222 protein-coding genes and 4 pseudogenes (2 of these 226 running past the window's edge) are annotated in these 225,488 nt (G+C 74.8%); 149 read left to right on the top strand and 77 right to left on the bottom strand.

The features are described from left to right. Window positions 1-71, bottom strand: partial view of a pyridoxamine 5'-phosphate oxidase family protein gene (locus ACQPYX_RS22070; protein WP_433799416.1) — the 5' end (the start) only. Its footprint begins 571 nt before the window's first position; the window shows 71 of its 642 coding nt (coding positions 1-71); it begins with the start codon at window positions 69-71; its stop codon lies beyond the left edge, outside the window. 69 nt (window positions 72-140) lie between these two features. On the opposite strand from ACQPYX_RS22070, the gene ACQPYX_RS22065 reads away from it, so the two are divergent. After that, window positions 141-1,541: a PLP-dependent aminotransferase family protein gene (locus ACQPYX_RS22065; protein ID WP_433799415.1), complete on the top strand. Its 1,401-nt coding sequence runs from the start codon at window positions 141-143 to the stop codon at window positions 1,539-1,541. An 11-nt stretch (window positions 1,542-1,552) separates the two neighbouring features. After that, window positions 1,553-2,650, top strand: coding sequence for a D-alanine--D-alanine ligase family protein (locus tag ACQPYX_RS22060; RefSeq protein WP_433799414.1), 1,098 nt, complete (start codon window positions 1,553-1,555; stop codon window positions 2,648-2,650). Here the strand turns inward: ACQPYX_RS22060 and ACQPYX_RS22055 are convergent, their stop codons facing one another. Further along, entirely contained in the window at window positions 2,651-3,211 is a 561-nt protein-coding gene (locus tag ACQPYX_RS22055) for a DUF3515 domain-containing protein (RefSeq protein ID WP_433799413.1), read from the bottom strand. It abuts the gene before it with no gap. Window positions 3,212-3,276: 65 nt separating this feature from the next. Next, complete coding sequence (locus ACQPYX_RS22050; protein WP_433799412.1) at window positions 3,277-3,513, bottom strand: Lrp/AsnC ligand binding domain-containing protein; 237 nt, start codon at window positions 3,511-3,513, stop codon at window positions 3,277-3,279. Window positions 3,514-3,672: 159 nt separating this feature from the next. Between ACQPYX_RS22050 and ACQPYX_RS22045 the strand changes: the two genes are divergently transcribed. Next, on the top strand, window positions 3,673-4,611 hold the full coding sequence (locus ACQPYX_RS22045) for a thiamine-phosphate kinase (RefSeq protein WP_433799411.1): 939 nt from the start codon (window positions 3,673-3,675) through the stop codon (window positions 4,609-4,611). A gap of 61 nt (window positions 4,612-4,672) precedes the next feature. On the opposite strand, the gene ACQPYX_RS22040 is transcribed toward ACQPYX_RS22045, so the two are convergent. The 4 genes from ACQPYX_RS22040 to ACQPYX_RS22025 are packed head-to-tail and all read right to left on the bottom strand — an operon-like array spanning window position 4,673 to window position 9,469. Next, window positions 4,673-6,097, bottom strand: coding sequence for a (Fe-S)-binding protein (locus tag ACQPYX_RS22040; protein ID WP_433799410.1), 1,425 nt, complete (start codon window positions 6,095-6,097; stop codon window positions 4,673-4,675). Further along, window positions 6,094-7,245, bottom strand: a complete 1,152-nt coding sequence (locus ACQPYX_RS22035) for an FAD-binding oxidoreductase (RefSeq protein WP_433799409.1) — start codon at window positions 7,243-7,245, stop codon at window positions 6,094-6,096. The genes ACQPYX_RS22040 and ACQPYX_RS22035 overlap by 4 nt, the downstream gene beginning before the upstream one ends. Beyond that, window positions 7,242-8,720: an FAD-binding oxidoreductase gene (locus ACQPYX_RS22030; RefSeq protein ID WP_433799408.1), complete on the bottom strand. Its 1,479-nt coding sequence runs from the start codon at window positions 8,718-8,720 to the stop codon at window positions 7,242-7,244. Before ACQPYX_RS22030 ends, ACQPYX_RS22035 begins: the two co-directional genes overlap by 4 nt. Window positions 8,721-8,725: 5 nt before the next feature. After that, the gene (locus ACQPYX_RS22025; RefSeq protein ID WP_433799407.1) at window positions 8,726-9,469 is read right to left on the bottom strand and encodes an HAD family hydrolase; all 744 of its coding nucleotides are present in this window, start codon (window positions 9,467-9,469) and stop codon (window positions 8,726-8,728) included. Here ACQPYX_RS22025 and ACQPYX_RS22020 point away from each other — a divergent pair. Together ACQPYX_RS22020 and ACQPYX_RS22015 are read left to right on the top strand one after the other, a co-directional pair. Next, window positions 9,438-10,064 carry a GNAT family N-acetyltransferase gene (locus tag ACQPYX_RS22020; RefSeq protein ID WP_433799406.1) on the top strand — a complete coding sequence of 209 codons (627 nt, stop codon included), beginning with the start codon at window positions 9,438-9,440 and terminating at the stop codon, window positions 10,062-10,064. The two genes, ACQPYX_RS22025 and ACQPYX_RS22020, sit on opposite strands and share 32 nt — an antisense overlap. A gap of 39 nt (window positions 10,065-10,103) precedes the next feature. Next, window positions 10,104-10,787, top strand: a complete 684-nt coding sequence (locus ACQPYX_RS22015) for a uracil-DNA glycosylase (protein WP_433803785.1) — start codon at window positions 10,104-10,106, stop codon at window positions 10,785-10,787. A 22-nt stretch (window positions 10,788-10,809) separates the two neighbouring features. Here ACQPYX_RS22015 and ACQPYX_RS22010 read toward each other — a convergent pair whose 3' ends face one another. Next, on the bottom strand, window positions 10,810-11,232 hold the full coding sequence (locus tag ACQPYX_RS22010; protein ID WP_433799405.1) for a hypothetical protein: 423 nt from the start codon (window positions 11,230-11,232) through the stop codon (window positions 10,810-10,812). A gap of 124 nt (window positions 11,233-11,356) precedes the next feature. Between ACQPYX_RS22010 and ACQPYX_RS22005 the strand changes: the two genes are divergently transcribed. Further along, complete coding sequence (locus ACQPYX_RS22005; protein ID WP_433799404.1) at window positions 11,357-11,551, top strand: DUF397 domain-containing protein; 195 nt, start codon at window positions 11,357-11,359, stop codon at window positions 11,549-11,551. An 84-nt stretch (window positions 11,552-11,635) separates the two neighbouring features. On the opposite strand, the gene rpmB is transcribed toward ACQPYX_RS22005, so the two are convergent. Beyond that, window positions 11,636-11,827, bottom strand: coding sequence for a 50S ribosomal protein L28 (rpmB, locus tag ACQPYX_RS22000; RefSeq protein WP_433803784.1), 192 nt, complete (start codon window positions 11,825-11,827; stop codon window positions 11,636-11,638). 128 nt (window positions 11,828-11,955) lie between these two features. Between rpmB and ACQPYX_RS21995 the strand changes: the two genes are divergently transcribed. The 3 genes from ACQPYX_RS21995 (at window position 11,956) to ACQPYX_RS21985 (ending at window position 16,584) form a co-directional block, all read left to right on the top strand. Then, entirely contained in the window at window positions 11,956-14,184 is a 2,229-nt protein-coding gene (locus ACQPYX_RS21995) for an ATP-dependent DNA helicase RecG (protein ID WP_433803783.1), read from the top strand. 421 nt (window positions 14,185-14,605) lie between these two features. Beyond that, window positions 14,606-15,385, top strand: a complete 780-nt coding sequence (locus tag ACQPYX_RS21990; protein WP_433799403.1) for a C40 family peptidase — start codon at window positions 14,606-14,608, stop codon at window positions 15,383-15,385. Window positions 15,386-15,681: 296 nt separating this feature from the next. Then, window positions 15,682-16,584, top strand: a complete 903-nt coding sequence (locus tag ACQPYX_RS21985; protein WP_433799402.1) for an alpha/beta fold hydrolase — start codon at window positions 15,682-15,684, stop codon at window positions 16,582-16,584. Between the two features lie 169 nt (window positions 16,585-16,753). Here ACQPYX_RS21985 and ACQPYX_RS21980 read toward each other — a convergent pair whose 3' ends face one another. Beyond that, on the bottom strand, window positions 16,754-17,476 hold the full coding sequence (locus tag ACQPYX_RS21980) for a hypothetical protein (RefSeq protein WP_433799401.1): 723 nt from the start codon (window positions 17,474-17,476) through the stop codon (window positions 16,754-16,756). A 113-nt stretch (window positions 17,477-17,589) separates the two neighbouring features. On the opposite strand from ACQPYX_RS21980, the gene ACQPYX_RS21975 reads away from it, so the two are divergent. The 5 genes from ACQPYX_RS21975 (at window position 17,590) to ACQPYX_RS21955 (ending at window position 23,280) form a co-directional block, all read left to right on the top strand. Then, the gene (locus tag ACQPYX_RS21975; RefSeq protein ID WP_433799400.1) at window positions 17,590-20,967 is read left to right on the top strand and encodes a pyruvate carboxylase; all 3,378 of its coding nucleotides are present in this window, start codon (window positions 17,590-17,592) and stop codon (window positions 20,965-20,967) included. Next, a complete protein-coding gene (locus tag ACQPYX_RS21970) occupies window positions 20,960-21,421 on the top strand; it encodes a hypothetical protein (RefSeq protein ID WP_433799399.1) in 462 nt (153 codons plus the stop codon). The genes ACQPYX_RS21975 and ACQPYX_RS21970 overlap by 8 nt, the downstream gene beginning before the upstream one ends. Before the next feature lie 13 nt (window positions 21,422-21,434). Further along, window positions 21,435-21,983: a 16S rRNA (guanine(966)-N(2))-methyltransferase RsmD gene (gene rsmD / locus ACQPYX_RS21965; protein WP_433799398.1), complete on the top strand. Its 549-nt coding sequence runs from the start codon at window positions 21,435-21,437 to the stop codon at window positions 21,981-21,983. Further along, window positions 21,980-22,285, top strand: coding sequence for a hypothetical protein (locus ACQPYX_RS21960; protein WP_433799397.1), 306 nt, complete (start codon window positions 21,980-21,982; stop codon window positions 22,283-22,285). Before rsmD ends, ACQPYX_RS21960 begins: the two co-directional genes overlap by 4 nt. Before the next feature lie 146 nt (window positions 22,286-22,431). Next, on the top strand, window positions 22,432-23,280 hold the full coding sequence (locus ACQPYX_RS21955; RefSeq protein WP_433799396.1) for a hypothetical protein: 849 nt from the start codon (window positions 22,432-22,434) through the stop codon (window positions 23,278-23,280). Here ACQPYX_RS21955 and ACQPYX_RS21950 read toward each other — a convergent pair. Next, the gene (locus ACQPYX_RS21950; RefSeq protein ID WP_433799395.1) at window positions 23,261-23,917 is read right to left on the bottom strand and encodes a GNAT family N-acetyltransferase; all 657 of its coding nucleotides are present in this window, start codon (window positions 23,915-23,917) and stop codon (window positions 23,261-23,263) included. The genes ACQPYX_RS21955 and ACQPYX_RS21950 overlap by 20 nt on opposite strands. A 63-nt stretch (window positions 23,918-23,980) precedes the next feature. Here ACQPYX_RS21950 and coaD point away from each other — a divergent pair, with 63 nt between their 5' ends. The 6 genes from coaD (at window position 23,981) to mutM (ending at window position 27,777) form a co-directional block, all read left to right on the top strand. Beyond that, window positions 23,981-24,457 carry a pantetheine-phosphate adenylyltransferase gene (gene coaD, locus ACQPYX_RS21945; protein WP_433799394.1) on the top strand — a complete coding sequence of 159 codons (477 nt, stop codon included), beginning with the start codon at window positions 23,981-23,983 and terminating at the stop codon, window positions 24,455-24,457. Between the two features lie 89 nt (window positions 24,458-24,546). Beyond that, on the top strand, window positions 24,547-25,239 hold the full coding sequence (locus ACQPYX_RS21940; RefSeq protein WP_433799393.1) for a DivIVA domain-containing protein: 693 nt from the start codon (window positions 24,547-24,549) through the stop codon (window positions 25,237-25,239). A 165-nt stretch (window positions 25,240-25,404) separates the two neighbouring features. Beyond that, window positions 25,405-25,980, top strand: a complete 576-nt coding sequence (locus tag ACQPYX_RS21935; RefSeq protein ID WP_433799392.1) for a YceD family protein — start codon at window positions 25,405-25,407, stop codon at window positions 25,978-25,980. 14 nt (window positions 25,981-25,994) lie between these two features. Further along, entirely contained in the window at window positions 25,995-26,177 is a 183-nt protein-coding gene (rpmF, locus tag ACQPYX_RS21930) for a 50S ribosomal protein L32 (protein ID WP_179794247.1), read from the top strand. Between the two features lie 5 nt (window positions 26,178-26,182). Then, window positions 26,183-26,905: a ribonuclease III gene (gene rnc / locus ACQPYX_RS21925; protein WP_433799391.1), complete on the top strand. Its 723-nt coding sequence runs from the start codon at window positions 26,183-26,185 to the stop codon at window positions 26,903-26,905. Window positions 26,906-26,916: 11 nt separating this feature from the next. After that, window positions 26,917-27,777 carry a bifunctional DNA-formamidopyrimidine glycosylase/DNA-(apurinic or apyrimidinic site) lyase gene (gene mutM / locus ACQPYX_RS21920; RefSeq protein WP_433799390.1) on the top strand — a complete coding sequence of 287 codons (861 nt, stop codon included), beginning with the start codon at window positions 26,917-26,919 and terminating at the stop codon, window positions 27,775-27,777. A 45-nt stretch (window positions 27,778-27,822) separates the two neighbouring features. On the opposite strand, the gene ACQPYX_RS21915 is transcribed toward mutM, so the two are convergent. The 6 genes from ACQPYX_RS21915 to ACQPYX_RS21890 all read right to left on the bottom strand — a co-directional run bounded on the left by ACQPYX_RS21915 (window position 27,823) and on the right by ACQPYX_RS21890 (window position 33,399). After that, window positions 27,823-28,698, bottom strand: coding sequence for a mechanosensitive ion channel family protein (locus ACQPYX_RS21915; RefSeq protein WP_433799389.1), 876 nt, complete (start codon window positions 28,696-28,698; stop codon window positions 27,823-27,825). A gap of 111 nt (window positions 28,699-28,809) precedes the next feature. Then, window positions 28,810-29,256: an SRPBCC family protein gene (locus ACQPYX_RS21910; protein WP_433799388.1), complete on the bottom strand. Its 447-nt coding sequence runs from the start codon at window positions 29,254-29,256 to the stop codon at window positions 28,810-28,812. 42 nt (window positions 29,257-29,298) lie between these two features. Next, window positions 29,299-30,549 carry an acyl-CoA dehydrogenase family protein gene (locus ACQPYX_RS21905; protein ID WP_433799387.1) on the bottom strand — a complete coding sequence of 417 codons (1,251 nt, stop codon included), beginning with the start codon at window positions 30,547-30,549 and terminating at the stop codon, window positions 29,299-29,301. Continuing rightward, window positions 30,546-31,484, bottom strand: a complete 939-nt coding sequence (locus tag ACQPYX_RS21900; RefSeq protein WP_433799386.1) for a 3-hydroxyacyl-CoA dehydrogenase NAD-binding domain-containing protein — start codon at window positions 31,482-31,484, stop codon at window positions 30,546-30,548. Before ACQPYX_RS21900 ends, ACQPYX_RS21905 begins: the two co-directional genes overlap by 4 nt. Continuing rightward, on the bottom strand, window positions 31,481-32,218 hold the full coding sequence (locus tag ACQPYX_RS21895) for an acetoacetate decarboxylase (RefSeq protein ID WP_433799385.1): 738 nt from the start codon (window positions 32,216-32,218) through the stop codon (window positions 31,481-31,483). The genes ACQPYX_RS21900 and ACQPYX_RS21895 overlap by 4 nt, the downstream gene beginning before the upstream one ends. After that, on the bottom strand, window positions 32,215-33,399 hold the full coding sequence (locus ACQPYX_RS21890) for a CaiB/BaiF CoA transferase family protein (RefSeq protein WP_433799384.1): 1,185 nt from the start codon (window positions 33,397-33,399) through the stop codon (window positions 32,215-32,217). The genes ACQPYX_RS21895 and ACQPYX_RS21890 overlap by 4 nt, the downstream gene beginning before the upstream one ends. Before the next feature lie 57 nt (window positions 33,400-33,456). On the opposite strand from ACQPYX_RS21890, the gene ACQPYX_RS21885 reads away from it, so the two are divergent. The 11 genes from ACQPYX_RS21885 to ffh all read left to right on the top strand — a co-directional run bounded on the left by ACQPYX_RS21885 (window position 33,457) and on the right by ffh (window position 49,155). Then, window positions 33,457-34,167, top strand: coding sequence for an IclR family transcriptional regulator domain-containing protein (locus tag ACQPYX_RS21885; protein ID WP_433799383.1), 711 nt, complete (start codon window positions 33,457-33,459; stop codon window positions 34,165-34,167). A 32-nt stretch (window positions 34,168-34,199) separates the two neighbouring features. Then, the gene (gene smc / locus ACQPYX_RS21880) at window positions 34,200-37,916 is read left to right on the top strand and encodes a chromosome segregation protein SMC (RefSeq protein ID WP_433799382.1); all 3,717 of its coding nucleotides are present in this window, start codon (window positions 34,200-34,202) and stop codon (window positions 37,914-37,916) included. A 158-nt stretch (window positions 37,917-38,074) separates the two neighbouring features. Next, complete coding sequence (locus ACQPYX_RS21875) at window positions 38,075-38,581, top strand: hypothetical protein (RefSeq protein ID WP_433799381.1); 507 nt, start codon at window positions 38,075-38,077, stop codon at window positions 38,579-38,581. Between the two features lie 56 nt (window positions 38,582-38,637). Beyond that, entirely contained in the window at window positions 38,638-40,572 is a 1,935-nt protein-coding gene (gene ftsY / locus ACQPYX_RS21870; protein ID WP_433799380.1) for a signal recognition particle-docking protein FtsY, read from the top strand. A 423-nt stretch (window positions 40,573-40,995) separates the two neighbouring features. Further along, on the top strand, window positions 40,996-42,333 hold the full coding sequence (locus tag ACQPYX_RS21865; RefSeq protein ID WP_433799379.1) for an ammonium transporter: 1,338 nt from the start codon (window positions 40,996-40,998) through the stop codon (window positions 42,331-42,333). Window positions 42,334-42,336: 3 nt separating this feature from the next. Next, window positions 42,337-42,675 (top strand): P-II family nitrogen regulator, encoded by a 339-nt coding sequence (locus ACQPYX_RS21860; RefSeq protein WP_179794233.1) that lies wholly within the window; start codon window positions 42,337-42,339, stop codon window positions 42,673-42,675. A gap of 128 nt (window positions 42,676-42,803) precedes the next feature. Beyond that, entirely contained in the window at window positions 42,804-45,311 is a 2,508-nt protein-coding gene (locus ACQPYX_RS21855) for a [protein-PII] uridylyltransferase (RefSeq protein ID WP_433799378.1), read from the top strand. 35 nt (window positions 45,312-45,346) lie between these two features. Beyond that, complete coding sequence (locus ACQPYX_RS21850) at window positions 45,347-45,685, top strand: type II toxin-antitoxin system prevent-host-death family antitoxin (protein ID WP_433799377.1); 339 nt, start codon at window positions 45,347-45,349, stop codon at window positions 45,683-45,685. Beyond that, entirely contained in the window at window positions 45,675-46,250 is a 576-nt protein-coding gene (locus ACQPYX_RS21845; protein ID WP_433799376.1) for a Fic/DOC family protein, read from the top strand. Before ACQPYX_RS21850 ends, ACQPYX_RS21845 begins: the two co-directional genes overlap by 11 nt. Before the next feature lie 64 nt (window positions 46,251-46,314). After that, the gene (locus ACQPYX_RS21840; RefSeq protein WP_433803782.1) at window positions 46,315-47,475 is read left to right on the top strand and encodes a macrolide family glycosyltransferase; all 1,161 of its coding nucleotides are present in this window, start codon (window positions 46,315-46,317) and stop codon (window positions 47,473-47,475) included. 78 nt (window positions 47,476-47,553) lie between these two features. Further along, window positions 47,554-49,155 (top strand): signal recognition particle protein, encoded by a 1,602-nt coding sequence (gene ffh, locus ACQPYX_RS21835; protein ID WP_433799375.1) that lies wholly within the window; start codon window positions 47,554-47,556, stop codon window positions 49,153-49,155. Between the two features lie 79 nt (window positions 49,156-49,234). On the opposite strand, the gene ACQPYX_RS21830 is transcribed toward ffh, so the two are convergent. Then, a complete protein-coding gene (locus ACQPYX_RS21830; protein WP_433799374.1) occupies window positions 49,235-49,732 on the bottom strand; it encodes a Uma2 family endonuclease in 498 nt (165 codons plus the stop codon). A gap of 98 nt (window positions 49,733-49,830) precedes the next feature. Between ACQPYX_RS21830 and ACQPYX_RS21825 the strand changes: the two genes are divergently transcribed. The 5 genes and pseudogenes from ACQPYX_RS21825 to rimM all read left to right on the top strand — a co-directional run bounded on the left by ACQPYX_RS21825 (window position 49,831) and on the right by rimM (window position 52,908). Further along, the gene (locus ACQPYX_RS21825; RefSeq protein WP_433799373.1) at window positions 49,831-50,904 is read left to right on the top strand and encodes an amidohydrolase family protein; all 1,074 of its coding nucleotides are present in this window, start codon (window positions 49,831-49,833) and stop codon (window positions 50,902-50,904) included. Continuing rightward, window positions 50,904-51,629, top strand: a complete 726-nt coding sequence (locus ACQPYX_RS21820) for a 5-oxoprolinase subunit PxpA (protein WP_433799372.1) — start codon at window positions 50,904-50,906, stop codon at window positions 51,627-51,629. The genes ACQPYX_RS21825 and ACQPYX_RS21820 overlap by 1 nt, the downstream gene beginning before the upstream one ends. A 147-nt stretch (window positions 51,630-51,776) precedes the next feature. Next, window positions 51,777-52,118: pseudogene (gene rpsP / locus ACQPYX_RS21815) on the top strand (30S ribosomal protein S16); the annotation flags it as partial. A 25-nt stretch (window positions 52,119-52,143) separates the two neighbouring features. Continuing rightward, on the top strand, window positions 52,144-52,383 hold the full coding sequence (locus tag ACQPYX_RS21810; protein ID WP_018334829.1) for an RNA-binding protein: 240 nt from the start codon (window positions 52,144-52,146) through the stop codon (window positions 52,381-52,383). Beyond that, window positions 52,384-52,908 (top strand): ribosome maturation factor RimM, encoded by a 525-nt coding sequence (rimM, locus tag ACQPYX_RS21805; protein WP_433799371.1) that lies wholly within the window; start codon window positions 52,384-52,386, stop codon window positions 52,906-52,908. An 80-nt stretch (window positions 52,909-52,988) separates the two neighbouring features. Here the strand turns inward: rimM and ACQPYX_RS21800 are convergent, their stop codons facing one another. Beyond that, complete coding sequence (locus ACQPYX_RS21800) at window positions 52,989-53,702, bottom strand: MgtC/SapB family protein (protein WP_433799370.1); 714 nt, start codon at window positions 53,700-53,702, stop codon at window positions 52,989-52,991. Between the two features lie 43 nt (window positions 53,703-53,745). Here ACQPYX_RS21800 and trmD point away from each other — a divergent pair, with 43 nt between their 5' ends. The 10 genes from trmD (at window position 53,746) to ACQPYX_RS21750 (ending at window position 63,530) form a co-directional block, all read left to right on the top strand. Beyond that, complete coding sequence (gene trmD / locus ACQPYX_RS21795; protein WP_433799369.1) at window positions 53,746-54,528, top strand: tRNA (guanosine(37)-N1)-methyltransferase TrmD; 783 nt, start codon at window positions 53,746-53,748, stop codon at window positions 54,526-54,528. 191 nt (window positions 54,529-54,719) lie between these two features. Next, complete coding sequence (rplS, locus tag ACQPYX_RS21790) at window positions 54,720-55,079, top strand: 50S ribosomal protein L19 (RefSeq protein WP_018334825.1); 360 nt, start codon at window positions 54,720-54,722, stop codon at window positions 55,077-55,079. A gap of 29 nt (window positions 55,080-55,108) precedes the next feature. Continuing rightward, complete coding sequence (gene lepB, locus ACQPYX_RS21785) at window positions 55,109-56,878, top strand: signal peptidase I (RefSeq protein WP_433799368.1); 1,770 nt, start codon at window positions 55,109-55,111, stop codon at window positions 56,876-56,878. 107 nt (window positions 56,879-56,985) lie between these two features. Further along, on the top strand, window positions 56,986-57,750 hold the full coding sequence (locus ACQPYX_RS21780) for a ribonuclease HII (RefSeq protein ID WP_433799367.1): 765 nt from the start codon (window positions 56,986-56,988) through the stop codon (window positions 57,748-57,750). Next, a complete protein-coding gene (locus ACQPYX_RS21775) occupies window positions 57,747-58,067 on the top strand; it encodes a DUF2469 domain-containing protein (protein ID WP_230756111.1) in 321 nt (106 codons plus the stop codon). The genes ACQPYX_RS21780 and ACQPYX_RS21775 overlap by 4 nt, the downstream gene beginning before the upstream one ends. 154 nt (window positions 58,068-58,221) lie before the next feature. Then, entirely contained in the window at window positions 58,222-58,581 is a 360-nt protein-coding gene (locus ACQPYX_RS21770; protein WP_433799366.1) for a YraN family protein, read from the top strand. After that, window positions 58,581-60,098 (top strand): YifB family Mg chelatase-like AAA ATPase, encoded by a 1,518-nt coding sequence (locus tag ACQPYX_RS21765; RefSeq protein WP_433799365.1) that lies wholly within the window; start codon window positions 58,581-58,583, stop codon window positions 60,096-60,098. The genes ACQPYX_RS21770 and ACQPYX_RS21765 overlap by 1 nt, the downstream gene beginning before the upstream one ends. Beyond that, window positions 60,095-61,261, top strand: coding sequence for a DNA-processing protein DprA (dprA, locus tag ACQPYX_RS21760; RefSeq protein ID WP_433799364.1), 1,167 nt, complete (start codon window positions 60,095-60,097; stop codon window positions 61,259-61,261). Before ACQPYX_RS21765 ends, dprA begins: the two co-directional genes overlap by 4 nt. A gap of 129 nt (window positions 61,262-61,390) precedes the next feature. Continuing rightward, window positions 61,391-62,572, top strand: a complete 1,182-nt coding sequence (locus ACQPYX_RS21755) for a tyrosine-type recombinase/integrase (RefSeq protein WP_433799363.1) — start codon at window positions 61,391-61,393, stop codon at window positions 62,570-62,572. Then, a complete protein-coding gene (locus ACQPYX_RS21750; protein ID WP_433799362.1) occupies window positions 62,547-63,530 on the top strand; it encodes a FliA/WhiG family RNA polymerase sigma factor in 984 nt (327 codons plus the stop codon). Before ACQPYX_RS21755 ends, ACQPYX_RS21750 begins: the two co-directional genes overlap by 26 nt. Window positions 63,531-63,690: 160 nt before the next feature. Here the strand turns inward: ACQPYX_RS21750 and ACQPYX_RS21745 are convergent, their stop codons facing one another. Further along, on the bottom strand, window positions 63,691-64,236 hold the full coding sequence (locus ACQPYX_RS21745) for a murein hydrolase activator EnvC family protein (protein ID WP_433799361.1): 546 nt from the start codon (window positions 64,234-64,236) through the stop codon (window positions 63,691-63,693). Window positions 64,237-64,578: 342 nt separating this feature from the next. Between ACQPYX_RS21745 and rpsB the strand changes: the two are divergent. The 11 genes and pseudogenes from rpsB to ACQPYX_RS21690 form a co-directional block, all read left to right on the top strand. After that, window positions 64,579-65,274: pseudogene (gene rpsB / locus ACQPYX_RS21740) on the top strand (30S ribosomal protein S2); the annotation flags it as partial. 400 nt (window positions 65,275-65,674) lie between these two features. Beyond that, on the top strand, window positions 65,675-66,490 hold the full coding sequence (tsf, locus tag ACQPYX_RS21735; protein ID WP_433799360.1) for a translation elongation factor Ts: 816 nt from the start codon (window positions 65,675-65,677) through the stop codon (window positions 66,488-66,490). Between the two features lie 79 nt (window positions 66,491-66,569). After that, window positions 66,570-67,331: a UMP kinase gene (gene pyrH / locus ACQPYX_RS21730; protein ID WP_433799359.1), complete on the top strand. Its 762-nt coding sequence runs from the start codon at window positions 66,570-66,572 to the stop codon at window positions 67,329-67,331. Between the two features lie 12 nt (window positions 67,332-67,343). Beyond that, the gene (gene frr, locus ACQPYX_RS21725) at window positions 67,344-67,901 is read left to right on the top strand and encodes a ribosome recycling factor (RefSeq protein WP_433799358.1); all 558 of its coding nucleotides are present in this window, start codon (window positions 67,344-67,346) and stop codon (window positions 67,899-67,901) included. Between the two features lie 28 nt (window positions 67,902-67,929). Next, window positions 67,930-68,802, top strand: coding sequence for a phosphatidate cytidylyltransferase (locus ACQPYX_RS21720; protein WP_433799357.1), 873 nt, complete (start codon window positions 67,930-67,932; stop codon window positions 68,800-68,802). After that, on the top strand, window positions 68,802-69,515 hold the full coding sequence (locus ACQPYX_RS21715; protein WP_433799356.1) for a class I SAM-dependent methyltransferase: 714 nt from the start codon (window positions 68,802-68,804) through the stop codon (window positions 69,513-69,515). Before ACQPYX_RS21720 ends, ACQPYX_RS21715 begins: the two co-directional genes overlap by 1 nt. A 61-nt stretch (window positions 69,516-69,576) precedes the next feature. Then, window positions 69,577-70,272, top strand: coding sequence for a hypothetical protein (locus tag ACQPYX_RS21710; protein ID WP_433799355.1), 696 nt, complete (start codon window positions 69,577-69,579; stop codon window positions 70,270-70,272). After that, complete coding sequence (gene rlmN, locus ACQPYX_RS21705) at window positions 70,269-71,399, top strand: 23S rRNA (adenine(2503)-C(2))-methyltransferase RlmN (RefSeq protein ID WP_433799354.1); 1,131 nt, start codon at window positions 70,269-70,271, stop codon at window positions 71,397-71,399. Before ACQPYX_RS21710 ends, rlmN begins: the two co-directional genes overlap by 4 nt. Before the next feature lie 7 nt (window positions 71,400-71,406). Then, on the top strand, window positions 71,407-72,672 hold the full coding sequence (locus ACQPYX_RS21700; protein WP_433799353.1) for a GNAT family N-acetyltransferase: 1,266 nt from the start codon (window positions 71,407-71,409) through the stop codon (window positions 72,670-72,672). Between the two features lie 208 nt (window positions 72,673-72,880). Then, window positions 72,881-74,242: a hypothetical protein gene (locus tag ACQPYX_RS21695; protein ID WP_433799352.1), complete on the top strand. Its 1,362-nt coding sequence runs from the start codon at window positions 72,881-72,883 to the stop codon at window positions 74,240-74,242. 218 nt (window positions 74,243-74,460) lie between these two features. Next, window positions 74,461-74,943: a hypothetical protein gene (locus ACQPYX_RS21690; protein WP_433799351.1), complete on the top strand. Its 483-nt coding sequence runs from the start codon at window positions 74,461-74,463 to the stop codon at window positions 74,941-74,943. Between the two features lie 69 nt (window positions 74,944-75,012). Here ACQPYX_RS21690 and ligD read toward each other — a convergent pair whose 3' ends face one another. Further along, entirely contained in the window at window positions 75,013-75,957 is a 945-nt protein-coding gene (gene ligD, locus ACQPYX_RS21685; protein WP_433799350.1) for a non-homologous end-joining DNA ligase, read from the bottom strand. 27 nt (window positions 75,958-75,984) lie between these two features. On the opposite strand from ligD, the gene ACQPYX_RS21680 reads away from it, so the two are divergent. After that, entirely contained in the window at window positions 75,985-77,385 is a 1,401-nt protein-coding gene (locus ACQPYX_RS21680) for an FAD-dependent oxidoreductase (RefSeq protein WP_433799349.1), read from the top strand. A 50-nt stretch (window positions 77,386-77,435) separates the two neighbouring features. Here the strand turns inward: ACQPYX_RS21680 and ACQPYX_RS21675 are convergent, their stop codons facing one another. Beyond that, window positions 77,436-77,738 (bottom strand): DUF2631 domain-containing protein, encoded by a 303-nt coding sequence (locus ACQPYX_RS21675; RefSeq protein ID WP_433799348.1) that lies wholly within the window; start codon window positions 77,736-77,738, stop codon window positions 77,436-77,438. Between the two features lie 119 nt (window positions 77,739-77,857). Between ACQPYX_RS21675 and dxr the strand changes: the two genes are divergently transcribed. The 8 genes from dxr (at window position 77,858) to ACQPYX_RS21635 (ending at window position 87,400) form a co-directional block, all read left to right on the top strand. After that, on the top strand, window positions 77,858-79,030 hold the full coding sequence (gene dxr / locus ACQPYX_RS21670) for a 1-deoxy-D-xylulose-5-phosphate reductoisomerase (RefSeq protein ID WP_433799347.1): 1,173 nt from the start codon (window positions 77,858-77,860) through the stop codon (window positions 79,028-79,030). Between the two features lie 51 nt (window positions 79,031-79,081). Then, window positions 79,082-80,398, top strand: coding sequence for a M50 family metallopeptidase (locus ACQPYX_RS21665; RefSeq protein ID WP_433803781.1), 1,317 nt, complete (start codon window positions 79,082-79,084; stop codon window positions 80,396-80,398). A 67-nt stretch (window positions 80,399-80,465) separates the two neighbouring features. Further along, window positions 80,466-81,632 (top strand): flavodoxin-dependent (E)-4-hydroxy-3-methylbut-2-enyl-diphosphate synthase, encoded by a 1,167-nt coding sequence (gene ispG, locus ACQPYX_RS21660; protein WP_433799346.1) that lies wholly within the window; start codon window positions 80,466-80,468, stop codon window positions 81,630-81,632. Window positions 81,633-81,700: 68 nt separating this feature from the next. Next, a complete protein-coding gene (locus ACQPYX_RS21655; protein ID WP_433799345.1) occupies window positions 81,701-83,716 on the top strand; it encodes a prolyl oligopeptidase family serine peptidase in 2,016 nt (671 codons plus the stop codon). A gap of 303 nt (window positions 83,717-84,019) precedes the next feature. After that, a complete protein-coding gene (locus ACQPYX_RS21650; RefSeq protein ID WP_433799344.1) occupies window positions 84,020-84,853 on the top strand; it encodes a GNAT family N-acetyltransferase in 834 nt (277 codons plus the stop codon). 297 nt (window positions 84,854-85,150) lie between these two features. Then, complete coding sequence (locus ACQPYX_RS21645; RefSeq protein ID WP_433799343.1) at window positions 85,151-85,540, top strand: DUF3054 domain-containing protein; 390 nt, start codon at window positions 85,151-85,153, stop codon at window positions 85,538-85,540. A 10-nt stretch (window positions 85,541-85,550) separates the two neighbouring features. Then, window positions 85,551-86,408 carry a type I methionyl aminopeptidase gene (map, locus tag ACQPYX_RS21640; RefSeq protein ID WP_433799342.1) on the top strand — a complete coding sequence of 286 codons (858 nt, stop codon included), beginning with the start codon at window positions 85,551-85,553 and terminating at the stop codon, window positions 86,406-86,408. After that, the gene (locus ACQPYX_RS21635) at window positions 86,405-87,400 is read left to right on the top strand and encodes a dihydrofolate reductase family protein (RefSeq protein WP_433799341.1); all 996 of its coding nucleotides are present in this window, start codon (window positions 86,405-86,407) and stop codon (window positions 87,398-87,400) included. Before map ends, ACQPYX_RS21635 begins: the two co-directional genes overlap by 4 nt. Window positions 87,401-87,425: 25 nt before the next feature. On the opposite strand, the gene ACQPYX_RS21630 is transcribed toward ACQPYX_RS21635, so the two are convergent. After that, a complete protein-coding gene (locus ACQPYX_RS21630; protein WP_433799340.1) occupies window positions 87,426-87,962 on the bottom strand; it encodes an N-acetyltransferase family protein in 537 nt (178 codons plus the stop codon). 118 nt (window positions 87,963-88,080) lie between these two features. Between ACQPYX_RS21630 and ACQPYX_RS21625 the strand changes: the two genes are divergently transcribed. Genes ACQPYX_RS21625 through ACQPYX_RS21605 form a run of 5 tightly spaced genes read left to right on the top strand, consistent with a single transcriptional unit; the run spans window position 88,081 to window position 94,094 of the window. After that, the gene (locus ACQPYX_RS21625) at window positions 88,081-88,818 is read left to right on the top strand and encodes an ATP-binding cassette domain-containing protein (protein WP_433799339.1); all 738 of its coding nucleotides are present in this window, start codon (window positions 88,081-88,083) and stop codon (window positions 88,816-88,818) included. Next, window positions 88,815-89,600, top strand: a complete 786-nt coding sequence (locus ACQPYX_RS21620; RefSeq protein ID WP_433799338.1) for an ABC transporter ATP-binding protein — start codon at window positions 88,815-88,817, stop codon at window positions 89,598-89,600. Before ACQPYX_RS21625 ends, ACQPYX_RS21620 begins: the two co-directional genes overlap by 4 nt. Further along, complete coding sequence (locus tag ACQPYX_RS21615; RefSeq protein WP_433799337.1) at window positions 89,597-90,886, top strand: MFS transporter; 1,290 nt, start codon at window positions 89,597-89,599, stop codon at window positions 90,884-90,886. The genes ACQPYX_RS21620 and ACQPYX_RS21615 overlap by 4 nt, the downstream gene beginning before the upstream one ends. Beyond that, complete coding sequence (locus ACQPYX_RS21610) at window positions 90,883-92,367, top strand: ABC transporter substrate-binding protein (protein ID WP_433799336.1); 1,485 nt, start codon at window positions 90,883-90,885, stop codon at window positions 92,365-92,367. The genes ACQPYX_RS21615 and ACQPYX_RS21610 overlap by 4 nt, the downstream gene beginning before the upstream one ends. Then, window positions 92,364-94,094: an ABC transporter permease subunit gene (locus tag ACQPYX_RS21605; protein ID WP_433799335.1), complete on the top strand. Its 1,731-nt coding sequence runs from the start codon at window positions 92,364-92,366 to the stop codon at window positions 94,092-94,094. The genes ACQPYX_RS21610 and ACQPYX_RS21605 overlap by 4 nt, the downstream gene beginning before the upstream one ends. On the opposite strand, the gene helD is transcribed toward ACQPYX_RS21605, so the two are convergent. Beyond that, window positions 94,004-96,190: an RNA polymerase recycling motor HelD gene (gene helD, locus ACQPYX_RS21600; protein ID WP_433799334.1), complete on the bottom strand. Its 2,187-nt coding sequence runs from the start codon at window positions 96,188-96,190 to the stop codon at window positions 94,004-94,006. The genes ACQPYX_RS21605 and helD overlap by 91 nt on opposite strands. Window positions 96,191-96,475: 285 nt before the next feature. On the opposite strand from helD, the gene ACQPYX_RS21595 reads away from it, so the two are divergent. Next, window positions 96,476-96,958: a pyridoxamine 5'-phosphate oxidase family protein gene (locus tag ACQPYX_RS21595; protein ID WP_433799333.1), complete on the top strand. Its 483-nt coding sequence runs from the start codon at window positions 96,476-96,478 to the stop codon at window positions 96,956-96,958. 58 nt (window positions 96,959-97,016) lie between these two features. After that, on the top strand, window positions 97,017-98,018 hold the full coding sequence (locus ACQPYX_RS21590) for an NAD-dependent epimerase/dehydratase family protein (RefSeq protein WP_433799332.1): 1,002 nt from the start codon (window positions 97,017-97,019) through the stop codon (window positions 98,016-98,018). Here the strand turns inward: ACQPYX_RS21590 and ACQPYX_RS21585 are convergent. Beyond that, window positions 98,015-98,809 carry an SAM-dependent methyltransferase gene (locus ACQPYX_RS21585; protein ID WP_433799331.1) on the bottom strand — a complete coding sequence of 265 codons (795 nt, stop codon included), beginning with the start codon at window positions 98,807-98,809 and terminating at the stop codon, window positions 98,015-98,017. The genes ACQPYX_RS21590 and ACQPYX_RS21585 overlap by 4 nt on opposite strands. A gap of 146 nt (window positions 98,810-98,955) precedes the next feature. On the opposite strand from ACQPYX_RS21585, the gene ACQPYX_RS21580 reads away from it, so the two are divergent. From ACQPYX_RS21580 to ACQPYX_RS21570, 3 genes are all read left to right on the top strand, one after another. After that, window positions 98,956-100,008 carry a LacI family DNA-binding transcriptional regulator gene (locus tag ACQPYX_RS21580; protein ID WP_433803780.1) on the top strand — a complete coding sequence of 351 codons (1,053 nt, stop codon included), beginning with the start codon at window positions 98,956-98,958 and terminating at the stop codon, window positions 100,006-100,008. After that, window positions 100,005-102,767 (top strand): AAA family ATPase, encoded by a 2,763-nt coding sequence (locus tag ACQPYX_RS21575; RefSeq protein WP_433799330.1) that lies wholly within the window; start codon window positions 100,005-100,007, stop codon window positions 102,765-102,767. Before ACQPYX_RS21580 ends, ACQPYX_RS21575 begins: the two co-directional genes overlap by 4 nt. 76 nt (window positions 102,768-102,843) lie before the next feature. Then, window positions 102,844-103,830, top strand: coding sequence for an alpha/beta hydrolase (locus ACQPYX_RS21570; protein ID WP_433799329.1), 987 nt, complete (start codon window positions 102,844-102,846; stop codon window positions 103,828-103,830). 40 nt (window positions 103,831-103,870) lie between these two features. Here ACQPYX_RS21570 and ACQPYX_RS21565 read toward each other — a convergent pair whose 3' ends face one another. Both ACQPYX_RS21565 and ACQPYX_RS21560 read right to left on the bottom strand, forming a co-directional pair. Continuing rightward, window positions 103,871-104,593, bottom strand: a complete 723-nt coding sequence (locus tag ACQPYX_RS21565; protein ID WP_433799328.1) for an alpha/beta fold hydrolase — start codon at window positions 104,591-104,593, stop codon at window positions 103,871-103,873. Window positions 104,594-104,595: 2 nt separating this feature from the next. Continuing rightward, a complete protein-coding gene (locus tag ACQPYX_RS21560) occupies window positions 104,596-105,564 on the bottom strand; it encodes an alpha/beta hydrolase (RefSeq protein ID WP_433799327.1) in 969 nt (322 codons plus the stop codon). A 198-nt stretch (window positions 105,565-105,762) separates the two neighbouring features. Here ACQPYX_RS21560 and ACQPYX_RS21555 point away from each other — a divergent pair, with 198 nt between their 5' ends. Genes ACQPYX_RS21555 through ACQPYX_RS21545 form a run of 3 tightly spaced genes read left to right on the top strand, consistent with a single transcriptional unit; the run spans window position 105,763 to window position 107,541 of the window. Then, window positions 105,763-106,122 carry a hypothetical protein gene (locus tag ACQPYX_RS21555; RefSeq protein ID WP_433799326.1) on the top strand — a complete coding sequence of 120 codons (360 nt, stop codon included), beginning with the start codon at window positions 105,763-105,765 and terminating at the stop codon, window positions 106,120-106,122. Further along, window positions 106,119-107,126 (top strand): DUF5996 family protein, encoded by a 1,008-nt coding sequence (locus ACQPYX_RS21550; RefSeq protein ID WP_433799325.1) that lies wholly within the window; start codon window positions 106,119-106,121, stop codon window positions 107,124-107,126. Before ACQPYX_RS21555 ends, ACQPYX_RS21550 begins: the two co-directional genes overlap by 4 nt. Before the next feature lie 55 nt (window positions 107,127-107,181). After that, window positions 107,182-107,541: a UBP-type zinc finger domain-containing protein gene (locus tag ACQPYX_RS21545; RefSeq protein WP_433799324.1), complete on the top strand. Its 360-nt coding sequence runs from the start codon at window positions 107,182-107,184 to the stop codon at window positions 107,539-107,541. Between the two features lie 7 nt (window positions 107,542-107,548). Here the strand turns inward: ACQPYX_RS21545 and ACQPYX_RS21540 are convergent, their stop codons facing one another. Then, window positions 107,549-108,004 carry a PGPGW domain-containing protein gene (locus tag ACQPYX_RS21540; RefSeq protein WP_433799323.1) on the bottom strand — a complete coding sequence of 152 codons (456 nt, stop codon included), beginning with the start codon at window positions 108,002-108,004 and terminating at the stop codon, window positions 107,549-107,551. A 108-nt stretch (window positions 108,005-108,112) separates the two neighbouring features. Here ACQPYX_RS21540 and ACQPYX_RS21535 point away from each other — a divergent pair, with 108 nt between their 5' ends. From ACQPYX_RS21535 to ACQPYX_RS21525, 3 genes are all read left to right on the top strand, one after another. Beyond that, window positions 108,113-109,483: an NAD(P)/FAD-dependent oxidoreductase gene (locus tag ACQPYX_RS21535; RefSeq protein ID WP_433799322.1), complete on the top strand. Its 1,371-nt coding sequence runs from the start codon at window positions 108,113-108,115 to the stop codon at window positions 109,481-109,483. Between the two features lie 33 nt (window positions 109,484-109,516). After that, a complete protein-coding gene (locus ACQPYX_RS21530) occupies window positions 109,517-110,668 on the top strand; it encodes an MBL fold metallo-hydrolase (protein ID WP_433799321.1) in 1,152 nt (383 codons plus the stop codon). A gap of 143 nt (window positions 110,669-110,811) precedes the next feature. Then, window positions 110,812-111,255, top strand: coding sequence for a hypothetical protein (locus tag ACQPYX_RS21525; RefSeq protein WP_433799320.1), 444 nt, complete (start codon window positions 110,812-110,814; stop codon window positions 111,253-111,255). Here the strand turns inward: ACQPYX_RS21525 and ACQPYX_RS21520 are convergent. Together ACQPYX_RS21520 and ACQPYX_RS21515 are read right to left on the bottom strand one after the other, a co-directional pair. Next, window positions 111,210-112,418, bottom strand: coding sequence for an alpha-amylase family glycosyl hydrolase (locus ACQPYX_RS21520; protein ID WP_433799319.1), 1,209 nt, complete (start codon window positions 112,416-112,418; stop codon window positions 111,210-111,212). The genes ACQPYX_RS21525 and ACQPYX_RS21520 overlap by 46 nt on opposite strands. A gap of 27 nt (window positions 112,419-112,445) precedes the next feature. Continuing rightward, complete coding sequence (locus ACQPYX_RS21515; protein ID WP_230756205.1) at window positions 112,446-112,856, bottom strand: DUF1330 domain-containing protein; 411 nt, start codon at window positions 112,854-112,856, stop codon at window positions 112,446-112,448. A gap of 247 nt (window positions 112,857-113,103) precedes the next feature. On the opposite strand from ACQPYX_RS21515, the gene ACQPYX_RS21510 reads away from it, so the two are divergent. Next, window positions 113,104-113,481, top strand: coding sequence for an ATP-binding protein (locus tag ACQPYX_RS21510; RefSeq protein ID WP_230756207.1), 378 nt, complete (start codon window positions 113,104-113,106; stop codon window positions 113,479-113,481). A gap of 70 nt (window positions 113,482-113,551) precedes the next feature. Here the strand turns inward: ACQPYX_RS21510 and ACQPYX_RS21505 are convergent, their stop codons facing one another. Both ACQPYX_RS21505 and ACQPYX_RS21500 read right to left on the bottom strand, forming a co-directional pair. After that, window positions 113,552-114,340, bottom strand: coding sequence for a molybdenum storage protein subunit alpha (locus ACQPYX_RS21505; protein ID WP_433799318.1), 789 nt, complete (start codon window positions 114,338-114,340; stop codon window positions 113,552-113,554). 11 nt (window positions 114,341-114,351) lie between these two features. Beyond that, window positions 114,352-115,164 carry a uridine kinase gene (locus ACQPYX_RS21500; protein WP_433799317.1) on the bottom strand — a complete coding sequence of 271 codons (813 nt, stop codon included), beginning with the start codon at window positions 115,162-115,164 and terminating at the stop codon, window positions 114,352-114,354. A gap of 306 nt (window positions 115,165-115,470) precedes the next feature. Between ACQPYX_RS21500 and ACQPYX_RS21495 the strand changes: the two genes are divergently transcribed. Next, entirely contained in the window at window positions 115,471-117,060 is a 1,590-nt protein-coding gene (locus ACQPYX_RS21495) for a Na+/H+ antiporter (RefSeq protein WP_433799316.1), read from the top strand. Window positions 117,061-117,067: 7 nt separating this feature from the next. Here ACQPYX_RS21495 and ACQPYX_RS21490 read toward each other — a convergent pair whose 3' ends face one another. The 6 genes from ACQPYX_RS21490 to ACQPYX_RS21465 form a co-directional block, all read right to left on the bottom strand. After that, complete coding sequence (locus ACQPYX_RS21490) at window positions 117,068-118,504, bottom strand: GntP family permease (RefSeq protein ID WP_433799315.1); 1,437 nt, start codon at window positions 118,502-118,504, stop codon at window positions 117,068-117,070. A 100-nt stretch (window positions 118,505-118,604) separates the two neighbouring features. Then, window positions 118,605-119,489: an alpha/beta fold hydrolase gene (locus ACQPYX_RS21485; protein ID WP_433799314.1), complete on the bottom strand. Its 885-nt coding sequence runs from the start codon at window positions 119,487-119,489 to the stop codon at window positions 118,605-118,607. A 28-nt stretch (window positions 119,490-119,517) separates the two neighbouring features. Then, window positions 119,518-121,065 carry an FAD-dependent monooxygenase gene (locus ACQPYX_RS21480; RefSeq protein ID WP_433799313.1) on the bottom strand — a complete coding sequence of 516 codons (1,548 nt, stop codon included), beginning with the start codon at window positions 121,063-121,065 and terminating at the stop codon, window positions 119,518-119,520. Continuing rightward, window positions 121,066-121,671 (bottom strand): VOC family protein, encoded by a 606-nt coding sequence (locus tag ACQPYX_RS21475; protein ID WP_433799312.1) that lies wholly within the window; start codon window positions 121,669-121,671, stop codon window positions 121,066-121,068. Beyond that, a complete protein-coding gene (locus ACQPYX_RS21470; protein WP_433799311.1) occupies window positions 121,668-122,651 on the bottom strand; it encodes an alpha/beta fold hydrolase in 984 nt (327 codons plus the stop codon). Before ACQPYX_RS21470 ends, ACQPYX_RS21475 begins: the two co-directional genes overlap by 4 nt. Then, entirely contained in the window at window positions 122,648-123,529 is an 882-nt protein-coding gene (locus tag ACQPYX_RS21465) for a fumarylacetoacetate hydrolase family protein (protein ID WP_433799310.1), read from the bottom strand. Before ACQPYX_RS21465 ends, ACQPYX_RS21470 begins: the two co-directional genes overlap by 4 nt. 164 nt (window positions 123,530-123,693) lie before the next feature. Between ACQPYX_RS21465 and ACQPYX_RS21460 the strand changes: the two genes are divergently transcribed. Further along, window positions 123,694-124,392 (top strand): GntR family transcriptional regulator, encoded by a 699-nt coding sequence (locus tag ACQPYX_RS21460; RefSeq protein WP_433799309.1) that lies wholly within the window; start codon window positions 123,694-123,696, stop codon window positions 124,390-124,392. Between the two features lie 82 nt (window positions 124,393-124,474). Then, on the top strand, window positions 124,475-126,046 hold the full coding sequence (locus tag ACQPYX_RS21455; RefSeq protein WP_433799308.1) for a long-chain-fatty-acid--CoA ligase: 1,572 nt from the start codon (window positions 124,475-124,477) through the stop codon (window positions 126,044-126,046). A 20-nt stretch (window positions 126,047-126,066) separates the two neighbouring features. Here the strand turns inward: ACQPYX_RS21455 and ACQPYX_RS21450 are convergent, their stop codons facing one another. From ACQPYX_RS21450 to glnT, 7 genes are all read right to left on the bottom strand, one after another. Continuing rightward, complete coding sequence (locus tag ACQPYX_RS21450; protein WP_433799307.1) at window positions 126,067-126,222, bottom strand: hypothetical protein; 156 nt, start codon at window positions 126,220-126,222, stop codon at window positions 126,067-126,069. Between the two features lie 274 nt (window positions 126,223-126,496). After that, complete coding sequence (locus ACQPYX_RS21445) at window positions 126,497-127,129, bottom strand: helix-turn-helix domain-containing protein (RefSeq protein WP_433799306.1); 633 nt, start codon at window positions 127,127-127,129, stop codon at window positions 126,497-126,499. Beyond that, window positions 127,126-128,310, bottom strand: coding sequence for an NAD(P)/FAD-dependent oxidoreductase (locus ACQPYX_RS21440; RefSeq protein ID WP_433799305.1), 1,185 nt, complete (start codon window positions 128,308-128,310; stop codon window positions 127,126-127,128). Before ACQPYX_RS21440 ends, ACQPYX_RS21445 begins: the two co-directional genes overlap by 4 nt. Continuing rightward, window positions 128,303-129,613, bottom strand: coding sequence for an FMN-binding glutamate synthase family protein (locus tag ACQPYX_RS21435; protein ID WP_433799304.1), 1,311 nt, complete (start codon window positions 129,611-129,613; stop codon window positions 128,303-128,305). Before ACQPYX_RS21435 ends, ACQPYX_RS21440 begins: the two co-directional genes overlap by 8 nt. After that, window positions 129,613-130,290: a glutamate synthase gene (locus tag ACQPYX_RS21430; protein WP_433799303.1), complete on the bottom strand. Its 678-nt coding sequence runs from the start codon at window positions 130,288-130,290 to the stop codon at window positions 129,613-129,615. Before ACQPYX_RS21430 ends, ACQPYX_RS21435 begins: the two co-directional genes overlap by 1 nt. Next, window positions 130,278-131,150 (bottom strand): glutamine amidotransferase, encoded by an 873-nt coding sequence (locus ACQPYX_RS21425; RefSeq protein WP_433799302.1) that lies wholly within the window; start codon window positions 131,148-131,150, stop codon window positions 130,278-130,280. Before ACQPYX_RS21425 ends, ACQPYX_RS21430 begins: the two co-directional genes overlap by 13 nt. A 10-nt stretch (window positions 131,151-131,160) precedes the next feature. Further along, the gene (gene glnT, locus ACQPYX_RS21420) at window positions 131,161-132,501 is read right to left on the bottom strand and encodes a type III glutamate--ammonia ligase (protein WP_433799301.1); all 1,341 of its coding nucleotides are present in this window, start codon (window positions 132,499-132,501) and stop codon (window positions 131,161-131,163) included. 173 nt (window positions 132,502-132,674) lie between these two features. On the opposite strand from glnT, the gene ACQPYX_RS21415 reads away from it, so the two are divergent. Next, window positions 132,675-134,828, top strand: coding sequence for a malate synthase G (locus tag ACQPYX_RS21415; protein ID WP_433803779.1), 2,154 nt, complete (start codon window positions 132,675-132,677; stop codon window positions 134,826-134,828). A gap of 39 nt (window positions 134,829-134,867) precedes the next feature. Here ACQPYX_RS21415 and hepT read toward each other — a convergent pair whose 3' ends face one another. From hepT to ACQPYX_RS21400, 3 genes are read right to left on the bottom strand one after another with little or no spacing between them, the layout of a single operon-like run. Then, on the bottom strand, window positions 134,868-135,299 hold the full coding sequence (hepT, locus tag ACQPYX_RS21410) for a type VII toxin-antitoxin system HepT family RNase toxin (protein WP_433799300.1): 432 nt from the start codon (window positions 135,297-135,299) through the stop codon (window positions 134,868-134,870). After that, complete coding sequence (locus tag ACQPYX_RS21405; protein WP_433799299.1) at window positions 135,296-135,712, bottom strand: hypothetical protein; 417 nt, start codon at window positions 135,710-135,712, stop codon at window positions 135,296-135,298. Before ACQPYX_RS21405 ends, hepT begins: the two co-directional genes overlap by 4 nt. A gap of 28 nt (window positions 135,713-135,740) precedes the next feature. Beyond that, the gene (locus ACQPYX_RS21400) at window positions 135,741-137,753 is read right to left on the bottom strand and encodes a fatty acid desaturase (protein ID WP_433799298.1); all 2,013 of its coding nucleotides are present in this window, start codon (window positions 137,751-137,753) and stop codon (window positions 135,741-135,743) included. Between the two features lie 76 nt (window positions 137,754-137,829). Here ACQPYX_RS21400 and ACQPYX_RS21395 point away from each other — a divergent pair, with 76 nt between their 5' ends. The 6 genes and pseudogenes from ACQPYX_RS21395 (at window position 137,830) to ACQPYX_RS21370 (ending at window position 141,096) form a co-directional block, all read left to right on the top strand. After that, a complete protein-coding gene (locus tag ACQPYX_RS21395; protein ID WP_433799297.1) occupies window positions 137,830-138,411 on the top strand; it encodes a TetR family transcriptional regulator in 582 nt (193 codons plus the stop codon). Between the two features lie 29 nt (window positions 138,412-138,440). Then, on the top strand, window positions 138,441-138,857 hold the full coding sequence (locus ACQPYX_RS21390; RefSeq protein ID WP_433799296.1) for an acyl-CoA thioesterase: 417 nt from the start codon (window positions 138,441-138,443) through the stop codon (window positions 138,855-138,857). Between the two features lie 51 nt (window positions 138,858-138,908). Next, window positions 138,909-139,214, top strand: a complete 306-nt coding sequence (locus ACQPYX_RS21385) for an ArsR/SmtB family transcription factor (protein ID WP_433799295.1) — start codon at window positions 138,909-138,911, stop codon at window positions 139,212-139,214. Further along, complete coding sequence (locus ACQPYX_RS21380; RefSeq protein ID WP_433799294.1) at window positions 139,211-139,660, top strand: SRPBCC family protein; 450 nt, start codon at window positions 139,211-139,213, stop codon at window positions 139,658-139,660. Before ACQPYX_RS21385 ends, ACQPYX_RS21380 begins: the two co-directional genes overlap by 4 nt. 133 nt (window positions 139,661-139,793) lie before the next feature. After that, window positions 139,794-140,501 (top strand): annotated as a pseudogene (locus tag ACQPYX_RS21375) (DUF222 domain-containing protein); the annotation flags it as partial. A gap of 43 nt (window positions 140,502-140,544) precedes the next feature. After that, complete coding sequence (locus ACQPYX_RS21370) at window positions 140,545-141,096, top strand: hypothetical protein (RefSeq protein ID WP_433799293.1); 552 nt, start codon at window positions 140,545-140,547, stop codon at window positions 141,094-141,096. 20 nt (window positions 141,097-141,116) lie between these two features. On the opposite strand, the gene ACQPYX_RS21365 is transcribed toward ACQPYX_RS21370, so the two are convergent. The 3 genes from ACQPYX_RS21365 to ACQPYX_RS21355 all read right to left on the bottom strand — a co-directional run bounded on the left by ACQPYX_RS21365 (window position 141,117) and on the right by ACQPYX_RS21355 (window position 144,545). Continuing rightward, window positions 141,117-142,151 carry an alpha/beta fold hydrolase gene (locus tag ACQPYX_RS21365; RefSeq protein WP_433799292.1) on the bottom strand — a complete coding sequence of 345 codons (1,035 nt, stop codon included), beginning with the start codon at window positions 142,149-142,151 and terminating at the stop codon, window positions 141,117-141,119. A gap of 9 nt (window positions 142,152-142,160) precedes the next feature. Continuing rightward, window positions 142,161-143,411, bottom strand: a complete 1,251-nt coding sequence (gene fmdA, locus ACQPYX_RS21360; RefSeq protein WP_433799291.1) for a formamidase — start codon at window positions 143,409-143,411, stop codon at window positions 142,161-142,163. A 66-nt stretch (window positions 143,412-143,477) separates the two neighbouring features. Next, window positions 143,478-144,545 carry a substrate-binding domain-containing protein gene (locus ACQPYX_RS21355; RefSeq protein WP_433799290.1) on the bottom strand — a complete coding sequence of 356 codons (1,068 nt, stop codon included), beginning with the start codon at window positions 144,543-144,545 and terminating at the stop codon, window positions 143,478-143,480. Between the two features lie 78 nt (window positions 144,546-144,623). Here ACQPYX_RS21355 and ACQPYX_RS21350 point away from each other — a divergent pair, with 78 nt between their 5' ends. Continuing rightward, the gene (locus ACQPYX_RS21350; protein WP_433799289.1) at window positions 144,624-145,013 is read left to right on the top strand and encodes a MarR family transcriptional regulator; all 390 of its coding nucleotides are present in this window, start codon (window positions 144,624-144,626) and stop codon (window positions 145,011-145,013) included. Window positions 145,014-145,133: 120 nt separating this feature from the next. After that, a complete protein-coding gene (locus tag ACQPYX_RS21345) occupies window positions 145,134-145,361 on the top strand; it encodes a hypothetical protein (protein ID WP_433799288.1) in 228 nt (75 codons plus the stop codon). A 6-nt stretch (window positions 145,362-145,367) separates the two neighbouring features. Here the strand turns inward: ACQPYX_RS21345 and ACQPYX_RS21340 are convergent, their stop codons facing one another. The 3 genes from ACQPYX_RS21340 to ACQPYX_RS21330 are packed head-to-tail and all read right to left on the bottom strand — an operon-like array spanning window position 145,368 to window position 147,974. Continuing rightward, the gene (locus ACQPYX_RS21340; RefSeq protein WP_433799287.1) at window positions 145,368-146,084 is read right to left on the bottom strand and encodes an MBL fold metallo-hydrolase; all 717 of its coding nucleotides are present in this window, start codon (window positions 146,082-146,084) and stop codon (window positions 145,368-145,370) included. Further along, window positions 146,074-146,835 carry an SDR family NAD(P)-dependent oxidoreductase gene (locus ACQPYX_RS21335; RefSeq protein ID WP_433799286.1) on the bottom strand — a complete coding sequence of 254 codons (762 nt, stop codon included), beginning with the start codon at window positions 146,833-146,835 and terminating at the stop codon, window positions 146,074-146,076. Before ACQPYX_RS21335 ends, ACQPYX_RS21340 begins: the two co-directional genes overlap by 11 nt. Before the next feature lie 14 nt (window positions 146,836-146,849). Then, window positions 146,850-147,974: an LLM class flavin-dependent oxidoreductase gene (locus ACQPYX_RS21330; RefSeq protein ID WP_433799285.1), complete on the bottom strand. Its 1,125-nt coding sequence runs from the start codon at window positions 147,972-147,974 to the stop codon at window positions 146,850-146,852. 166 nt (window positions 147,975-148,140) lie between these two features. On the opposite strand from ACQPYX_RS21330, the gene ACQPYX_RS21325 reads away from it, so the two are divergent. The 3 genes from ACQPYX_RS21325 to ACQPYX_RS21315 are packed head-to-tail and all read left to right on the top strand — an operon-like array spanning window position 148,141 to window position 150,799. Next, a complete protein-coding gene (locus ACQPYX_RS21325; protein ID WP_433799284.1) occupies window positions 148,141-149,019 on the top strand; it encodes an isocitrate lyase/PEP mutase family protein in 879 nt (292 codons plus the stop codon). Next, window positions 149,016-150,275 carry an aconitase/3-isopropylmalate dehydratase large subunit family protein gene (locus ACQPYX_RS21320; protein WP_433799283.1) on the top strand — a complete coding sequence of 420 codons (1,260 nt, stop codon included), beginning with the start codon at window positions 149,016-149,018 and terminating at the stop codon, window positions 150,273-150,275. Before ACQPYX_RS21325 ends, ACQPYX_RS21320 begins: the two co-directional genes overlap by 4 nt. Then, a complete protein-coding gene (locus ACQPYX_RS21315) occupies window positions 150,272-150,799 on the top strand; it encodes a 3-isopropylmalate dehydratase (protein ID WP_433799282.1) in 528 nt (175 codons plus the stop codon). The genes ACQPYX_RS21320 and ACQPYX_RS21315 overlap by 4 nt, the downstream gene beginning before the upstream one ends. A gap of 19 nt (window positions 150,800-150,818) precedes the next feature. Here ACQPYX_RS21315 and ACQPYX_RS21310 read toward each other — a convergent pair whose 3' ends face one another. Continuing rightward, a complete protein-coding gene (locus tag ACQPYX_RS21310) occupies window positions 150,819-151,598 on the bottom strand; it encodes an IclR family transcriptional regulator (protein ID WP_433799281.1) in 780 nt (259 codons plus the stop codon). 57 nt (window positions 151,599-151,655) lie between these two features. On the opposite strand from ACQPYX_RS21310, the gene ACQPYX_RS21305 reads away from it, so the two are divergent. After that, window positions 151,656-153,176: a cobyric acid synthase gene (locus ACQPYX_RS21305; protein WP_433799280.1), complete on the top strand. Its 1,521-nt coding sequence runs from the start codon at window positions 151,656-151,658 to the stop codon at window positions 153,174-153,176. Between the two features lie 4 nt (window positions 153,177-153,180). Here the strand turns inward: ACQPYX_RS21305 and ACQPYX_RS21300 are convergent, their stop codons facing one another. The 5 genes from ACQPYX_RS21300 to ACQPYX_RS21280 form a co-directional block, all read right to left on the bottom strand. Then, window positions 153,181-153,657: an SRPBCC family protein gene (locus ACQPYX_RS21300; protein WP_433799279.1), complete on the bottom strand. Its 477-nt coding sequence runs from the start codon at window positions 153,655-153,657 to the stop codon at window positions 153,181-153,183. Between the two features lie 91 nt (window positions 153,658-153,748). Continuing rightward, window positions 153,749-154,618: a class I SAM-dependent methyltransferase gene (locus ACQPYX_RS21295; protein WP_433799278.1), complete on the bottom strand. Its 870-nt coding sequence runs from the start codon at window positions 154,616-154,618 to the stop codon at window positions 153,749-153,751. Window positions 154,619-154,698: 80 nt separating this feature from the next. Continuing rightward, window positions 154,699-155,262: a helix-turn-helix domain-containing protein gene (locus ACQPYX_RS21290; RefSeq protein ID WP_433799277.1), complete on the bottom strand. Its 564-nt coding sequence runs from the start codon at window positions 155,260-155,262 to the stop codon at window positions 154,699-154,701. Window positions 155,263-155,383: 121 nt separating this feature from the next. Continuing rightward, a complete protein-coding gene (locus ACQPYX_RS21285; protein WP_433799276.1) occupies window positions 155,384-156,610 on the bottom strand; it encodes a saccharopine dehydrogenase family protein in 1,227 nt (408 codons plus the stop codon). A 9-nt stretch (window positions 156,611-156,619) separates the two neighbouring features. Further along, window positions 156,620-157,084 carry a nitroreductase/quinone reductase family protein gene (locus ACQPYX_RS21280; protein ID WP_433799275.1) on the bottom strand — a complete coding sequence of 155 codons (465 nt, stop codon included), beginning with the start codon at window positions 157,082-157,084 and terminating at the stop codon, window positions 156,620-156,622. A 104-nt stretch (window positions 157,085-157,188) separates the two neighbouring features. On the opposite strand from ACQPYX_RS21280, the gene ACQPYX_RS21275 reads away from it, so the two are divergent. Further along, entirely contained in the window at window positions 157,189-157,830 is a 642-nt protein-coding gene (locus tag ACQPYX_RS21275) for a TetR/AcrR family transcriptional regulator (RefSeq protein ID WP_433799274.1), read from the top strand. 49 nt (window positions 157,831-157,879) lie between these two features. On the opposite strand, the gene ACQPYX_RS21270 is transcribed toward ACQPYX_RS21275, so the two are convergent. Then, window positions 157,880-158,341 (bottom strand): MSMEG_3727 family PQQ-associated protein, encoded by a 462-nt coding sequence (locus ACQPYX_RS21270; RefSeq protein ID WP_433799273.1) that lies wholly within the window; start codon window positions 158,339-158,341, stop codon window positions 157,880-157,882. A 171-nt stretch (window positions 158,342-158,512) separates the two neighbouring features. Between ACQPYX_RS21270 and ACQPYX_RS21265 the strand changes: the two genes are divergently transcribed. Next, on the top strand, window positions 158,513-159,004 hold the full coding sequence (locus tag ACQPYX_RS21265) for a CinA family protein (protein WP_433799272.1): 492 nt from the start codon (window positions 158,513-158,515) through the stop codon (window positions 159,002-159,004). Here ACQPYX_RS21265 and ACQPYX_RS21260 read toward each other — a convergent pair. Next, window positions 159,001-159,594, bottom strand: a complete 594-nt coding sequence (locus ACQPYX_RS21260) for a TetR/AcrR family transcriptional regulator (RefSeq protein WP_433799271.1) — start codon at window positions 159,592-159,594, stop codon at window positions 159,001-159,003. The genes ACQPYX_RS21265 and ACQPYX_RS21260 overlap by 4 nt on opposite strands. A 56-nt stretch (window positions 159,595-159,650) precedes the next feature. On the opposite strand from ACQPYX_RS21260, the pseudogene ACQPYX_RS21255 reads away from it, so the two are divergent. After that, window positions 159,651-160,337 (top strand): annotated as a pseudogene (locus ACQPYX_RS21255) (alpha/beta fold hydrolase); the annotation flags it as partial. A gap of 55 nt (window positions 160,338-160,392) precedes the next feature. On the opposite strand, the gene ACQPYX_RS21250 reads toward ACQPYX_RS21255, so the two are convergent. Beyond that, window positions 160,393-161,775, bottom strand: a complete 1,383-nt coding sequence (locus tag ACQPYX_RS21250; protein ID WP_433799270.1) for a mycothione reductase — start codon at window positions 161,773-161,775, stop codon at window positions 160,393-160,395. Between the two features lie 331 nt (window positions 161,776-162,106). Between ACQPYX_RS21250 and ACQPYX_RS21245 the strand changes: the two genes are divergently transcribed. From ACQPYX_RS21245 to ACQPYX_RS21235, 3 genes are all read left to right on the top strand, one after another. Further along, on the top strand, window positions 162,107-163,018 hold the full coding sequence (locus tag ACQPYX_RS21245; RefSeq protein ID WP_433799269.1) for a S1 family peptidase: 912 nt from the start codon (window positions 162,107-162,109) through the stop codon (window positions 163,016-163,018). 149 nt (window positions 163,019-163,167) lie between these two features. Further along, window positions 163,168-164,061, top strand: coding sequence for a shikimate dehydrogenase (locus ACQPYX_RS21240; RefSeq protein WP_433799268.1), 894 nt, complete (start codon window positions 163,168-163,170; stop codon window positions 164,059-164,061). A 1-nt stretch (window position 164,062) separates the two neighbouring features. Beyond that, the gene (locus ACQPYX_RS21235) at window positions 164,063-165,871 is read left to right on the top strand and encodes a TIM barrel protein (protein ID WP_433799267.1); all 1,809 of its coding nucleotides are present in this window, start codon (window positions 164,063-164,065) and stop codon (window positions 165,869-165,871) included. Between the two features lie 155 nt (window positions 165,872-166,026). Here the strand turns inward: ACQPYX_RS21235 and ACQPYX_RS21230 are convergent, their stop codons facing one another. Together ACQPYX_RS21230 and ACQPYX_RS21225 are read right to left on the bottom strand one after the other, a co-directional pair. Continuing rightward, the gene (locus ACQPYX_RS21230) at window positions 166,027-167,367 is read right to left on the bottom strand and encodes an MFS transporter (protein WP_433799266.1); all 1,341 of its coding nucleotides are present in this window, start codon (window positions 167,365-167,367) and stop codon (window positions 166,027-166,029) included. A gap of 112 nt (window positions 167,368-167,479) precedes the next feature. Beyond that, window positions 167,480-168,130, bottom strand: a complete 651-nt coding sequence (locus ACQPYX_RS21225; RefSeq protein ID WP_433799265.1) for a TetR/AcrR family transcriptional regulator — start codon at window positions 168,128-168,130, stop codon at window positions 167,480-167,482. 48 nt (window positions 168,131-168,178) lie between these two features. Here ACQPYX_RS21225 and ACQPYX_RS21220 point away from each other — a divergent pair, with 48 nt between their 5' ends. From ACQPYX_RS21220 to ACQPYX_RS21195, 6 genes are read left to right on the top strand one after another with little or no spacing between them, the layout of a single operon-like run. Next, a complete protein-coding gene (locus tag ACQPYX_RS21220) occupies window positions 168,179-168,958 on the top strand; it encodes a hypothetical protein (protein WP_433799264.1) in 780 nt (259 codons plus the stop codon). Between the two features lie 56 nt (window positions 168,959-169,014). Continuing rightward, the gene (locus ACQPYX_RS21215) at window positions 169,015-169,812 is read left to right on the top strand and encodes a siderophore-interacting protein (RefSeq protein ID WP_433799263.1); all 798 of its coding nucleotides are present in this window, start codon (window positions 169,015-169,017) and stop codon (window positions 169,810-169,812) included. A 29-nt stretch (window positions 169,813-169,841) separates the two neighbouring features. Then, the gene (locus ACQPYX_RS21210) at window positions 169,842-172,010 is read left to right on the top strand and encodes a VWA domain-containing protein (protein WP_433799262.1); all 2,169 of its coding nucleotides are present in this window, start codon (window positions 169,842-169,844) and stop codon (window positions 172,008-172,010) included. 14 nt (window positions 172,011-172,024) lie between these two features. Then, window positions 172,025-172,639 carry a cob(I)yrinic acid a,c-diamide adenosyltransferase gene (gene cobO / locus ACQPYX_RS21205; RefSeq protein ID WP_433799261.1) on the top strand — a complete coding sequence of 205 codons (615 nt, stop codon included), beginning with the start codon at window positions 172,025-172,027 and terminating at the stop codon, window positions 172,637-172,639. 7 nt (window positions 172,640-172,646) lie between these two features. After that, entirely contained in the window at window positions 172,647-174,074 is a 1,428-nt protein-coding gene (locus ACQPYX_RS21200; RefSeq protein ID WP_433799260.1) for a cobyrinate a,c-diamide synthase, read from the top strand. Beyond that, window positions 174,071-174,412 carry a cobalamin biosynthesis protein gene (locus ACQPYX_RS21195; RefSeq protein WP_433799259.1) on the top strand — a complete coding sequence of 114 codons (342 nt, stop codon included), beginning with the start codon at window positions 174,071-174,073 and terminating at the stop codon, window positions 174,410-174,412. The genes ACQPYX_RS21200 and ACQPYX_RS21195 overlap by 4 nt, the downstream gene beginning before the upstream one ends. A 201-nt stretch (window positions 174,413-174,613) precedes the next feature. Here the strand turns inward: ACQPYX_RS21195 and ACQPYX_RS21190 are convergent, their stop codons facing one another. Then, window positions 174,614-174,880, bottom strand: a complete 267-nt coding sequence (locus ACQPYX_RS21190; RefSeq protein WP_433799258.1) for a hypothetical protein — start codon at window positions 174,878-174,880, stop codon at window positions 174,614-174,616. 367 nt (window positions 174,881-175,247) lie between these two features. Between ACQPYX_RS21190 and ACQPYX_RS21185 the strand changes: the two genes are divergently transcribed. From ACQPYX_RS21185 to ACQPYX_RS21175, 3 genes are all read left to right on the top strand, one after another. After that, entirely contained in the window at window positions 175,248-175,688 is a 441-nt protein-coding gene (locus tag ACQPYX_RS21185; protein WP_433799257.1) for a lipopolysaccharide assembly protein LapA domain-containing protein, read from the top strand. 22 nt (window positions 175,689-175,710) lie between these two features. Further along, a complete protein-coding gene (locus ACQPYX_RS21180; RefSeq protein WP_433799256.1) occupies window positions 175,711-176,790 on the top strand; it encodes a cysteine--tRNA ligase in 1,080 nt (359 codons plus the stop codon). Window positions 176,791-176,917: 127 nt separating this feature from the next. Continuing rightward, window positions 176,918-179,683 carry a hypothetical protein gene (locus ACQPYX_RS21175; RefSeq protein ID WP_433799255.1) on the top strand — a complete coding sequence of 922 codons (2,766 nt, stop codon included), beginning with the start codon at window positions 176,918-176,920 and terminating at the stop codon, window positions 179,681-179,683. Window position 179,684: 1 nt separating this feature from the next. On the opposite strand, the gene ACQPYX_RS21170 is transcribed toward ACQPYX_RS21175, so the two are convergent. After that, the gene (locus ACQPYX_RS21170) at window positions 179,685-180,830 is read right to left on the bottom strand and encodes a PQQ-binding-like beta-propeller repeat protein (protein ID WP_433799254.1); all 1,146 of its coding nucleotides are present in this window, start codon (window positions 180,828-180,830) and stop codon (window positions 179,685-179,687) included. Between the two features lie 58 nt (window positions 180,831-180,888). Between ACQPYX_RS21170 and ACQPYX_RS21165 the strand changes: the two genes are divergently transcribed. Continuing rightward, the gene (locus ACQPYX_RS21165; protein ID WP_433799253.1) at window positions 180,889-182,640 is read left to right on the top strand and encodes a proline--tRNA ligase; all 1,752 of its coding nucleotides are present in this window, start codon (window positions 180,889-180,891) and stop codon (window positions 182,638-182,640) included. A 40-nt stretch (window positions 182,641-182,680) separates the two neighbouring features. After that, the gene (locus ACQPYX_RS21160) at window positions 182,681-183,280 is read left to right on the top strand and encodes a hypothetical protein (protein WP_433799252.1); all 600 of its coding nucleotides are present in this window, start codon (window positions 182,681-182,683) and stop codon (window positions 183,278-183,280) included. 289 nt (window positions 183,281-183,569) lie between these two features. On the opposite strand, the gene ACQPYX_RS21155 is transcribed toward ACQPYX_RS21160, so the two are convergent. After that, window positions 183,570-184,769 carry an MFS transporter gene (locus ACQPYX_RS21155; RefSeq protein WP_433799251.1) on the bottom strand — a complete coding sequence of 400 codons (1,200 nt, stop codon included), beginning with the start codon at window positions 184,767-184,769 and terminating at the stop codon, window positions 183,570-183,572. Beyond that, complete coding sequence (locus tag ACQPYX_RS21150; RefSeq protein WP_433799250.1) at window positions 184,766-185,359, bottom strand: HAD-IA family hydrolase; 594 nt, start codon at window positions 185,357-185,359, stop codon at window positions 184,766-184,768. The genes ACQPYX_RS21155 and ACQPYX_RS21150 overlap by 4 nt, the downstream gene beginning before the upstream one ends. Before the next feature lie 56 nt (window positions 185,360-185,415). On the opposite strand from ACQPYX_RS21150, the gene ACQPYX_RS21145 reads away from it, so the two are divergent. The 4 genes from ACQPYX_RS21145 (at window position 185,416) to ACQPYX_RS21130 (ending at window position 190,200) form a co-directional block, all read left to right on the top strand. Next, complete coding sequence (locus tag ACQPYX_RS21145; RefSeq protein ID WP_433799249.1) at window positions 185,416-186,705, top strand: ROK family transcriptional regulator; 1,290 nt, start codon at window positions 185,416-185,418, stop codon at window positions 186,703-186,705. Beyond that, the gene (locus tag ACQPYX_RS21140) at window positions 186,689-187,129 is read left to right on the top strand and encodes an SRPBCC domain-containing protein (protein ID WP_433799248.1); all 441 of its coding nucleotides are present in this window, start codon (window positions 186,689-186,691) and stop codon (window positions 187,127-187,129) included. The genes ACQPYX_RS21145 and ACQPYX_RS21140 overlap by 17 nt, the downstream gene beginning before the upstream one ends. A 75-nt stretch (window positions 187,130-187,204) precedes the next feature. Beyond that, window positions 187,205-189,019, top strand: coding sequence for a helix-turn-helix domain-containing protein (locus ACQPYX_RS21135; RefSeq protein ID WP_433799247.1), 1,815 nt, complete (start codon window positions 187,205-187,207; stop codon window positions 189,017-189,019). Window positions 189,020-189,156: 137 nt separating this feature from the next. Further along, entirely contained in the window at window positions 189,157-190,200 is a 1,044-nt protein-coding gene (locus ACQPYX_RS21130; protein WP_433799246.1) for an alcohol dehydrogenase catalytic domain-containing protein, read from the top strand. Window positions 190,201-190,280: 80 nt separating this feature from the next. Here ACQPYX_RS21130 and ACQPYX_RS21125 read toward each other — a convergent pair whose 3' ends face one another. Together ACQPYX_RS21125 and ACQPYX_RS21120 are read right to left on the bottom strand one after the other, a co-directional pair. Continuing rightward, window positions 190,281-191,525, bottom strand: coding sequence for a geranylgeranyl reductase family protein (locus ACQPYX_RS21125; RefSeq protein WP_433799245.1), 1,245 nt, complete (start codon window positions 191,523-191,525; stop codon window positions 190,281-190,283). Between the two features lie 24 nt (window positions 191,526-191,549). Further along, window positions 191,550-191,960, bottom strand: coding sequence for a secondary thiamine-phosphate synthase enzyme YjbQ (locus ACQPYX_RS21120; RefSeq protein WP_433799244.1), 411 nt, complete (start codon window positions 191,958-191,960; stop codon window positions 191,550-191,552). 127 nt (window positions 191,961-192,087) lie between these two features. On the opposite strand from ACQPYX_RS21120, the gene ACQPYX_RS21115 reads away from it, so the two are divergent. Together ACQPYX_RS21115 and ACQPYX_RS21110 are read left to right on the top strand one after the other, a co-directional pair. Beyond that, complete coding sequence (locus tag ACQPYX_RS21115; RefSeq protein WP_433799243.1) at window positions 192,088-192,873, top strand: SDR family oxidoreductase; 786 nt, start codon at window positions 192,088-192,090, stop codon at window positions 192,871-192,873. Window positions 192,874-192,962: 89 nt separating this feature from the next. Then, window positions 192,963-194,264 (top strand): hypothetical protein, encoded by a 1,302-nt coding sequence (locus tag ACQPYX_RS21110; RefSeq protein ID WP_433799242.1) that lies wholly within the window; start codon window positions 192,963-192,965, stop codon window positions 194,262-194,264. 3 nt (window positions 194,265-194,267) lie between these two features. Here ACQPYX_RS21110 and ACQPYX_RS21105 read toward each other — a convergent pair whose 3' ends face one another. The 3 genes from ACQPYX_RS21105 to ACQPYX_RS21095 all read right to left on the bottom strand — a co-directional run bounded on the left by ACQPYX_RS21105 (window position 194,268) and on the right by ACQPYX_RS21095 (window position 195,549). Then, window positions 194,268-194,546 (bottom strand): DUF1905 domain-containing protein, encoded by a 279-nt coding sequence (locus ACQPYX_RS21105; protein ID WP_433803778.1) that lies wholly within the window; start codon window positions 194,544-194,546, stop codon window positions 194,268-194,270. 86 nt (window positions 194,547-194,632) lie between these two features. Continuing rightward, complete coding sequence (locus ACQPYX_RS21100) at window positions 194,633-195,094, bottom strand: ferritin-like domain-containing protein (RefSeq protein ID WP_433799241.1); 462 nt, start codon at window positions 195,092-195,094, stop codon at window positions 194,633-194,635. Further along, window positions 195,091-195,549, bottom strand: coding sequence for a hypothetical protein (locus tag ACQPYX_RS21095; protein ID WP_433799240.1), 459 nt, complete (start codon window positions 195,547-195,549; stop codon window positions 195,091-195,093). Before ACQPYX_RS21095 ends, ACQPYX_RS21100 begins: the two co-directional genes overlap by 4 nt. A 113-nt stretch (window positions 195,550-195,662) precedes the next feature. Here ACQPYX_RS21095 and rimP point away from each other — a divergent pair, with 113 nt between their 5' ends. The 16 genes from rimP to dapB all read left to right on the top strand — a co-directional run bounded on the left by rimP (window position 195,663) and on the right by dapB (window position 212,187). Then, entirely contained in the window at window positions 195,663-196,226 is a 564-nt protein-coding gene (gene rimP, locus ACQPYX_RS21090) for a ribosome maturation factor RimP (RefSeq protein WP_433799239.1), read from the top strand. Further along, complete coding sequence (gene nusA, locus ACQPYX_RS21085) at window positions 196,223-197,221, top strand: transcription termination factor NusA (protein ID WP_433799238.1); 999 nt, start codon at window positions 196,223-196,225, stop codon at window positions 197,219-197,221. The genes rimP and nusA overlap by 4 nt, the downstream gene beginning before the upstream one ends. Window positions 197,222-197,271: 50 nt before the next feature. Further along, complete coding sequence (locus ACQPYX_RS21080; protein ID WP_433799237.1) at window positions 197,272-197,661, top strand: YlxR family protein; 390 nt, start codon at window positions 197,272-197,274, stop codon at window positions 197,659-197,661. Window positions 197,662-197,722: 61 nt separating this feature from the next. After that, window positions 197,723-200,821 carry a translation initiation factor IF-2 gene (infB, locus tag ACQPYX_RS21075; RefSeq protein ID WP_433799236.1) on the top strand — a complete coding sequence of 1,033 codons (3,099 nt, stop codon included), beginning with the start codon at window positions 197,723-197,725 and terminating at the stop codon, window positions 200,819-200,821. A 4-nt stretch (window positions 200,822-200,825) separates the two neighbouring features. Beyond that, window positions 200,826-201,122 carry a DUF503 domain-containing protein gene (locus ACQPYX_RS21070; protein WP_337694480.1) on the top strand — a complete coding sequence of 99 codons (297 nt, stop codon included), beginning with the start codon at window positions 200,826-200,828 and terminating at the stop codon, window positions 201,120-201,122. A 21-nt stretch (window positions 201,123-201,143) separates the two neighbouring features. Continuing rightward, window positions 201,144-201,608 carry a 30S ribosome-binding factor RbfA gene (rbfA, locus tag ACQPYX_RS21065; RefSeq protein ID WP_433799235.1) on the top strand — a complete coding sequence of 155 codons (465 nt, stop codon included), beginning with the start codon at window positions 201,144-201,146 and terminating at the stop codon, window positions 201,606-201,608. Between the two features lie 87 nt (window positions 201,609-201,695). Continuing rightward, the gene (locus ACQPYX_RS21060) at window positions 201,696-203,012 is read left to right on the top strand and encodes an MATE family efflux transporter (RefSeq protein ID WP_433799234.1); all 1,317 of its coding nucleotides are present in this window, start codon (window positions 201,696-201,698) and stop codon (window positions 203,010-203,012) included. Between the two features lie 100 nt (window positions 203,013-203,112). Beyond that, window positions 203,113-203,874: a 3-oxoacyl-ACP reductase FabG gene (gene fabG / locus ACQPYX_RS21055; RefSeq protein ID WP_433799233.1), complete on the top strand. Its 762-nt coding sequence runs from the start codon at window positions 203,113-203,115 to the stop codon at window positions 203,872-203,874. Window positions 203,875-203,928: 54 nt separating this feature from the next. Beyond that, a complete protein-coding gene (locus ACQPYX_RS21050) occupies window positions 203,929-204,615 on the top strand; it encodes a hypothetical protein (protein ID WP_433799232.1) in 687 nt (228 codons plus the stop codon). 39 nt (window positions 204,616-204,654) lie between these two features. Continuing rightward, on the top strand, window positions 204,655-205,590 hold the full coding sequence (gene truB, locus ACQPYX_RS21045; protein WP_433799231.1) for a tRNA pseudouridine(55) synthase TruB: 936 nt from the start codon (window positions 204,655-204,657) through the stop codon (window positions 205,588-205,590). Window positions 205,591-205,704: 114 nt separating this feature from the next. After that, a complete protein-coding gene (locus ACQPYX_RS21040) occupies window positions 205,705-206,646 on the top strand; it encodes a bifunctional riboflavin kinase/FAD synthetase (RefSeq protein WP_433799230.1) in 942 nt (313 codons plus the stop codon). An 11-nt stretch (window positions 206,647-206,657) separates the two neighbouring features. After that, a complete protein-coding gene (locus tag ACQPYX_RS21035; protein ID WP_433799229.1) occupies window positions 206,658-207,179 on the top strand; it encodes a 2'-5' RNA ligase family protein in 522 nt (173 codons plus the stop codon). A 150-nt stretch (window positions 207,180-207,329) separates the two neighbouring features. After that, entirely contained in the window at window positions 207,330-207,599 is a 270-nt protein-coding gene (gene rpsO / locus ACQPYX_RS21030) for a 30S ribosomal protein S15 (protein WP_433799228.1), read from the top strand. Window positions 207,600-207,812: 213 nt separating this feature from the next. After that, window positions 207,813-210,092 (top strand): polyribonucleotide nucleotidyltransferase, encoded by a 2,280-nt coding sequence (locus ACQPYX_RS21025; RefSeq protein ID WP_433799227.1) that lies wholly within the window; start codon window positions 207,813-207,815, stop codon window positions 210,090-210,092. Window positions 210,093-210,148: 56 nt separating this feature from the next. Further along, window positions 210,149-211,441 carry a M16 family metallopeptidase gene (locus ACQPYX_RS21020; RefSeq protein WP_433799226.1) on the top strand — a complete coding sequence of 431 codons (1,293 nt, stop codon included), beginning with the start codon at window positions 210,149-210,151 and terminating at the stop codon, window positions 211,439-211,441. Beyond that, a complete protein-coding gene (dapB, locus tag ACQPYX_RS21015; RefSeq protein ID WP_433799225.1) occupies window positions 211,438-212,187 on the top strand; it encodes a 4-hydroxy-tetrahydrodipicolinate reductase in 750 nt (249 codons plus the stop codon). The genes ACQPYX_RS21020 and dapB overlap by 4 nt, the downstream gene beginning before the upstream one ends. A gap of 72 nt (window positions 212,188-212,259) precedes the next feature. Here dapB and ACQPYX_RS21010 read toward each other — a convergent pair whose 3' ends face one another. Beyond that, window positions 212,260-212,844 carry an N-acetyltransferase family protein gene (locus tag ACQPYX_RS21010; RefSeq protein ID WP_433799224.1) on the bottom strand — a complete coding sequence of 195 codons (585 nt, stop codon included), beginning with the start codon at window positions 212,842-212,844 and terminating at the stop codon, window positions 212,260-212,262. Window positions 212,845-212,955: 111 nt separating this feature from the next. Here ACQPYX_RS21010 and ACQPYX_RS21005 point away from each other — a divergent pair, with 111 nt between their 5' ends. Next, on the top strand, window positions 212,956-213,447 hold the full coding sequence (locus ACQPYX_RS21005) for a beta-class carbonic anhydrase (RefSeq protein ID WP_433799223.1): 492 nt from the start codon (window positions 212,956-212,958) through the stop codon (window positions 213,445-213,447). Window positions 213,448-213,449: 2 nt separating this feature from the next. Here ACQPYX_RS21005 and ACQPYX_RS21000 read toward each other — a convergent pair whose 3' ends face one another. Further along, window positions 213,450-213,716, bottom strand: coding sequence for a hypothetical protein (locus tag ACQPYX_RS21000; RefSeq protein ID WP_433799222.1), 267 nt, complete (start codon window positions 213,714-213,716; stop codon window positions 213,450-213,452). A gap of 108 nt (window positions 213,717-213,824) precedes the next feature. Here ACQPYX_RS21000 and ACQPYX_RS20995 point away from each other — a divergent pair, with 108 nt between their 5' ends. After that, window positions 213,825-215,081 (top strand): winged helix-turn-helix domain-containing protein, encoded by a 1,257-nt coding sequence (locus ACQPYX_RS20995; RefSeq protein ID WP_433803777.1) that lies wholly within the window; start codon window positions 213,825-213,827, stop codon window positions 215,079-215,081. On the opposite strand, the gene ACQPYX_RS20990 is transcribed toward ACQPYX_RS20995, so the two are convergent. After that, window positions 215,068-216,048, bottom strand: coding sequence for an NAD-dependent epimerase/dehydratase family protein (locus tag ACQPYX_RS20990; protein ID WP_433799221.1), 981 nt, complete (start codon window positions 216,046-216,048; stop codon window positions 215,068-215,070). The genes ACQPYX_RS20995 and ACQPYX_RS20990 overlap by 14 nt on opposite strands. A 159-nt stretch (window positions 216,049-216,207) precedes the next feature. Here ACQPYX_RS20990 and ACQPYX_RS20985 point away from each other — a divergent pair, with 159 nt between their 5' ends. The 9 genes in view from ACQPYX_RS20985 to ACQPYX_RS20945 are tightly spaced (at most 5 nt apart) and all read left to right on the top strand, a layout consistent with a single transcriptional unit that may run on beyond the window. Next, on the top strand, window positions 216,208-217,386 hold the full coding sequence (locus tag ACQPYX_RS20985; protein WP_433799220.1) for an inositol-3-phosphate synthase: 1,179 nt from the start codon (window positions 216,208-216,210) through the stop codon (window positions 217,384-217,386). Next, window positions 217,386-218,285, top strand: a complete 900-nt coding sequence (locus tag ACQPYX_RS20980; RefSeq protein ID WP_433799219.1) for a hypothetical protein — start codon at window positions 217,386-217,388, stop codon at window positions 218,283-218,285. Before ACQPYX_RS20985 ends, ACQPYX_RS20980 begins: the two co-directional genes overlap by 1 nt. Then, a complete protein-coding gene (locus tag ACQPYX_RS20975) occupies window positions 218,282-219,418 on the top strand; it encodes a class I SAM-dependent methyltransferase (RefSeq protein WP_433799218.1) in 1,137 nt (378 codons plus the stop codon). Before ACQPYX_RS20980 ends, ACQPYX_RS20975 begins: the two co-directional genes overlap by 4 nt. Continuing rightward, on the top strand, window positions 219,412-220,422 hold the full coding sequence (locus ACQPYX_RS20970) for a Gfo/Idh/MocA family protein (RefSeq protein ID WP_433799217.1): 1,011 nt from the start codon (window positions 219,412-219,414) through the stop codon (window positions 220,420-220,422). Before ACQPYX_RS20975 ends, ACQPYX_RS20970 begins: the two co-directional genes overlap by 7 nt. Further along, window positions 220,413-221,243 (top strand): MBL fold metallo-hydrolase, encoded by an 831-nt coding sequence (locus tag ACQPYX_RS20965; RefSeq protein WP_433799216.1) that lies wholly within the window; start codon window positions 220,413-220,415, stop codon window positions 221,241-221,243. The genes ACQPYX_RS20970 and ACQPYX_RS20965 overlap by 10 nt, the downstream gene beginning before the upstream one ends. Next, window positions 221,240-222,793, top strand: coding sequence for a YcaO-like family protein (locus ACQPYX_RS20960; RefSeq protein ID WP_433799215.1), 1,554 nt, complete (start codon window positions 221,240-221,242; stop codon window positions 222,791-222,793). Before ACQPYX_RS20965 ends, ACQPYX_RS20960 begins: the two co-directional genes overlap by 4 nt. Continuing rightward, entirely contained in the window at window positions 222,790-223,626 is an 837-nt protein-coding gene (locus tag ACQPYX_RS20955) for a sugar phosphate isomerase/epimerase family protein (protein WP_433799214.1), read from the top strand. Before ACQPYX_RS20960 ends, ACQPYX_RS20955 begins: the two co-directional genes overlap by 4 nt. Next, entirely contained in the window at window positions 223,623-224,867 is a 1,245-nt protein-coding gene (locus ACQPYX_RS20950) for a glycosyltransferase family 4 protein (RefSeq protein ID WP_433799213.1), read from the top strand. The genes ACQPYX_RS20955 and ACQPYX_RS20950 overlap by 4 nt, the downstream gene beginning before the upstream one ends. Window positions 224,868-224,872: 5 nt before the next feature. Beyond that, window positions 224,873-225,488 carry the 5' portion of a PIG-L deacetylase family protein gene (locus tag ACQPYX_RS20945; RefSeq protein WP_433799212.1) on the top strand. It continues 149 nt past the right edge of the window, so the window shows 616 of its 765 coding nt (coding positions 1-616); it begins with the start codon at window positions 224,873-224,875; its stop codon lies beyond the right edge, outside the window.

Genomic DNA, 225,488 nt, shown 5'->3' with positions numbered 1-225,488 from the left:
AGCGAGGTGGGGTCGTCCTGCTGCCGGTCGCGTTTGCGGCGCAGCTGCGTGCGAGGCGTGGGGGAGAGCATGCGGACGATCGTCGCCCCGCCGGTGGCATCCTGCGAGGGCCACTTCCACGACGGTCCGGGAGGCCACTCGTGCTCGTCGCGCTCGACCGGTCCGCGCCGACCCCGCTGGCGGTGCAGGTCGCGGACGGCCTGCGGGCGGCGGCGCTCGACGGCCGACTCCGGGTCGGCGAGCGCGTCCCGGCGACGCGGGTGCTCGCCCGCGAGCTCGGGGTGAGCCGGACCGTCACCGCCGCCGCCTACGACCAGCTCGTCGCCGAGGGGTGGCTGGGCGCCCGCCACGGGTCGGGGACGTTCGTGCTGGCGGCCCCTCCCTCCTCTCCTGGCAGCAAAGCGTCGTTGCTGTCGCCCGGTGACAGCAACGACGCTCTCCTGCCATGTGGAGGTGGTGCGGCCACCGACCTGCGCCCCGGCTCGCCGTGCCTCGAGGTGCTCGACCCGGCGTCCTGGCGGCGGGCGTGGCGCCGCGCCGGCGACCTGGACCCCGCGGCGCGCCCGGAGTACGCCGGCGTGCCCGTCTTCCGCGCGGCGGTGGCCGAGCACCTGCTGCGCCACCGCGGGCTCGTCGGGGCCGACGTCCTCGCCACCGCCGGCACGACGGCGGGTCTCACCGAGCTCGTCGCGCTGCTCACCCGGCGGCTCGGGCGGCCGGTCCGGGCCGGACTGGAGAACCCCGGCTACCGCCGCGCCGCGGGCGTGCTGCGCGCCGCCGGGGCGGAGGTGACCGCCCTCGCGGTCGACGCGGAGGGCCTCGTCGGGAACCTCCCGGCAGGCCTCGACCTGGTCTACGTGACCCCGGCGCACCAGTACCCGCTTGGCGGGCGGCTGCCCGTCGCGCGGCGGACGGCGCTCGTCGAGCGGGCCCGGGCGGAGGGGTTCGTGCTGGTCGAGGACGACTACGACGGGGAGCTGCGCTACGACGTCGCACCGCTGCCGGTCCTCGCGGCGCTCGGCCCCGACGTCGTCGTGCACCTCGGGACGGCGGGCAAGATCGCGACGCCGGACCTCGGTGTCGGCTGGCTCGTCGCGCCGCCTGCGCTCACGGCCGACCTGCTCGACCGCCGCCGCGCGACCGGGACGAGGCCGGCCCCCGCGGGCCAGCAGGTGTTCGCGGCGTGGGTGCACGACGGCGGGTTGGGTCGGCACCTCACGCGCCTGCGGCGCGAGCTCGCGGTGCGGCGCGGGCTCGTCGTCGACGTGGTCCGGGCGGCGGGGCGCGAGGTCCTGGGCGACCGGGCGGGAGCGCACCTGGTGGTCCCGCTGGCGTCGGCCGCCGTCGAGCGCGAGGTCGTCGGGGCCCTCGCCGGCACGGGGGTGCGGGTCGACGGGCTGGCCGCGCACCACCTCGACGACGGGCCGACGGACTGGTCCGGGGTGCTCGTCGGGTGGGCCGCCCCGCGGCGGGCGGAGCTCGTGGTGGCCCTGGAGCGGGTCCGGGGCGTGCTGGCCGGGGCGGCGGTGGGGCGCGCGTAGGGTGCGGCGCCATGGGGACGGAACGCCCGACGTTGCTGGTCCTGTTCGGCGGGCGGTCGGGGGAGCACGCCGTCTCCTGCGTCTCCGCGGGCGGCATCCTCGACAACCTCGACCGGGACCGGTTCGACGTCGTGCCCGTCGGGATCACCCCGGAGGGCGTCTGGCTCGCCGTCGGCGACGACACCTCCCCGTGGCGCCTGCACGGGCGCGAGCTGCCCGGCGTGACCCTGGCGTCGGGCGAGCCGGTCGCGCTGCTGCCCGACCCCACCCGCCGCGAGCTGATCAGCCTCGCCGACGGCCGGCGCGGCGAGACCGTGGCGACGGTCGACGTCGTCTTCCCGGTCCTGCACGGGCCCGCGGGCGAGGACGGCGAGATCCAGGGGCTCCTCGAGACCGCCGGGATCCCCTACGTCGGGGCCGGTGTCTGCGCGAGCGCGGCGTCGATGGACAAGGTCGTCACCAAGCGCATCCTGCGCGACGCGGGCCTGGCCACGGGCGACGCCGTCGCGCTCGACCGGACCGCGACCGACCTGGGACCCGCCGAGCGCGAGCGCCTCGGCCTGCCCGTGTTCGTCAAGCCGTCCCGCGCCGGGTCCTCGGTGGGGATCTCGCGGGTCACGGCCTGGGCGGACGTGCCCGCCGCGGTCGCGTTCGCCCGGCGGAGCGACCCGAAGGTGCTGATCGAGGCGGGGATCGCCGGCCGCGAGATCGAGTGCGGCGTGCTCCAGTTCCCCGACGGCCGGGTCGAGGCGAGCGTGCCGGCCGAAATCCGGCTGACCGGCGAGGCCGACTGGTACGACTTCGACACCAAGTACCTCGACGACGCCTGCGAGCTCGACGTCCCCGCCAAGCTCGACGACGCCCTGGCCGAGGCGGTCCGCGAGCAGGCGGTGCGGGTCTTCCGGACGATGGACTGCGCCGGCCTCGCGCGCGTCGACTTCTTCGTCACCGACGACGGCCGGGTGCTGGTCAACGAGCTGAACACCATGCCCGGCTTCACCGCGACGTCGCTCTACCCGCGGATGTGGGCCACCACCGGCGTCGACTACCCGACGCTGCTCACCACGCTCGTGGACTCCGCCCTCGCCGGCGGCACCGGGGTGCGCTGATCAGCGGGTCGGCGTCGCCGGCACGGTCGTGGGGTCCGGCGGCTCGGTGTCCCGGCTGACCAGCGTGATCTTGACGCCGCGCGAGACGTCCTGGATGGCGCCGCTGCCGATCCCGTCGGGGAGCGTGAGCCCGACGAAGATCGCGCGGTCCACCGTGACCCAGGTGGTGGCCCCGGTACCCGGGATCCGCAGCCAGTCCACGCCGTCGACGTCGAGCAGCGGGCTCGTCGGGCCGAGCTCCGGCGGGGTGGGCAGCCCGCAGCGCAGCACCACCGGCTGGTCCTCGGGGCGGCCCGAGGCCTGCTTCTCCCCGCCCCACGCCACGGTGCCCGCCGGGACCGGGTCGGCCAGGACCCGGCGCGGCAGCAGCCCGTCGCCGGTGTTGATCTCCTGCGGGAGCCCGGAGAGCAGGCGCGAGCAGTCGGCCGAGGCCGCCGCGGGGACCGGCACGGCGGCGAGCGCCAGCGGTCCGGTGTCCGGATCGGGGTCGGTCTGCCGACCGAGGACCTGCGAGGCGATCAGGACCCCGACGACCAGCAGCACCGGCAGCGCCAGGGCCACCCCCAGCACGATGCGGGGGAGTCGGCGGTCGAGCTCCGGTGCCCGGGTACGCGCCACCGCCGGGGTCAGGCGGGGGAGCCGACGACCGAGCAGGTCAGCGTGCGGGTGATGCCCGGCACCTTCTGCACGGCCGTGATGGTGTCCGACAGGGCCGCGTCGTCGTTGGAGTCCACGTGCACGATCACGTCGTAGGGGCCGGTCACGTCCTCCGCCCGGGAGACGCCGTCGATCCCGGCCACGTCCGACGCGACCGCGGCGGCGCGGCCCACCTCGGTCTGGATCAGGATGTAGGCCTGGACCACGAACGGGCCTCCTCGGGGAGCGGGCGCACCCGCTCGGGGCTCGGGCGGGGTGCACACGGATGTCACGACGCGACGGAACGTACCGCAGGGAGCAGACGGGTGAGCCGGTCGGGAGATGCGCCACAACGGAGCCCCGCGCGGGCACCGTCCGGCGGGCACGTGTCCGACCTGGGGGAGTTCGGGGTGATCGACCGGATCACCGCCGGGCGGCCCCAGCCGGACGGGACGCTGCTCGGCCCGGGTGACGACGCCGCGGTCGTGGCGGCCCCGGACGGTCGGGTGGTGGCCACCGTGGACACCCTGGTGCAGGGGGTGCACTTCCGTCTGGACTGGTCGGCGCCCGAGCAGGTGGGCCGCAAGGCGGTCGCCGCGAACCTCGCCGACGTCGCCGCGATGGGCGCCGTCCCGACCGGGCTCCTGCTGTCGCTGGCCTGCCCCGCCTCGACGCCGACCGACGTCGTCGAGGGCCTGGCCGCGGGCATCTGGGACGCGGCCGCCGAGGCCGGGGTCGGCGTGGTGGGCGGGGACACGGTCTCGGCCGACCAGATCGTGGTGACGATCACGGCCCTGGGTGACCTCGAGGGGCGCGACCCGGTCCGCCGCTCGGGCGCGAAGGTGGGTCACGTCGTCGCCGTGTGCGGGGTGCTGGGCTGGTCGGCGGCCGGCATGGAGGTGCTGCGGCGCGGGTTCCGGTCGCCGCTGGCGATGGTCGCCGCGCACCGGACGCCGCGCCCGCCGATCGCCGCCGGTCCGGTGGCCGCGCGGGCGGGCGCGAGCGCGATGATCGACACCTCGGACGGGCTGCTCGCCGACCTCACGCACGTCGCGGAGGCCTCCCGGGTGCGGATCGACATCCGTTCGGAGCTCGTGCCGGTCGCGGACAAGCTGCGCGACGTGGCGTCCGCGCTCGGTGGGGACGCCCTGCGGTGGGCCCTCACCGGCGGCGAGGACCACTCGCTGGTCGCCTGCTTCCCCGACGAGTCGATGGTCCCGGAGGGGTGGACGGTGTTCGCCGACTGCCGCCTCGGGGTCGGCGTCACCGTCGACGCCGACCGCTGGGGCGGTGCCGGCGACCCGGGGTGGCGGCACTGGAGGTGAACACCTGTGAGTACTAATCCGTGCCCCAGCACGGATTAGTGCACACAGGGCCGAAGGCCACCTACATCCCCGGCGGGCGCACCCCCCGGATCGAGGCGTCGATCAGCTGGATCGGGTGCAGCATCGGCAGGTCCCCCTCGAGGTACTTGCGGATCTGCAGCAGGCACCCGGGGTTGGCGGTGACCAACAGGTCCGCGCCGGTGCCCCGGATGTTGTCCGCCTTGCGCCGGCCCAGGTCCCCGGCCGCCTCCGGCTGGAGCATGTTGTAGATCCCGGCCGACCCGCAGCAGATCTCCGCCTCGGGCAGCTCGACGAGCTCCACGCCCGGGACGGACCGGAGCACGTCGCGGGGCTGCTGGCGGATCTTCTGGGCGTGCCCGAGGTGACAGGCGTCGTGGTAGACGACGGTCGCGTCGACCCGGTGCCGCGGGGCCCGGGACTCGGCGAGGGCGTCCGCGAGCACCTCGGAGACGTCGCGGACCTTGCCGGAGAACTCCTCCGCACGCTGCTTCCAGGCCGGGTCGTCGGCGAGCAGCTCGCCGTACTCCTTCATCGAGGACCCGCACCCGGCGACGTTCACCGCGATGACGTCGACGTCGGCCTGCTCGAACACGGCGATGAGGTCCTTCGCGCGCCGGATCGACTCCTCCTCGCGCCCCGCGTGCAGCCCGAGCGCGCCGCAGCACGCCTGCTCGCGCGGCGCGACGACGTCGTAGCCCTCGGCCGCGAGCACCCGCGTGGTGGCCAGGTTGACCTGGTGGAAGAACACGTCCTGCACGCAGCCGGTGAGCATCCCGATGCGACCGCGACGCGCGGGGTGCTCGGAGGTGGTGCGGGCGGGTGTGACGGCGGGCGTGCGGGCGAAGGCGTCGCGCACGCTCACCGGCGGGAGCAGCGACTCCATCGCGACGAGCCGCTCGAAGCGCCTCGGCAGCTTCGCGAGCAGGGCGTCCATCCGCTTCGGGCGCAGCTTCTGGTACAGCGCGCCGCCGAGCGAGGCTGCCCGGAGCCGCCGCCGGTAGGGGAACAGCGTGAAGATCGCCTCGCGGAACAGCCGGTCGGCGCGGCTGCGCGGGACGTGCCGCTCGATCTGCGGGCGGGTGGCCTCGAGCAGCCGGTCGTACTGCACGCCCGAGGGGCACGCCGTCACGCAGGCCATGCAGCCGAGGCACCGGTCGATGTGGGTGGTGAAGGCGCCCTCGAGCGGGATCTCGCCCTTCTTCGCCATCTCCATCAGGTAGATGCGCCCGCGCGGCGAGTCCATCTCCTCGCCCCACAGCGCGTAGGTGGGGCAGGTGGGCAGGCAGAACCCGCAGTGCACGCAGTCGTCGAGCAGCTCCTGCGCGGGCGGGTGGTGGTCGTCGAAGCTGCCGTGCGACGCGGCGGCGAGGGCGTCGGTGCGTTCCGGTCCGGGGGCGTTCTCCCCGCGCTGCGAGGTGAAGTCGGGACCGGGGCCGGCGGGGCCGGTGGTGGGCGTGCTGGTCACGCGGACGCTCCTGTCGGGACGGGCAGCCAGGGGGCGAGTCGGCCGCGGCCGAGGCGCTGGTCGGGGTCGAAGGCGGCGGCGACGGACCGGAGCACCACGGCGCTCGTCGGGGCGGGCCCCCACGCGGGCACCGCGGCGCCGGCCGGACGGGCGCGCAGCGTCGAGGTGCCGCCGAGCGCGGCGACGCGGGCGTGCACGGTCTCCACGACGCTCGGGTCGGCCGGGACCGACAGGGTGGCCACGCCGGTGGCGGGCGCGGCGGTCACGTGGGTGCCGCCGAGGTCGACGAGCCCGGCGAGCAGGTCACCGAGCCGGGTCGGGGCCACGCCGACCCGCACGACCGCGGCGTCGTCGGGCCGCCGGTCGACCGCGGCGCGGTGGGCGTCCCACGCGGCGTCGGCGTCGGCGGGGGAGAGGACCTCGGCGCCCCCGCCGAGCAGGTCGACGAGCCGCGCGGCGCGGCCCTCGACCCCCGCCTCGGTGCCCTCGAGCAGGGCGAGCAGGCGCCCGTCGACGACCTCCAGTGCGCCGGCCTCGACCGGGGTGTCGGTGACCGCCCGGCCCGCGGCGGGCAGCGCGGCGAGGTCGGCGACCGGGAGGGCCACGGTGCGGGTGGCGGCGGGCACCGGGTGCAGGCGCAGCACGATCTCGGCGACCACCCCGAAGGTCCCGTACGCCCCGTGGAGCAGCTTGGCGAGGTCGTAGCCGGCGACGTTCTTGATGACGTGCCCGCCGGACCGGGCCACGGTGCCGTCGGCCAGCACGACGGTGACCCCGATGACGAGGTCGCGCAGCGAGCCGAACCCGAGGGCCAGCGGGCCCGCGTCCGCCGTCGCGAAGAGGCCCCCGACGGTGGCGCCGCGCGACACGCGCGCGGCGTCGAAGGCGACCCGCTGACCGGACTCCGCGAGCGTCGCCTGCAGCTCCGACAGCGGCGTGCCCGCGCCGACGGACACGGTCATGTCCCCCGGGTTGTGGGCGATCACGCCGGACAGCCCGCCGACCGAGACGGCGGTGGCGTCGGCGGTGACGGCGCCACCCCAGTCCGCGGCGGTGCCCGCGCCGGTGGCCACCACGGGCCCGGGGGCGTCGCGGACCGCGTCGCGCAGCTCGACCAGGGAGCCCGGGGAGAGCGATGTGGTGCTCACAGTCGGCTGATCACTCCGGCCTCTTCCAGGGGGTGGGGGCGGAACGGGCCCGGACGCTCGCCGCAGAGCCTCGGCGTCGGGAAGATCTTGCCGGGGTTGCAGAGGCCGGCCGCGTCGAAGCCCGTGCGCACGCGCTGCATCACCGCGAGGTCGTCGTCGGTGAACATGCGGCCCATCGAGCAGGCCTTGTCGGCGCCGATGCCGTGCTCGCCGGAGAGCGACCCGCCGAGCTCGACGCAGAGCTCGGCGATCCGGCTGGAGAGGTCCTCGGCCTTGTCGTGCTCCCCGGCGGCCTCCGAGTAGAGCACCAGCGGGTGCAGGTTGCCGTCGCCCGCGTGGAACACGTTGGCCACCCGCAGGCCGACCTCGGAGCCCATCGTCGCGATCTGGGCGAGCACCTCGGCCAGGCGGGTCCGCGGGACGACGCCGTCCTGGACGATGTAGTCGGGGCTGATCCGCCCGACGGCGGCGAAGGCGGCCTTGCGCCCTTTCCACACCCGGGCGCGCTCGTCGGCGCTGTCGGCCACGTGGATGCGGGTCGACCCGCGCTCCTCGCAGATCCGCGTGATCTCGGCGAACTGCTCGTCGCACTCCTCGGCGGGGCCGTCGAGCTCGATGATCAGAGCGGAGGGCGACTCGACGGTGTAGCCCGCGCCGACGGCGGCCTCCGCGGCCTCCATCGCGAGCGAGTCCATCATCTCGACGGCGGCGGGCACGATGGCCGCGTCGACGATCGCCCCGACGGTCTCGCCCGCGGCCTCGACCGACGGGAAGTCGGCGAGCACGGTGCGGACCGCCTCGGGCTTGCGTAGCAGCCGGACGGTGACCTTCGTGCAGATGCCGAGGGTGCCCTCGGAGCCGAGGAAGACCCCGCGCAGGTCGGGACCGGCCTGCTCCGCGGTGGGGCCGCCGAGGGTGACGACGCTGCCGTCGGCGAGGACCACCTCCATCTCGAGCACGTGGTTCGTCGTGAACCCGTACTTGAGGCAGTGCGCGCCGCCGGAGTTCTCGGCGACGTTGCCGCCGATGGTGCAGACCTGCTGGCTCGACGGGTCGGGCGCGTAGTAGAGCCCGTGCGGCCCGGCGGCGCGGGAGATGTCCAGGTTGAAGACCCCGGGCTCGAGGACCGCGCGCCGGTTCTCGACGTCGATCTCCAGGATGCGCCGCAGCTTCTGCAGCGAGATGACGACGCCGTCGGCGACCGGGAGCGCACCCCCGGACAACCCCGTCCCCGCGCCGCGGGCCACGAAGGGCACCCGGTGCCGGGCGCAGATCCGCACGCAGGCGGCGACCTCCTCGGTGTCGCGCGGCAGCACGACGACGGCGGGGACCTGGCGGAAGCCGGTCAACCCGTCGCACTCGTAGCTGCGCAGGCCCACCTCGTCGGTGATCACGCAGGTCTCGGGCAGGACGGCGGCGAAGTCGCGGGCGAGCGCCGTGGCGGTGCCGCTCGCTGCGGTGGTGGTGGTGCTCATGGGCGTCACACATCCCCTCGGGTTGCTCCCGGATCCTCACCCGCCGCGCGCACCACCGCCACCAGAGCGGTCGGGTCGGAGAGGTCCGGGCTGACGTGGTCGGCGCCGGCGGCGAGGAGGTCGTCGAGCGACGCCGCCCCGGTGGCCACCCCGACGGCGACCGCCCCCGCCGCGTGCGCGGCCTCGACGTCGCGCGGCGTGTCCCCCACGACGACGAGCCCCACCTCCCGGCCGTGCCGGCGCTCGAGCGCGGCCCGGGCCTCGTGGACCAGCGCCGACCGCGGCCCGCGGACGTGCCCGTAGACGCCGTCGTCGAGGTCGAACGCGCCCGGGTGCAGCCCGGCCACCGTGAGCTTGAGCTCGGCCCCGGCCCGCACGTTGCCGGTGAGCACGATCTGGTCCACGCCGGGTTCCGCCGCGAGCAGCCGGACCGCCTCCCGCACCCCGGGCAGGACCGTGAGGCTCTCCGCGAGCGCGGCGTCGCGGCCGCGCCACTGCGCCCCGATGGCCGCGATCATCGCGTCGGTGTAGTCGGCACCGCGGGCGAGCAGCTCCGCGGCCTCGTCCGCGGGCAGCCCGTCGCGGAACGCCTCGGCGACCAGGTGGTCGGTCATCCCGCCCATCGGTACGGGCGGGGGCTCGCGCCCGGCGACGGCGAGGAACGCGTCGCGCAGCACGTCCCCGCCCACCCGCCCGCCGCGCAGCAGCGTGCCGTCGATGTCCCAGCAGACCCCGACCGGTCGTCCCACGTCGGGCATGCTGCCCGGATCCGGGATCATCGGCCGGGTGGGGAACGCGGAACTCTCGTTCACGGTGGCCGCGTACGACGACCCGGCCAGCGTCCGGTTCATCGACGCCGTCCAGGCCTTCTACCGCGAGCGCTACGGCGGGATCGACCGCACCCCCGTCGACCCGGCCGAGTTCGCGCCGCCGCGCGGGCTGTTCCTGCTCGGGGTCCTGCCCGACGCCGGGCCGGTCTGCTGCGGCGGGTGGCGGCGGCTGACCGCCGAGGCGATCCCGGTCGCCGATCGCGAGGTGCTCCGCCCGCTCGACGCCGAGATCAAGCGGATGTGGGTCGACCCCTCCCACCGGCGCCGCGGCGTCGCGCTCGCCCTGCTCGACGAACTCGAGCGCACCGCCGCCGCGGCGGGCTGTCGTCGGACGGTGCTCGAGACCGGTACCCGCCAGCCCGAGGCCGAGGCGCTCTACCGGCGCCGCGGGTACCGCCCGATGCCCAACTTCGGGGTGCACCGCGCCGAGGCCGACAGCACCTGCTTCACCCAGGACCTGGACGCGGGACGGGCCCCCGACCCCCTCGGGGACCGGCCCGTCGCGCGCGGCTAGCGTGCGGGACGTGCCGCTCCCCGCCCCGCGCAGGACCGCCTGATGGCCCGCCCGCTGTCCGAGACCGTCGAGGCCGGCTGGGCGGACGCCCTCGAGCCCGTGGCCGACACCATCGCCACCATGGGCGACTTCCTGCGCGCCGAGGTGGCGGCCGGGCGCACCTACCTGCCCGCCGGGAAGAACGTCCTGCGGGCCTTCCAGCAGCCGTTCGAGCAGGTGCGGGTGCTCGTCGTCGGGCAGGACCCGTACCCGACGCCGGGGCACGCGGTCGGCCTCTCCTTCTCGGTCGCCCCGGACGTCCGGCCGCTGCCGAAGAGCCTGCAGAACATCTACAAGGAGTACACCGAGGACCTCGGCCACCCGCCGCCCTCGAGCGGGGACCTGACGCCGTGGGCCGACCAGGGCGTGCTGCTGCTCAACCGGGTCCTCACCGTCGCGCCGGGCGCGCCCGGGTCGCACCGCAACAAGGGCTGGGAGAAGGTCACCGAGCAGGCGATCACCGCGCTCGTCGAGCGCATCGACGCCCCGCTCGTCGCGATCCTCTGGGGCCGGGACGCCCGGTCGCTGGTGCCACTGCTCGGGGAGGACGTCCCGACGGTGGAGTCGGCGCACCCGAGCCCGATGTCGGCCGCCGGGGGCTTCTTCGGCTCCCGCCCGTTCAGCCGCGTGAACGAGTTCCTGGAGGAACTGGGCGACGAACCGGTGGACTGGCGCCTGCCCTGACCGGTCCCGACCGGCCGGCGACCTAGCGACGGACGCCGAAGCGGCGCCGGCTGCGGCGCTGCGGCGCGAACATGCTCCAGCCCCGGCTCGGGATGGTGTCGGGACGGTGCCGACCGGCCCCGACCCGTCGTCGGGAACGGATCAGCGCGAGCAGCCGGGAGAGGGGCCGACGGCCGTCGAGGACAGGGGCCCGGTTGGCGCGCACGGGCAGGCCGACGACCTCGGGGGAGGGCAGCGGAGCCTGCTGCAGCGTGGCGACGGCGCCGGTCGCGGGCATCCCCGCGACGGCCGTGGGGACCGGGGCCGACGGCGGGTCGACCACGGCGGTCCCGACCGGGAGTCGCTGCGACACCACGCGCAGGGGGACCGGGGCGGACCGCCGGTGCACCGTGCGCTGGGCGCGTGGGAGACGCGGTTCGTCGCCGGGCTGCTCCGGTCGGCTCACCGTGCCCTCCGCTCGTCGCTGCGCCGCGGCCGCGACGACCGCTCGATCCTCACGTACGTACGGTGCAGGCGCAAGGACGGAACGGATGTGCGTGAGGCGGATCGCGCGACCCCGGGGGGCCCTCATGACCTGTCCGACCGCCACCTGGACCCCGAGCGGGTCGGGCCTGGAGACGGCCCGCCACCCCGACGGCGGCCTGCTCGTCCGCGCCAGCGGCGACGCCGGGGGACCGGTGCTGCACTACACGCGCGCGGAGGTCGAGGCCTTCGTGCTCGGCGTGCGCGACGGGGAGTTCGACGACCTCACCGAGCAGGGCTGAGCGGGCCGGGCGCGGCCCGACCCCGGACAGCAGTCGGGCCCGGCACGCCGAGGCGTACCGGGCCCGACCGCGGGCGCGTGGGCGTCAGGCGCGGCTGACCTTGCCCGCCTTGAGGCAGGAGGTACAGACGTTCAGGCGCTGCCGGTTGCCACCCGCGGTCCGGGCGTGCACGGTCTGCACGTTCGGGTTCCACCGGCGGTTGGTCCGGCGGTGGGAGTGCGAGACCGACTTCCCGAAACCGGGGCCCTTCGCGCACACGTCGCACACCGCAGCCACTTCGAACACCTCTCGACCTCAACGACACCGGAGCACGCGGGAGTCTCCACCGCGTGGCAGGTCACCAGGGTAGCCGAGCCCGCCGGACGCTGTCGGACCCGGGTGGCACGCTGGCGCCCGTGGTGCACATGGACTCGCCCCTCGCCGAGGCGATCGGGGGACGCTCGGCCTCGGTGCTGCGCAAGCACCTCGACATGCACACCGTCGGCGATCTGCTGCGCCACCTGCCGCGCCGCTACGAGTCCATGAACGACCTCGACAAGGTCGATCCCCGCGATCTGAAGGTGGGCGACCACGTCAACGTCATCGCCGAGGTGCGTAGCGCCCGGGGCGAGCGCAAGTTCCGCCGGGGCGGCGGCAAGCAGCTGCACATCACGACGATGACGGTGGCCGCGGGGGCCCTCGAGCTCTCGGTCACGTTCTTCAACCAGCCGTGGCGGGTGCGCACGATGCCGGTCGGCAGCCGCGCCTTCTTCGCCGGGAAACTCGAGACGTTCCGCGACCGCTGGCAGCTGGGCTCGCCCCGGGCGATGCGGATCAGCACGGGCGACGACGCGACCGATCCCGACGACGAGTCGATCAAGCTGCCCCCGGTCACGCCCATCTACCCCGCCACCAAGGACGTGCAGACCTGGGAGCTGCTGGCCGCGGTGCGGCAGACCCTCGAGGTGTTCGACGACCCGATCGACCCCGTGCCGGCGGAGGTCCGCGAGCGGCACGGGCTGATCGACCTCGGGCGGGCCCTGCGGGACATCCACCTCCCGGCGACGCTCGAGGCCGCGAAGCCCGCGATGCGCCGGCTCACCTGGGACGAGGCCCTCGGGCTGCAGCTGGCACTGCAGGGCGAGCGGCTGACCGCGGCCACCCGGCCCGCGCCCGCCTGCCCCCGCACCGACGACGGCCTGGCTGCGGCGTTCGACGCCCGGCTGCCCTTCGAGCTCACCGGTGGCCAGCGTCGCGTCGGCGCCGAGCTCGCGAAGGCGTTGGCGGGCACCACGCCGCTCAACCGGCTGCTCCAGGGCGACGTCGGGTCGGGCAAGACCGTCGTCGCGCTGCGGGCGATGCTGCAGGTCGTCGACGCGGGCCGGCAGGCGGTGCTGCTCGCCCCCACCGAGGTGCTCGCCGCCCAGCACGCGCGGTCGCTGCGGGCGATGCTCGGGCCGCTCGGCCGCGGCTCCGGGCCCGCCGGCCTGTTCGGCGCGGACGCCGACGAGCCGGTCGAGCTCGACCCCGACGAGCGGGCCACGCAGGTCGTGCTCCTCACCGGGTCGCTCGGGGCGAAGGAGCGCAAGCAGGCGCTGCTCGACGTCCAGTCGGGAGTGGCCGGCATCGTCATCGGCACGCACGCGGTGATCCAGGAGAAGGTCGGGTTCGCCGACCTCGGGCTGCTCGTCGTCGACGAGCAGCACCGCTTCGGGGTCCGGCAGCGCGACGAGCTCCGCTCGCGGCCGGGGGAGACCGCGCCGCACCTGCTCGTCATGACGGCCACGCCGATCCCGCGGACCGTGGCGCTCACCGTGTACGGCGATCTCGAGAACTCGGTGCTCGACGAGCTGCCCGCCGGGCGCAAGCCGATCGACACGCACGCGGTGCCCGGCGGGCGGCCGAAGTGGCTCGCGCGGGTGTGGGAGCGGGTCCGCGAGGAGGTGGACGCCGGGCACCAGGCCTACGTCGTCTGCCCCCGCATCGGCGACGACGGGCCGGCGAGCGAGGAGGAGGAGGGCGGCGGTGCGGACGGCTCGGAGCGGCGCCCGCCGCTCGCGGCGCTCGAGGTCGCGGAGCTGCTCGCCACCGGACCGTTGGCGCGGCTGCGCCTCGAGGTGCTCCACGGACGGCTCCCCGCCGAGGAGAAGGACGACGTGATGCGTCGCTTCTCGGCGGGCGACGTCGACGTGCTCGTCTCGACCACGGTGATCGAGGTGGGCGTGGACGTCCCGAACGCGACGGTGATCGTCGTCCTCGACGCCGAGCGGTTCGGGGTCTCCCAGCTGCACCAGCTCCGCGGCCGGGTCGGTCGCGGCGACACGGCGTCGTCGTGCTTCCTGGTCTCCGAGCTCGAGGGACCCTCGATGGAGCGCCTGCAGCGGATCGCCGAGATCCACGACGGCTTCGCCATGGCCGACCTCGACCTGGAGTTGCGCAGCGAGGGCGACGTGCTGGGCACCGAGCAGGCCGGCCGCCGGAAGACGCTGCGGTTCCTCTCGGTGCGTCGGCACCTCGAGGAGATCACCGAGGCGCGGGAGGTCGCCCGCACCCTGCTCGCCGAGGACCCCACGCTGGCCCACCACCCGCGCCTGGCCGGGCTCGTCCGCGGCGTGGTGGGCGACGAGGGCGCGACGTTCCTCGACAAGCTCTGATCCGCCGTTCGCCGCAGCCGACGCCGCGTGACCGTGCAGTACCGGGAAGTAGCCGATCGGCGCGCGCGGGCGACCTCCGGGCGCGACACGCAGCGCCCCTGTGGCCGCCGGGGGTCACGGTTCGGTTACGGTCTGGCGGTCGGTTCGCAACAGCGCACCGATGCGCTCGGCCGCTTCGCCCGGTTCCCGTCCGGCGGCCTCCCCGGAGCGCACGACGTCCAGGACGGGACGGAGATCGTCGGTCCGCTGCACTCCCCAGCAGCGACCGGCACGGATCGGGTCGCCCCGCGCCCCGGCCGGTCGCCGTCGGGCGTGGAGACGACGGATGACCGCAGTGCTGCCGCCCGTGCGCGACCCGAACGGACGTCACCGCGCTCCGGACGCGGCCACCACGGGGTCCCTCGGTCCCATCCCGGCCACCATGAGCGGTCGTGCCGCCCACGGTGCACCCGCCGGCGACCCCCGGACCCGCGACCAGCACCGCACCCGCCGTCCCGCCCCGCAGGAGCGTCCCCTCGACCGGGCCGCCCGCACCGCCGGTCTGTCGCTGGCCGCGCTCGGCGCGCTCGCGGGGGCCGGCGGCGCCGCCGCACACGGCCTCATCCCGACGGCCGACGAGCCCGCGGCCACCGGCGAGTTCGCCCTGCCGACGAACCTCGCCGCCAGCAGCATGACGCTGCCGGCCGCGGCCCAGCAGGCCCCCGCGGCGATCACCGCCGTGATGCCGGTCGTCGCCCCTGCCGTCGCGCAGGCGGCCCCGCAGTACAAGACCGTTGCGGCCAGCGCCCGCCAGGCGATGGCCGCGGCGCCGGCGCCCGCCGCCGCGCCGAAGCTCTCCGCCGGCCAGCAGATGGCGGCCGACGCCATCGAGGCGGCCGAGTCCCGGCTCGGCAAGCCCTACGTCTGGGGCGCCACGGGCCCGAACGCCTTCGACTGCTCCGGCCTCATGCAGTACGCGTTCGAGAAGGCCGGCAAGGACCTGCCCCGCACGTCGGCCGCGCAGTCCAAGGTCGGCGAGAAGGTCTCGATGGACGACCTGCAGCCGGGCGACCTGATCTTCCTCTACAGCCCGGTCAGCCACGTCGTGATGTACGTCGGCGACGGCAAGGTGATCGAGGCGCCGACCAGCGGCCAGGACGTGAAGTACACGCCGCTGTCGAAGATCGAGAAGAACGCGGTGGGCGCACGCCGGGTGGTCTGACCCCGGAGACGAGAGTGGCCCGGGGCCCCCACCCCGATGGGAACCCCGGGCCTTGTTCGGTGAACGGACGCTCCCCAGCTCCGGGCACCGAAGGTCTCGCGGAACGGCTGTTGCCGTCGATAACAGGGTGTCCGGTCGGTCGGGGTCTCAGTCGGGTCTGATCGTGTGATGTTGTCCAGTTCACACCGTCACCCACCGCAGTGCTCCGGCGACGGACGGGTCGTGTGTGCGCCCGACGGCGGATCCGCCCGACGGGCCGCGTCATCGACCGGTCCGTGAACGGTCACCCTCCTCCGGTGGACCTCCTCCGACGCGCTCTCGTGGTCGCGGTCCTGCTCGTGCTGGTGGCGCCGGTGCCGGCGTCCGGGAGCACCCGGTGCGGCGCCGACGTGCCGGGGCTCGCGCCGGTGGTCGTCGAGACCGGGGCGGTCCGGCTGCACGCCGTGGTCGGGGGCCCACCGGAGGCGCCGCCCGTCGTCCTCCTGCACGGATTCCCGGAGACCTGGCGGACCTGGCGGACGGCGGCGCTCGACCTCGCCGCCGACCACCGGGTGCTGGTCCCCGACCTGCGCGGTGCGGGCTGCTCCGGGTTCGGCCCCGTCCCGGACCCCGACGCCCGGGCGCTCGCCGGGGACCTCGCCGGGCTCGTGACGGCCCTCGGGGTGGGACCGGCCGTCGTGGTGGGCCACGACATGGGCGCCATGCCCGCGTACGCCTGGGCGCGGTCACGCCCCGACCAGGTGCGGCACCTCGTGCTCTCCGGCGGCGGCGTGCCCGGACGCGGTCTGGAGGAGCTCGCCCCGCCGCACGTCGCCGCGTTCGCCGCCGCCCCGCCCGGGCGGCTCGCGGCCGAGGTGGCGGGCCACGAGCGGGAGGTGCTCGCGGGGTTCGTCGGGGACCCGGCGGTGGTGGCGTCGGGGTCGCTCGACGACGCGGTGCGCGCCTATTCCGCACCGGGGCGCTACGACGCGGCGATGGGCCGGTACCGCGCGCTGCCCCGCGACGCCGCCCGCAACCGCCTCGACCCGGGGCCGCTCGCCGTCCCCGCCACCGCGCTCGAGGGCGGCGCCCCCGGGATCAGTGCGGCGACGCTGCCGGGCGCGGACGTCGTCGTGGTCCCGGGAGCCGGGCACTACCTGCAGGAGGACCGGCCGCACGAGACCGCGGCGGCGATCCGGGCGATCGCGGGCCGTGCGTGAGTGGCGCCGTCCGCATGTGCGACGTCAGGATGCGTCATATCTGACGTCGACGATGGCGCGCTGCACGCATCGAGTGGGAGTACCGGGACATCGACGATCGCGGGCCGTGCGTGAGTGGCGCCGTCCGCACGCCTGACGTCAGCGATGTGCCATCGCGGGCCGCCCCACCTCAGGCGCGCAGCCGACCCCGGAGGTCCCGCATGCCCCGGGCGGCCGCCTGCTTCACGGCCTCGGCGACCGCGGCGTACTCGTCCGCGGGCGCGGCCGCGCCGGGCGCCCGCGTCTCGAGGGGGCGCGGCGGGACGGGCGGCGCCGGGGCACGCCGGGCGGCGAGGTCGTCGGCGACCCGGCGGGCCTCGTCCCACGCCGCGACGGCCCGGTCGACGGCGGTGACGAACTCCTGGCGGTGCGGTTCGCCCGGCTCGGTCGGCGTCAGCAGCATGTGCGCGTCGCCGAGCGCCTCGACGAACGCCTCGGTGGCGGGCACCGACACGTCCACGAGCGCGGGCCGGGCGGCGACCGCGCGCGGGTCGGACTCGAAGGCGGCGTAGTCGCGCTGCAGGGCGGCGAACCGGTCCCGGGCGAGCGCCCACCGGGCCGCGCGGTGCTCGGAGAGCCGGCCCGACCGGCCGTCGGGATGACCGAGGACGACGGTGCGCACGCGGCGGACGCCGCGCTGCGCGGCCAGCACCGTGGCGACGATCGCGGCGAGCGCCGCGGCCACCAGGTCGGCCACCGCCGCGAGCAGGGCCGTGCCGAACCCCTCGAGCGTGCCGTCGGCGACCCAGACGCCGAGGAACACGAGCGGGGAGAGCACGGTCAGCAGCACCGCGATGCCGTAGAGCCAGGGCACGGCGGAACGGCGCATCGGCGTGGTCGACCTACCCGGCATGTCCCGGCCCTCCTCGTGTCCCCTTCTTTGGTACCGGAAGAGCCGTCGACGGACCACGATCGCGGTAGCGTGCGCCGCCCACGATCTCCCCGATTCCCCCGGAGGACGACCAGATGTTCCGCAAGGTTCTCGTGGCCAACCGGGGTGAGATCGCCATCCGCGGGTTCCGCGCGGCCTACGAGCTCGGTGCCGCCACCGTCGCCGTCTTCCCGGTCGAGGACCGCCAGTCGGAGCACCGGCTCAAGGCCGACGAGGCGTACCTGATCGGCGAGGAGGGCCACCCGGTCCGGGCGTACCTGTCGATCGAGGAGATGATCCGCGCGGCGCAGAAGGCGGGCGCGGACGCGATCTACCCCGGGTACGGCTTCCTGTCGGAGAACCCGAAGCTCGCGACGGCGTGCGCCGAGGCGGGCATCACCTTCATCGGCCCGCCCGCGCGGGTGCTCGCGATGGCGGGCAACAAGCACCGGGCCGTCGCGGCGGCGCGGGAGGCCGGGGTGCCGGTCCTCGACTCCTCGGACCCCTCCGACGACATCGACACGCTGCTCGCCGCGGCCGGGGAGATGACCTTCCCGCTGTTCGTGAAGGCGGTCGCGGGTGGCGGCGGTCGCGGCATGCGGCTGGTGCGCGAGGAGTCGGCCCTCCGGGACGCGCTGCAGGCCGCGATGAACGAGGCGTCGTCGGCGTTCGGCGACGCGACGGTGATCCTCGAGCAGGCGGTGATCGACCCGCGGCACATCGAGGTGCAGATCCTCGCCGACGCCGAGGGCCACGTCATGCACCTGTTCGAGCGCGACTGCTCGGTGCAGCGGCGCCACCAGAAGGTCGTCGAGATCGCGCCGGCGCCGCACCTGTCGCCCGAGCTGCGGGAGCGCATCTGCGCGGATGCGGTCAAGTTCGCGACCGCGATCGGCTACGTGAACGCGGGCACCGTCGAGTTCCTGCTCGACCGCGACGGCAACCACCACTTCATCGAGATGAACCCGCGCATCCAGGTGGAGCACACGGTCACCGAGGAGGTCGCCGACGTCGACCTCGTCGGCGCGCAGATGCGGATCGCGTCGGGGGAGACCCTGGCCGACCTGGGGCTCTCGCAGGAGACCGTGTCGCTGCACGGGTTCGCGCTGCAGTGCCGGATCACCACCGAGGACCCGGCCAACGAGTTCCGGCCCGACGTCGGGATGATCTCGGCCTACCGCTCGGCGTCGGGATCGGGCGTCCGGCTCGACGGCGGGACCGCCTTCGCGGGCGCGCGGATCAGCCCGCACTTCGACTCGCTGCTGGTCAAGGTCACCTGCCGTGGACGGGACTTCACGACGGCGGTCCGCCGCGCGCGCCGCGCCCTGGCCGAGTTCCGGGTCCGCGGGGTCTCGACGAACATCCCGTTCCTCATGGCCCTGCTCGACGAGCCGGACTTCCGCGAGGGCCGGGTGACGACCAGCTTCATCGCCGAGCACCCGGAGCTGCTGGCCGCCCGGGCGCCCGCCGACCGCGGGACCCGTCTGATGACCTACCTCGCCGACGTCACGGTCAACAAGCCGCACGGGCCGGTGCCCGACCTGGTCGACCCGCGGGACAAGCTGCCGGCGGTGGACCTGACGCAGGAGCCGCCCGCGGGGTCGCGGCAGCGCCTGGGTGAACTCGGTCCCGAGGGGTTCGCGGCGTGGCTGCGGGCGCAGACGAGTGTGCCGGTCACCGACACGACGTTCCGCGACGCCCACCAGTCGCTGCTGGCCACCCGCGTGCGCACGCGGGATCTCGTGGAGATCGCACCGCACGTCGCCCGGACCGCGCCGGAACTGCTGTCGCTGGAGTGCTGGGGCGGCGCCACCTACGACGTGGCGTTGCGCTTCCTCGCCGAGGACCCGTGGGAGCGGCTGGCGCGGCTGCGCGAGGCGGTGCCGAACCTGTGCCTGCAGATGCTGCTGCGGGGGCGGAACACCGTCGGCTACACGCCCTACCCGACCGAGGTGACCGACGCGTTCGTCGCCGAGGCGGCCCGCGTCGGGATCGACGTCTTCCGCATCTTCGACGCGCTCAACGACGTGTCCCAGATGCGGCCCGCGATCGACGCGGTGCGGAGCTCCGGCGGGGCGCTCGCCGAGGTGGCGCTCTGCTACACGAGCGACCTGATGGACCCGGCCGAGGACCTCTACACCCTCGACTACTACCTGCGCCTGGCCGAGCAGATCGTCGACGCCGGCGCCCACGTCCTGGCCATCAAGGACATGGCGGGGCTGCTGCGGCCGCCGGCGGCCCGTCGTCTGGTGGGCGCACTGCGCGAGCGCTTCGACCTGCCGGTCCACCTGCACACCCACGACACCGCGGGCGGTCAGCTCGCGACCCTGCTCGCCGCGATCGACGCGGGCGTGGACGCCGTGGACGCGGCTGTGGCGTCGATGGCCGGGACCACCTCGCAGCCCTCGCTCTCGGCGCTGGTCGCGGCGACCGACCACAGCGAGCGGGAGACCGGGCTCTCGCTGGACGCGGTCAACGCGCTCGAGCCGTACTGGGAGCTCGTCCGGAAGGTCTACGCGCCGTTCGAGTCGGGCCTCGCGTCGCCGACCGGCCGCGTCTACACCCACGAGATCCCCGGCGGGCAGCTGTCGAACCTGCGCACCCAGGCGGTCGCGCTCGGCCTCGGCGACCGGTTCGAGCAGGTCGAGGACGCCTATGCGGCCGCCGACCGGATGCTCGGGCACCTGGTGAAGGTCACGCCGTCGTCGAAGGTGGTCGGCGACCTCGCGCTGCACTTCGTCGGCGCCGGGGTGGACCCGAAGGACTTCGAGGCCGACCCGTCGCGCTTCGACATCCCCGACTCGGTCATCGGGTTCCTGCGCGGCGAGCTCGGCGACCCGCCCGGCGGCTGGCCCGAGCCCCTGCGCACCCGCGCGCTGGAGGGCCGGACCGAGCGGCCCGGCGTCGCGGAGCTGACCGACGACCAGCGCAAGGGCCTCGAGGCCGACCGCGCCGGCACGCTCAACGAGCTGCTCTTCCCCGGCCCGACGAAGGACTTCCGCGAGCACCGGACGTCCTACGGCGACACCTCGGTGCTGCGCAGCCAGGAGTTCTTCTACGGCCTGCGCAGCGAGCGCGAGTACGCCGTCGACCTCGAGCCGGGCGTGCAGCTGCTCATCGAGCTGGAGGCGATCTCCGAGCCCGACGAGCGCGCGATGCGCACCGTGCTGATGTCGCTCAACGGGCAGCTGCGGCCGCTGCAGGTCCGCGACCGGGCCGTGGACACCGACGTCAAGGTCGCCGAGAAGGCCGACCGCTCCGACCCGAACCACGTGGCCGCGCCGTTCGCCGGCGTCGTGACGCTGCAGGTCGCCGAGGGCGACACCGTGTCCGCCGGCGACACCGTGGCCACCATCGAGGCGATGAAGATGGAGGCCGCCATCACCGCGCCGTCGTCGGGAACGGTCACGCGCCTCGCGCTCGGACGGGTGCAGCAGGTGGAGGGCGGGGACCTGGTCGTGGTGCTTGGCTAGGTGGGCGCTGTTCCTGACGGCGGGCGTGGTCGCGCTGGTGCTCACGGTGGTGGCAGCGGTGCTCGTCGGCCGGTGGGTGGCGCGCGACGTCGAGCTCGACCGCGGGGTCACGGCGTCGCCGACCGCCGCCGAGGTCTCGTCCGCAGCCGGGTTCTGCGCGCTGCCGGTGCCTCCGGCTCCGGTCGGCCCGCTGCGGCGGGAGCAGGGCATCGACGGGCTCGTCGCGTTCCGGGTCGCGCTCGACGACGGCCCGGCGCGCGCCTGGCTCGCGGCCGGCGGCATGCCGGCCCCCGTGCCGTCGCCGGCCACGGCCGACGTCGAGTTCGGCCCCGACCTGCCGCCGGGGACGCCCGTGGTGGCGCAGCACCGGGCGGGGCGGGCCGGGGGCGGGATCGTGTACCGCTCGGCGGTGCTGGCGCCGGGGACGGTCGAGGTGCGGTGCTTCGAGACGTGAGGGTGGTGCAGCGGTGAGTCGCATCGTGGCGGGAACGGCGGGCGGGCAGCGGATCCAGGTGCCGCCGACCGGGGTCCGCCCGACGTCGGACCGGGTGCGGGAGGCCCTGTTCTCGCTGCTCACGGCCCGTGGCCTGCTGGAGGACGCGGTGGTGCTCGACCTGTACGCCGGGTCGGGCGCGCTGGGGTTGGAGGCCCTCTCGCGCGGTGCGCTGACCGCGACGCTCGTGGAGCGCGACCCGCGGGCGTGCGGGTTCATCCAGACCAACGTGCGGACGACGGGGCTGACCGGGGCGATGGTCCGCCGGGCGTCGGTGCCGACGTTCCTGAAGCGGCCGACGGACACCGTCGACCTCGTGTTCGTCGACCCCCCGTACGCGGGGACCGAGGACGAGGTCGACGCGGTGCTCGGGCTGCTGGTGCCGTGGCTGTCGGCGGACGCCCTGGTGGTGCTGGAGCGGGACTCCCGCACGCGGACGCCGGCCTGGCCGGAGGGGCTCGAGGCCGAGGACCCGCGGGTGTACGGGGAGACGACGCTGCACCTGGGTACGCCCGTGGGGTGAGCGACCTCGAGGAGCGCTACCTGGAGCTGGTGCGCTCCGAGCTGCCGGCGGCCGCCCGTCGTGACGGCTGGGTGATCCGCAACGACCACTGCTTCGGCCGGGTCCTGCTCGACGACGCGGTGGGCGGGTGCTGGTACGACGTGCTGGGCCGGGGTCGTGGGGCGGCGTTCCGGCGGCTGGACCCCGAGCAGCTCGCGCACGCCGTCGAGCAGGGGGAGCGGATGCTGCGCGAGGGCGGCGAGACGGTGCGGGCGCTGGACGTGCAGTCGTTGGCCTGGCGCGGGAAGGCACCGAAGCGCTGACCCTCCCCACCGTGGCAGCAAAGCGTCGTTGCTGGCGCTGGACGCCAGTAACGACGCTTTGCTGCCATGCGGGTGGGGCCGACGATGTGGCGTTGCTGTCACTGGGTGCCAGCAGTGACGCATTGCTTGCACCGGAAGGTGCACCGATGATCACGGGCGTGGACCTCGCGGACGTGACACAGGGCTGGGCCCCCGAACCGGTCACGACGACGGGCGGCACCTCCGCCTGGACCGTCGCGGCGGTGAGCGGGATGTTCGACCTCGACCCGGTGGCGGGCGACGGCGACCCGCTCCCGCCGATGTGGCACTGGTTCGGGTTCCTCGAGCACCCGCGCACCGACGAGCTCGGCGACGACGGCCACCCGCGGCACGGCCACTTCCTGCCCCCGATCCCGGACCGGCGCCGCATGATCGCGGGCGGCCGGTTGCAGGTCGGGAAGGCGATGCGGGTGGGGCGGACCTACACCCGCCGGTCGTCCCTGGTGAGCTCGCAGGTCAAGCACGGGCGGTCCGGCGACATGCTGCTGGTGACCGTGCGCACCGAGTTCCTCGACGGCGACGACGTGCTGGTCACCGAGGAGGCCGACGTCGTCTACCGCTCCCAGGCGCCCGGCCAGGCCCGGGGCATCACGGTCGACGAGCCGGACGCCGACCCGCCGACCCCGTCGGACGCGGCCGTCGCGCTCACCCCCGACGAGCGGCTGCTCTTCCGGTTCTCCGCGCTGACCTACAACACCCACCGCATCCACTACGACCAGCCCTACGTCACCGGCGTCGAGGGCTACCCCGGCCTCGTCGTGCACGGGCCGCTGCTCGCGCTGATGTGCCTGGAGATCCCGCGGCGGCAGGGCCGGTCGGTAGGGACCTTCGACTACCGGCTCTCGCGGCCGGCGTTCGCGGGGTCGCGGATCGTCGCCGACCGCACCGACGACCACGGCGGCGTCGCGGCGGGCGTCCCCGGCGCCCCGCCGTCGATCACGGCGACCCTGGGCTGATCGCCGCGAGGAACGGCTCCACGCCCTCGACGACGACGCCGTCGAGCCGGCGGCGTCGCCACAGCCCCGGTGTGACGGCGAGGTGGACCTCCGGCGTGCCGTCGGCGTGGCGGCGCCGGTCGGTCTCGCGGTAGCCGCAGCGCTGCGACACCCGCAGCGAGGCGCGGTTGTCGTCGGCCGCGGAGGTCACCGCGCGGGTCATCCCGAGGGCGCCGAACGCGAGCTCCAGGAGCATCAGGCGCACCCGCCGTCCGAGGCCGCGACCGTGCTCGGCGTGCGCGAGGAACGACGTCGTCCCGACCTCGCCCGGACGGTCCCCGGCGTCGAGCGTCGCGTGCCCGACGACCCGCCCGCCGTCGAGGACGGCGAAGGGCACCCGCCAGGCCCCACCCGCCGTCGGGAAGCGCCGCAGGGACCACGAGTGCTCGAGGAAGACACGGGCGGCGGCGTCGTCGCCCATCGGCCTCGTCAGGAAGTGCTCCTCGCCAGGGGCGAGGACGCCGGCCGGCTCGGCGACGAACGCGGCGATCTCGAGCAGTTCGACATCGGTGGGCGGGGTGAGGACGAGTCCCGCGTGCGCGACGCGGATCGCGAACCAGGGATAGAGCGCGGCCAGGTCGTCCCGGACGTAGTCCACGACCGGATCCTGCTATAACTCCCCGATCATGAGGCAGGAGACGGAGCGCAGCGGAGCTCGACCATGAAAGCCGTCTGCCCCGGATCGTTCGACCCCGTGACCCTCGGGCACGTCGACGTGGTGCGCCGCGCGGCGGCGATGTTCGACGAGGTGGTCGTCGCGGTGGCGGTCAACCCGAACAAGCAGGGCCTGTTCACCGTCGACGAGCGGCGGGACCTGCTGGGGGAGACCTTCGCCGACCTGCCGAACGTCTCGACGGCGGCGTTCTCCGGCCTGCTCGTCGACTGGTGCCGCGAGCAGGGCGTCGGCGTCATCGCCAAGGGTCTGCGCTCGGACACCGACTACGCCTACGAGCTACCGATGGCGCACATGAACCGGCACCTCACCGGCGTCGACACGGTGTTCCTGTCCGCCTCGCCGGAGCACACCTTCGTCTCCAGCTCGCTGGTCAAGGAGGTCGCCCGGGGCGGCGGCGACGTCTCGGCGTTCCTGACGACGGGGGTGCACGCGGCGCTGCTGGAGCGCCTCAGCCCTCGCTGAGACCGACACGCCCGGGACGCCGCAATGCGCCGGGCGGGCGAGTGCGCACCGCACACTGGCGGCCGGTCCAGACGCGGGAGGTGGCCGACGTGTACCGGGTGTTCGAGGCGCTCGACGAACTGGTGACCATCTGCGAGGAGGCGCGCGGCGTCCCCATGACGACGAGCTGCGTCGTCCCGCGCGGCGACGTCCTGGAGCTGCTCGACGACATCCGCGAGGCGATCCCGGGTGAGCTCGACGACGCCCAGGACGTGCTCGACCACCGCGACAAGCTCGTCGACGACGCGACCGAGGAGGCCGCGCAGACCAGCGAGGCGGCGCGCACCGAGGCCGACCGGCTGCTCGCCGAGGCCCGCGAGCAGGCCCAGCAGATGATCGCCGAGGCCGAGCACGAGGCCGAGCGGGTCGTGGCCCGCGGCCGCCGGGAGTACGCCGACCTCACCGACCGGGCCGCCGCGGAGGCCGACCGGATGACCGAGGCGGGCCGGCAGAGCTACGAGCGCGCCGTCACCGACGGGCGGGCCGAGCAGCAGCGTCTGGTCTCCGAGCACGAGGTCACGCTCGCGGCCCGCGACGAGGCCGCCCGCATCCTCGACCGCGCCGCCGACGACGCCCACCAGGCGCGCACCGACTGCGACCACTACGTCGAGACCTCGCTCGCCGAGTTCACCGACACGCTCGAGTCGGTGCTCGACACCGTGGGGCGCCACCGCCACCAGCTGCGCACCGGCCAGGTCGGCGCCGCCGCCGTCGAGCACGCGCCCGAGCGGGCGAGCGCGTAGCTCCGTCCGCCGGCCTCCCGTTCCGAACGAGCGGCACCCTCGCAGCATCTATGCGCGCGAGAGTGCCGTTCGTTCATCGGGGGAGGGCCCGCGTACCCTGGAGAACCGGGCCAGACCCGTCGTCGGGAACAGGTTCCGGCGCGCCGTGTGTTGGCCCCGATCGAGATGACTGAGAAGCACACCCCCAGCCCCGACGCGACGAGCCCGTGGGTCGTCGACGTCCTGCGCGAGCTCTCGCGCCGTCCCGGCACCATGAAGCCCTGGGTGCGCGACGTGCCCGCCCCGGCCGACTTCGGGCTCGAGGTGATCGGCGTGCCCGCGGGCGACCCGATCCACCTCGACCTGCGCCTCGAGTCGGTGATGGAGGGCGTCCTCGCGAGCGGCACGGTGAGCGCCGACGTCGTGGGCGAGTGCTCGCGGTGCCTCGGGGAGGTCACCGACCACGTCGAGGTCGACCTCACCGAGCTCTACGCCTACCCGCACTCGGTCACCGAGGAGACGACCGAGGAGGAGGACGTCGCCCGGATCGTGGACGAGAAGATCGACCTCGAGCCCGCCGTCCGCGATGCCGTCCTGCTCGAGCTCCCGAACGCCCCGCTGTGCAGCGACGACTGCCCCGGAGTGGCCTCGCCGGACGACGAGGCATGGGCCTTCGTACCCGCGGGGACCACTCGTGAGAGGATTGACCCTCGCTGGGCCGCCCTGCAGGAGCGTTTCGCCGGCGGCAGCACAGAGAACTGAGGAGTAGGAGCACCGTGGCCGTCCCCAAGCGCCGGATGTCGCGCGCCAACACCCACGCCCGTCGTTCGCAGTGGAAGGCGTCCGTGCCGACCCTCGTGGCGTGCCAGAACAAGGCCTGCGGCCAGCCCAAGCCGCCGCACGTCGCCTGCCCCACGTGCGGCCAGTACGCCGGCCGCCGGGCCGTCACCCCGGCCTGATCGCCATGGCCGCCACGGCGGCCGGTGCCACGGAACAGGACGGGTCGCCGGCCGAGCGGCTCAGCCGGGTGCTCGGGATCGAGGTCGATCCCGAGCTGCTCCGGCTCGCCCTGACGCACCGGTCGTACGCCTACGAGAAGGGCGGCCTGCCGACGAACGAGCGCCTGGAGTTCCTCGGGGACTCCGTGCTCGGTATCGCGGTCACCGAGCGGCTCTACCGGGAGCACCCGGAGCTGCCGGAGGGCCAGCTCGCCAAGCTGCGCGCCAGCGTGGTCAACATGCACGCCCTCGCGAGCGTCGCCCGTACGCTCGGACTCGGCGAGCTGATGTACCTGGGCCGCGGCGAGGAGATGACCGGTGGTCGCGACAAGGACTCGATCCTCGGCGACGCCGTCGAGGCGATCCTGGGTGCGGTGCACCTCGAGCACGGCATCGACGTGGCCCGCGAGCTCGTCGGGCGCCTGTTCGGCGACCTGCTCCACCAGGCCCCGCGCCTCGGCGCCGGCCTGGACTGGAAGACCAGCCTGCAGGAGCTGACGGCCGCCTCCGGCCGTGGTGTCCCGGAGTACCGGATCACCGAGGAGGGCCCCGACCACGCCAAGGAGTTCACCGCGACGGCCGTGGTGGCCGGCGAGGGCCTCGGCACCGGGATCGGGCGCACCAAGAAGGACGCCGAGCAGAAGGCCGCCCAGGCCGCCTACGAGGCGCTGAACGGGCCCGTCACGTAGTGGTCCGCTAGGTGCCGGAGCTGCCCGAGGTCGAGGTCGTCCGGCGCGGGGTCGCCGACCACGCGGTCGGCCGGACCGTCGCGTCGGTCGAGGTGCTGCACCCTCGTGCCGTCCGGCGGCAGGCCGGCGGGGCGGCGGAGCTCGCCGACCGCCTCGAGGGCCGCACGCTCGTCGCCGCCCGCCGACGCGGCAAGTTCCTCTGGGTCGACCTCGCCGACGACACCGCGCTGCTCGCCCACCTCGGCATGAGCGGTCAGCTGCTCGTCCAGCCCGCCGACCGGCCCGACGAGAAGCACCTCCGGGTCCGCCTCCGCTTCGCCGACGGCGGGGCCGAGCTGCGGTTCGTCGACCAGCGCACCTTCGGGGGCCTCACGGCCGTCGACACGGTGTCCTCGGACGGCGAGCGGGTGCCGGTGCCCGTCGCGCACATCGGGCGCGATCCGCTCGACCCGCACTTCGACCTCGAGACCGCGGTCGGCGCGTACCGACGGCGGCGCACCGAGCTCAAGCGCGCGCTGCTCGACCAGACGCTCGTCTCGGGGATCGGCAACATCTACGCCGACGAGGCCCTCTGGCGCGCGCGCCTGCACTCGCTGCGCCCGACCGCCCGGCTCAACCGGCCCGACGTCCGGACGGTGCTGACCGCCGCCCACGACGTGATGACCGAGTCGCTGGCCCAGGGCGGCACGTCGTTCGACGCGCTCTACGTCGACGTGCACGGCGACTCCGGGTACTTCTCGCGCGCGCTCGCCGTCTACGGCCGGGAGGACGAGCCGTGCCCGCGCTGCGGGACGGCGATCCGGCGCTCGGCGTTCATGAACCGGTCCTCGTTCTGGTGCCCGACCTGCCAGAAGGTGCCGCGACGCGCGTGAGCCCGCCGGGAGCGGTGCTCCCGACGGGCTCGTGGCCGGTCCGGCTCAGCGGCTCTGCGGCGTGATGGCGACGGTCGGCGCGGCCGGGTCGTCGGCGCGGACGGTGCCCGGGTCGTCCGGCGTCGCCGGCTGCGCACCGGTGTGGCCGTCCGCGACACGCGCGGCGTCGGCCTGGCCCCGCTGGTACCCGGTCTGCAGGTCCGCCCGGACCTGCTCGCGGTTCTCCTGGGCCTTGCGGTAACCCGAGTTGATCAGGTCGGCGGCGGCGTCGCGGCCACCCAGCCCGAACGCGAGGGCCGCGCCCAGCGCGAGGGCGCCGATCAGGGCGATGAACGTGGCGTTCACGATCACCTCGGCGATGCCGAGCTGGTTCAGGATCATGAAGACCGCGATGACCATGACGAGCGTCGGCGCGGCGGACCGCGCGACCCGCCCGGTCGGGGTGTCGCCCATCGTGCGGTGCACCAGCCCGCCGACGGCGGCGGCGATCGCGGCGGCGACCAGGAAGATCAGCAGCGCGGCGAGCACGTTCGGCAGGTAGGAGAGCACCAGGTTCACGAACCCGGTGACCGCGGGGATGTTCAGCGTCCCGACCGCGGAGACGATCACGAAGACGAGCAGGACCCACTGCACGACGAGGCCGACGAGCTTGGCCGGGCTGCCGTCGGGGCTGAACCGGGCGACGTACTCGCCGCCGGAGCCGTGGGTCAGGCGCTGGTCGAGACGCACGCGCTGGAGCAGCTTGGTGATCCCGGCGCGGATCAGCCGGGCGATGATGTAGCCGATGAGCAGGACCAGCAGGGCCCCGATCACGTTCGGCACGTAGTTCAGCAGCGTGGTGAAGGCGTTCTGCAGCGACTGCAGGGCGTTGAAGCCGCCCCCGCCGCCGGACGGTTCGGACTGGGTGGGTAGCGCGATCATGGCGATCTCCAGGTGTGGGTGGAGAGGGCCCGACGACTCGGGTGCTCGATCGAGAGGGCCGGTGACAGCACGACGCCGGCCCGCGCGGGGCGCGGGCCGGCGTCGGGGGACCTAGCGGGCGGAGCCGGACTCCATGAGCTGCTTGAACTCCTGGAGGGCCTTCTCGATCTTCTTCTGCGGGTCGGCGAAGAGCTTCGCGCCCAGGTCGCCCAGGGCCCCCGCGGGCGTCTCGACGTGGAGGCTGACCTCGACCCCGGTGGTGTCACCGTGGTTGTCGAAGCGCACGGCGCCCCCGGTCTCGACGTGGTTGTTGCTCTCCTCGAGCGACTTCCACGCGATCTTGCGGTCGGTCTCCTCGTCGATGATCTTCGCGTCCCACTCGATCTTCTTGCCGAGCGGGCCGTCGACCACCCAGTGCGTCACGTCGGCACTGCCGTCCTTGGGCTCCACGGAGTCCACGTCGTCCAGGATCTGCGGCAGGTGGGTCAGCGGCCGCCACCAGCGGTAGCACTCGGCGGCCGGCGCGTTGACCTCGAGGTAGTGCGTTGCGGTTGCCATAAAGGGTGATGGCCGCTGCACCCGTCCTCGCAAACGGCGCATTCAGCGCCGCGGCGCGTGCCCCACGAATGCACCGATCCCGGTGATCGAGCGGCCCACGACGAGGGTGTTGATCTCCTTGGTGCCCTCGTAGGAGTACAGCGCCTCGGCGTCGTTGAAGAACCGGGTCACCTTGTTCTCCAGCAGCACGCCGTTGCCGCCGAGGACCTCCCGGGCGCGCGCGACCGCCTCGCGCAGCGCGACCGTGCACTCGCGCTTGGCCAGCGCCGCCTGGTCGTCGCGGAAGTGGTCGGCGTCCTGGAGCTGCGCCACGCGGACGGCGAGGGCCAGCGAGGTCGACAGGCGCCCGAGGATCGTCACGAGGTGGTCCTGGACCAGCTGGAAGCCCGCGATCGGCTGCCCGAACTGGACGCGCTCGAGGGCGTAGTCGCGGGCGAGCTCGTAGACGCCCATCATCACGCCGACCGCGTTCCAGGCGACGCCGCCGCGGGTCACGCGCAGGACCCGGTTCGTGTCCTTGAACGAGTTCGCGTGCTGCAGCCGGTTCGCCTCGGGGACGCGGGCGCCCTCGAAGGTCAGGTCGGCGTTCTGCACGGTGCGCAGCGCGAGCTTGCCCTCCATCTTCGTCGCCGTGAAGCCGGGCGTGCCCTTCTCGACGACGAAGCCCTTCACCTCGCCGTCGTCGGTGTCCCGCGCCCAGACGACCACCAGGTCGGCGAAGGTCCCGTTGCCGATCCAGCGCTTGGCGCCGTCGAGGATCCACTCGTCGCCCTCGCGGCGGGCGGTCGTCTCCAGCCCGCCCGCGACGTCCGACCCGCCGTGCGGCTCGGAGAGCGCGAACGCGCCGATCTTCTCCATCCGCCGCAGCGCGGGCAGCCAGCGCTCCTTCTGCTCGTCGGACCCGCAGAGGTCGATCGAGGAGAGCGCGAGCCCGCCGTGCACGCCGAAGAAGGTGGCCATCGACGGGTCGACGCGCGAGAGCTCCATGCTGATCATCGAGGTGAGCAGCCGGGAGTGCGCGGGCCGGTCGGGCCAGTCCCGGGCCAGCCCGACGACGTCGAGCTCGGCGAAGGCGGGCAGCAGGTCGAACGGGAACTCGGTGGCGGCCCACTGCCGGTCGGCGATCGGCGCGATGCGCTCCTCGGCGAAGCGCCGGACCCGCGCGAGGATCTCCTGGTCCTCGGCGCTCAGCAGGTCGGCGTAGCCGTAGAAGTCGCCGGGCAGGGGCGGCAGGACGTCCTCGGGCGTCGCCGGCGTCGGGGCACCGGTGGTGATGTCGGTGGTGGTGCTCATCGGGACTCCTCGGTGCTCTCGCTGCTCTCGGTGGTCTCACGGCTGCGCAGGACGGCGACCTGGGCCCGGTCGCGGGTGGTGGCCAGGGCGTCGTAGTCGTCCCCGTAGGCGGCCTCGGTGCCCGTGACCAGGGCCTCGACCGTCTCGTCGTCGAGGGTGGGGTTGCCCAGGTCGGCCCAACGCCGGGTCATGCCCGGCCCGAGGTGGGTCAGCATGTGCCGCAGCCCGCCCGCACCGCCGCCGAGGTGGAACGACAGGAACGGCCCGCCGGTGGCCCAGCGCGGCCCGAGGGAGCCGGTGACGACGCGGTCGAGCTCGGCCGGCGTGACGACCCCACGGAGCACCAGGCTCACGGCCTCGCGGAACAAGGCCGACTGCAGGCGGTTCGCGACGAAGCCCGGGACCTCGAGGTGCTCGACCACCGGGTCCTTGCCGACGGTGCGCAGGAACGCCGCGGCCCGCTCGACGGTCTCCGGCGCGGTCGCCGCGCCCGCCACCAGCTCGACCAGGGGCAGCAGGTGCGGTGGGTTGAACGGGTGCGCGACGACGAGCCGCGCGGCCACGGCGGGGTCGAGCCCGGCGGCGATCTCGCTCGCGGGGATCCCGGAGGTGGAGGTCAGCAGGAGCGCGTCGGCGGGAGCCGCCGCCCCCGTCGTCGTGAAGATCTCCTGCTTGACCGCGAGCCGCTCCGGGCCCTGTTCCTGGACGATCTCCGCGTTCCCGACGGCGGGTGCGAGCTCGGCCTCGGTGCGGATGCGCCCGAGGAGCTCGTCGGGGTCGGCGCCGAGCGCGGGCGCGAAGGCCCGGACGCCGGCGCGGACGGCCTCGTCGAGGTCGGGGCGGGGGTCGGTGACGGTGACCTCGTGCCCGTGCACGGCGTGCAGCACGGTCCAGCTGACGCCGATCGTGCCGGCGCCGATCTCGGTGATCCTCATGCCTGCTCCAGGTAGTCGTGGACCGTGGTGAAGGGCGCGAGCGTGAGGTCGGTCAGCACGTGCGAGGCGGCGACCACCTCGAGCACGGGCAGGTCGGCCAGCGGGGCCATGACGTGGGCGTGCAGCTCGAGGCGGGCCGGGCCCTCCCAGGCCTCCTTCACGGTCAGGTCGGTGATCCGGGTGCGCTGCAGCACCGCGGAGGTCGGGCCGCCGCGACCGGGGGCGAGCGTCACGGCGAAGGTCGGGACGCCGACCTGGGCGCGGGCCTCGTCGGGATCGAGCGGCGTGTGCTTGTAGGCCGTGGTGGCGGTGGCGACCGGCAGGGAACCGACGTGCAGCTGCCCCACCAGCGTGCCCTGCTCGACCCACAGCCGCGGCGAGCCGAAGGCCTTCGGGTAGGCGCTCTGCTCGCGCCCGGCGAAGGTGGCCGGGGCGTTGTCGAGGTACATCGCGTGCAGGTACTCGCCCTGCTCGCCGTCGAACGCGCAGGTCAGGGCCTGGCCGCACTCGGTGTAGGGGCCGAACCCGTCGACGTCGCCCATGCGCATCACCTCGAAGCGCACCAGCGGTTCGACGACCGTCAGCGGTTCGGGCAGCGCGGCCCGGAACGCGTCGGGGTCGGTGCGGTAGACGACGTTGAGGTACTCGCGGTCGGTGAACCGGTGCGACCCGACGGGGAAGGCCGGGGCACAGAGCGGCGTGGTGCCGCGGCGGAGGATCTCGTCTCTGTTCACGCCGCGCCTCCCACCATCGCCTCGATCTGCTCCTCGGTCCGGCCGAGTTCCCGCAGCACGTCGGCGGTGTCGGCGCCCTGCCGCGGGGTCGGGGTGCGCATCCCGGCCGGGGTCCCCGAGAAGCGGACCGGGAACCCGATCGACCGGTAGCGGCCCTCGGTGGGGTGCTCCCGTTCGGTGAGCAGGCCGCCGTCGACGACGTAGGGGTCCTCGTGCGCGGTCTCCAGGTCGAGCACCGGGGCGAACGGGATCGAGTGCTCGCCGCAGAGCGTCGCCCACTCGTCGGTCGTGCGGGTCGGCGCGATCGCGGCGATCTCGCCGTAGAGCTCCTCCTGGTGGTGCGAGAGCTGCGTGCGGTCGACGAAGCGCTCGTCCGTGGCGAGGTCCTCCCGGCCCGCGGCGGCGAAGAAGTCGGCGATGTTCCGCGGGCTGTAGGGCAGGATGCAGGCCCACCCGTCCTTCGTCGCGACCGCTTCGTGCCCGGCCGCGAGCGACCGGTTGAAGCCGGTGCCCCCGTCGTCGGGGACGAAGGTGTGGCCCGAGAGGTGCTCGACGAGGGTGAAGGCGAGCATCGTGTCCGCCATCGGCACCTCGACCTCCTGGCCCTGCCCGGTGGCGCGCTGGTGGACCAGCGCGGCGAGGACCGAGTAGGCGATGGTGAGGGCACAGACCTTGTCGGCGAGCACCGTCGGCACGTAGCTCGGCGTGCCCGTGGCCCGGCGCACGATGTCGGTCATGCCCGACGCGGCCTGCACGATCTCGTCGTAGGCGGCGCGGTCGGCGAGCGCGGAGTCGGAGCGGAAGCCCTGGGCGCGGCAGGTGATGAGGCGCGGGTTGATCTCCGTGAGCTCGGCGTGCGAGACGCCGAGGCGGTCCAGGGCGCCGGGCCGCATGTTCGTGATGAGGATGTCGGCGCTCGCGACGAGGTCGCGGAAGGCGGCCTTCCCGTCGGCGGACTTCAGGTCGAGCGTCACCGACCGCTTGTTGCGGTTCACGTTGAGGGCCAGGTGCCCCATCCCGGGGTGCCGGGCGGGCGGGGCGAGGCGGGCGCTGTCGCCGCCCGGCGCCTCGACCTTGATGACGTCGGCCCCCAGGTCACCGAGGATCTGGGCCGCGTACGGCCCCATCACCACGGTGGCGAGGTCGATGACCCGGACACCCTCGAGCGCTGTCGTCGTCATGCCTCTGACGTTAGGCGTGCTAAGTATTCCTCCGCAATGTGAGATATGGTTACGCATATGGGTAACAAGCACCATCGGACGGTCGACCGGGTGGCCGAGCTGCTCGAGGCGGCCGTGGCGCGGCCGGGCGCGTCGTTGACCGAGCTCGCGCGGGCCGTCGACGCCCCGGTCTCGTCGGTGCAGAAGCTGGTCGACGGGCTCGTCGCCGTCGGCTACCTCGACGAGGACCGGCGGCGGTACACGCTCGGGCCGGCGCCGTCGGTGCTGTCCGTGCGGGCCGGGCGGCCGGCGGTGCCGGTGCGGCACGGGGTGCTGGCCGGGCTCTCGGAGCGCCTGGGGCTGCCGGTCCAGCTCGCGGTCCGGGTCGGGGACGACGCTGTCTGGGTCGACTGGGCGGGCGCCGACGAGGCCTTCGACTACGCGCTGTCCTCGCAGGTCCGCCGTCCGCTCGTCGACACCGCCGCCGGGCGGGTGCTGGTGGCGCACCTGGCGGCGGCGGCCCGTCAGGCGGTGGTGCGGGCGGCCCGGCCGGACGACCCGGCGGCGGGTCTGGCGCTGCTGGCGGACCTCGAGCGGATCCGGGCGACGGGCTGCGAGACCGGGCGCAGCGGGCGCCTGGTGCCCGACGCCGTCGCGGTGGCGGTGCCGGTGTGGTCGGAGGGGCAGGTGGTGGCCGCGGTGTCGGTGATCGACCGCTCGGGCGCGCTCGGGGACGGCGCCGACGAGGTCGCGGCGGTCCTGCGGGAGGCTGTCGGACCGGTCGCGTAGCTTGCCGGGCAGGTCGAGGAGGGGGTCGACGCGTGCACCTGAAGAGCCTGACGCTCAAGGGCTTCAAGTCCTTCGCGTCCTCGACCACCCTGCGCTTCGAGCCCGGCATCACGTGCGTGGTGGGGCCGAACGGGTCCGGCAAGTCGAACGTCGTCGACGCGATCAGCTGGGTGCTGGGCGAGCAGGGCGCGAAGGCGCTGCGCGGCGGGAAGATGGAGGACGTCATCTTCGCCGGCACCTCCGGGCGCGCCCCGCTGGGCCGGGCCGAGGTGACCCTGACGATCGACAACTCCGACGGCGCCCTGCCGATCGAGTACACCGAGGTGTCGATCACCCGGCGCGTCTTCCGCTCCGGTGCCGGGGAGTACGAGATCAACGGCAGCTCCTGCCGCCTGCTCGACGTGCAGGAGCTGCTCAGCGACTCCGGCATCGGACGTGAGCTGCACGTGCTGGTCGGCCAGGGGCAGCTCGACGCGATCCTGCAGTCGCGCCCGGAGGAGCGGCGCGCGTTCATCGAGGAGGCCGCGGGGGTCCTCAAGCACCGCAAGCGCAAGGAGAAGGCGCTCCGCAAGCTCGAGGCGATGGAGTCCAACCTCGCCCGCCTCGGCGACCTCACCACCGAGCTGCGCCGCCAGCTCAAGCCCCTGGGGCGGCAGGCCGAGATCGCCCGGCGCGCGCAGACCATCCAGGCCGACCTGCGCGACGCGCGGCTGCGCCTCGCCGCGGACGACCTCGTGACGCTGCGGGGCACGATCGCGCGGGACGCGGCCGACGAGGACGAGGCGCGGCGGCGCCGGGACGAGACCGAGCGGGCGCTGGCCGTCTCGTCGGAGGCGATGGAGGAGCTGGAGGCGGCCCTCGAGGTCGACGCCCCGGCCTACGAGCGGGCCCGGGAGGCGCACCACCGGCTCTCCTCGCTGGCCGAGCGGCTGCGCGGCACGGTCGCGCTCGCGGCCGAGCGGCACCGGCACCTCACGGGCGCCGAGGAGCCCGCCTCGGGGCCCGACCCCGACGAGCTCGAGCGGCAGGCGGACTCCGCCGCCGAGAACGAGGCCGCGCTCGCCGAGGAGGTCGCCCTCGCGCGGGAGACCCTCGAGGACGCCGCGGCCCGCCGCGAGGACGCCGAGGAGACGCTCGAGGCGGCCGACCGGCGTGTCGCCGCCGCCACGCGGGCGGCGGCCGACCGGCGGGAGGGCCTCGCCCGGCTCGCGGGCCAGGTGGAGACGCAGCGCGGCCGGGTGGCGGCGGCGATCGAGGAGCTCGAGACGCTGGCCGCGACGATCGGCGAGACGACGGCCCGGGCGGCCACCGCGCGGGCGGAGCTCGCGGAGGAGGAGGCCGCGTCGGACGGGGGCGACGCCGGTGGGCCGGGGGAGCCCGTCGCGGCGTCCGCGCCGTCCGAGGACGCGCCCGACCCCGAGGCGGCCTTCGACGCCGCGACCGAGCGCCACGAGCAGGTGCGGGCGGAGGTCGACCGCGCGGCCGCGGCCCACCGCGACGCCGAGCGGGACCGGGCGCACTGGAAGGCGCGGGTGGAGGCCCTGGAGCTGACCCTCACCCGTCGCGACGGCGTCGGCGAGCTGCTGGCCGGCGGTCGGGACGGGGTGCTCGGGTCGGTGGCGGCCCTGCTGCGGGTGGGGCCCGGGGACGAGACGGCGGTGACCGCGGCGCTGGGCCCGGTGGCCGACGCCGTGGTGGTCACGGGCGTGGACGCGGCGGCGGACGCGCTGGCCCACCTGCACGCGAGCGATGCGGGCCGGGCGGGCCTGCTGGTGGCGGGTCCGGGCGGTCCGTCGTCGGGTCCGCCGCCGGCCGGGGCCGTCTGGGCGGCCGATCTGGTCCGGGCGCCGGACGCCGTCGCCGGGGCGGTGGCGCGGCTGCTGGCCGGCGTGGTCGTGGTGGACGACCTGGCCGCGGCGCGGGCGCTGGTCGCCGCGCACCCGGAGCTCACCGCGGCCACCCGGGCCGGGGACGTGCTCGGCGGGGCCTGGGCGGTCGGCGGCCCGTCGGGCAACCGATCGATCCTGGAGATGCAGTCGGCCGCCGACGAGGCGGGGGACCGGCTCGCCGGGGCGGAGCGCGCCGAGAAGGCCGCGGGGGCCGCGCTGGAGGCGGCGCGGCAGGCCGAGGCGGCGGCGCGCGCCGAGGTCGGGGTCGCCCGGCAGGTGCGGGACGACGCCCGGCGGGCCGACACGGAGCGGCGGCGGGCGGCCGACGCGCGGCGGGCGCAGGACGAGGCCCGACGGGCCGAGCGGGCCCGTCGGCTGGGCGGACTGGCCGAGACCGTGCGCGGCGCGGAGGCCGAGCTCGCCCGCCTCACGGAGCGCCGCGCCACCGTCGAGGTCGCCCGCGAGGAGCGGCGCGCCGAGCTCGACGACCTCACCGAGCGCCTGGAGATGGCGACCGACCAGGCCGACACCGACGCGTCCGACGACGCCGACGGGAGCGACGTCGGCGCCCGCGACGCCGCCACGGCTGCGCTCAACGCCGCGCGGACGGCGGAGGTCGAGGGCCGGCTCGCGCTGCGGACCGCCGAGGAGCGCGCCCGGGCCGTGACCGGGCGGGCCGAGGCGCTGCGCCACCGCGCGCGGGCGGAGCGCGAGCAGCGGGAACGCGCCGCGACCCGTCGTCGGGAACGGGAGCGGCAGGCGGCCCTGCTCGACGAGATCCTCGAGCACGGGCGGGCGGGCCTCGACCGGATCGCCGGATCCGTCGCCGCGGCGGCCGAGGCGCGGGACCGGCTGGCCGCGGCGCGCCAGGCGCGCTCGGCCGAGCTGGACGGCGTGCGCGAGCGGACGCGCGGCCTGCAGCAGACCCTCGAGCGGCTCACCGACGCGGTGCACCGCGACGAGGTGCTGCGCGCCGAGCAGCGGACCCGGCTCGCGCAGCTCGAGGAGTCGATCGTCGAGCGGTTCGGGATCGGGCTGGACGACCTCGTGCGCGAGTACGGCCCGGAGGCCGGCATCCCGGCCAGCGAGGCCGAGGTCGCCGAGGTCACGGCCGCGCGGGAGCGCGGCGAGCAGGTCTCGATGCCGCCGCCCATGCCCTACGATCGGGCGGAGCAGCAGCGGCGCGCCACCCGGGCGGAGAAGGAGCTGGGCACGCTCGGCAAGGTCAACCCGCTGGCGCTCGAGGAGTACGCCGCGCTGGAGGAGCGCTACCGCTTCCTGTCGACCCAGCTCGAGGACGTGAAGGCCTCGAAGCGTGACCTCCTCTCCGTGGTGGCCGACGTCGACCAGCGCATCCTCGACGTGTTCGCCGAGGCGTTCGCCGACGTGGCGCGCGAGTTCGAGGTCGTGTTCCCGGTGCTGTTCCCCGGCGGCGACGGGCGGCTGATCCTCACCGACCCCGACGACCTCCTGACCACCGGCGTCGAGGTGGAGGCCCGGCCGCCCGGCAAGAAGGTCAAGCGGCTCTCGCTGCTCTCCGGCGGGGAGAAGTCGCTGACGGCCGTGGCGATGCTCGTCGCGATCTTCCGGGCCCGCCCCTCGCCCTTCTACGTGATGGACGAGGTGGAGGCGGCGCTCGACGACGCGAACCTGCGCCGCCTGATCTCGCTGCTCGACGACCTGCGGCGCACCTCGCAGCTGGTGATCATCACCCACCAGAAGCCGACCATGGAGATCGCCGACGCGCTCTACGGCGTGAGCATGCGCGGCGACGGCATCACGGCGGTGGTCTCCCAGCGGCTGCGCGGCGCCGACGCGCCGGGACCACTCGCCCGAGCGGACCCCTCGCCCGTGTCGTGACGCTGTGTCGCGCTATGATAGCGGTGCGTGATCAACACGTCACGCATCCGTGACCGACGAACGACGCGCACGGGGAATGCCGCAGGGCGTTGACCAGGCTTACCGTCGACCTCGTCGGGCAAGGGAGCGGGGGCTCCCCCGGGGGAGGGTGGGTCGGGATGACGGTGCTCCAGCCCAGACGCGACGCGCAGGCCGAGCGTGCCCCGTCCGCTCTGCCCGCTCTGCCGGCCCCGTCCGCGCCGGCGGCCCGCCGGTCCTGGCGGATGTCCTCCGTCCCGCAGCCCGCCGTCGGACACCTCGTCGTCGACGCCTCGCACAGCTCGCTCGCCCCGTTCCTCGCGACGGACACCGTGACGGTCCTGGTCGACGACCTGCCGCTCTCCGTTCCCTGGGGGCGCACCGACATCGCCCTGCCCCCCGGGCGGCACCGCGTGGAGATCGCGGTCGACCGCGGGGACGGCTGGGGACGGGTGGTCGAGGCCGTGCCGGTCGCGGCCGGCCACACCGTGGACGTCTACTACCGCGCGCCGGTGCTGCCCGGCCCCGGGACCCTCGGTCCGGTGCCGCAGCCGACCCGCGGGGTGGCCGTGCTGCTCGCCGGCCTCGTCCTGGCACTCGCCCTCCTCGGCGTCGGGGTGACGACGCTGCTGTCGCTGCTCGGCTGACGTCCCTCCGCCCCGTGCGGCCCTCGGCGACGCTGCGCGGCTGACAGGATGGGGGCGTGAGTTCGCCGCTGACCACCCTCGACCCGTCGACCCGGGACCTGCTCGCGCAGGCCCCCGCCGCGGGGCTCTCGCCGGGCGTGCTGACCGGGATCATCGTCGCGGTCGTCGTGGTGGTGCTCCTCCTGGTGCTGATCGTCGGGCTGGTGCTCGCTCGGCGCCGCCGCATCTCGCTGCGCGAGGAGGCCGAGGAGCAGGCCGAGCCGCCGAAGCCCACGAAAGGCAGCTACTCGGCCGGGGGCGGCTTCTCGTTCTCCGCGGGCGGCGGCACCGGTGGCGGGGCGGCGACGAAGGACCGGCCCGAGGTCGGCCCGACCCCGCCCACCATCGAGACGCCCTCCGCCGAGCCGGCCCCGGGCGAACCGTCGAGCACCCAGGCGCCGCCGGTGTCCCCCCGGCCCACCGAGGCCCCGCCGGCCGTCCCGGACGGGACGACCGAGGTCACGCCCGCCGTGCCGGACCGGACGACGGAGGTGGCGCCGTCGACCGACCGGACGACGGAGGTCACGCCGTCGACCGAACGCACGACCGAGATCCCGCCGTCCACGGACCGGACGACGGAGGTGGCGCCGTCCACGGACCGGACGACGGAGGTGGCGCCGTCCACGGACCGGACGACGGAGGTCACGCCGTCGACCGACCGGACCACGGAGATCCCGCCGCAGGCGGACCGGACGACCGAGGTCACGCCGTCGACCGACCGGACCACGGAGATCCCGCCGCAGGCGGACCGGACGACCGAGGTCACGCCGGCGCCGGACCCGACCACGGAGATCCCGCCGCAGACCGCGTCGGCCCCCGCGCCGCCGGTCGCCCCACCGGTTCCGCCGACGCGTCCCGCGCCGCCGGTCCGGCCCGCCTCGCCGGCCCCGGCGGCTCCGCCCGTGCCCCCGGTGCAGGCGGCACCGCCCGCCCCGGCCGCCCCGCCGCAGGCGCCGTCGGCCGCCCCGCCCCAGGCCGCCCCGCCGCAGGCCCCGGCCGCGGACGTGGCGCCCGCCCCGAGCGAGCCCATCGCCTCGCCCGAGGGTCGGCTCGAGCGGCTCCGCGGTCGACTCGGACGCAGCCGGTCCACCCTCGGCACGGGCCTGCTCGGCCTCCTGGGCGCGGGCGACCTGGACGAGGACTCGTGGGAGGAGGTCGAGGACCAGCTCCTCATGGCCGACCTCGGCTCGGCGACGACGCAGGAGGTCGTCGGCAAGCTCCGCGAGCGGATCGCCTCCCGCGGCGTCCGGACCTCAGACGAGGTCCGCGACCTGCTGCACGAGGTCCTCGTCGAGACGCTGGGCACCGACATGGAGCGGTCGGTGCGCGCCCTCGCCCACGACGGGCGCCCCGCGGTCGTCCTGGTCGTCGGCGTGAACGGCACCGGCAAGACCACCACCACCGGCAAGCTCGCGCGCGTCCTCGTGGGCGGCGGGCACGAGATCGTGCTCGGCGCGGCCGACACGTTCCGCGCCGCCGCGGCAGAGCAGCTGCAGACCTGGGGGGAGCGGGCCGGCGCGCGCGTCGTCCGCGGCGCGGAGGGCGCCGACCCTGCCAGCGTGGCGTTCGACGCCGTGAAGCGCGGCGCCGACGCCGGGGTCGACGCCGTCCTGCTGGACACCGCGGGGCGGCTGCACACCAAGACCGGCCTCATGGACGAGCTGGGCAAGGTCAAGCGCGTCGTCGAACGCCAGGCCGAGGTCGACGAGGTGCTGCTGGTGCTCGACGCGACCACCGGGCAGAACGGACTGACCCAGGCCCGGGTGTTCCGCGAGGTCGTCGACGTCACGGGCGTGGTCCTGACGAAGCTCGACGGCACCGCCAAGGGCGGCATCGTCTTCCAGGTGCAGCGCGAGCTCGGCGTGCCCGTGAAGCTCGTCGGCCTCGGCGAGGGTCCCGACGACCTCGCCCCGTTCGAGCCCGCCGCCTTCGTGGACGCGCTGCTGCGCTGACCGCGAGGGCGACGTAGGGCAGGTTCCGGGAGCTCGGGACCTGCCAGATGTCACCCCCGCGGGCCGGGGTCGAGGGGCGGCCCGAGGTGCCCCGACCCGTCGTCGCGAAGGTGACGTGGGGCAGGTCCGGGAGGCGCGTGGCCTGTCTGGTGTCATCCTCGCGGAACGGGCGGCTCGCAGGCCCGTTCGGGTGACACGTAGCGTCACTGACGCCCGTCGAGAGCTACCCACGGTCACTAGCCCGGAGTGACTCGGACCACGACCTCCCGCGATGTCCGGTTCGGCAACCTGATGGTCACACGGACCGGCGGCCTGTTAACTGCCGAGAAACACCGGTGGACGCCGCTCGAAACAAGCTCTCAGCATTCTTTCCTCCCAGTGACCGCCACGCCCGGATGGCGACCGCAGGAGGGACGAACGCTCGTGTTGAATGCCGGAAGTACCGCGTGGGTACTCGCCAGCGCCGCGCTGGTGATGCTCATGACGCCAGGGCTCGCGTTCTTCTACGGCGGCATGGTCCGCTCGAAGAGCGTCCTGAACATGCTGATGATGAACTTCATGTGCCTCGCGATCGTCGGGGTGCTGTGGTGCCTCTACGGGTTCTCGCTGGCCTTCGGCAACGACGCGTTCGGCGGCCTGATCGGGAACTTCCAGTACGTCGGGCTCGGCGGACTGCCGACCGACCCCGTCGGCACGGACCCCGACAAGATCCCGATCCTCGCCTTCGCGATGTTCCAGCTGATGTTCGCGATCATCACGCCGGCCCTGATCTCGGGTGCCGTCCCGGAGCGCGTGAAGTTCTGGAGCTGGGGCCTGTTCGTCGTGCTCTGGTCGACGATCGTGTACTTCCCCGTCGCCCACTGGGTGTTCGCGTTCGACGGCTACACCGCCGAGACCGGCGGCTGGATCGCCAACCAGCTCAAGGCGCTGGACTTCGCCGGTGGCACCGCCGTCCACATCAACGCCGGTGCCGCGGGTCTGGCGCTCTGCCTCGTGCTCGGCAAGCGCCGCAACTGGCCGCGTGACCCGGGCCGTCCGCACTCGCTGCCCTTCGTGCTCCTCGGGGCGAGCCTGCTGTGGTTCGGCTGGTACGGCTTCAACGCCGGCTCGGCGCTGGGCGCCAACGCCAACGCCGCGATCGCCTTCACGACGACGACGCTGGCCACCGCCGCCGCCGTCATCGGCTGGCTGGTCGTCGAGCAGTTCCGGGACGGCAAGCCGACCACGCTCGGTGCCGCGTCGGGCGCCGTCGCCGGCCTCGTCGCGATCACCCCGGCCTGTGCCTTCGTCAACCCGGTGGGCGGCCTGGCCGTCGGCTTCATCGCCGGTGCCATCTGCGCGCTCTGCGTCTCGATCAAGTTCCGGTTCGGGTTCGACGACTCGCTCGACGTCGTCGCCGTCCACCTCGTCGGTGGCCTCATCGGCACGGTCCTGATCGGGTTCTTCGGCACCACGTCGCTGAACTCGGCCGGCGCCGACGGCCTGTTCTACGGCGGTGGCTTCGGTCAGCTCGGCATCCAGGTGGTCGCCGCGCTCGCCGTGCTCGCCTACTCCTTCGTGGTCACGACGATCATCGCGCTGGTGATCAAGTACACGATCGGCTTCCGCATCAGCGCCGAGGACGAGTCCTCCGGCATCGACGAGTCCGAGCACGCCGAGTCGAGCTACGACTACTCCGGGCTGCGCTCGGGCGGCGGGAGCGGTTCGATCCTCGAGGCCGCGACGTCGAAGGTGCCGGCCTCGGCCGGTCAGGAGGGCTGACCCGTGAAGATGGTGACGGCGATCATCAAGCCGTTCGTCCTGGAGGACGTGAAGGGGGCGCTCGAGCAGCTCGGCGTCCTGGGTATGACGGTCTCGGAGGTCCAGGGCTACGGCCGCCAGAAGGGCCACACCGAGGTCTACCGGGGTGCGGAGTACTCGGTGGACTTCGTGCCGAAGGTCCGCATCGAGGTCGTCACCGACGACTCCACCGCGGAGAAGGTCCTCGACGCGATCGCCGAGACCGCCCGCACCGGCAAGATCGGTGACGGCAAGGTCTGGGTGACCCCGATCGAGACCGTGGTGCGCGTGCGCACCGGCGAGCGCGGGGCCGACGCCCTCTAGCTCGCAGGTCGACCGGCACCGGACCCGTCGTCGGGACCCCGACGGCGGGCCCGGTGCTGCCACGTCGACCCCCGGAAGTCACCGTGCGGGCCCCTGACGGTGGGGCCGCACCACCGGAGAGGACGGGCATGGTCGCAGTCGGGTCGGGGCGCGCCGGGGACGAGCCCGGGGGGACGATCCCGTCACTGGCGGTCTCCGGGGAGTCGGACGAGGGCGCGGCCGTCGACCTGGTCCGCGCCCGCACCGCCCTGCTCTCGCCCCCGCCCGGAGCGCGGCGCCTCGGCCCCGCGGCCCTGCGCGAGGCGCTCGTCGAACTGCACGACTTCTGGCTCGCCACCCGCGCCGCCGCCGTGGGCGTCGGCCCCGCCACCGGCACCGCGCTCGTCGCGGTGGGGGCGCTCGGGCGCCGCGAGCTCGCCCCGTGGTCCGACCTCGACCTCGTGCTCGTGCACGACGGCACGGGCCGCAGCCGCGGGAAGGCCCCCGACGAGGTCGCCCGGATCGCGGACGCCCTCTGGTACCCGCTGTGGGACGCCGGCATCGGCCTCGACCACTCGGTGCGCACCGTCGGCGAGGCCGTCGGGGTGGCGACCGAGGACCTGCGCGTCGCGCTCGGGCTGCTCGAGGTGCGCCTGATCGCGGGTGACGCCGAGCTCGCCGAGCGGCTGTCCTCCTCGGCGCGCCAGGCGTGGCGGGCGGGCATGCGCGGCCGTTTCGACGACCTGGTCGAGGCCACCCGCGCCCGCTGGCAGCGCTCCGGCGAGGTCGCCCACCGGGTCGAGCCCGACCTCAAGAACGGCCGCGGCGGCCTGCGCGACGTCCAGCTCCTCGACGCCCTCGCCGCCGCCCAGCTCGTCGACCGGCCCGCCGTCGACGTCCGCTCCGCCCGCGGGCTCATGCTCGACCTGCGGACCGAGCTGCACCGCCGCGCGGGCCGCGCCCGTGACGTGCTGCAGGCCGAGGACGCGCACGAGCTCGCCGGCGTGCCCGACCTCGGCGTCACCGACCGCTACGACCTCGCCCGGTCGCTCTCCGGCGCCGCGCGCACCGTCGTCTACGCGACCGACGTCGCCCTGCGCTCGGCGCGCGCCGCACTGCCGCGCCGGGGACTCGCCGCGCTGCGCCGGACGCCGACCCGCCGCGGTCTCGACGAGGGCGTCGTCGAGCAGGGCGGCGAGATCGTGCTCGCGCGGGAGGCGCAGGTCACCCGCGACCCGGCCCTCGTCCTGCGGCTCGCCGCCACGGCCGCCCGGACCGGGCTGCCGATCGCCGCCGGCACGCTGCGCCGACTCGCCGACGCGTCCCCCGAGCTGCGCGAGCCGTGGCCCCGCGCCGCCCGCGAGGAGCTGCTCGCCCTGCTGGCCGCGGGGGAGGGGATGGTCGACGTCATCGAGGCGCTCGACCGCACCGGGCTCTGGGGCCGGATCTTCCCGGAGTGGGGCGCCGTGCGGGACCTGCCCCCGCGCGACCGCGCCCACGTCTGGACCGTGGACCGCCACCTCGTCGAGGTGACCCGCCGGGCGTCGGAGCTGACCACCCGGGTCGCCCGCCCGGACCTGCTGCTCATCGGCGCGCTGGTGCACGACATCGGCAAGGGCCGCGACGAGGACCACTCCGTCGTGGGCGCCGAGCTCGCCCGGCACATCGGTCGTCGGCTGGGGCTCTGGCCCGCCGACGTCGAGACGCTCGGCGAGATGGTGCGCCACCACCTGCTGCTGCCGCACACCGCGCAGCGCCGCGACCCGGAGGACCCGGCGACGGTGCAGCGCGTCGTCGACACCCTCGGGGGCGACCCGGTCCTGCTCGAGCTGCTGCACGCCCTCGCCGAGGCGGACGCGCTCGGGACCGGACCCGGCGTCTGGACCCCCTGGCGGGCGACCCTGCTCGGTGACCTCGTGCGGCGCTGCCGCCAGGTGATGGCCGGGGGCGGGATGCCCGGCCCCGAGCCGCTGTCCGACGACCGCCTCGCGCTCGCGCGCTCGGTCGCCGCCAGCGGGAGCCCCGAGGTCTCGGTCGAGGCCGCGGACGAGCTGACCACCGTGACGATGACGGTGGCCGCGCCCGACCGACCGGGGCTGCTCAGCCGGGCGGCGGGGGTGCTGGCCCTGCACTCGCTGCAGGTGCACGCCGCGGTCCTGGTGGAGCACGACGGCGTCGCGGTGGACAGCTTCACCGTCTCGCCGCGGTTCGGACGGCTGCCCGAGGCGTCGCTGCTGCGCGAGGACCTGGTGCGGGTGCTCAAGGGCTCCCTCGACCTGCCCGCGCGGCTCGCGGCCAAGGAGCGGGACTACTCGTCGTCGCGGGCCGCCGGCGCCGCGCCGCCCGCCACCCGCGTGCTGTGGTTCGACGACGAGGCGACCGGGGCGGTGGTGCTCGAGCTGCGCACCGCCGACCGCATCGGGCTCCTGCACGGCGTGGCCGCGGCGCTGGAGCAGGAGGGCGTGGACGTGCGCTGGGCCCGGGTCTCGACCCTGGGCTCGTCCGTGGTCGACGCCTTCTGCCTGGAGGCCTCGCCGGACGGTGAGGCCGGCGAGCACGACAGCCCCGGCACCGGCCGGGTGGTCCCGCTCGACCCGACCCGTCGTCGGGCCATCGAGGCGGCGGTGATGGCGGCGGTCGCCCCGCAGTCGTCCTGACGACGAGTGTGTACACGTCCGTGTACGCTGAGCTGATGGAGCGGGCCGAGGTCCTGAGCGTGCGCGAGTTCCGGGCCGGTCTGGCCGACGCCATCCGGCACGTGCGCGAGGAGGGGCCGGTGTTCGTCGGTCCGCACCGTCGGGCGGAGGCGGTGCTGATGTCGGTGGAGCAGTACGACGAGCTCCGGGGCGTGGGGCGGCGTGCGTCCGTGCCCCGGCGGGTCGCGGTGGAGGAGGCGGTCGCCTCGGTCCGGGCCGAGGGCCTCGAGCCGAGCGCGGAGGGACGTGCCCGGCTGGAAGCAGTAGCGGACGGGCGCCTCGATCCCGAGGAGGCGATCGAGCAGGCCCTCGAGCCCTACCGTCGTGAGCCGTGACCCGTACGTCAATCCGCGGTCGGGCGTCCTGCGCAACCGCCTCGACATCACCGACGCCGACGAACTCGTCGAGGTCGAGGCCGAGGTCACGGCGCTAAGGATCACGCAGGTCCTCGAACACGGCCTGCCCGGCGAGTACGACCTCGCGCACCTGCAGGCGTTCCATGCCCGGGTGTTCGGTGACGTGTACCCCTGGGCAGGGGAACTGCGGACCGTCGGGATCGACAAGGGCGTGCCGTTCTGCCCGCCCGAGCACCTGACGTCCTTCGCGCACGACGTGTTCCGGCGCCTCGCCGCGGACGGGTTCCTCCGCGGCCGGGACCGGACGGCGTTCCTCGACGGGCTCACGGACCTCGTCGGGAACCTGAACGCCCTGCACCCCTTCCGCGAGGGGAACGGGCGGACCGTGCGCCTGTTCGTCGCGCAGCTCGCGCGGGACGCGGGGTACGACCTGCGCTGGCGCGGCATGGACCCCGACGAGAACGTAGCCGCGTCCCGCGCCTCCCTGGCCGGCGACGGCGGGCCGCTGCGCGCGATGCTCGACGGACTGCTGCACGAGGCCTGACCCGCTGAAAACCGGTCGAACCGGACGGCGGGGCCTGGCACGGTGCGTCGTCGTGCACATCGTCATGGTCGGCGCTGGCGCGCACGGACACATCAACCCGAACCTGCCCGTGATCGCCGAGCTCGTGGCGCGGGGACACCGCGTGCAGTACGCGGTGCCGGGGCCGTTCGCCGAGCTCGTCGCGTCCTCGGGGGCGACGCCGATCGTGCACACCACCGTGTTCCCGGACGGCGTCGAGGAACCCTGGCCCGACGACCCGGTCGTCGGGATGACGCTCTTCCTCGACGAGGGACGGCACGTGACCCCGCAGCTGGAGTCCGTCCTAGAGCGCGACCGGCCGGACGTGTTCCTCGCCGACATCGGCGGCTATGCGGCGCGGGTGCTCGGGCTCCGGTGGGGCGTGCCGTGCGTGCAGCTCTCGCCCGCGATGGTCGCGTGGGAGGGCTTCGAGCACGACCTCGGCCTGGACGGGCTCTTGGAGACTCCGGAGGGGACGGTCTTCCGGTCCGCGTTCGCCGACTGGTTGGCGGCCGAGGGGGTGGACCTCGCCCCGGAGACGTTCATGGGGGTCCCCGACTCGTCGATCGTGCTGATCCCGCGGCAGTTGCAGCCGCACGCGGACAAGGTCGACCCGGACCGCTACACCTTCGTCGGACCGTGCCTGGACGCCCGCGGGCACCAGGGCGATTGGTCCGAGGACGTCGACGTGCTGGTCTCGCTCGGGTCGGCCTACACCGCGGATCCCGCCTTCTGGCGCACGGTCGCCGAGGCGTTCGCCGGACGCCGGGTGGTGCTGGCGATCGGACGCCGGATCGACCCGGCCGACCTCGGCCCGCTGCCGGCCGGGACCACCCCGCACGCCTGGGTGCCGCAGCTCGCGGTGCTGCGCCGCGCGTCGCTGTTCGTCACCCACGCCGGCATGGGCGGGTGCTCGGAGGGCCTGGCGACCGCGACCCCGATGATCGCGATCCCGCAGGCGGTCGACCAGTTCGGCAACGCCGAGATGCTCGCCGCGGCCGGCGTCGGCGTCGTGGTCGACCGCGACGCCGTCACGGTGGAGGCGCTGCGGGAGGCCGCGGCGGCCCTCGACACCGACGCCGTCCGGGCCCGGTGCACGGCCGCGGCGGACGAGCTGGCCAGGGCCGGCGGGGCCCGCCGGGCGGCGGATCTCGTGGAGGCCGCGGTCGACGACGGGTCCCGGACGACCGCCGGGGCCGCCGGTTAGGCTGGAGGTTCGTCGGGGGCCGCCCGCGCGGGAGTCCCGCGGCGGTCCGACCAGCCAGACCCCGGGAGTACGCCCGCCGTGTTCGACACCCTCTCCGATCGCCTCACATCGGTCCTGTCGGACCTGCGCGGCAAGGGCCGGCTCTCCGAGTCCGACATCGACACCACGACCCGCGAGATCCGCATCGCGCTGCTCGAGGCGGACGTCGCGCTCCCGGTGGTGCGCAACTTCGTCAAGCAGATCAAGGAGCGAGCGAAGGGCTCGGAGGTCTCCGAGGCGCTCAACCCCGCCCAGCAGGTCGTCAAGATCGTCAACGAGGAGCTCGTCGCCGTCCTCGGCGGCGAGACCCGCCGGGTGCGCTTCGCCAAGAACCCGCCGACGGTGATCATGCTCGCGGGCCTGCAGGGTTCGGGTAAGACGACGCTCGCGGGCAAGCTCGCGCGCTGGCTGAAGAACCAGGGCCACACCCCGATGCTCGCGGCCTGCGACCTGCAGCGTCCGAACGCGGTGAACCAGCTGCAGATCGTCGGGCAACGCGCCGGCGTCGAGGTGTTCGCCCCGGAGCCGGGCAACGGCGTGGGCGACCCGGTCGACGTCGCCCGCCGCGCCGTGGCCGACGCCCGCACCCGCCAGTACGACGTCCTCGTCGTCGACACCGCGGGCCGCCTCGGTGTCGACGAGGAGCTGATGGCGCAGGCCGCGGACATCCGCGACGCCGTGACGCCGGACGAGATCCTGTTCGTGCTCGACGCGATGGTCGGTCAGGACGCGGTCAACACCGCCGAGGCCTTCCGCGACGGCGTCGGCTTCAACGGCGTGGTGCTCACCAAGCTCGACGGCGACGCCCGCGGCGGCGCGGCGCTCTCGGTCCGCGAGGTCACCGGCCAGCCGATCCTCTTCGCCTCCAACGGCGAGGGCCTCGACGAGTTCGACGTCTTCCACCCCGACCGGATGGCCTCGCGCATCCTCGGCATGGGCGACGTCCTGTCCCTCATCGAGCAGGCCGAGCAGGCCTTCGAGGAGGGGCAGGCCGAGAAGGCCGCCCAGAAGATGTCCGAGGGCGAGTTCACCCTCGAGGACTTCCTGGAGCAGATGCAGGCGGTCCGCAAGATGGGCCCGATCGCCAACATCCTCGGCATGCTGCCGGGCGCGGCGAACATGAAGGACCAGCTCGGCCAGATCGACGAGAAGCACCTCGACCGCGTGCAGGCCATCATCCGCGGCATGACACCCGCGGAGCGGGCCGACCCGAAGATGATCAACGGGTCGCGGCGGCTGCGGATCGCGAACGGCTCGGGCGTCGGCGTCTCCGACGTCAACCAGCTCGTCGACCGCTTCTTCGACGCGAAGAAGATGATGACCAAGATGGCGGGCCAGTTCGGGCTGCCCGGTTCGGCAGGGCGCGGCGCCGCCCGCAAGGCCGCCCGCAACGCCCGCAAGGGCGGCGGACGCCCGCAGCAGCGCGGTCCGAAGCAGATGCCGGCGATCGCGGGCATCGCGAACGAGAGCGGCGGCCAGCGGCAGGTCGGCTCCTACGACACGCCCGGCCTCAACCAGCTCCCGCCCGGGCTCGCCGGGATGAACCAGCTGCCGGCCGACTTCGACCCGTCGGCCCTGTCGTTCCCGGGCACCAAGTCCGGCGGCGGGCCGAAGGGCAACAAGAAGAAGCGCCGCAAGTAGGTCCGTCACCCACCGGGCGTGATCAACGGACCCTCATCGGTCCCGGCGAGCCCCGGGGAGGCCGCTGAGGGACCGGTGATCATCGGGGTGCTCCCGTGAGGTCGACCGCCAGCCGGAACGGGGCGTGGGCGAGCACGTGCGCCGACGCCGCGACCTGCTGGTGGACGCCGTCGCGGAGCGCGAAGACCCGGATCGTCGGAGGCTCCGGGGTGACCCGCCAGACGTGCGGAACGCCGTGCTCGCCGTAGACCGCCGGCGAACTCGTGCGGTCGTCGACGGTCGGCTCGACCTCGACGGCGAGCAGGACCTCGCCCGGGGTGAACCGCGGTCGGAGTGCTCCGGCGACGACCAGATCCGGCGTCCGGACGAGGCCGGTGGGGAAGTGGACCGGCACGTGCCGGGCGACGACGAGGTCGGCGGGCGCCTGGGCCTCCAGCGCCTCCGCGATCACCGCGGCCACCGGATGCACCGCGCGACCGTAGCGGCCCGTCGGCGTGCGCGCCTCCGGCCGCACGATCCCGCTCTGCGGAGCGACGTGCGCGCTGAGCGCGCACGTCGCTCGGCTCGTCCGGATCATGTCCGGCCTGTGCGGCCGGAGTGAGGGGAGGATCCGAGCGCTCTCCTGGCACCAGGGTTCCCCTCACGGCGGGCGCGGGTCTCCTAGGCTCCCGGGCCGTGCCCCTCCACCTCCACGGCCCGGTCCTCGACGGCAGCGGCGACGACGCCCCGCGCGACCTGTACGTCGGCGACGACGGCCTGATCGCCGACGGGGCGATCGCCGGCGCCGACCGGATCGACGGCTGGATCCTGCCCGGGCTGGTCGACGCGCACTGCCACGTCGGGATCGGCCCCGACGGCCCGGTGGAGCTCGAGGAGGCGCGCACCCAGGGGCACACCGACGCGGCGTCGGGGGCGCTGCTGCTGCGCGACTGCGGCTCGCCGATCGACACCCGCCCGCTCGACGACGACCCGCGGATGCCGGAGATCGTCCGCGCCGGTCGCCACCTGGCGCGGCCGAAGCGCTACATCCGCGGGCTGCCGATCGACGCCGACGACCCGAGCGAGCTGCCACGTCTCGTCGCCGAGCAGGCGGAGCGCAACCCGTGGGTCAAGCTCGTCGGCGACTGGATCGAGCGCGAGGCGGGCGACCTCACCCCGCTGTGGCCCGACGACGTGCTCGCCGAGGCCATGGCCGTCGCGCACGACCGCGGGGCCCGGGTGACGGCGCACGTGTTCGGCGAGCACGCGCTGCCCGGGCTGATCGCGGCGGGCATCGACTGCATCGAGCACGGCACGGGCCTGACCGACGAGACGATCGCGATGATGGCGCAGCGGGGGACCGCCCTGGTGCCGACGCTGATCAACGTCGAGAACTTCCCGTCCTTCGCCGACGCGGCGGGCGACAAGTTCCCGGCCTACGGCGCCCACATGCGCCAGCTCTACGCCCGGTCCCGCGAGACGGTCGCCGCCGCGATCGACGCCGGCATCCCCGTCTACGCCGGCACCGACGCCGGCGGCGGCATCCGACACGGCCGGATCGTCGACGAGATCGCGGCCCTCGCCGAGGTGGGGCTGGGCACCGAGCGGGCGCTCGCCGCCGCCTCCGGTGCGGCACGCGCCTGGCTGGGACGGCCGGGGCTGGAGGTCGGGGCGCCGGCGGACGTCGTGGTCGTCCCGGACGACCCGCGGACCGACACCTCGACGCTCCGCCGCCCGACCGCGGTGCTGCGGAAGGGGCTGATGCTCTAGTGCTGGATCTCAACGCCGACCTCGCCGAGGGCTTCGGACAGTGGTCGCTCACCGACGACGACGCCCTGCTCGACATCGTCACCTCGGCCAACGTCGCCTGCGGCTTCCACGCGGGCGACGCGGTGACGATGCGGCGCGTCTGCGCCCGGGCGGTGGAGCGGGGGGTGCGGATCGGCGCGCAGGTGTCCTACCGCGACCTCGCCGGGTTCGGGCGCCGGTTCCTCGACGTCGACCCCGAGACCCTGACGGCCGAGATCCTCTACCAGATCGGGGCGCTGCGGGCGTTCGGCCCGGTGGCGTACGTGAAGCCGCACGGGGCGCTCTACAACACCGTCGTCCACCACGAGGTCCAGGCGCGGGCCGTGGTCGACGCCGCGCGGGCTGCGGGCGACCTTCCGGTGATGGGGCTCCCGGGCGGGACGCTCCTCGCCGTGGCCGCCGACGCCGGCCTGGAGACGATCGCCGAGGCCTTCGCCGACCGCGGCTACACCCCGGAGGGCACGCTCGTGCCGCGCTCGGAACCGGGTGCCCTGCTGCCGGACACCGACGCCGTCGTCGAGCGCGCGGTGCGCCTCGCGCGGGACGGCGTGGTCGTCGCGGTGGACGGCACGGAGGTCCCGGTGCGGGCCGACTCGCTCTGCCTGCACGGCGACACGCCGGAGGCCGTGGCCAACGCCCGCGCGGTCCGGGAGGCGCTCTCGCGGCCCGGGCACCCGTCGTCGTGACGGGCTCTGGCACAATCGGGGAGTTGCGTCTCGGCCACCCTCTCCCTGGGCCGGGACCGTCGGACCTTTGGCGCACGCGCGGCACCCCACGCCGCGCGGGGACGTCGAGCACTCAGCAGTACCGCGAACGAGGAGTACACCGGACCCGTGGCCGTCAAGATCAAGCTCGCCCGCATGGGCAAGATCCGCGAGCCCCACTACCGCGTGGTCATCGCCGACGCCCGAAACCGTCGTGACGGGCGTGTCATCGAGACGATCGGTGAGTACCACCCGAAGGACAACCCGAGCACGATCAAGATCGACTCGGAGCGGGCGCAGTACTGGCTGGGTGTCGGCGCGCAGCCGACCGAGCCGGTGCACACCCTGCTGAAGGTGACCGGCGACTGGCAGAAGTTCAAGGGCCTGCCGCACACCGACGGCCGCCTGCAGACCGCGCCGGAGAAGGTCGACAAGCAGGCCCGCTTCAACGAGGAGCTGGCCAAGGTCAGCAGCAACGCGGCCGAGTGAGTGCCCGGTGAGTGATCTCGCCGAGGCCCTCGAGCACCTGGTGCGCGGCATCGTCACGCACCCCGACGAGGTCTCCGTCGACCTCGTCACCAACCGCCGCGGCCGCACCCTCGAGGTCCGGGTCCACCCCGACGACCTCGGGAAGGTCATCGGCCGGGGCGGTCGCACCGCGACCGCGCTACGCACCGTGATCAGCGGTGTCGGCGGACGCGGGGTGCGGGTCGACGTCGTCGACACCGACCGCTAGATGAGTGCTGCCCACGACCCGTCCGACCTGCGTGTGGTCGGGCGGGTCGTCAAGGTGCACGGGCTGCGCGGCGAGCTCGTCGTCGAGCCCTCCACCGACGAGGTCGAGGCCCGGTTCGCCCCGGGCTCGCGCCTGCGCCTGTCCGACGGCGGGTTCCTGACGGTGATCGGGGCCCGTTGGCACTCCGGGCGCCTGCTGGTCGCGGCGGAGGAGGTGCCCGACCGGGACGCCGCCGAGCGCCTGCGCCGCGCGACCCTGTCCGCGCCGCCCTCGGAGTCCGCGCCGGACGACCCGGACGAGTTCCACGACCACCAGCTCGAGGGCCTGCGCGCCGAGCTGGCCGACGGCACCGTCGTCGGGACCATCACCGCCGTCGACCACGGGGCGGGCGGCGAGCTGCTCGTGATCGACCGGGACGGCTCTGAGCTGCTGGTGCCCTTCGTGCGCGCCATCGTGCCGACCGTGGACGTCGCCGGTGGTCGCGTCGTGCTCGACCCGCCGGACGGTCTGCTCGACCCGGAGTAGCCCCGCTCCCTCGTGGCAGCGAAGCGTCGTTGCTGTCGGCCAGCGACAGCAACGACGCTTCGCTGTCACCGGGGGAGGGCTCAGTCCGTCGGCTCCTCGTCGTCCTCGGCGAGCCGCACCCCGCGCACCCCGGGGATCTCCGCCAGCTCGCTCGTGAGCGGGTGCAGCGGGATACGGCCGATGAGCGAGAGGGTCACGGCCGCCGTGCCGTCCTCGGTGCCGTCCCGGTCCACCGTCATGCCGGCCACGGCGAAGCCGCGTTCGGTCGCGAGGGTGAGGACCTGCCGCAGCACCCCGCGCCCGTCGGCGTAGGACACGTGCACCGGACGTGGGGCGCTCGAGTTGCGGGCCAGCGCCCGGGCGAGCGGTCGGAACCCGCGGGTGACGAGGTAGTGCGCCACCACCCCGGCGACCCCCAGCAGTGGCAGCCCGGCGCCGCAGGCCATGCCGACGGCGGCCACCACCCACACCGTCGCGGCCGTCGTGAGGCCGCGGACCGCGTCGCGGCGCACGAAGATCAGACCGCCGCCGATGAAGCCGATGCCGGACACGATCTGCGCGGCGACCCGGGAGGGGTCCAGCGAGATGTGGTCGAGGCCCAGCAGGTCGTCGAAGCCGTACTTCGAGACGAGCATGAAGGCCGCGGAGCCCACCCCGACGAGCGCGTGCGTGCGCAGCCCGGCGCTCTTCGCGGCCAGCTCCCGCTCGATCCCCACCGCGGTCGAGAGCACGAGCGCGATCGCGAGGGGCACCAGCACGCCCACCTGACCGGCCAGACCCGTCGTCCAGAACACCTCGCGTCCCCCTCCCGCCGGCCGACCGGCAGGATCGGCGGCCGTGCGCATCGACGTCGTGACGATCTTCCCCGATTACCTCGCGCCGCTCGACGACGCCATCGTGGGACGCGCGCGGCGCGCCGGGCTGATCGACCTGCACGTCCACGACCTGCGCGGCTGGGCCACCGGCGTGCACCAGGCCGTCGACGACTCCCCGTACGGCGGCGGGCCCGGGATGGTCATGACGCCGACGGTGTGGGGACCGGCGCTCGACGCGGTCCGCGACGCCGTGCCCGACGACCCCGGGGTCCTGCTGGTCCCGACACCGGCCGGGGCACCCCTGACCCAGCGTCGCGTGGCGGGGTGGGCCGAGGCGTCCCGCCTGACGATCGCGTGCGGGCGCTACGAGGGCATCGACGGGCGGGTGGCCGTGGACGCCGCCCGCCACGGGCCGGTGGAGGAGTTCTCGCTCGGCGACTACGTGCTCGCCGGGGGCGAGGTCGCGGCCCTGGTGGTCGTCGAGGCGGTGTCACGCCTCGTCCCGGGCGTGCTCGGCAACCCGGCGTCGGCCGAGCTCGACTCGTTCTCCGACGGTCTGCTCGAGGCGCCGGCCTACACGCGGCCGGAGTCCTGGCGCGAGCTCGACGTCCCGCCGGTGCTGCGCTCCGGGGACCACGGCGCGGTGGACCGCTGGCGTCGCGACCGGTCCCTGGAGCGGACCGCCGCGGTGCGGCCGGACCTGCTCGACCGGCTCGTCGACCAGCACGGCCCCGCGGCGTTCGACCGCCGCGACCGCGAGGTGCTGGCGGCCGCCGGCTACGAGGTGCGCAGCACGGGCTCCTGACCGCCCCGCCTGCCCGGCGCGGCTGAGCCGTCTGGCAGACTGGGGGAGTTGCCACGGGCCGCGGGCCGCCTTCCGGGCGGTCCCCCGTGACAGGGACGACACCCATCCGGTCGTCCGGGTCGCCCACCGTCTGGAACCGACGGTGTCGCGCGGGCCCGGAGCCGACCCGAGACAGGCGAGGACGACAGACCATGAACGCCCTGGACGAGCTCGACGCGCGCTCGCTGCGCTCCGACATCCCGGACTTCCGCCCGGGTGACACCGTCAAGGTGCACGTCAAGGTCATCGAGGGTTCACGCTCTCGTGTACAGGTCTTCCAGGGTGTCGTGATCCGTCGCCACGGCGGCGGCCTCCGCGAGACGTTCACCGTCCGTAAGGTCAGCTTCGGCGTCGGAGTGGAGCGCACCTTCCCGGTGCACACCCCGAACATCGACCACATCGAGGTCGTGACCCGCGGTGACGTCCGGCGCGCCAAGCTCTACTACCTCCGCGAGCTGCGCGGCAAGGCCGCCAAGATCCGCGAGAAGCGCGAGACGACCTCCGCGTCCTGACGCGGCCCGCCGTCTCCTAGCCTGACGACGTGCCACCGACCGACGAGCCCGGCCGCCGCTACCGCGAGCCCCGTCACGGCGGGGTCGACCCGCGGTGGGGCGGCCCCGGCGAGGCCGACCCCGGACCGGACGCCTACGGCGACGTGCCGGCGGACCGGTGGTCCGCCGCACGCCACGGCCGCGACGTCGGCGGTCCGCCCGACGAGCCCCGCTCCGGCCCGGGCCGGCACGGCACGCCCGACCCCGACCCGCTGGACACCCGGCGCCCGGTCGCGGAGTGGCCGCCGCCGACCGCGCTGCCCTCCGGCCCGCCCCGGGACCGGTGGCGGCCGTCGGGTCCGCCGCCGCAGGCGCCGACCCCGCCGCCGGGCCCGCCCCGCTTCGGGCAGGCCCCGCCGTCGCCGCCCTACGGCCAGGCGCCCCCGTCCCCGCCCTACGGCCAGGCCCCGCCCTCGCCGCCGTACGGCTACGGCCCCCGGCCCCCGCAGGGACGGCCCGGTGGCCCGCCGTCGAACGGGCACGGCCCGCTCCCGACCACCGGTGAGCAGCGTCCCGCCCCCACCGCGGTGCAGCCTCCGGCCGAGGCTCCCGCGCCCCCCGCCGCACCGGCCTCCGCGCCACCGCCGGCCGACGTCCCGCTGCTCGCGGGCGGCACCCCGCCGCCCTCGTCGTCGTCGAGCGCGCGCCCCGAGCCGGCCGACGACGGGTCCGACGTCACCCAGACGACCGGGCTCGGCCCGGACACCGGCAAGCACCGCCGCGGGGCGGCCGCGACCCGCACCGACGGCGCCGCGGTCGAGGACGACCGCCCGACGGGCCGCCGGCGCGCCGGCTCCGGCCCGGGTCGGGGTGACGACGACGCCGGGTCCTCCGGGCCGGGTCGTCGCGCCCGCGCGGGCTCCGGCGACGCCCAGGACGGCGCCGGGTCCACCCCGGGCGGCAAGAAGAAGCGGAAGGGGTCGTTCTGGCGCGAGCTCCCGCTGCTCGTCGTCGTGGCGATCGTGCTGACGTTCGTCATCCAGACCTTCGTCGCCCGCATCTACGTGATCCCGTCCGCCTCGATGGAGCAGACGCTGCACGGCTGCACCGGCTGCGCGAACGACCGCGTGGCGGTGGACAAGGTGAGCTACCGCTTCACCGACCCCGCGCCCGGCGACGTCGTCGTGTTCAAGGGCCCGCCGGCGTGGCTCGACAACGACGAGGTCGGCGACTCCGAGCCGTCCGGCAACCCGATCGTGCGCGGCTTCCAGGACGCGCTGTCGCTGGTCGGGCTGGCGGCGCCGAACGAGAAGGACTTCGTCAAGCGGGTCATCGCCGTCGGCGGGCAGACCGTGCAGTGCTGCGACGCGCAGAACCGGGTGCTCGTCGACGGGCGACCGCTGGACGAGCCCTACCTCTACTACCAGTCGGGCCTCGGCGACCGGCAGGCCGCGTTCGACCCGGTCCAGGTCCCGCAGGGCCAGCTCTGGGTCATGGGCGACAACCGCAACAACTCCGCGGATGCCCGGTTCCACGGCCCCGTGCCGCTCGAGGACGTCATCGGCAAGGTCCGCGTCGTCGTCCTGCCGATCACCCGCTGGCGCACGGTGCCGGCGATCGACCCGCAGACCACGACGACGGCCCTCGGCCCGACGACGGGTGCGGGCGGGCCGTCCGGGGGCACGCCCGAACTGGCCGGGGCGCTGCTCGCGGTCCCCGTCGTGTGGGGCGGTCGGCGGCTCCGCCGCGCCGTCCTCGGCGCGACGACCGCCGCCCCGCCCGACCCCACCCGACGTCGGGAAGGGCCTCCGCGCGAGTGACCACCGCCCGTCCCCGCCGCGGGGACGGGCGCTCCCGGAGCGCGGGCCAGCCCTCCGGGGGACGTCCGCCCCGCCGCGCCCGGAAGCCCCTGCCCCCGCGGACCGGCGTGCAGCCACCCCGCGCGATCGTCCGGCGCTCCAGCGAGGCGTGGGCGCTGCAGTCCGCGCTCGAGCGGCACGGCCTCGGTCCGGTGGTCGGGGTCGACGAGGCCGGTCGCGGGGCCTGCGCAGGGCCGCTCGCGATCGCGGCCTGCATCCTGCGACCCAACGACGCCAAGCACTTCGAGGGGCTCACCGACTCCAAGCTGCTCTCCGCCGCGGAACGGGAGCGGCTCGCCGTCGTGGTCCGTCGCCGTGCGCTCGACCACCGCGTGGTGCTCGTCGACCCGGTGGAGGTCGACCGGCGCGGGGTGCACGCGGCCAACATCGACGGCATGCGCCGCGCGGTGGCCCAACTCGGGGTCCGGCCGGGCTACGTGCTCACCGACGGGTTCCCCGTGACCGGGTTCGGGGTGCCGAGCCTCGCCGTGCCGAAGGGCGACCTCGCGGCGGCGTGCGTGGCGGCCGCGTCGATCCTCGCGAAGACCACGCGGGACGCCCTGATGGCCGAGCTGCACGAGCGCCGCCCGGAGTACGGCTTCGACGTGCACAAGGGCTACTGCACGCCGACCCACACCGCGGCGCTGGCCGCCCACGGGCCCAGCCCGGACCACCGCTACAGCTTCGTGAACGTCGCGGGGGCGGCTCGCCTCGTCGCGGGACGGGCGGCAGACTCGTTCCGGGGCCCGGTGGGCCACAATGATGGCCTCGGCGAGGACCTCGACGAGGACCTCGACGAGGACCCGGACGCGGAGGGGGGAGAGGGACCATGAGCGCGGAGGATCTCGAGAAGTACGAGACCGACATGGAGCTGTCGCTCTACCGCGAGTACCGCGACATCGTGAGCCAGTTCTCCTACGTCGTGGAGACCGAGCGTCGCTTCTACCTGGCCAACTCGGTCGACGTCGCGGTCCGGAACGCCGACGGCGAGGTGTACTTCGAGGTGCGCATGTCCGACGCGTGGGTGTGGGACATGTACCGCCCGGCGCGGTTCGTGAAGAACGTGCGGGTCGTGACGTTCAAGGACGTCAACGTCGAGGAGCTCGACAAGCCCGACCTGCGCCTCGAGGACGGCCCGTTCGGCGGCTGATCCTGCGCCGTCCGCCTCCTGCTGACGGCGAACGGGTGAGCGGTCCGTCCCCAGCCTCCTCGCCGTCCCCAGAGCGCTGCTCGCTGTTCGCGTCCTGCGGGCCGCGTCGCCACTGTGATCGGTGTGATCACCCGGCGGCGGTGGGAGGACGGGCGTGGTGGCGGCGAAGGACGAACTGGGGCGCGCGGGGGAGGACCTCGCGGTCGAACACCTCGTCGCGCGGGGGCTCGTGGTGCTCGCGCGGAACTGGCGGCGGCGCGAGGGCGAGCTGGACGTGGTGGCCACGGACGGGGACCGGCTGGTCGTCTGCGAGGTGAAGACCCGCTCCGGCACCGGGTTCGGCCGGCCGGTCGAGGCGGTGACGCGGGTCAAGGCGGCGCGGATCCGCCGCCTGGCGCACCAGTGGCTCGGCGAGTCCCGGGTGCGATGGTGCGAGGTGCGCTTCGACGTGGTGTCCGTGCTGCTCGTCCGCGGTCAGGAGCCCCGCGTGGAGCACTACGAGGGCGCGTTCTGATGGGGCTCGCCCGCGCCTGGTCGATCGGGCTGCACGGGATCGACGGCGACCTGGTGGAGATCGAGGCGGACGTGGGGGCCGGGCTGCCGGGCCTCTCGCTGGTCGGGCTGCCCGACGCGGCGCTGGCCGAGGCGCGGGACCGCGTGCGCGCCGCCGTCGTGAACTCCGGCCGGACGTGGCCGGGGCGGAAGATCACGCTCGCGCTCTCCCCGGCGACGCTGCCCAAGGCGGGCTCGAGCTACGACCTGGCGCTCGCCTGCGGGGTGCTCGCGGCCGCCGGTCAGGTGCGGCCGTCGGCGCTCGAGGGCGTCGTGCTCCTGGGCGAACTCGCGCTCGACGGCCGCATCCGGGAGGTCCGGGGCGTCCTGCCGTGCGTGGTGGCGGCCCGCCGGGCCGGGATGCGCCGGGTCGTGGTGCCCGAGGAGTGCCTCGACGAGGCCTCGCTCGTGGGCGACGTCGAGCTGTTCGGCGCCGGGCACCTCGCCGACGTGCTGGCCTGGGTGGAGGGGGAGGGCAGGTTGACGCGGGCGCCGGCCCGACCCCCGCTGGCCCGGCCCCGCGCCCACGAGGACCTCGGGGAGGTCGTCGGGCAGGGGCCCGCGCGACGGGCGGCGGAGATCGCGGCCGCCGGCGGCCACCACCTGTTGTTCGTCGGCCCGCCGGGCTCGGGCAAGACGATGATCGCCCGCCGGCTCGTCGGCCTCCTGCCGGACCTGTCGGTCGCCGAGGCGATGGAGGTCGCCGCGGTCCGGTCGCTGGCGGGGGCGCTGCCGCCCGACGGGGACCTCGTCGTCAGCCCGCCGTTCGTCGCACCGCACCACGGTGTCTCGGCGGCGGCGCTCGTCGGCGGCGGGTCGGGTCTCGCCCGGCCGGGGGCGGTGTCGCTGGCGCACCGCGGCGTGCTGTTCCTCGACGAGGTCTACGAGTTCGGTCCACACCTGCTCGACTGCCTGCGCACCCCGCTGGAGGAGGGGGAGGTGCGGCTCGCGCGCAAGGACGGGGTGGTGCGCTACCCCTCGCGGTTCCAGCTGGTGATGGCGGCCAACCCGTGCCCGTGCGCGCCGCCGCGGCCGACGGACTGCGACTGCCGTCCCGACGCCCTCCGCCGGTACCGGAGCCGGTTGTCCGGTCCGATGCTCGACCGCACCGACCTCCAGGTCGAGCTCCAGCCGGTCACCACCCTCGCCCGCGGTGTCGACGAGCAGGAGGAGGACACCGCGACCGTGCGGGCCCGGGTGCTCGCGGCGCGCGAGCGGGCCCGGGTCCGTTGGGCGGGCACCGGCTGGCGCAGCAACGCGGAGGTCCCGGGGCCGGCGCTGCGGCGGCTGCGGCCGGTCGACCCGGCGGTGACGGGTGAGCTGGACGGCCTCCTGCGCGCGGGCCTCCTGACGGCCCGGGCGCTGGACCGGTGCCTCCGCGTGGCGTGGACCGTGTGCGACCTGCGCGAGGGCGAGCGGCCCGACGCCGACGACGTGCACGCCGCGCTCGAGCTCAAACGGCGGGGAGCCACGACGTGAGCGGCGGACCGGCACGGCCGGTGGACGAGGACGTGCTGCTCGCCCGCGCCTACCTGCTGCGGGTCGCGGAACCGCCCGCCCCCGCGGTGTCGCACCTGGTCGAGCTGCTGGGGCCGGTGGAGGCCGCCGAGCGCATCCGCAGCGGGGCGGACCTCGGGCCGCACGTCGGCGCGGAGGTCGGGGCGCGGCGCCAGGTCGACCGGTCCGCGGTCGACCTGGCCGCCGCCCGGGCGCTGGGCGGTCGCCTGCTGGTCCCCGAGGACCCGGCGTGGCCGACGACGGCGATGGCGGGGTTCGCCGCCCGGCCGGGACACGCGGAGTGGGTGGCGCCGCTCGCGCTCTGGGCCCGGGGGCCGGCGTCCGTCGCCGACCTCGCGACGCCCGGCGGGCGCAGCGTCGCGGTCGTCGGGTCACGCGCGGCGACCGCGTACGGCCTGTGGGTCGCGCGGGACTGGTCGGCGTCGTTCGCCGACGCCGAGGTCACCGTGGTCTCCGGGGCCGCTCTCGGGATCGACGGGGCGGCGCACCGCGGGTGCCTCGCCGCGAACGGCACGACGGTCGCCGTCCTGGCCTGCGGGATCGACCGCGCCTACCCGCCGTCGCACGGCCGGCTCCTCGAGGCGATCGCGGAGCAGGGCCTCGTCGTGAGCGAGTACCCGGTCGGCGCGGTGCCCGCCCGGCACCGGTTCCTGGTGCGGAACCGTCTCATCGCGGCGCTCGCCACGGGGACGTTGCTGGTGGAGACCGGTCGGCGCAGCGGCGCCGCCCGGACCGCGCTCGCCGCGCAGGAGCTGGGCCGCCCGGTGCTGGTGGTGCCGGGTCCGGTGACCTCGGCGCTGTCGGTCGGCAACCACGCCGTCCTGCGCAAGGGGTATGCCACGGTGGTCGGCAGCGCCGCGGACGTGCTGGAGGACCTGGGCCCGATCACCGGCGATCCGGCGCCCGACCCCGTCGACGACGGACCGCGGGCGCTCACCGACGGCCTGTCCGGGTCGGCGGTGCGGGTGCACGGGGCCCTGCGCAGCTACGTGCCGACGACCGTGCCGGAGCTCGCCCGGGCGTCCGGGGTGGTGCCCGGCGCGGTCCCGCGAGCGCTCGACGAGCTGCGCGACGCCGGGCTCGTCGTCCCCGACGGGGAGCGGGGGTGGAGCCGGTCCGTCTGACGCGTGGCACGTGCGACGAACGGTTGCACAGCGCGACGAGTGTGACCGTTGCCCGCTCGGCCCGCACGGTCACCGACGCGGGCGCGGCGGTGCTTGACGCTCCCGGGTCGAACTTGGAGTCTCATGGCGATGACCGGCAGATTCCCCGCTGACGAGGCGGACCCGCAGAGCGTCGCGGCGGGTCCCGCGACGGTCGCGGACCCCCGTGAAGTGGGTCTCGACGGCTCGGAGACATCGTCACACAGCGCGACGAAAAACGGGATCGCCGCTGGTGGCGCGACAGGCTCCGAGGGCGCCGGCGACGGCGCTCGCGACACCGCGGCCCTCCCGACGGCGCTCGCCCGGGCGCTCGAGCAGTTCACCGCGCACCTGCGCTACGAGCGGGGGCTCTCCGAGCACACCGTGCGCGCCTACACCGGTGACGTCTCCGCCGCCCTGCACCACCTCGTCCGCCGCGTGGCCGCCCGGCGCACCGGGACGTCCGGTGGCGGCGTGACGCTGGTCGACCTCGACCTGGCGGCCCTGCGCTCGTGGCTCGCGCAGGGCGGCGCGGAGGAGCCCGGCCGGCGGCGCCCCGGGCCGGCGGACGCCGGGCGCCGTCCCGCCCGGCGCACCACGGTGGCGCGGCGGGCCGCCTCGGTCCGCGCCTTCACCGCCTGGGCCGCCCGCACCGGCCACGCGCCGACCGACGCGGGGGCCCGCCTGGCGTCGCCGCGGGCGCACCGGACGCTCCCGGCCGTCCTGCGGGCCGACCAGGCCGCCGCGGCCCTCGACAACGCGGCGCGCGGTGCGGCCGAGCGCGACCCGATCGCCCTGCGCGACCACCTGCTGCTCGAGCTCCTCTACGCCACCGGGATCCGGGTGTCCGAGCTGTGCGGCCTCGACGTCGACGACGTCGACGACGCCCGCCGGACGCTGCGTGTGCTCGGCAAGGGCGCGAAGGAGCGCACGGTCGTCTACGGGGCGCCCGCGGCGGCCGCGCTCGACGCGTGGCGCGCCGAGGGCCGTCCGCACCTCGCCGTCGCGGGCTCGCCGCCCGCGCTGCTGCTCGGCGCCCGGGGAGGGCGCCTCGACCCGCGGATCGCGCGCGCCGTCGTCCACGACGCGGCGGGCTCGGTGCCGGGTGCGCCGGACATCGCACCGCACGGGTTGCGCCACTCCGCGGCCACCCACCTGCTCGAAGGGGGAGCGGACCTGAGAAGCGTCCAGGAGTTGCTCGGCCACGCCTCACCGGCGACGACGCAGCTCTACACCCACGTGACCGCCGACCGACTGAGGGCCGTTCATGACGCCGCGCATCCCCGAGCCTGAGTCGACGCGGCCCGCCGCCGCCACGATCGGCAACACCGCGCGGGCCGTCGCGCCCGCCGCGTACCCCTCGTCGCGCTCCGCGCGGGACGTGGCGGTGCAGGCCCGCCCGACGACCATCCACCCCGGCCAGGCCGCCGACGGCTCGGTGCCGGACGAGGAGGCGATGGTCGAGGCCGGCATCGCGCGGATGTGGGCCGACTACGCCGACGCCCCCGACGACCGCGTGGTCCGCGACCGCCTCGTGCTGCACTACGCGCCGCTGGTCAAGTACGTCGCGGGTCGGGTCGGCACCGGTCTGCCCAGCCACGTGGACGTGGCCGACCTCGTCCAGTGCGGCATCTTCGGGCTGGTCGACGCCATCGAGCGCTTCGAGCCGGACCGCGGCCGCAAGTTCGAGGTCTACGCGATGCAGCGGATCCGCGGCGCGATCCTCGACGAGCTGCGCTCCCAGGACTGGGTGCCCCGCTCGGTGCGGTCGCGGGCCCGGGAGATCGAGCGGGCGATCGAGCGCCGCGAGACGCGCGAGCAGCGGTCGTGCAGCGACGCCGAGATCGCCGACGAACTCGGCATGGAGACCGGCGAGCTGCGCTCCACCTACGGCCAGATCGCCATGACCAGCGTCGCGGCGCTCGACGAACTTGTCGCCGCCGGGCGGTCGTCGGCCGGGGGTGCCGGCGGCGGTGCGGGTGCGCCGTCGCTGGCGGACTCGCTGCCCGACGCGGCCGCCGAGGACCCGGTGGCCGCCATGGAGTCCCGGGAGACCCGGCGGCTGCTCGCCGACGCCATCGGGGGACTCGCCGAGCGGGACCGGACGATCGTGGGTCTGTACTACTTCGAGAACCTCACGCTCGCCGAGATCGGCAAGGTCCTGGGCGTCACCGAGTCCCGGGTCTGCCAGCTGCACACCCGCGCCGTCCTGCGGCTGCGCGCCCGGCTCGCGGAGTCGCACGCGGACTGACGCCGGGCCGCGAGGGTCACGTGGGGCAGGTCCGGCGCACCCGTCGCCTGCCTGATGTGCACCTCGACGGGATGGCTCGGTCTGCGCGTCGGGCGAGGTCCACGTGGGGCAGGTCGGCAGCGGCCGGCGCCTGCCTGACGTGCACCTCGTCGGGGAGACCTCACCCCGTCGGCCACAGCCGCGTCCGGCCCAGGCCGACGAGCAGCAACGGGTCGAGGTACTGCTCGCGGGCGGCGCCGGGCGGGTGCGCCCACCGCAGACCCCAGTGCAGGCACGCGACCGGACACCCGGCGTGGCCGGGCTCCAGCGTGCCGAGCACCGTCCCCCGCGCCACCACCGCGCCCACCGGCACGAGGGCGCGCACCGGCTCGTAGGTGGTCCGCAACCCGCCGTCGTGCCGCACCGACACCACGCCCCGCCCGGCCAGCGGCCCGGCGTACACCACCGTGCCCGCGCCGGCGGCCAGCACCGACGCGCCCGGCACCCCCGTGAGATCGACGCCCCGGTGGCCCCGGCCGTAGGGCGTCGGCGGCGGCAGGAAGCGACGCGCCACCCCGCCGTCGGTCGGCGCACCGCCCGACAGTCCCGCCACCGGCCAGCCGAAGGCCCCGACCGGGATCGCGGGCAGCTCCGGCTCCGCCGCGGCGGGGACCGCGCCCGCCAGCAGCACCACACCCGCCGTCAGGAACGCCAGCACCAGCCTCACACGGGTACCGACGCACGACCGGTCCCGTCGGATCCATCGAATCCGGCGGTGCGGTTTCTCTGCCACTGGATGACAGCAACGACGCTTCGCTGCCACAGGGGGAGCACCCGGAGGGTGCACGCGCAGGCCGACGGCGGCGTCCGCGTAGACTGCTCCCCAGCGGCCCGCCACCGGTGGGTCGACTTCGCGTGCCCCGACGAGCCCGCCTCGCAGCGAGCCATCACCCGCACACCGAGCGGTCCCCGAACCAGGGGATTCGGACCGTGCGGCCGGGGCACCAGGGCGCCGGTCCACCCGGTCCGGCGCGGCAACCGCAGCAGAGACAGAGGTAGTACGACCACCATGGCCGTCGTCACCATGCGACAGCTGCTGGACTCGGGTGTCCACTTCGGACACCAGACCCGGCGCTGGAACCCCAAGATGCGTCGCTTCATCTTCACCGAGCGCAACGGCATCTACATCATCGACCTGCAGCAGACGCTGTCCTACGTGGACCGCGCCTACGACTTCGTGAAGCAGACCGTCGCCCACGGCGGCACGGTGCTCTTCGTCGGGACGAAGAAGCAGGCCCAGGAGGCCATCTCCGAGCAGGCCGACCGGGTCGGGATGCCGTACGTGAACCAGCGCTGGCTGGGCGGCATGCTCACGAACTTCCAGACGGTGCACAAGCGTCTGACCCGCCTCAAGGAGCTCGAGGCGATGGAGCAGAGCGGGGGCTTCGAGGGTCGCACCAAGAAGGAGATCCTCATGCTCACCCGTGAGCACGAGAAGCTCGAGAAGACCCTCGGCGGTATCCGCGACATGGCCCGCGTCCCGAGCGCGGTGTGGATCGTGGACACCAAGAAGGAGCACATCGCGGTCGGCGAGGCCCGGAAGCTGAACATCCCGGTCGTCGCCATCCTCGACACGAACTGCGACCCGGACGAGGTCGACTACCCGATCCCGGGCAACGACGACGCGATCCGCTCGGCCGCCCTGCTCACCAAGGTCGTCGCCGAGGCGTGCGCCGAGGGCTTCCGCGCCCGCGGCCAGCGCAACAACGGCACGGAGGAGGAGCCGGCCGCGGACGCCGCGGTCGAGCGCGAGTTCACCGCCGTCGGCGGCGACGGCGCCTCCGCCCCGGAGAGCCTGCCGTCGAACGCGGCCACCGACGCCCCCGGCGACGCGCCGGTCGCGAGCCCGGAGGCCGAGGTCCACACCGACGCGCACGAGTCGACCCAGGGTTCGCAGAACCGCAGCCCGGGCGGCCCGGACCGCCCCGAGCGCACCGCGGGCGTCGCCGACTCCGACGGCACCGGCTCGGACGACAACGCGATCGACGCCGCGCCGGCCGCCGGGTCCCCCGACAACGGCCAGTCCGGCAGCTGACCCCTTCCTGACGACGGGTCCGCACCGGACCCGTCGTCGGGGACCTTCGATCCAGAGGAACAGGAACACGATGGCGAACTACACCGCCGCCGACGTGAAGAAGCTCCGCGAGGCCACCGGCTCCGGGATGATGGACTGCAAGAAGGCGCTCGAGGAGAACGAGGGCGACTTCGACAAGGCCATCGAGGCCCTGCGCATCAAGGGCGCCAAGGACGTCGGCAAGCGCGCCGGCCGCGCGACCGCCAACGGCATCGTCGCCGCCCGCGACGGCTCGATGATCGAGCTGAACTCCGAGACCGACTTCGTCGCGAAGAACGCCGACTTCATCCAGCTGGGTGAGGACATCCTCGGCGTCGCGATCGCCGAGAAGGCCACCGACGTCGAGGCCCTCAAGGCCGCGAAGCTCGGCGACGGCACCGTCGAGGACGCCGTGCAGGCCCTCTCCGCGCGCATCGGCGAGAAGCTCGAGCTGCGCCGGGTGATCACGCTCGACGGCCCGACCGCGACCTACCTGCACCGTCGCTCGTCCGACCTCCCGCCGGCGATCGGCGTGCTCGTCGCGTACTCCGGCTCGGATTCCGACGCCGCCCGCGGCGCCGCCATGCAGGTCGCCGCGGCCCGCCCGCTCTACACCACGCGCGAGGAGGTTCCGGCCGACGTCGTGGAGAGCGAGCGCCGCGTCGCCGAGGCCACCGCGCGCGAGGAGGGCAAGCCCGAGAAGATCATCGACAAGATCGTCGAGGGTCGGCTCAACGGCTACTACAAGGACACGGTCCTGCTGGAGCAGGACTCGGTGTCGGTCGACAAGAAGTCGGTCGGCGCGGTGCTGAAGGACGCGGGCGTCGACGTCCGCACCTTCGCCCGCTTCGAGGTCGGCCAGGCCTGAGCACGACGACGGGTCGGTGCGGATCCCGCACCGACCCGTCGCGTGTGTCCGAGAAGCACCGCACGAGGGGAGCTCCGCCGTGACCGGCACCGTCGAGGCCGAACGCACGGGCAGCTGGACGTCGGGGCCGACCCGCCGGGTCCTGCTCAAGCTCGGTGGCGAGATGTTCGGGGGCGGCGGTGTGGGGGTCGACCCCACCGTGGTCTCGACCGTGGCCCGCCAGATCGCCGAGGTCGTCTCTTCCGGCGTGCAGATCGCCGTGGTGATCGGCGGCGGCAACTTCTTCCGCGGCGAGGAGCTCTCCCAGGCCGGGATGCAGCGCCAGCGCAGCGACTACATGGGCATGCTCGGCACGGTGATGAACTGCCTCGCGCTGCAGGACTTCCTCGAGCGCGAGCACCACATCGACACCCGCGTGCAGACCGCCATCACGATGGGCCAGGTCGCCGAGGCGTACATCCCGCGGCGCGCGATGCGCCACCTCGAGAAGGGCCGCGTCGTCATCTTCGGCGCCGGCGTGGGCATGCCCTACTTCTCCACCGACACCACCGCCGCCCAGCGCGCCCTCGAGATCGAGTGCGAGATGGTGCTGCTGGCCAAGGGCGTCGACGGCGTCTTCACCGCGGACCCCAAGGTCGACCCGACGGCGACGATGTACACCGAGATCACCCACCGCGAGGTCCTGGAGAAGGGCCTGAAGGTCGCCGACGCCACGGCGTTCAGCCTGTGCATGGACAATCAGATGCCGATCATGGTGTTCAACCTGCTGGTCGAGGGGAACATCGCCCGGGCGGTCCGGGGTGAGAGGATCGGCACGCTGGTCCACACCCCGGCGTCCTGAGAGGAGCCCACAGTGATCGACGAGACCCTCCTCGACGCCGAGGAGAAGATGGAGCGCTCGGTCGACGCCGCGCGCGCCGATCTGCAGGGCGTGCGCACCGGGCGGGCGAGCCCGGCGATGTTCAACCGCATCCAGGTCGAGTACTACGGCGCCTACACCCCGCTGCCCCAGCTCGCCTCGGTCAGCGTGCCCGAGGCGCGGATGGCGGTCGTGAAGCCGTACGACCAGAGCTCCCTGGGCGTGATGGAGCGCGCGATCCGCGACTCCGACCTCGGCGTCAACCCGTCCAACGACGGCACGATCATCCGCGTGATCTTCCCGGAGCTCTCCGAGGAGCGGCGCCGCGAGATGGTCAAGGTCGCGCGCAGCAAAGGCGAGGACGCCCGCGTCTCGATCCGCAGCGTGCGCCGCACCGCGATGACCGAGCTGCAGCGCATCGTCAAGGACGGCGAGGCCGGCGAGGACGAGGTGGCCCGCGCGGAGAAGGAGCTCGAGGCCACGACCGCGACCTACATCGCCAAGATCGAGGACATGGTCAAGTCCAAGGAAGCCGAGCTGCTCGAGGTCTGAGCGGGGAGCCGACGGGGAGGTCTCGGGCGTGGCTGAGGACGTGGCGGTCCCGACGACGGGTGGCTCGGGTCAGGGCGGCTCGTCCTCCCGTGCCGGTCGCAACCTCCCGTTGGCCATCGGGGTCGGCCTCGCCATGGGCGCGGTCATCCTCGTCTCGCTGCTCACCGTCCGGCAGACCTGGATCGCGATCGTCGCGATCTGCGCCGCGATCGGGATCTGGGAGGTCTTCGGCGCGCTGAACCGCGCGGCGGGGATCCGGCTCTCCCGCGTCCCGGTCCTGCTCGGCGGCCAGGCGATGATCTGGCTCTCGTGGCCCTTCGGGTCGGAGGGCATCCTCGGGGCGCTCGTCGTGACGGTGCTCGGCTGCTTCATCTGGCGGATGCGGCTCGGCGCGGCGGGCTTCGTGCGCGACGTCGGCGCCTCGATGCTCGTCCTCGTCTGGATCCCGATGTGCATGGCGTTCGGCGCCATGCTCGTGGTGCCCTCCGACGGCACGGCGCGGGTGCTGACCTTCCTGATCATCGTCATCTGCTCGGACACCGGCGGCTACGCGGCGGGCGTGCTGTTCGGCAAGCACCCGATGGCCCCGAAGGTCAGCCCGAAGAAGTCGTGGGAGGGCCTCGCCGGTTCGATGCTCCTCGGCGCCACCGGAGCCTCGCTGTGCGTGGCGTTCCTGCTCGACTCCACGTGGTGGTACGGGCTGATCCTCGGGCCGGTGCTCGTGGTCACCGCCGTCATCGGCGACCTGGTGGAGTCGCTGGTGAAGCGGGACCTGGGCATCAAGGACATGGGCCAGACGATCCCCGGCCACGGCGGCCTGATGGAGCGCCTCGACTCCCTGGTCACCTCCGCCCCGGTGGCCTGGCTGCTGCTGTTCGTGTTCCTGCCCTACGCCACCTGATGACGTTCCCCGGGGTGGCCGAGAGCCCCAACATCTGGCGCTGGCCCGACGTCTACGAGGCCGAGAACGCCGCGCAGGACGCGACCGGGGCGCTCTGGGAGGCCCTCGAGGCGAGCGTCGACCTGTCCGGGGACGTGGTCGACGTCGGGTGCGGCGACGGCTACCACCTCCCGCGGTTCGCGACGACCGCGCGGTCGGTCACCGGGGTCGAGCCCCACCCGCCGCTGGTGGCCCGCGCCCGCGCGCGCTGTGCGGACCTGCCGTCGGTGTCGGTGGCCGGCGGGAGCGCCGCCGCGCTGCCGCTGCCGGACGCGTCGGTCGACGTCGTCCACGCCCGCACGGCGTACTTCTTCGGGCACGGCTGCGAGCCCGGGCTCGCCGAGGCCGACCGGGTGCTGCGCCCCGGCGGGGCGCTCGTCGTCGTCGACCTCGACGCCACCCGGCACTCCTACGGGGCCTGGATGCGCGCCTCGGCGCCCGGCTACGACCCGCGCGGGGCCGCGCGGTTCTTCGAGACGCAGGGCTTCTCGACGCGGCGGGTCGACACGCTGTGGCGCTTCCCCGACCGCCCGACGATGGCCGCGGTGCTGCGGATCGAGTTCACTCCCGCCGTCGCCGACCGGGCCGTGGACGGGACGACCGGGCTCGCGCTGCCGGTGGCGTACCGGATCCACGTGCGGCGGCGACCGTCCGGGCTGGTGCCTGGGCGCTGAGCCGGGCGGGCGGCGCCCCTCCCACGTCGGCGACACTCCGGACGCGGCTACCGTGGAGGGCGTGTCGTACCCCCATCCCGGCCGACGACCCGGTGACCCCTACCGCGGCGGTGGCTTCCCGGCTCCGGGGCGTCGCGGACCCGCCGGGCCGCCGCCCGGGTCGTACGGTCCGCCCCCCGGCTCGTCGCGCGGGCGGCCACCGTCGTCGAGCGGGCGCGGGCCGGGTGGCCGCTCGGTCCGCCTCGACCCGGTGCTCGTGGAGTGCCTGGTCGGCGTCGCCTGGCTGACGGTCGGCACGCTCGGGCTCGGGGCCGACGGCGCCGGCACGCTGCTGCTCGCCGTGGGCATCGCCGGGGTCGTCGTGATCCTCGTCGAGAACCGGCGCCGCGGGTCGCACCCCTTCGACGGCGCGCGGTCGGCCGACCTGCTGCGCTTCGGCGGCATCGCGATCGGCGCGATCATCCTGGTGTCGGTGCTGCTCGGGCTCGTCTCGTGGTCGGAGGCGTCGCCGGGCGTCGCCGCCGTGATCACCGGCGGGGCGTTCCTCGCCCTCGCGCGCTCGACCGGCCAGCGTCCGACGCAGTGGCTCGGCGTCGCGGTGGCGGTGCTCGGGGTGCTCGGGGTGGTCATCGCGACCCAGGAGGCGACGGGCTTCGTCTCGCAGGGCCTGCTCGGCCTCGTCTGCGGCCTGCTGCTGCTGCTCTCGGCCGCCGACCGGATCGGTCTGCTGGAGTCGCTGCGGGACCGGATCCGATGACCGAGACCGAGCGGGAGCTGCCCGTCCTGTCGCTCTCGGGCACCGGGACGCGCCGTACGCGGCCGCCGCGGCACTTCGCCGACCTCGCGCCAGACGAGCGCAAGGCCGCCGTGACCGAACTCGGGCTGCCCGGATTCCGAGCGGACCAGATCGCCCGGCAGTACTACGCCCGCCTGGAGGCCGACCCGGCGGCGATGACCGACCTGCCGGCCGCCGCGCGGGAGAGCGCCGCGGCCCTCTTCCCGCACCTCTTCGAGCCCGCCTCGGTGGTCGACTGCGACGGCGGCGCCACGCGCAAGACGCTGTGGAAGGCGGCCGACGGGGCGCTCGTCGAGAGCGTGCTGATGGGCTACCAGGACCGCGCGACCGTGTGCATCTCCAGCCAGGCCGGCTGCGGCATGGCGTGCCCGTTCTGTGCCACCGGCCAGGGTGGCCTGCAGCGCAACATGTCGACCGCCGAGATCGTCGAGCAGGTGCGTTCCGCCGCGGCCACGGCGCGCGACGGGGCGCTCGGCGACGGGGTCCCGGCGCGGCTGTCGAACGTCGTGTTCATGGGCATGGGGGAGCCGCTCGCGAACTACCGGCGGGTGGTCGACGCGGTGCACCGCATCTGCGACGCCCCGCCGGCGGGCCTCGGGATCAGCCAGCGGTCGGTCACGGTCTCGACCGTCGGGCTCGTGCCGGCGATCCACCGGCTCGCCGACGAGGGCCTCCAGGTCACCCTGGCGGTCAGCCTGCACACGCCCGACGACGAGCTGCGCGACACGTTGGTCCCGGTCAACACCCGGTGGCCGGTGCGGGAGGTGTTTGAGGCGGCGCGGCACTACGCCGACGTCACCGGGCGCCGCGTGTCGATCGAGTACGCGCTGATCCGCGACGTCAACGACCAGCCGTGGCGCGCGGACCTGCTCGCCAAGCTCGCCTCGCAGCACCTCGGCCGGCTCGTGCACGTCAACCTGATCCCGCTCAACCCGACGCCGGGCTCGAAGTGGGACGCGAGCCCGGCCCCGGTCCAGGCGGAGTTCGTGCGCCGGGTCCGCAACGGCGGCGTGGCCTGCACGGTGCGCGACACGCGGGGACGGGAGATCGCCGCGGCGTGCGGACAGCTGGCCGCGACCGGGGGATGATCACGCGGTGGTGACACCGGAGGTGCGCACGTTCGGCCCCCGGGTCACCGAGGGCTCCGCCGACGCGGGCACGGTGGCGTGGACGCGCGCCCAGCTCGCCGCGTTCCTCGGTCCGCGTCTCGACCCGGACGTCCTCGCGCGGGTCGGCGCCGCCTTCGAGGGCAACCGGCTGCGCGGCGCGTACGCCGACCCGGACCCGACACCGGTCGCCACCCTGCGCTCCTGGGACGCGCGGCTCACGGTGCCCGGCGGGGACGTGCCGGCCGACGCGATCACCGGGATCGGGGTGCGCTCCACGCACCGCCGGCGGGGTCTGACCGACCGACTGCTCACCGAGGACCTCGGCGCGGCGGCCCGGGCCGGCGCGGCCGCCGCCGTGCTCACCTCCACCCAGGGCGCGCTCTACGAGCGCTGGGGCTTCGGCCTGGCCACCCACACCCGCCGGTTCACCGTCGACACGGCCCGGGCGCGCTTCCGGGACGCCGGGCCGCGCGGCACCCTGGAGATCGTCGAGCGCCCCGACGCGGCCCTCGCCCTCACCCGGCCCCTGCACGACCGCGCGCGCCGCCGGCACCCCGGCGCGTTGGAGCGGCTCGCGTCGCAGTGGGACCAGGTGCTCGTCGGGGCGGGCCCGTGGAACGGGCTCGAGCCCGACCGGCAGCGCCAGGTGGTCCTCTGGCGCGACGACGACGGGCACCCCGCGGGCTACGTCGTCGTGCGGGTCGAGGAGAGCTGGTTCGCCACCGGCTCGGGCACGCTCGGTGTGGTCGACCTCCAGGCCCTGACCCCGACGGCCTACACCGAGCTCTGGCGCCATCTCTGCTCGCAGGACCTCGTCGGCACCGTGACCTGGACGGACGCCTCGGTGGACGAGCCGCTGCCGTGGCTGCTCACCGACCCGCGGGCGGTGGTCGCGGGCGAGACGAAGCCGATGCTGTGGCTGCGGGTGCTCGACGTGCCCGCGCTGCTCGGAGCCCGGCGCTACCCGACCGAGGACGCGCTGGTGCTCGAGGTCGTCGACCCGCTCGGCCACGCCCGCGGGCGCTGGCGGCTCGACACGCACGACCGGCTCGCGCCCGCCGTCACGACCGTGACGGGGGAGCCCGACGTCGTGCTGGAGGCACCGACGCTCGGGTCGGTGGTGCTCGGCGGGGTGGATCCGCGGGTGCTCGTCCGGGCGAACCGCCTCGAGGAGCGGTCGGCCGGCGCCGCCGCCCGGCTGGCCCGGATGCTCGCGGCGCCGTCGGTGCCCTGGAACGGCACCCGGTTCTGACGTTTCCGACCGCGATTCCGTCGCTGTCCGATTGTTCTCGGATCGTCATGTAACTCGTTTGTTGTACGTGGTTTCGCCCGTTTGCGTCACCCACTCGGTTCGTCCCGCTCCGGACGAGGTGCGTCGTTAGGCCGATCGGGGATTGACTCTGCGTCACGAAGCGACTGCGGGGAGTCGCAACGCCACGCGATCCAAGGAGTCGAATCCATTGAACGCCGCACGCCGCGCAGTTGCTGCCGCCGCGATCGTCGTCACCGGGCTGGGGACCACGGTGGGTGTTGCCTCCGCTGACTCGTCGAACCGCATCTCGGCGACGAACACCACCGTCGGGAACGGCTTCGGTGACACCACCGGGGGCGACATCACGATCACCGCGACCAACACGTCCGACATCGCCAACGGCAACGTCATCGCCAGCGGGAACAACATCGCGCTGGGGGACATCACCAACGGCGACACCATCATCCGCAACACCTCGACCAGCACGACCACGGGCACCACCGGGACGGCCACCCCGCTCGCCGCCACGGACGCCCTCGGCACCATCACGATCCCGTCGGGTGGGCTCTCGGCGGCCGACTTCGCGGCGTCGGTGCAGGAGGCCATCGACCAGGCCCGGGCGCAGGCCCAGGCCCAGGCCGACGCGGCCCGGGTCTACGCCGAGGCGCTGCGGGACTTCTACGCCGGCGGCGGGATCGGCACCCTGCCGACGTTCCCGACCCTGCCGACGCTCCCGACGGTGCCGACCACGCCGGAGCTGCCGGAGGTCCCCGAGCTGCCGGGTACCGGTGGCCCCACCCCGACGATCCCCGACCTGGGTGACCTCTTCGGGGACGACTTCCCCTTCGGCCCGGGCGGCTCGCCGTTCGACGAGGACTTCCCGTTCGGTCCCGGGGGCTCGCCGTTCGACGAGGACTTCCCCTTCGGACCCGGGGGCTTCCCGGGCCTGCCGGGTCTGCCGGGCGGCGGACTGCCGGGCACGGGTGGCGACACCGGCGGTGACACGGGTGGCGACACGGGTGGCGACACGGGTGGCGACACGGGTGGCGACACCGGCGGTGACACGGGTGGCGACACCGGTGGCCTCCCCGACCTCGGCGAGGTCATCGACGACGGCAACCTGGTCGACGTGGACGCGCTGAACGACGCCACCTCCGGCGCGACGGACAACGACGTCATCGACGCGGACGCCCTGAACGACGACTCCGGTTCGGGTGACGACAGCGACCTGGTCGACCTCGACGCGCTGAACGAGGACTCGGGTTCGGGTGACGACAGCGACCTGGTCGACGTCGACGCGCTCAACGAGGACTCCGGCTCCGGCGATGACAGCGACCTGGTCGACGTCGACGCGCTGAACGACGACTCGGGCTCGGACGACGACAACAACCTGGTCGACGCCGACGTGCTGAACGAGTCCGACGACTCCGGCGACGGTGACCTGGTCGACCTCGACGTGGCCAGCGACAGCGACAGCGGCGACAGCGGCAACAGCGGCGACAGCGGCAGCGACGACGGGGGTGACAGCGGGGACAGCGGCGGCAGCCTGATCGACGTCGACGCCCTCTGATCCACCGGCACGAGCCGGCACGACCCGACGGGCCCGGCCCCGCTCCTGGTGAGCGGGACCGGGCCCGTCGTCGTGCGGCACCGCGGGAGCAACGGGGGTTCCTCACACGATCAGACCACGCACGGTCGAGATCCGTACCAGCGCTGTGAAGGCTCCGTTAGACCCTGCGTCACGCCCGGTCGCAATCCGTGATCGGGCTCTGCTCGGGGGAGACTCGCATGTCGATCGTTCGTCGCGCCGTCGTCGGAGCCGCCGTGCTCGGTGCCGGCCTCGCGTCCACCGTCGGGGTCGCGTCGGCCGCACCGTCCGTGCCGTCGGTGCCTGGGGTGGACGGGGCGATCGCCGCCGCCGACGCCGCCGCGCAGGCCGGCACGCAGGCCGGACTCAGCGGGGCGCAGGCCGGGCTGGACGCCGCGAACGCCGCCGCCACCGTTGCCCGGACCGTGGCCGGCGTCGACCTCCCCGGCCTCGACCGGCTCCCGACGTCCGTCCTGGACATCCCCGGCCTCACCCAGGGACTCGACGCGCTCCCGTCGGCCTCGGACTTCACCGACCTGCCGAGCCTGCCCACCGACCCGACGGAGTTCGGGGACACGCTCACCGCCGGGCTGCCCACCGGCGCGGACCTGACCGAGGGCCTGCCCACCGGCGCCGACCTCACGCCGGACCTCTCGGGGCTCGACGCCCTGCCCGGCGCCTGATCCGCCGTACCGACGACGGGGATCCGGCGCGCGCCGGGGGCGCGCCGGCACCCCTCGTCGGGACGGGGATCAGACCTCCGGGGCCTCCGGCTCCGGGGCCTCGTCGCGGTCGGCCCACTCCAGCAGCGGAGCGAGGTCGAACACGGCCTCGTCGATGCCCGCGTGCAGGTCGCCGAGCTCGGCGTAGCGCCCGGGCATCGTCGCGATGGTGAAGTCGCCGGGTTCGGCCCGGGAGATCTCGTCCCAGGTGACCGGCGCCGAGACGATCCCGAGCGGCGTGCCGCGCACCGAGTAGGCGCAGGCGATCGTGTGGTCGCGGGTGTTCTGGTTGTAGTCGACGAAGACGGTGCCGGGCGCGCGGTCCTTGCGCCACCACGCCGTCGTCACGAGCCGGGGGGCGCGCCGCTCCACCTCGCGGGCGAACGCCCAGGCGGCCCGCCGGACCTCGCCGAACGAGTGCTCCGGGCGGATGCGGACGTAGACGTGCAGGCCCTTGCCGCCGGAGGTCTTCGGGAAGCCGACCGCGCCGAGCTCGTCGAGCACCTCGTGCACCACCGTGGCCACCTGGCGCACCGTGTCGAACCCGACGCCCTCCAGGGGGTCGAGGTCGATGCGCCACTCGTCCGGGGACTCGACGTCGGCGGCGCGGGAGTTCCAGGGATGGAACTCGACCGTCGACATCTGCACCGCCCAGACGACGTCGGCGAGCGAGGAGACGCAGAGCTCGTCGGCGGTGCGGTTGTAGCGGGGGAAGCGGACCCGCACGGTCGGCACCCAGTCCGGAGCCCCCTTGGGCAGCCGCTTCTGGTGGACCTTGTCGCCGTCCACGCCGCTGGGGAAGCGGTGCATCATGCACGGCCGGTTCCGCAGGGCGTTGACGATGCCGTCGCCGACCGCCAGGTAGTAGTGCGCGAGATCGAGTTTCGTCTCCCCGCGCGCCGAGAAATACACCCTGTCCGGGTTGGTGAGCCGCACCGTGCGGCCGGCGACCTCGAGCTCGGCAGCTTCTGCCACGAGCGCACGCTAGCGGAGAGGGCACACATGACGCGCCGGATCGTCGTGATCGGCGGCGACGCCACCGGGATGAGCGCCGCCAACACCGTCCTGCGGCACACCGCCGCCGACGGCGGGGACACCCCCGAGGTGGTCGTGCTCGAGCGCGGCCACTACACCTCGTACTCCGCCTGCGGCATCCCGTACTGGATCGCGGGCGAGGTGTCCGAGCGCGACGACCTCGTCGCGCGGACGCCCGAGCAGCACCGCGAGGCCGGCATCGACGTGCGGATGCGCACCGAGGCGACCGCGATCGACGTCGAGAAGCAGATCGTGTCGTTCCGGGCGCTGGACGGCGACGGCGCCACGGGCGAGCTGGAGTACGACGACCTCGTCATCGCCACCGGAGCCACGCCGGTGTACCCGCCGCTGGACGGGATCGACGCCGAGGGCATCCACGGGGTGCAGTCCCTCGAGCAGGGCGAGCAGGTCGTCAAGGACCTGGACGCCTCGCAGGCCCGGCGGGCCGTCGTCGTGGGCGCGGGCTACATCGGTGTCGAGATGGCCGAGGCGATGCTCAGCCGCGGTCTCGAGGTGACGGTCCTCGACCGCGCGCCCGAGCCGTTCACCCAGGTCGATCCCGACCTCGGGGCGATCGTGCGGGACGCGATGGAGGGCATGGGCATCACCGTGCTCACGGAGACCTCCGTCGAGGGCTTCGACACCCGCGAGGACGGACGCGTCGCGGCGGTGCGCACCGGCGACGGGGCGGTCGCCGCCGACATCGTCGTGATCGGGCTCGGGGTGGCACCGAACGTCTCGATCGCGCAGGAGGCGGGACTGACGGTGGGACAGTCCGGCGGATTGGTCACCGACGTCCGGATGCGCTGCGTCAGCCACGAGAACATCTGGGCGGGCGGCGACTGCGTCGAGGTGCACCACCGGCTCTCGCAGAAGGGCGTCGCGATCGCGCTCGGCACGCACGCCAACAAGCACGGCCGGATCATCGGCACCAACCTGGCCGGCGGCTACGGCACCTTCCCGGGCGTCATCGGCACCGCGATCTCCAAGGTGTGCTCGCTGGAGATCGGCCGCACCGGGCTCGGTGAGAACGAGGCCCGGGCCGCCGGCTACGGCTTCGTCACCGCGACCATCGAGTCGTCGAACGTCGCCGGCTACATGCCGGGAGCGGAGATGATGACGGTGAAGGTCATCGCCGAGGAGCGCTCCGGGAAGCTGTTGGGCGCGCAGATCGTCGGGCGGGCCAACTCGGCCAAGCGCATCGACGTGTTCGCCACCGCGATCTGGAACGGGATGGGCCTGGAGGAGATGACCTTCATGGACCTCTCCTACGCCCCGCCGTTCTCCCCGACCTGGGACGCGGTGCTGGTGGCCGCCCGCAAGGGCGCGAAGGGCGTGCAGGACGACATCCCGCGCAGTCCGGCCTAGCGGCCGGATGTGAGCACTTTCCGTGGCCGGAGCCACGGAAAGTGCTCACATCAGCGGCGCCAGGACGTCCGGTTGCGGATGACCGAGCCCAGCGAGAGCGCGAAGAAGGCGATCGCGATCACGACGAGCCAGATGTCCTCCTGGCGCCCCTCGTGGTTGCCCCAGAGCATGATCAGGCAGATCGCGGCGACCAGGAAGCCGGACAGGCGCGCGACCTTCGGGTAGTGCCCGTGCCAGCCCCACTCGACCGAGGGCTCGTCGTCGGAGGAGACGCCGTTGACGACGACCGCCTGGTGGCTGTCGGCCTTCGCGACGTCGCCGTGCGCCTGACGGGCGGGGCTCGAGCTCGCCACGGGTCCTCCTGGTCTCCGACGGGCTGTCGGAGGTGAATCTATCGGTCCGGGCGGCTCCCGGCAGTCTCCGGGGCGTGTGACCGCGCCGATCGTGCCCCGGCACGCCAGGATGGGCGGCGATGAGCACCGCGCGCCCCGTCGTCCTGCTGGGATCCACTGGATCGATCGGCACCCAGGCGCTCGACCTCGTCCGCGCCCACCCCGACCGCTTCACCGTCACCGGCCTCGCCGCGGGCGGCGGGCGCCCCGACCTGCTCGCCGCGCAGGCCGCCGAGTTCCGGGTCCCGACGGTGGCCGTGGCCGACGAGGGCGCCCGGCCGGCGGTGCTCGAGGCGCTGCGCGCGGCGGGGAGCACGGCCGAGGTGCTCGCCGGGGCCGCCGCGATGACCGACCTCGCCGGCAGCGGCGCGGAGGGCACCGTCGTGCTGAACGCGGTCGACGGCTCCCGCGGGCTCGCGCCGACCCTCGCGGCGCTGCGCAGCGGGGCGACGCTCGCGCTCGCCAACAAGGAGTCGCTGGTGGCGGGCGGCCCGCTGGTGACGCGCGCGGCCACCCCCGGGCAGATCCTCCCGGTCGACTCCGAGCACTCCGCGATCGCGCAGTGCCTGCGCTCGGGCGCCCTCGGGGAGGTCGACCGGATCGTCCTGACGGCGAGCGGGGGCCCCTTCCGCGGCCGGACGCGGGCCGAGCTCGCGGAGGTCACGCTCGACGACGCCCTCGCGCACCCGACCTGGGCGATGGGCCCCGTGATCACGCTCAACTCGTCGACGCTGGTGAACAAGGGCCTCGAGCTGATCGAGGCGCACCTGCTGTTCGCCGTGCCGTACGAGCGCATCGACGTCGTGGTGCACCCGCAGTCGATGGTGCACTCCATGGTCACCTTCGCCGACGGCGCCACGATCGCCCAGGCCAGCCCGCCGGACATGCACCTGCCGATCGGGCTCGCGCTCGCCTTCCCCGACCGGCTGCCCGGGGCCTCGCCGCGCGAGACCTTCGCGGCCGCCCGGGCGTGGACGTTCGAGCCCCTCGACGCCGAGGCGTTCCCCGCCGTCGACCTCGCCCGCGCCGCCGGCACCGCCGGCGGCTGCCTGCCCGCCGTGTTCAACGCCGCCAACGAGGAGGCCGTGCGCGGCTTCCTCGCGGGCCGCGGCACGTGGCTCGGCATCGTCGACACCGTGGCGGACGTGCTGGGCAGCGCGACCGACTGGGCGGGCGACCCCCGCGACGTCGACGACGTGTACGCCGCCGAGGACTGGGCGCGCACCCGGGCGGGGGAGCTGCTGGCGGTCTGACACCGCCCCACGCCGAGATCACCGGGGCGCCCGCTACCGTGGCGCTCCGTGATGCTCGTCCTCGGGATCGTGCTCTTCGCGCTCGGACTGATGTTCTCCATCGCCTGGCACGAGCTCGGCCACTTCACCGCCGCTCGTCGCTTCGGTGTCCGCGTGCCCGAGTTCATGGTGGGCTTCGGTCCCACCGTCTTCGCCCGGCAGCGCGGCGAGACGTCGTTCGGCATCAAGGCGATCCCGCTCGGCGGCTACATCCGGATGATCGGCATGATCCCGCCGGCGCCCGGCGAGCGGATCGGCCGCAGCCGCCGGTCCGGGCCCTTCCAGGGACTCATCGACGACGTCCGCGCCGACTCGATCAAGGACATCCGTCCCGGCGACGAGGACCGGCAGTTCTGGACCCGCAAGCCGTGGCAGCGCATCGTCGTGATGTTCGCCGGGCCGTTCATGAACCTCATCCTGGCCGCGGTGCTGTTCATCATCGTGCTCATGGGCTTCGGCATCCCGACGGCCCAGCCGGTGGTCTCCTCGGTCAGCAAGTGCGTGGTGCCCGCCTCCCAGGCGACGACCACGACCGACTGCCCCCCGGGCGCCCCGCTGACCCCGGCGGCGCAGGCCGGGTTCCAGGCCGGCGACCGCATCGTCAGCTTCGACGGCCGCACCTACGACTCGTGGGAGGACATGCAGCAGGCGATCCGCGCGGCCTCCGGCACGGTCCCCGTCGTCATCGAGCGGCCCGTCCCCGGCGGCGGGTCGGAGACGCTCACGCTCTACCCGCGGCTCATCCAGACCCAGCTGCTGGACCTCGACTCCACGCAGGACCCGTCGAAGCCCACCTACGTCACCGGGTCCTTCCTCGGCCTGAGCCCGATCCAGCCCACGACCCGCCAGACCCCGGCGCAGGTGATCGACTTCGTCGGTGACATGGGGGTGCGGGCGGTGAACAGCATCATCGCCCTCCCGACGAAGGTGCCCGCGCTCTTCGGCGCGGTCTTCCTCGGCGAGCAGCGCGACGTCAACGGGCCGGTCAGCGTCGTCGGGGTGTCGGTGCTCGGCGGCGAGGTGCTCGCCTCGGACAGCCCGGTGGCGGCCGAGATCGCGATGATGCTGCAGCTGCTGGCGGCCGTGAACGTGTCGCTGTTCCTGCTCAACCTGCTGCCGATCCTGCCGCTCGACGGCGGGCACATCCTCCCGGCGCTCTGGGAGGCGACGAAGAAGCGGATCGCCCGGCTGCGCGGCCGCCCCGACCCCGGGCCGGTGGACATGGCCAAGCTGATGCCGATCGCATACGGCTTCGCGATCGTGATCATGCTCTACGGCGGGCTCGTGATCCTGGCCGACATCGTGAACCCGATCAAACTCAACCTGTAGGTGAACAGATGCCGGGGTCACGTCCGTGACCACGGCATCGTCGGGAACGCTCGGGCAGACTGGTGGCATGACGATCGACCTCGGCATGCCGGAGGCTCCCGCGGTGCTGGCGCCGCGGCGGAAGACCCGCCAGCTCGACGTCGGCGGCGTCGGCGTCGGGAGCGACCACCCGGTGTCGGTGCAGTCGATGACCACGACGCTCACCGCGGACATCAACGCCACGCTCCAGCAGATCGCGGAGCTCACTGCGGCCGGCTGCGACATCGTGCGCGTCGCCGTCCCCTCGGCCGACGACGCCGAGGCGCTCCCGGCGATCGCGAAGAAGTCCAACATCCCCGTGATCGCGGACATCCACTTCCAGCCCAAGTACGTGTTCGCCGCGATCGACGCGGGCTGCGCCGCCGTCCGCGTGAACCCGGGTAACATCAAGAAGTTCGACGACAAGGTCGGCGAGATCGCGAAGGCCGCGAAGGACGCGGGGACGCCGATCCGGATCGGCGTCAACGCCGGCTCGCTGGAGCCCTCGATCATGGCGAAGTACGGGAAGGCGACGCCCGAGGCGCTCGTCGAGTCGGCGCTCTGGGAGGCCTCGCTCTTCGCCGAGCACGACTTCCACGACATCAAGATCTCGGTCAAGCACCACGACCCGGTGACCATGGTCCGGGCCTACGAGCTGCTCGCCGAGCAGTGCGACTACCCGCTGCACCTCGGCGTCACCGAGGCCGGTCCGACGTTCCAGGGCACCATCAAGTCGGCGACCGCGTTCGGCGCGCTGCTCTCGCGCGGCATCGGCGACACGATCCGCGTCTCCCTCTCGGCGCCGCCGATCGAGGAGGTCCGGGTCGGCCTGTCGATCCTGGAGTCGCTCAACCTGCGGCCCCGCAAGCTCGAGATCGTCTCCTGCCCGTCCTGCGGGCGCGCGCAGGTCGACGTCTACAAGCTCGCCGACGAGGTGACCGCCGGCCTGGAGGGCATGGAGGTGCCGCTGCGCGTGGCCGTCATGGGCTGCGTCGTCAACGGCCCCGGCGAGGCCCGCGACGCCGACCTCGGCGTGGCCAGCGGCAACGGCAAGGGCCAGATCTTCGTCAAGGGCGAGGTCATCAAGACCGTGCCGGAGGCGCAGATCGTCGAGACCCTCATCGAGGAGGCCATGCGCCTCGCCGAGGAGGCCGGCTCGGCCGAGGAGCTCTCCGGCGGCACCGCGGGCGGGGCGCCCACCGTCACGGTCGGCTAGGTGGCTGCGCCCCGTGAGTAGAAATCCGTGCCCCGGCACGGATTTCTGCTCACAGGGACGATGTCCACATGGGCACCTTCGACGACCTCGACGCCTTCGTCGCCACCCGCCGTCAGGCCGGGCTCGCGCTCTCCCCGGACGGCGCGCGCCTGGTCACCACGGCCGCCGAGCTCTCACCCGAGGCCACCCGGTACGTCACCTCGATCTGGGAGGTCGACCCGCGCGGCGAGGAGCCCGCGCGGCGGCTGACGCGCTCCTCGCAGGGCGAGGCCTCCGCGGCGTTCGCCCCCGACGGCGACCTCTACTTCACCTCGGGCCGGCCCGACCCCTCGGCCGAAGCCGAGGAGGACGAGCCGGCCGCCCTGTGGGTGCTCCCGCGCCACGGCGGGGAGTCCCGGCAGGTCCTGACGGCGGGTGACGGCGTCTCGTCGTTCCAGGTCGCGCGGGACTCGGGGCACGTCGTCGTCGCGACGTCGGTGCCCGTCGGGCCCGCTCCCGGGTCGGACGACGAGACCGACCCGGCCGGGGCCCTGCGGGCCGCCCGGAAGAAGGCGGGCGTGTCCGCCCGGCTGCACACCCGGTACCCCGTGCGGTTCTGGGACCACGACCTCGGGCCCGGGCGCCCGCAGATCCGGGTCCACGAACCGCTGGCGGCGGACCGGCTGGCACCGGCCGTCGTCGTGATCGATCCGCTCGAGCCCGGGCAGCGGCTGCGCGAGCACGCCGTCAGCCCGGACGGGCAGGTGCTCGCGGTGGCCGTCGACGTGCGCGACCCGGAGGACCCGGCGGCGGTGCGGGTGCGGCTGGAGCTGCGGCGGGGGGACATCGCGGAGGTCGTCGCCGACGAGCCCGGCGTCGACCACGAGCGACCCACCATCACGCCCGACGGCCGGTGGCTGCTGTGGATCCGGGAGCGGCACGCGCAGCCCGGCCGCGCGCCTGCGCACACGCTGCTCGCGCGGCCGCTCGACGGCGGCGACGTGGTGACGGTCCTGCCGGAGGGGTGGGCGGCGCTGCAGTCGGTGGTCGGCGCCGCCGACCGCGACGCCGTGGACGTCACCGCCGACGAGCAGGGGCACTGCCCGGTGTTCCGGGTGTCGATCACCACGGGCGAGGTGGTGCGCCTGACCCGCTCGGGCGCGTACACCGACGTCGTCCCGACCCCCGAGGGCGGCGCGCTCTACGCCCTGCGCTCGGCGCCGGACGCGCCGCCGACCCCGGTGCGGCTCGACCCCTACGCGGCCGACCAGGACCCGACGACGTTGCCGGGTGCGACCGGGATCGACCCGATCCCGGGGACGTTGACCGAGGTGACCGCGAGCGGCTCCGACGGGGCGGCACTGCGGGGCTGGCTCGCGCTGCCGGAGGGCGACGGGCCGCACCCGCTGCTGCTGTGGATCCACGGCGGTCCGTTCGGCTCGTGGAACGCGTGGACCTGGCGGTGGAACCCGTGGGTGGCCACCGCGCGGGGGCACGCGGTGCTGCTGCCCGACCCGCGGCTCTCGACCGGGTACGGCCAGGAGTTCATGGACGTCTCGTCGGGGGCGTGGGGCGGCCTGCCGTACACCGACCTGATGGCGCTCACGGACGCCGCCGTGGCGCGGCCGGAGATCGACGCCGCACGGACCGCCGCGATGGGCGGGTCGTTCGGCGGCTACATGGCGAACTGGGTCGCGGGGCACACCGACCGGTTCGACGCGATCGTCACGCACGCCTCGATCTGGCACCTCGACGGCTTCGTCGGGACCACCGACGGCTCGTACCACTGGACGCGGCAGTGGGGTGATCCGATCGCCGACCGGGAGCGCTACGACGAGCACTCGCCGCACCGGTTCGCCTCGTCGATCACCACGCCGATGCTGGTGATCCACGGCGACAAGGACTACCGCGTGCCGATCGGCGAGGGGCTGCGGCTCTGGTACGACCTGCAGCGCCACGGGGTCGAGTCGCAGTTCCTGTACTTCCCCGACGAGAACCACTGGGTGCTCAAGCCCGGGGACGTCAAGGTCTGGTACTCGACGGTGTTCGCGTTCCTCGACCACCACGTGCTCGGGCACGAGTGGGCGCGGCCGGACCTGGTCTAGAGATGCCGAACGCCCGCCGCGGCGCTGCGGCGGGCGTGGTGGGGGAGCGGGGGGTCGGGGTCTCTCAGCGACGGGTGCGGCGCGGGTTTGCGACGCTGCCCTGACGCGCGAGGGCCTCCAGGGCGGTCGCGGCGTCGATGTCGTCCCGAGTGGTGTCGTCTGCCATGGCTCCAGGGTCCACGCCCGAGCTGTGCGGGTCATGTCCCGACACTGTGGCGATCGTGACGGTCCGGTGAAGCAACCGTGGCGAGGTGTACGGACCGTGCACGGTTCATGGCGCCCGTGGTGTGGCACTCTTGGGACGTGCTCCGTACCGCCGGTGCGCGGCTCCTCGACGACCGTGACCGGTCGAGGGTGCGCGGTGTTCTCGACGCTGACCCGGTCGCGACCTGCATGGTCGCGTCGCGGGTCGAGACCGTGGGCGTCGAGCCCTGGCGTCTCGGCGGTGAGCTGTGGGGCGTGGGCGGCCGGCTGGACGGGCTGTGCTTCTCCGGCGCGAACCTGGTGCCGCTGCGGGGCGAGCGCGCCGCCGTGCGCGCCTTCGCCGAGCGGGCGCGGCGCAACCGGCGCACGTGCTCGTCGCTGGTCGGCCGGCGGGAGCTGGTGCTGCCGCTGTGGGAGGAGCTCGCCGAGCACTGGGGCGAGGCCCGTGAGGTGCGCCCCGACCAGCCGCTGATGGCCACCGACTCGAACCCGTCGATCATCCCCGACCGCGCCGTCCGCCAGGCCCGCCCCGACGACATGGAGCGCTACCTCCCGGCCGCGATCGCGATGTTCCTCGAGGAGGTCGGCGTCGACCCGCGGCTCGGTGACGGCGGGGCCGGCTACCGCGCGCGGGTGTCGGAGCTCATCGCGTCCGGGCGGGCGTTCGTGCGCTTCGAGCAGGGCGAGGTCGTGTTCAAGGCGGAGGTCGGCGCCCTGTCGACCCGGGTCGGACAGATCCAGGGTGTGTGGGTGCACCCGGACTGGCGCGGCCGCGGGCTCGGGCAGGCCGGCACTGCCGCCGTGGTGGACCACCTGGTCCGCGCCGGCCGGATCGCGTCGCTGTACGTGAACGCGTTCAACACCCCGGCTCGTGCGGCCTACGCGCGGGTGGGGTTCCAGCAGGTCGCGAGCTTCGCCACCGTGCTGTTCTGACGACTTTCCCCGTGGCAGCGAAGCGTCGTTGCCGGCGTCCAGTGGCAGGTTCGCCACTTTCTCGGCGGCCCGACCCACGGGGAGCACGATCGCGACGAGCCGAGCGATGTGATCGGTGAGCGAGCACCTCGCTCCGCAGAACAGGATCTTGGCCGACGACGGCGTCAGCGCCGCCGCGACGATGTGGCTTTCCTGGCGTCCAGTGCAAGCAATGACGCTTTGCTGGCACGGCGAGCGCTGTCACGGCGAGCGCTGTCACGGCGAGCGGGGCAGGGCGGGCGGCCTACCCTCGAGCACGTGCGCACCCGTGCCCTCGCCCTGATCGACCTCCTCGCCGTGCTGGTGTTCGCCGCCATCGGACGGCGCGCCCACGACGAGAGTGCGCAGGGCGTCGCCTACGCAGTCGGGCAGATCGTCGGCATCGCCACCCCGTTCCTCCTGGGCGCGCTGGTCGGTGCGCTGATCGCGAGGAGCTGGCGCGACCCCCTGAGCTGGCGTTCAGGGATGGCCGTCTGGCTCGGCGCTGTGGTGATCGGCCTCGCCCTGCGCGCGATCCTGTTCGACCGCCTGCCGCTGAGCTTCATCGTCGTCGCCACGATCTCGCTCGCCGTGCTGGTCCTGGGCTGGCGGGCCGTGGTGCGCGCCGTCACGGCGGTGCGGGGGAGGCGCCACCACCAGGAAGCCTAGGGTGGAGGGCATGCCGGTGCGTGCCCCTCTGCGCCCCGGGCGGCAGACGCCTCTGCGCCCGGTGCCGTCCTCCATCCCGCGGCCCGAGTACGTCGGGAAGCCCGCTCCCGCGCGGTCGACCGACCCGTGGGTGCAGGACCCCGAGACGATCGAGAAGATGCGGCACGCGAGCCGGATCGCCGCGCAGTCGTTGCAGGCCGGCGGCGAGGCCGTGCAGCCGGGCGCCACCACCGACGAGGTCGACCGGGTCGTCCACGAGTTCCTCGTCGACCACGGCGCCTACCCGTCGACGCTCGGGTACCGGAACTTCCCGAAGTCGTGCTGCACCTCGCTCAACGAGGTCATCTGCCACGGCATCCCCGACTCGACGGTGATCGAGGACGGCGACATCGTCAACATCGACGTCACCGCCTTCATCGACGGCGTGCACGGCGACACCAACGCCACGTTCCTCGCCGGGGACGTCGCCGAGGAGGACCGCCTCCTCGTCGAGCGCACCCACGAGGCCACGATGCGCGCGATCAAGGCCGTGAAGCCGGGGCGTGAGCTGAACGTCGTCGGGCGGGTCATCGAGGCCTACGCCAACCGCTTCGGCTACGGCGTCGTCCGCGACTTCACCGGTCACGGCATCGGGCGCACCTTCCACAGCGGCCTCGTGGTGGTGCACTACGACGACCCGTCGCGCCACGAGATGCTCGAGCCCGGCATGACGTTCACGATCGAGCCGATGATCACGCTCGGCTCCATCGACTACGACATCTGGGACGACGGGTGGACGGTGACGACGAAGGACAAGTCGCGCACCGCCCAGTTCGAGCACACGATCCTGGTCACCGACACGGGCAGCGAGATCCTGACGCTGCCGTGAGGCCGCACGTCCTCGCCAGCTGCGCCGTGTCGCTCGACGGCTTCCTCGACGACGCCACCCCGCAGCGCCGCATCCTCTCCGGCCCGGCCGACCTCGACCGGGTCGACGAGGAGCGGGCCAGGGTCGACGCGATCCTGGTCGGCGCGGGCACGGTCCGCGCGGACGACCCGCGCCTGCTCGTCCGGGCGCCCGAACGTCGCGCCGCGCGTGCCGCGCAGGGCCTCCCGGAGAGCCCGCTGCGGGTCGTCCTGACGACGACGCGCCCCGCCGCCGACGCGCGGGTCCACACCGGATCCGCCGAGACGATCACGCTGGCCGGCACCCCCGACGAGGTCCTCGACGCCCTCGGGCGCCGCGGCGTGGTCCGGCTGATGGTCGAGGGCGGCGCCGCCGTCCTGCGCGAGTTCCTGACGACGGGGCTGGTCGACGAGCTGCAGCTGGTGCTGGCCCCGCAGCTCGTGGGCGACGGTCCGCGGTTCACCGGCGGCGGACGCCCGCCGCACCTCGTCGAGACCCGCACGATCGGCGGTGACGTCCTGCTGCGGTACCGCTTCGGACAGGCCGACGACCGCCACCTGGCCGAGGCCTGCGTGCTCGCCGAGCAGTGCCCGCCGTCGGCGACGGCGTTCAGCGTCGGATGCGTCGTCGTGGCCGAGGACGGCACGGTCCTCGGCACCGGGTGGTCACGGCGGGACCACCCGCTCGACCACGCCGAGGAGGGCGTGCTGCGCGGCCTCGGCAACGACCCGCGGCTGCGCCGGGCGACGCTCTACAGCTCGCTCGAACCGTGCGGCGAGCGCGCGTCGCGACCCGACCCGTGCGCCGCCCTCATCGCCCGCGCCGGCATCCCGCGCGTGGTGTACGCGTGGCGTGAGCCGCCGGAGTTCGTCGCCGCCCCGAGCGGGTCGGAGCAGCTCGCGGCGGTCGGCGTGGAGGTCGTCCAGCTATCGCGGTGGGAGCCGCTGGCCCGGAGGTGCGCTACGCGCCTGTGAGTACTCATCCGTGCCAGAGCACGGATTACTGCTCACGAGGCGGAGCCACCTCGAAGTGCACCGTCGACCACGGGTCGGGGCGGGCGTCGAACACCTCGACGAGCCCGGGGAACGCCCGCCAGAACGCCAGCGCGCCCGGCACGGAGGCGTTCGTGTGCAGGCAGACGATCTCGAACCGCTCCACCGCCCAGTCCACCGCGGCCTGCGCGAGGGTCCGCCCGACCCCGCCGCGCCGGGCCGACGGCGCCACCCACACCCGGCAGACCTGACCGACCGACGCCGACGCGTACCGCGCCGCGAGCCAGTCCGGGACGAACTCGGGCTGCGGTCCGCCCGGGCGGACCGAGGCCGTCCCCGCCACCGTCCCGTCCTCGGCCCAGCTGACCAGCAGCACCCGGTCGGTCTGGTCGAGGTAGGCGGCCGCGAGGTCGTCGACGTCGGCGTGGAAGCGCGGGTCGTGGCCCCCGAGCTCGACGAGCATGGCGCGCATGTGGCGCTCGATCGCCGGCAGGTCCTCGGGCCGGGCGGGACGCACGGTCGGCTTCCCGAGAGCGACGGTCATCGGCATACTCTTGCACACCACCGGCAGCAGACACATCTGAGCGACTGGCACTCACTCGCTGCGGTCGACGTCACCCAGTAGAGACAATGACACTCGTTCTCATTTAGGGTTCCCGACGATGTCCGATCACGTGCTCGATGTCCGGGAACTGCGGGTCGTGATCGGTGGCCACGTGGCCGTGGACGGCATCGACCTGACGATCGGTCCCGGCGAGCGGTGGGGCCTGATCGGCGCGTCCGGGGCCGGCAAGTCGATGACGGCGACCGCGGTGGCGGGTCTCCTCCCGCCGCACGCCCGGGTCGAGGGCGTCGTCCACCGGACCGGCCGCGCCACCCTCGTCGCGCAGGACTCCGCCACCGCCCTGCACCCGCTCGTGCCCGTGGGCCGCCAGGTCGCCGCCGCGCTGCGTCGCCACCACGAGCTCTCCCGCCGTGCCGCGGCCCGCCGCGCCGAGGACCTGCTCGCCGACGTCGGCCTGCCCGACGGCACGGCCCGCACCCGGCCCGCCGAGCTCTCCGGCGGGCAGCGTCAGCGCGTCGCCCTCGCCGCCGCCCTCGCCTGCGACGCGGCCCTGCTCCTCGCCGACGAGCCCACCGCCGCCCTCGACCCGACCGTCGCCCGCGACCTGCTCGCCCAGCTCCGCCGCTCGCTGGACGCGACGGGCACCGCCCTCCTCCTCGTCACCCACGACCTCACCGCCCTCGCCGCCGTGTGCGACCACGTCGCCGTCCTCGACGAGGGCCGCATCGTCGAACGCGGCCCCGTCGACGACGTCCTCGCCGCCCCGGCCCACGAGTGCACCCGCGCCCTCGTCGACGCCGCCCGGTCCCTGGTCCCGCGCGCCCTGCCCGCATGACGCCGACCCTCGAGGCCGTCGGGCTCCGCCGCGCCTACCGCGTCCCGGGTGCCCGCCCCTGGCGCCGCACCACCCGGACCGCGCTCGACGGCGTCGACCTCACCCTCGCGGCCGGCCGCTCCCTCGCGCTGGTGGGGGAGTCCGGGGCCGGGAAGTCGACGCTGCTGCGGATGCTGCTCGGCCTCGAGGTTCCCGACGACGGGTCGGTGCGGTTCCGGGGCGCGCCGGTCACCCCCGACGCCCCGGGGCGGCTGCGCCAGGAGGTCGGCGTCGTCGTGCAGGACGCGGGCAGCTCGCTCGATCCCCGGGCGAGCGTGCGCGCCAGCCTGCGCGAACCCCTCGAGTGCCTCGACGGCTGGAGCGGCGTCGACCACGACGCGCGGGTCCTGGAGCTGATGGCCGCCGTCGGACTCGACCCCGGGACCGTCGACCGGCGCCCCAGGCAGTTCTCCGGTGGGCAGCGCCAGCGGATCGCCCTGGCCCGCGCGCTGATCGCGAACCCGTCGGTGCTCGTCGTCGACGAGCCGTTCTCCGCCGTCGACCCGGCGACCCGCGCCCGCCTGGTCACCCTGCTGCGCGCCCTGGTCGACCGCTCCGGCATCCAGGTCCTGCTCGTCACCCACGACCTCGGGGTGGCCGACCGGCTCTGCGACGACGTCGTGGTGCTCGCCCACGGGCGGGTCGCCGAGGCGGGCCCGCTCGCCGAGGTCTTCGCCCACCCCACCTCCGCCGCGGCCGCCGACCTGCTCGGCGCCGTCGGGCGGCTGCCGGCGGCACGATGACCAGGCCCGCCGCGACGGGCCTGCGCGCCACCCTGCGCCGCTGGTCGATCGTGTCGCGCCTCGGCGAGCTCCCCGCCCCGATGCGCCTGATCGTGCTCGGACAGCTCGCCTTCAACACCGGCTTCTACCTGGTGCTGCCGTTCTTCGCGGTGCACCTCGGGCAGAACCTCGGGCTCTCCGGCGCGGCGATCGGGCTGCTGCTCGGTCTGCGGACCTTCAGCCAGCAGGGCCTGTTCGTGGTCGGCGGGGCACTGGCCGACCGGTTCGGGACGAAGCCGGTGGCGGTCACGGGGTTCGTGGTGCGCATCGCGGGCTTCGTCGTCCTGGCGTTCGCCGACGCCCTGCCGCTGCTGGTCGTCGGGACGGTCGCGGTCGGGTTCGCGGCCGCCCTGTTCTCCCCGGCGGTGGAGTCCGAACTCGCCCGGCAGGCCGGCCGGTCGACCCTGCCCCGCGCCGAGGTCTTCGCCATGTTCGGGGTGTGCGGGCAGATCGGCGTCGTCGTCGGGCCCGTGCTCGGGGCGCTGCTGCTCGCGGTCGACTTCTCCGTCACCGCGCTCGCCGCGGCCGCGGTGTTCGTCGTCGTCCTCGTCGTCTTCGTGGTGGTCATGCCCCGTGAGCCGGGCGCCCACGCGGCCGACCCGGTGCTCGCGGGCTGGCGCGAGGTCGCCCGGGACCGGGCCTTCCTCGCCTTCGCCGTCGCGTACTCGTCGTGGCTGCTGTCCTACAACCAGCTCTACCTGCTGCTGCCGATCGAGCTCACCCGGGTCGGCGCGCCCGGCGCCCTCGGCGTGCTGTTCCTGCTCTCGGCGCTGCTCGTGATCCTGCTGCAGCTGCCGTGCGCCGCCCTCGCCCGGCGCCTCGGGCCGCGCCGGGCCCTGCCCGCCGGCTTCGTCGTGCTCTCCCTCGCCTTCGCCTCGACGGCGGCGCTGACGCTGCTGCCGGTCCCGGCGGGCGGGTGGCGGGTCGCGCCCGCGGTGCTGTTCGTCGTGCTGCTCACGCTCGGCGAGATGGCCGTGGTGCCGCTGGCCCAGGACGCCGTCGGGCGGTTGGCGGGTGAGCGGCGGCTCGGCAGCTACTTCGGGGTCCTCGCGACGGCGGGCGGGGTGGTCGTGCTCTTCGGCGGCATCGGCCTCGGCGCGCTCGTCGACCCCGCCGTGCCCCCGGCCGTCCCGTGGACGGTCACCGCCCTCCTGCCCGCCGCCAGCGCGATCGCGCTCGCGGTCCTCGCCCGCCGGGTCCCGGCCCTGGGCGCGGCTCCCGACACCCCCGAGAGGAACCCCGCGTGAGACGCCTCGTCCCTGCCCTCGTGGCCGCGCTGCTCGTCCTCGCCGGCTGCTTCAGCGGCGGCGGCGGGACGGCGGCCGCCCCGGACCGGCTCCGGGTCGCGTTGTCCTTCCCGCCGACCGCCGGCCTCACGCCGTACGGGAACGAGGCGGTGCTCGCGACCCGGCTCGGCGTCACCGAGGCGCTGACCACCCTCGTCGACGGCGAGCCCCGGCCCGGCCTGGCCACCGCCTGGACGCAGACCTCCCCGACGACGTGGCGCTTCACCGTCCGCCCCGGCGTCGCCTTCCACGACGGGAGCCCGGTCACCCCGGCCGCCGTCGCGAACGCGTTGAACCGGGCCGCCGTCGCGACCCCGGTCCCGCGGGCGATCTCGTCGCTGGCGAAGTCGGGCACCGCGCTGGCCGTCGTGCCCGAGGGGGACGGCGTCGTCGTGACGACCCCGGTGCCCGACCCGGTGCTGCCGAACCGGCTGGCCTCGCCCGAACTCGTGATCCTGGGCGAGGCCGCCTACGCGAACCCGGCGCGCCCGAGCCCCGTGCGCGCCGGGACCGGCCCGTTCGTGCTGACGGCCGTGCAGGGGTCGGCCGGCGCGACGCTGGACCGGAACCCGGCCTGGTGGGGCGGACCGGTGCGGGCCGCGGGGATCGACGCCCGGTTCCTCGCCGACGGCGCAGCCCGCGCCAACGGGGTCCGGGCCGGCGAGTTCGACGTCGCCGACGCCATCCCGGTCTCCCAGGCCGCGGCGATCACCGCGCCGGCGCAGGTCGTCGGGGTCCCGCTGCCGCGCAGCGTCGCGGTCTACCTCGACCAGCGGTCGCCGGTGCTCGCGGACCCGGGCCTGCGCGCGGCCGTCCGCGACGCGCTGCGCCCCCTCGACGTCGCCCGCACCGTGTACGACGGCCGCGCCGACGCGGCCGGCGCCCTCTTCGGCCCCGCCACCCCCTGGGCCGCGGCCCGCCCGCCGCGGACCGACGCCCCGGCCACCCCGCCGAACGGCGCCCGACTCCGGCTCGCCACCTACTCCAACCGCGCCGAGCTCCCGGAGATCGCGACGGCGGATGCCGACGCGCTGCGCCGGGCCGGGTTCACCGTCGACCTCACGGTCGTCGACAGCGCGGCGTTCGAGGCGCAGCTGGGCACGGGCGCCTACGACGCGGCGATCGTCAGCCGGTCGCAGCAGCTCGACACCGGCGACCCGGTGAGCTACCTGGCGAGCGACGTCGGCTGCGCGGGCGGCTACAACTGGGCCCGCTTCTGCGATCCCGCCACCGACGTGGTCCTCGCGCAGGGCGGCGCCTCGTCCGACCTCATCGTGCGCCGCCGGGCGGCGCTGGAGGCCGAGGCCCGCGTGCTGTCGGCCGACGCGGTGGTCCCGCAGGTCACCGAGCGCGCACGGCTCGGCGTCGGCGGGGGCGTCACGGGCGTGGCGCAGGACCCGACGGAGGTCGCGCTGATCACCTCGGCCACGGCCCGCTCGTGATCCGGACGGTCCCGACGAGCGCAGCCGTCACCCTGCGGCCGCTCGCGGCCGCGGCGACGACGGTCGTCGGCCTGGTCGTGCTGGTCGCCGCCCTGCCGTGGCTGTGGGACACCGACCCGGCGGCCTCGGTCCTGCGCACCCGGTACGCCGAGCGCGGCGCCGACCCGGAGACGCTCGACGCGCTGCGCCGCGAGCTGGACCTGCCGTCGAACCCGGTGGTGGGGGCCGCGCAGTGGCTCGGCGGGCTCGTCCGCGGTGACCTCGGGACGTCGTGGGTGAGCCGGGTCCCGGTGGCCCCGGACGTCCTCTCCGCGCTCGGTGTCTCGCTGACGCTCTCGGTCGGTGCCGCCGTCGTGGCCGGGGTCGTCGCCGCCCTGCTGCTCCTGCCGACCCTGCTCGCCGGCGTCCGCGGACGCCCGGGCGGGCGCGGCGCCGGGGTCGTCGCCGCGGTGCTGGCGGCGCTGCCCGAGATCGTGCTGGGCAGCGTGCTCGTCCTGGTCCTCGGGGTCGGCGCCCGGGTGCTGCCGACCTCCGGCTTCGCCGGGCCGCAGTACCTCGTGCTGCCCGCCCTCGCGCTCGGCGTCCCGGCGGGCGGCCTGCTGGCGCGGCTGCTCTCCGCGTCGGTCGAGTCGACGCTGGCCGAGGGGTGGGTCCGGTCCTGGCGCTCGTGGGGGTTGTCGACGGCGAGCCTGGTCCTCGGTGTCGCGCGCCGCGCCGTGGCGGTCGCCGTCCCGCAGATCGCGCTGCTCGTCGTCGGCCTGCTCGGGGCGGCCGTGGCGGTCGAGCAGCTGTTCGCGATCCCCGGCATCGGGTCGACCGCCCGCGACGCCGTGCTCGCCCAGGACCTCCCGACCGTCCAGGCGGCCGTCACGCTGCTCGTCGTCCTCGGGCTCGGGCTCGGCGGGCTCGGCGTGCTCCTGCACCGGACGCTGCTCGGTCCGGCCCTCACCGGCCGCGAGCTCGCCGGTGCCGCCGTCGAGGCCCCGACCCCGGGCCGGGGCCGCGTCCCGGTGGCGGTCGCGATCGGACTGCTCGCGCTCGTCGTCGCGGGCCTGCCCCGCGACCCGTCCGCGGGACCCGACGCCGTGAAGCTCGCCCCGCCCTCGTGGTCGCTGCCACTCGGCGCGGACGCGAACGGGCGCGACCTCTACGCGCGCTTCGCGCACGGCGCCCTGCTGACCGTGGGCAGCGCCGTCGCGATCACGGCGGTGTGCCTGGTGGTCGGCCTGGCCGTCGGGGTCGGCGCCCGCTCCGCCCGGCCCGGCGCCGCCGACGTGCTCAACGCCCTGCCGCCCGTGTTCGTCGGGCTGGTCGTCGCCGCGGTCGCCGGGCCGGGCCTGCTCGGCGCCGCCGTCGCGGTGGCGCTCGTCGGCTGGGTTCCGCTCGCCGTGCACGCCCGGACCCTCGCGGCCGAGGCCCGGGCGTCGGGCTACGTGCGCGCGGCCGAGCTGGTCAACGCCTCCCGCGGCCGGATCGCGCGCCGGCACGTGCTCCCGGCCGTCGTGGGACCCGTGACGCGGCACGCGCTCGCCCGCGTCCCGCACGCCGCGCTCGCCCTCGCGGCGCTCTCCTTCCTCGGGCTGGGCGCGCCGCCGGACTCCCCGGAGTGGGGCGCCATGCTCGCCGCCTCGCAGGGCTACCTCGAGCAGGCGCCCTGGACCGTCCTCGCGCCGGTCGTCGGGCTGCTCGCCCTCGCCGCCGTCCTGGCCTCGGTCCGCGAGAGATAGGCCGGCGCGGCACCCGCGTGGAGCACCCCGAGGCGCTGCGTGGCGCGGGTCAGCGCCACGTAGAGGTCCGCCGGGTTCGCGGCGAGGATGCGGTCCGGGTCGACGACGAGCACGGCGTCGAACTCCAGGCCCTTGGTCTCCGACGCCGGCACCGTCCCCGGCACCCCGGGCGGCCCGATCACCACGCTGGTGCCCGCGCGCCCGGCCTCCTCCGCGGTGAAGGCCGCGATCGCGGCGGACGGATCGTCGTCCACCCGCTGCGACCAGGGCCGGATCCCGGTGGCCCGCACCGACTCCGGCGGCCGGACGCCCGGGGCGTAGCCGGCGAGGACCCGCACCGCGACGGCGAGGATCTCCGCCGGGGTCCGGTAGTTCACGGTGAGCGCGCGGTAGACCCAGCGGCCCGGCACGTACGGGTCGAGCATGTCGCCCCAGGACCGCGCGCCGGCGGGGGAGCGGCGCTGCGCGAGGTCGCCGACCACGGTGAACGACCGCGCCGGGCACCGCCGCATCAGCACCCGCCAGTCCATCGCCGAGAGTTCCTGCGCCTCGTCGACCACCACGTGCCGGTAGGTCCAGTCCCGGTCGGCGGCGGCCCGGTCGGCGAGGTCGCGGGTGTCGACCTCGGTGAACCGGTCGGCCAGGACGTCGGCGTGGGTGAGGTCCTGTACCCGCACCCCGAGGTCCTCGTCGAGCTCCTCGCGGTCGAGGGTCAGCACCTCCATCACCCCGGCCGCGTACTCGGCCTGCTCCGCCGCGTCCCGACGACGGACCGCGGCGGCCGCGCGCTCCGCCGCCGGATCGGCGCCGAGCAGGTCGACCAGTTCGTCGAGCAGCGGCACGTCGGACACCGTCCACGCGTCCCCCACGGCACGGTGCAGGACCGGGTCGTCGGTGGTGGCGTAGAACCCGGCGAGCAGCTCCGCCGGGGTGAGCACGGGCCACAGCGCGTCGACGGCGCGCGCGAGCCCCTCGTGTGCGGCGACCTCGGCGGCGACGTCGACCCGCAGCGGTGCCCGGTCGGCGGCCGACAGCGCGTCCCGCCCGATCCGGCTCACCGCCCGCTCGGTGAGCGCCCACCGCACGATCTCCACGAAGACCTCGCGGGCCTCGTTGTGCGGCCGCCCGCTCGCCCGCGCCTCGTCCCGCGCCCAGCCGGCGACGTCGACGCCGAGGTGCACGGTGGTGTCGGTCAGTTCGACCGGCACCGGCTCCGCCGGCAGCCGCTGCCGGTCGGCGACGGCCTGCGCGAGCACGTCGAGGACCGTCAGGGCACCCTTGCGCCGCGCGGCCGGCGCGGAGTCCTCGCGGGTGACGTGCAGCCCCGGGACGAGTCCGCCCGGCGTCGTGAACACGACGTCGGACTCGCCGAGCGAGGGCAGGACCCGGTCGACGTGCCGGACGAACGCCCGGTTCGGGCCGACGACGAGCACGCCGTGCCGCTCGATCCGGGCCCGCTCCGTGTAGAGCAGGTAGGCGACACGGTGCAGGGCGACGACCGTCTTGCCCGTGCCCGGGCCGCCCTCGATCACGACGACGCCGGGATGGTCGAGCCGGATGATCTCGTCCTGCTCGGCCTGGATGGTGGCGACGATGTCGCGCATGCCGTCACCGCGTGGGGCGTTCACGGCGGCGAGCAGGGCGGCGTCCGAGCCCGGCTCCCCGGTCCCGGTCAGGTCCTCGTCGGTGATGGTGACGAGGTCCCGGCCGCGGGTGTGGAACTGCCGGCGCCGACGCAGCCCCTCGGGGTGCGCACCGGTCGCGGTGTAGAACGGCCGGGCGGCCGGCGCGCGCCAGTCGAGGAGCACCGGCTCGTCGGTGTCGCGGTCGCGCAGGCCGATCCGGCCGACGTAGAGGGGCTCGCCGTGGTCGGGGTCCAGCCGGCCGAAGCACAGCCCGTGGTCGGCGACGTCGAGGCGCCGCCTCCGCGACGCGGTCTCCCGCACCCGCACGTCGCGGTCCATGGCCGCCTCGCCGTCCTCCCCCCGCAGGGCCGCGGTGTACTCGTCGTGGACCCGGCGGCGCTCCTCGTCGAGCCGGTCGTACAGGTGGGCCAGGTGCTCGCGCTCGAGGTCCAGCTCGTGGTGGTCGGTCACGGTCCCCCTCGGTCGTTCCCGCTGGTCAGCGGCGTGCGAGAGGAGAGTGTGGAGGCGGTACCGGGTCTTGTGGCAAGCCCCGTGCTGCGCTATACGTTGGATACGGCGGGAGCACCCGGTGCCGGCAACGCCACGTCGTCGCCGGCCAGGACCATGATCACCGGCTCGTGCGCGACACGCGCAAGCGCGGATGCGACACGCTCGCGAGGATTTCTCGCCGCCCGATGTCGAGAACGCGCGGCCGGCTCCGTCCCCGGGACGTCATCCCGACCGGAGGAGCACACCATGGACGCCCGCACCGTCACCGACACCCTCGCGCACCCCGTCGCGCAGGACCTGCTGTTCTCCGACATCCCCGCCCGCCTGTCCTACGTGGGCCGCGACGGCGACCCGCGGGTGGTGCCGACCGCCTTCTGGTGGAACGGCACGGCGGTCGTCATCACCACCGTCCCGCACTCCGCCAAGGTCGCGGCGATCGCCGCCCACCCGCGGGTCGCCCTCGCGATCGACCGGCCGGGCATGCCGCCGCGCTCGCTGCTGATCCGCGGTGGCGTGGAGCTCACCACCGTCGACGGCGTCCCGGACGAGTTCGTCGCCGCGTCCCGCAAGATCACGCCCGCCGAGGCGATGCCGCAGTGGGAGGCCGGGGTGCGGGCGCCGTACCGGCAGACCACCGTCCTGACGATCACCCCGGACCACGTCGTGCTGCACGACTTCGAGACCACCGTCCCGAAGGCCGTCGCCGAACTGATCGAGCAGCAGGCCTGACGAGCCCGGGACCGGCAGGGCCTGGTTCCGCCCGTCGTCGGGACGCAGGCTCGACGGCATGACGACCGTGCTCGTGACCGGCGGGTCCGGCTTCATCGCCGGGCACTGCATCCTGCAGCTCCTCGAGTCCGGGTACGAGGTCCGCGCGACCGTCCGCTCGACGACCCGGGAGCCCGCCGTGCGCGCCGCGCTCGGGCAGGCCGGGGAGGGCCTGCGCCTCGTCGGGGCCGACCTCCGGCACGACGACGGGTGGGCGGAGGCCGTGCGCGGCTGCGACGCCGTCCTGCACGTGGCCTCGCCCGTGGCGCCCGGGCGGGTGGACGACGAGGCGGCGCTGATCGCCACGGCGCGGGAGGGGTCGCGGCGGGTCCTCCGCGCGGCACGCACGGCCGGGGTCCGCCGGGTCGTGCTCACGTCCGCCTTCCACGCCGTGGGCTTCGGGCACCCGCACTCCCACGGCGTCTTCACCGAGGACGACTGGTCGGTCCCCGACGGGCCGGGCGTCGACGCCTACGGCCGCAGCAAGATCGAGGCCGAGCGGGCCGCCTGGCGGTTCGTCGCCGACGGGGGACCGGAGCTCGTGACGATCCTGCCCGTCGCGGTCGTGGGCCCGGTGCTCGGCGGAACGGTCTCGGGCGCGAACGAGCTGCTCGAGCGCCTGCTGACCGGCCGCCTGCCCGGGCTGCCGGACCTCGCGATCCCGGTGGTGGACGTCCGCGACGTCGCCCGCGCGCACGTCGCGGCGATCGCCGCGCCCGGTGCCGCCGGCCGGCGCATCCTGGTCTCCTCGGGTCCGGCGATCCCGATGGCGCACATCGCGGCGACCCTCCGCGAGCACCTCGGCGCCGCCGCGGCGAAGGTCCCGACCCGGCGCATCCCGAACCCGGTGGTCCGGCTCGGCGCCCTGTTCTCCCCGGAGTTCCGGACGGTCGCCGCCGAGCTCGGGCTCGTCAAGCGGATCTCCGACGAGCGGGCCCGGACGGTGCTGGGGCTGCGACCACGGCCCGCCGAGGAGGCGATCGTCGCCGCCGGCCGGAGCCTGGTCGACCGGGCGGCCTAGCCCTTCACGCCCACGGCCGCCCACGTCGCGGCGGGACGCGGTGCGAGCCCGGCGGTGGGCCAGTCGGTGATGTCGACGATGCCGGGCCCGGCGAGGGCGAAGTCGCCGAGCAGACCCCGGATCTCGGCGCGGGAGCGCAGGGTGACCGGGGACGCGGTGTCCCGGAAGCTCTCGACGACCGCGCGCATGCGGGCGGCGTGGTCGGCGTCGTCGACGTCGTCGCTGCCGTGGCTGATGGCCAGCACGCTCCCGGGGGCGAGCCGCTCCCGGAACACGGCGATGGACCGCTCGGCGTCGCCGCCGGTGAAGTGCAGGCAGGCGATCGCGAGCAGGGCCACGGGCTCGTCGAGATCGAGGAGGCCGGCGATCCCGTCGGCGCCGAGCACGTCGTCCGGGCGGGTCAGGTCGGCGCGCGTGACGGTGACGGTGGTCAGACCCTCGATCACCTCCGCGCTGTGCGCGACCGCGATCGGGTCGCAGTCGACGTAGGCGACCCGGACGGCGGGGTCGTGGGCGTGGGCGATCTCGTGCACGTTGCCGACGGTCGGGATCCCGGAGCCGAGGTCGAGGAACTGGCGGACCCCGCGCTCGAGGCACCACTCGACCACGCGACGGAGGAACGCGCGGTTCGCCTGCGCGCCGAACTGCTGCTCCGGGTTCGCGGCGAGGAGGCGCCGGGCGTGGTCCCGGTCGACCTGGAAGTTGTGCGCGCCCCCGAGCAGGTGGTCGTACACCCGCGCCCCGTTGGGGCGGCTGAGGTCGAGCTCGTCCGGCCAGGGCCCGTCCGCCATGGGGCGACGATAGCCCGCGACCCGTCAGGTCCCGGTTGGATCGGAGACGGACGAATTGTGCGCAATGGCCGAGCATCAGGCGGAAAGCGCTTTCCCGACGACGGACCGGCGCCTAGAGTTGCCGCCGGGGAGGTGCCGTCGTGCGGATGCGACCGGGCGGTCAGGTGACGCTGGCCGACGTCGCCCGGGCGGCCGGGGTCTCGCTCGCCACCGCCTCCCGCGCCCTCAACGGCGGCCAACGCGTGGTCGGGCGGGAGCTCCGCGAGCGGATCCTGGAGGCCGCCCGTCGCCTGCACTACGTGCCGAACGCCCACGCGCAGGCCCTGGCCGGGTCCACCACGGCCACGGTCGGGCTGGTCCTGCACGACATCACCGACCCGTACTTCTCCGCGATCGCCCGCGGGGTGATCGCGGGGGCCACCGAGCGCGGGGCGCTCGTCACCGTGGGCACCACGTTCCGGTCGATGGAGCGGGAGCTCGAGTTCGTCCGGACGTTCCGGGCGCAGCGGGCCGACGCGATCGTCCTGGCCGGCAGCGGCTTCGAGGACGCCGACTACCGGGCCGACATGCGCGAGGAGCTGGACCTCCAGCGGCGCGCCGGCGGCGGCTGCGCGGTCGTGAGCGAGCACGACCTGCCCGTGCCCACGGTCCTCCCGGACAACCGCGGGGGTGCGGCGGACCTCGCCCGCGCGCTCGTCGGGATGGGCCACCGCCGCTTCGCCGTGGCGGGCGGGCCGTCGTGCCTGACGACGGTGCGCCACCGCCTGGGGGGCTTCCTCGGCGCGCTGGAGGACCTCGGCGTCCCGGCGTGCGACGTCGAGGTCCTGGACCACCCGTTCCACGAGGAGGGCGGCCGGGCCGCGGCCCGCGAGCTGCTCGACCGCGGCTGCGGCGCGACGGCCCTGTTCTGCGTCAGCGACGTCATGGCCCTCGGCGCCCTCGACCTGCTCGCCGCGGAGGGGATCGCCGTGCCCGACGTCCTCTCGGTGGCCGGCTTCAACGACGTGCCGGTGATGCGTCGGCTCAGCCCCGCGGTCTCGACGGTGCGGCTCGACCTGGAGGCCATGGGCCGCTGCGCCCTGGAGCTCGCCGTCGAGCGGGCGGCCGAGGTCCGCACGGCGCGGTTCCCGGCGGAGGTCGTGCTGCGCGCCAGCACCACCCCGCCCGCCGACGTCCGCGCCCGGCAGGAGGTCCGGTGAGCGACGTGGCCCTGGTGGGCCGGGACCCGGAGCTGGCCCTGCTCGCCACCCTGGTCGCCGACGTGTCCGACGGCGGCGGCCCCCGCGCCGGTGCCGGGAGCGCCCTGGTGTTCGTCGGGGAGGCCGGGGCGGGGAAGACGGCCCTGCTCGACGCGGCGGCGGCGACGGGCGCGTCCGCCGGGCTCCGCGTGGTCCGGGCCGACGGCTGCCACGGCGAGGCGGACATCCGGTGGGCGGCGTTGTCCCAGGTCCTCGGCGCGTTCGACGACGACGACGCCGAGCTCGCCGTGCCGGCCCCGGGCGCCGAGCAGGCGGCGTTCGCCGCCGTCTTCGACCCGCTGGCGCCCGCCGCGCCCGCTGCGGCGGTCTCCTTCGGGGTGCTGCGCTTCCTGCTCCGGGCCGGACGCCGGCGGCCGGTGCTGGTCCTGGTCGACGACACCGACCGGCTCGACCGGGACTCCCTGCGGGCCCTCCTCTTCGCCGCACGCCGGCTGCGTCGGCGCGAGCGGGTCGCCGTCGTCTTCGCCGGCCGGGGCGCGCACCGCCCGCTGCCCGCGGACTCGGCGCTGCCGACCCGGGTGGTGCCCCCGCTCGGGCCGGTCGCGGCGGAGGCGCTGCTCGGCACGGTGGCGCCCCGGCTCGGGGCGCGGGCCCGCCGGGAGATCGTCGTCGCGGCGGGGGGCAACCCGCTCGCGCTGCGCGAGTTCGCGACGGCGGGGACCGCGCGGCCGCTGCGCCTGTCCGCCGCGGCGCAGGACCGGTTCGTGCGCCCGCTGCGGGACCTCGACGCCCCGACCGTGCGCCTCCTGCTGCACGCCGCCGCCGCGGACGGCGAGCCGACGACGGTGATCGCCCGCGCCGCCGGGGCGTCGGCGGGGTTCGCGGACTGGACCGCCGCCGAGCACGCCGGCCTCGTCACCGTCGCCGACGACGTGCGCTTCCGGCACCCGCTCGACCGGGCCGCGGTCTACGCGAACGCCACGGCGGACGCCCGCCGCCGCGCGCACCTCGCCCTGGCCGCGGCCGGCACCGACCCCGACCTCGCGACCTGGCAGCGGGCACACGCGGTGGCGGGCACCGACGAGGCGGTCGCGGCCGCGCTCGCGGAGACCGCCGACCGCGCCGAGGCCGCCGGGGACTTCGACGCGGCCGCCCGCGCCTGGGACCGGGCGGCGGAGTGCTCGCCGGACGCGGCCCGGGCGGTGCCCCGACGCCACCGGGCCCTGCAGGCCGCCTACGCCGGCGGCGACGTGCACGGCGTCGCCGACGAGCACCGCCGGCTGACCGAGCTCACCGACGACCCGACCACGCGGACCTGGGCGACGCTGCTGCACGCTGCCGCGCTGATGCTGCGCGGCCGGCTGCGCGAGGCGGTGCGGGCCCTGCAGGAGGTGGCCCCGCTCGTCGGGGAGGTCGACGACGCGGGCGCCGTCCTGCTCGCCGCGTTCCACGCCGTCGCCGCGGACTTCTCGGGCCTGCCCGAGCACCGCGAGGCCGCCGCTGCGCTGCTGCGCCACGAGGCGCTGTCCGGCGCCCTGCGCCGGGTCCGGGAGTCCGCGGACGCCCCGGCCGACCTGATGTGGGCGCGGGCCTCGCTGGGCGCCGACCGCACCGGCGCCGCGGCCGCCCTGCGCGCGGCGCTCGAGCTCGGCCGGGCCGGACCGGGCGCCCCGGCCGACGACCTGCAGAACCTCGGCCTGCTCGCCGACCGGGCCGACGACGTGCGCCGCGCCGTCGAGCTGCTCACCCGGGCCCACGACCGGATGCACCACGAGGGCCCGGCCGCGTTCGGCGCCGCGGTCCTCGCCAACCTCCTCGTCGACCACGGCCGCTGGGCGGAGGCCGACGCGGTGCTCGCCCGGTGGGTCCCGGTCGCCGACGCCCGCGGTTTCCACCGGGTGGCGGTCGAGCTGGCGTCGCCCCGGGCCCTCCTGGCGGCGCTGCGCGGTGACGACGCGGGGGCGCACGACGTGCTCGCCGCGGCGCGCACGCGGGTCGACCTGGCGGACAACCTGGTGCTCGACCTCCGCCTGCGGACGGCCGCGGCGGTGGCCGCGACGATGGCGGGCGACCCGTCCCGGGCGCTGCGGACGCTGCGCGGCGCCTTCACCGTGGACGGCGAACCCCGCCACCCGGTGCTCTCCGCGCGGATGATCGCGCTGCTCGCCGCCGCCGCGGCGGCGTCGGCCGACCCGGCCGACCGGGCGGACGCGGCGGTCGTCGTGGAGCGGGTGCGGGCGGCCACGGCGTCGCGCAGCTCGGCCCGCATGCGGATGCTGCTGCACCACGCCGACGCCCTGCTCGGTCCCGAGCACGAGAGCGAGCACCACTTCCGGCTCGCGCTCGCCGACCCGACGGGCGAGGACTGGCCCGTCGAGCGGGCGATGACGAGGTTGCACCACGGGGAGTGGCTGCGCCGGCGGCGCCGCGGCCTCGAGGCGCGGGAGATGCTCGCGGCGGCGTTGGAGGCGTTCGAGACCCTCGGCGCGGCCGCGCTCGCCGACCGGGTCCGGACCGAGCTGCGGGCCGCCGGCAGCGCGGAGCACCGCGATGCCTCGCCGGTGCAGGACCCGCTCGCGGAGCTCACCCCGCAGCAGCGCGAGGTCGTCCGGCTCGCCGCCGAGGGCCTGCGCAACCGCGAGATCGGCCAGCGGCTCTTCCTGTCGCCCCGCACGGTCGGCTCGCACCTGCACCACGCCTACCCGAAGCTCGGCATCAGCGGCCGCCACCAGCTCGCGGCGCTGTTCCGCGCGCCGTGACCCGGCCATCGGTCGGTCGACCGGTTGCGACCGGAGACCTTGATCCGGGGTGGTGCCCGGCGGTTAGCGTGATCGGGTGAGCACGCCGTCGGGAGCGCCCGCGGGGGGAGACGACCCCCTCGCCACGCTGGACCCTGCGTGCGCCCGGCTGGTGCGGGCGCTGCAGGGGCCGCCGCGGCTGCACGAGCTCGGGCCCCAGGACGGGCGCGAGGCCCTGCGCGAGCTGCAGGACGACCTCGTCGCCGGGACCGGGGTGGTCGTCGACCTGCACTCCGCGCCGGTCGGTCCGGACGGACTGGTCGGGTTCCTCGTCGTGCGCCCGGAGGGCCTGGAGGGCCCCGCCCCGGTGGTGCTGCACCTGCACGGCGGGCGGTGGGTCACCGGAGACGCGGACACCCACGGTCGCCTGATCCGGGCGCTCGCGGTGGGGGTGGGCGCCGCGGTGGTGGTCCCGGAGTTCACCCGCGTCCCCGAGGCCCGGTACCCGGTGGCCGTGGAGGAGATCTACGCGACGCTGCTGTGGGTCGTCGAGCACGCCGCGGACCTCGCGCTCGACCCGGAGCGGGTGGCCGTCGCCGGGGACTGCACCGGGGCGACCCTCGCCGCCGTCGTCGCCCTGCTCACAGGTCGGCGCGGGGGACCGCGGCTCGCGGCCCAGCTCCTCTACTACCCGTGGCTCGAGCCGCGCTGCGACACCGCGTCGCACCGGCGCTTCGCCGAGGTCTCGGTGCTGCCCTCCCGGGCGGCCCGCTGGTACTGGCAGCAGTACGCCGACCGCCCGGGGGACCGCGCGGACCCGGCGTTCGGGCCCGCCCGCGCCGGCCGCGCCGACCTCGTCGGCCTCCCGCCCGCGCTCGTCGTCACCGCGGAGGTCGACGTGGTGCGCGACGAGGGCGAGGCCTACGCGCGCGCCCTCGCCGAGGCCGGCGTGCCCGTCACCTGCACCCGCTACCTGGGCGTCGTCCACGACTTCGTGACGCTGCGCCCCCTCGAGGGCGTACCCGCGGCGCGGCTCGCGGTCCGGCAGGGCGTCGACTTCCTGGCCGAGGCCCTCCGGACGTGAGGGTGCCCCGCGGCGTCCCGGCCACGGGGCACCGTGCGACTCAGCGCGCCGTCGCGCGGATCGCCTCGCGGATCACGTCCGCGGTCTCCTTCGGGTGCGAGAGCATCACCAGGTGCGACGAGTCGATCTCGACGACCGTCGCGCCCGCACGCTGGTAGCCGAAGCGCTCGACGTCGGGGTTGATCGTGTGGTCCGACGAGGACACGACGCCCCAGGAGGGCGTCGAGTGCCACGCCGCGGCCCCGGCGGGCTCGCTGAAGGCGGCGGCCGCGAGCGGACGCTGGGACACCGCGAGCACGCGGGTGATCTCGGGGTCGACGTCCTGGGCGAAGACCTCGTGCACCCGCTCGGGCGCCACCGAGACGTCGGTGCCGGTGGAGCCGTCCGGCTGCGGGTAGGTCGTCTGCACCAGCGCGGAGGCGAGCAGCGAGTCGGGGAACCCGCCCTGCAGCTCCCCGAGGCTCTCGCCCTGCTCGAGGGCGTACCCGGCGAGGTAGACGAGGGCGCGGACGTTCTCCTCCACGCCGGCCACGGTGATCACGGCGCCGCCGTAGGAGTGGCCGACGAGCACCACGTCGCCCTCGATCTGGCGGACCACCGACGCGACGTAGGCGGCGTCGCCGTTCAGCGATCGGTTCGGGACGGCGGGTGCGACCACCGGGAGGCCGCTGTCGAGCAGCTCCGGGATCAGCGTGCGGAAGCTCGACGCGTCGGCGAAGGCGCCGTGGACGAGGACGACGGTGGGCGGTGCGGGCGTGGACACGGTCAGTTCCCCTCGTGGAGTGCGTCGAACAGGAACTCGCCGCCCTGGCGGGTCGCGGCGCGGGCCGCGTGCGTGTCGCGGAGGGCGTCGAGCATGACGAAGTCGTGGATGATCCCGGCGTAGCGCACGGCGGTCGTCGGGACGCCGGCCGCGCGGAGCTTCGCGGCGTAGGCCTCGCCCTCGTCGCGCAGGACGTCGGCCTCGCCGACGACGACGAGCGCCGGTGGCAGACCCGCGAGGTCGTCGAGGGTGGCGCGCAGCGGCGAGGCCGTGATCTGCGCCCGCTCGGCGGGGTCGGTCGTGTACTGGTCCCAGAACCAGTGCATGCCCTCGCGGGAGAGGAAGTAGCCGCTGGCGAACTGCTCGTAGGACGCCGTGTCGAAGCTCGCGTCGGTGACCGGGTAGTAGAGCAGCTGGGCCGCGATCCGGGGCCCGCCGCGCTGCTTGGCCAGCAGCGTGATCGCGGCGGTCATGTTCCCGCCGACCGAGTCCCCGGCGACGGCGAGGCGGCTCCCGTCGATGCCCTGCTCGGCGCCGTGCTCGGCGGTCCACCGCAGCGCCGCGTAGATCTCCTCGATCGCGGTCGGGTACCGCGCCTCGGGGGAGAGGCTGTAGTTCGTGAAGACCACGGCGGCCTGCGCCCGGACCGCGAGTTCGCGGACGAGCCGGTCGTGGGTGTGGGCGTTGCCGAAGACCCACCCGGCGCCGTGGGTGTAGAGCAGCGCGGGCAGCGTCCCGGTGGCCCCGGCCGGCTTCACGATGCGGATCGAGACCTCACCCGACGGGCCGCCGGGGATCGTCAGGTCGGTGACGTCGGCGTCCGGGCGGGCGACGCCGTCGCCCTTCTGGACCTCGTCGACGGTGCGACGGCCCTCGACGGGGCCGAGGTCGTAGAGGAACGGGGGCTTGGCGGTGGCGTCGGCGAACTCCTGGGCGGCGGGTTCGAGGACGGGTGCGGGCTGGTCGGGCACGGGGGCGCCTTCCGGACGAGGTGACGGAGTGCGACCAGCGTGGGACGCCCGGCGTCATGGTCGGTATCGGTCGTTCGACCGTTCCGACGCCGTGGCTCAGTGCGCGACCACGGGCCGTACGCGCGCCGCGGGGGTCGCGGGTCGGCATCGGTCGCTTGACCGATGCGTCGGGCGAGGTCCGGCCGCGACGCTGCCGCCATGACGACCGCGGCGACCTCCACCGTCCTGGAACCCCTCGGGACCCTGGCCACGGCGGGTCTCGTCCGGCTGCGCGACGGCGCCCGCGTCGTCGGCCGGCGGCTGGAGGAGGTCGCGGACACCGAGCCCGTCGCGCAGCATCCCGTCCTCGTCCGGGCCCTGCGCAACGTCGCCGGCCTGCCCGACCGGCCACCCCACGAACTGGCGCTCGGCGTCGTGACGCTCGCCATCATGGTGGCGACGGACAGCATCGTGGTCGACCTCGCGGCCAACGTCGTCGCCGTCCTCTTCGTCAACCACCCCCACGCGGCGCAGGTCCCGACGCCGGACGACGCCGCGACGCCCGGGAGGCCCGCATGACCGAGCTCTTCCCCGCCCTGCCCTACGCCGAGTGGCGTCCGACCCGGGACACCCTCCACCGGTTCCTGCAGGTCGTCGGGAAGGTCCGCCTCGCGGCGAGCCCCCGACGCAACCACTGGTGGAACGTGCCGCTGCACCTGTCCGGACGGGGGCTGACCACCCGGCCGATGAGCCTCGACGGGGCGCGGGCGTTCTGCATCGACCTCGACCTGCTCGACCACCGGCTCGACCTGACGACGACCGACGGCGGCCGGTGGTCGTTCCCGCTGACCGACCGCTCCGTCGCGGGGTTCCACGCGGACCTCACCGCCGGTCTCGCGGCGCTCGGCCTCGACGTCGTCATCGCCGACCCGCGACCGTTCGACCTGCCCGACCGGGACCGGCCGTTCGCGCAGGACTCCGAGCACGCGACCTACGACCCGGCCGCCGTCACGCGCTACTGGCACGTCCTCGGGCAGGTCAACCTGCTGCTCGAGGAGTTCGCCGGGCGCTACAGCGGCAAGACCAGCCCGGTCCACCACTTCTGGCACACCTTCGACCTCGCGCTCACGCGGTTCTCCGACCGCGTCGTGGAACACGGCGAGGCGACGGACCCCGTGACCCGGGAGGCGTACTCGCGGGAGGTGGTGAGCTTCGGGTTCTGGTTCGGGGACCCGGCCACGCCCGAGCCCGCCTTCTACTCCTACACCGCCCCCGAGCCCGCGGGGACGGCCGACGCCCCGCTGCACCCGGCGGCCGCCCGGTGGCAGGAGCAGAACGGCTCGCACCTCGCGGTGCTGACCTACGACGCGGCCCGCGCGACGGCGGATCCCCGCGCGACGGTGCTCGGGTTCTACGAGAGCGCCTACCGCGCCGGGGCGGGCGCCGCGGGCTGGTCGGTGGGTGAGTACAGCTGCCGGGGCGGTGTGACCGACCCGGTCCTGGCCGCGGCGCGCCGCACCGAGCAGGAGCGGATCACGCAGGCCGAGCACGACCTCGCGGTCGCCTCGGACTGGCACTTCTGATCCGCACCGACCTCGGTCGGACGACCGATGCGCGGACGGCCGTGGATCGAGCAGGATGAGCACCGTGGACGAGACCCCTGCCGAGATCGACCCCACCGCGTCGCCGTCGGGCCCGGGCTGCCTCGAGTGCGACCGGGACGGCGGGTGGTGGTTCCACCTGCGCCGCTGCGCGGCGTGCGGGCACGTCGGGTGCTGCGACTCCTCGCCGGAACAGCACGCGACCCGGCACGCCCGCGAGGCCGGCCATCCGATCCTGACGAGCTACGAGCCCGGCGAGTACTGGTTCTACGACGACCGCACCGGCGGGGCCGGGGAGGGGCCCGACCTCGCGGCACCGCGCCACCACCCGGCGGACCAGACGGTGCCGGGGCCGGCCGACCGCGTGCCGCGGGACTGGACGTCCCGGCTGCACTGAGCCGGGCTCACACCACTCGTCGTCGGGCCGGCTCCCGGGCCGGTGCGCCGCGCCCGCCGCCCCAGCGGTGGACGCTGTAGCCGAGCAGCCCGAGCAGGATCACCCCGGAGAGGATCAGGCTCGATCCGGTGCCGACCCCGCCGAAGGGCAGCGTCGGGACGGCGATCCAGACGATGCCGCCGACGATCAGGGCCAGGCCCACCGCGGCGGTCCACGCGATCCGCAGCCGCGACGCGACGCTGAACTGCGCCGCCACGATCGCCTGCCGCCGCACCGGCCCGACGTAGCGTTGCGCCCACGGGTACTCATTGGCGAGCACGACGAGCCCGGCGAGGACCAGCAGCAGGCCGGGCCCGGGCAGGACGAGCAGGACGACGCCGACGACTACGAGCGCGACGCCCACGATCGTCACCGCGATGCGCCGGACCAGGACGCCGGCGTCGCGCGCCGCCCGAGGTGCCATACCGGACAGGTACCCGCTGCGGACCGGTCCGCCTCGTGACGCCCCCCGCAGCTGGGCACGCGGCCCGAGCACCGTTTCGCCGGTCGGACCCATCGGGAAGCTGCCGCCGTGACCAGCACGGAGCAGGACACCGGGCCGACCACCGGGGACCGCCCCCGCGTCGTCGTCGTGGGCGGCGGCTTCGCCGGCTACCACGCGGTCAAGGCGTTGGCGCGATCCGTGGGCGACACCGCGGACGTCGTCCTCGTCAGCCCGACGAACTACTTCCTCTACCTGCCGCTGCTGCCCGAGGTGGCGGCCGGCGTCCTGGACCCGCGGCGCATCTCGGTGTCGCTGGCCGCCACGCTGCCGCGCACGGTCCGCCACGCCCACGGCGAGGTCGACGACATCGACCTCGCCGGGCGCCGGGTGCGCTGGATGGACCCGGAGGGCCGCCACCACACGGTCGGCTACGACCGGCTCGTCCTGGCCGTCGGCAGCGTCCACAAGCTCATGCCGATCCCGGGGCTCAGCACCTACGCCCACGGCTTCCGCGGCATCCCCGAGGCGCTCTACCTGCGCGACCACCTGATCCGGCAGATCGACCTCGCCGTCGGGACCGACGACGAGGAGGAACGCCGCGCCCGCTGCACCTTCGTGGTGGTCGGCGCGGGGTACACCGGCACCGAGGTGGCCGCCCAGGGCGTGCTGTTCACCCGGGAACTGGCGCGGGCCCGCGGGCTCGGCGACGACGCGGTGCGCTGGTTGCTGGTGACCCGCGGCGAGGTGCTCTCGGGTCTCGACCGGCACCTCGGGCGGACCGCCGAGACGGTCCTGCGCGAGCGCGGGGTCGAGGTGCGCACCGGCGAGACGGTGGCGGAGGCGACCGCCGACGGGGTCCGCCTGCAGCACGGCGAGCAGGTCCCGACCCGGACGATCGTCTGGTGCGTCGGCGTCCGCCCCGACCCGCTCGTCGAGGGGGTCGGGCTGGAGCTCGCGCAGGGCCGGCTCGTCGTCGACCAGGACCTGTCGGTGCCCGGCCACCCCGAGGTGTTCGCGTGCGGTGACGCCGCGGCGGTGCCCGACGTCGAGCGGCCCGGCGAGTACACCGCCATGACCGCCCAGCACGCCGAACGGCAGGGCCGCCTCGCCGGCCGCAACGTCGCGGCGTCGCTGCGCGGGCGCCGGCTGCGCCGGTACCGGCACCGCGACCTCGGCTTCGTCGTGGACCTCGGCGGCACGGACGCGGCGGCGAACCCGGTGCGCCTGCGGCTGTCCCGCCTCCCCGCGAAGGCCGTGGCCCGCGGCTACCACCTGCTCTCGATGCCCGGCAACCGGGTGCGCACCGCGATGGACTGGCTCCTCGACGCCGTCCTGGGGCGCCAGTCGACCCAGCTCGGCCTCGTGCGCTCCGCGTCGGTCCCGCTCGACACCTCCTCGCCCGAGGTGCCCCACCACCCGCAGATGCCCTTCCCGCCGGAGCGCGGTCAGGGCGGCTGAGCGGGACGCGCGGCGGCGCGGGAGGCTGAGAGTGTGCGCCCTCCCCGCCCGGTCCTGCCCGCCCTCGGTACCACCTCCGCCGTGGGCGTGGCGGCGCTCGGGCTGCACGTGCGCCGGAACATGGGCGCCCGGCTCGCCGTGCTCCGGCGCCTCGCGCAGCGCTCGCCGCACGCGCACTACGGGGCGTTCGCCAACCGGGAGCCGGGCCTGCCGCGACCGGACCTGACGGCCCGCCAGATCGCGACCATGATCCTGCGACGGCGCCGGGTCGGTCTGCCGCCGCGCCCGATCCCGCTCGTGACCACCCCGCCCGGGGCCGACCGCAGCCGGCTCGCCCTCACGTGGTTCGGCCACACGAGCGTGCTGCTCGAGGTCGACGGCCGGCGGGTGCTCGTCGACCCCGTCTGGTCGACGCGCACCTCGCCCGTCCCCGGGTTCGGGCCGCGGCGCCTGCACGCCCCGCCGGTGCCGGTGGCGGCGGTGGGCGAGGTCGACGTCGTGCTGATCAGCCACGACCACTACGACCACCTCGACCGGCCGACCGTCGTCGGGCTCGCCCGATGCACCGTCGCCACGTTCGTCGTGCCCCTCGGGGTCGGGGCCCATCTCCGCAGCTGGGGTGTCGCCGCCGACCGGGTCGTCGAGCGCGACTGGGACGAGGCCGCGGCGGTCGCCGGGCTGACCTTCACCTGCCTCGAGGCCCGGCACTTCTCCGGTCGGGGCCTGCGGCGCAACACCACGCAGTGGGCCGCGTGGAAGGTCGCGGGCCCGGAGCACTCCGTCTATGTCGCGGGCGACACCGGCGCGAGCGCGGTCCACGCCCGCACCGGTGAGCAGCACGGCCCGTTCGACCTCACCCTGATGCCGGTCGGGGCCTACGCCGAGCTGTGGCCGGACATCCACACCACGCCCGAGGAGGCGGTCGCCGCGCACACGGCGCTGCGGGGCGCGGTCATGCTGCCGGTCCACTGGGCGACCTTCGCGCTCGGCTTCCACCCCTGGGCCGAGCCTGCCGAACGGACGCTGCGCGCGGCGGAGGACCGCCGCGTCCGACTCGCGCTCCCGCGCCTCGGCCGGCGCCTCGATCTCTCCGTTCCCGACGACCGGCCCGGGTCGCCCTGGTGGCGCGAGGTCGCGCCAGCGCCCGTTCGGCCGGATCCGGGAGGCGTCGCGGCGTCCGACTGAGCCGCCGGTCGCCGCCGGGCGGCCCAACTTCGCCCCGGCTCCGGCGTGTCGGATAACTGCACGGGGCGCGCGACCGACTCAAGGACCGAACGGTCTGTTCCTCGATCCCGGGGAGCACGGTCCGCGATTCCTCGGGGGCGGTCATGGCGGTAGGGCTCGACGTCGGCTCGACGGGCTTCATCGTCAGGCTCTCCGGGATCGACGTCCTCGCCGGCGGCCGCCGCGAACTCGTCGTGCCGTTCGCCCGCGTGCTCGGGGCGCGCGTGATGCGCCGGGCCGACGCCCTCGCCTCCGGTCCCCGCCTCGCGGCCCCGGCGCTGGGCTGGCCGCGGCGGTGGCGCACCGGGTGCTGGGGGATCGGCGAGCGTCGTCAGTTCTGGGCCGTGCACGGCGGGACCGACCTGGTCGTGGTCTATCTCAGCGGTCGGCCGTTCCACCGCGTCGTCGTCGACGTCGCCGAGCCGCACCTGACCCACCGCCGCCTCGACACCGCGCTCCTCTCCAGCAAGAAGCACGGCCCCCGGTGTTCGCTGCGGCGCCGTCAGTCCTCGAGCGACCAGCTCGGGGCCCGGTGGCCGTCGCCGTAGTCGAGGGTGACCTGCAGGGCGTGGTCGTCGAGGTGGCTGCGGTAGACGAGTCGCTCGTGGTCGACGTGGACGACCTCGACGTGCGCGCGGTGCAGCCAGTCGTGCCGGCGCCGGAGGCCGATCAGCTCCTGGTGGTGGTGCAGCACGTCGAGGTCCGCGCCGGGCGGCGGGAGCTCGGTGAACTCCGGGCGGACGGCGTCGTCGCCGCCGTGCCGGTCCTCCTTCACCCCGGTCAGCCCGAACTCGTCGCCGGCGTAGACCGTGGGTGTGCCGGCGACGGTGAAGAGCACCGCGAGGGCGAGGGGCAGCGCCCGGCGGTCGTCGAGCCGGCTCGCGAGGCGGGTGACGTCGTGGTTCCCGACGAAGGTGGCGGGCACCTCGCCGGCGAGGAACTCCTCGTGGCGGCCCAGGGCGTGGGCGAGCTCGTGGGGGTTGCGGTCGTTGAGGCTCGACCAGATCGCCTTCCACAGCTCGTACTGGGTCAGCGAGTCGATCGTCGTCGCGCGGGCGATCGCGGCGTGGTCGCCGTGCAGCACCTCGCCGAGGAACCAGGCGTCGGGGTGGCGCTCGCGGACCCGGGGGAGGACGTCCGCCCAGAAGTCGGCCGGCACGGCGTAGGCGGCGTCGAGGCGCCAGCCGTCGATCCCGCGGTCCAGCCAGTGGTGCAGCACCTCGACGACGTGGTCGCGGACCTCGGGGCGCCCGTGGTCGAGGGCCAGCAGACCGGGGTGGCCCTCGAACGTCGCGAGCCCACCGTCGGGAGCGTGCCGGAACCAGGCCGCGTCCGGGCCGGAGGGGTCGGCGCGGGCGCCGAGCACCCGGGGGTGCTCCGGCCCGAGGTGGTTGAACACGCCGTCGAGCAGGACGCGCAGTCCCCGGTCGTGCGCCTCGGCCACCAGGTGGTCCAGGTCGTCCTCGTCGCCGAGGCGCGGGTCGACGCGGAGGTGGTCGGTCGTGTCGTAGCCGTGGCTGCTCGACGCGAAGACCGGGCCGAGCAGGACGCCGTTCGTGCCGAGGCGCTGCACGTGGTCCAGCCACCCGACGAGGCGGCGCAGCCGGTGCTCCTCCGGGCCGGGCGGCTCGTCGGCCGGGTACGCGCCGACGGCGCCCAACGGGTACACGTGCCACCAGATCGCGTGGTGGACCCAGCCGGGCTCGCTCATCGCGGAGATGGTGACATGCCCGCCCGGTCACGGCGCGGACGTGACCTGGAACCGCCAGTCGGCGAGCGCCGCGATCCGGTGCGGCGCGGCCTCCCGCAGGTAGCGCTCGTCGTCGAGGAAGGCCCTGAGGGTGGGGAGGTCGGGGTAGCGGATGAGCGCGACGAGGTCCCAGTGCTCGTCGTCGGGGCCGACGAGGAGCTCGTGGGCCTCGCCCACGTACACCGGCGTCGTGCCGCCGAAGGCCGGGGCGATCGCCCGGAAGGCGGGGACGTAGCGCTCCAGGTACGCGGTGCGGCCCGAGCAGGGCGCGTACCCGCTGGCGGGGCCGTACTCGGCCTGCTCGCGGAAGCGCACGAGGTTGAGCATCGTGACGGGCCGGTCGGGCGACACGCCGCCGGTGGCCCGCAGTCGGCTCGGATCGAGGTGGGTGGTCGGCACGGGCATCTCCTCGCGGTCTGGGACCCCCACCCTAGCCAACTTGCGTGCTGACTAACAAGTAAGACTTGTGGCGCAGGACGCCGGTCGCGCGGACGGTCGGATTGGTCCGGAACGGGTAGCCACGGCTCATGGCAGGTACCGACACACGGTCTGACCGACGCAGGTGACCCCGGCGGACGACGCACCGCGAACCGAGGGGCCGGCCTGCGTGTGCTGGCCGGAGCGGCAGCGCGCACGCGGTGTGGGCGTGCTCGAGCGCCTCGACGCCGAGCCGGACACGGTGCGCACCCTGCGGCGCCGGATGCAGGACTGGCTCGACGCGAGCGGGGTCGACCAGGAGACCGCGGAGTCGATCCTGCTCGTCGTCGACGAGGCGGTGACGAACGCGGTGGAGCACGCCTGCCCGGACTGGGACTGCAGCGTGGAACTCGTCGCGGGGCCGCGTGCCTGCGGCGGCGGGGTGGCCGTGCTGGTGGCCGACAACGGCGTGTGGCAGCCCCGCGGCGACCCCGGTTTCCGCGGCCGCGGCATCGACCTCATCGGCCGCCTCGCCCAGCGCAGTTCGATCGAGGCCGGCGACGACGGGACCACCGTGCGGATGTGCTGGCCGGTCACCGACGACTGACCCGGCCGCCGCGAGTGCGGCGAGGTGCGCCATCGATGACGCACCCCGCCGCACTCCCCGTCGGTACGCCTCAGGCGTGGACGACGACGCCCGCCGGCTCGCCGGCGATCGCGCTAGCGAGCTGGCCCGACGAGGTGCCGTCGACGACCCGGACCTCGCGCACGTGCTTGGCGTGCTCCAGCAGCTCCCCGACGATCCGGTCGAGGGGCAGGTCCGCGTCGGTGGTCCGCAGCTCCTTGGCTGAGACCCGCTCCGCGCCCGTGAAGCGCGCGAGCGCGTCGGCGTCGCGGACGTAGGTGACCGAGCGCGCGCCGAGGGCGTCGGCGAGCAGCAGGGCCCCGGCGTCGGTGCGGTGCAGCGGCAGCTTCGTCCGCTGCGAGGTGAACTCGTGCACGCCGTAGGGCGGGTAGCCGTTCGAGACGACCGCGGGCGCGGCGGCGAGGTGCACCGAGAGCTGCCCGGCGACGGCGCCGTGCGGCAGGTAGGAGACGCCCTCGCCCGCCAGGAGCGCGGCGACCAGGTGCCCGTTCTGCTCGGCCTCGGTGGCGGCGAGCCCGGCGAGCGCGCCGGTGGGCAGGCCGAGGTCCAGCCCGACCCCGAGTGCGTGCCGGGCGCGCACGCCGGCGCCCGTCAGGATGAGCATGCGGCGGGACCCGAGCAGCGAACGGATCTCCTCGACGACCGGCAGCAGCGTGTCGCGGCCGCCGTCGATGATGGTGGAGCCGCCGAGCACGACCACGTCGAGCCAGGGCAGCAGCCGGATCGGGCCGTGCTCGACGTCCGTGGCCTCGCGGACCAGCTGACGGTCGAGCAGGGTCTGGCGCATCAGCGCCGAGGGGACGTCCTTGGTGTCGCTCATGGTGGTCTCCTCTACGCCGAGATGATGGTGCCGACGTGCTCGCCGGCGAGGGCGGCGGTGATGCGTCCGGGCACGAGCCCGTTGATCACCTGGACGGAGCGCACCCGGCGCGCGTCGCGCAGCAGCTCGAGCATCCCGCGCTCGAGCACGAGGTCGGGCAGGTCGCGGGCGAGGAGCTCGTCGACGGTGATCTGGGGGATGAAGGTGGCCGAGGGGTTGTTCTTCGGGTTGGCCGTGAACAGGCCGTCCTCGTCCTTGATGTAGATCATCTGCCGGCAGCCGTAGGTCTCGGCGACGAGGAAGCAGCCGGCGTCGGTGCGGTAGGGCGGGATGACGCCCTCGCCCGGCACGCGCTGCCACATGCCGTACGGCGGCATGCCGGCGAAGATCGCGGCGCCGATCTCGGCGACCTGGAGGGGGAGCGAGGCGAAGGCGTTCGGCGCGACGACCGGGATTCCGTGGCGGGCGAGCAGGTAGCCCAGCATCGTGGCGTTCTGGCCGGCGACCGCGGATCCGACGTCGCTCAGCACCCCGGTGGGCAGGCCCAGCTCGGCGGCGAGGGAGTACGCGTGGCGGGCGCGGGTGCCGCCGCCGGTACCGATGAGCAGCTGGTGCTGTCCCCGGGCCGCGAGCAGCTCCTCGACGACGGGCAGCACCGCAGCGGCGCCCCGGTCCATCAGGCTCTGGCCGCCGATCTTCACCACGGTGGCCTCGGGCAGCACGGCGTGGTCGGGGGCGTCGACGCTCGCCGCGGCGAGCGCGGCGTCGTCCAACGAGCGGGTCCGGAGCAGCGACGCCAGGTCACTACTGGTCGGGGCGGTCACGACGGTTCCTCTCCGCCCCCGGGATCGTCGAGGGCGGGCGCGAATCTAGCGGTGCACGACCGATCGATGCCACGGTGCTCTGACCAGCATCGATACCCGTGTGCGGGGTCGTGGGGAGCGGTCCGCCGCAGGCGCGGGCCGGTCGCGGACCCGTCACCGCGATGCCGGGACCGGAGTCCGATCGGGTGATCTCCGCGACATCACCTCGGGCGACGGACGGTGCTCAGGACGCAGTCCTACGACGCCGCCGACCTTGACGGGGCGCTCGCCGGCCCGGTCCGCCCGATTCGGTGTGAAGATGGCGTGATGTACGACATCACGGGGCTCGCCGTGCTGGTCTTCTGCGGCGTGGCGGTGGTGCTCGCGGAGCTCGTCGCCCGCCGGACGGGGATGAACGGGCCGGTCCTGCTGATCGTCGGGGGAGTGGCGCTCGGCTTCCTGCCCGTCACCTCCGGCATCCGCGTGCCGCCCGAGCTCGTGGTGCTGCTGTTCCTGCCGGCGCTGCTCTACTGGGAGGCGCTGACGACGTCACTGCGGTCGATCCGCAACGACCTCCGGACCCTCGTGCTGTCGTCGGTCTTCCTCGTCGTGGCGACGGCGGCCGCGGTGGCGGCGACCGCCCACCTCGTGCTGGGGCTGAGCTGGCCGGTCGGCTTCGTCCTCGGGGCGATCCTCGCGCCGACGGACGCGACGGCGGTCACCGCCGTCGCCCGCGGGCTGCCGCGGCGGCCGCTGACGATGCTGCGGGCGGAGAGCCTGGTCAACGACGGGACCGCGCTCGTGCTCTTCGGGGTGGCCGTCGGCGTGGCGACCGGCACGGAGGCGTTCGAGGCGCTCCCCGTGCTCGGCGACTTCGCGGTCTCCTACCTCGGCGGCATCGTGATCGGGCTCGTCCTGGCGTGGGTGGCGACGCAGGTCCGGCGCGTCGCGCGGGACGCGTTGCTGGAGAGCGTCATCAGCGTGCTCACCCCGTTCGTCGCGTTCCTGCTCGCCGAGGAGATCCACGCGTCCGGGGTGCTCGCGGTCGTCGTGTGCGGGCTGGCGCTGGCGCGCGTCGGACCGCGGACGATCGGGGCCCGCACCCGGGTGCAGGCGCACGCGTTCTGGCGGATCACGACCTTCCTGCTCAACGCCACCCTCTTCCTGCTCGTCGGGCTCGAGCTCCCCGCCGCGGTGTCCGGCCTGTCGTCGCGCACCCTCGGGTTCGGCGTCCTCGCCGCGCTGCTCGTGTCGGCCGCGGTGATCCTCACCCGGCTCGCGTGGCTCAACGTCGTGCCCTACGTGATCCGGCTGGTCGACCGGCGCGCGAGCCAGCGGGCCCGCCGGATGTCGGCGCGGCACCGGCTGCCGCTCGCCTGGTCGGGCTTCCGGGGGGCCGTCTCGCTCGCGATCGCCCTCGCCGTCCCGCTCACCACCGCGGACGGGCAGCCGTTCCCCGACCGCGACCTGCTTCTCGTCATCACCTGCGGCGTCATCCTGGTGACCCTCGTCGTGCAGGGGCTGACCCTGCCCGCCGTCGTGCGGATCGCCCGCTACGGCCCGGACGTCGCGGCCGAGGAGGAGATGGCCCTGGCCCACACCCGCACCCTCGACGGGGCGCTCGCGCTCCTGCCACGGGCAGCGGCCGACCACGACGCGCCCGAGGCCCTCGTGGAGCGGCTGCGCGCCGAGCACGAGGACCGCCGGGCCCGGCAGGGCGCCGTGCGCGACGACGAGCGCCGGCAGCTCGACGACGACGTCGAGACGGCGGTCCGGCTCGCCCTGGTGCGCGAACGGCGCCGGGTGCTGGTGGCGCTGCGCGACGACGGGCTGATCGACGACGAGGTGGTGCTGCGGGTGCAGGCCGAGCTGGACAACGAGGAACTCGGGCTGACGGGGGTCCCGGGCCCGGAGTGAGCGGCGATCAGACGACCAGGCTCAGCCCGGCGGCGATCAGGAAGGCGATCACGCCGATCAGCGTCTCCATGACGGTCCAGGTCCGCAGGGTGGTCCAGACGTCCATCTTCAGGAACCGACCGACCAGCCAGAAGCCCGAGTCGTTGACGTGGGACAGCGCGGTCGAGCCGCCGGCGATCGCGATGACCACGAGGGCGACGTCGAAGCCCGACATCCCCGCGGTGGCGACCGCCGGAGCGATCAGCGCGGCGGTCGTCAGGAGCGCGACCGTCGCCGAGCCCTGTGCGACGCGCAGGCAGAGCGCGATGACGAACGCGGCGACGATGACGGGCAGGCCGAGGGCGTTCAGGGAGCTCGTCAGGGCGGTGCCGATACCGCTGGCCTGCAGCACCTCGCCGAACATGCCGCCCGCCCCGGTGATCAGGACGATCGCGCAGATGGGGCCGAGCGAGGAGTTCAGCAGCTCCTCGATCTCGTCGCGGCGGAAGCGCTCGCGAGCCAGGACGACCACGGCGACCAGCAGCGTGATGAGCAGGGCGATCGGGGTCTCGCCGATCAGGCGCAGTGCGGCGACCCACGTCGCGTCCTCGGGCACCACGCCGTAGGTCGCGAGGGTGTTCAGCCCGGTGTTGAACAGGATCAGCACGAGGGGCAGCAGGAGCAGCGTGACGACGGTGCCGAACGCCGGGGCGCGCACCGCGGTCCCGGTGACCGCCGTGTCGGTGCCGCCCGCGCCGGCGCCGTCCACACGGCTCCCGTCGTCGTCATCGCCCGGGCCGGCACCGAAGACGTCCGGCACCGGGACGTCGATCCGGCTCCCGATCCAGCGCGAGAACAGGTACGACGCCAGGAACCACGTCGGGAGTCCGACCACCAGGCCCGCGACGACGAGCAGCCCGACGTCGGCGCCGAGCAGGTTGCCCGCCCCGACCGGGCCGGGGTGCGGCGGGACGAGCGCGTGCATCACGGCGAACGCGCCCGCGGAGGGCAGGGCGTAGTACAGCAGCGACCCGCCGAAGCGCCGCGCCACCGTGAGCACGATCGGCAGGAGGATGACGAAGCCCGCGTCGAAGAAGATCGGGAAGCCGAACAGCAGCGACGTCACGCCGAGCGCGAACGGTGCGCGTCGCTCGCCGAACACCGTGATCAGGCGGTCGGCCAGTACCTGGGCGCCCCCGGTGACCTCGAGCAGCTTGCCGAGCATCGCCCCGAGGCCGACGAGCAGGGCGACCTCGGCCAGGGTCGACCCGAACCCGTCGAGCAGGGTGTCGACGAGGTCGCCGACCGGCAGGCCGGTCGCGAGGCCGGTCAGCACGCTGACCAGGACCAGGGCCACGAACGCGTGCAGCCGGAACCGCATGATCAGCAGGAGCAGCAATCCGACCGCGCCGACCGCGATGAGCAGCAGGGGCGCGGTGCCGAGTGTCGGCGCCGGTTGGTCCACGGTGTCCTCCCGGGTCGGTGCGACCTCCCGCCGGCCGCGCGATCCGGACGAAAGGTACGCCTCCGGACGACCGGGTGAGAGGTGTCCGAGGTCCCTGCGATCACCGCGTCCAGGCGTGCACGGTGAGCACGGCGTCGGCGAAGGCGTCCGGGGCCTCGTAGGGCAGGGCGTGCCCGGCCTCGACGACGCGGTGCTCGTGCCGGCCGGTGAACATCGCCGCGTGGTCGGCGGTGCCGCCGGGCTTGAGGGTGTCGTCCGTCCCGTCGAGCGTCACCGCGGGCACCGTGACCGGCGGCCGCCGGGCCAGCCGGGCCTCGCGCTCCCCGTAGGCGGGGTCGCCGTCGGCGTTGCCGAGCGCGTGGCGGTAGGCGTGGACCACGACGTCGACGAAGTCGGGGTTGTCGAACGCCTCGGCGGTGCGGTCGAAGAGGGCGTCGTCGAACCGCCAGCGCGGCGACCACTGCTGCCACAGCATCCGGCACAGCTCTCGGCGGTGGGCGGCGAGGACACCGCGTCCGCGCTCGGTCTGCAGCAGGTGCTGGTACCAGACGGCGTGCTCGAGCCCGGGGGTCTGCGGCCGGCGCTGGGCCGCGACGTCGATGACGTCGTAGCTCGCCAGCGACACCAGGCCGGCCACGCGGTCGGGTCGGAGCACGGTGGCCACACAGGAGGCGAGGCCGCCCCAGTCGTACCCGGCCAGGATGGGTGCCTCGAGCGTCAGGGCGTCGAGCAGGGCGAGCAGATCGGATCCGAGTGCGGCCTGCTGCCCGCTGCGCGGTGTGGCGGGAGACCGGAACCGGGTCGGGCCGTGGCCGCGCAGCCAGGGACGGACGACGCGGGCGCCCTCCGCGGTCAGCAGCGGGACGACCTCGTCGTAGGCGTGCACGTCGTAGGGGAAGCCGTGGGTGAGCACGACGGGCCAGCCGTCGGCGGGCCCGTCGTCGAGGAGAGCGACGTCGAGGACGCCCGCGGGAACCGAGTGCATCCCTGCACTCTTCTCCGACCCACGTCGATCAGGCCCGACCGACCACCGTGTCGATCACCTCCCCGGGCCGCTCCGGGCAGGTCGTGCCGGACCATGCGATGTGCTGGTCGGGCCGCACGAGCAGCACCCCGGCCCCGAGCCGGTGCCGGAGGTCGTCGTCGAGCAGGGGTGCGACGGTGACCGGGACGCCGCGCCGGTCACAGGCGTCCCGCAGCGGGTTGCCGTCGTCCGCGGGGCCGGTGAGCACCGTGAGACCGGACCCGAGGGCGTCGTAGAGCGAGCGGCCGTCGGGCAGCCAGGCGTGGGGCAGCCGTTCCCCGGCGTGCGGGCCGCCCGCCACCACCGGTGAGTGGCGATGATCCAGGTCGAGCACGAGGTCGAGGGCGTGGAACTCGGCGGCCTTGGTCTGCTGGATCCGCCGGTGCGCCGCACGGCGGGCGGCGTCCCCGGCCGGGGAGTCGCTGTCGAGGTCGTCCGCGACGAGGTCGGTCGAGAGCGTGCGCATGTTCTCCTCGGCCGCTCGGATGACCCGGTCCTGCACCGGTCGCCGTTCCGCCTCGTAGCTCGCGAGCAGCCCCGGCCCGCCCCAGCCCTGCAGGACCGCGGCGAGCTTCCACCCGAGGTCCACCGCGTCGCCGATCCCGGTGTTCAGCCCGTGCCCGCCGAAGGGCGGATTGAGGTGCGCGGCGTCGCCGGCGAGGAACACGCGGCCGACGCGGAGCGTGTCGACGAGCTGCATCCGTGCGGTCCAGGGGTCGGTCGAGAGCACGGTGGCCTCCGTCGGCGCCCCGACGGCCGCGTCGACGAGCGCCGCCGCCTCCCGCTCCCCGGTCTCCCGGTCGACCCCGAACGCGATCATCCACCACGTGTCGTCGCGGTCGAGCGGCCCGAGCAGCGCCGGGGCGTCCCGGTTGACCGTCCAGTACTGCACCGCCGGGCCGAGCCCCACGCGGGCGGACAGCCCGGGGGCCCGCACGACCATGCCGAAGTTCGGCCGCAGCGCCCGTTCGCCGAGGTACGCGGCCCCGATCCGGTCGCGCACCACGCTGCGCGGTCCGTCGCAGCCGAGCACATAGTCCGCGGTGATCGTTCCGGCTCCGTCGGGCCCCTCGACGTGGACGGTCACGGCCTCGGCGGTCTGCTCGAGGTCGACGACGCGGGTGCCGAACCGCAGCTCCACCACGGGCAGCTCGTCGACGACCTCCCGCAGCAGCTCCTCGAGGACGAACTGCGGGGCCTGCTGTCCGACCTCGGGGAAGCGGTCACCCTGCGGAGCCAGGCCGAGCACACCCGTGAAGCGGGAGAGTTCCCGCCCGAGCAACGACGTGCAGAACACGACGTCGGTGGAGAACGCGGGCGAGAGCGGGGCGCGCTCGCGCAGACGGTCGGCGACGCCCCAGCGCCGCAGGTGCTCCATGGTGCGGACGTTGACGGTCTTGCACCGGGGTCGGGCGTGCGAGACCGTCCGCCGGGGTTCGACGACGACGCACGGGACGCCCCGACGACCCAGCTCGATCGCGGCGGCCAGTCCGACCGGGCCGCCGCCCGCGATCAGCACCGACGCAGTGCCGGCCACTCAGTAGGCCTCGGGCAGCAGGACGTCGGCCGGCGGGTTCTCCGGCCGGTACTTCCCGGCGCGCGCCCCCTCGTGGATCTCGTCCTGGGACAGCCCCTGGGCCCGCGCCTCCACGATCTTGTCGGGGTCGAACCACTCGCCGATCGGGTTCTCCGCGAACTCCCGGGCCGACCACATCCACTCCTTGGACGCCGCCCAGTCGCCGAAGCAGTCGTACTGGATCTCCACGCCGTTGCCCTCCGGGTCGGCGTAGTACATCGACATCGTCAGACCGTGGTCGAGGCACATGAACGGGGTGACTCCGTGCTCGCGCAGCCGCACGTAGTTGTCCAGCCACTGCCCGAAGGTCGCGTACTCGAACGCGGTGTGGTGCAGCCCGGCGCTGGTCGGCTTGTTCTCCGGGCGCGTGATCGCGGGGTGCGCGATGAGGGCGATCCGGTGGTTGGCCTCGTCGTTGGTCAGCCAGGCCGCGGTCTCGGCGTAGTGCACGGGCTGGAGCCCGCACACCAGGCCGTACCAGCGGACCATCTCGTCCAGTTTGAGGGTCAGGAACGTCGCGTGGTGCAGCTTCGGCGGGATGATCGGGACGGGGCGGGAGTCGGTCATGGCTTCTCCTGGCGGTCGAGGGTGGCGACCCAGTCGAGGACGGTGTCGAGGAACTGCTTCGGGGCGTGCTCGTGCATCGAGTGCGGCATGTCCGGGAACGAGCGGTAGTCGATGCGCCCGCCCGCGGCGGTGACGATCTCCCGGGCGCGCCGGGCCTGGTCGTCGGAGTAGGCGCCAGTCAGCCGGCCCGTGGTCGTGTCGACGGTGTGGAAGTGGTGGGTGAGCAGCACGGGCACCCGGACCTGCTCGAGCATCGTCACGTGGTCGCACGACGCCGTGGCGGTGCCGGAGACGAACGCCCGGCCCCACTCCGGGTCGTACTCGCGGAGGTTCTGCGGGGGCCCCGCGGTGGGGTCGGCGTCCTCGTCGGGCGGGAACATCGCCGGGAGGTGGCGGAGCATCTCCAGCGGGACCTCGCGGGGCATGGCGCGCAGCAGGCCGGGCCAGTCGCCGATCGACCACTGGTCGCCGAGCCACTTGTGCCAGACCCGGAAGATCGGTCCGACCGCCTGGTCGATGCCGTGCCCGAAGGCCGGGCGGACCTCGCTGGAGAACAGCGGCGGGTCCTCCCACACCGCGGCCCGGATCTGCCCGGGCTTGGCGTAGGCCGAGAGCCAGGCGGACAGGATGCCGCCGGAGGACATCCCGCTGACGAGCGTCTCCCGCCCGACGACGAGGTCGATGAACCGGACGAGGTCGTTGCCGAAGTTGTCCAGGGTGTAGCGGCCCGGGGTCCACGTCGAGCGGCCCTGCCCGCGCAGGTCGACGGCGTGGACGTGGAAGTGGTCGGCGAGCAGCGCCATGGCGGCCTCGTAGCCCCACCACGACTCGGACTGGCCCGGGATCAGCACCAGCGCGGGCAGCGACTCGTCGCCGGCGACCGCGTAGTTCATCCGGACCTCGCCGAGGTCGACGGTCCGCTCGGGGTAGGCGTGGGCGACGAAGGTGTCGGCGCGGTCGGCGGCCTCGAGGCGGGTCACGTCCGATCTCCCGGCACGAAGCGGTGCTGCATCTGTCCGACCCCGGCGACCCAGGTGACCAGCTCGTCGCCCTCGGCGAGGAAGCGCGGCGGGGTGCGGCCGGCGCCGATCCCGGCCGGGGTGCCGGTGAACACCACGTCCCCGGGCAGCAGGGTGACGATCGAGGAGAGCCGCGCGACGAGGTCGGGCACGGAGAAGACCATCGCGCCGGTCCGCCCTTTCTGGACGCTCTCGCCGTTGAGCAGGCAGCCCAGCTCCAGGTCGTCGGGGTCGAGGCCCGCGGCCCGGAGCTCGTCGACGCTGACGAGGGCCGGACCCGTCGGGGCGAAGCCGGGATAGGACTTGCCCATCCCGAACTGCGGGGGCGGGGCGGAGAACTGGGTGGTGCGGTCGGAGATGTCCTGGCCGACGGTCAGACCCGCGACGTGGTCCCAGCCCTGCTCGGCGGGGATGTCCCGCCCGCCGGTGGCGAGGACGGCGACGAGCTCGACCTCCCAGTCGACGTCGCCCGGCGACAGGGCGATGTCACCCTGCGGCCCGGTGAAGCTGGAGGCGTACTTGGTGAACACCAGCGGCGTCGTCGGGAGCTCCATGCCCGACTCCGCCGCGTGGTCGCGGTAGTTGAGGCCGACCGCGAAGACCTGCGGCGGACGCGGGGCGACCGGACCGAGGGCGCCGGGATCGAGCGGGACGGCGGCGGTCAGGTCGACCGCGTCGGCCCAGCCCCGGAACTCGGCCCACCGCCCGTAGACGGCCTGCGGATCGGGGGCGAAGCGGCCGTCGGAGATCTCCTCGACGTCGAGGCCACGCAGACCTCCGGACCTCTCGGGGTCGGGCTCCACCAGGGCCAGTCGGCCCGCGTGGTTGGCGATGCGCAAGGGGTGTCCTCCCTGGACGAGGGCGCCGCGGCCCTGGTGTGACCTGTGCCATCGCCGACGCTAGAGAGCTAACTTATAAGATGTCAACGGGCGCTAGGCTCGTGCCGGGCGTCGTCGGGAGGGGAGTGGCCGTGACCGCTGAGGTGGGTCGAGGTGTGCGGTCGGTGGCAGCACGGAAGGCCTCGGCGGTCGATCTCGTGCTGCACGAGATCCGGCGTTCGATCCTGAGCGGCGAGCTCCCGCCCGGACGTCCGTTCACGGTGCCGGCCCTGACCGAGCAGCTCGGTGTCAGTCACGTGCCCGTCCGCGAGGCCCTGCGCCAGCTGGAGGCCCAGGGGCTGATCGTGCTCAGCCCGTCGCGCAGCGCGACGGTGACCCCGCTGGACCCCGACGACCTCCGGGCCATCTACCGCCTGCGGATCACCGTGGAGCCTGAGCTCGCCGCGCTCTCGGCACCCGGCCGGACCGACGCAGCGATCGACGAACTCGACGGCATGGTCCGCGCGACGTTCGACCACGTGCTCGGCGAGGCGTTCTGGCAACCCCACCGCGACTTCCACGCCGCCCTCATCGAGCCGGCCGCGAGCGACTGGGACCGGCGGATGCTCACGCCACTCTGGGACGCCTCCGAGCGCTACACCCGGCTCGTCTTCGACCCGGTCGAGGCGCCGGACTCGTTCGCCGCCCACCGTGCGCACGCCCACGACGAGCTCGTCGACGCCGCTCGCTCCCGCGATCCCGAGCGGGTGCGCGCGGCCGTGCGCGAGCACCTGGAGAACAACCTCTCCACGATGCTGGCCCGCATGGCGGGCCTCGACCGCCCGTCGGCGGCGGCGACGGTGGAGCACGACGCCACGGCGTGAGGCCCGCGACGGTCTGGTCGAGGTGCTCGTCGCGCAGGAGGATGGCGGCGGATCGCGGCACGACGCAGTGGCGAGGAGACCGATGACCGCAACGGTGGGCCCGGCCGGATCGATCACCGGGCGCGGGATGACGATGAGCGACATGGTCGCCCGGGCGGCACGGCTGGAGCCGGACCGCACGGCCTTCGTCGACGCCCGGTCCCGACGGAGCTACCGCGAGGTCGACGACCGCGTGACGCGGCTGGGCGACGCGTTGACCGCCCGTGGTGTCGTCGCCGGGGACCGGGTCGCGGTGCTGGGACTCAACAGCACCGACGTCGTCGAGGCCTGGCTGGCGGCGCTGCGGGTCGGCGCGATCGCGGTGCCGGTGAACTTCCGGATGGTCGCCGACGAGGTCGCCTACGTGCTGACCGACAGCGGGGCCCGCGTGGTGCTCTGCGACGAGGCGTTCGTCCCGGTCGTCGACGACGCCCGTCGGGCCGCGCCCGACGTCACCGATGTCCTCGTCCTCGGCGAGGGACTCGACGCGGTGCTCGCCGAGGCGTCGGGGGCCCACCGGGAGCGGCCGGTGGACGACGAGGCGCCGGCCTTCATCATGTACACGTCGGGGACCACGGGTGCTCCGAAGGGTGCGGTGCTGACCCACCGCAACCTCTACCTGCACGCCTTCTGCTCGATGGCGACCCTCGGGCTCGAGGGCGACGACCGGGTGTGGATGTCGGCGGCACCCCTGTTCCACATCGCCGGGCTCTCCGGGATGCTGCCGGCGCTGATCACCACGGGAACGATCGTCATCCCGCCGTCCGGTGGGTTCGACCCTGCAGCCACGGTGGCGACCCTCGCCGAGGAGCGCGTCTCCTCCTGCTTCATGGTGCCGGCCCAGTGGCAGGCGATCTGCGCGCTGCCCGACCTCGCCGCGCACGACCTCTCCCGGCTGCGCCGCATCTCGTGGGGCGCCGCCCCGGCGTCGGACACGCTGCTGCGGACGATGATCGCGTCCTTCCCGCAGGCAGAGGTCTGCACGGCCTTCGGGCAGACCGAGTGCAGCCCGGTGACCACCTACCTGCGCGGCGAGGACTCGATCCGCAAGATCGGCTCGATCGGGACGCCCATGGTCGGCGTCGAGGTCCGCGTGGTCGACGACGAGATGACCGACGTCCCGCGGGGCACGGTGGGGGAGATCGTCTACCGCAGCCCGATGGTGATGACCGGGTACTGGAACAAGCCCGACGAGACCGCGGAGGCGTTCCGCGGCGGGTGGTTCCACTCGGGCGACCTGGTGCGCGAGGACGAGGACGGATACCTCTTCGTGGTCGACCGGCTCAAGGACATGATCATCTCGGGCGGGGAGAACATCTACTGCGCCGAGGTGGAGAACGTGCTGGCGGCGCACCCCAAGATCGCCGAGGTGTCGCTCATCGGCGTCCCGGACCCGAGGTGGGGCGAGACCCCGCTGGCGGTGGTCGTCCCGCGGGATCCGGACGACGCGCCGACCGACGCCGAGGTCGAGGCCTTCGCGCGCGAGCACCTCGCGGCGTACAAACGGCCCCGCCACGTCCGGTACGTGGACGCCCTGCCGCGCAACCCCGGGGGCAAGGTGGTCAAGAAAACCCTGCGGGAGCGCTTCACGCCGGAGGCCGACCCCGCCCGGTGACGGGCGGGCCGGCCCGGTCCTCATCCTGTGGGATCGATGTCGTCCAGCCAGCCGAGGAACGCCCGGCCGGTCAGGCCGCGGGCCGCCGTCAGGTGCTCACGGAGCTGTCCCATGAGCACACCCCGGGAGACCGGGTCGACCTCGAAGGCCGTGAGCACCCGGCAGATGGCGATCACCTCCTCGGCGTCCGTGACGCAGAGGCCCTCCCCCTGCAGGGAGGCCAGGTTGGCCAGGACGGAGCGCGCGACGACTCGGATCTGCTCCGCGGGTTCGGGTGCGATGTCGGCTCACCTCCGGCGAGGCGGTGGCCGGGCGCGGCGGAGCGCGATGGGGGAGGACGTGCCCGCGAGCGCGCCCGGCCGGTGTCGGATGGTCCGTCGGTAGGACGTCGCGGGCGACGGATCCGTCATGCGGCCGGGGCCGTGAGGTGGGTCACGGGCCGAGCGGGCCTCAGCCGGTCGCGGTGTCCCCGTAGGCGACCACCGAGAGGAACCGGATCGGCAGCTCGACCAGGTCGCGCGGGCCGTGGGCGCCCTCGCCGTCGAGCTGCAGCGCGTCGCCGGGCCGCATGGTGTACGAGGCGTCCCCGTGCCCGTACACCATGGCGCCCTCGAGCATGTAGAGCAGCTCGGTGCCGGGGTGCTGGAACAGGGGGAACTCCTCGCTGCGCTCGGTGAGCGTGACGAGGTGCGCCTCCATCCGCTTGTGCGGGCCGCGCAGGGCGCCGAGCAGGGTGTAGTCGTGTCCGACCCGGGTCCCGCGGGCGACGGTGCGGGCCCCGGCGCCGGCCGGGGTGAAGACCGCCTCCCGCGGGGTGTCCGCGTCGCGGAACAGGGCCGTCACCGGGACGTCGAGGGCCGCGGCGAGCCGGGCCACCGTCGTCAGCGAGCACGAGATCTGCGCGTTCTCGATCTTCGACAGCATCGCCTTCGACAGTCCCGTCCGAGCCGCCATCTCGGCGAGCGTCCACCCGGCGTCGGCCCGGATGCGGCGCACCTGGGCGCCGATGGCGCGCTCCAGGCGACCCTCCCCGTCGTCGGGGACCTCGACCTCGCGGGACAGCGGTCCCGACACGTCGCTCACCGCATCTGCCCCGCGCCGACGTACGGGTGCGGGCTCGTCAGCAGGTCGCCCTCGGCGAAGCGGGACAGCCGGAAGTCCGAGGCGGGGGTCTCGGGCACGGAGCTGACCCCGTCGACGACGAGGTCGGCCACCAGCCGTCCGACCTCCGGCGAGATCTTGAACCCGTGTCCGGAGAACCCGGCGGCGACGACGAGGCCGTCGAGGCCGTCGACCCGCGAGATCACCGGGTTGAAGTCGGGCGTCACGTCGTAGCAGCCGGCGTAGGTCGACGCGATCGACGCGTCGACCAGGCCCGGGAAGCGGGTCCCGACCTTCTCCACGGCGGCGTCGAGGGCCTCCGGCGTCGCCTGGTTCGAGTACCGGTCGGGATCGGCGGGCTCGAGCGTGCCGAGGTCGGAGTTGCCGACGAGCAGCTCCGCGGACACCCGCTCGTAGCGGACGTACTGCAGCGACACGAGGTCGGAGAAGACCGGGACCTCGCCGAGGTCCTGCCCCGGGTCGACCAGCACGAGCGACTCCCGGTGCACGGTGATCGGCAGGTCGACCCCGTGCTCGGCGAGCAGCGGCACCGACCACGGGCCGGCCGCGAGCACCACGGTGTCGGCCTCGAGGACCTCCCCGTCCGAGCAGCGCACGCCGGTCACCCTGCCGTTCCCGACGACGAGCCCGGTCACCAGGGTGCCCTGGCGCAGGCGCGCCCCGACACGGCGGGCGGCGCCGGCGAAGCCCTGGGCGGTGCGGTAGGCGTCGCCGTACCCGCCGCGCTCCTCCCAGGCGAAGGACCCGAAGGGCTCCAGGTCGGCGACCGGCCACAGCTTGGCGACCTCGGTGTGGTCGATGTCCTCGGTGCGCACGCCGACCGCGCGCTGGTCGGCCATCGAGGCGTGCAGCGCGGGCACGTTCTCCGGCCCGACGCCGACCACGTAGCCGATGCCGAAGAACCCGACGTCGACGCCGAGCACGTCCTCGGCGTGCTCGAACGTGTCGAGCGACCGGGTCGCCATGGCGGCGAGCGAGGAGACCCCGTAGTGGCACCGGACCACGCCCGAGGACTTCCCGGTGCCCCCGGAGCCGACCGTCGAGCGCTCGACGATCGTCACGTCGGTGATCCCGCGGCGGGTGAGCGCGTACGCGGTGGCGCAGCCCTCCAGGCCGCCCCCGACGACGATGACCTCAGGCATGTCCACTCCCGGGAATCCAGTTCGTACCAGCCAGAGGTACCCGCGCCATCGCCGCCGCCTCGACGGTCAGGGCGACGAGGTCCTCGGGCTCGAGGTGGCGCAGGTGCGCCTTGCCGCAGGCGCGGGCGATCGTCTGCGCCTCCATCGTCAGGACCCGCAGGTAGTTGGCGAGCCGGCGCCCGCCCTCGACCGGGTCGAGCCGGGCCGCGAGCTCGGGGTCCTGGGTGGTGATGCCGGCCGGGTCGCGGCCGTCCTGGAAGTCGTCGTAGCACCCGGCCGCCGAGCCGAGCGCCTCGTACTCGGCGGCGTAGCGGGGGGCGTTGTCGCCGAGCGCGATGAGCGCCGCGGTGCCGATCGCGACCGCGTCGGCGCCCAGCGCCATCGCCTTCGCGACGTCGGCCCCGGAGCGGATGCCGCCGGAGACGATCAGCTGGACGCCGTGGCGGTGCAGCCCCAGCTCCTGCAGCGCCCGCGCGGCCTGGGGGATCGCGGCGAGGGTGGGGATGCCGACGTGCTCGATGAACACGTCCTGCGTCGCGGCGGTGCCCCCCTGCATGCCGTCCACGACGACGACGTCCGCGCCGGCGGCGACCGCGAGCTTGACGTCGTAGTAGGTGCGGGTGGCGCCGACCTTGACGTAGACCGGCTTCTCCCAGTCGGTGATCTCGCGCAGTTCGAGGATCTTGATGGCGAGGTCGTCGGGCCCGGTCCAGTCGGGGTGCCGGCAGGCGCTGCGCTGGTCGATCCCGGCCGGGAGCGTGCGCATCCCGGCGACCCGGTCGGAGATCTTCTGGCCGAGCAGCATCCCCCCGCCGCCGGGCTTCGCGCCCTGCCCGAGGACGACCTCGATCGCGTCGGCCTTGCGCAGGTCGGTGGGGTTCATGCCGTAGCGCGAGGGCAGGTACTGGTAGACGAGGTGCTTGGACTCGCCGCGCTCCTCGGGGGTCATGCCGCCGTCGCCCGTCGTCGTGGACGTGCCGACCTCGGAGGCCCCGCGGCCGAGCGCCTCCTTGGCCTGCGCGGACAGGGCCCCGAAGCTCATCCCGGCGATCGTCACCGGGGTCTGCAGGTGCAGCGGGTACCGCGCGTTGCGGTCGCCGAGGACCACGTCGGTGTCGCAGCGCTCGCGGTAGCCCTCGAGCGGGTAGCGCGACATGGAGGCGCCCAGGAAGAGCAGGTCGTCGAAGTGCGGGACGGCGCGCTTGGCGCCCCACCCGCGGATGTCGTAGACGCCCGTCTCGGCCGCGCGCTGGATGTCGTCGATGACGCCGCGGCTGAAGGTGGCCGATTCCCTGAGTGCCATCAGTAGCTCTCCGAGTGCTCGCTGGTGAAGTGGTAGAGCCGTCGGGCGGAGCCGTAGCGGCGGAACTCGCCCGGATCGTGGTCCAGCCCCGCCGCGGCGAGCAGTTCGGCCAGCTCGGCGCGGTGCTCGTCGCGCATCGGTTTCTCCACGCAGTCCGCGCCGAGCTCGCCGACCCGTCCGCGCACGTAGAGGCGCGCCTCGTAGATCGAGTCGCCGAGCCCGTCGCCGGCGTCGCCGCAGACCACGAGGCGTCCGGCCTGGGCCATGAACGCGCTCATCGGGCCGACCGACCCGCCGACGACGATGTCCACGCCCTTCATCGAGATGCCGCAGCGCATGGAGGCGCAACCCTCGATGACGAGCAGCCCGCCGTGCGCGGTGGCGCCGGCCGACTGCGAGGCGTCCCCGGTGATCCGGACGGTCCCGGACATCATGTTCTCGGCCAGCCCGGTCGCGGCGTTGCCGTGGACGGTGACCGTGCCGCCGTCGTTCATGCCGGCGCAGTAGTAGCCGACGTGCCCGTGCACGTCGACCGCGATGCCGGTGTCGATCCCGGCGGCCACGGCGTGCGCGCCCTCCGGGTGGAGCACCTCGTAGCTCTTGACGGTCGGGTCGTGGAGCTCGGCGTTGAGGGCGCGGACCCCCGTCGTCGTGAGGTCGAAGGTCATCGTCTCCATGCGTAGACCTTTCCGGGCTCGGGCTCGTAGAGGCGGGCGTGCTCGATGCCGGGCAGCGGCGCGAGCGCGCGGAACTCCGAGGCCATCGCCACCCAGGCGTCGGTCTCGGCGATGACGGCGGGCTTGCAGGCGATCGGGTCGCGGACCACGGCGAACCCGTCGGCGCTGGTCACGAGCAGGGTGTAGAAGCCGTCGAAGGTCTCGCGCAGGGCGAGCAGGGCCTTCTCCAGGTCCTCGCCCTGCGCCAGGCGCGAGGCGACGAAGCGGGCACCGACCTCGGAGTCGTTCTCCGAGTCGAACTCGACGCCCTGCCGGACCAGCTCGCGACGGATCGAGGCGTGGTTGGAGAACGAGCCGTTGTGCACCAGGCACTGGTCCGGGCCGACCGAGAAGGGGTGGCAGCCCTCCGCGACCACGGCCGACTCGGTCGCCATCCGGGTGTGCGCGAGGCCCTGCCAGCCCTGCGCGTCCGCCAGACCGTAGGTGGTGGCGAGGGTGCGGGGGTGTCCGACGCCCTTGTAGACGGTGAGGTCGCGCCCCGACCCGACCACGGTCGCCGTCGGGAACGCCTCCCGGACCCGGGCGACCAGCACGTCGACCGGCTCGGGCGCGGCGACGATCGTGGTGTCGCCCGCCCGGCTCACGTGGGCACCGGGCAGGGCCCCCGTGTCGGCGTCCGGCGGCAGCAGGACGGACACGGCCGCGTGGCCCTCCGGCACGCGTCGCCGGTCGCCGTAGACCGCCACACCCGCGGAGTCCGGGCCGCGTTCGACGACCCCGCACAGCATCGACTCCAGCAGCCGCCCGAGCTGCGGGTGCAGCCCCGGGTCACGCAGGTGGAGCCCGACGATTCCGCACATCTGCAACTCCCTAGAAAGCGGTGAGGTAGCGGTCGTGCTCCCAGGAGCCGACCGTGCCGTGCCAGTCGAGGAACTCCTCGCGCTTCAGCGTGGCGAAGTACTCGGCCACGCCGGGCCCGGCCGCGTCCAGCGCCTTCCCGACGACGGCGTCGGCCCGGAGGGCCTCGACCGCGTGCAGCAGCGTCGGCGGCAGCTCGGGGCGCTCGTCGGGGGCGTCGGGTTCGAGCTGCCGGTCGATGCCGTCGAGCCCGGCGGCGAGGGCGACGGCGAGCGCGAGGTACGGGTTGGCCGCGCCGTCGCCGCCGCGCAGCTCCACGCGGTGACCGTCGGGAACGCGGACGAGGTGGGTGCGGTCGTTGCCGCCCCAGGTGGCGCGCCGCGGCGACCAGGTGGCGCCCGAGCGGGTACTGGTGGCGCCGGTGCGCTTGTAGGAGTTCACCGTCGGCGCGAGCACCGCCTGCATCCCGGGGGCGTGCTCGAGCAGGCCCGCGAGGAAGCGGTAGGCCAGGTCGGACAGGCCGTGGCCGCGCCCGTCGGCGTCGTCCGGGAACCGCGACGAGCCGTCCGACCACAGCGAGAGGTGCAGGTGCATCCCCGAGCCCGTGCGGTCGGCGAACGGCTTGGGCATGAAGGTCGCCGTCATCCCGCGCTGCTCGGCGAGCATCGAGATCAGGTACCGCGCGGTGATCACGCGGTCGGCGGTGGTCAGCGCGTCGGCGTAGGCGAAGTTCTGCTCGAACTGGCCGTTCGCGTCCTCGTGGTCGTTGGCGTAGTTGCCCCAGCCCAGGGCGTTCATCGCGGTGGAGACCGCGGTCAGGTGGTCGTACATCCGGGTCAGCCCGCGGGCGTCGTAGCAGGGGCGCACCCCGTCGTCGAGGACGTCGGCGGGACGCAGCCCGCCGTGCTCGTCGCGCGCGACCAGGAAGTACTCCACCTCGGCGCCGGCCATCAGCTCCAGGCCGGCGGCCTTCGCGAGCATCGCCTTGAGCAGGACCCGCGGCGCGTACGGCCAGGGGCGGCCCTCCACGTGCGGGTCGCAGTGCACGAGCGCGAGGCCCTCGCGGACCCAGGGGAGCGGGGTGTAGCTGGCGACGTCCGGGATCGCGATCAGGTCCGGGTCGCACGGTTGCTGGCCGATCGCCCCCACCGCGTAGCCCGCGAACCCGACCCCCTCGCGCTCCAGCTCGTCGGCGCACTCGACCGGCACCAGCTTCGCGCAGGGCTTGCCGGTGAGGTCGACGAACAGCGCGAGCAGGAAGCGGGTGCCGTCCGCCGCCGCGCGTTCGGCGAGGCTCGCCGGAGCGGCCAGCGCGGTGCGGGACCCGTCGGTCCGGGGGTCGGTGACCGTCATGAGGGCTCCTCGGCGCATCGATGATATCTCGTTGAGAAACACCGTCTCGCATCAGGAGACCATCGTGGTTGCCGGCGTGTAAAGCCCGCCCCCGGTTGTCGGGACGCTCCAGCGGGGAACAGGAGTCGGAGACGGGTTCAGTAGGCGAGAGAGGCGGTCCGTCAGTGTCCGAGATGGTCGAACGGTCCGGGCTGCAGGTCGACGAGGACCTGCGGGCCTTCGTGGAGGACGAGCTGCTCGCGCAGGTCGAGATCACCCCCGAGCAGTTCTGGTCGACCCTGGCCCGCCTGCAGGAGCAGTTCGCGCCGCGGATCGCGATGGCGCTGGCGGAGCGCGACGACCTGCAGGGGAAGATCGACGCCTGGCACGCCGAGCACGGCGCCGGTGCGCGGGACGACTACGAGACGCTGCTGACCGAGCTCGGCTACCTCGAGCCGGAGCCGTCGAGCGTCCCGACGATCGACGTCGACCGGGTCGACCCGGAGATCGCCGAGGTCCCCGGACCGCAGCTGGTGGTGCCGTCGACGAACGCCCGGTTCGCGCTCAACGCCGCGAACGCCCGGTGGGGTTCGCTGTTCGACGCGTTCTACGGCACCGACGCCCTGCCCCAGGACCACGAGCTCGCGAAGGGCTACGACGAGAAGCGGGGCGCCCAGGTCATCGAGGCCGCCGACCGCCTGCTCGACGAGCTGTTCCCGCTCGAGCGCGGTAGCCACGCCGACGTGACGGCCTACCGCCCCTCGACCGAGGGCCTGGTCGCCGACACCGCGGACGACTCCGTCGCGCTCGCCGACCCCTCGTCGTTCGCCGGCTTCAACGCCCCGGACGGCGACGGACGGGGCAGCGTGCTCCTGGTCCGCAACGGCCTGCACGTCGACCTCGTGATCGACCCGTCGACGCAGGTCGGCCGCCAGCACCACGCGGACGTCTCCGACGTCGTGCTCGAGTCGGCGGTGACCACGATCGTCGACCTCGAGGACTCGGTCGCGACCGTCGACGGGGAGGACAAGGCACTGGCCTACCGCACCTGGCTCGGACTGATGACCGGCGACCTCGTCGCCGAGTTCTCGAAGGGCGGCGAGACCGTCACCCGCCGGGTCAACCCGGACCGGGAGTACACCGCCGCCGACGGGTCGGCGCTGACGCTGCCGGGCCGCTCGCTCATGCTGGTCCGCACCTGCGGGCACCACATGACGACGAACGCGGTGCTCACCGCCGACGGCGAGGAGACCGCCGAGGGCGTCGTCGACGCGCTCGTCTGCGCGGTCGCCGCGCTCTACGACCTGCGGGGCCTCGGCCCGCACACCAACTCGCGCGCCGGCAGCGTCTACATCGTCAAGCCCAAGCAGCACGGGCCGGCGGAGGTCGCGCTGACCGTCGAGCTGTTCGCGGCGGTCGAGGAGGCCCTCGGCCTCGGGACGAACACGCTCAAGATCGGCATCATGGACGAGGAGAAGCGGACGACGGTCAACCTGTCGGCCTGCATCGGCGCGGCCGCGCACCGCGTCATCTTCGTCAACACGGGCTTCCTCGACCGGACCGGCGACGAGATCCACACCTGCTTCGCCGCGGGCCCGGTGCTGCGCAAGGGCGACATGAAGTCGACGACCTGGCTGCAGACCTACGAGGACCGCAACGTCGACGTCGCGCTGGCCGCCGGGTTCGAGCACCACGCGCAGGTCGGCAAGGGGATGTGGGCCAAGCCCGCCGCGATGGCCGAGATGCTGGAGCAGAAGATCGGCCACCCGAAGGCCGGGGCGAACACGGCGTGGGTGCCCTCGCCGACCGCGGCGACGCTGCACGCCCTGCACTACCTGCGCACCGACGTGCACGCGATCCAGGAGGAGATCTCGAAGCGGGAGACGGCGGATCGTCGGGACCTGCTGGAGCTCCCGCTCACCGACGCGAGCACGCTGTCGCAGGACGACGTGCGCCGGGAGCTGGAGACCAACGCCCAGTCGATCCTCGGCTACGTGGTGCGCTGGGTCGGCATGGGGATCGGCTGCTCGACGGTGCCCGACCTCGACGGGGTGGGGCTGATGGAGGACCGCGCGACGCTGCGCATCTCCAGCCAGCTCATCGCGAACTGGCTCGAGCACGGGGTCGTCGACGCCGACACCGTCCGCGCGACGTTCGCCCGCATGGCCGAGCTGGTCGACGAGCAGAACGCCGGCCAGGACGGCTACCCGCCCATGGCGCCGGACCTGGACGGCAGCGAGTCGTTCCAGGCCGCCCTCGAGCTGGTCTTCTCCGGCGGCACCGAGCCGAACGGCTACACCGAGCGTGCACTCACCCAGTGGCGGCGCAAGGCCAAGGCCCACGCCTGACGCCGGGGTCGCCCGACCCGCCGGAGTGCTCCCGGCGGGTCAGGTGTCCCGATCCGCGACGAAGGCGGCCGCGGCTCGGACGTAGCGCCGGTAGCCGTCGAGGGCGAGCGGGACGGCCGCCGCCACGAGGCGGAGGTCGACGCGCACGTACTCGTGCACGAGGACGTTCCGCATCCCGATCGACGGCAGCAGGTCGTCGCGCAGGGTCTCGTCGATCAGCCCGCACTCCGCGGCGAGCAGGAACGAGTCGCGGTACGACGTCGCCGTGCGGTGCAGCACGGCCCCGACGACGTGCTCGTTGACCGACGTCGCGAGCTCGACGAGCTGGGTGAGCACCCGCTCCACGGCGTACCGGCTCCGCGCGTCGTGTTCGAGGTCGCCGATCGGGAAGCGCTCGAGGTCGTCGAGCAGCCGGGACATCGTCGTCAGCCGGATCTCGACGACGGAGGGGTCGAGGCGTCGAGGGCTCACCGCCGCCCGGCCAGACGCTCGAGGGAGCTGCGGCGCAGCCATTCGGTGCTCAGACGCTCGCCGCTCGCCCGGAGCTGTTCGCGGACGAAGCCGCCGTCCTCGGACTCGTAGAGCGGCTCCCCGGGGACCAGGGCCTGCTGGCGGGCGACCGGCCCGGCGCGGTCGAGGTCCAGCACGTCGACGTCGTCGAAGCCGGTCATCGCGGTGAGGGTGTCCACGACGGCGAGGAGGTCGAGCCGGGTCCCGCGCCGGGCCGCGACCGCGACGTCGAGGTCGTGCGCGTCGGGGTCGCCCCGCTCGGCGCTGCCGAAGACGACGACGAGGGCGAGCCCGAGGTCGTCGGCCACCCGGGCGAGGTCGCCCGAACGCTCCGCGTCGCGCAGTGCGGCGAACGCGTCGGCCGGGGTCGTCATGGGCTCAGTGTGCCCGAGCGTCCGACCGTCAGCGGTCGTAGTCGACCGCGACCTCCGGGGTGGTCGGGCGGGACTGGCAGGTGAGGACCCGCCCGGCCGCGACCTCCTCGGCCGAGAGCGCGTAGTTCTGCTGCATGTGGACGCTGCCGCAGGTCACCGTGGCCACGCACGTGCCGCATATGCCGCCCGCGCACAGGTAGGGCGCGTCGACCCCCGCGGCGAGGGCGCTCTCGAGCAGCGACGCCGTGCCGGTGCTCGCGACCTCGGTGGTCTCGCCGTCCCGGGTCACCGACACGGTCGCGGGGACGATGTCGCCGAGGTCGGCGGCCTCGTCGTCGGGTGCGACGAAGAGCTCGCGACGGACGTCGGTGACGCCGTGCTCGCGCAGGACGGGCTCGAGATCGTCGAGCATGGCGACCGGGCCGCAGAGGAACCACGCCGCGTCGCGCAGCGCCGGGTCGCCCAGGTGCTCCACGAGCCGGGCGGCGTCGAGCCGGCCGGGCACGACCCGTCGTCGGGAAGAATCCTCCCGGGACCGGTGGTGGACCACCGTGAGTCGACCCTCGTAGCGGCGCTCCAGCATCGCGAGCTCGTCGGCGAACATCGTGTGCTCGGCGTCGCGGTTGGCGTAGAGCAGCGTGGCGCGCGAGCGCGGCTCGGCGTCGAGCGTGCTCGTCAGGATCGAGATGACCGGCGTGATGCCGCTGCCCGCCGCGACCGCGGCCACGTGGCGGGCGTTCCGGCGGTCGGTGTCGACGGTGAACGAGCCCGCGGGCGGGGTCACCTCCAGCTCGTCCCCGGCCCGCAGCTCGTCGTTCGCCCAGGTGGAGAAGCGTCCGCCCGCGACCCGGCGCACCGCGATCCGCAGGACCCCGGAGCCGGCGGCGGTGCAGATCGAGTAGTTCCGGCGGACGGGTCCGCCGTCGATCGTCGCGGCGACGGTGACGTGCTGGCCGGGGCGGAAGCGGAAGGCCTCCCGCAGCTCGTCGGGAACGGCGACGGTGATCGACACGGCGTCCGGGGTGAGCCGGCGGACCTCCTCGACGCGCAGCCGGTGGGGGAGGCGCGGGAGGTCGGCGTCGCGGTCGTAGGTCGAGATGATGCTGCGCCAGGCGCGGTACTCGGAGGCGGAGAGCTCCGTGCCCCAGGCGGTGGTGATCGGGACGTCCCGCTCGAGGAAGTCCGACTCCGAGCGCCGCCAGACCTGGACGTAGCGGTAGAACGGGATCGTCGGGTGGATGTGATGGACCAGGTGGTAGTTCTGGTAGAGGAACAGCGGGTTCATCACGCGCTCCCAGCCCACGCGGATGCGGGTGGCGTGGAAGCGGTCGGACTGCGCGGTGGCCGTCAGGTCGTGGTGCGGGAGCCAGTCGAACCACCAGACGAGGATGCCGACGCCGATCCGCTGCGGGATCAGGTAGATCATCAGCAGTTCCCAGCCGTGTCCGGTGAGCGCGAGCGTCACGAAGCCGCCGACGACCACCGCGAACACGACGGCCTGCTCGGCCAGCTCCGCCCGCGGTCGGCCGGGGATGCGGGGCGCGTAGAAGCGCAGGTACCAGAGGTCGAGGGTCATCCAGCGCAGCGGCCACTGCCAGGACGGCCCGGCCGAGGACCAGGCGTCGGGGTCGGTGGCGACGTCGTCGTTGGTGTTGCGGTGGTGCTCGATGTGCAGGAAGCGCACGAGCGGGAACGCCGCCCACGCGACGACGAACGGCATGGCGAGCCGTCCGAGGACCTCGTTGACCCGGCGGGACCGTCCGCCCGCGAGATGGATGGTCTCGTGTAGCACCGTGAACATCGTGAACGTGACGATCGCGTGCACGGGGATCGTCACGGCGTAGCGCCACGGGTTCTCACCGGCCAGCACCCACCACGTCGCGCCGAGCCAGGCCGCGAGCGACCCGACGAACAGGGCGAGCGTCGGCAGCGCCACCACGGGCATCGGCACGCGGGGGTGGGGGACCCCGCGACGGATCGCGCGGGACTCCTCCTCGCTGAGCACCCGGCCCTCGTCGGCAGGCTCCGCGGTCGTCGTCATGGTGTCGGATCGTTGACAGAATCGGTCGCTATGTCAACGGCGTTGTCGTCTGGCTCGGTTCTGTAAGGTCGGGTTCATGACGACGGGCGGCTCGTTCCGCGAGGACACGCGGGCCGAGCTGCTCGCCCGCCTGCTCGACGCCGCCCGCGAGCTCACGACGGCCCGGGGCTGGTCGGCGGTGACGATGGGCGCGGTCGCCGGGCGGGCCGGGATCAGCCGGCAGCACCTCTACAACGCGATCGGCACCAAGCGCGAGCTCGGGGACGCGCTCGTCGCCCGCGAGACCGACGCGTTCCTCGCCGTCGTGTGCCGGGAGCTCCGGGTGCACCCGGACGACCTCGTCGCGGGGGTGGTCGCCGGGGTGGTCGGCGCCCTGGAGTTCGGCGCGTCGAACGACCTGCTCAAGGCGATCCTCACCGCCGACACGGGGGAGAGCCTGCTGCCGGTGGTGACGGCGCGGCCCGAGGTGGTGCTCGACCGCGGCGTCGCGGTGATCGCGGCCGAGCTCGCGGCCCTGCACGGGGACGACCCGGAGCTGCCGCGGCTGGCGGACGCCGTCGTCCGGCTCGTCATCAGCCACGCCACGCAGCCGACCGGTCCGGATCTGGCGGCGGTCCAGGCGCGGTGGCTGGCGGAGGGCTTCACGCGGCGCGTTTGAGGCCGGGGTCCGAGCGTCGACCTGGGGCCGTGAGCGGCGACGACTACGTCCACTGGCAGGACGTCACCACCCGGTGGAACGACAACGACACCTACGGGCACCTGAACAACGTGGTGCACCACGACCTCATGGACAGTGTGGTCAACCGGTGGATGATCGAGCACGGTTGCCTCGACCCGCACCACGGCGACACCGTCGGCCTCGTCACGCAGGTGCACTGCGAGTACCGGGCGCAGGCGGGCTTCCCCGACGTCGTGTCGGTCGGTCTGCGGGTCGGCGAGCTGGGGCGCACGAGCGTCCGCTTCGAGGTCGGCATGCGCCGCGGCGACGGCGAGCTGTTCTTCGAGGGCACCTTCACCCAGGCGTTCGTCGACCGCGCCAGCGAGGAGACGGTGCCGATCGAGGGCGAACGGCGGGCGGCGCTGGAGACGCTGCAGCGAGGCTGACCTCGGCAGGAGGGCTTGACGCGGGCGTGTCCACGCGTAACAGTTAACCACGTGGTTCACCATCAGTTCGCGGCGCTCGCCGACCCGACCCGCGTGGCGTTCGTCGAGCAGCTCGCGCGCGGGCCGGTCGCGGTCGGCGACCTCGCGACGCCGACGGCGATGTCGCTGCCCGCGGTGCTCAAGCACGTCCGGGTGCTCGAGGAGGCCGGGCTCGTGACGACCGTCAAGCGCGGGCGGGTGCGCGAGTGCCGGCTGCGCGAGGACGCGCTCGTCGAGGTGGCCACGTGGACCGCACACCAACGGGCGCTCTGGTCGAGCCGACTCGACGCCCTCGGCACCCTCCTGGAGGAGACATGACCACCGCCCCGCTGATGTCGTTCGACCTGGACCGCACCTACGCCGCGCCGCCCGAGAAGGTCTGGGACGCGTTCGCCCGTGCCGACCTGCTCGAGCGGTGGGTGTGCCCCGACCCGGAGTGGCTGGTGTCGAGCTGCGAGGTCGATGCACGCGCCGGTGGCGGCTACCGCATCCGCTTCGGTCCCCGCCCCGCCGGCGACGACTACCGGGAGACGGCCACCTACGAGGTGTTCGAGCCGGTCACGCGCCTGGTGATGGACACCCTGACCGCCGGGGAGGACATGTCCGAGCGGTCCCGGGTCACGGTGCGGCTGCTGCCGGTCGAGGGCGGGACGCGGCTCGAGCTGACCGTCGACGGTCTGTCCGGGGAGGCGGCGGTCGAGGGTCTGCGGACCGGCTGGCAGTGGTGCCTGGAGGGCCTCGCCGGTCTGGTGGATGGTTCCTGACGACGGGTCGGGGCTCCGCTCCAGGTGGCAGGAAAGCGTCGTTGCTGGCGTCCAGTGACAGCTGTGCCGCATCGTCGCAGGTAGCGGGCTCGGTTCGGCCGAGATTGTCGGGGGGCGCTGCTAGCTTGCGAACATGAGTTCTAACAAGGCGGTGGACCCGGTCAGCGCGGAGCTGACCGCGTTGCTCACGCGCCTCGCCGAACTCGCCGAGCTCCCCACCGACCCGGAGTCCGATGGTGGTGCGGCGTGCATCGACCGGATCGCCCTGCTCGAACGCGCCCGGTCGGCGGTGGCGGCGGCGCAGCACACCGCGATCGTCGGCCTCGGCCGCGCCCAGGTCGAAGAGCAGATCCAGCTGATCGCCGAGGGCCGGTTGGACCCGGAGAAGCTCGGCCGCGGGATCGCCGACCAGATCGCGTTGGCCGCGCACGTCTCCCCCTACGTCGGAGACCGCCGGCTCGGGGTCGCGCGGGCGCTGGCGAGTGACCTGCCCTGTACCCGGGCGCTGCTGGTGGCCGGGCGGATCTCGGAGCAGCTCGCCGAACACATCGTCTCCACCACGTCGCATCTCGATCAGGAGCTGCGGGCGGTGGTGGACAAGCAGATCGCCGAGACCGGGCTGGAGGACATGAGCCGTAAGCAGGCCGAGGCGGCGGTCAAGAAACTCGCCTACGAAGCCGACCCGCAAGGGTTCACCGACCGCGCCCGGAAAGCCCGCAAAGACCGGCGGGTCACGCTACGCCCGGCCCCGGACACCATGAGCGTCCTCTCGGGCCTGCTGCCGGTCGAGCAGGGTGTCGCCTGCATCGCCGCACTCCGGACATACGCCGACTCGTTGATCGCGACCGGGGACACCGACGACCGCACCCGCGACCAGATCATCTGTGAGTGTCGCCGACACCCTGGTCGAACGCCTCACCGGACAGGTCTACGCCGAGGACGTCGACGTCGAGGTCGGCATCGTGCTCCCGGTCGACGCGCTCGTCGACCCGCAGAGCTCCGCCACCGCGGAACTGGTCGGGCACGGGCCGCTCCCGGCCGGGATCGCCACCGACCTGCTGCGCCTGACCGCCGGGAAACGCTGGTGGCGCCGGTTGTTCGCCCACCCCGCCCACGGCACCCTCGTCGGCGGCGACCCCACCCGCCGGTTCTTCGACGGCGTCCTCGCCAAACTCATCGCGCTCCGCGACCACGGCGCCTGCCGCGACCCCTTCTGCGGCGCCCCGATCCGGCACATCGACCACATCGCCGGCGCCAGAGTCGGCGGTCCGACCAGTCTCGGGAACGGCCGCGGGAACTGCGTGCGCGGGAACCTGCTCAAAGAAGTCCCCGGCTGGCACGTCCACCTCATCCACGACGGCCTCGACGACCACCCCCACACCGTCCGGACCACCACCCCCACCGGACACACCTACACCAGCCGAGCCGGACCATGACCGGCTCGGACGGATGCGGCTCAGACCTCCCGCGCGAGCATGTCGCGGATGCCCTGGTCGATGAACGCGGTGTCGTCGGGGTTCTCCCCGCCGCCCGCGAAGTGCCCCCACACCCCGGGGATCACCCGGACCTCGCCGTGCGGGATGTGCTGCGAGGCCCACTGCTCGTCCTCGGGCGGGAAGTACAGGTCCTTCTCGGCCGGCATCGCGAGGAGCGGGCACCGGATCGAGTTCAGCGCCGCGACCGTGTCACCCCCGAAGCCGGGCGTCTGCCCCACGTCACCGTGGAACCACGTCCAGATCATGGCCAGCAGGTTGTTCGGGTCGCGCTCGTCGAGGAAGAACGCCTCCCAGAACCCGATCAGGAAGTCCTCGAGGGAGGAGAACCCGAGGCGCCGCCACTCCTCCTGCCAGTAGAACGCCTGGGAGAACCCCCACCCGGCGTAGACCCGGGCGAACGCCCGCAGGCCCGTCGTGGGCCACGCGTCGTCGCGGTACCAGCCGCCGGCGAACGCCGCGTCGGCCCGCAGGGCGGCGGAGATCGACTCGAGGAAGACCCGATTGTGCGGGGCGGTCACGCTCGACCCGCAGAACGGCACGGCCCGCTGCACCATCTCGGGGTGGCTCACGGCCCACTGATAGGTCTGGCCCGCGCCCATCGACCAGCCCGTCACCAGCGGCAGCGTCCCGATCCCGAAGTGCTCGGTGACCAGACGGTACTGGCACTCGACCTGGTCCTGGAAGGTCACGTGCGGGAAGCGGGCCCGGTCGTAGGGCGGCGGGGTGTTGCTCGGTGAGGAGGACAGCCCGTTGCCGAGCATGTTCGGCACGATGATGAACCACTCGTCGGGGTTCAACGCCTTGTCCGTGCCGATGAGCCACTCGTTGTCGGTGTGTCGGCCGGAGAACCACGTCGGGTAGACGATCGCGTTGCTGCGGTCGGCGTTCAGCGTCCCGTAGGTCTTGTAGGCCAGTCGGGCGTCCCGCAGCGTCGCGCCGTGCTGCAGGACCACGTCGCCGAGGTCGAACACCTCGAAGTCGGTCGGGGCGGGCATCGGGCCTCCTCAGCTCGCGGTGGCGCACTGGCCACGGTCGACCCGTGCGGGACCGTCGTGGCCGGGTCGGATGTCGACGTCGAAGATGCCGGTCGGGACGTAGAGCGAGCAACAGGCGTTCGGGATGTCGACGATGCCGCTGACCCGCCCCTCGATCGGCGCGGCGCACAGGATCAGGTAGGCCTGCTCGCCGGTGTAGCCGAACTGCGTCAGGTAGTCGATGGCCTGCAGGCACGCGCGGCGGTAGGCGATCGTCGCATTCATGTAGTGCTGGTCGCCGGCCTCGTCGACGGAGATGCCGATGAAGGACACGAAGTCGTCGTAGCGGGGCTCGTGCCGGCCGGGCTGGAAGATCGGCATCGTCGCCTTGTACTTCGCGACGCCGTCCTTGATGAGGTCGACGTGGACGTCGACGTAGCCGCCCATCTCCACGGCCCCGCAGAAGCTGATCTCGCCGTCGCCCTGGGCGAAGTGCAGGTCGCCGATCGAGAACTTCGCGCCCGGGACGTAGACGGGGTAGAGCACCCGGGAGCCGATCGAGAGGTTCTTGATGTCGACGTTGCCGCCGTGCTCCCGCGGCGGGACCGTCCGGGCCGCCTCCCGCGCCGCCCGCTCCAGGTCGCTCCCGGCCAGGGTGCCGAGCAGGGCGTGCTCGGGCAGCGGGGGCAGCGCGAGCGGCGGGACGCGCTGCGGGTCGGTGTCGATCAGGGCCTGCTCGCGCCGGTTCCACTCCGCGAGCAGCTCGGCGGACGGCGCGCAGCCCGCGAGGCCGGCGTGGACGTTGGAGGCGATCCGGACTCCGGGCAGGTGGCGCGAGATGGCGTACTTGCCCTGGAAGTCCCAGATCGCCTTGCCCGGGTCGGGGAAGTGGTCGGTGAGGAAGCCGCCGCCGTTGCTCTTCGCGAAGATGCCGGTGTAGCCCCAGCCCTGTCCGGCCTCCGGTCCGACGGCGGGCGCTCCGCCGTGGGCCGGGCCGAGGTCGAGGTAGTCGACGACGAGCAGGTCGCCCGGCTCCGCGCCCTCGATCTCGATCGGCCCGGACAGCATGTGGTTGTGGTCGAGGACCATGTCGCGGATGTCGTTCGCCGAGTCGTCGTTGCGGACCTGACCGTCGGTCCAGTCCTTGCACTCGATCCGGAAGACGTCCCCCGGCCGGACCGAGGAGGCGGCCGGGATGTCGGGGTGCCAGCGGTTGTGGCCCGGGACCTCCTGCTCCCGCATCGACTTCGACTGGTCCACGCGGAACACGGTCTCGGGCACGGCGGCCTCCCCGGTGACGGTCTCGACGAGTTGTTCCCATATGGGAATACCGTTGGACCGTCCGCGTCAAGGGACGACGGCGGGCAGCGCGGTGAGCACGTCGAAGTCCAGCCCGTCGGCGACGGCCAGGTGCACAGGCTGCCGCGCCCGCCGTCCCCGGAACTCCACGGTGCCGCGCGGGCCCTCCCACGCCGTGCCGTCGACCGCCGCGTCCCAGGCCTCGAGCCGGTCATCGGTGGCGCGCTCGGCCAGGGTGGCCAGGGTCCGGAGTCCCTCGTAGCAGCTCTCGGCCGCGCTGCTCAGCGCAGGAGCGCCCGGACCGTGCGCCCGCAGGTAGTCCGCCAACAGGTCCAGCGCGCCGGTCGTCGCGAGCGAGCGGAAGTAGGAGGAGGCGACGAACAGGTTCGCTGTCGCGTCGGCGCCGCTGGCGAGGAGCATGTTCTCCTCCATCAGCGGGCTGAAGCGCAGCAGCCGGTCCGCGAGCCCGCGCCGGGCGAACTCGCGGTTGAACTCCACCGCGTCCTGCCCGACCAGCAGCATGAGCACGCCGTCGCACGCCGTGGCCTCGACCCGGTCCACCAGCCGGCCGACCCGTCCCCTGCCCAGCGGCACGAACGACTGCCCGACGACGTCCAGCCCGAGTTCCTGGGCGAAGCCGCGCACCGCGCGCGCCGAGACCCTCGGCCACACGTAGTCGTCGCCCACGACGTACCAGCGGCGCGCACCGAGCTCGTCGCGCAGCCACCGCAGCGCGGGCGCGATCTGGACGTCCGGCGTCTCCCCGCTGCAGTACACGCCCGGCCGGGTCTCGCCACCCTCGTAGAGCGACGGGTAGGCGTAGGGGACCCGGCCGGCCACGACCGGGACCAGCGCGCGCCGGACCGAGGAGATGTGCCACCCGCTGACCGCGTCGACGACGCCCCGGGCGACGCGGCCGCCGACCTCCGCTGCCACGACGGCCGGCTCGCGGCCGCCGTCGACCACCTCGTAGGTGACCTCGCGGCCCCGGATGCCGCCCCGCTCGTTGATCTCGTCGACCGCGAGCCGGATCACCGCCTCGCAGGACGGGGCGAACAGGCCTGCGGGCCCACGCAGCGGCAGCACCATGCTCACGCGGAACGGCGTCGCGTCCATGGGGCCTCCCGCGGGGCCACGTCCGGTGCGACCGCCGTCGGGATATTCTCACGTGGGAGCGACGAGCGAGGAGGCTCGATGACCGGGGACGTCGTCGGGGGATCGCTCGCGCTCTCCCTGCACCGGGCGCTGGCCCGCGTCACCGCCCGGATCGAGGCGGCCACCGCGCCCGAGGGCGTGCTCCTCCCGCAGTGGCTCGTGCTCGCCTGCCTCGCGGAGTCCGGCGACCTGGCGATGGGTGAGCTCGTCGAGGGGACGGGGCTGAACGACTCGACGCTGACCCGGGTCGTCGACCGCCTCGCCACGTCGGGCCTGGTCTACCGGGCGGTGGACCCGGCGGACCGACGACGGGTCCGGGTGTCGCTGGGCGACCGTGGCCGGGCCCTGCACGCTCGGCTCGCGCCCGCCGTCAGGACCGCGGAGGACGCCGAACGGGAACCGGCCGACGGGGTCACGAGCCGGCTCTGACCCCGCAGTCCGTCGACCGGGGGACGGCGGGGTCCTCCCGTGCACCGGCCGACCGACGGACACCGGGCCGGCGTCCCTCGGACCACGCTTCTCCCCGACGACGACGAGGAGGAGGCGGTCATGTTCACCGAGGAGACGGCGCGGGCGCGCGAGGACGGGACGCCCGACGCGGACGGCTGGATGGTGCTGGTCATCGACCCGGTCACCGGGCACGCGGACTGCTTCGGCCCCTGGGCCGAGCGCAGCCGCGCCGACGAGAACGCGTTCTGGCGGCACGTCGAGTTCGACGTGGCGGACCTGGCTGACGTCCTCATCGGGGTCGTGCCCTGGCATGCCGAGGGCAGCTGATCCCGCTCACGGCGTCGAGGTCCGGCCCGTCGCGTGCACGAACGCCCGGAAGGCGCCCACGTCGTCGCCGATCAGCGGCGCCCCGTGCGCGAAGCCCACGGCCGCGACGTCCAGCGGCAGGCCCGCGAGCGCGTCCGGGCGGGTGTCCGGGTCGTGGGCCAGCGTCGCCGGGCCGAGCCCGAGCCCGCGCAGGTGGAAGGCGGCGTCCCCGAGGAGCAGGGCACCCGACGGCTCGTGGTGCAGGGCGATGTGCCCGGCGGTGTGCCCGGGGGTGTGGACGACCCGCAGGCCGGTCCGGACGATGGACTCGCCGCCGGTGACGGTGCGGTCGGGCGTCACCGCCGTCCACCGCATGAACGGCAGCCGGTCGAGGGCGCTGCCCACGGCGCCGCTGCGTCCACCGGCGGGCACCCGGCCGGCGCGCAGCCAGGCCGCGTCGGCGTCGTGGATCAGCACCTCCGCCCCGGTGAGCTCCCGCATGGCCGCCAGACCACGCACGTGGTCGGGGTGGGCGTGGGTCACGACGATGCGTCGCACCGCGGCCGGCCGGTGTCCCAGACCGGCCAGCGCCTCGGTGATGACGCCGGGCGCGGAGGCCCAGCCGACGTCGACCAGGGTGGGACCGTCGTCGCCCTCCACGACGAAGGCGTTTTCGGTGTCCCCGTGCCCGACGCGGATCCGGTGCACGCCGGGGACGACGACCTCGGCGGCGCTACGCGGCACTCTGACCCCCGTCGACGCTGAAGACCGCCCCGGTGGCGAAGGCCGCGCCGGGCGAGCACAGGAACACGATCGGCTCGGCGATCTCCTCGGGACGACCGAACCGGCCCACCGGGATCACGCTACGCAGTGCGGCGAGGATGGTCTGGTCGCCGCCGGTGAGCCGCTGCGGCATCTCGGTGTCGGTGCTGCCGGGCGCGATGACGTTGACCCGGATGCCGTCGGCCGCGTGCTCCAGGGCGGCGGCCCGCGTCATGCCGACGAGGGCGTGCTTGACCGAGACGTAGGGAGCGGCGCCGGCCGCACCGACGACGCCCGCGACGGAGGAGACGTTGCAGATCGCTCCGCCGCCCCCGGCCTCGACCATCGCCGCGAGCTCGGCGCGCAGGCAGTTCCACGTGCCGCGCACGTTGATCTCGAGGACGCGGTCGAACTCCTCCGGCGGGTAGCCCAGCAGCGGGCTGAACACCCCGATGTAGCCCGCGCAGTTCACCGCGACGTCGAGCCGCCCGAACCGCGACACCGCCGTGCGGACCACCTCGTCGACCTCGGCCGCGCGGGTGATGTCGGCCGCGACGAAGGCGGCGGTCCCGCCGGCCTCGGTCAGCTCGTGCTCGAGCTTGGCGCCGCGCTCGTCGTCGAGATCGGTGAGCACGACGGTGGCGCCCTCGCGGACGAACGCCCGTGCGGTCGCCGAACCGATGCCCCCGGAGGCCCCGGTGACGAGGGCGATCTTGTCCTGCAGCAGTCCCATGATGTCGTCCTTCCCTAGGAGTGGATGCCGGCGTCGCGCAGCAACGGCATGACCTGGTCTTCGAACGCGGCCATCTCGTCGAGGTAGTCGAAGAAGCCGAGCGCCAGGCCGTCGAACCCGGCCGCCGACGCGGCGACCATCTGCTCGGCGATCTGCTCGGGAGTGCCGATCAGGGGGAGCGCGGCCCCGCTGGTGTAGAAGTAGTCGCGGTAGAGCCGCAGCGTCTCCTCGTAGGACTGGCTGCCGATCCCGAGGAAGCGCATGAAGTTGTCGGCTGCTTCCTTGTCGCCGCTCTCGGCCAGCAGCTCCCGCTTGCGCCAGGCCTCGGCCTCGGTGTCGGCGCAGATCACGTGGGCGACGTTGATGACCTGCAGGTCGCGGGCGTACTTCTCCCGCGCGGTCGTCTTGATGTCGCCGACGAACGTGTCCGCACCCTCGAGCGAGTTGCGGCTGGAGAGCGTGAAGTCGCACTGCCGCGCCGTGAAGTCGACCCCGGCGGCGGAGGTGCCCGCGTTCATCAGCAGCGGCCGGCGGACCGGCTTCGGCTTCGAGAGGGCCGACCACGCGGAGGTCCAGCGACCGTCGAAGTCGAAGGGCTCGTCCTCGGTCCACAACCGCTTGAGCAGGGTGACCCACTCGTCCCCGTGCTCGTAGCGGATGTCGTGGTCGGCGGGTGTCAGGCCGAACTGCCCGATCTCGAGCGGGTACCAGCCCATGACGACGTTGAGGGCGAGCCGCCCGCCGGAGATCGCGTCCACGGTCGCGCCGGCCTTCGCGACGAACGTCGGGTGGATGACCGGGACGTGCACGGTCGCGCCGACGGTGATCCGGCTGGTCTGCGCGGCGATCCCGGCCGCCCAGGTCAGCGTCTCGTAGGACTCGCCGTAGAAGTCGGTCTCCCCGCCGTACCCCCGCCACTTCGCGACCGGCAGGACGAACTCGAAGCCCATCCGCTCCGCCTGCTGCGCGATGGCCGAGGTGTGCTCCCAGCCGACGTGGTAGTTCCGCGGCCGGGTCGTGATGTTCAGACCGCCGGAGGCGTTGAACGAGAACACCCCCAGCTTCAACGTGCTCGTCGAGTCGCGCAGGTCCCCGTGCTGCGTCGCGGTCGGTACGGCCTGCGCCGTCGTCGTCGACATGTCGCTCCCTCCTCCACCTGGTGGCGTCGCTGTGATCGCGGTCCCACCGACGAGAGGACCGTAGCCGGACGACTTCACCAAATACAACCAGTTGCATTTGGTGAATCTCGGTGCGACCGTGGCGGGACCGCGGGGACCGGCCCCGCCGTGACCCGGAGGTCCGAGCGTGAGTACGCGGTCCGCCACCTTCCGTCGACTGCTGCGCGAGCCCGGGCTGGTGCGCGCCCCGGGGGTCTTCGACGGCATCAGCGCCCACCTCGTGCGCCGCGCAGGGTTCCCGGTCGCCTACGCCACCGGCGCCGGCATCGCCGCGTCCGGCTTCGGCCTGCCCGACGTCGGCCTCCTCACGGCGACCGAGATGATCGAGCGTGTCGGCATGCTGGCGGCCGCGACCGACCTGCCGCTGCTCGCGGACGCGGACACCGGCTACGGCAACCCGATGCACGTCGTGCGCACCGTCCGCGCCTACGAGCAGGCCGGGGTCGCCGCGCTCCACCTGGAGGACCAGGCGTTCCCGAAGCGCTGCGGGCACCTCGCGGACAAGGAGATCGTCGACGTCGACGAGTTCCTGCCCAAGCTCGCGGCGGCCCTGGAGAACCGCGAGGACGACATCGTCGTCGTGGCCCGGACCGACGCGAACGGGCCGCTCGGCATCGACGAGGCCATCGAGCGGGCCCGCCGGTACGCGGCCGAGGGCGCCGACGCCGTCTTCGTCGAGGCGCCCCGGTCGCACGCCGAGATCGAACGCATCGCCGACGAGGTCGGCCGGGCGACCGGCGTCCCGCTGGTGTTCAACGTGGTGCCCGGCGGCCTGACCCCCGTGCTCGACGACGCCGAGCTCGAGCGGCTCGGGTTCGCCCTCGCCGTCCACCCGGGCGCCCTGCTCGTCCCGGTCGCCGACGCGGCCGCGGACGCCCTCGCCGAGATGGGCGGCACGACGACGCCGCGGGTGACGGGGCCCGCCGACCTGTTCGGCCTCGTCGGGCTCACCACCTGGCTCGACCTGGACCAGCGCTACGGCAAGGAGGCGCCGACGTGCCGATGACCATGATCGAGAAGATCCTCGCCCGGGCCTCCGGGCGCGAGGAGGTCCACGCCGGCGACACCGTCGTCGCCGAGGTGGACATGAACGTCCTCATCGACCTGCAGTTCCCCCGCTGGGTGACACCCCTGCGGATCGCGGACCCGGAGCGGACGGCGATCGTGCTCGACCACGCCGTGCCCGCCCCGACGATCCGCGACGCCGACGGCGGCCCCCGCGCCCGGCGGTTCGCCCGCGACTTCGGCATCGAGCGGTTCTTCGACGTCGGCCGCCACGGCATCTGCCACCAGGTGATCGCCGAGAACGCGCTGGCCCGCCCCGGGCAGGTACTGACCTGCACGGACTCCCACACCTGCGCGGCCGGCGCCTACAACACCGCGGCCCGCGGGATCGGGCCCGCCGAGGTGCTCGCCGTCCTGTGCACGGGCCGGACCTGGTTCACCGTGGGGCCCACGATCCGCTACGAGCTCGTCGGGGACCTCCCGCCCGGGGTCGGCGGCAAGGACGTCTTCCTGCACATCGCCGGGACCTGGGGCGACGCCACCAACCACAACCTCGAGTTCGGCGGGGAGGGGCTGGCGAGCGTCCCGATGAACGAGCGGCGCACCATCGCCACCCAGGCCGCCGAGATCTCCGCGGACTTCGCCACCTTCCCCGCCGACGAGATCTGCCGACGCTTCCTCGCCGAGCACGGCGCCGCCCCCGGGGAGTACGAGCCCGCGGACCCCGATCCCGACGCGACCTACGCCGCGGTGCGCACCGTCGACCTCTCCACGCTGGAACCGCACGTCGCGCGCCCGGGGTCGGTCAGCGGCAACGCGGTCCCGATCTCGCAGATCGAGACCCGCCGTCTCGACCAGTGCTTCATCGGTTCCTGCGCCAACGGCCAGCTCGACGACCTGCGGATCGCGGCCGAGATCCTCGCGGGGCGCACCGTGGCGGAGGGCGTGCGGCTGATCGTCACGCCCGCCTCGCAGCAGGTCTACCGCGACGCCCTGCGGCTGGGCTACCTCGGCACCCTCGCCGACGCCGGGGCGGTCGTCACCAACTCCACCTGCGGCGCCTGCTTCGGGTACCACCTGGGGCTCCTCGGCGCGGGCGAGGTCTGCCTGACCGCGTCGACCCGCAACTTCCGCGGCCGCATGGGCAGCCCCGACGCCGAGATCTACATGGCCTCGAGCGCCACCGTCGCCGCCTCCGCCGTCGCCGGGCGTCCCGTGGACCCCCGCACCCTCCTGGAGAAGGAGCACTCCGCATGACCGACCACACGACCGGTCGCTGGACGATCACCGGCCGGACCTGGGTCGTCGGGGACGGCGTCGACACCGACGCCATGTATCCGGGCTACGCCATGAAGCTGGACGTGCCGGAGGCCGCGCGGCACGTCTTCTACGCGCTGCGCCCGGGCTGGGTCGACGAGGTCGCGCCGGGGGACGTCCTGGTGGCGGGGCGGAACTTCGGGATCGGGTCCAGCCGCCCGGTCGCCGCCCTGCTGCGCCACCTCGGCGTGGCCGCCCTGGTGGCCGAGGAGTTCAACTCGCTGTTCCTGCGCAACGCGATCAACAACGGCATGCCCGCCCTCACGGTGCCGGGGGCCCGGGACCTCGTCGCCGAGGGCGAGGAGCTCACCGTCGACCTCGAACACGGCTGGGCGCAGGCCGGGGACCGGCGGATCGAGGTCGCGCCGCAGCCGCCGATGGTGCTCGACATCCTCGCGGCGGGCGGTCTGCTGCCGCGGCTGGTCGCCGACGGGTACCTGCCTGCCGAGGCGGCTGCGGGCTGATCCCGGGCCCCGGTCGACGTCACCAGCCGGCGAGGTGGGCCAGGCGCTCGGCGGCCTCCCGGAGCCGGTCGGCGTGCTCCACGGCCCGGTCCCGGGTCCAGCGGCTCTCCGGGCCCGAGACCGCGAGGCTCAGCTCGGCGCCCGCACCGTCCGCGCCCGGGACCGCGGTCGCGATCCCGAGCACACCGGGGTGGTTGGCCGCGCGGGACACGGCGTAGCCGTCGGTGAGCGCCTCCGCGATCCGGGTCCGGAGCACCGACCGTGCCTCGGAGCCCCCGGCGTGCTCCACCACCTCGTCCCGGTCCCCGGCCGGGAGCGACGCGAGGATGGCGATCCCGGCACACCCTCGGGTCAGCGGCGTGGTCTCGCCGACCCGCACCACCTGGCGCAGCACGTGCTGCTCGCTCTCCACCCCGACGGCCAGTACGGCGGTCTCCCCGGCCCGGCGGTGCACGGTGACCGTCTCGGCCGTGCTCTCGGCGAGCTCCTGCAGCACCGGCCGCATCGCCTCCAGCGTGGCGGCGGGGACGGCCGTCCGCGTCGCCAGCGCCGCCACGGCCCCGCCCAGGCGGTAACCACCCTGCGGGAGCCGCTCGCAGTACCCCTCCTCCTGCAGGACCCGCAGGAGCCGGTAGGCCGTCGACTTGTTCAGCCCCACCAGCTCGCTCACCTCGTCGAGGCGCACCGGCTGGTGGGCCGCAAGGGCCTCCAGGAGGCGCAGCGTGCGGCGTGCCGTCTCCGCGCCCCGGATGCGGCCCTCGGCACCGTCCTCGATCTCCACCTCGACCTGCTGGTTCACACTGTGAAACTAGCGCGTCCGGGGTTCGCGCGGGAGCCCCCGGCTAGGCTCGCCGCCGTGCAGGGCGCCCTCCTCGTCGCGGGGACCACCAGCGACGCGGGCAAGAGCGTCCTCGTCGCCGGCCTCTGTCGTTGGCTCGCGCGGCAGGGCGTCGACGTCGCGCCGTTCAAGGCGCAGAACATGAGCAACAACTCCGTCGTCACCCGCGACGGCGGCGAGATCGGCCGGGCGCAGGCGCTGCAGGCCGCGGCGTGCGGGCTCGCGCCGAGCGTGGCGTTCAACCCGGTGCTGCTCAAACCCGGGTCCGATCGCACGAGCCAGGTCGTGGTGCACGGCCGCGTCGACGGCACCGTCAGTGCGCTGTCCTACCGCGAGCGCAAGCCCGCGCTGCTGGAGATCGTGACCGCGGGGCTCGCGCGGCTGCGCGCCGAGCACGACGTCGTGATCTGCGAGGGGGCCGGCTCACCGGCCGAGATCAACCTGCGCGCCACCGACATCGCCAACATGGGGCTCGCGCGGGCCGGCGACCTCCCGACGATCGTGGTCGGCGACATCGACCGTGGCGGCGTCCTCGCCCACCTCTTCGGCACCCTCGCCGTGCTCGAGCCGGCGGACCAGGCCCTGGTCGCGGGCTTCGTCGTGAACAAGTTCCGCGGCGACCCCGCCCTGCTCGAGCCCGGCCTGGCCCAGCTCGAACGGCTGACCGGCCGCCCGACCCTCGGCGTGGTGCCCTTCGCGCCCGACCTGTGGATCGACGCGGAGGACTCCCTCGGCCACGACGGCGCGGTCGGCCGCCCCGCGCCACCGCTCGGGGCGGACTGGCTGCGGGTCGCGGTGGTCCGGCTCCCGCGGGTCTCCAACGGCACGGACGTCGACGCGCTGGCGAGCGAGCCGGGCGTGTCGGTCCGGTACGTGACGGCGCCGTCCGAGCTCGTGGGGGCCGACCTGGTCGTCCTGCCCGGCTCGAAGTCGACCGTCTCCGACCTCGCGTGGCTGCGCTCGTCCGGCCTGGCCGACGCGGTGCTCGCCCACGCGCGCGCCGGTCGCCCGCTGCTCGGGATCTGCGGCGGCTACCAGATGCTGGGCCGCACGATCGACGACCCGCACGGCGTCGAGGCCGCCCCGGGCCGGCACGACGGACTCGGGCTCGGCGCGTTCGACGTCGTCTTCGACCGCGACAAGCACCTGGGCACCCCGCGCGGCTCGGCGCTGGGCGAGGACGTCGTCGGCTACGAGATCCACCACGGCCGCGAGGTCCGTGGCGCCGGCGCCCCGCTGGTGACGATGGCCGACGGAGCCCCGGAAGGGCTCGACGTCGGGACGGTCCTGGGGACGCACTGGCACGGGCTGCTGGAGAACGACGGCTTCCGACGGCGGGTGCTGGCGCGGGTCGCGGCGCTCACCGGCCGCGACTTCCGGGTGTCGCCGACGACCTCGTTCGCGGCCGGCCGCACCGCCCAGCTCGACCTGCTCGCCGACCTCGTGGAGACCCACCTCGACACGAGGGCGCTGACCCGGCTGATCGAGCGGGGTGCGCCGACCGGGCTGCGGGTGGTGCCCCCGGCCGGCGCGCCCTGAGCCACTACTTCGCGGCGTTCGCGACCTTGTCGATCGAGTCCGAGAGCTGCTGCTCGGAGAGCATCGGGAAGAAGCCGCGGAAGTTGTCGTCCTGCACGCCCGACCAGTCGTAGGTCTGCGTCACCTTGGTGCCGGACCCGGCGGGCTCGAGCTCCCAGGTGTAGGTGTGGCCGGTGGCCTTCGTGTCGCCGAGCTTGTCGGTGTAGCCGTCGAACGGGTGGATCGACGGCGCCCAGCCGATCTTGCGGTCCTGCTCGTAGGCGGTGACCGTGTTCTTCATCTGGTAGTCGCCGAGGGCGTCGTTGTTCATGTTCATGATGAACTCGTCGCCGGTGCCCGACACGCTCTCGCCGCCGGGCTCGACCCCGCGCAGCATCCCCGCGCCGTCGAACTCCGTGTGCCGGGACGGCTGGGAGAGCAGCGCGAACATCTGCTCCGGGCTGGCGTCCACGGTCTTGGTGACCTGAAGCTGGTCGCTCACGATCGTCCTTCCGGTGTCGCGTCGATGGGACGGACCGGGCCATGCGCGCACGGCCGGTCGACGTGGGCAGCGTGCCCCGATCGTGCACGTCTCAATCGCGGGCAGTGGGCCGGACGGCCCACGCCGGGCGGCTCGTCCGGACCACCAGGTCGTCCCGCCGCAGCACGCTGCCCGGGCCGTCCGGGTCGACGAGCCGGTCGAGGGCCGCGCGGTCCTCGGCCGACAGGTCGGCGGCGATCCCGTCGCGCAGCCGGCTCAGCCCCGCGAACGCATACCGGCCGACGGCCGCCGAGCGGGACCCCTCGATCTCCAGCGCGTCGTGGCGCTGCGCCTCGATCCGGAACCCGGTCGCCTCGAACAGCGGCGCGAAGTCCCCTCCGCGGTGCGGCATGTGCTCCGCGGCCCGGCGGTCGGCGACCGCCCGCGCCCGCACCTCGAGCCCCGGACTGTCCGCCGGGGCGTCGTCGGGCAGGAAGCGCGGGAAGCCGTCGATCTCGACGACGACGAGCAGCCCGCCGGGCGCGAGCGCGTCGCGCAGCCGCCGCAGCATCCGCTCCGGGTCCGCCAGGTGGTGCAACGACGCCGACGCCCACACCAGGTCCGGCGTCCCGAGCGGCACCTGCTCGCCGTCGAGGTCGCACGGCAGCACGTCCACCTGCCCGGCCCGCCCCGACCCGTCGGCCTTCTCCTGCAGCCGGCGCAGGTGGGCGGGGGAGGAGTCGAGCGCGGTCACGTGCGCGTCGGGGAAGCGGTCGAGCAGCGCGAACGTGCCGACGCCGGTCCCCGCGCCGAGGTCGACGATCTCCCGGTGGGACCCGGCGACCGGGAGCCAGGAGACGAGGTCGGCGAGGTACTCGCCGAACACGACGGCATCGAGGTCGAGGACCTCCGCCATGTCGGAGCCGTCCCCGTGGCCGTGCCCGTGTCCGTGTCCGTGCCCATGTCCGTGCGCGTCGCTCATGGGGTCACCGTAGCCAGCCGATGCGCGGGGAGCGCGAGCTCTTGCGTAGTCGGCAAGACGGTCGTTCCCGACGATGCCCGTCAGGCCTGATCGTCCCGGTGTCCGCGCCGGGCCTCGCGGTCGAAGAAGCCGAGCACGTCGCACGGGCCCCCGGCGCTCCCGAGAGCGTGGGGCAGCATCGTCGGGAACTCCGCGGCCTGGTCGGCCTCGACGCGCAACCGGCGGTCGCCGAGGAGCAGGATCGCCGTGCCGGAGAGGACCACGAACCACTCCCGGCCGGGGTGGGCGCGCAGCTTCGCGGGCCCCGGTGGTGGCGCGGTGATCCGGCTCCGGACGACCGACATCCCCGGCTCGGCCCGGATCGTCCAGCGGCGGGACCCGTGGGCGGCGTCGACGGTCGCGTTCGAGACGACGTCCTCGGTGTCGCTCTCGACGAGCTGGTCGAGCGAGGTGTCCAGGGCGCGGGCGAGCGTGACGAGCTGGTCGAGGGCCAGGCGACGTTGCCCGTTCTCGATGCGGCTCAGCGAGGACTGGCTGAGGTTCGCCCGCCGCGCGAGCTCGTCGAGCGACCAGCCCTGCGCGACCCGCAGGGCGCGGAGCCGGTGGCGCACGAGGCCGTCGAGGCCGCCGTCGTCGTGCGTCATGAGCACGAGACTATGCGCTTAGCGGGACGCCTGCCCAACGGTTGCGAGCGAGCGGCGCTCTCGCAGCATCTATGTGCGCGAGAGTGCCGTTCGCTCGGACAGGGGGTGGCGGGGTCGGGACTCAGGACGCGCGGGCGGCCTCGTAGACATGCCCGGCCGTGCGCAGGCGTTCGACGAGGGCCGGCCCCATCGCGGTGGCGGGCGTCAGCGATCCGGTGCGGGAGGGGAGCCGGTCGCCGTCGAGGGCGAGGCAGAGCACCGACTCGCCGAGCATCACCGCGGTCGCGGCGTACCCGGGGTCGCCCGAGCCGGAGACCCTCCCGGTGTAGTGGGCTCCCGTCGTCGTGACCGCGTCGAGGTCGTGCCGGAACCAGCCCTTGCGACGGGTCTCCTCCGACGGCCCCTCCCCGGGCTTGGGCAGAACGCGGTCGAGGAGCTGGCGGGCACCCGGCGTCGCGAACCCGGCGAGCATCGCGCCGAGACCGGCGGTGACGGCGCCCGCCGTGACGGCGCCGACCGGGCCCGAGCCCGAGGCCATCACCTCGCCGTAGCGCAGGCCCTTGCCGTAGGAGTAGCCGGCGATCGCGTTGGAGCGGCGCACGATGCGCGTGTTGTAGGAGGCCATGACGAACGGGGCCGCCCACGTGCCGTCGGGCCGGCGGTGCGGGGCCGGGTTGTCGCTGGGCTGGCGGGTGTCCGGCTCGCCCTCGCGGTCGGGCGAGAGGCCGTAGGGGTCGCGCAGCAGGCGCGCCGTCGAGCGGTCGGCCTTGACCGTGTCGGCGATGCCGCGCATCGAGTCGATGGTGCCGCCGGAGACACCGCCGCGGACGCGGGCGACGGTGGTGACGTCGGTCAGCTCGCCCTCGCCGTCGGCCTGGACCTGGGCGTGCAGGAGCAGGACCCCGAGGTCGGAGGGCACCGAGTCGTAGCCGCAGGAGTGCACGATGCGGGCGCCGGTGCGCTGCGCGATCGCGTCGGTGGCGTCGATGGCCTCGCGGGCGAAGGTGACCTCGCCCGTCAGGTCGGCGTAGTGCGTCCCGGCCGACGCGGCCGCCTCGACCAGGGGCAGCCCGAACTTCGCGTACGGGCCGACGGTGGTCGCGACCGCCGTCGTCGAGGCCACCATCGCGTCGAGCGCCGCGCGGTCGGTGGAGTCCGCCACGATCAGGGGCCAGTCGCTGCCCGGCGCCGGGAGCTCGGACCGGACCTTCTCCAGCTTGTCCCGCGACCGTCCGGCCAGCGCGATGCGCGTGCCGGTCGGGGCGTGCCGGGCGAGGTAGTCCGCCGTGAGGGCCCCGACGAAGCTGGTGGCGCCGTAGAGGACGACGTCGTGCTCGCGCTCGCTCATCCCCGCACGCTATCCGCGGGAGGCGGGCTCTGCCGATGTGACGACGAAGACGGGGTGACGGGAGGCGGCGGTCATCAGTTCGGCGTCGGACGACCCGGCCGACACCCCGTCGAAGAACGCCCCGACCTCCCACGCCCAGGCCTTCAGGTAGGCCCGCAGCACCGGCACGACCTCGGGCCCGGTCAGCTCCCGCACGGCGATCCGCTCGGTCCGCCGCCCGACCGTGAGCTCGCCCTCGCCGGCGACCCGGATGTTGCGGACCCACTGCGTCTGCCCGCGGGCGGCGACCAGGTAGCGCCGTCCGTCGAGGGGGAGCGGGTTCACCGGCGTGGTGCGCAACTCCCCGCTGGACCGGCCGCGCACGCCCAGGACGGCCGAGCCGGCGAGGGAGAGGCCGCGGCGGGTGAAGAAGCTGACCAGCGGGTTCATGACGCGCCGGGTGAGGACGCCGGGCTGCTGGTAGTGGACGGTCATGGCCGGACCCCTTGCTGTGAGCACTGCTCTCGGATTGACGAGAGCAATGCTCTCTCTATCGTCCAGGCCTGTCAAGAGCAGTGCTCTCTGACATGCTGTGGACCATGCCGACCCGCCAGGAGCACCGCGCCGAGACGACCGAGCGGATCCTCGCGGCGGCCCGCGCGGAACTTGCCCGCGTCGGTGCGGCGGCGCTCTCGCTGCGGGCGGTGACCCGCGAGGTCGGGATGGTCTCCTCGGCGGTCTACCGCTACTTCCCGAGCCGCGACGAGCTGCTCACCGCACTGATCATCGAGGCCTACGACGCGGTGGGCGTGGCCGCGGAGGACGCCGACCACGGGCCGACGCCCATCGACCGGTGGGTGTCGGTGTGGCGTGCGGTCCGGCGCTGGGCGCAGGAGCACCCGGCCCCGTACGCGTTGATCTACGGGTCACCGGTGCCCGGGTACGCGGCCCCGGTCGACACGCTCCCGGCGGCCGGCCGGGTGGCGACCGTGCTCGCCCGGATCGCGATCGACGCCGGCGGGGACGTCGACGCGCCCCCACCCGCCGTCCGGGACGCGCTGGCGCCGGACCTCCTGCCGGGGCTGACCGCCGAGCTCGCCCCGGCCGCGATCGCGGCCTTCACCCAGCTCTTCGGCACGGTCGGGTTCGAGCTGTTCGGGCAGTACGAGAACGTCGTGGTCGACCGGGAGGCCTTCTTCGACCACGTCGCCCGGACGGCCGGAGGTGCCTGCGGCCTGTGAGTACTTTTCCGTGTCCCAACACGGATGAGTACTCACAGGGCGGAGCCACCTAGGGCCGCGGCTGGGGCGAGCGGTCGAGCTTCGCCGAGTCGGGCACCTCGCCGCCCATGACCAGCGCCCCGGTCAGTCCACGGCCCTCGTCGTTGCCGGTGGTGGAGCCGTAGTAGTAGGCGCCGGGACCGTCGAGGTCGAGGCGGGCGACGCCCTTCGAGTGGTTCACCAGCCAGATCAGCTTCGGGTCGCCGTTGCACGGCAGCAGCGCGCAGTGGGTGTTCTTGTCGTCGTTGACCAGGGTGAGCTCCACGGTGCCCCCGTGCGGGAACACGAGGATCGCGGGCTCCCAGACGAGCTCGTCCTCGGGGATCCGCACGGTGGCGCGCATGACGCCGTCGTCGCCCTCCTCGGCGAAGCCGATCTCGCCGGTGCCGAGCATCCGCCCGAGCGTGGTCCGGTTCTGCCCGTCGAGCCCCGCCTCGCGGAGCACCATGTCGCGGTCGTCCGTCGTCGTCATCGTGCGCTCCTCGCCCTCGAGACCTGCGGAATGTCGCATGATCCAGGTCACAGCGTCGGGGATCCAGTGGCCCCCGAGCCGGTGGCGGACAACGGGTGACGCCGGTTTCGACGACGGGTCGCGGTGGTCATCCGCCGCGGTCGCCAGCCCGACGAGCGTGGGAGGTAGCCGGTGGACGGCACCGTGGACGAGGAACCCGGGGATCTCGCCCAGGAGATCAGCGAGGGAGCGAGCCGGGACGGACGCCGGATCGCCGTGGTGGAGTCGTTGACCGGTGGCCTCGTCTCGAGCGACCTCGCGGCCGCCTCGGGGTCGAGCGAGTGGTTCCGCGGCGGCGTCGTCGCCTACGACCGCACCACCAAGCACGGCGTGCTGAACGTGCCCGACGGGCCCGTCGTCGCCGAACCCGCCGTGCGGGCCATGGCCGAGAACGCGGCCGAGATGTTCGGTGCGGACGTCGTCGTCGCGGTCTCCGGGGCCGGCGGTCCCGACCCGCAGGACGACCAGCCGCCCGGGACCGTGTGGTTCGCGGTCAGCGACCACGGCCGGACCGACGCGTGGGTGAAGCGCTTCCCGGGCGACCCGCCGGACGTGCTCAAGGCGACCCGCATCGAGGCGCTGCACGCCCTGCGCGAGCACACCGCGGCGGCGCACGCCGACTAGCGGGCCAGCGCTGCGCGCCAGTGCTCGCGCAGCGCCCGCCCCACGGTGGCCGTGTCCACCGAGTCCGGCGCGACGAGGTACTGCAGCGCCAGCCCGCGCAGCTCCGCCAGGACGATCGCCGCGACGACCGCCGGGTCGACGTCGGCGCGGATCTCGCCGGCGTCCCGCCCGGCCTCGACGTCCGTGGCGATGTCGGTGCGGAACAGCGCGTCGCGCTCTCGGAACACGGGCCCGAGGTCGGGGGAGGCCACCGACTCGGCCCACAGCACCAGGAACGCGCGGGAGAGCGACCCGATCCCGCCCACCGCGCCGAGGTAGCCCTCGACGAGCGCGAGCAGCCGGTCCAGGCCGGGATCGAGGTCGTCGAGACCGGGCACGAAGCCCGCCTGGCTCGCCGTCACGAGGGCCTCGACGAGGGCCTGCTTCGAGCCGAAGTGGTGCGTGACGATGCCGCGGCTGTAGCCCGCCCGCCGCCCGACCTCGGCGAGCGTCACCGAGGACAGCCCGGACTCGACGACGAGGTCGGCGGTTGCGGTCAGCAGCGCCCGCTCGGTCGTCTCCCGCCGCTCCTGCTGGGTTCTCCGTTCCACCGGCGGAGCATATCGTGCTAACTTGCGTGTCAGCTGACAAGTAAGTGAGGGACGAGATGACCACGGTGTTCGTGCACGGCAACCCCATGACGGCGGCCGTCTGGGAGGGCCTGCTCGCCGAGCTGGGCCGCGAGGACGTCCGGCTGCTCTCCCCGCCCGGCTTCGGCGCGCCGCTGCCCGGCGGGTTCGACGTCAGCCCCACCGGCTACCGCGACTGGCTGGTGGGCGAGCTGGAGCGCCTCGACGGCCCGGTGGACCTCGTCGGGCACGACTGGGGCGGGGCGCACGTCGTCCGCGTGGCCATGGACCGGCCGGACCTGGTGCGCAGCTGGGTCAGCGACGCGCTCGCCGTCTACCACCCGGACTACGCGTGGCACGAGCTCGCCGTGACCTGGCAGACCCCGGGCGCGGGGGAGCGGCAGGTCTCCGGGCTCGCCGACCGGACCGCGTGGGCGTCGCGGCTGACGGCCCGCGGGATGCCGCTCGCGGTGGCCGAGCGCGTCGTCGACGGGTACGACCCGTCGTTGGCGCACGCGATCCTCGCGCTGTACCGGGCGGCCGCGCAGCCCGCGATGGCCCTCGCGGGCCGCCGGCTGGAGGCGGCCGCGGCCCGGCCGGGCCTGGCGATCCTCGCCACCGGCGACCCGGTCGGCGGGACCCTCGCCCAGCGCCGGGAGTCCGCGGCCCGCGCGGGCGCGCAGGTCGCGGTCCTCGAGGGCGTCGGGCACTGGTGGCCCGCCCGCTACCCGGTACGCGCTGCGCAACTGCTGACGCGGTTCTGGCGCTCGCTCGACACCGTCACGACGACAGTGGGAGCCCCAGCAGTGCGTTCTCGATCAGTTCGGGCAGTGCCGGGTGGATCCAGTACTGCCCGGTGGCGACCTCCTGTGCGGTCTGCCCGAACACCATGGCCTGGACGAGTACCTGGATCAGCGAGGACGCCTGTGGCCCCATGAAGTGCGCGCCGAGCAGCTCACCGGTCGGCGCCGCGAGCACCTTGGCGAAGCCGGTCGAGTCCTCCATCGCCCAGCCGAACGCGACGTCGCCGTAGGCCTGCACCTTGACGACGTAGGCGGTGCCGGCATCGCGGAGGTCCTGCTCCCGGGCGCCGACGCTCGCCACCTGCGGGTCGGTGAACACCGCGGAGGGGACGAAGCGGTGGCTGGTCGCCCGCGGGGCGTCGGGGTGCAGCAGGTTGTGCTGCACGACCTTCGCCTCGTGGTTGGCGACGTGCTTGAGCTGGAAGGGCGAGCTGACGTCCCCGAGCGCGTAGATGCCCTCGACCGGGGTGCGCTGGTACCGGTCGACCTCGATGCGGCCGTCGGTGGTCAGCTGCAGGCCGGTCTTCTCGACATCGAGCCGGTCGCCGTTGGGGATGCGGCCGGTGGCCACGAGCAGGGCGTCGCCCTCGATCTCGCCGCCGTCGGGGCAGGTGAGCACGATCGTGCCGTCGGCGCGCTGCTCGACGCCCGTCGGCTCGGCGCTCAGGTGCACGTTCCAGCGCTCCTGCGCGAGCCGCGTGAACCGTTCGGAGACCAGCTCGTCCTGGTCGCGCAGCAGCGCCGGGCCGCGCGTGACGACGGTGACCTCGGTGCCGAGCGCCGAGAACACGTGCGCGAACTCGCAGGCGATGTAGCCGCCGCCGACGATCGTGAGGCGGCGCGGCAGCTCGGGCAGGCGCATGACGTCGTCGGAGGTGTGGAACGGCACGCCGGAGTCGGCGATCACGGGCGGCACCGTGGGGCGGGAACCCGCCGCGATCACGATGCGGTCCGCGGTCACGGTCTCGCCCTCGCCGCCGGCGGTCGGGGTGATCGAGAGCTCCCGCTCGCCGGTGAACACCGCGTGCCCCTGGTACACGGTGACGTTCGAGCACTCCTGGTCGCGGTAGCGCAGCCCACCCGCGGAGATCGGGTCGATCCGGCCGAAGACGCGGTCGACGATGTCGGTCCAGCGGACCCCGTCGATGCTCGCGTCCACCCCGTAGGTGCCCGCGCGCCGGATCGTCTCGGCGACGTCGGAGGCGTAGACGTACATCTTGGTCGGGATGCACCCGACGTTGAGGCAGGTCCCGCCGAACACGCCGTGCTCGACGATCGCCACGTCGAGGTCGTCGAAGCGGGAGTCGAGGATCGAGTTGCCCGATCCCGAGCCGATGATCACGAGGTCGTGGTGGGACACGTGTCCCACTGTATTGAGCCCCGTCGTCCGAGGCCCGTCCGTCGCGGTGTTCATCCCGCCACGAGGAGGGATAACGCTGCGTGACCAGCCCGACTGCGGTCGGTGGGCGGTCAGTGGTGAACCGTTCGTCGCGCCATCTCCACCCAGAGGTGTCGTTCACCGCCCGAAATCGACCGTTCGTCGTCGCTCGGCGGAGCGAACTACCGCTCGTCGACTTGTAACGCCCCGCCGATCTCTGGTCAGGTCTGCTCCGACGGACGGTGAGCGGTACGCCGGACGGTCCCCGCGAGGGGGCGGCGGAACAGCGGTGCGTGAGCGGAGGCGGCGGGGGATGCGGGAACGAGCGCAGGGTCGGCACCGCGCCGAGGTGGTCCGGCGTCCGGGTGCGGGCCCGGTCGTGCGGTGGGCGTCGCTGGTCGGCTCGACCGCGGTGCTGGTGATCGCGGTCGTGGCGGTCGGGCTCGTCGGCTTCGGCGGGCGCAGCTCGGCGGTGACGACGGGCAGCACGGGCGACGACCCGGGCGGCAGCGGCGGCACCGGCGGCACCGGCACGGCGCAGGCGCGCATCGTGGGCGGGGAGCGGACGACGACCGCCGACGAGCCGTGGGTCGTCTACCTCACCGACGCCTCGGGCTTCCAGTTCTGCGGCGGCACGCTCGTCGCGCCGACCAAGGTGGTCACGGCCGCGCACTGCACGGCCTCGGCGCCCGACCGGAAGATCTTCGCGGTCGTCGGGCGGGACGACAAGGACTCGAAGAGCGGCCGCTCGGTCCCGGTCGCGAAGACCTGGGTCAGCCCCTCCTTCAGCGCGGTGGGCAACGGGCTCGACGTCTCCGTGCTCACGCTCTCCGAGTCGGTGTCGACGCCGACCCTCCCGCTGGCCACGAGCGCCGACTCCGCCCTCTACGGGCCCGGGACCGCCGCCCGCATCTACGGCTGGGGTGCGACCTCGGAGAACGGCTCGCCGTCGCGCTACCTGCTCGGGGCGACCGTGCCGATCCGCGACGACGCCTACTGCCGCTCCTCCGCCTCCTCCTACGACCCGAAGCTGCTCACCTGCGCGGGCTTCGACTCCGGCGGCGTGGACACCTGTCAGGGCGACTCGGGCGGCCCGCTGGTCGCCGGCGGCAAGCTGATCGGCATCACCAGCTTCGGCGACGGGTGCGCCCGGGCGGGCAAGCCCGGCTACTACACCCGCGTCGGCGCGAACACGGCGCTGATCGAGCAGCAGATCGCGTCGTAGGGCGCGACCGGACGTCCCGGGTCGGAGGGCAGACCGGACGGGGGGACCGAGGGGCGGATCGGCGGGCAGGCCGGTCCGCCCTTCGTCGTTTGACGATCCATCGGCGCGGGGCCTACTCTGAACTCACCAGTTCGTACATGGAGGCCCCGGTGACCCTGACGCTGCCCGACACCCGCATCCCCGTGGCCGTCAGCCACCTCGTCGGGCTCGTCGGCACCGGGATCGGCCCGTCGCTCACGCCGGCGCTGCACGAGCGTGAGGGCGACGCGCAGGGCATGCGCTACCTCTACCGGCGCCTCGACCTCGACGTGCTCGAACTGGGCGCCCACGACGTCGGGCGCGTGCTCGACGCCGCCCGCCTCACCGGGTTCTCCGGGCTCAACGTGACGCACCCGGCCAAGCAGACCGTGCTCGCCCACCTCGACCGGATCGACCCGGACGCGGCCGTGCTCGGCGCGGTCAACACCGTGGTGTTCGGCCCGGACGGAGCGGTCGGGCACAACACCGACCGCTCCGGGTTCGCGCGGTCGTTCCGGCGCGGCCTGCCCGGCGTCCCCGTCGACCGGGTGCTGCTGCTCGGCGCCGGCGGCGCGGGCGCGGCGGTCGCGCACGCCCTCACCGACCTCGGCGTCGGCGAGCTCGTCGTCGCCGACGTCGACCGGTCGCGCGCGGAGACGCTCGCCGCGGCGGTGCGCGACACCGGCCGGGCGAGCACGTCCGTCGTCGGGATCGCCGAGGTCGAGGCGACCCTGCGGGGCGTGGACGGCCTCGTGCACGCCACGCCCACCGGGATGGCCGCGCACCCCGGCTCGCCCGTCGCGGCCGACGCCCTGCACCCGGGGCTGTGGGTCGCCGACGTGGTCTACCGCCCGCTCGCGACCACGCTGGTCACCGCCGCGCGGGCCCGCGGCGCGCGGGTGCTCGACGGCGGCGGCATGGCCGTCTTCCAGGCCGTCGACGCGTTCCGGCACGTCACCGGCGTCGAGCCCGACGCCGCCCGGATGCTCGACCACTTCGCCGCCCTCGTCGCCGCCGGGGCCTGAGGTGGGGCGGCGGCGACGCCACGGCATCGCGACCGCGTGCCTGTCGGGCCTGCTCGAGGATAAGCTCGCCGCGGCCGCCGCCGCCGGGTTCGACGGCGTCGAGATCTTCGTCCCCGACCTCCTCGGCTCCCCGGAGACCCCCGGGGACATCGCGCGGCGGTGCGCCGACCTCGGTCTCGCGATCGACCTCTACCAGCCGCTCCGCGACGTCGAGGCCCTCCCGCTGGAGGCGTTCGCGGAGTCGCTGCGGCGGGTCGACCACGCCTTCGACGTCATGGAGCGGCTCGGCACGACGACCGCGTTGATCTGTTCGTCGGTCGACCCGCGCGCCGTCGACGACGACGAGCTCGCGGCCGCCCAGCTCGCCGAGGTCGCCCGCCGTGCCGCGGACCGCGGACTGCGGATCGCCTACGAGGCCCTGGCCTGGGGGCGGCACGTCAACACGTGGGACCACTCCTGGCGGATCGTCGAGCTCGCCGACCACCCCGCCCTCGGGCTGTGCGTCGACTCCTTCCACCTCTACGCGCGCGGCGGCGACCCCGCCGGGCTGCGGGACGTCCCGGCCGGCAAGCTGTTCTTCTGCCAGCTCGCCGACGCGCCGCAGCTGGACATGGCCGTCCTCCCGTGGAGCCGCCACCACCGCCTCTTCCCCGGCCAGGGCGACTTCGACCTCACCGCACTCGTCGGCCACCTCGACGCCGCCGGCTACGACGGCCCGTGGTCGCTCGAGGTGTTCAACGACGTGTTCCGCCAGGCCGACCCGCGGCCCGCCGCGATCGACGCCCGCCGCTCCCTGCTGGGCCTCGGGGCGCCGCCGGCGCCCGCCCTGTCCGGGACCGCCTTCGTCGAGCTCGCCGTCGACCCCGGCACCTCCACCGAGGTCACCGACGCGCTGTCCGCGTTCGGCCTCGTGCACACCGGGGAGCACCGCTCCAAGGCGGTCTCGCTGTGGGAGTCCGGCGGGGCCCGCGTGGTCGTGCGGGAGGACCAGGGCCGTCCCGACGACGCGTCGGGGCCGGCCGCCGTCGCCGGGCTCGCCGTGCGGACCCCCGACCCGGTCGCGCTCGCCGACCACGGGGTCGACCTGCTGGCGCCCCGCGTGCCGCTGCCGCACGCCGGCGACGAGGCCGAGCTGCGGGCGGTCGCCGCCCCCGACGGCACGCTGCTGTTCTGCTGCCCGGAACGTCCGGAGCCCGGGCGCGACGACTTCTGGCCAGGCGACTTCGTCCCGACCGGCGCCCGGCCCGGCCCGGACCTGCTCGGCATCGACCACGTCGCGCTGAGCCCGCCCTTCGACCACGTCGCGGAGGCGGAGCTGTTCCTGCGCACCGTGCTCGGGCTCGCTCCGGCCGGCGACCCGACGGACATCGTGGCGCCGTTCGGACTGGTGCGCGGTCGGCTGTTCACCTCGGGCGGGCCCGACCCGGTGCGGGTGGTGCTCTCGTCGTCGCTGGTGCGTCGTGGTGGCTGGGCCCCGGGGGTGCCGGCGCCGCAGAGCGTCGCGTTCGCGGTGCCGGACGTGCTCGCCGTCTCCCGCGCCGCGTCGGCGGCGGGGTTGGACCTGCTCGACGTGGGGCCGAACTACTACGCCGACCTCGCCGCGCGCGGGGTCGCCGACGTCGACGAGCTCGCCGCCCACCGGGTGCTGGTCGACGTCGACGCCGACGGCGGGCAGTACCGCCACGTCGTGACCCCGGTCCTCGGCGGCCGGGTCTTCCTCGAGGCCGTCCAGCGCGTCGACGGCTACTCCGGGTTCGGGGCCGCGGACGCGCCGGTGCGCATGGCGGCGCATCGCCGCTCGCGCCGCTGAGTCCGAGCTCCCCGCACGACCGCCGTCGAGGTGGCGCTCATGCGTCCGGATCGGCGTCCGCCGGACCGACCAGCGCCATCTCGACGAGGTGAGGGCCCGCTTCACACGACGACGGGCCCGGTCGAGGTGACCGGGCCCGTCGTCGGGGAGCGGGATCAGGCCGCCGCGGGGACGGCCGGGGCGCCGCGGTCGGCGACGCGGTCGAGGTCGGCGGTCGGCACGTGGGCGGTCTCGCGGGCCGTCAGCCCGGCGATCGCGGCCAGCGCGCAGAGGACCGCGCCGAGGATCGCGACCGGCACCCAGCCGCCGGCGCCCGTCCCGACGAGCGACTCGGCGATCGTCGGGACGAACCCGCCGACGGCGAAGCCGATCTGCGTGCCCACGGCCATGCCGGTGAGGCGGACGCGCGCCGGGAACATCTCGCCGTAGAAGGCGGGCCACACCCCGTTCGCGGCGCTGTAGACGACGCCGGAGAGCAGGACGCCGAACACGAAGATCAGCGCGTAGCTCGCCGTCGAGATCGACCAGAGGTAGAACGCCAGGACGACGGCGCTGGCCACGCAGCCGAACACGAACACCGGCTTGCGGCCGACCCGGTCGGCGTAGCGGGCGAACAGCGGGATGGCGGCGAGGGCCACGGCGTTCGCGGCGATCGAGACCCACAGCATCGCGGTCTTGTCCAATCCCTGGGTGCTGGTGGCGTACGACAGCGCCCAGACGCTGACCAGGGTGCTCACCGAGGAGACGAGCGCGCCGAGGACGACGCGGAGCACGGCGGCCCAGTGGTGGCGGAGCAGGGCGACGATCGGCAGGCCCTCGGTGCGGCCCTGCGCCTTCTGCTCCTCGAAGACCGGGGTCTCGGAGAGCGTGCGGCGGATGACGATGCCGGCGATGACGACGACGACCGACAGCCAGAACGGGACGCGCCAGCCCCAGCTGAGCAGCTGCTCCTGCGGGAGGGCGGCGACGGGGAGGAACACGAACGTTGCGATGATCATCCCGGCCTGCGTGCCGCCGAGCGTGAAGCTGGAGAAGAAGGCGCGCCGGTCGTCGGGGGCGTGCTCGAGGGTCATCGAGTTCGCGCCGGCCTGCTCGCCGCCCGCGGAGAAGCCCTGCAGCAGACGGCACACGACCAGGAGCACCGGTCCGAGCGCGCCCGCCGTCGAGTAGTCGGGCAGGCAGCCGATCGCGAACGTCGCGGCACCCATGAGGACCAGCGTGAAGATCAGTACCCGCCGGCGGCCGACCCGGTCGCCGACGTGCCCGAGCACCACGGCGCCCAGCGGCCGGGCGACGTAGCCGACGCCGAAGGTGGCCAGCGCCAGGAGGGTCCCTGCCGTCGGGCTCGACGACGGGAAGAACACCTTGCTGAACACGAGCGCGGCCGCCGTGCCGTAGATGAAGAAGTCGTAGTACTCGAGCGCGCTGCCGATCCAGGCGGCGAGGGCCGCCCGGGCGGGCTGCGCGCCGGCGGGCGCGGCGGGTGCGGAGGACATCGTCGGGCTCCTCGTGCTGCTTATGTACCGTCTGGTTACGTACCAGATAGTGAGTTGTACGTCGCGGAGCTGTCAAGGGCCGACGTGGGCCCGATCACGACGGCAGCTGTGCTCAGGGTCTCCCGACGTGCGCGGTCAGGTACTCGACCACGAGGTCGGCGAGCATCCGGCGGTAGTGGTCGCGCATCGTCGGGTCGAGCATGTCCCGGTCGAAGATGGCTGCCACGGTGTGCCGGTTGGCCGTGCGGAAGATGCAGAACGAGCTGATGAGCAGGTGGATGTCGAGGGCGTCGACGTCGTCGCGGAAGAGTCCGGCGGCGCGACCCCGCGCGAGGATCCGGTCGAGCACCACGAGGGCGGTGCCGGAGAGTCCCTCCCGGATCGGCGAGGCGCGCAGGTGCTCGGCGTGGTGGATGTTCTCGATGCTCACCAGGCGGATGAACTCGGGGTTCGCCTCGTGGTGGTCGAAGGTGAGGTCGCAGACCGCGCGGAGGGCCGCGGTGGGGGCGAGGTCGTCGACCTCGAGGTGGCTCTCCAACGAGCGGATGCCCAGGTAGGCGCGCTCGAGCACGGCCAGGTAGAGGCCCTGCTTGCTGCCGAAGTAGTAGTAGAGCATCCGCTTGGTGGTGCGGGTGCGGGCCGCGATCTCGTCGACGCGGGCCCCGGCGAGGCCGCGCTCGGCGAACTCCGCGGTCGCGACGTCGAGGATCTCGGCGCGGGTGCGCTCCGCGTCGCGCTGACGCGGTTGCGACTCGGTGCTCACGACGGCCCTCCTCGCCCGGGATTCACCGGGCAGTACATCATGACGGCCGTGAATCGCGTCGCCGTGCACCACTCGGTCCTCGATCCCGCCGACCCGGTCGCCTGCGTCCTCGCCGCCCGGGCCGGCGGGCTCGACGCGGTCGGGCTCCACGTCGCCGCCGCCCCGGAGGCCGAGCGGGCCTGGGGTCACGGGGCCGGCATGCCGCTGCTGGCGGCCCTGGTCGACGTGCTGCTCGTGACCCGGGTGACCACGCTCGACGTCGGGCGGATCGACCTCGGCGAGCCGGTCACCGGCGCGGCCGACGATCCCCGCCGGCGCACGCTCGACCTCGGCGCCCGGCTCGGCGCGCAGTTCGTCACCGTGCGGGCCGCGGACGGCGACCCCGGCGACGCGCTCGCCGAGCTCGCCGGGCAGGCGGCCGCGTTCCGGGTGCGCCCGCTGCTGGTGCCCTCCGACGGCACGTCGGTGCGCGACGCCCTGGCGGCCGCGGCCGGCACGTCGGCGGGCGTGGTGCTCGACGTGGCGCCCTGGACCGCCGATCCCGAGGAGGTCGCCGAGCTGGTCGTCGAGGCCGGCGACGCGCTCGGCTACGTCCGGGTGCCCGCCGACCAGCTGGCCCCGGACATGGGGTCGGCGACGTCCCTGCTCGCGACGCTCCCGCCCTGGGTGCCGGTGGTGATCGGCGCCCCCCGCGAGCCCCTGTCCGCCCGCGATCCCGCCGACCCGACCGCGCCCGCCCGCGCCGGGGCGTTCCTCGCGGCCTGCCGGGCGGGGATCGACCGGCTGCTCGTCCACCCGCGGGCCCTGGCGGCCGAGCGCGGGGCGTGACCCGGCCGCGCCGCAGCAAGTAAGGTGAGCCTTACCTGAGACAAAGAGGTGAGGGCATGGCGAAGGGCGGACCGGGACACCGGCTCGAGGTGCTCCGCAGCGAGCAGTTGACGCCGCACCTGCGGCGGGTCGTGCTCGGCGGGCCCGGGCTCGCGGGGATCGAGGACAACGGCTTCACCGACCGCTACGTGAAGCTCGCGTTCCGGCGGCCGGGCGTGGTGTACGACGAGCCGCTCGACGTCGGGGCGGTGCGGGCGGAGCGGCCGCGCGAGGAGTGGCCGATCTCGCGGACGTACACGGTGCGCGCGCTCGACCACGCCGCCGGCGAGTTGACGATCGACTTCGTGGTGCACGGGGACACGGGGGTCGCCGGGCCGTGGGCGCTCGCCGCGCGGCCGGGCGACGAGCTGATCATGCTCGGTCCGGGCGGGGCGTACGCCCCGGCGGACGACGTCGACGCCCACGTGCTGATCGGCGACGAGGCCGCGCTCCCGGCGATCGCGGCCGCCTGCGAGCGGGTCCCGGCGGGGACGCCGGTGCAGGTGTACCTCGAGGTCGACGGCCCGGCCGACGAGCTCCCGCTGGCGTGCTCCGGCGACCTCATGGTCCGCTGGGTGCACCGCGAGGCCGGCGAGACGCTGGTCGACGTCGTGCGGGCCGCGGCGTGGCCGACGGGCCGCGTGCAGGCGTTCGTGCACGGCGAGACCGGGTCGATGAAGGCGCTGCGCGGGCTCCTGCGCGACGAGCTGGGCGTGCCGCGGGAGCTGCTCTCCATCTCCGGCTACTGGCGCCGGGGGATGGACGAGGAGGGCTTCCAGGCCGACAAGCGCGCGGGCAACGGCGTCGCGGCGTAGCGGAGGCGCACATCTCAGCGGTGGCTGAGATGAGCGTCGGGGACGCCGGGTTAGGGTCGCGTCCCGTGGCGTTCCCCTTCTCGGCCGTCGTCGGCCATCCCGACCTGCGGCTCGCGCTGCTGCTCTCCGCCGTGGACCCGGGGATCGGCGGCGTGCTGGTGCGCGGGGAGAAGGGCACCGCGAAGTCGACGATCGTCCGGGCGCTCGCGACGCTGCTGCCTGACGTCGAGGTGCGGGCCGGCGACCGGTTCGGCGTCGACGTCGAGGCCGGCGAGGAGAGCCCGGACGGGCCGTTCGGACCCGACGTCCCCGTCGAGCGGCGGCCGGCCCGGCTGGTCGAGCTCCCGGTGGGGGCGTCCGAGGACCGGCTGATCGGCTCGCTGGACCTGCAGGAGGTCCTCGCGCACGGCCGCGGGTCGGTGCAGCCCGGCCTGCTCGCCCTCGCGCACCGCGGCGTGCTCTACGTCGACGAGGTCAACCTCCTGCACGACCACCTCGTCGACCTCCTGCTCGACGCCGCCGCCTCCGGCCGCTCGCACGTCGAGCGCGACGGCGTCTCGTTCACCCACCCCGCGCGCTTCCTCCTCGTCGGGACGATGAACCCCGAGGAGGGGGAGCTGCGCCCACAGCTGCTCGACCGCTTCGGCCTCACGGTCCGCGTCGAGGCCTCGCGGGTGGTCGCCGAACGCACCGAGGTCGTCCGCCGACGGCTCGCCCACGACGCGGACCCGACCGGCTTCGCGACCCGGTTCGCCCCGGACGAGGACGCGCTGCGCGCCCAGCTCGCCGAGGCCCGGGCGCGGCTCGGGGCGGTCGCGCTGACCGACCGCGAGCTCGTCCGCATCTCCGCGGTCTGCGCGTTCGTCGAGGTCGACGGCATGCGGGCGGACGTCGTGGTGGCACGGACCGCCGTCGCGCACGCGGCGTGGCGCGGAGCGGCCGCCGTCGACGTCGACGACGTGCGCGCCGCCGCCCGGCTCGCCCTGCCGCACCGGCGCCGCCGCGACCCCTTCGACGAGCCGCACCTCTCCGACGAGGAACTGGAGAAGGCGCTCGAGGCCGCGGAGCAGGCGGTGCAGGACCTGGACGACGAGGAGGGTCCCGACGACGACGGGCCCGGCTCGGGTGGCCCCGGAGACGATCCGTCCGACGAACCCCAGGGTCCCGACGACGGGTCCCAGGCGGCGGCTCCGGAGGCGGGCGACGGCGGGGCCGACGGCGCGGAGAGCGGTGGCGCCACCGCGTCCGACGGACACGGCTCGGCCGAGGCGCCCACGCCCCCGAGCCGACCGGAGCCATCGTCGGGAACGGGGAGCAGCCGCGACGACGCGGACCGGCCACGGGACGACGGCAACGACGCGCTGGCCCCGGTGGGGGCCCCGCAGCGCGTCCGGCTCAAGCAGCGCCGGTTCGAGGTGCACGGGGTCGGCGAGGGCGTGCCCGGTCGGCGTTCGCGGGCGCGCGGGCGCCGCGGGCGGACGGTGCGCGCGGTCGCGGAGGCCCCGGAGTCGGGCCCGGCACCGCACGTGCCGGCGACGGTGATCGCGAGCGTGCGCTCCGGTCGGCGTGGTCGGCCGGGGCCGGACGACCTCCGGCACGCCCACCGCGAGGGCCGCGAGGGCAACCTCGTGCTGTTCTGCGTCGACGCGTCCGGCTCGATGGCGGCACGCACGCGGATGACGGCGGTGACGGGCGCGGTCGACGCGCTGCTGCGGGACGCGTACCAACGGAGGGACAAGGTCGGGGTCGTGACCTTCAACGGCACCGGCGCGGCCGTCGCCCTGCCGCCGACCTCGAGCGTCCACACCGCGCACGCCCGCCTCGCCGACCTGCGCACCGGCGGCCGGACCCCGCTCGCCGAGGGGCTGCGCACCGCCCGCCGGGTCCTGCGCGCCGAGCGGGTGCGCGACCCGCGGCGGCGCGGGCTGCTGATCGTGCTGACCGACGGCCGCGCGACCGTCGGCGGACCGCGACCCCTCGACGCCGCCCTCGACGCGGCCCGCGGCCTGGCCCGCGAGGCTGGCCCGGGGCGTGGGGGAGCGGCGATGAGCACCGTGGTCGTGGACTGCGAGTCCGGGCACGTCCGCCTCGGGCTCGCCGGCCGGATCGCCGGTGCCGCGGCCGGTGCGATCGTGACCCTCGACGAACTGACCGGCGAGAACGTCGCGGCGGTGGCCCGGACCGCCGTCGGCGCCTGAGCAGGAGGAAGCGCATGCCCCAGGGCGTCCCCACCACCGTTCCCGACGACGGGCTCACCACCCGCCAGCGCCGCCGACGTCCGCTGCTGGTGGTGCACACCGGCGTGAACAAGGGCAAGTCGACCGCGGCGTTCGGGCTGGCGCTGCGGCAGTGGACGGCGGGCAACTCGGTCGCGGTGTTCCAGTTCGTGAAGTCGGCGAAGTGGCGCGTCGGCGAGGAGACCGCGCTCAAGGCCCTCGGCGAGCTGCACTCCTCGACCGGCCAGGGCGGCCCGGTGGAGTGGCACAAGATGGGCGAGGGCTGGTCGTGGAGCCGGAAGGCGGGGTCGGAGGACGACCACGCCGAGGCGGCCCGCGAGGGCTGGGCGGAGATCCGGCGCCGGCTCGAGGGCGCGGCGCACGACTTCTACGTCCTCGACGAGTTCACCTACCCGTTGAAGTGGGGGTGGATCGACGTCGAGGAGGTGGTGTCGGTACTGACCGACCGACCGGGGTTCCAGCACGTCGTGATCACCGGCCGGGACGCGCCGCCTGCGCTCGTCGAGGCCGCCGACCTGGTCACCGAGATGACGAAGATCAAGCACCCGATGGACGCCGGGCAGAAGGGCCAGAAGGGCATCGAATGGTGAGGCGAGCGTGGTAGTCCTCCCGCCCCGGGTCGTGATCGCGGCACCGTCGTCGGGCAGCGGGAAGACCACGATCACGACGGGACTGCTCGGCGCCCTGGCGGCCCGCGGCACGGTGCCCGCGCCGTTCAAGATCGGCCCGGACTACGTCGACCCCGGCTACCACGCGCTCGCCGCCGGCCGGCCCGGGCGCAACCTCGACCCGGTGCTCTGCGGCGTCGACCGGCTCGCCCCGCTCGTGGCGCACGGGGCCTCGGGGGCGGCGCTCGCGGTCGTCGAGGGCGTGATGGGCCTGTTCGACGGTCGGCTCGCCCCGGGTGGCAGGAAAGCGTCGTTGCCGGCATCCAGTGACAGCAACGACGCTTTCCTGCCACCGGAGCGGCGCCGTCCTGACGACGGGTCCACGGCCCACGTCGCGCGCGTGCTCGACGCGCCGGTGGTGCTGGTCGTCGACGCCCGTGGTCAGCACCGGTCGGTCGCGGCGCTGCTGCACGGCTTCCGCACGTTCGACCCGTCCGTCGCCCCGGCGGGCGTGATCCTCAACCGGGTCGGCACGGAGCGGCACGCGGACGCGCTGCGGGCGGCGTGCGCGGAGGTCGGGGTGCCGGTGCTCGGCGTGGTGCCGCGGCGGGCCGAGCTCGCCGTGCCGTCGCGCCACCTCGGACTGATCACCGCCGCCGAGCACGGCGCGGACGCCCGGGCGGCCGTGGACGCGATGACCGCGCTCGTCGCCGCCCACGTCGACCTCGACGCCGTCGAGCGGCTCGCGCGCCGCGCCCCCGCCACGCCGGTCGAGCCCTGGGATCCGGTGCTCGAGGTCGGCCCGACCGACCGGCGTGCGCGCCGGGTCGTCGCCGTCGCGGGCGGTCCCGCCTTCACGTTCGGCTACCCGGAGCACGCCGAGCTCCTGCAGGCCGCCGGGGGAGAGGTCGTCGTCGTGGATCCCCTGCGCGACGAGGTGCTGCCCGAGCGCACGGCGGGCCTCGTCCTCCCGGGCGGGTTCCCGGAGGAGCACCTCGAGGACCTCTCGGCCAACGTCGCGCTGCGGACGGCGGTGCGCGCCTTCGCGACGGCAGGTGGGGCGGTCCACGCGGAGTGCGGCGGTCTGCTCTACCTGGGCCGCGCCCTGGACGGGGCGCCGATGTGCGGGGTGCTCGATGCCGAGGCCGCGATGGGCCCGCGTCTGACGCTGGGCTACCGGACGGCGACGGCGCCCGCCGACTCTCCGGTCGCCGTGGCGGGGGAGACGGTGACCGGGCACGAGTTCCACCGCACCGTCACCACGCCGCGGGCCGGGTCGACCCCTGCGTGGGCGTGGGACGACACGACCGAGGGCTTCGTGCAGGGCGCCGTCCACGCCTCCTACCTGCACACCCATCCGGCCGGGCGTCCCGAGGCGGTGCGGCGGTTCGTGGCGGGGCTGGTCGGGCCGCCGTGATCGTGCTGGGCGTGGGGGTGGAGCCGGGGACGCCCGCGGAGTACCTCGTCGAGGCGGTCGGCGGTCTGGCCTACGACGTCGTCGCCACGATCGACCGGCGCCTCGGGGAGCCGGCGATCGAGGCGGTCGCGGGGGGCCGGAAGCTCCTCACCTACACGACCGCGGAGCTCGACGCCGTCGACGTCCCGAACCCCTCGGCGGTCGTCCGACGCCTGACCGGGACCGGCTCCGTCGCCGAGGCGGCCGCGATCCTGGCCGCCCGGGAGCTCGGCGGTGCGGGGGAGCTCGTCGTCGAGAAGCAGCGGGGCCGGATGGTGACGGTGGCGCTGGCGCGGTGACGCCGGCGGCCGGCTGCATTGCGTCGCGCACACGGCCGGCAGGTCCCGCTCGGGGTCGCGCCGGCGTTGCGGGACGCAACGCGAGCGGAGGCATGTGTCGACGGGGCGGACCGTGTGCGGGCCGCAACGCGCGGCGAGGGATGTGCAGCCCGGCCCCGCCGTGTGCGGGCCGCAACACCAGCGCGACCCGATCCCGGTGGATCAGAGGTCGAACACACCGCTCGTGATCGGCGACGACGTGTGCGGGAAGGGGCCCGCGCCGGGGACCGACGACGTCCCGCGGGCCCGGGCGGTACTCCCGGCGGTGGTGCTCGCCGCTGGCAGGACAGCGGCCGTGGTCTCGGCGACGACGACGTGGCGCACCGCGGTCGACCCGGCGGAGGGGGCGACGGCAGCGAGAGTGCCCGCCCCACCGAGTGCAGCGATTCCGGCGAGGGTGGCGCTCAGTCCGAAGCGGTTCCCGGTCATGCCGACGAGCCTGGGTCCGACCGGTGGGGCGTAGCTCGGAGGTCGATGTGGGCGCGCTGTGCACCTCCAGCGGCGGCCGCCCGGCGTCCCGGCGCCACACCAGGTGGTGCTCCACCAGGAGCGGCTCGCCGTGCAGGGGCCGCGCCACCACTCCGGGCGGCAGCCCGCCCGCGAGCACGCGCTCCTGGGTGATCCCCACCGCGACCCCGGACAGCACGAGCGGCACGAGCCGGTCGAGGCGGACCGCCTCGTGCGCCACGACGACGTCCGCCGCGCGGACGGACCGACCCGTCGCCGGGAAGGGTTGACCCGTCCTTGCGGACGTGTCGACTCCCGGTGAGGCGCTGGAGACGCCAGGATGAGCGCCATGAGCGAGAAGGACGCGGCCGGCACGCCGGACCTCACCGCGCCGTCCCCGGCCGACGGACCCACCGTCGAGCAGACGTCCGTCGCGCGCCGCGACTCCCCGCCGCCCGCCGAGCGCGAGACCGAGCGCATCCCCGGCGGCACCGCGGGCGCGGCACCGACCCGCACGCACGCCACCCCGAAGAAGCCCGGTCCCGGCCGGACCCGCATCGGTGGCGCGTGGATCGGCCTGATCCTCGGCGCGGTCGTCCTCGTCTTCCTCCTGATCTTCATCCTGCAGAACCTCGACCCGGCGCGGGTGCAGTTCCTGGGCTTCCAGGCCGAACTGCCGCTCGGCATCTGGATGCTCTTCTCGGCGATCGCCGGCGTGCTGCTCCTGGCCATCCCGGGGCTCGGGCGGATGATCCAGTGGCGGCGCGCCGCGCGGGGCCCGAAGCACTAGCGGGACGGGGCAGGATGGGCCCGTGACCTCCCGCCTCGCCCTCGCCGGGGAACCGCTGCCGACCGTCGGGCACGCCCGCGCCTACGTCTGCGGCATCACCCCGTACGACACGACCCACCTCGGCCACGCCGCGACCTTCGTCTGGGCCGACGTCGCCACCCGCGTCCTGCGCCGGGTCGGCGTGACCGTCGAGGTCTGCCGCAACGTCACCGACGTCGACGACGTGCTCGACGCCGCCGCCGAGCGGGCCGGCAGCCGGTTCGACAGCTTCGCCGCCGTCGGCCAGTTCCGCTTCGACCGCGACATGGCCGCGCTCAACGTGCGGCCGCCCGCCCACGAGCCGCGGGCGCACAACCACGTCGAGGACGTCGTCCGCCTCGCCGCCGGCCTGCTGGAGCGGGGCGTCGCCTACGAGCGTGAGGGGGAGGTGCTCCTGCGTGCCTCCGCGGTGGGTCTCACGGGTGTTCCCGACGAGGCGTCGTCGCAGGTCCCGCCCTCGGCCCGCGCCGAGGACCCGGCCGACCCCACGATCTGGCGTCCCGCCCTGCCGGGGGAGGCCGCCTGGCCCAGCCCCTGGGGTGACGGCCGTCCCGGGTGGCACGCGGAGTGCGCGGCCATGGCGCTGTCGGTGCTCGGCCCGGCGGTCGACCTGCACGTCGGCGGCGCGGACCTGCGCCACCCCCACCACACCGCGATGGGCGCCATGGCCGAGGCGATGACCGGGGTGCGCCCGTTCGCCCGCGCCCGCCTGCATGTCGGGACGGTGCGGGTCGACGGCGCCAAGATGGCCAAGTCGGCCGGCAACCTCGTGCTCGTGTCGGACCTGCTCGAGTCGTGGCCCGCCGCCGCGGTGCGCCTGCTCGTGCTCGACCGTCCGTGGGCGCAGGCGTGGGACGTCGGTCCCGACGACGTGGCCGCGGCCGCCGACCGGCTCGAGCGCCTCTTCTCCGCCGCCGGCCGGCACGTCGACGGTGCGGCCGCCGCCGACGCCGTGGTCGGCGCGCTGCTCGACGACCTCGACGTCCCCGCCGCGCTCGCCGTGGCCGAGGCCGAGGGCGGGGAGGCCGCGCGGGTGGCGCTCTCCGTGTTGGGCCTCACCTGATCACCGCGCCCGGTGATGCTTCTGTGACACGCGGGACGGATGTGCCGCGAAACGGGGGTCCGCTGCCTACGGTGTGACGTCGGGTCACGACGCTCGAGTCGTCCCGGGGGGTGCGGAGGAGGGCGTGATGCGCTGGGGCGGTCCCGACGAGGTGACGCTGAAGCCGACCGAGCCACCCGCGCCGCGGACCTCGCCCGAGAACGACGCCGCCGCCGGGCCGACCGGTGAGCCCGCGCCCCGGTCCTCGTGGCGGTCCCGTCGACGGGACAAGGAGGCCGGTCGGAGCTCCGGGCCGACCCGGACGCCCGACGTCGAACCGCCCGCGCCGGAGGGGGACCCCGAGCCGTCGCAGCCCGACGACGCGCGCGACGCGGTGGCCCCGCCCCGGAGCGAGCCGGCGCCCGACGACCGCGCCGACGACCGCGCCGACGACCGCGCCGACGACCGCGCCGACGACCGCCCTGCCGCCGGGCCCGACGACCGCCCTGCCGCCGGGCCCGACGACCGCGCCGAGGCCGGGCGGGACGAGTCGGGCCCGCCGACCCGTCCGGACGGCGCGTCGACCGACACCGCCGCGCGCCCACCCGCGCCGACACCCGCACCAGCGCCCCCGGCGCGCCCGTCGCTGTGGGACCGCGTCCGGTCGACGACGTCCGCCCCGGCCTCGCCCGCGCCCCGCAAGCGCCCGGTGGCACCGGCCGAGGCCCCGGCAGCAGGGGCACCGTCGTCCGAGGCGTCGTCCGACGCCCCGGCGCGCGACGCCGACACCGTCGTCCCCCCGCGCACCCCGCCGTGGCGCACGCCGGGCCTCGCCCCGTCGTCCGACGACGCCCCCGCGGTGCCCCGGGAGCAGGACACCGTGCCGTCGGGCCGCGCCGCGACGTCACGGGGCACCACCACGGACCGGGCGCGCCCCCGGCCCCCCGAGCCCGACACCGTCCGGACCACCGGCGCCGCGCCGGTCCGCCCCGAGCCGCGGGGAACGTCGCCGCGGCCCACCGAGAAGACCGGTGAGGCAGCGCGCTCGCCGCGCCGCGGACCCGGTGCGGGCGCTGCTGTCGCCGGGGCAGCCGCCGCGGGCGCGTCGACGGCGGACACCACTGCCTCGTCGGCACCGCGCAGTCCCGAGCGCCCCGCTCCTGCCACGCCGACCGCGTCGTCCCGACTCGGATCGACGACCGATGCCGCGCCCACGGACGCCCGGAGCGGGACCGCCGAGTCCGCGGGACGCGGTTCTGCCGCCTCCAAGGGGTCTCAGCCCGGCGGGGAGCGCGGCACCGAGGTCATCGATCGGGTCGACACCCGGGCATCCGGGTCGCCGCGACCCGGAGCGGCCGGGGCCGACGCGGCCGACGAGGAGCGCGGGACCGAGGTCATGGGCCGGGTCGACACCCCGCCCTCCGCATCGCCCCGACGCGGACCCGGCACGGGCGGCGTCATCGCGGGGGCCGCTGCGGCGGGCGTCGGTGCCGTCGCCGGCGCGCTCGCCGGGCGCTACCGCCGCCAGGACGACGACGCTCCGGGCCAGGTCCCGGCGGCGGCCGCGACCGCGGCTCCCACCACGGAGCGGCCGCGCGAGGAGACCGCCACCACCGCCGGGGCGGCGACGCCGACCACGACGACCGCGACCGCGACCGAGCCCGCCGCGCGGATCGCGGAGGCACCCACGACGCCGAGCCGACCCGCCGTCGGGAAGGCGGACCTCGCGGCGGCGCCGACGAGGGCCGAGCCCGCGACCGCCGAGCCCGCGACCGCCGAGCCGGAGTCGACCGCCGAGCCGGAGTCGGCCGCCGAGCCCGCGACCGCCGAACCGGAGACGGCCGCCGAGCGGACCGAGATCACGCCGTCCGAGCGGACCGACGTGATCTCGCCGGTCGAGGAGCCGCGACCGACGACCGAGCCGCGGCCGGGGGTCGTCCGGGACCGGCGTCGTCGGCGTCGGGTGCTCTTCGCCTTCCTGCTGGCGGCGCTCGTGCTCGCGGCCTTCCTGGGCCTCGTCGCCCTCATCACCGACCACGCCGGTGGCTCGACGCCGTCCCCCGCGGCCGCCGGCGCGCCGGTACTGACGGTGCCGGCCGACACCGCCGCACCTCCCGCGCCGCCGCCCGTGCCGCAGCTCCCGCGCGGCGGGACGACGTTCTTCCCGCAGCACCGGGTCGTCGCCTACTACGGCACTGCGGGGACCGACGCGCTCGGCGTCCTCGGCGAGGGCTCGCCCGCCGACGCCGCGTCCCGGCTCGAGGCCGCGGCGGCGCCGTTCGCGACCCCGGGCAAGACCGTGCTCCCCGCGATGGAACTGATCGTCTCCATCGCCAACAGCACACCCGGGCCCGACGGGACGTACCACAGCGACATCGACCAGGCCGAGGCCCGGCAGTACCTCGACGCGGCCCGCGCGAAGCAGCAGGCCATGATCATCGACATCCAGCCCGGCCGCGCGGACTTCATGACCGCCGTGAAGCCGTGGGAGTCCCTCCTCCGCGAGCCCGACGTCAGCCTCGCGCTCGACCCGGAGTGGCGCATGCCGCCGGGACAGGTGCCCGGGAAGACGATCGGCACGGTCAGCGCGGACGAGGTGAACCAGGTGTCCTCCTGGCTCGCGAACCTCGTGACGACGAACGACCTCCCGCAGAAGCTGTTCGTCCTGCACCAGTTCACGCCGAACATGATCACGAACCCGGAACGGCTGCAGACGCCGCCGCAGCTCGCGGTCGTGCAGCACATCGACGGGTTCGGCGCCCCGGCGAACAAGATCGGCAAGTACCAGGAGCTCCAACGCCCCCAGCAGCTCCACCTCGGCTTCAAGCTGTTCATCGACGAGGACACCCCGACCCTCACCCCGCAGCAGGCGCTCGCGCTCACGCCGCCGCCGGACCTCGTCACCTACCAGTAGGTCAGCGCAGCCCCACCACGACCGACCGCGTCGAGCGGTTCGCGACGACGACGGCGCCCGGCGCCGGGACGAGCATCGGGTTCTCCGGCGCCCGGTCGGGCCGGCCGAGCGGGCGTCCGTCGTCCGGGGCGAGCTCGCCGAGGTCGAGCGCGGGCCGGCCGTCGACGACCACGGCGTCGCCGAGCTCGTCCGAGCAGGCCTGCACGGTCGCGTCGGCGAGCGCTAGGAGCGTCGGTTGCGCGCACGGCGCCGGCGGCGCGGGCACCGCCGTCCCGGTGGCCGGATCGAGGCGCCCGACGGCGGGGACGAGCCGGTTGAGCAGCTCCAACCGCGGTTCCCCGTCGCCGAGCAGCGGCGCCCCCGCGACCCGTGGCACCCGCAGCCGCACGGCGCCGGTGCGCGGGTCGACGAGCGGCCGCGGCTCCGGGCCGGTCACGACGACGACGCTCCCATCGGTCGCTGAGGCGAGCCCGGCCCCGCCGGCCGGGTCGGAGGGGCCGGCGTCGAGGCGCCACCGCTCGTCGCCCGTGCGGGCGTCGAGCCCGCGCAGCACGGTGCGGCCGGCGCACCACTCGGCGACCGGGACGGCCCCGGCCGACCACTGCGGTGCGACGGTGCCCTGCTCGCAGCCCGGGGTCGTCGTGCGGCTCCAGAGCTGCTTGCCGGTGCGCAGGTCGCGGGCCCCCTGCTCGGTCGTCGAACCCTGCGGGCGCGCCAGGACGACGACGTCGTCGGTGAGGGTCGGCGCCCCGTCGACGTCGTCGGTCCAGCGCTCGACCCCGGTGACGGCGTCGAGCACCGTCACCGACCCGTCGTCGTGACCCAGGACCAGCGACCGCCCGTCGGGTGAGGCCTGCGCGAGCGTGAGCAGCCGCCCGGGCCGGGCGTACCGCCACCGCTCGGTCCCGGACACCCCGTCGAGGGCGACGACCCCGTCGTCGCCGGCCACGACCACCCCGGCGCCCGCGCGGACCACGGCGTGCAGCGGGGTCGGCGCCGCCCAGCGCCAGGCGACGGCGGCGGGCGACGCGGGGACCGGGGCGGGCACGACCGGCGCGGTGGTCGTCGAGACGGTCGGAGCCCCGCCGCACCCCGCGGGGACCGCGAGGAGCAGGACGGCCACCGCCGCGACCACGAGCCGCACCATGCGAGCAGTCTGACCCGCCAGGCGAATCCGGGATGCGGGCCGTCAGTAGGCTCTCCGCATGGCACGAGGCGTCACCCGCATGTCCGAGATGTTCCTGCGCACCCTGCGCGAGGACCCGGCCGACGCCGAGGTGACCAGCCACAAGCTGCTCGTGCGCGCGGGGTACGTGCGGCGCGTCGCGCCGGGCATCTACTCCTGGCTGCCGCTGGGGGTGCGGGTGCTGCGCAACGTCGAGCGGATCGTGCGCGAGGAGATGGACGCGATCGGCGCGCAGGAGGTGCACTTCCCGGCGCTGCTGCCCCGCGAGCCCTACGAGGCCACGGGTCGCTGGACCGAGTACGGCGACACGCTCTTCCGGCTCAAGGACCGCAAGCAGGCCGACTACCTGCTCGGGCCGACCCACGAGGAACTCTTCACGCTGATGGTGAAGGGGGAGACGTCGTCGTACCGGGACTTCCCGGTGACGCTCTACCAGATCCAGACGAAGTACCGGGACGAGGAGCGTCCCCGCGCGGGCATCCTGCGCGGCCGCGAGTTCACGATGAAGGACTCGTACTCGTTCGACCTCACCGACGAGGGGCTGGCCGAGTCCTACGCCGCCCACCGGGTCGCCTACCAGCGCCTCTTCGATCGGCTCGGCCTGGAGATCCAGATCGTGTCCGCGATGTCGGGCGCGATGGGCGGGTCCGCCTCCGAGGAGTTCCTCGCGCCCTGCGACGCCGGCGAGGACACCTACGTGCGGTGCCTGGAGTCGGGGTACGCCGCGAACGTCGAGGCGGTGACGACGCCGCCGCCGCCGGAGCAGTCGATCGACGACAAGCCCGAGGCGGTCGTCCACGACACCCCGGACACCCCGACGATCGACTCCCTGGTCGCCGTGGCGCGGTCGCTGTTCCCGGACCGGGACTACACCGCCGCCGACACCCTGAAGAACGTCATGGTCAAGACGCGGCTGCCCGGCGCCACCGACTGGGAGCTGCTCGGCGTCGGTGTGCCCGGCGACCGCGAGGTCGACATGAAGCGCCTCGAGGCGGCCGTGTCGCCGGCCGAGGTGGCCCTGCTCGAGGACGCCGACTTCGCTCGCAACCGGTTCCTGACGAAGGGCTACATCGGCCCGGTCGGTCTGCAGAAGAACGGCGTGCGCTTCCTCGTCGACCCGCGGATCGTCACCGGCACCGCGTGGATCACCGGCGCCGACGAGCCCGGCCGGCACGTGTTCGACCTGGTCTGCGGCCGCGACTTCACCCCCGACGGCACGATCGAGGCCGCCGAGGTCCGGGCGGGCGACCCGTCGCCCGACGGCGCCGGCACCCTCGTCGCGGCCCGCGGCATCGAGATGGGCCACATCTTCCAGCTCGGCCGCAAGTACGCCGAGGCGCTCGGGCTGGAGGCGCTCGGCGCCGACGGCAAGCGGACGACGGTGACGATGGGGTCCTACGGCGTCGGGGTCTCCCGCGCGGTCGCCGCGATCACCGAGCAGCACGCCGACGCCAAGGGCCTGGTGTGGCCGCGCGAGGTCGCGCCGTTCGACGTGCACCTGGTGATCGCCGGCAAGGACGACGCCCAGCGCGCCGCCGCGGAGACGATCGCCGCGGGCCTCGCCGAGGCCGGCCTCGAGGTGCTCCTCGACGACCGCAAGGCCTCCCCGGGCGTGAAGTTCGCCGACGCCGAGCTGCTGGGGATGCCGACCTCGATCACCGTCGGGCGCGGGCTCGCGAACGGCGTCGTCGAGGTGACCGAGCGGCGGTCGGGCGAGCGGCGTGAGGTGCCGGTCGACGACGTGGTGTCCGCGCTGACCGGGGGCGCCTGAGCACCTCCCGGTGCCAGCAATGCGTCATTGCTTGCACCCAGTGACAGGAACGGCGGCATCGTCGGGCGGGGCGCGGGCTCAGCCGACGCTCACGCACACCCCGGCCACGACCTTCGCGCAGACCTTCAGCCCGCCGCCGGAGGAGCCGCCCGAGCCCGACGAGCCGCCGGACGATCCGCTGCCGGAGGACCCGGATCCGCCCGCAGGCTCGGAACCGCCACCCGCGTCCGACGACGCCTTCGACCCGGCTGCCGCGGACGACCCGGACGAGCCGGACGACCCGGCGGCTGCCGAGCGCGCGGGGTTCGACGACCCCGAGCCCGACGATCCCGACCCCGCCCTGTTCCCGGACGCTGCACTCTTGGCAGGGGGCGGAGGGACGACCGCCGACTCGGCCACCGGTGCCACCACCGGCGGCTCACCCGGGTCACCCGGCGCCGGCAGCGTCGTCGTGACCGCCGCGACCGCCGGCCCGGGGGTGGTCCCGCCCTTGGGGACGGCGGGGCCCACCGCGCTCGTCGGGTCCGTGCCGGTCGAGAGGATGAGCAGGGTCGCGATCCCGGCCACCCCGAGCACCGCGCCCACCGCCACGACCGCCGCGAGCAGCACCCCGGCGGCCCGCGGGCGTCGACGTCGGTGACGGGGTCGGTACCGCGTCCTCGGGGGTGCCGGAGCCTGCCGCGCCACCACTCTCACCGCTCGCTCCCTCCCGACGCCGCGACGGGGCGCGATCCGCGTCCCGGTCTCCCGGCCGGGAAGTGTCGACGCAGGTCGGAGTGGTGTGACACGTCGTCGGGAAGACCCACCCGCCCGGAGCAGCACCACCGCTCCGACGGCCGACCGGTCGGTCGCGAGCGGAGATCACCGGCGGATCCGGACACCCGGATGACCCCGCCTGACGTCTCGTCGGGCGGGGTATCCGGCCCGCTTCAGGCGCGGCGCTCGAGGGCCACGCTGACGCCGAACACGACCAGCCCGAGCAGCGGCAGGACAGCCCCGACCAGCGCGGGAGCGTCGTACCCGAGGCCGGCGGCGAGCACCGCACCGCCGAGGGCGGCGCCGATGGCGTTGGCGATGTTGAACGCGGAGTGGAAGCTGGCCGCGGCGAGCGAGGGACCGTCGGCCGCGAAGTCCATCAGCCGGCCCATCAGCGCCGGCCCGGCCGAGAGGCCCACGAAGCCGAGCAGGAAGAGGCCGATCGCGGCGGTCACGGCGTGGTGCGCCGCGAACACGAAGGCGAGCAGCACGACGGCGTAGACGGCCAGGGCGACCGCGATCGTCGTGCGGGGAGCGCGCTCCGCGAGCCGCCCGCCGACGACGTTGCCCACCGTCATCCCGACGCCCAGCGCGCCGAGCAGCAGCGGTACCGTCCCGGCGTCGACGCCGGCCTGATTGGTGAGGATCGGGCTGATGTAGCTGTACACCGCGAATAGGCCGCCGAAGCCCGCGCTGATCGCGCCGAGCGTGAGCCACACCTGCGGGCGGGTGAGTGCGGTGAGCTCGCCGCGGACGCTGCCGCCCTGCGCGGAGGCCGCGTTCGGCACGAGGAAGATCACCGCGAGGACGGTGATCAGCGCGATGACCGTCACCGCGACGTACGCGGAGCGCCACCCGAACGTCTCGCCCAGCCAGGTCGCGGCGGGGACGCCGACGATGTTGGCGATCGTCAGCCCGAGCATCACGGCGGCCAGCGCACGGGCCCGCCGGGCGGGTTCGACGAGCGCAGCCCCCAGCACCGCGGCCGTGCCGAAGTAGGCCCCGTGCGGCAACCCGGCGAGGAAGCGCAGCGCCACGAACGGCAGGAACGCCGGCGCGAGCGCGGACAGCCCGTTGAACACGACCAGCGCGGTCGCGAGGGCCACGATCAGCTTCTTGCGCGCCCACCGGGCGCCGGCGATCGCGATCAGGGGGGCGCCCACCACGACGCCGAGCGCGTAGGCGCTGATGGCCACCCCGGCCGTCGGGACGGAGACCCCGAGGTCGGCGGCGAAGCCGGGCAGCACCCCCATGCTGGCGAACTCGGTGGTGCCGATGGCGAGCCCGCCGAGGCTCAGGGCGGCGAGGCTGACACCGGTGGGGACGGATCGCCGACGCGTGTCGGCGGTCGTGTGCTCGAGGACGGCGCTCATCGCGTCAGCTCCAACAGGTCGGTGAGGCTGGTGATCGGGAGATCCGCGTCGATCCCCTTGAGTCCGGCGACCCGCGCGCCGGCGGCCTTCCCGGCGGCGGCGCCGGTGGCGGTGTCCTCGACCACGAGGCAGCGGGTCGGGTCCACGCCGAGGTCCTCGGCGGCCCGCAGGTAGCCCTCGGGGTGGGGCTTGCCGTGGGTGAGCAGGTCGCGGGTGACGAGCAGGGGCGCGGTGATGCCCGCGGCGCCGAGGCGGAGCTCCGCCAGCCGGGTGTCGGCACTGGTGACGACGGCCCAGGGGACGCCGGCCCGGGCGAGGGCGTCGAGGAGGTCGTGGGCGCCGGGTGCGGCGACCACCCCGTCGAGGTCGACGTACTCCTTCGCGAGCTGGGCCCGTCCGTGCGCCTCGGCGTCCAGATCGGGACGGAGTTCCCGGACGGTGTCGGCGGCGGGGCGGCCCGGCATCGTCGCCAGGACCAGGTCCTCGTCGACGTCGTGCTCCCGCGCCCACGCCCGCCAGACGCGCTCGACGACGGCGTCGGAATCCACGAGCGTGCCGTCCATGTCGAACAACACCGCGTCCGGCGTCATCACCCCTCCGTTCATCTCGTGGTCGCTTTTTCTCGCCAACCGAGCATAATGGCCTCGTGTTCCCGACGACGGGCGCCGATCCCGGATCCCGGTGTGAACCCGGTCGCGCCGCGGTCGACCGCTGGCGTACGGCGGCCCGCGTGCTGGACGAGGTCCGGCGCGAGCCGGGGCTGACCCGGGTCGCCCTCGCCGACCGGCTGCGGTTGTCGAGCGCGACGACGACCGAGACCGTGGCCCGGCTGCGCGCCGCGGGTTGGGTCGACGAGGAGCGGGCGCCGGTCGCCGGCCGCGGCCGCCCGACGACGCGCCTGGTGCCGTCGCCCGCCGGCCCGACGGTGCTCGGTCTGGATCTGCGGCACGAGGACTGGCGGCTCGGGGTCGCGGGGCTCGACGGGGTGGCCACGGTGGTCGCGTCCGGACGACGGGTCCGCGCGTGCCCCGAGGAGGTGGCGTCGGCCGTGGCGGCCCGGGACGCGCTCGCCCTGGCGGTCTCGTTCCCGGCGCCGCTCTCCGACGGTCGCGTGGTCCGGTCCGGCGAGCTCGACTGGACGACGCTGGACCTCGCGCGGCTCACCGGGTCCCCCTCGCTGCCGGTCCTGCAGGGCAACGACGCCACGCTCGCCGGGCTGGCCGAGGGACGGTCGGGCGCCGCGGCGGGGGCCGGGACCGCGCTCACGCTGCTGGTCGAGGTCGGGCTGGGCGGCACGCTGCTGATCGACGGCCGACCGCAGACCGGCGCCCACGGCGCGGCGGGGGAGTTCGGACATCTGCCCTTCGGCGACCCGTCCGTCGTCTGTCCCTGCGGGGCGCGCGGCTGCTGGGGTCCCGAGGTCGACGGGTACGGCCTGGCTCGACGTCTCGGCGTGCCGGCGCCCACCGATCCGCGGAGCTTCGCGTCGGCGGTGCTCGACCGGTCGGATCCCGCCGCCGTGGACGCGGTGGCCGGGGCCTCGGCGGCGCTGGGCCGTGGGCTCGCGGGCCTTGTCAACGCGCACGACCCCGACGTCGTCGTCCTCGGCGGTCTCGCCCCGCGCCTGCGCGGCCCGGCGTTCGACGAGGCGTACCGCGCGGGACTGATGAGCTGGCGGCGGGACGTGCCGCCCCCGGTGCGTGACGCGGTGCTCGGCGCGGACGCCGCCCTGCACGGCGCGGTCGCCCTGGCCCTGGACGAGGTGACGAGCGCCGAGGGCCTGGCCCGGGCCGCCCTCGGGTCGACCCCGACCGAGCCCGCCGCCTCCGGTCCCGCCGCGCGGCTGGACGCCCTGGACACCGAGGTGCGCCGCGGTCGGCGCGCCCGACGCACCGCCCGCGAGCCCGAGGAGACCGATCGTGACCGCACCGGCTGAGGACCTCGTGGTCCGACGGACCTACCCCGATCCCGTCGAGGACATCTGGGCCGCCCTGACCGAGTCGGAGCGACTCGCTCGCTGGTACGGCACCTGGACCGGGGATCCCTCCACCGGGACGGTCTCGCTCACGGTGACCGGCGAGGTCGACGCCGGCGGGGAGGTCGACGACCCCGTCGACGTGACGATCGAGGTGTGCGAGCCGCCGCACCGGCTGGTCGTCCTGGTCCCGTCCGGCGGCACGGCGTGGCATCTCGACGTCGCCCTCTCCGCCCACGGCGACGGCGCCGAGCTCGTGCTCACCCAGCGCCTCGACGGCACCGTGCCGCGCGAGGACCTCGCCGCGGGCTGGACGTGGTACCTGGCCCGGCTCGCGGCCGCGCAGTCGGGCGAGCCCATGCCGCCGTGGGAGCCCGCGGGCTGAGGCCGCCGGTGCAGGGTCTGCCGACGGGGCCGCTTTCTGGCCTCGGCGCGCTCCGGCGGCCTAGCGTCCGACGACGTGACGGCGGCCCGCGTGCTCGACGCCGCCCGCGAACGGTTCCGGCGCGGCGGCCGCGCCGCGCTGCCCGAGGGGGTCGTCCGCGACGAGGTCGTGGCCTCCTGGGAGCGCTCGCCCGCCGGCCCGACGGACCCGGCCTTCGTCGGCCACCACGACGGCGGCCCGCTCGTCGCGGCCGCCGACGCCGTCCTGCACCGGTTCGCGCGGGAGAACACCGGGTCGGGCTGGTCGGTCGCGTTCGTCGGGGACGACGGCGTGGTGCGGGTCCGCTACGACACCGACCCGGCGCTCGGCGAACTCCTCGACGCTGCCGGGTTCGTGCCGGGCCATCGCTGCGACGAGGCGACGGTCGGCACCACGGCCGCCGCCGTCGCCGGGCACGAGCACCGCACGGTGTGCGTCGACGGCCCGGAACACCTCCACCCCGCCTGGCGGGTGCTCCGGGATGCGGCGGCGCCGGTCGTCGGGGGCGCGATCGTGCTGGTCGCGCACGCCGAGGACGCCGCGCCGCCGGCCGTGGCCCGGCTGCTCGCCGACGCGGTGGCCGACCACGACGAGCGTGACCGGCGGCGCCGCGTGCTCGCCGTCCACGACGCGATGTCCGCCCTGCGGGCCGAGGGCGTGCCGTGGGTGGTCGCCGCGACCGGCGACGAGACGTGGTTGGGCCGCGAGGTGGCCGGGCTGCCCGACGACGACCGGCGCACCCTCGGCGACACGCTCACGGCCTGCGTCCTGCTCGACGAGACCGGCGGGCCCCGCCACCTCGACCTGCCGTCCGGGACGTGCGCCGAGGTGGACCTGCGCGAGATCCGGGGCGAGGACGGCGAGCTGTTCGGCGCGGTGCTGGCGGGTGGTCCGGTGGCGGTGCACGCCGGTGCGGGCCGGGTCAGCGTGGCCGCCCGGGAGGCACGGCGTCGGCAGGGCTCGCACGTCGCACCCACCGCGCGGCGGGACTTCGCCGCGGACCTGCGTCGCGACCCGTCGTCGGGATCGGAGGAGGCCCGTCGCCGTGCGACGCAGGAGCTGTTCGGCCCCTACGACCGGATGCGCCGCGACGCCACCGCCACCCTCGGTCGGCGGCGGCACCTGCTGCTGGTGGGGGAGACCGGGGTCGGGAAGCGGACGCTCGCGCGCGAGCGGTTCCTCGCGTTGTTCCCGCGGGGCACGTCGACGACCGTCGACTGCTCCGGCCCGGCCGACGACCTGCGCCTCGACCCGGCGGGCGCCGACGCCCACCTGGTGCTGCTCGACCAGGTGCACGCCCTGACCCCGGTCGCCGCCCGTCGGCTCGACGAGGCGCTCCGGCCGCTGACCGCGATGCCCGGCCGCGTGGTCGTCGTCGGCTGCCTCGACTCGAGCGCGGTCGACGCCGGGCGGCCGTACGGGCTGCTCCTGCGCCACTTCCACGACACCGTGCGGGTCCCCGCCCTGCGCCACCGCACCGACGAGCTCGCCGGGATCGCACAGGCGGTGCTGCGCTCGATGAGCGGCGGCCGCTCGTTGCGCCTCTCCCACCAGGTCGTCCGGGTGCTCGAGGGCTACGCGTGGCCCGGCAACATCGCCGAGCTCGAGGACGTGCTGCGCTACGTGGTCGCGCGCAAGCCGGTCGGGATCGTGCAACCGCCCGACCTGCCGGCACTGTGCTTCACGAGCGCGCCGCGCCTGACGATGCTCGAGACCGCGCAGGCGGACGCGATCATCCACGCGCTCTACGAGACCCGGGGCAACCGGTACAAGGCGGCCGCGATGCTCGGGATCGCCCGCTCCTCGCTCTACCGCAAGATCGACGCGTTCGGGATCAGCTACATCGCCTGAGGTCGTGTCCCGGGTCCGGGACACCGGCCTCGTGATGCGCGGCGAGCCGTCGCGGAGTGTCCCGCAATCGGACAGTCGGGCTGTGGCCCACGCCATAGCGTCGAGGACGCTCAGCGGGCGAACCAGCGGAGGTCGCGATGAAGGCCCTTGTGTACCACGGACCCGGCCAGAAGGCGTGGGAGGACGTCCCCGACGCCGCGATCGTCGAACCCACCGACGTCGTGGTCAAGGTCGACACCACGACGATCTGCGGCACCGACCTGCACATCCTGCAGGGCGACGTGCCGGCGGTGACCGACGGCCGCATCCTCGGGCACGAGGCCGTCGGCACGGTGACCGAGGTCGGCAGCGCGGTGCGCGGGTTCTCGGTGGGCGACCGGGTCCTCGTCCCGGCGATCACCAAGTGCGGACGCTGCGAGTACTGCCAGCGTGGCATGCCGTCGCACTGCCAGACCGTCGGCGGGATCGGCTGGATCTTCGGCCACCTCATCGACGGCACGCAGGCCGAGTACGTCCGGGTGCCCTACGCCGACACCTCGCTCTACGTGGTGCCCCCGGAGGTCACCGACGAGCAGGCGATCTTCCTGGCCGACTCGCTGCCCACCGGCTACGAGGTCGGCGTGCTCGCGGGCGGCGTGCGGCCGGGCCACACCGTGGCCGTGGTCGGCGCCGGGGCGGTGGGGCTGTCCGCGGTCCTGACGACGGGTCTCTGGGGCGCCTCCAAGGTGATCGCCATCGACTCCAACAAGTTCCGGCTCGAGAAGGCCCTCGAGTTCGGGGCCACCGACGCGGTGGAGGTCGGCCCCGGCACGGTGTCCGACGTCGTCGGCCTGACCGACGGGCTCGGCGTCGACGTGGCCATCGAGGCCGTCGGCTATCCGGAGACCCTGCTGACCGCGGCCTCGCTGGTGCGTCCCGGCGGCACGATCGCCAACGTGGGCGTGCACGGCACCCCGGTCGAGATCCCCATGCAGGACATGTGGATCGCGAACGTGACCCTGACGATGGGCCTGGTCGACACCGTGTCGATCCCGACCCTGCTCAAGATGGTCGCCTCGGGCCGCATCCCCGCTGAGAAGATGGGGACGCACTCGTTCACGTTCGACCAGATCGACGAGGCCTACGACGTGTTCGGCAACGCCGCGGCGAACCTCGCGCTCAAGGTGGTCATCACGCCCTGACGTCCCGCGAGGGTCACATCAGGCAGCCCCGGAGGCCCCGGGACCTGCCTGATGTGAACCTCGAGCGGGAACCGGGACCGTCAGCCCGCGGCGACGGGCGTCCGCAGGTCCGCGGCCGGGAACGGCGGGAGCTCGTCGGCGCGCAGCGACGCCTTCCCCGCCAGGCGCCACGCCCGCGCGACGACGTCGTGGTCGGACTCGGTGACGAGGTTGCCCATCACGCGCAGGGCCACCGTCATCAGCGCCTTCGACCGCATGCCCACCGGGCCCGCGACGGGCAGCAGCTTCGGCACCGTCAGGAGCTTGGCCAGCCGGCGCGCGATGGAGAACGCCGAGCCGTAGTGCTCCCGCAGCGTCGCGGGCCAGGCCAGCGACCAGTCGTCCTCGGACATCAGGTCGACGATCAGCCGGCCCGTCTCGAGGCCGTAGTCGATGCCCTCGCCGTTGAGCGGGTTCACGCAGCCCGCGGCGTCACCCACCAGAGCCCAGTTCCGCCCGGCGACCCCGGAGACGGCGCCGCCCATCGGCAGCAGGGCCGACGCCACGTCGCGCACCTCGCCGGAGAGCTGCCAGTCCTCCCGGCGCTGCGTGGCGTAGTGCTGGATCAGCGAGCGGAGCCGGACGTTGGCCGGGCGCTTGTCGGTGGCGAGCGTGCCGACGCCGATGTTCACCGACCCGTCGTGCAGCGGGAACACCCAGCCGTAGCCCGAGAGCACCTCGTTCTCGGTGCCGCGCAGCTCGAGGTGCGAGGAGATCCACGGGTCGTCGTGACGGCCCGACGTGATGTAGCCCCGCGCCGCGACCCCGAACGCCGTGTCCTTGTGCCACACGCGCCCGAGCACGCGCCCCAGGGTGGACTTCGCCCCGTCCGCCACGATCAGCCGACGGCACGAGATGCGCGACCCGTCGTCGAACACGACGGCGGACACCGCGTCCCCGGCGAACTCGACGTCGACCGCACGTCGCCCCTCCACGGGCACCGCGCCGCGGTCCAGCGCCGCCGAGCGGATCCGCGCGTCGAGCTCGGTCCGGGCCACCGCACCCCCGTGCGCGGGGAGCGAGCCACCCGGCCACGGCAGCGTCAGGAGCTGCCCGAAGCCGGCCGCACGCAGGCCGCGGTTCTCGCCGCGGCCACGGACCCACTCGCCGAGGCCGAGCTTGGTCAGCTCGGCGATCGCGCGGGGGGTCAGGCCGTCGCCGCAGGCCTTGTCGCGGGGGAAGACGGCGGCGTCGGCGAGGACGACGTCGTGACCCGCCTGCGCGGCCCACGCGGCCGCGGACGAGCCGGCCGGGCCGGCGCCGATGACGAGGACGTCGGTGTTCACGTCCTCCAGGATGCCAAGATCCGCTCAGCCCGCGAGCAGGCTGAGACGAATCTTGCGCGACGGGTTGTCCGTGTTCGTGTCCACGAGACACACCGACTGCCAGGTCCCGAGGGCCATCCGGCCACTGATCACCGGCACCGTCATCGACGGGGCGACCAGGGCGGGGAGGACGTGGTCGCGCCCGTGGCCGGGGGAGCCGTGGCGGTGCCCCCACCGGTCGTCGGCGGGCAGGAGCTCGTGGAGCTGGCGCAGGAGGTCGGAGTCCGAGCCGGCGCCGGTCTCGATCACGGCGATCCCCGCGGTCGCGTGGGGCACGAAGACGTGCAGCAGGCCGTCCCCCGCGTCCGCGTCGCGCAGGAACCGCTCGCACTCCGACGTGATGTCCCGGACCGTCTCCTGCTCGCCCGTCCGGACCTGGATCTCCTCGCTGCGCATCACGACGAGCCTACGTCCACGTTCCCGACGACCGGTGCGCCAGACTCCGGCGCGACGAAGCGGCTCTACTGCCGCTGGATGACAGCAACGACGCTGTGCTGCCACCAAGGAGAGGGAGGAGCAACCCATGACCGACGTCGCCGTCGTCACCGGCGCGGGACGGGGCATCGGGGCCGGGCTGGCCCGGGCGCTGAGCGAGCGCGGCCTGCACGTCGTGGTCACCGACGTCGACGCCGCCGCGGCCACCCGCACCGCCGACGCGCTCCCCGGCCCGTCCACCGCGCTTCCGCTCGACGTCCGCGACGCCGGCGCCCAGCGCTCGGTGGCCGCCGCCGCGGCCGACCTCGGCGAGGTCACGGTGTGGGTGAACAACGCGGGCGTGCTCTCCACGGCCCCGGTCTGGGACGCCACGGACGCCGAGGTGACCGCGACGATCGAGATCAACACGCTCGGCGTGGTGCACGGGTGCCGGGCGGCGGTCGACGTCATGCGCCGCGGCGACATCCTCAACGTCGTCTCGCTCTCCGGGCTCGGGCCGACGCCGGGGCTCGCGATCTACGGGGCGTCGAAGGCCGCCGCACTGTCCTACGTCCAGGCCCTGCACACCGAGCTCGGCGGCGCCCGGCGGCCGATCCGCTGCCTCGCACTGTGCCCGGACGCGGTCTCGACCGACCTGCTGCGCGCCGTCTCCGACCGTCCCTCCTCGGCGCTGCTGTTCACCGGCCCGCGGGTGCTGGACGTGGACGAGGTGGTGGCCGCCGGGATCGCCATGCTCGACGGGAAGCGGGAGCTCCGGGTCCTCCCGGGCTGGCGGGGCTGGCTCACGCGGACGCAGTCGATCCTGCCGGTGGCCGCCCGGACGCTCACCCCGATGGTCGCGCGGATCGGAGAACGGCGTCGGCCGACCGGGTGACACGCCGTGCACTCCGGGGCCCGTGACACTTCCGTGATCTCGCGGGCTACCGTGAGCGCCGCCCGCTGTCACCCGATCGTGGAGGTCGGATGCTCCTCGTCGCCCCGGATCCCCGCCACGGGATCGCCCCGGAGCGCGTGCGTCGGATCCGTCGTCTGCTCGACGGGGTGCCGACGGCCCCCGGGGTGGCCGTCGCCCTGCCCGGCGGGCCCGACGGCGTCCTCGACGCCCTGGTGCTCCGACCCGACGGCGTCCTCGGGCTCGTCCCGGCCTCGGTGCGGGTCCCGGTCGGGGTCCCGACGGCGGGTGGCGGGGGGTCGCAGGACCGCGCGGCCGCGGAGATCGACCGCCTCCTCGCCCTCGCCGACCCCACCCCGACCGCGCCCCGCCAGGTGGTGCCCGTCGTCGACCGCGCGGCGCCCGACCGGGCCGACCCGGAGCGCACCGCCGAGGACGCGGGCATCGGGGTGGCCACCGCGGCGACCCTCGTGCTGACCGCCTCGTCCGGCCCGACCGTGCTCGACGCCGGGGAGGTCCGCCGGCTCTTCGCCGCGTGGCGGCTCGCCGAGTTCGTGCCCGGCCCGGCCGACCTCGCGGCGGCCGGGTTCGAGGTCTCCCTCCCGCCCGGGGCCGTGCCCTCGGCGCGCTCCGCCATGGTCTCGAACCCGGGCGGGCCGCTCGCACGCCCGAGCACCGAGCCCATCCCGACGGGTCTCCCGGCGGCGGCCCCGGCCGGCCTGCCCGCGACACCCGAGGAGTCCCCGCGGCTCGGGAGCGTCCCCGCCGACACCCGGCGTCGTCGTCGGGCCCGGCGCGAGGTGGCGGTGCCCGCGTGGATGGGCACCTGGCGCGGGCTCGGGGTGGCCGCGGTCGCCGCGTTCGGGCTCGCGCTCGGCGTGGCCGTGCTCGTGGTGCGGGGGACCGGCGCCGCCCCCGAGGAGATCTCGGCCGATCCGGTCCGCGTGGTGGACGGGGTGTCCTGGACCCAGCGGGTCGTCACCACCGACGCCACCTGCGAGGGCCACGCCTACGGACTCGCCGTGCAGTTCCTCCGGGAACGGCCCTGCACGCGCCTCGACCGGGCGCTCTGGACGGGCGACGCGGACGGGACCCCGGTGGTCGCGTCCGTGGCCGTGGTGCAGATGCACGACGCCGCGTCCGCCGGCGCGTTCAAGTCGCTCGTCGACTCGTCGGGCACGGGCAACGTCGCCGACCTGCTCCGCGAGGGCCGCGGTTACCCGGGAGCGCCCGCGGGGCTCTCCGGCGCCGGGTACTCGTCGACGCAGCTGGGGGAGACGGTCGTGATCACCGAGACCGACGGCACCGGCGGGACGCGGGTGCCGGAGTCCACGCTCGACCGCCTCGCCCGCACCGCCCTCGGCCTGCGGTAGCGCTCAGCGGGCCAGCCACTCGAGCAGCCGCACGGTGACCGTGTCGCCGGCCTGCCTGCCGACGGCGGCGCGCAGGGCGGCGGGGAACGCCAGCTTGTGCGTGCCGTCGCCCAGGGCCATGAACGACCCCGTGAACGGGTGGCCGTCGACGGTCCCGGTGACCGTGACCAGCCCGCGGGTGCCGAAGAACGCGGCCGACCAGTCGGTGCGGACGTAGGTCCAGCCGCCGCGCGCCGGGCTGCGCTCCAGCGTCGCGGTGAACGTGTGGTCCAGGGCGGTCACGGTGGTCACGGCGGGCTCCTTCGTCCGGTGCGGGTCACCCGGGTGTCGCGACGGTCCCGCCCGCCCTCGACACCCACCACCCCGGATCACCCGGTCGGAGCAGTCCCGGGCATCGTCGGGACCGTCGGCGTGATCCCGGCCAGCGCCCGCCACCGCCGTCCGACCGTCGTCGCGGCCGTCATCGCCGCCACCCCGGTGGTCCGCAGGTCGCGGTCGTCCGTGCGCTCCAGGACCGCGCGCCAGGCGCCGGCGACGTCGTCCTCGGCCGTGACGAGCAGGGCAGCGGCGCTCGCCGCGTCGGTCACCGGGCGCGGGGTCGCGTAGGCGGCCGCGGCTGGTACCGGCTGCTGCCCGGAGGCCTCGAGGCGGGCGAGGAGGGCGTCGCGGCGCTGTCGGTGCGCCAGGGCCGCGTCGGCGAGCGGCTGGGCGGCCGAGGCGGGCAGGAAGGCGGTGGCGAGCCCGCAGCACCACACGGCCGCGTGCTCGGCGCCGAGCGCGGCCTGGGTCGCCGCGAGGGCGCCGTCGGAGTCGGGGATGGGCGCGGTCACGTCGCGAGCGCCTCCGCCCAGCCCGCGCAGGAGGCGGCGACCGACGCGACGAGCCCCGCCCGGTACCGCGCGGTGGTGACGGCGAGGGCGCTGCCCGCGTCCCGCGCGGCACCCAGTGAGCGCGCCAGCGAGGCCGCCGCGTCCGCCGCGGAGGGCGGGTTCCCGACGGTCGGTGCGGGTGCGTCGAGCACCTCCGCCCGGTCCGGGCGGGCCCGCCGGATCTCGGTCGCGAGCGCGGTGGCGTGGGCGCGCCGGGCGTCGGCGACCGGGGTGAGGCGGGCGGCCGCGTCGGGGAAGGCGCCCGCCGCCGCGGCGGCCAGGGCGGCGTCGGCGCGGGCCGCGGCCCACGGCGCCTCGAGCTCGTCCGGTCCCTCGTCCCGCGCGCAGCCCGCGGCCGCCAGGGTGAGCGCGCCCGCCGTCAGGACGGCGAAGGAGCGACGGGACAGGGGCGGCATCACCGGCCATCGTGCCAGGACGGCGGCGGGGCGAGCGGAGCGACGGGGCCGCGGGGCTCGGGACTACTCTGGACCCACCGCTCCCTCACCGTCCTGGAGGCAGACCCGTGCCCGTGGGCCCACCCACCGGTGCCGCCGCCACCGCCCTGACGCCCGTCGTGACCGACGTCGTCGAGCGGGCCGGCTTCGTGCTCGACGACCTCGACGTGCGGCCCGCCGGCCGCCGTCACGTCGTCCGCGTCACCGTCGACACCCCCGAAGCGCCCGCCGTCGACGACGGGCCCGCCGGCGGCGTCGACCTCGATGCCGTCGCCGCCCTGAGCCGCGACGTGTCGGCCGCGGTCGACGCGCACGAGGCGGCGCAGGGCGCGGTGCTCGGCGAGTACACCCTCGAGGTCTCGACCCCGGGCACCGACCGGCCGCTCACCGAGCCGCGGCACTGGCGCAAGGCGTGGCTGCGCCGCGTGGCGGTCACCCTCGACGACGGCACGAAGCTCTCCGGCCGGGTCGGTGCCGTGACCGACACGGCGGTGACGCTCGCCGTCGAGAAGGGGCTGCAGGAGGTCCCGCTCGACCGCGTGGAGCGGGCCGGGGTCGAGGTCGAGTTCAAGCCGGCGCCCGAGGCGCAGGTCGAGGCCCTGCAGGACGATCGACGCGAGAAGGAGATGTCGCAGTGAAGGTCGACCTGATGGCCCTGCGCGCGATCGAGCGCGACAAGGACATCGCCTTCGAGACGGTCGTCGCGGCCATCGAGTCGGCCCTGCTGACCGCCTACCGCCAGGCCGGGAACGAGACCCCGGGCGCGCGCGCCGAGGTCGACCGCACCTCGGGCGAGATCCGCGTGCTGGTCCCCGAGACCGGCGAGGACGGCGAGAGCGTCGGCGAGGTCGACGACACCCCGGCGGGCTTCGACCGCATCGCGGCGACGACCGCCCGGCAGGTGATCGTCGCGAAGCTGCGCGACGCGGAGAACGACCGCAGCTACGGCGAGTACGCCACCCGCGAGGGCGAGGTGGTGTCGGGTGTCGTGCAGCGCGACGCGCGGGCGAACGCGCGCGGCGTCGTCGTCGTCGACATCGGGACGATCGAGGGCGTCATCCCCTCCGCCGAGCAGGTCCCGGGGGAGAAGCTGGAACACGGCGAGCGGGTCCGCTGTTACGTGGTCGGGGTGAGCCGGACCCCGCGGGGCACGGCGGTGACGCTGTCGCGGACCCACCCGAACCTCGTCCGGAAGCTCTTCGCCTTCGAGGTCCCCGAGATCGCGAGCGGGGCCGTGGAGATCACCGCGATCGCCCGCGAGGCGGGGTACCGCTCGAAGATCGCCGTCCGGTCCACCGTCCCGGGTCTGAACGCCAAGGGCGCCTGCATCGGCCCGATGGGCGCGCGGGTGCGCGGCGTGATGGACGAGCTGCACGGTGAGAAGATCGACATCATCGACCACTCGGACGACCCGGCGGAGTTCGTCGGCAACGCCCTCTCGCCGTCGAAGGTGGTCTCGGTCGAGGTCGTGGACCTCCGGGCGCGGGCGGCGCGCGTCGTCGTGCCCGACTACCAGCTCTCCCTCGCCATCGGCAAGGAGGGACAGAACGCCCGCCTCGCCGCCCGGCTCACCGGCTGGCGGATCGACATCCGCTCCGACGCCGAGCCCGGGTCCGACCTCGTCGCGCCCTGAGGGTGGGTACGGGGCTTCGGCGCCGCGGGGAGAACGCGGTAGAGTCAGACATGGCCCGGACCCGTCCGGCTCACCACGAGGTTCCACCGATCGAAGGACCGGTGCGCACCTGTGTGGGGTGTCGATCGCGGGGGCCGGTGTCGGAACTGCTGCGAGTGGTGGCCGTGGACGGGACCTGTGTGCCCGACCCACGGCGTCGCGAGCCGGGGCGGGGTGCCTGGGTGCATCCCGACGCCGACTGTCTGCACCGCGCGGAGCGCCGATCGGCGTTCCCCCGGGCGCTGCGCGTCCCGGGGCCGTTGGACCTCGACGCCCTGCACGCACTGCTCGGACCACGACCGACACCGACCGACCCGAGCGCAGGCCCCGACGCCCGTCGGGGTCGGAACACCAGGAAGCAGGTCGACCCCCATGAGCCAGCCGTGAAGCACTCGCGATGAGCGCGCAGGCGTAGGACACGAGGTCGCGGGCACGCCGCCGACCTCGAGAATGAGGAGATCAGTGGCAGGCAAGGCCCGGGTGCACGAGCTCGCGAAGGAGCTCGGCGTCACCAGCAAGCAGGTTCTCTCGCAGTTGGAGTCCCTCGGCGAGTTCGTGAAGTCCGCGTCCTCGACGGTCGAGGCTCCGGTCGCGCGCAAGCTGCGCGACTCCATGGGCAGCGGCGGCAACGGCGGGTCCTCCCGCGGTCCGCGCCCCGGTGGCCGCTCCGGCGGTCCGTCCGCCGGCGGCAACGGCAACGGGTCCGCCCCGGCGCCCGCGACCCCCGGCCCGCGCCCCGGTGCGGCCCCGACGCCCGGCCCGGCGGCCCCGGCCGCCCCCGAGGCGCCCGCCGCGTCCGCATCGGCGGCCCCCGCCGCGCCGACGCCCGGTCCGGCGGCCCCGAAGCCGTCCGACGCCCCGCGTCCCGGCGCCGAGCGTCCCGGCCCGCGTCCCGGCAGTGGTTCCAGCAGTGGTTCCGGCGACCGCGGCCCGCGCCCGAGCGGTACCGACCGCCCCGACCGGCAGCCCCGCGGCATCCCGAAGCCGGGCAGCCAGCGCGGCGGCTCCGTCGAGCGTGGCGGCGATCAGCGCCAGGGCGGTCCCCGTCCCGGCCAGGGCCGTCCGGGCGACCAGCGTCCGGGTGCGCCGCGTCCGGGACAGGACCGTCCCGCCGCCGCGAGCGCCGGCTCGGACTCCACGGTCGCGCCGCGACCGGCCGCACCGCGTCCGGGTCCGAAGACCCCGCGCGTCGGCAACAACCCGTTCGGCGTCGGCTCCGGGGCCCCGCCCCGTCCGCAGGCGCCGCGTCCCGGCGGCGGCTCCGACGGCGCCCGTCCGCCGCGTCCGCCGCGTGACGGCGAGCCCCCGATGCCGCGTCCGCCGCGCGACGGCGAGCGGCCCGCGGCGAACGACCGTCCGCCGCGTCCCGGCGGCACCGGTGGTGCGAACCCCGGCAACATGCCGCCCCGCCCGAACCCCGGCATGATGCCGGCCCGTCCGGCCGGTGCCCCCGGTCGTGGCGGTCCCGGTGGACCCGGCCGCGGCGGCCCCGGTGGTCGTCCCGGCGGCGGTGGTCGTCCCGGTGGTGGCGGCGGTGGCTTCCGTCCCGGTGGCGGTGGCCCCGGTGGCGGCGGTGGCGCGCCCGCGGGCGGTTTCCGCGGTCGTCCCGGTGGCGGCGGTGGCCGCGGCCGTGGCGGTGGCGCCGCCGGTGCGTTCGGTCGCCCGGGTGGTCCCGCGCGTCGGGGTCGCAAGTCGAAGCGGCAGAAGCGTCAGGAATTCGACAACATGCAGGCGCCGTCGGTCGGCGGTGTCCGCCTGCCGAAGGGCAAGGGCGAGACCGTCCGGCTGCCCCGCGGCGCGTCGCTGACCGACTTCGCCGAGAAGATCGACGCCAACCCGGCGTCGCTGGTCCAGGTGCTGTTCCACCTGGGCGAGATGGTCACGGCCACCCAGTCGGTGTCCGACGACATCCTCGAGCTGCTCGGCGGCGAGATGAACTACGACGTGCAGGTCGTGTCCCCCGAGGAGGAGGACCGCGAGCTGCTCGAGTCGTTCTCGATCAGCTACGGCTCCGACGAGGGCGACGAGGAGGACCTGGCGGCCCGTCCGCCGGTCGTCACCGTCATGGGTCACGTCGACCACGGCAAGACGCGCCTGCTGGACACCATCCGCAAGACGAAGGTGGCCGAGGGCGAGGCCGGCGGCATCACCCAGCACATCGGCGCCTACCAGGTCGAGACCGAGCTGGAGGGCCAGGAGCGGCTCATCACGTTCATCGACACCCCGGGTCACGAGGCGTTCACCGCCATGCGTGCCCGTGGTGCGAAGTCCACGGACATCGCGGTGATCGTGGTGGCGGCCGACGACGGCGTCATGCCGCAGACGGTGGAGGCGATCAACCACGCCCAGGCGGCCGACGTGCCGATCGTGGTCGCGGTGAACAAGATCGACAAGGAGGGGGCCAACCCCGCCAAGATCCGTCAGCAGCTCACCGAGTACAACCTCGTCGCCGAGGAGTTCGGTGGCGACACGATGTTCGTCGACATCTCGGCCCGGCAGAACATCAACATCGACGGGCTGCTCGAGGCCGTCCTGCTCACCGCGGACGCCTCGCTGGACCTCCGGGCCAACCCGGACATGGAGGCCCAGGGTGTCGCGATCGAGGCGCACCTCGACCGTGGCCGCGGCCCGGTCGCGACCGTCCTGGTCCAGCGCGGCACGCTCCGCGTCGGGGACTCGGTGGTCGCGGGCGACGCCTCCGGGCGTGTCCGACGGATGCTCGACGAGTTCGGCGAGGACGTGCGTGAGGCGCTGCCCTCGCGTCCGGTCCAGGTCATCGGCTTCACGTCGGTGCCCGGCGCGGGCGACACGTTCCTGGTCGTCGACGAGGACCGCGTGGCCCGGCAGATCGCCGACCGGCGCCGTGCCCGCGAGCGCAACGCGCAGCTGGCCAGCCGCCGCAAGCGCATCTCGCTCGAGGACCTCGACGCCGCGCTGAAGGAGACCAACGAGCTCAACCTGATCATCAAGGGTGACAACTCGGGAACGGTCGAGGCGCTCGAGGACGCGCTGGTGAAGCTGGACGTCGGCGACGAGGTCCAGCTCCGCGTGCTCCACCGCGGGGTCGGTGCGATCACCGAGGGCGACATCAACCTCGCGATCGCCTCCGACGTCATCGTCATGGGCTTCAACGTCCGTGCCGAGGGCAAGGCCACGGAGCTGGCCAACCGCGAGGGCGTCGACATCCGGTACTACTCGGTGATCTACCAGGCGATCGACGAGATCGAGGCGGCCCTCAAGGGCATGCTCAAGCCGATCTACGAGGAGGTCGAGCTCGGCACCGCGGAGATCCGCGACGTGTTCCGCTCCTCCAAGTTCGGCACGATCGCCGGCTGCCTGGTGACCGACGGGATCATCCGCCGCAACGCCAAGGCCCGCCTGGTGCGCGACGGTGCCGTCATCGCGGAGAACCTGACCATCGCCTCGCTGCGGCGGTTCAAGGACGACGCGACCGAGGTCCGCGACGGCTACGAGTGCGGTCTGACGCTCGGGTCGTTCAACGACATCAAGGTCGACGACAAGATCATGACCTACGAGATGCGGGAGAAGCCGCGCGAGTGATCTCGTGTTCGTAGGTGTGCTCGAGCTCGACCTGCTGCTCGGCGACGTCGGGAGCATCAAGGAGAAGCGCTCCGTGGTGCGACCGGTCGTCGCCGAGCTCAAGCGGAAGTACGCGGTCTCGGTCGCCGAGGCCGGGCACCTCGACCTCCACCGCCGCGCCCTCATCGGCGTGGCGGTGGTGGCCGCGGACGCCGAGCACGTCGGTGACGTGCTCGACCACTGCGAGCGCCTGGTGAGCTCCCATCCCGAGTTCCAGGTGCTCTCCGCGCGGACCCGCTGGCTGGGCCCGCACGACGACTGATCTGTTGGAGGATGGCCCGAGATGGCCGATGCACCCCGCGCCCGGCGCCTCGCCAAGCGGATCATCCAGATCGTCGCCTCGACGCTGGAGCACGAGGTGAAGGACCCGCGGCTAAAGCTGGTCACGATCACCGACGCCCGCCTCACCGCGGACCTGCGCGAGGCGACCGTGTACTACACCGTCTACGGCGACGAGACCGACCAGCAGAACTCCGCGGCGGCTCTCGCCAGCGCCACCGGCGTCGTCCGTACCGCGGTCGGGCGGCAGACCGGCGTGCGCCACACCCCGTCGATCACGTTCGTGGCCGACGCGGTGCCCGAGGGCGCGGCGCGGATGGAGGAACTGCTCGCGGGCGTGCGCGCCGCCGACCAGGAGGTCGCCTCGCTCGCCGCGGGCGCGACCTACGCCGGCGAGGCCGACCCGTACCGCACCCCGCACGAGGACGACGACCTCGACGAGTCCGAGTCCGACGAGTCGCGCGGGTAGCACCTCCCGGTGCCAGCAATTCCCTATCGGCGTGCTCCCCTGCCCTGAACACCCAGTGACAGGAAATCCGACATCGTCGGGGAGCCCGTGACCACCTCGCTCGACGCCGGACCGACCCGGGTGCTGTCGCTGTCCGCGGCCGCCCTGGTGGTGCTGGTCGCCGAACCGCTCTACCTGCTCGTCGACACCGCCGTGGTCGGCCGGCTCGGGGCCCTGCCGCTGGGCGCGCTGGCCGTCGGGGCGGTCGTCCTCGCGCAGGTGTCGTCCCTGGGCACGTTCCTGGCCTACGGGACGACGGCCCGCGCGGCCCGGGCCTTCGGCGCCGGCCACCGGGACCGAGCCGTGGCCGAGGGCGTCGCCGCCACGTGGCTCGCCCTGCTCGCCGGGCTCGCGGTCGTCGTGATCGGCCAGCTGATCGCCCGCCCCGTCGCCGACGCGCTCGGCGGGGGAGGGGAGCTGGCCAACGAGGCGGTGGACTGGATGCGGATCGCCCTCTTCGGCGCACCCGGCATCCTCGTCGCGATGGCCGGCAACGGCTGGATGCGCGGCGTGCAGTCGACCCGCGCCCCCGTCGTCGTGGTGCTGGCCGGCAACGGGGCCTCCGCGATCGCCTGCCCGATCCTCGTGCACGGCGTCGGCCTCGGCCTCGAGGGCTCGGCGATCGCCAACGTCGGGGCCCAGACGATCGTGCTCCTGCTCTTCGTCGGGGCCCTCGTCCGGGAGAGCGTCCCGCTCGGCGTGACGCTGCGCCCGGTGCCCGCCGACCTGCGCGCGCAGCTCGGCCTGGGTCGCGACCTGCTGCTGCGCAGTCTCGCCTTCCAGGCCTGCTTCCTCTCGGCGACCGCGGTGTGCGCGCGGTTCGGGGCGGCGTCGGTGGCCGCCCACCAGGTCGTGCTCCAGCTGTGGACCTTCATGGCGACGGTGCTCGACTCGCTCGCGATCGCTGCCCAGCAGCTCGTCGGGGCCGCCCTCGGCGCGTCGGCGGCCGGCCCCGCCCGCACCGTCACGCGCCGCGTGACCTGGTACGGCATCCTGCTCGGCGTCGTCGCCGGCCTCGCGTTCGCCGCGCTCGCGGGCGTCCTGCCGCGGGTGTTCACGCCCGACGAGGCCGTGCTCGCGACGATCCCCGCCGCCTGGTGGTTCTTCGTCGCCCTCCAACCGATCGCGGGGTTCGTCTTCGCCCTCGACGGGGTGCTGCTCGGGGCCGCGGACGCGGCGTTCCTGCGACGGCTCACCCTCGCCTGTGCCGTGCTCGGCTTCCTGCCCGCCATCTGGGCGTCCCTGGCCTTCGGGTGGGGGCTGGCCGGGGTGTGGGCCGGACTGTCGCTGTTCATGCTGGGTCGCGCGGTCGGGGTGGGACTCCGGGCGCGAGGCGACCGGTGGATGGTGACCGGTCAGGCGTGACCGGTCCCACCCCCTATCGGCGTGCTCCTCTTGATGTCAGGAGCATGCAGCGGGTGCAGGATGAGGGCCGAACCGACCCGTCCCTGGAGGTCCCTCTGCCATGACCGCTCCCACCCCCCGCGTCGCGATCGTCACGGGTGCCGCCCGCGGACTCGGGGCCGCGACCGCGCTGCGTCTGGCCGCCGACGGGCTGGCCGTCGCGGTGATCGACCTCGACGAGTCCGCCGCGAAGACCACCGCGGACGCGATCACCGAGGCCGGCGGGAAGGCCATCGCGGTCGGCGCGGACGTCTCCGACAACGACGCCGTCACCGCGGCCGTCGAGCGGATCGTCGCGGAGCTCGGCCCGCCCACCGTGCTGATCAACAACGCCGGCATCACGCGGGACAACCTGCTGTTCAAGATGAGCGAGTCCGACTGGGACCAGGTCATGGGCGTGCACCTGCGCGGCTCGTTCCTGATGACCCGCGCCGTGCAGGGGCACATGGTCTCCGAGCAGTTCGGCCGGATCGTGAACCTGTCGTCGACCTCGGCGCTGGGTAACCGCGGCCAGGTCAACTACTCCGCCGCGAAGGCCGGTCTGCAGGGCTTCACCAAGACCCTGGCCATCGAGCTCGGCCGCTTCGGCATCACCGCCAACTGCGTCGCCCCCGGCTTCATCGCCTCGGAGATGACCAGGGCGACCGCCGAGCGCCTCGGGCAGGACTGGGAGGAGTGGCAGGCCGCGCGCGCCAAGGAGATCCCGGTGCAGCGCGTCGGCGTCCCGGAGGACATCGCCAACATGGTGTCGTTCTTCGTCGACGAGCGCGCGGGTTACGTGTCCGGCCAGGTCATCTACGTCGCGGGCGGCCCGAAGACGTAGGTCGGGCCATCCCGACGACGCGTGACTGTCGGGGGTCCGTGTTCTCCTCCTGCCATGAGCGGCACGTGGGACCCGGGCGCGATGGCGTGGCTGCGGGAGGTGCGGGACCGGTGGCGCGCCCTCGGGGTGCTCGGGCTCCTCGAGGACGCGGTCGCCGCGGTCTGGGAACGGAACGTGGCGCGGCACGACCCGGGCGTCGCGGGCGACACGGCGCTGGCGCTCGGGCTGACGTCGTCGGAGAACCTGCGGTCCCGGCTGCTCGCGGTCGCGCCCGGGTGGGCCGACCGCGAGGTGCGGATCGGTGCCCCGCGCAACTCGCTGGTCGTGCGCCACGAGCAGGTGGTGCTGCACGTGATGAAGGCGCCCCCGGAACATGCGCCGACGCCCGCGTTCGGCGCGCTGCGCTGGGAGGGCGTGATCCGCACGGCGGCCGCGGTGGACAACGGCGCCGGGTACGTGCCCGTCGGCGGCCAGTTGAGCCTCGACGGGCTCCCGGCGCCGCGCGTGTCACCCGAGGCCGCGCCCGGCCTGCGCCACGTCGTGCTGGTGTGGACCGGGACGCCGTCGACGGTCACGACGACGGGCTGGCTCGCCGTGCCGTGGGAGGGCGCGCTCGGTGGCGACCCCCCGGGCGGGGCGTGGCTGGCCGCGCTGCCGGTGTGGGCGCACGGCCCGGCGGACGTCCCGGCCCCGCCACCCGTGCCGGCGGTGTCGATCCCGTTCGACCGGGTCCGCCCCTGACGACGACGCCGCAGCACGCTCGGGAGAGGATCCGCGGCGATGAACGCCCGCACCCCGCAGCGCCGCCACGGCCCGCCCCCGCCGCCCGGCCTCCTCGTCGTCGACAAGCCGAGCGGGTGGACCTCCCACGACGTCGTCGGCAAGGCACGCCGGCTCGTCGGCACCCGCAAGGTCGGTCACGCCGGGACGCTCGACCCGATGGCCACCGGGGTGCTGGTCCTCGGCGTGGAGCGGGCGACGAAGCTGCTGGGCCACCTCGCGCTCGACACCAAGACCTACCTGGCGACGATCCGGCTCGGCGCCGCCACCACCACCGACGACGCCGAGGGCGAGGTCGTCGCCACCGCGGACGCCTCCATGGTGGCCGACGCCGCCGTCGACGCCGGGGTCGCCGCGCTGACCGGCGACATCGACCAGGTGCCGAGCACGGTGTCCGCGATCAAGGTCGACGGAAGGCGCGCGTACGAGCGGGTGCGTGCCGGGGAGGAGGTGGAGCTCCCCCCACGCCCGGTGCACGTCGGGCGCTTCGACGTCCTGGCGCGTCGCCGCGAGGAGGGCACGCTGGACCTCGACGTGCTCGTCGACTGCTCGTCGGGCACCTACGTGCGGGCACTCGCGCGGGACCTGGGGGCCGGGCTCGGCGTCGGCGGGCACCTGACGGCGCTGCGCCGAACGCGGGTCGGGCCGTTCACGCTCGCGCACGCCCGCACGGTGGAGGAGCTGGTCGCGGAGGCCGACGGCGAGGCCGGTCGCGCCGGACTGTCGCTGGACCTCGACGCCGCGACGGGCACGGCGTTCCCCCGGCGCGACGTCGATGCCGCCGGGGCGGCCGACCTCGCCCACGGGCGACCGTTGTCGCCCACCGGCGGCCCGGGCACCACCGCGGTGTTCGGGCCGGACGGGCACGTCGTCGGGCTGGTCGCCGACGCCGACGGCCGGGCGCGCCCGGTGCTGGTGCTCGCGCCCGCGACCTGAACCCGACCCCCGGGGGAGGTGACGCCGCCCCCGTCGCCGGGAAGCCCAGAGGGGCCGCCCGTAGGCTGAGCCCGATCCGACGACACCGCAGCGCGCGGGGGAGGCCCGAAGCAGGTGCAACGCTGGCGCGGTCGTGACGGCGTCCCCCCGGGCTGGGGGCGCTGCGTGGTGACCATCGGCGTGTTCGACGGGGTGCACCGGGGCCACCAGCAGCTCATCGGGTACGCGGTCGACCGGGCCCGGGAGCTCGGGGGCCTGCCCACCACCCTGATCACGTTCGACCCGCACCCCAGCGAGGTCCTGCGGCCCGGGTCGCACCCGGCGCAGCTGACCACGCTCGCCCGCCGGGCCGACCTGGTCGCCGAGCTCGATGTCGACGCCTTCTGGGTGCTGCCGTTCACCACCGACTTCGCGCGGGTGGAGCCGGACGAGTTCGTCCACGAACTGCTGGTGGACCGGCTGCACGCGTCGGCCGTGGTGGTCGGGAAGAACTTCACGTACGGCTACCGCGCCGCCGGCGACGTGCCGGAGCTCGAGCGGCTCGGCCAGCGGTTCGGGTTCGAGGCGATCGGGCTGGACCTGGTCGTCGACGGAGATCGGGGACGCACGGTGACCTACTCGTCGACCTACATCCGCAGCTGCATCGCCGCGGGCGACGTCGAGGCCGCCGCGGACGCGCTCGGCCGCCCGCACCGCGTGGAGGGCGTGGTGGTCAAGGGCGACCAGCGGGGCCGCGACCTCGGCTACCCGACGGCGAACGTGTCGGTCACCGCTCACGCCGCGGTGCCCGCCGACGGGGTCTACGCCGGCTGGTTCCTGCGCGACGGGGAGAAGCTGCCGACGGCGGTCTCCGTGGGCACCAACCCGACGTTCTCCGGCCAACAGCGCACCGTCGAGGCGTTCGTCCTCGACCACACCGAGGACTTCTACGGCCAGCGCGTCGGGGTCGAGTTCGTCGCCCGGGTGCGGGGCCAGGAGCGTTTCGACTCGGTCGAGGAGCTCATCACCGCCATGGACGGCGACGTCGCGAACACCCGCACGCTCCTCGGCCTCTAGTCGGGAACCTCGTGCGCCTGTTCGTCGCGGTGTTCCCGGACGACACGGTGAACGCGGCCGTCGACGCGGCCCTCGAGCTCGCGCTGCGCCGCGGCCCCGACGGCGGGCGCTGGCGCCCGGTCGCGCGCGAGCGCCGGCACGTCACGCTGCGGTTCCACGCCGACGCCGAGCCGGACGAGGTCGCCGCCGGGCTCCGGGGCGCACCGCTGCGGGCGCCCACCCTGTCGTGCGCCGGGACCGGCATCTTCGGCACGGCGCTGTGGCTCGGGGTGCACGCGGACGACCGGGACACCTGGCACACGCTGCTGCGCGCGGTCGGCACCGACCCCGCCGACCACGTCGCCCACCTGACCATCGCGCGGTGCCGGGGCCACGTGCCGGCGGTCCCCCCGGGCCTCGACGGCCACGCGGGCCCGCACTGGACCCCACGCGCGGTCGTGCTGGTGGCGAGCGGGTCGCCCTACCGGGTGCTGGAGGAGTTCCCGCTGGTCGCGACCCCGGGCGCCGACGAGGTCGTCGGAGGTCCCCGGTAGACTCGTCGGTGTTCCGGCTGCGGTCCGTGGTGGCCGGGCACCGAGAGCGCGGGAGAACGCGGCCAGCTGCCGCACCCGCCGTCGGGAAGACACACGGTACCGGGGCCCGTCCCCGGGTACGACGACGTAGACACGAGGAGCACCACCGACGTGGCCCTGACCACCGAGCAGAAGAAGACGATCCTCTCCGAGTACGGCGTGCACACCACCGACACGGGGTCTCCCGAGGCCCAGGTGGCGCTGCTGACGAAGCGGATCACCCAGCTCACCGAGCACCTGAAGATGCACAAGCACGACCACCACTCCCGCCGTGGCCTGCTGCTGCTGGTGGGTCGCCGCCGCCGGCTGCTGAAGTACGTGGCGTCGGTGGACATCAACCGCTACCGGACGCTGATCGAGCGTCTCGGCCTGCGCCGCTGATCCCCGGGCCGCCCGCGACACGTCGCGGGCGGCCCGATCTGCATTCCCACACCTGAACACGAGCCCCGCCGCCGTCGCCCCACTTGGGGAGGACCCGGTCCTCGACAGTGGCTCCCGGAACCGGTGTCCGGGGGCTTCGATCGAAGACCGGTCACGTCACCAGGTGGGAAGGCGCGGGACTCGCCAGTCCGTTCCCTCTGGAGGAACCCACCCATGGCGAACTCCGCCACCCCGGCCGTCGTCGACACCGAGACCGGTGTCCACGAGACCACCGCCGTCCTCGACAACGGCACCTTCGGCAGCCGCACGATCCGCTTCGAGTCGGGCCGCCTGGCCCGCCAGGCGGCCGGCGCCGTCGTCGCGTACCTCGACGAGGAGACGATGCTCCTCTCGGCGACCACCGCGTCGAAGCGGCCGAAGGACAACTTCGACTTCTTCCCGCTGACCGTGGACGTCGAGGAGCGGATGTACGCGGTCGGGCGCATCCCCGGCTCGTTCTTCCGCCGCGAGGGTCGCCCGTCGACCGACGCGATCCTCACCTGCCGTCTCATCGACCGTCCGCTGCGCCCGACGTTCGCCGCGAACCTGCGCAACGAGGTCCAGGTCGTCGTCACGGTCCAGAGCCTGGACCCGAACGACCCGTACGACGTGCTGGCGATCAACGCCGCGTCGGCCTCCACCCAGATCTCCGGCCTGCCCTTCGAGGGCCCGGTCGGCGCCACCCGCGTCGCCCTGATCAACGGGCAGTGGGTCGCGTTCCCGACCTGGGAGCAGCTCGAGCACGCCGTGTTCGACATGGTGATCGCGGGCTCGATCACCTCCGACGGCAGCGACGTCGCGATCTCCATGGTCGAGGCCGAGGCGACCGACAAGGCCGTCTCGCTCGTCGCGGGCGGCGCCCAGGCGCCCACCGAGGAGATCGTGGCCGCCGGCATGGAGGCCGCGAAGCCGTTCCTGCGCACGCTCTGCGAGGCGCAGCAGAACCTCTACACCTCGCTCGGGGTGACCACGAAGGACTACCCGACCTTCCCGCCGTACCAGTCCGACGTCCTCGACGCCGTGACCTCCGCGGCCGGCGACGAGCTCGACAAGGCCCTCGCGATCGCGGGCAAGCAGGAGCGCGACAACGCCCAGGACGCGGTCAAGGAGCGCCTGGTCACCGAGCTCGCCCCGAAGTTCGAGGGTCGCGAGAAGGAGATCGGCGAGGCGTTCCGGTCGCTGACCAAGTCGACCGTCCGGAAGAAGATCCTCACCGAGGGCTTCCGCATCGACGGCCGCGGCGTCACCGACATCCGGCCGCTCGCCGCCGAGGTCGAGGTCATCCCGCGGGCCCACGGCTCGGCCCTGTTCGAGCGCGGCGAGACCCAGATCCTCGGCGTCACCACGTTGAACATGCTGCGCATGGAGCAGTCGATCGACTCCCTCACCCCGGAGACGACGAAGCGCTACATGCACCACTACAACTTCCCGCCCTTCTCCACCGGCGAGACCGGGCGCGTCGGGTCGCCGAAGCGGCGCGAGATCGGGCACGGCGCGCTCGCCGAGCGCGCGCTGGTCCCGGTGCTGCCGACCCGCGAGGAGTTCCCCTACGCGATCCGGCAGGTCTCCGAGGCCCTCGGCTCCAACGGCTCGACGTCGATGGGCTCGGTCTGCGCCTCGACGATGTCGCTGCTCAACGCCGGTGTGCCGCTGAAGGCGCCGGTCGCCGGCATCGCGATGGGCCTCGTCTCCGGCGAGGTCGACGGCCAGGACACCTTCGTCGCGCTGACCGACATCCTCGGCGCCGAGGACGCGTTCGGTGACATGGACTTCAAGGTCGCCGGCACCAAGGACTTCGTGACGGCGCTGCAGCTCGACACGAAGCTCGACGGCATCCCCTCCGAGGTCCTGGCCAAGGCCCTGACCCAGGCCCGCGGCGCCCGCCTCGCGATCCTCGACGTCATGGCCGAGGCCATCGACTCGCCGGACGAGATGAGCGAGTTCGCCCCGCGGATCACCACGGTGAAGGTCCCGGTCGACAAGATCGGCGAGGTCATCGGCCCGAAGGGCAAGATGATCAACTCGATCACCGAGGAGACCGGCGCCGACATCTCCATCGAGGACGACGGCACGATCTACGTCGGTGCGGCCGACGGGCCCAGCGCCCAGGCGGCGGTCGACAAGATCAACGCCATCGCCAACCCGCAGATGCCGAAGATCGGCGAGCGCTACCTCGGCACCGTCGTCAAGACGGCCGCCTTCGGCGCGTTCGTCTCGCTGGTGCCGGGCCGCGACGGCCTGGTCCACATCTCGAAGCTCGGTGGCGGCAAGCGGATCGGCAAGGTCGAGGACGTCGTGAACGTCGGCGACAAGATCCGCGTCGAGATCACCGACATCGACAACCGCGGCAAGATCAGCCTGCTGCCGGTCAAGGAGGAGGACGCCGCGGGTGCGGCGGCCACCAACGGGACCGGTGCCGAGGCCGCCGAGGCTCCCGCCGAGGCGACCTCCTGACCGGCCTGGTCTCTCCCGACGACGGGCTCGTCACCACCGAGCACCCGGGTCCCGGCGTGGCACGCACGGTGCTGCCCGGGGGCCTGCGGGTGGTGACCGAGCACGTCGCCGGGGCCCGGTCGGCCGCCGTCGGCCTGTGGGTCGACGTCGGCTCGCGCGACGAGCCGGGCTTCGATCCGGCCGCGCGCGGTGCGGCGCACTTCCTCGAGCACCTGCTGTTCAAGGGCACGCCGCGGCGCACCGCGAGGCAGATCGCGGAGGAGATCGACGCGGTCGGGGGTGACCTCAACGCGTTCACCTCCAAGGAGCACACCTGCTTCTACGCGCACGTGCTCGACTCGGACCTCGCGCTGGCCGTCGACGTCGTCTGCGACGTCGTGCTCAACGGCGTCATGGAGGCCGCCGACGTCGAACTCGAGCGCGACGTCGTGCTCTCCGAGATCGCCGGGCGCGACGACGACCCCGAGGACCTGCTCGCCGACGACTTCGACGACCTCCTGCTGGGTGACCACCCGCTGGCCGGCCCGGTGGTGGGGTCCGAGGAGTCGGTCGGGGACATGACCCGCGACGTCCTCGCGCGCTTCCACGCCGCGCACTACGTGCCGTCGCGGTCGGTGCTGGCCGTGGCGGGCAACGTGACGCACGCCGAGGTGCTGGAGGCGGTCGCGGCCGCGTTCGGGGACCGGCTCACCGGAAGTGCCGCCGCGGCCGCCGCCCGCTCCGGCGCACCCGTCGTCGTGCCGGCCCCCGCGGACCGGCTGTCGGTCCGCGAGGACGACACCGAGCAGGCCCACCTGATGCTCGGCGTGCCGTCGGTCCGCCGCGGCGACCCCCGGTGGGAGGCGCAGCTCGTGCTGTCCACGGTGCTCGGCGGCGGGACGAGCTCGCGGCTGTTCCAGGAGGTCCGGGAGCGCCGCGGCCTGGCGTACTCGGTGTACTCCTCGGCCACCGGCTACTCCGACCTGGGCGTGCTCAACGTCTACGTCGGCTGCGCGCCCGAGCGGCTCGGGACCGCGGCGGGCGTGCTGCGCACGCAGCTGGCCGACCTCGCGCGGGACGGGATCACCGCGACCGAGCTCACGCGGGCCCAGGGTCAGCTGCGGGGCGAGTACGTGCTCGGGCTCGAGGACACGCCCTCGCGCATGAGCTGGCTCGGCCGACGTGAGCTCGACGGTCCGGCGGCGCCGCTCGACCTGAGCGAGGCGCTGGCCCGGGTGCAGGCGGTGACGGTCGACGACGTCGCCGGCGTCGCGGCCGAGCTGTTCGCGGCCCCGGTGACCGCCGCCGTCGTCGGGCCCTACGGTGACGTCGACGATCTTCCCGACGAGGTGCGTGAGGTAGGGGAATGACGATCCGGGTCGGTGTGCTGGGGTCGCGGGGCCGCATGGGCTCCGAGACGTGCCGGGCCGTCGAGGGCGCGGACGACCTCGAGCTGGTGGCGACCGTCGACGAGGGCGACCCGATCTCGGCCCTCGCCGACGCCGGCGCGCAGGTCGCGGTCGACTTCACCCATCCCGCGGCGGTGGCCGACAACGTGCGCTGGCTCGTGGAGCACGGCATCCACGGCGTCGTCGGGACGAGCGGACTGACCACCGAGGCGCTCGACGACCTGCGCGGCCGGCTCGGGGACGCCGACGGGCTCGGCGTCATGGTGGTCCCCAACTTCGGGATCGGCGCGGTGCTGATGATGCGCTTCGCGGCGCAGGCGGCGCGGTTCTACGACTCGGTCGAGGTCGTCGAGCTGCACCACCCGAACAAGGCCGACGCCCCGTCCGGCACGGCGACCCGGACCGCGCAGATGATCGGCGAGGCGCGGGCGGCGGCGGGGCTCGGCCCGGGTCCCGACGCGACGACGCACGACCCCGACCACGCCCGCGGCGCCACCGTCGACGGCGTGCACGTCCACGCGGTGCGGATGGCGGGCCTCGTCGCCCACCAGGAGGTCCTGCTCGGCAGCGCGGGGGAGACCCTGACGATCCGGCACGACTCGTTCGACCGCGCCTCGTTCATGCCCGGCGTGCTCCTGGCGGTGCGCTCGGTCGTGTCCCGGCCGGGCCTGACGATCGGCCTGGAGCCAGTGCTCGACCTGGACTGATCCGAGCGAGCGGCACTCTCGCGCACATAGAGGCTGCCAGAGTGCCGTTCGTGCAGAAGGGGATGCCGCCGATCAGAGCAGCGGCAGACCCAGCTCCTCCGCCGTGGGCACGACCGCGAACTCCAGGTCGAGCGGCCCACCCAGCCGCACCTCGCGCAGCGGGCGGCCCCCCGCGTCGAGCGTGCGCACCGTGCCGTCCGGTTCCCACCCCGCCCGCGCGTAGAAGGCCCGCGAGGCCGCGTCCCGCTCGGGCACCCACGTCACGCCCCGTGTGGCGCCGGCCGCGCGCAGCGCCTCGGTCGCGGTGACCAGCAGCCGACCCCCGTGCCCCCGGCGGCCCCACCGCGGGGACACCAGGAGCGTCGCGACGAGGCCGACCGACCCGGCGTCGTCCGGGACGGAGCCGACGGCGTCGGCGAGGTCGTCGGGGGAGGCGGGCCCGGCGAGCGCGAAGCCCGTCACCGCGTCGCCCTCGGTGGCCACGAGCAGCCCCTCCACCGAGCGGGCCCACGCGGCGGTGACGGCGTCGTCGTCGAAGCCGTCGGTGAGGCCGGCGGGCAGGAACCCGGCCCACGCGGTCGTCCAGACCTCGCGTTGCACCGCGGTGACGGCGGCGGCGTCGTCGGGGGTCGCCGGGCGGACGTGCGCGAGGGCCATGGCCCGACACTAACCACGACACTGGGACGAGGGTCACCGCCCGACCTCGACCCCACCCGGCGTCGGGAATGATCACCGATGACGCATACCGCCGAGAGACAGGGAGCTCCCGTGTCCGTCACCGACGAGCTGCTGGCCGCCAACGAGTCGTTCGCCGCGGGCTTCACCGACGGCGGGCAGCCCGGCCCGCCGTCGCGCCACGTCGCCGTGGTCGCCTGCATGGACGCCCGCCTCGACGTCTACCGCACCCTCGGGCTGGGGCCGGGGGAGGCGCACGTCATCCGCAACGCGGGCGGCGTGGTCACCGACGACGTGCTGCGCTCGCTGACGATCAGCCAGCGCAAGCTGAACACGACCGAGGTCGTGCTCGTGCACCACACCAAGTGCGGCATGGCGACCTTCGCCGACGACGACTTCGTCGCCGAGCTGGAGGCCGACTGCGGGCAGAAGCCGGCGTGGGCGCCCGGCGCGTTCTCCGACACCGAGCAGGACGTGCGCGATTCGCTCGCCGCGGTGCGTTCGTGCGAGTTCCTGCTGCACACCGACGCGGTGCGCGGATTCGTCTACGACGTCGACGCGGGCAGGCTTACCGAGGTCTCCTGACCTTAGGCCGGGCGCGGCAGCGGCAGCGCGGGCGGCTCGTCGTCCGCGAGCCGGACCGCCGACGCCGGGTGCTCGACGAGCGCGAGCACGCGCGAGGACATGAACCGCGCCGTGCGCACCGGGGTGCCGCCGCGGGTCACCTCGCTCACCTCGACGACGCCGCGCCCGTGCGCGACCTCCACCCGACGGCCCGCGCGGGTGGCCTCCACGTCCCAGCTGCGGGTGGTGCCGCCGGCGTCTACGACGATCTCGACGCGATCTCCGATCATGGGTCCTCCTTCAGCGTTCTCCCTGGTCAACGCCGGTACGAGGTGCTCCATTCCGGTGGTTGTCGGGGGTGGCTGGCAGGATTCCGGGCCGTGGGAGCACCGGAGCGGATGAGCGCGGCGGCGGCGCGACGGGCGGTGCTCGGCGCGCAGGGGCTGGACGCCCCGCCGCGGCCGGGCCCGCCGAACCGCGGTGGGCTCGCCCGGCTCGTCCGCCACCTCGGGCTGCTCCAGCTCGACTCGGTGAACGTGGCGGTGCGGGCGCACTACGCCCCCGTGTTCGCGCGGCTCGGGAGCTACGACCGCGACGTGCTCGACGCGCTGGCCTGGCCGCAGTCGGCGGCCGACCGGCGCCGCCGGGCGTTCGTCGAGTTCTGGGCCCACGAGGCGAGCCTGGTGCCCGTGGAGGACTGGCCGCTGCTGCGGTGGCGGATGCGGGACAACACGGCCCGCACCAGCCGGTGGCTCGGCAACGCGATGGACCACCGGCCGGACATCCTCGACGCGGTGCACGACGCAGTCGCGGCGCACGGTCCGCTGGAGGCCCGTGAGGTCGAGGCGGTGCTCGGCGACGGCGGGGAGCGCCGGGCCCGCGCGCACGGCGGGTGGTGGCACCGCTCGGACGTCAAGGTCGCCTGCGAGCACCTGTTCGCCACGGGGGTCCTGACCACCGGGACGCGGCGTGGCTTCCGCCGCGCGTACGCGGTGAGCGAGGACGTCATCCCGCCGGACGTGTTCGCGCAGCAGCCCGACCGCGCCGAGTCGATGCGCCGACTCACCCTGCGCGCCGCGGCGGCGCACGGCGTGGCCACCGAGCCCGACCTGCGCGACCACTACCGGCTCCCGCCCGCGGAGAGCCGGGTCGCCGTGGCGGAGCTGGTCGACGCGGGGGAGCTGGAGGAGGTCGAGGTCGCCGGGTGGGGCGCCCCCGCCTACCGGCTGCCCGGCACCCGGGTGCCGCGCCGGGTGTCCGGGCATGCCCTGCTCGCGCCGTTCGACCCGCTGATCTGGTTCCGTCCCCGCACCGAGCGCATCTTCGGATTCACCTACCGCATCGGCATCTACACGCCGGCCGAGCAGCGCACGCACGGCTACTACGTCTTCCCGTTCCTGCTCGACGGGCAGCTCGTGGGGCGCGTCGACCTCAAGACCGACCGCGGCGCCGGGGTGCTGCGCGTGCCCGCGGCGTTCGCCGAACCGGAGTGCGTCGAGCGCGGTGCCGACGAGGCCCGGGTGGCGGCGGAGCTGGCCGGTGCACTGCGGGAGATGGCGGCGTGGCTGGGGGTGGACGACGTCGTCGTCGAGGGCGGCCCGCTCGCGCCCGCGCTGAGCCGGGCGCTCGCGGGCGGGCGGCTCACCGTCCCCTGACCAGCGCCCGCTCCCGGTCGGGGTCCAACCCCGCCGCCAGGTCCCACCGCCCGGCGGCCTGCTCCAGCACGTCCCGGGCGGTCTCGACGGCCGGGCGGAACCGCAGTCCGGCCGCGAGGGCGGCGGAGGCGTCGATCGCGTCCTGCGGGATCTGGTCCTCGGGGAACCACAGCGGCCGCGCCTCCTCGTCGACGTCGCGCAACGACGCGCGGAGGTAGTCCTCGTCCGCCCACGCCCAGTCGACGTCTCCCGGCCGCCCGCCCGCGGCGACGAGGCACTCCTCCAGCACCGCGGACACCGGCTGCGCCCGGCCCGGGCCGACCGTGTCGAAGACGCCCGGGAGCCGACGGTCGAGCGCCGACACCATGAAGGCGGCGATGTCGCGGGCGTCGCTGTACTGCACGACGCGGTCGGGGTCGCCGGGCGCCAGCACGGTGCGGTCCGCCGAGCCGTCCAGGGCGCGGGCGAGGCGCACCGGCCACCACGTGAACCGGTCGGTGGGGTCGTGCGGGCCGACCATGATGCCGACCCGGAACACCGGCGCCGGCCCGTCGAACCGCTCCGCCACCGCGGCCTCGGCACCGAGCTTGTCCAGCGACCGGTCCTGCAACACGTCGTCGGCGGAGCCGGGGGAGCGCACCGGGTCGCCCGCGCCCGGCACCGCCGGACCCTCCGGGTCGTACACGCTCATCCCCGACACGTAGCCGTAGACCCCGGCCGCCCCGGAGAGCAGCTCGGCCGTGCGGCGCACCGCCCCGGGGTCGGAGAACGTGTCGAGCACGGCGTCGAAGCTGCGGCCGTCCAGGGCGGACAGGTCGCCCTGCCGGTCGCCGGCCAGCGCCTCCACGCCGTCGAGCGGCGCCGAGCCGCTGCGGGAGAGCACGGTGACGGCGTGGCCGGCGGCGAGACCCGCGGCGGCGACGTGGCGGCCGAGGAAGCCGCCGCCACCCAGCACGAGGAGATGCACCCGCGCGGCTACCCACCCGGATCGGCCCGCCACGCGCCCGGGTCGCCGACGCCACGGAGCACGAGAACCGTCGTTTGCGCGGCCCGGCCGGTCGGGGAGCACACCGGAGTCGGTCCGCGGAGTTCTGCCGCGACCGTGCCTGCGACGAGGAGGACTCGGGTGTCGGACGAGCAGCGCAAGGTCGGGGTGGCCGTCGTCGGGGTCGGGGGCGCGGTCGCCACCACGGCCATCGCGGGGGTCGAGCTGCTGAAGGTCGGGGCGTGCGGCCACGAGGGCCTGCCGTTCGCGGACGTGACCTCGCTGGTGCCCTACACCTCGCTGGTGTTCGGCGGGTGGGACCTCGACGGGGACGACCTCGCGAAGGCGGCGCACCTGCACGGGGTGCTGGAGCCGCGCGTGGTCGAGGCGGCCGGCGCGGGGCTCGCGGCCGTGGCGCCGTGGCCCGCGGTCGCCGACCCGGACTACTGCCGCAACGCCATCGGGGCGAACGTCATCCCGATCTCGACGCTGCGCGGGCGGGTCGACCACATCCGCACCGACATCGAGCGGTTCCGCACCGAGCACGACCTCGACCGGGTCGTCGTCGTGAACCTCGCGTCCACCGAGCGGTGGCCGGACCTCACGCTGCCCTCGCTGCAGACGCCGGAGGCCTTCGAGGCGGCGCTCGACGCCGACGACCCGGTGATCAGCCCGAGCATGATCTACGCCTACGCCGCGATCACCTCGGACTCGCCGTACGTGAACTTCACGCCGAGCGCGTCGGCGGACATCCCCGCGCTGCTCGAGCTCGCGCTCCAGCGGGGCGTGCCCGTGTCGGGCAAGGACGGCAAGACCGGCCAGACGATGATGAAGACGGTCCTCGCGCCGGCGTTCCGGTCGCGGTCGCTGCACGTCGACGGCTGGTACTCCACCAACATCCTCGGCAACCGCGACGGGCAGATCCTCGAGGACGCCGACTCGCTGTCGAGCAAGCTGCAGACCAAGGGCACGGTGCTCGACCAGTGCCTGGGCTACGAGGTCGAGGACCACATCGTCCGGATCGACTACTACCGGCCCCGCGGCGACCAGAAGGAGGCCTGGGACAACATCGACCTGACCGGCTTCCTCGGGCAGAAGATGCAGGTCAAGGTGGACTTCCTGTGCCGGGACTCGATCCTGGCCGCCCCGCTGGTGCTCGAGCTCGCGCGCATGGTCGACGAGGCCGCCCGGCGCGGCGAGGGCGGCGCCCAGGAGCAGCTCGGCTACTTCTTCAAGCAGCCGATCACCCGCGACGGCTCCGAGCCCGAGCACGCGCTCTACCGCCAGGAGCAGGTGCTCCGCGACTGGCTCGCCCGCTGATGTCCGCGGCCGGTCCCGGCGAGCTCGTCGGGACCTTTCGCGAGATCGGCGACCTCAAGCGCGTCCACGTCGCCGGCCGCCCCGGCTCCCTCGCCGACCAGGCCTTCCTGCGGGCCTGGGCGGCGCTGGTCGCGGGCGAGGATCCGACGACGGTGGCCGAGGCGGAGTGCGCCGCCGCGGTCGCCGGGGCCCGTCTCGCCGGCCTCGACGGACCGGTCCTGCGCGACGCCGGGCTCACCGCCGACGAGGCCCGCGCCGTCCGGGCGCGGGCCGTCGACGAGGTCGGCGCCGCCCTGCCCGCCGGGCTCCGGGCCCGGCTCACGGACGCCCCCGACCCGGTCGGCGACCCGGCGGCCGCCCCGGCGTTCGCCGTCACCCTCGTCGACCAGCCGCGGGCCGGGGCGACCGCCCCCGGTCGGCCCCGCCTGATCGTCCAGCCCCCGGAGGACCACGGCGAACACTGCTGGGCGGTCGCCGTGTACGGCGCGCTGCTGGCCCCGGGGTACGGCGCGGACCTCGGCGAGGCGTTCCTGCTCGGGCTGGCCCACCACCTGCACAACGTGGCGCTGCCCGACGCCGGGTTCGCCGGCGAGATCCTGCTCGGCGACCACCTCGACGGCGTCCTCGACCGGCTCACCGAGCGCGAGCTCGCCGCGCTGCCCCCGCTGCTCGCCGACCGGGTCCGCCTCCTGCTCACCGCCCGCGCCGACGCCGACACCCCGCTCGGGCGCGCCTTCCACGCCGCCGACGTGCTCGACCGGGTGCTGCAGGTCCATCACCACGCCCGCGCCGCCGCGTTCACCGCGACGGACGCGCTGGTCGACCTCGAGCTGGTCCACGTCTCGCCGGTCTCGGCCTTCCACGACGCGGTGCTCACCGAGGCGGGGCTGACCCCGTGACGCTCCTCGACCCGCTCTCCGGCCGGGAGCTCACCCCGGACACCCCGCACTCGCTGTCCGACGGCGAGCGGCGCCGGCCGGTGCTCGACGGCATCCCCTACCTGCGCACCGGCCGGGACGACCTCGTCGAGCGTGCCCTCGCCGCGCTCGACGACGGCCGGGTGCCCGACGCCGCGGCCGTGCTGCTCGCCGACAACGACGACTGGTGGGACCAGCCGCCCCCGCCGCCGGACCGGCTCGCCTCGGTCTACGAGGCGGCGGCCGACCCCACGACGACGCTGCGGGACGCGGCCGCCGCGCTCGGGCTGGGTCGGGTCGGCGACTACTTCCTGCACCGCGACCACGACCCGTCGGGGCTCGCCGTCACCGCGCTCGTCGCCACGCACCCGCCCGCGGGCCGGGCGGTCGTCGACCTCGCGTGCGGTGCGGGGCACCTGCTGCGTCGCCTCGTCCTCGAACCGGGGGAGTGCGCCGGCGCGACCGGAGTCGACATCGTCTTCGCGAAGCTGTGGCTGGCCCGGCGGTTCGTCCTGCCCGACGACGCGGACGTGCAGCTGGTATGCGCCGATCTCCGCTCGCCGTGGCCCCTGGTGGGCGCCGGCGACGCCTGGGTCTCCTGCCACGACACGCTGTACTTCCTCGACGACCCCGCCGACGTCCTGCACCGCGCCGCGGACCTGGCCGGCCCCGGCGGCGCGGTCCTCGCCGCGCACTGCCACAACGCCGACCACCCGCTCGGCGCCGCCGGTCGGCCCCGCCGACCCGCGGAGTGGGCGGCGATGCTGCCCGCCGCGCTCACCTACACCGAGGAGGAGCTCACGGCCGCGGCGCTGGACGCCCGGCCCGCGCGACCCGCCGCCGGGATCGACCTCGACGCCACCGAGGCCGTCGCCCTCGCCCTCGACCGCGCGGTGGTCCCGCCGCAGCAGGGTCTGCTCGGGCCGTCCCCGGGGGCGGAGCTGCACCGCAACCCGCTCTACCGCGGCGGCGTCCGGCGGTGGCCGAACGAGCGCTGGGGCGCCGAGTACGGCGAGCGGGTCGCCGACTACCTGCCCGAGCACGTCCCCGCCGACCTCGACCGCGAGCAGGCCGTGCGGCGCCGGGTCCTCGTCGAGCTGCCCGCGCGATGGTGAGCACCGGGTGGGGCGTCGTCGGGCTCGGCTGGGTGGCCCGCGACCACGTGCTCCCCGCCGTCGCGGCCGACCCGCACGCCCGGCTCGTCGGCGTGTGCGACCGCGACCCGGCCGCGCTCGACGACGTGCCCGCCGACCTCGCCACCACCGACCTCGACGTGCTGCTCGACGCCCGTCCCGACGCGGTCTACGTCGCCACCCCCAACCACGCCCACCTGCCGGTGGTCCGTGCGGTCGCCGCGGCCGGCGTCCCCGTGCTGTGCGAGAAGCCGATGGCGCACACCGTCGAGGACGCGCGCGCCATGGTGGACGCCGTGGACGCGGCCGGCGACGTCCTCGTCGCGACCGCCTTCGACCAGCGCTTCCACCCGGCCCACCGGCGGATCGCGGAGCTGGTCGCCGACGGACGCCTCGGCACGGTCACCGCGGTGCGGATCGTCTACGGGTGCTGGCTGCCGCCGACCTGGACGCCACCGCACAGCCGCGACGGCGGCAACTGGCGGGTCGACACCGCGCTGGCCGGCGGCGGGGCGGCGATCGACCTCGCGCCGCACGGCCTCGACCTCGCGGGCACCCTGCTCGGCGAGGACGTCACGAGCCTCACCGCCGTGACCCGCCGCCGGGTGCACCCGTACGCCGACCCGGCGGCGGACGACGGCGCCGTGCTCGTGGGCGCCACCGACACCGGCACGCTGTTCAGCGCCCACGTCAGCTTCGCGCTCCCCGACACGCTGCCGCGGCGGCGCCTCGAGGTGGTCGGCACGCGCGGGCAGCTGGTCGCCGAGGACACCCTCGGCCAGGTCGCCGGCGGGTCGCTGACGTTCCTCGACGCGACGACCGGCGCCGCCGAGGCGGTCGTCTTCGACCCCGACGGCCCGTTCGAGCGCCAGGTCGCCGCCTTCGGCGCCGCCGTGCGCGGCGAGGTGCCGTGGCCGTACCCCCTCGCCCGCGACCTCGCCCTGCACCGACTACTGCTGAACGCGTTGGAGGCACCGTGCCCCTGAGCCCCTGGACCTGCGGCAACTGCGGCCACTGGCAGCGCTGGTTCGCCACCCCGCCCGCCTGCCCGGTGTGCGTCGACGTCCGCAACGCCCTGCCCGACGACGGCTGGGACTTCTCCTCGCTCGACGAGGTCGCCCGCGGTCGCGAGGCCCGCTGGGCCGAGGTGCGGCCGGGCATCACCGGGTTCTGGTGCGAGCCGCAGGTCGGGCTGGGGACGTGCGGCTGGGTGATCGAGACCGACGCGGGCCTCGTCGGCTGGGAGGGCGCGGGCTTCTATCCCGACGACGGGCTCGCCGAGATCCGGCGTCGCGGCGGCCTGGCGGCGCTCGCGGCGAGCCACGTCCACGGCTACGGCGCCCTGTTCCAGCTGCAGGACGCGCTCGACCCGCCCGTGATGGCGGTCGGCGTCCGCGACCTGGAGTGGACCAAGGCCTTCCGGGTGACCTGGCCGCTCGACGACCGCCACACGTTCGCGCCCGGGCTCGTCGCGCACCGCACCGGCGGGCACTTCGACGGCCACATGGTGCTGCACGACGAGCGGCGCAAGGTGCTGTTCTGCGGCGACATGCTCAAGGCGGCGCTCGACGAGGAGGGCCGGCCGACGGGGCTGTCCGCGCACAAGGCCTACCACGCCCAGATCCCGCTCTCGCACCAGGAGATCCGGGACGCCTACAAGGTGATCGGCGAGCTGGACTTCGACGCCGTCGCCACGCCGTTCGAGTTCGTCGAGGGCATCACCACCGCCCACGTGCTCGCGCTCTACGACCGCCTGCTCTCCGCGCAGCCCGTCGCCGGCCCGATCCCGCTGGCGGAGCTCTCGTGAGCCTCGACGCCGTCGCGCAGGACTACACCGCCGCCCTGCCCCCGGGCGAGACCGACGAGATCGAGCTCCGGGGCGCCGACCGCACCGGCGTCCACGTCGTCGCCGCCGACTTCGCCGACCCCACCGGAGAGTGGCCCCGCTCCGGCTCGTTCGGCTACGGCCTGTCCGTGGAGCGCGCCCGGGTCGCGGCCCGCGCCGAGCTCGCCGAGGAGATGCTGCTCTCCCGGCACCTGCGGACCCTCGAACGCACCCGGGACTCGTACACCGCGCTGCGGGCCCGCCTCGGCGCCGACGCCGTGGTCGACCCGGTCCGCCTCACCCTCCCGGCCGGCAGCGCCCACGATCCCGACGCCGAGCGCTGGTGGCTCCCCGCCACCCGGGTGCGGACGGGGGAGACCGTCCTCGTGCCGGCCGAGTTCGCGGCCGCGTACCCCGTCGACCTGCCCTGGCAGGACCCGGCCGAACGGCTCACCACCGTCATCACCAACGGCTGCGGCGCCGGGGACACCGTCGAACGGGCCCTCGCGCACGCCCTCGGCGAGCTGCTGCAGCGCGACGGCAACAGCACCGCGTTCCGGGCCCTCGACCGGGGAATCGTCCTCGACCTCGGCCCCGACGACGAGCTCGTGGCCGACCCGGACACCCGGGCGCTGCTCGCGCACCTGCGCCGGGTCGGCGTCCGCGTCGTCCCGAAGCTCGCCACCACCGCGCTCGGCGTGACCGACCTGCACGTGGTCGGCCACGACGTGGCGGGGGACCCGCCACACCCGATCGCCCTGACCGCCTGCGGCGAGGCCGCGCACCCCGACCGCGAGGTCGCGCTGCAGAAGGCCCTGCTCGAGTTCTGCTCGGCCCGCGTGCGCAAGACCTTCGCCCACGGCGACCTGGACACCGTCCGGCCGCTCGCACCCGCGAGCTACTGGGACCGCGAACTCGCCCAGCCGCTGGCTCCGCAGGAGGCGCGCGCCTTCCGCGCGATGCGGGACTGGACCGCCCGCGGCGCCGACGACCTGCGCGGGCTGCTGGAGCCGGTCCTCGCCGAGCACACGCGGGTCCGCTTCGACGAGCTGCCCACCACCGCGGTCGACGAGCCGGTCGCCCTCCTCGACGACCTCATGGGCCGGCTGCGGGAGTTCGACGTCCTGGCGGTGCTGGCCGACGCCGACGGAGACGCAGCGCAGCGGAGCTCGACCGGATCGGACGGAGCGTGCGCGGTCAAGGTGATCGTCCCCGGCCTCGAGGTGGAGACCATGTCCTACGGCCGGATCGGTCGTCGCGGCGTCGACCGGCTGCTGGACCGGGCGGCCGACCCGCACGACCCGGCGTTCGGCCTCGTCGGGCTGGGGGATCCGCCGCACCCCGGGGCGGCGCCGGTGCTCCTTCCCGACGACGAGGCGGCGCGGCTCGGCGACGAGCGCGGCAGCGACCGCGCCTGGCTCGACCGCAACCGCGTCGACCGGGTGGTCGGCGACCTCTACCCCCTCTACCGCGAGCCGACCCGGCACGCCGTCGCGCGGGTCGCGGCGGGGGAGGAGGTGGAGCTGCGGTGACGATCCGCTGGGCCTACAACACGAACGGCCTGTCCTCCCACCGGCTCGACGACGCCCTCGACCTGCTCGCCGACCACGGCTACGCGGGGGTCGCGCTGACCCTCGACGTCGCCCACCACGACCCGTTCGCCCCCGAGCTCGCGCGCCGCACCGCGGCCCTGGCCGACCGGCTCCGGGGCCTGGGGCTGGGCAGCGTCGTCGAGACCGGGGCCCGGTTCCTGCTCGACCCCCGGCGCAAGCACCAGCCGACCCTCGTCAGCGCCGAGGCGGGCGACCGGTCGCGCCGCGTCGCGTTCCTGCGGCTGTGCGTGGACGTCGCGGCCGACCTGGGGAGCGAGGCCGTCTCGTTCTGGGCGGGCGTGCTCGCGGCGGGGCTCGACCCGGACGAGGCGTGGAAGCGGCTGGTGCACGGGGTCGCCGCCGTGACCGAGTACGCCCGCGTCCGGGGCGTGACGGTCGCGGTCGAGCCGGAGCCCGGCATGCTCGTCGACGACCTGGACGACTGGTCCGCGCTGCAGGCCGAGGTGCCCGACATCGCGCTCGCGCTCGACACCGGGCACTGCATCGTCTCCGGACGCTGGGACCCCGCCGACGCGGTGCGGGCGTTCGCGCCGCAGCTCGGAGCGGTCGCCGTGGAGGACATGCCGCGCGGCGTCCACGACCACCGCGCCCCCGGTGAGGGCGACATGGACCTGGGCGCGGTCGTCGCCGCGCTCGGCGCGGTGGGGCACGACGGCCTCGTCAGTCTCGAACTCTCCCGCGACTCGCACCGCGCCGACCGGCTCGTGGGCGAGGCCATCGCGACGCTGCGCGCCCTGGAGGACGCCCGATGAGGATCTGTTTCGTCTCGCGCCGCTACTGGCCCGCGGTGTCCGGCATGAGCGCCTACGCGGAGAACCTGCTCCGCCACCTCGTCCGGGCGGGCCACGACGTCACGATGATCTCGCAGTACCGGGGCGACCCGGCCGGGCGCGCGGTCTACGGCGGCGGCCCCCCGCCGCCCGAGCGGGTCCCCGCGGGCGTCGAGGTGGTGGCGTTGGAGGCCCACGGCGAGCAGGAGGTCGCCGCGGGCCGCCCGGCCGACTTCGAGGCCGACGTCGAGACGATGCGCGCGACGATCGCGCGGCTGCACGCGGCGCGCCCGTTCGACGTGCTGCACGCCCAGTACGCCTACCCGAACGGCCTGGCGGTGCTCCGCGCGGCGCACGAGCTCGGGCTGCCGGCGGCGGTCAGCGTGCAGGGCGGCGACGGGCACTGGGTCGGCACGTGCTGCACCACGCACCGGGACCTGGTCCGCGCCGTGTTCGCCCACGCCCCCGCGCTCGTGATCGGCTCGCCCTCATTCGCCGCCGAGGTGTCGGCCCGCCACGAGGTCGACCCGGCGCGCTGGACGATCGTCTCCGGCGCCACCGACACCGAGCGGTTCACCCCCGCCCACGAGCCCGGAGCGCTGCGGGAGCCACCCACCCTGCTCTACCACGGTCGCGTCGACGCCCGGAAGGGCGTGCTCGACCTGCTCGAGGCGCACCGGACCCTGCTCGACGCCGGGCGCGACGTCCGCCTCGTCGTCTCCGGGATCGGGCCGGACACGGCCCTGGTCGCGGAGCGCGTCACCGAACTCGGCCTCGACGACCGCACCGACCAGCTCGGCTACACCCCCTACGAGCGGGCGCACGAGGTGTACGGGCGCGGCGACGTCTTCGTCAGCCCCACCTACGCCGAGGGCTTCTCCAACACGATCCTCGAGGCGATGGCCTCGGGGCTCCCGGTGGTGTCCACCGACGTCGTCGGGGTCCGCGACTGCGTGCGTCCCGACGACAACGGCGTGCTCGTCCCGGCGAAGGACCCCGCGGCGCTGGCCGCCGGTGTCGCGCGGGTGCTCGACGACGGGGCGCTGCGGGTCGCCCTGGCCCGCCGCGCCCTCGACGAGGTGCGGGCGGTGTGGTCGTGGCCGGTGATCGCCGACCGGGTCACCGCCGTGTACGACACGGTCCGGGGCGTGCCCGTGCCCGCGATCCCCGACCCGCCCGTGGACCCGTCCTGCCGGTTCCGCGCGGCGCCCCACCTGCTGTGACGCGCGTGGTGGCGGTCAGCCCGCACCTCGACGACGCGGTGTTCTCGGTCGGCGGGACGCTGGCGCGGCTCGCGGGGACGGCGCAGGTCACCGTCGTCACCTGCTTCACCGGCTCGGTCGACCCGGCGGTGGCGACACCCTTCGCGCTGTCCACCCAGCTCGACAAGGGCCTCGCCGCGGACGTCGACTACATGGCCCTGCGCCGGACCGAGGACCGCGGCGCGCTCGAGGTCCTGGGCGTGGCCCCGCGGCACCTGGGCCTGCTCGAGGCGCCGCACCGCGGGTACGACTCGGCCGCGGCGCTGTTCGCCGGTCGGCGCGGGGGCGACGTCGTGGCGCGCCCGCTCGCGGAGGCCCTCACGCCGGTGCTCGCGGGGGCCGACCTCGTCCTCGCCCCCCAGGCGCTCGGCGACCACGTCGACCACCAGTGGGTCTCGGCGGTGGTGGCCGGCCTGGTCGACCGCGAGCGATGCGCGTGGTGGCGTGACACCCCGTACGTCGTGCGCCGCCCCGACGCGGTGCCGATGGCCCACGTCGACGGGGCCGAGGTGGCCGTGGACGTCACCGACGAGCTGGGGCGCAAGGCCACGGCCGTGGCCTGCTACCGGACCCAGGTCCCGT

This window comes from Actinomycetospora sp. CA-084318 (assembly GCF_050955885.1).
GTDB lineage: Bacteria > Actinomycetota > Actinomycetes > Mycobacteriales > Pseudonocardiaceae > Actinomycetospora.
Note: the sequence above shows the minus strand (reverse complement) of the source record. Positions and strands in the feature narration are given on the sequence as shown.

Bases quoted from the DNA above. Each gene is read 5' to 3' on its own strand.
- ACQPYX_RS22005 (WP_433799404.1), top strand. From the start codon at position 11,357: ATGACCTGTCCGACCGCCACCTGGACCCCGAGCGGGTCGGGCCTGGAG.
- ACQPYX_RS22020 (WP_433799406.1), top strand. From the start codon at position 9,438: ATGTCCCAGCAGACCCCGACCGGTCGTCCCACGTCGGGCATGCTGCCC.
- ACQPYX_RS21430 (WP_433799303.1), bottom strand. From the start codon at position 130,290: ATGGAGACGATGACCTTCGACCTCACGACGACGGGGGTCCGCGCCCTC.
- ACQPYX_RS21755 (WP_433799363.1), top strand. From the start codon at position 61,391: ATGACCGGCAGATTCCCCGCTGACGAGGCGGACCCGCAGAGCGTCGCG.
- ACQPYX_RS21165 (WP_433799253.1), top strand. From the start codon at position 180,889: ATGGCACGAGGCGTCACCCGCATGTCCGAGATGTTCCTGCGCACCCTG.
- ACQPYX_RS21270 (WP_433799273.1), bottom strand. From the start codon at position 158,341: ATGACGACGACGGACGACCGCGACATGGTGCTCCGCGAGGCGGGGCTC.
- ACQPYX_RS21995 (WP_433803783.1), top strand. From the start codon at position 11,956: ATGGACTCGCCCCTCGCCGAGGCGATCGGGGGACGCTCGGCCTCGGTG.
- rbfA (WP_433799235.1), top strand. From the start codon at position 201,144: ATGGCCGATGCACCCCGCGCCCGGCGCCTCGCCAAGCGGATCATCCAG.
- ACQPYX_RS21455 (WP_433799308.1), top strand. From the start codon at position 124,475: ATGACCGCAACGGTGGGCCCGGCCGGATCGATCACCGGGCGCGGGATG.
- ACQPYX_RS21000 (WP_433799222.1), bottom strand. From the start codon at position 213,716: ATGATCGGAGATCGCGTCGAGATCGTCGTAGACGCCGGCGGCACCACC.
- ACQPYX_RS21630 (WP_433799340.1), bottom strand. From the start codon at position 87,962: ATGACCGTCGCTCTCGGGAAGCCGACCGTGCGTCCCGCCCGGCCCGAG.
- ACQPYX_RS21680 (WP_433799349.1), top strand. From the start codon at position 75,985: ATGACGCGCCGGATCGTCGTGATCGGCGGCGACGCCACCGGGATGAGC.
- ACQPYX_RS21315 (WP_433799282.1), top strand. From the start codon at position 150,272: ATGACCGACCACACGACCGGTCGCTGGACGATCACCGGCCGGACCTGG.
- ACQPYX_RS21440 (WP_433799305.1), bottom strand. From the start codon at position 128,310: ATGCCTGAGGTCATCGTCGTCGGGGGCGGCCTGGAGGGCTGCGCCACC.
- map (WP_433799342.1), top strand. From the start codon at position 85,551: ATGCCGGTGCGTGCCCCTCTGCGCCCCGGGCGGCAGACGCCTCTGCGC.
- ACQPYX_RS21170 (WP_433799254.1), bottom strand. From the start codon at position 180,830: ATGGTGCGGCTCGTGGTCGCGGCGGTGGCCGTCCTGCTCCTCGCGGTC.
- rimM (WP_433799371.1), top strand. From the start codon at position 52,384: ATGAGTGCTGCCCACGACCCGTCCGACCTGCGTGTGGTCGGGCGGGTC.
- ACQPYX_RS21350 (WP_433799289.1), top strand. From the start codon at position 144,624: ATGACCGGGGACGTCGTCGGGGGATCGCTCGCGCTCTCCCTGCACCGG.
- tsf (WP_433799360.1), top strand. From the start codon at position 65,675: ATGGCGAACTACACCGCCGCCGACGTGAAGAAGCTCCGCGAGGCCACC.
- ACQPYX_RS21625 (WP_433799339.1), top strand. From the start codon at position 88,081: ATGTCCGATCACGTGCTCGATGTCCGGGAACTGCGGGTCGTGATCGGT.
- ACQPYX_RS21980 (WP_433799401.1), bottom strand. From the start codon at position 17,476: ATGCCGGGTAGGTCGACCACGCCGATGCGCCGTTCCGCCGTGCCCTGG.
- ACQPYX_RS21115 (WP_433799243.1), top strand. From the start codon at position 192,088: ATGACCGACGTCGCCGTCGTCACCGGCGCGGGACGGGGCATCGGGGCC.
- ACQPYX_RS21505 (WP_433799318.1), bottom strand. From the start codon at position 114,340: ATGAGCGACACCAAGGACGTCCCCTCGGCGCTGATGCGCCAGACCCTG.
- ACQPYX_RS21185 (WP_433799257.1), top strand. From the start codon at position 175,248: ATGAGCGAGAAGGACGCGGCCGGCACGCCGGACCTCACCGCGCCGTCC.
- ACQPYX_RS21690 (WP_433799351.1), top strand. From the start codon at position 74,461: ATGTCGATCGTTCGTCGCGCCGTCGTCGGAGCCGCCGTGCTCGGTGCC.
- ACQPYX_RS21775 (WP_230756111.1), top strand. From the start codon at position 57,747: ATGAGCGCGGAGGATCTCGAGAAGTACGAGACCGACATGGAGCTGTCG.
- fabG (WP_433799233.1), top strand. From the start codon at position 203,113: ATGACCGCTCCCACCCCCCGCGTCGCGATCGTCACGGGTGCCGCCCGC.
- ACQPYX_RS21555 (WP_433799326.1), top strand. From the start codon at position 105,763: ATGACGACCGCGGCGACCTCCACCGTCCTGGAACCCCTCGGGACCCTG.
- ACQPYX_RS21110 (WP_433799242.1), top strand. From the start codon at position 192,963: ATGCTCCTCGTCGCCCCGGATCCCCGCCACGGGATCGCCCCGGAGCGC.
- ACQPYX_RS21990 (WP_433799403.1), top strand. From the start codon at position 14,606: ATGAGCGGTCGTGCCGCCCACGGTGCACCCGCCGGCGACCCCCGGACC.
- ACQPYX_RS21050 (WP_433799232.1), top strand. From the start codon at position 203,929: ATGAGCGGCACGTGGGACCCGGGCGCGATGGCGTGGCTGCGGGAGGTG.
- ACQPYX_RS21190 (WP_433799258.1), bottom strand. From the start codon at position 174,880: ATGACCGGGAACCGCTTCGGACTGAGCGCCACCCTCGCCGGAATCGCT.
- rplS (WP_018334825.1), top strand. From the start codon at position 54,720: ATGAACGCCCTGGACGAGCTCGACGCGCGCTCGCTGCGCTCCGACATC.
- ACQPYX_RS21550 (WP_433799325.1), top strand. From the start codon at position 106,119: ATGACCGAGCTCTTCCCCGCCCTGCCCTACGCCGAGTGGCGTCCGACC.
- coaD (WP_433799394.1), top strand. From the start codon at position 23,981: ATGAAAGCCGTCTGCCCCGGATCGTTCGACCCCGTGACCCTCGGGCAC.
- ACQPYX_RS21275 (WP_433799274.1), top strand. From the start codon at position 157,189: ATGCCGACCCGCCAGGAGCACCGCGCCGAGACGACCGAGCGGATCCTC.
- ACQPYX_RS21130 (WP_433799246.1), top strand. From the start codon at position 189,157: ATGAAGGCCCTTGTGTACCACGGACCCGGCCAGAAGGCGTGGGAGGAC.
- ACQPYX_RS22030 (WP_433799408.1), bottom strand. From the start codon at position 8,720: ATGAGCACCACCACCACCGCAGCGAGCGGCACCGCCACGGCGCTCGCC.
- ACQPYX_RS21290 (WP_433799277.1), bottom strand. From the start codon at position 155,262: ATGACGCACGACGACGGCGGCCTCGACGGCCTCGTGCGCCACCGGCTC.
- rnc (WP_433799391.1), top strand. From the start codon at position 26,183: ATGGCCGCCACGGCGGCCGGTGCCACGGAACAGGACGGGTCGCCGGCC.
- ACQPYX_RS21330 (WP_433799285.1), bottom strand. From the start codon at position 147,974: ATGTCGACGACGACGGCGCAGGCCGTACCGACCGCGACGCAGCACGGG.
- ACQPYX_RS21885 (WP_433799383.1), top strand. From the start codon at position 33,457: ATGGGTAACAAGCACCATCGGACGGTCGACCGGGTGGCCGAGCTGCTC.
- ACQPYX_RS21245 (WP_433799269.1), top strand. From the start codon at position 162,107: ATGCGGGAACGAGCGCAGGGTCGGCACCGCGCCGAGGTGGTCCGGCGT.
- ACQPYX_RS21025 (WP_433799227.1), top strand. From the start codon at position 207,813: ATGGCGAACTCCGCCACCCCGGCCGTCGTCGACACCGAGACCGGTGTC.
- ACQPYX_RS21395 (WP_433799297.1), top strand. From the start codon at position 137,830: ATGACGACGGGCGGCTCGTTCCGCGAGGACACGCGGGCCGAGCTGCTC.
- ACQPYX_RS21850 (WP_433799377.1), top strand. From the start codon at position 45,347: ATGGAGCGGGCCGAGGTCCTGAGCGTGCGCGAGTTCCGGGCCGGTCTG.
- ACQPYX_RS21585 (WP_433799331.1), bottom strand. From the start codon at position 98,809: ATGGCGGACGGGCCCTGGCCGGACGAGCTCGACCTCAGCCGCCCCAAC.
- ACQPYX_RS20980 (WP_433799219.1), top strand. From the start codon at position 217,386: ATGTCCGCGGCCGGTCCCGGCGAGCTCGTCGGGACCTTTCGCGAGATC.
- ACQPYX_RS21540 (WP_433799323.1), bottom strand. From the start codon at position 108,004: ATGGCACCTCGGGCGGCGCGCGACGCCGGCGTCCTGGTCCGGCGCATC.
- ACQPYX_RS21905 (WP_433799387.1), bottom strand. From the start codon at position 30,549: ATGAGCACCACCACCGACATCACCACCGGTGCCCCGACGCCGGCGACG.
- ACQPYX_RS20970 (WP_433799217.1), top strand. From the start codon at position 219,412: ATGGTGAGCACCGGGTGGGGCGTCGTCGGGCTCGGCTGGGTGGCCCGC.
- ACQPYX_RS22060 (WP_433799414.1), top strand. From the start codon at position 1,553: ATGGGGACGGAACGCCCGACGTTGCTGGTCCTGTTCGGCGGGCGGTCG.
- ACQPYX_RS21210 (WP_433799262.1), top strand. From the start codon at position 169,842: ATGAGCGTCGGGGACGCCGGGTTAGGGTCGCGTCCCGTGGCGTTCCCC.
- ACQPYX_RS21215 (WP_433799263.1), top strand. From the start codon at position 169,015: ATGGCGAAGGGCGGACCGGGACACCGGCTCGAGGTGCTCCGCAGCGAG.
- ACQPYX_RS21595 (WP_433799333.1), top strand. From the start codon at position 96,476: ATGGACGCCCGCACCGTCACCGACACCCTCGCGCACCCCGTCGCGCAG.
- ACQPYX_RS21590 (WP_433799332.1), top strand. From the start codon at position 97,017: ATGACGACCGTGCTCGTGACCGGCGGGTCCGGCTTCATCGCCGGGCAC.
- ACQPYX_RS21580 (WP_433803780.1), top strand. From the start codon at position 98,956: ATGCGACCGGGCGGTCAGGTGACGCTGGCCGACGTCGCCCGGGCGGCC.
- ACQPYX_RS21855 (WP_433799378.1), top strand. From the start codon at position 42,804: ATGGTCGCAGTCGGGTCGGGGCGCGCCGGGGACGAGCCCGGGGGGACG.
- ACQPYX_RS21355 (WP_433799290.1), bottom strand. From the start codon at position 144,545: ATGGACGCGACGCCGTTCCGCGTGAGCATGGTGCTGCCGCTGCGTGGG.
- ACQPYX_RS21425 (WP_433799302.1), bottom strand. From the start codon at position 131,150: ATGTGCGGAATCGTCGGGCTCCACCTGCGTGACCCGGGGCTGCACCCG.
- ACQPYX_RS21890 (WP_433799384.1), bottom strand. From the start codon at position 33,399: ATGACGACGACAGCGCTCGAGGGTGTCCGGGTCATCGACCTCGCCACC.
- ACQPYX_RS21750 (WP_433799362.1), top strand. From the start codon at position 62,547: ATGACGCCGCGCATCCCCGAGCCTGAGTCGACGCGGCCCGCCGCCGCC.
- ACQPYX_RS21320 (WP_433799283.1), top strand. From the start codon at position 149,016: ATGACCATGATCGAGAAGATCCTCGCCCGGGCCTCCGGGCGCGAGGAG.
- ACQPYX_RS21915 (WP_433799389.1), bottom strand. From the start codon at position 28,698: ATGATCGCGCTACCCACCCAGTCCGAACCGTCCGGCGGCGGGGGCGGC.
- ispG (WP_433799346.1), top strand. From the start codon at position 80,466: ATGACGATCGACCTCGGCATGCCGGAGGCTCCCGCGGTGCTGGCGCCG.
- ACQPYX_RS21665 (WP_433803781.1), top strand. From the start codon at position 79,082: ATGCTCGTCCTCGGGATCGTGCTCTTCGCGCTCGGACTGATGTTCTCC.
- ACQPYX_RS21080 (WP_433799237.1), top strand. From the start codon at position 197,272: ATGGCCCGGACCCGTCCGGCTCACCACGAGGTTCCACCGATCGAAGGA.
- ACQPYX_RS21405 (WP_433799299.1), bottom strand. From the start codon at position 135,712: ATGACGACCCCGGCCGACGCGTTCGCCGCACTGCGCGACGCGGAGCGT.
- ACQPYX_RS21345 (WP_433799288.1), top strand. From the start codon at position 145,134: ATGTTCACCGAGGAGACGGCGCGGGCGCGCGAGGACGGGACGCCCGAC.
- ACQPYX_RS21365 (WP_433799292.1), bottom strand. From the start codon at position 142,151: ATGCCCGCCCCGACCGACTTCGAGGTGTTCGACCTCGGCGACGTGGTC.
- ACQPYX_RS21010 (WP_433799224.1), bottom strand. From the start codon at position 212,844: ATGGCCCTCGCGCACGTCCGCCCGGCGACCCCCGACGACGCCGCCGCC.
- ACQPYX_RS21545 (WP_433799324.1), top strand. From the start codon at position 107,182: ATGAGCACCGTGGACGAGACCCCTGCCGAGATCGACCCCACCGCGTCG.
- ACQPYX_RS21485 (WP_433799314.1), bottom strand. From the start codon at position 119,489: ATGCACTCGGTTCCCGCGGGCGTCCTCGACGTCGCTCTCCTCGACGAC.
- ACQPYX_RS21120 (WP_433799244.1), bottom strand. From the start codon at position 191,960: ATGCGCAGCGAGGAGATCCAGGTCCGGACGGGCGAGCAGGAGACGGTC.
- dapB (WP_433799225.1), top strand. From the start codon at position 211,438: ATGACGATCCGGGTCGGTGTGCTGGGGTCGCGGGGCCGCATGGGCTCC.
- ACQPYX_RS21335 (WP_433799286.1), bottom strand. From the start codon at position 146,835: ATGGGACTGCTGCAGGACAAGATCGCCCTCGTCACCGGGGCCTCCGGG.
- ACQPYX_RS21400 (WP_433799298.1), bottom strand. From the start codon at position 137,753: ATGACGACGACCGCGGAGCCTGCCGACGAGGGCCGGGTGCTCAGCGAG.
- ACQPYX_RS21910 (WP_433799388.1), bottom strand. From the start codon at position 29,256: ATGGCAACCGCAACGCACTACCTCGAGGTCAACGCGCCGGCCGCCGAG.
- ACQPYX_RS21840 (WP_433803782.1), top strand. From the start codon at position 46,315: ATGGTCGGCGCTGGCGCGCACGGACACATCAACCCGAACCTGCCCGTG.
- ACQPYX_RS21295 (WP_433799278.1), bottom strand. From the start codon at position 154,618: ATGAGCGACGCGCACGGACATGGGCACGGACACGGACACGGGCACGGC.
- ACQPYX_RS21830 (WP_433799374.1), bottom strand. From the start codon at position 49,732: ATGATCCGGACGAGCCGAGCGACGTGCGCGCTCAGCGCGCACGTCGCT.
- ACQPYX_RS21765 (WP_433799365.1), top strand. From the start codon at position 58,581: ATGGGGCTCGCCCGCGCCTGGTCGATCGGGCTGCACGGGATCGACGGC.
- ACQPYX_RS20995 (WP_433803777.1), top strand. From the start codon at position 213,825: ATGAGCGCGGCGGCGGCGCGACGGGCGGTGCTCGGCGCGCAGGGGCTG.
- ACQPYX_RS21415 (WP_433803779.1), top strand. From the start codon at position 132,675: ATGGTCGAACGGTCCGGGCTGCAGGTCGACGAGGACCTGCGGGCCTTC.
- glnT (WP_433799301.1), bottom strand. From the start codon at position 132,501: ATGACGGTCACCGACCCCCGGACCGACGGGTCCCGCACCGCGCTGGCC.
- ACQPYX_RS21525 (WP_433799320.1), top strand. From the start codon at position 110,812: ATGGCGGTAGGGCTCGACGTCGGCTCGACGGGCTTCATCGTCAGGCTC.
- ACQPYX_RS21715 (WP_433799356.1), top strand. From the start codon at position 68,802: ATGACGTTCCCCGGGGTGGCCGAGAGCCCCAACATCTGGCGCTGGCCC.
- ACQPYX_RS21620 (WP_433799338.1), top strand. From the start codon at position 88,815: ATGACGCCGACCCTCGAGGCCGTCGGGCTCCGCCGCGCCTACCGCGTC.
- ACQPYX_RS21975 (WP_433799400.1), top strand. From the start codon at position 17,590: ATGTTCCGCAAGGTTCTCGTGGCCAACCGGGGTGAGATCGCCATCCGC.
- rlmN (WP_433799354.1), top strand. From the start codon at position 70,269: ATGACCGAGACCGAGCGGGAGCTGCCCGTCCTGTCGCTCTCGGGCACC.
- ACQPYX_RS21150 (WP_433799250.1), bottom strand. From the start codon at position 185,359: ATGACGCCGGACGCGGTGTTGTTCGACATGGACGGCACGCTCGTGGAT.
- truB (WP_433799231.1), top strand. From the start codon at position 204,655: ATGAACGCCCGCACCCCGCAGCGCCGCCACGGCCCGCCCCCGCCGCCC.
- cobO (WP_433799261.1), top strand. From the start codon at position 172,025: ATGCCCCAGGGCGTCCCCACCACCGTTCCCGACGACGGGCTCACCACC.
- ACQPYX_RS21475 (WP_433799312.1), bottom strand. From the start codon at position 121,671: ATGACCGACTCCCGCCCCGTCCCGATCATCCCGCCGAAGCTGCACCAC.
- ACQPYX_RS21230 (WP_433799266.1), bottom strand. From the start codon at position 167,367: ATGTCCTCCGCACCCGCCGCGCCCGCCGGCGCGCAGCCCGCCCGGGCG.
- ACQPYX_RS21280 (WP_433799275.1), bottom strand. From the start codon at position 157,084: ATGACCGTCCACTACCAGCAGCCCGGCGTCCTCACCCGGCGCGTCATG.
- ACQPYX_RS21380 (WP_433799294.1), top strand. From the start codon at position 139,211: ATGACCACCGCCCCGCTGATGTCGTTCGACCTGGACCGCACCTACGCC.
- ACQPYX_RS21175 (WP_433799255.1), top strand. From the start codon at position 176,918: ATGCGCTGGGGCGGTCCCGACGAGGTGACGCTGAAGCCGACCGAGCCA.
- ACQPYX_RS21285 (WP_433799276.1), bottom strand. From the start codon at position 156,610: ATGAGCGAGCGCGAGCACGACGTCGTCCTCTACGGCGCCACCAGCTTC.
- ACQPYX_RS20950 (WP_433799213.1), top strand. From the start codon at position 223,623: ATGAGGATCTGTTTCGTCTCGCGCCGCTACTGGCCCGCGGTGTCCGGC.
- ACQPYX_RS21615 (WP_433799337.1), top strand. From the start codon at position 89,597: ATGACCAGGCCCGCCGCGACGGGCCTGCGCGCCACCCTGCGCCGCTGG.
- ACQPYX_RS21520 (WP_433799319.1), bottom strand. From the start codon at position 112,418: ATGAGCGAGCCCGGCTGGGTCCACCACGCGATCTGGTGGCACGTGTAC.
- ACQPYX_RS21495 (WP_433799316.1), top strand. From the start codon at position 115,471: ATGTACGACATCACGGGGCTCGCCGTGCTGGTCTTCTGCGGCGTGGCG.
- ACQPYX_RS21935 (WP_433799392.1), top strand. From the start codon at position 25,405: ATGACTGAGAAGCACACCCCCAGCCCCGACGCGACGAGCCCGTGGGTC.
- ACQPYX_RS21155 (WP_433799251.1), bottom strand. From the start codon at position 184,769: ATGAGCGCCGTCCTCGAGCACACGACCGCCGACACGCGTCGGCGATCC.
- ACQPYX_RS21875 (WP_433799381.1), top strand. From the start codon at position 38,075: ATGACGGTGCTCCAGCCCAGACGCGACGCGCAGGCCGAGCGTGCCCCG.
- ACQPYX_RS21095 (WP_433799240.1), bottom strand. From the start codon at position 195,549: ATGCCGCCCCTGTCCCGTCGCTCCTTCGCCGTCCTGACGGCGGGCGCG.
- ACQPYX_RS21655 (WP_433799345.1), top strand. From the start codon at position 81,701: ATGGGCACCTTCGACGACCTCGACGCCTTCGTCGCCACCCGCCGTCAG.
- ACQPYX_RS21435 (WP_433799304.1), bottom strand. From the start codon at position 129,613: ATGGCACTCAGGGAATCGGCCACCTTCAGCCGCGGCGTCATCGACGAC.
- dxr (WP_433799347.1), top strand. From the start codon at position 77,858: ATGAGCACCGCGCGCCCCGTCGTCCTGCTGGGATCCACTGGATCGATC.
- ACQPYX_RS21900 (WP_433799386.1), bottom strand. From the start codon at position 31,484: ATGAGGATCACCGAGATCGGCGCCGGCACGATCGGCGTCAGCTGGACC.
- ACQPYX_RS21955 (WP_433799396.1), top strand. From the start codon at position 22,432: ATGATCACGGGCGTGGACCTCGCGGACGTGACACAGGGCTGGGCCCCC.